The following is a 192,410-nucleotide window of genomic DNA, read 5'->3' as shown; positions in this document are numbered from 1 at the left end:
GTCCCGCGCGCACCAGCTCCACCATCTGCCGGCGAAACTCCGGCGGATAGTTGTTCGGCACAGTGAACTCCTTCTTCCGGGAACCAGGGTTCCTCAGAGATCAGGTGTCCACCAAACCGGGGCAACTCCAGTTCTCGTAGAAGCGGGGGTTGGAGGCGATGGTGAACCGGCACATTGCGGCCCCGTCCTTCGTCTGGCTGATCTCGGGGTCGTTGGTGAGGTTGCCGACGATGGTCAAGGTCGTCTGTCCAGTGGGCATGGCGAAGCACTCCTTACACAGGTGATGGCCAGAGGCCATGGGATGCACGAGAGCCTCGACACCGTCGGCGTCGAGGCTCTCGTGCGTTGATTTCGATATGGGTGGGCCCTGCTCTCTGAGCTGAGGGCGGGGCCGGTGTTGTCTTGGGAGGCAGCTACGGCTGGATGATGGGGGGCAGCAGTTGACCTCGCTCAAAACCATGCATGGCCACGTCAGCGCGTGCTGAGTCGTAGAAGCGATCGCGCGCCTCAGTCACTCGGTCCGCTAAGGACGACCAGTCATCCCATCGATCTGGCCGTTCGCTCACATAAGTACGCAATCCCACGATCGCATCACACCAGGCATTGGCAGCTTTAGCCGTAGCAGCGTCACCGAAGAACAGCACTTTTTCCAATGGAGTTGACCCGGTTTGGTGGACACCTGATCTCTGAGGAACCCTGGTTCCCAGAAGAAGGAGTTCACTGTGCCGAACAACTATCCGCCGGAGTTTCGCCGGCAGATGGTGGAACTGGTGCGCGAGGGACGATCGCCGGAGGAACTCGCCAAGGAGTTTCCGCCCTCTGCGCAGTCGATTCGTGTCTGGGTGCGCCAGGCCGACCTTGATGACGGTCGCCGTGCCGATGGCTTGACCACTGCCGAGAAGGACGAGCTGGCCAGGCTGCGTCGCGAGGTCAAGCTTCTCCGGGAGGAGAAGGAAATCTTGCGTAAGGCCGCGGTTTTCTTCGCGCGGGAGACGGATCTGCCGAGATGAGGTTCCGGCTGATTCATGCGGAGAAAGACCACCACGGTGTCTCCCTGCTGGCCCGGGTGCTGGGTGTGTCGCGCCAGGGCTACTACGCCTGGGCCAAGCACCGACCCTCACGCCGGGCTGTGGAGGATACGCAGCTCACGGCGAAGATTCGCTCTCACCATGCGGCCTCTGGTGAGATCTACGGGGCGCCACGGATCCACGCTGATCTACGCGAAATCGATGGCATCCATATCGGGCGCAAGCGGGTGGCCCGGTTGATGCGCGCTGCCGGGCTGACCGGGGTGAGCCGCCGTAAGGGCTGTCGTACCACGATCACCGACCGGCGAGCGGTCGCGGCCAGTGACCTGGTGCGCCGGAGGTTCACTGCGGCCGAGCCGAATCGGATCTGGACCGCCGACATCACCTACGTGCCGACCTGGCAGGGCTTCCTCTACCTCGCGGTCGTCTTGGACGTCTTCTCCCGCAGGATCGTTGGTTGGGCGATGGCCGAGCACATGCGCACCGAGCTGGTCACCGACGCCCTCGCGATGGCGATCGCTCAGCGCCGCCCCGATGCCGGGGTAATTCATCACAGCGACAAGGGCGGTCAATATACCTCGCTCGCCTTCGGCCGACGGTGTGAGCAGGCCGGCGTGCGCCCCTCGACCGGCCGCACCGGCACCTGCTTCGATAACGCCATCACCGAGAGCTTCTTCGCCTCCCTGGAGTGCGAGCTCATCGACCGGCGCACCTTCCATAGCAGGTCAGAGGCCGAACGTGCGATCTTCGCCTACATCGAGGGCTTCTACAACCCACGCCGCCGTCACTCCGCGAACGGTCAGCTCAGCCCCGCCGAATACGAGCACCGCCAAGCCCTCAAGCCCACTCACGAAGACAACTATGCTGCCGCGTAGTCGAAAGCCCTGACGTGTCTACCGAACCGGGGCAACTCCACCAAAGCCTGCCGTCGACGCATTTCGGCTTGGGCCATCAGGGCCTCTCCAGTCTCCCAATTGATATGTGGACTGACCGAGTGCGGGCGATAAACAGCCGTCGTGCAGCAGGCGAGCGTATATAGCTCCTTATTCACGGTTGCGTACTCGACGTAGGCATCCACTCGGCGCTCATCCCAACGAGTTGCCTGCTCCCGTCTCCATCGCCTTCGGTCGGTGCTGGCCGTGGTGGCCATCGTTGCCGCCGCGCCGACGATCACTCCAATCAACGGAAGGAGTTGTATGAGGAATTGATTCATGTCTGGAGAATGCCAGAAGCCTTCGATGCGACATAGCTATGTCATCACTACCTCTACGCCACCTGAACCGCCGCCCCTTAGCTAGTACGGCAGCCATCATCGTTAACTGATCTAGGTGTATGCGGTTGCCGGGCGGGCGCGGCGGTGGTCACTGCGGTGCCGCCTTTCTCGTGCTCTCGTGTGCCGGTGAAGGCGTGGGTTCGGGCAGGTGGCCCCAGTGGGTGCCGAGGATCTCGGCGTCGGCCTCGATGGGCACGCCGCGGAAGGCGGTGGTCATGGCTTGGACCAGCAGTTGCCGGGTGGATTCGGCCTGCTGAGCAGGGACTTGCACAATGAGTTCGTCGTGGACGAACAGCCATAGCCGATCGTGCAAGCCATGCCGTGTCACCAGCTCGTACACCGCGGCCACCAACAGATCGCGCGAGGTGGACTGGATGGCGTAGTTGCTGTTGGCGTACGGCCGGTCGGGGTCGGCGGGGATACGCCGGCCCGACCCGGTGATCACCACGGGGGCTTGGGCGATGTCCTGGCCGAAGCTGATGACGCGGGGGTAGGTGCGGCGCCAGCGCTCGATCACGCCGCGGGCGGTGGCCACCGGCACTCCGGTCTGGGCGGCCAGCGCGCGGGCGCCGCCGCCGTAGATGGTGCCGAACGTGGCCCGTTTGGAGACGGTGCGTTGCTGCTTGGTGTAGCCGGGCCCGTACATCAGTTCAGCGGTGGCGTCATGGATATCGACCCCGGAGGCGATGACGCGCATCAGCGTCGGATCACGCGACAGTGCCGCCGCCACTCGCACCTCTACCTGGGAGAAGTCACACGACACCAGCACGTTGCCGGGATCGGCTCGGAAGCAGTGCCGAAGCCGGGGGTCGTGCTTCTTCAGGGTTTGCAGCGCGGGCGCGGTGATGGACATGCGCCCAGTGCGAGCCCGCAGAGTGTTGATCGAGGGGTGGACCCGGCCGTCGGTGTCCGCGGCGGCCAGGAAGGATCGCAGGTTGGCGATGGTGTTGGAGGTGGCGGCCATCGCGCGCCGCGCGGTGATCAGCTCCGCGGCACCCGGCGTCAGGTGGGCCCGCCCGGCTTCGACGTCGCCGGCCAATTGGTTGAGAGTGTCGGCGGTGATCTGGGGCCGGCCGGTCGGGGTGCGAGGCAACACGACACCGGTGACCTGCTCGGCCAGCCAGTAGGCGAACTTCGGTGAGCCACCCGACACTCCCAGCCGCGCCCGGATCAGCTCGTCCGCGGCGCGGTGCTCGGCTTCGGTCTCAGCCAGCAGGGCAGTGGTGTAGGGGCGATCCAGCAGCAGACCGCGGATGGTGATCCCGGCGGATTGAGCTGCCAGCCAGTGCTCCATCCGCACCAGATGCGAGAAGGCACCGCACTTGGCCAGCAAAATCGGTAGCAGCCGCCGGGCGTAGACGGCATCCAGCCCGGCGTAGATGGCGTATGCCTCGTCGGTGGCGGGGATGTTGTTCCACCCCCAGGACATGGCCCCGCCGCCGGCACGGTGGCCGCGCGGCGCTAACTGCCGGGCCCGCTCGTGTAGCGCCTGCTCGGCTTGGGTAAGGCCGTCGTCGAGGTAGCGGCGAGTGAGATCCTTCAGTCCGTGGCCGGCGCGCTCGTCGGGGTTGATGAGCTTGCTCAGCAGATGGGTATCAGCCACCCGCTGGCCCAGGGCAATGCCGAAGGCTGACCAGACCGCCAGGACGTCGTAGGTGGTGTGGGTGACAAACTGCCGCCGCGGGTCGCGCAACACCTGCTCGATCGCGTCTCGTTGTCGGGGGATCGTCGGGTTGAGCACCCACGCAGTGGTTGGCGTGCCGAGTTGCAGCAGCCGCATCCCGGCGTCGGGCCCGAAGTGCCCAGGTCCGCCGGGCACGATCGCCCGGGTTTCCACATCCAGTCCCAGCACCGGGTCAGAGGCGGCGAAGGCCGCGAAGGCGACCGGGTCGAAGTCTCTTTCGCCGGCCGGTGCGTGGATGGTCATGGTGTGCCCGCCATGGGTGCGGGTGTAGACGGTCATGGCGTTCCGCCTTCCTCAGCAGCAGCTGTGTCGGGGGTGTCGCAGGGGCGGCATTCCCACAGCAGGGGAACCGCGGCCAGCGCCATCGGCCGGCCGCAGCGCGAGCAGATCAGCGCCCGCGGCGCGGGCAGAAACGCCGCCAGCCACCCGTAGGCGTCATCGGCCAAAGCGGCCGATGCCCGCTCAGGGTCGGCCCCCAAATAGGGGGCGAAGGTGGCCTGGGCGGGGGTGATGTCGTGCTCGGTGAACAGGCCGTCTTGGACCGCGGTCATGCCGCACGCCCCATGGCACCCGGTGCAGAGGAGGGGTACAAGGCATGGGCGCGAGTGAGTTGGTTGAGGACCTTGCTGTACCACAGCAGGGCGGCATCAGGGCAGTTGGCGCAGTTCTTGTGTCTGTCGGCGTGCTTGGGGAAGAGGGGGTAGCCGCGGTAGCGTTCACCGGCTGACCAGGCTTGAGAGTCCGCTGAGGTCAACCAGGGCCCGTAGTCGCCCAGGCCCTCGGTTTTCACGCCGAAGCCGTGGAGGTTGTCCAGGCCGGTGTCGACCAAGGCGTTGACGATTTCTGCGATCTCGCTGGTGGCTTGGCGACGGCATACGCTGCCCAGCCCGACCACCGGCAACGACTCCAGATCAACGCCAGCGCTTGCGTACATCCGCCGGCATCGCAGGTACTGCGGCTTAGTCCATGCCTGAAGGCTTGGAGCGATCTTCTCTTCCAGGCCCGCCGGAGCAAGACCTTCGCGCTCCAGGAAACGGGCGCGGTCGCACAACTCCAGGTAGTTGTCGATCGTCCACCGCTGATGCTTGAGGACCGCGTCATCGAACGGCTCATCGGGCCCGTCCTCGGGGATTCCTCGGGCGGTGCGGGTGCCGTGGAAGTACGCCGAGCTTGTTCGCTTCAGGTGTTGGTTTTTGCCGCTGATCACCCACGGCTCGCACATCCAGTCCATCGGCGCCACGAAGTCGGGCATGCCGATCTCTTCGATGTATCGGCAGACCAGGGCGAGGTATTGCGCCGGGGTGATCGTCCAGTGCCCGTACATGCGGATCTCGGTGAAGGCGCCCGAATCCAACGCCCAGCGGCCGAGCGCGCGCGGGAAGGTGCTCTTGCGGCCCGCAAGACGGCGAGAGGACACGAACAGGGGGATGTTGCGAAACCGCGGGTTGAACAACCACGACGGTTGGTGAGTTCCCAGGTAGAAGGTGGCGGTCATGCTACTCACCGCCCGAACGGCAAGGTGAGCAGCAAGATGGCTAGGGCGGCGTACATCAGGTGCACCGCGGTGCGTAGCCGCTTGTACTTGGTCACCGCCAGGTGCGACAGCATGATGACGTCGGCGGCGCGGCGGTGAACGTTGTGCTCAGCGGTGAGCGTGGCGAGGAGGCGTTCAGGGCTGGTGGTCGCGTGTGCGACGACTCCGGTGCCGCTGCGTGAGGGGATCACGGGGCGGATGACCCACAGCAGCATGGCGACCGAGGCGGCCAGTGCGGCTACGGCCAGCCAGAGGCCGATCTGAGCGATCAGGGCCAGGTGGGAGGATACGGCGGCGCTGATCGCGGCCAGCAGGGAAAACCCGGTGCCGGCGAATCCCAGCAGCGCGCTGGCTTTGCTGTCACCGCGAGCAAGTTCGGCGCGCGCGGCGCACGTCTCAGTGTCTAACGTCGTGGCCAGAGCCGGGCCGCGCGGCCCGGTTGCGGCTTGGATGGCGGGTGCGGTCATGATGGAGTCGCCTCCGGATCTGGAGAGATCGGTGGGTGCGGGCGCGTCCGGCGTGGGCCTTCTTGGCGGGAGTGACCACGCTGGTACGCGCCCGTCTGGGTCAGTGCTGCACGGTCTTTCAGGACGTGATCGGCTGGGCGGGCTCGTAGCCGTTGGCGCCCATCACCGGGCACAGAGGCTCGCCGTCCAGGTGGGAGTGAGCCGGCGCCGGCCCGTTGGCGGGCGTCCACCGGGCGGGGGCCTGGCGCTGGACCGATTCGCGGCATTCAGGGCAGATCAAGGACACGGTCTTCTCCTTCGCGAGGAACTGGTGAAGCGAGGAGTGCTCAGTGGGTTTTCAGTAGTCGCGGATCTGGGCGGCCAGCCAGGCGGCTGGGGCCTCAGCACGGTCGGTAAGCCAGTCGGCGAGGCGATCATCGACGTCGGCGGCGATGGCGGCGATCAGCGTGGTGAGCTCCTCAGGAGTGGTGGCGGCTTGGCCGGCCAGGTGGATCGCCGCGGCCATGGCCACGCTGTCGGCGGTGATGGCCGCGGCGACGTCATCGGGGAAGTGCGCGCAGATGGCCTCGTTTAGCAGGTCGGGGATCAAGCGGGCTCTCATCACCCCTCCTGCTCGGTGTCGTGGTACACCGACGTCGTGCCGCAGACGAAAGCGGTCATCGGGAATCTCCCTGGTGGCGGGCGGCGGTGACGAGTTGGTGGCGGAAGGCGCGGGCGGTCGGGTCGGATCCGTGGGCGTAGGCCACGGCCTCGCTGCGGGCGTCCACAGTGCAGATGCCACCGCATCCGCAGTCGCAGATGATCGTCTCGGTGCTCACCGATTCAGCAGCCCTGCTCGTCGCTGCCATCGGCCGGGGAGCCGGCCTCGATGGGCTCGGACGGCACCTCACCCTCCTCGGCGCTGGAGCCGTCACGGTAGGAACCGTCGGTGATGGGCTCGGGCGGTGCCTCGCCCTGCTCGCCGTCTTCGATGGTGGAGCCGTCGCGATAGCTGCCGTCGGTGATCGGCTCGGGCGGAGTAACCGTCCTGCTCGTGGCGGTGTGCGCGGTGGCGGCGCAAGCCGCGTCCGCGGACGTGCAGGCGACGCTCAGCACGAGGGCGACGCCGAGAGCCAACAGGGCAGTGATCGAGCGGGCGGGGTGGATGGTCATGACAGGTTGGTCCTTCCATTGGCGGAGTGGCGATTGCGGGTCAGGTCTGGCAGCAGCTGCTGGTGTGGGCCTGTGGGTAGCGCGCTAGAACTGGTCCGTGCTGGCTGAGCCGGCCGTGGGATCCAGCAGCTCATCGGGGCCGTAAGGGGTGTTAGCTGAGCAGGTCGGCCAGCAGGGCTTCGTGCGCGGCGAACACTCGTCCGCCGAAGGTTGCGTACAGGTGGGTGGCCAGTGCGGTGTAGCTATCGGCCCGCACCCACGCGGCCCGGCGGGCGTCATCGGCCCCCACCGGGACGGGGAAGTCCGCCCGGTCGCCGGCGCCCAGGTGGGTTCGGGCGGGTACGGTCACCATCCACGCCTCATCGCTGGCGCGGGGATCTGGCACGTGTCGGGCCGGGAGTATCTCCCAGTGCGCCTCGCCCAGATCCAGGCCGGTCTCTTCGACCAGTTCCCGGACCGCCGCGTCGGCCGCTTCCTCTCCGAGGTCTACCGTGCCGCCGGGCAGCGCCCATCCGTGGCCGTCGCCACGCTCGACCATCACGATCCAGCGGTGGCCGTTCTCGTCGGTGGCGGTCACCGCGGCGTCGGCGCAGACCTGTTCTCCCCAGTGACCCAACTGGTTGCGGCCGTAGCGGATGCCGGTCGGCGCACCGGGGCTGACCGGGCGGCCGTCGATCACGGTGAACGGGACTGCGGCGACCTTCTGGCGTTTGACCCAGTCGATGCGGGAAGGGTCCTGCTCCGGGTCCGCCCACCCCTCTCGGATGCCCGTGCTCAGCACGTCGGGGTGTGTATACGTGGTTGCCATCACAGACGCACCCCGCCGGTGATGATGTTCGGCCGGGGGCGCTTGCTCAGCTTCGGTTCGGAACATGGGGATCTCCAGTGGTGTCGTTGTGGATGAGGAGAGGGCTCACGCGAGGCGCGAAACAGCGGCGGCCTACGCCGGAAGTCCGCGCCCTCAAGGGCGGAACTAGTCGTCTTTGGAAGCGGAACTAAGGGCGGAACCAACGGCCTCGTGAGACGGAACTACGGGCGGAACTAAGCGGAGGCAAAGGCGGAACTACGGGGGCGAAGATGAGCGGGACCGCGGGGCGGAACCAAGGGCCAGGCGGGGCGGAACTACGGGCTTGGCGGGGCGGAACTGACCGCCCCGCCTACGCGGCGGTGATGCTTAAGGGACGGCGCGCAAGCGGACGTCCGAGAAGAGGGCCGGGGCCGCCTCGGACTGCTTTTCCTCGCCCATCTCGCGCAGCAGATCGCGGCCGTAGCGCTCGCTCACATCCAGGGCTCGCCCAAGTTCGGCACCGGTGATCTCGGGCATCTGCGCCAGCAGGATGCGCGCCTTGTCCTTGAGGATGCGCGCCTTGTCATGCCTGCTCAGGCCGCTTTCATCGGCCTTCTTAGAGGGCGCGTCGGTCTTGGTTTTGGGCTTGGTGTCGCGGGCGAGTTCCAGCCGGATTCGGCCCTCGGTCTCGACCTCGGCGCGCCGCACCCGCTCGGCGATCTCGGCTGCGGCGTCGCGACGGAGGTCGGCTTCGGTCTCGGCCAACCGGGTGGCGAATTCGGCTTCCAGCGCCGCTTGGCGTTGAGCGGTCTCCTCGTCCAGGCGCTCTCGTGCGACGGTGAGTTTCGCTGCGAGTTCCGCCCCGATCTGGGTGCGCGCGGCGGTTACTTCCGCCTCGTAGTTCCGCCTCGCTTCGGCGGTCAGTTCCGCCTGACGCGCGGTCAGTTCCGCCTCCAGTTCCGCCCGGACTTCCGCCTCGACCGAGGGTCGAAGTTCCGCCCGGATGACGTTCAGGTCCGCCTCGATTTCCGCATGCTGGGCGACTTCGCGGGCGGTCTTGGCGGCCTTGGTGATGAAGTGCAAAGCGATCAGCGCCGAGGCATCCAACACCAGGGGGACCGACCACTCGGCGCCGTAGCCGCCGCCATACGGCCGCAACACGGCCGCCTGTGAGGTGATGGAGGTGAGCATGCTGATGAGGAACAAAGCCAAGATCGCCCGTTGCATCCCGGTGCCGACCGCGGGAGTGACCAGACCGTGGGAGAGCAATGCGGCGAACGCGGCCGGGACGATGGCGAAGATGATGCCGAGGATGGCGTGGGTCTTCGCGCCTGTCATCGTCAGGGCATGCCAGAGGTTCAACACGACGGAGAACGTGGTTCCCGAGATCAGGACGAACCACCACAGGCCAACGCCATGGGAAGCACGCTTGTTCGGGGTGTTCACGACTTTCCTCCTTCAGGATCGACGATGCGGGTGACCCCCGGGGCTAGGCGGGCTGCGAAGGGGCGTCGCCGGTGATCCAGCGGCCGTTGCGGGGCAGTCGCCGGCCGCTGCGCACGAGGTTGTAGGCGGCGGCGTAGGTCTCGCCGAGTTCATTGGGGGCCGCCATCAGCCGGCCCATGGCGTACTCGATGCGCGAGGCGGCTGGGGTGAGGATCTCCAGAGCGGCGCAGATGGTCGCGATGAGGTCGGCGTTCTCCTCAGTGGCCGGTATCTCCTCCAGTCGGCCCCACAGGGTGCGGATCATGGCGTTGGCCTCGCGCAGGCGGATGGACAACTCGGTTTCCAGATCCACCAGGGCATTGACGAACTCGATGTCGTTGCACCAGGCCACGGCCCGGGGCGGGCCGGTCATGCCGAGCGTGACCGCGGCGGCGATGACACCCCGGTAGCTCGCGGGGACCAGACCGGTGGAGCCGCATCGGCCGACCATGACGGTGGCGGTGTGGGCCAGTTCGCTGGTGTCGGCCAGGGCGATCGCGGTGGACAGGATGGACATGGGAGCCTCTCACTGTGGTAACGATGAGTAGTTATTGATCTTTGATGAGGCAATCCGAGGATGGATCGATCCATCGACCCATCGACCCATTCCGGGGGCTCCTATAGAGGGCTCTCGGGGCCGAATGGGTCGATCCCCGATGGGTCGATGGGTCGATTCGGGATCGTCACGCAGTGTGTTCTCCGACGAGGGCGAACCAACGGGTCGCGGGACCCTTCCCGCGGACGTCCACGACGCCTTCACCGCGCAGCTGGTTCAGCAGGCGAATGGTGTGGGTGTCGCTGTAGCCGATCTCGGCGGCGATGTCGGCCTTGGCCCGCTCGCCCTCGGCCAGCAGCCCTAAGACCCGCGCCCGCACATCGGCCGGCACCGGTGAGGCGGCGGCCTGCTCGATCTCGTTGAACATCTCCCACCGCGCCGCCGAGTGCTGGCGGACCTTCGCGGCGACCTCACCGGCCAAGGTCGGCACCAGCTTCAACGACGCCTTGATGGACGCGCGCTCGGCGGCCCGATCGTCCGGACTCGACGGCCCGCCCCCCTCGCCCGGATCATCGGCCGTGCCCGGGTCGGTGGCGCTCGACGTGCCATCGCCGGTGTCGGCCTTGAGTTTGGCGTAGAGCTTGCCGAGCTTGGCATCGGCCAAGACGTCGTCCTCCAAAGGGGACGGCTCGCGTCCCTCGGCGATACGCGAGACGTCGTCCAACTCTTTGAGCTTGAAGGTTCGACCCTTGGCGCTGTCGCCGCCAAGATCGGCGATGACGACGACGCCGGGCTTGCCCTCGCCGTAGCGGCTCATGTCGGGCAACTCCAGGCCGAGTTCACCGGCGGCGGTGGCCATCTCCTGCTTGCGGGCGACCTTGAGGAACACGAAGCGGTCTAGATTGGCGCGGATGTTGCCGCCCCCGAGCCACTGGGCGGTTCCGCGCTGGCCGACCAGGATGACGCCCACCGATTCGGAGCGGCCCTTGCTAGTGATGGTGGTCAGCGCGGCCTGAGCCCGCTGCGCCAGGCCATCGCCGCCGGTCACCAGCGTGTCCACTTCATCGATGACGACCAAGACCATCGGGTGGCCGTAGCGGGGCTCGAAGACCGCATCAGTGTTGTGCTCGGCGCGATGGGCGATGAGATCGGCGGCGAACTCCAAAATCTTGACGGCCTTGACGCGCTCCTTGGGCCCGCACGCGGCCAGCTCAATGGCTCCCGAATCGCGCCAGCGGCGCATGTCCTTGGCCTTGGAGACGTCGATACCGAAGACCGCGACGTTGTCAGCGGCCGTCAGGCGCTCCATCGTGCAGTTGAGGAAAACGGTCTTGCCGCCGCCCTTGATGGCCACGACCATGATGTGGCTCGCGCCGTCCTCATCCCAGACGATCAGCTCCAGCGCCTCACCGGTCTCCGGATCCTGACCGATGACCAGCGGCCGACGAACATCGGCGACATCAGGAAGCGGGATCTCGGTATCGGGGTCGAGCATCGGGTGGGCGATCGGCTGAGCCCACGGGTCTTTAAGACGCAGCGCGATCGACAACTGGCCAGCGATGCGACCGGTCTTGACCTGCACGCGGCCGGCGGCGATACCGAAGTCCTCGGCGATGCGCTCAGCCATGGCCGTGGACTTAAACGAGGACGCCAGCTTGCCGGTGCCCTTGGTATCGAGCAGGACGCGCTCACCCAACCGGGTCGGCTCAGCCTTCACCACCCGCGCGCCGGCCAAGCCCCAGTCCTCGAAGTAGGCTTCCCAGTCGATGCGCGGCACCTGGGGGACGACGACCTCAGGCGCCTTGGGCTTCAGCCCCATGCGGTGCAGGGCATAGCCGATGCCATAGGTGGTCAGGAAACCCCACGTCAACAGACCGGACGGGCCGCCGACCGGGCCGAGTTCGGCGGCCGTGGCCAGCCAGGCGCCCGAGGTGGCGGTGGCGGCGGTCGCCCCGCCGATGCGCCAATCGTCCAGGCGGTTCATCGCGGCGGCGTAGGTGGCGATCGATCCGGCCACAGTCACCAGGCCGATCCCCCACCACGGCAGGTGGTTGGCGTGCGCGAGCGCCCCCGCCCCGTACAGCGCGACGCCCCCCAGTAGCGGGGTTCGCTCGGCGGGGGCGGCTCGAAACCATCGGTAAGTCGCGCGGGCGGCGACTTTCAGCTGCCCCTCGGGCAGGTGGCCTTCGGCGGGCGTGTCGGCCTCGGCGGACTGCTCGACGCCCGCGACGGCGTGGTGGCGGTGAGGCGGTGTGGGGCACCGGTCGGCGGTCCGTCGAGTCACGACCAAAATTCCTCTCTTGCGAAGGGCCCAGGGGTCCGCGGTGGCCGCCCCAGCCGGCATGCGCCGGCTGGGGCGGGGCGGGAGGTGATCAGACGGCCTCGCCGGTCATCCAGCGGCCGTTGTAGGGCAGGACCACGCCGTTGGCGACGGCCTTCATGACCTCCTCATACGTGGTCACGAACCGCTGGTGCGCAGCGGTCATCGCCCGGGTCAGCTCCATAACGTGCTCGGCGAACTCGCCCAGGCCCTGCACGGAGTTGGGGTCCAGGCCGAGGCTGTTGAGGCAGTCCTCGTGCAGCGCCTCATACGCCTCGGCATATCCGCAGATCCCGGCGACCTCGCCGGTCATGAAGTTGATCAGCTCGGCGTCGGACTCGGCGTGGAAGGTGGCGACCCGCGCCGCGAGGGCTCGCCAGTCGAACGGGGCATAGGCGCTGATGCCGGCGGCGGCCTCGCCGGTGTCGGTGGTCGCGGCCGGGGCGTCGGTGGTAGCGGTCACGGGGGTTCCCTCCTCAGGGACGATGTGCAGCCGGGGTCGATCGGTGGACCGCTCGTCATCGGGACGAACGGGGTCAGCGGGCGCCGGGCCGGACTCGACGTCGGCGCGGGAGGAGCCCGGGGTGAAGGGGGCGGCCGGGTCCGGCGGGCGGGCGGCGTCCGCGTCGGCCGGGGCCGGGGTGTCCTCGGCGGGTTCGGGCAGGAACGGGTCTCGGAAGGCCGGGGCGTCGGGAGCGGACCCTTCGCCCTCGGCTGCGTCGTCCTTGGTCTGGATGCGGCGCCACAGCAGGGGGGCGCGTTCGCCGCGCTGGTCCCAGCGCCGGGTCGCGGCCTCGATCACCGCGCGTCCTCGCTCGGCGGCCTCTGCCGTCTTGCGGGCGGCCGTGGCCTTGGCCGCATCCGCCTGCTCGACGGCCTTGTCCTTGGCCTTGACGGTCGCGGTGCCCATGGCGCGGCCGGCCAACTCGCCCATGGCGGGCAGGAATCGGGTGGCCTCAACCTTCGGGGCACCCGAGGCGTTCCAGCCGCGGACCATCCATGAGGGCTTGTCGACCGCGGGGCGGTTGCTGGCCTTGGCGAACGCGGTGATGGCGTAGATGACGATCGCGGCGATCAGCAGGTGTTCAGGTCTCATCGGAGATGTCCTCCTGCGTGCTGAAGGGGGAAGGCATGGCTTTGAGATCGCCGCTCCACACCAGCAGGTAGTCGGACAGTTCCCGCCTGGCTGTGTGAACCGTGATCGCGGTCATGACGACCACGGTCGGGATGATGAGCAGCCAGGCGGGGATGCCGGTGAGCCAGTTCGTGAGCAGGACCAAAATCAGCACGAACAGCGCTTCGAGGAGGTTCGGCCGGTTGGCCCAGGTGGCGCGGGCCAGCTGGCCTGCGGTCGGCTTCTTGGTCATGGCCGGCACCTCAGCTCGCGCCGGTGATGCTGGACCAGGCCGCCGCGCTGATCGTGCGCACCCACGACAGCGATCCGCCGGCCGAGGCGTACAGCATCGGGACCAGCACGATCATGGCGTAGGTCGTCGGCCTCAGCCCGCCGCCGTCGAAGACGTCGATCAGGACGGCCACGAACAGCAGGACCGCCAGGATGAGGATGATGTGGGTGGAGGTGACCTCTCCGATGGAGAAGTCCAGGCCGCTCAGCCACTCACCGATGAACGTCCCGGCCAGGCCGGTCCCGCCGAGGAACATCAGGATGGAGATCACCCGGTTGAGCACCGGGCCGTTGAGCTTGCCGAGCTTGGCACGCTTCTTGTGCAGCAGGATTCCCAGCGCCAAGCACAAGATGCCGAACGCAATCGCGGGCGCGTCCATGACGAGTCCTTTCTGAACGTCACAGGTTGCCGCCGAGGTCGAAGACCACGACGGGGGATGTCGGTGCAGGTGATGCCGCCGAAGGCAGGGCGGAACGTCAGCGCTCCTCGCTGGGGGCGGGCTTGTCCTCACATGGTGTGAGCGGCGTGACCATCGCCGAGTCGAGAGCGTTGAGGGCGACGAGGACGACAGCGAGCCGCTCGGCGGGCGTCACAACTCCTGCCTGCACAGCGCGTTGGCACGGGTGGCCCGGTCGCGGGCGATCTGGTCGCGCTCAGCGGGCGTGTAGGGCCAATCACCCGCGCCATCGGGGTCGGGGTGGTACAGCTGCGCCTCCAACTGCGCGCGGGCCGTGGCTTCATCAGCGGCCCGTACGGTCCGGGGGCCGTTGAGCGTGGTGAAGGTGAAGCGCGCCATCACGCCACCTCCTTGAAGGGCCGGCCGCTGGCCAGCTGGTCAGCCAGGGTGTTGACCTCCGCAGCGGTGAGACCGGCCCACACTCCGTGCTTGGGGCGCAGCCGCACCGCGCGATTCAGGCACAACTGCTGGACCGGGCACTCGGCGCACACTTCGCGGGCCACCTGCTCTCGCGCGGCCTGCTCGTCGGCGGACTCGGCGCCGGTGTTCGGGCCGGTGTGCAGCTCGGGGTCGGGTCCGCACAGCGCATCCTCAGCTAGCCGACGCGACAGGTCATCGGTGATGGCATCGAGCAGATTCAAGGCAGTCTGGAGCAGGCCCTCGGCGGGGTGAGCGACGGGGAAGGGATCATCCCGGCACACGTCGGCCAGGGCCGTGAGGTGAGTCATGCAGGTGCTCCTTTAGGGGTTGAGGGGCGGCCGGCTTGCCTGGTGGCGTGGACGGCCGCCCCCTGCGACGGCTAGATGTCACGCGCAGAGGCTCCGCCTCTGCGTGGGCCGCCTTTTCAGTGGGAGGCGGTGACCCTGATTGAGTTGAGAAAGATCAAGTGCTCAGCCCGTCGGCGCGCGACGCAAGGTCGCCTTCCTAGGTCTTCCGGCTGTGCGGGAGGAAGTAGCGGTGTGGCTAACTAGCTGAGAACGCCGACGAAGGTCACCAAAGGGCTGGTCACCGTTGTCGAGTCGTGCTCACATCAACCTGTACTGTGCTGGTACGCACCAACATAGATGGCACTGTGCTAGCACGCAATAGCTCGTGTCATAGAAGTTGGGCGTAGCGGGATCTAGGCTTGGGGGGTGGCTATCGACGACAACGACCCGCGCCCGCCGTTCTTGCAGCTAGCTGATGACTTGCGCCACCGCATCGAGTCGGGCGAGTACGCACCGGGTGCTCGCCTGCCCTCTATCCGAGAGCTGGCTAAGACGTACGGAATCGCAGCGCAGACAGTTCAGAACGCGCTTCGCGAGCTTCGTCACGAGAACCTCGTCGTGTCTCAACAGGGCCGTGCCCTCTTCGTCCGGGATCCTGAACGCGCAGTCCCCGCTGTGCCCGCATTGGCAGATCGGGTCGCCGAGCTGGAAGCGAAGCTCAAAGTTCTTGCTGGTCGGGTCGAAGCTCTGGAGACCACCAAAAAGAACGGGTGACAGTACGCTCATCCTTACGTCACCTCCCTTCTCCTTCATTGCTGTGGACTGAGGCAGTAATTCCCGCTTGACTGGACACCTCAAGAGTGCGTCATCCTGAAGGCTCGCCACAGCGCGCACAAGGGGGCGCAAATGTGCACTCGGAGAGGCGGCGATGGGGGAGAGGACTCCTAATGATCGATTAGCCCGGCTCATTGAGGAAGCAGGGCTTTCGCATAAATCGTTTGCGCGCGCCGTCCGGGAGACCTCAGAAAACGCCGGATCGCCCATCGGCTGTGACCACACGTCGGTAAGTCGCTGGCTCCAGGGCATGCGGCCTCGCGCCGATGCCGCCAACCTGATCACGGCGGCCCTCAGCAGGACTCTCGGTAGGGAGGTGACTCTTGCCGATGCAGGTTTGGCGGCATCAGCCAAGCTGCCTTTGACCCTTGGGTTGACCTATCCCGAAGCTCTTGCTGAAGGGGTAGAGACGGTTACGCAACTATGGCAGGCCGACCTTGACGAGGCATCAAGCGTGCTAAAGGGGCAGATCAGCGCACCAGCGTGGAATAACGCCTCCCTGACCTGGCTCCTTGCGGCCCCTACCACCATGAGCGAGAAGCCACACGGGCTTCGAGTCGGGCAAGCCGATACCATGCGATTTCGGGCGACTATTGATCTGTTTGCGCAGATGGACAATCGATTCGGTGGTGAGCACGCTCGGCGGTCGCTCATCCACTACCTGGCCACGGATGGTAAACGGCTCCTGCATAGCCGGGCATCAGAGAGGACGAGAGGGCAACTTCTTTCCGCCGTGGCGGAAGCAACTCTTCTCGCAGCCTGGATGTCCTATGACAGCGGTTTACACAGCCTGGCTCAGCGCTACTTCATCCAGGCGTTGAGCCTCGCGCAGACGGGCAACGATCGATTGCTGGCCGCCAGCGTTCTTGACGCCATGAGCCATCAGGCGACCTTCGTCGGGAGATACCGTGAAGCCGCCAATCTGGCCAAGGTCGCTCGTCAGGGAGTCGGAGGTGCGGCAACTCCGACGTTGACGGCTCACTTCCACGTAATGGAAGCGCGGGCACTGGCTCGTCTGGGCGATGCAACCGCGTGTGACCGGGCATTGACAGAGGCCGTACGAGAGTTCGAGCGTAGGAACCCCGATGATGATCCGGAGTGGATCCGCTACTTCGATGATGCCGAACTCGCCGCAGAGTTCGGCCACTGCTTCCGGGACCTGGCGCGGCCGGTGGTGGCGAGTCATTACGCCACCCAGTGCCTCGGGACAGGCGGGGATGGCACCTACCTGCGAAGCGATTTTTTCGCCACGATGGTCCTCGCAGATGCCCACCTCGGGGCAGGTGAGGCGGAGCAGGCATGCTCTGTCGTTCTGGACGCGCTGCGGCTCGGAGAACAACTTCGCTCTGCTCGCTGCGCGAGCTACCTCCGGGAGTTCTCGGTACGGCTTGCGCCTGCGGCAAAGTCCCTTGGGATTAGGGACTTCCACGAGCAGGCGGTGGACTTCTCCCTGTGGCAACAGGTGATGGCGGCTTAGTAGGGCTCCCAGTCGTGTCGGCTGGCACCCGTCCGCAGGGCCTGGATGCGCTTTTGTACCTCAGCGGCGGCCCGTTCATCGTCCGGAGCCTTCTGGCTGAGCCATGTCACCATGAGGAACTCTCGAACATCCCGGAGCACCGGGTAGCCATGCCAGGTCATCACGTCGAACCCGTAGATCTCACAGAACCGGGCATACTCCTCGTCGGTGTGCCAACCGAAGCGTTCATAATAGATGGCGGTGAGTACCAGATCCCATTCCCGAGGGCCGGCGGTGAAGCTGTCCAGGTCAATGAGCACCGGTCGGCCGGCGCGGTCATGAATCACGTTGCCTACGCTGGCGTCTCCGTGGATGGCTCCTTGCGGGAGAGTGAACTCCAGCCCTGCGTAGGCCGCGCGCAGCCCTGCAAGACGCTCGTGAAGGAAAGCCTCGTCCTTCTGGGTAAACCACCTATTGGACGTGATACGGCGCTCAGCACGGGCGAAGGGCTCAAGGCGGCCAAGCTGAACTGAGCAGGGTACCTCCAGTGCATGCAGCTGCGTTAGCAACTCGGCTACCTCGGCAGGGGTGCCATACTCTTCCCTCTCGGAAACGGACTCCCAGAATGTGGCCAGGCGGCCGTCCACGATGACCGGCTGATCCAAGGGAAGCGCCCGAACAGCGGGGAAGCCTTCATCAGCGAGCCATCGAGAGACGGCTACTTCCTTGCGCACATCCTGCTCATAGGCGACTGTACGGGCAATACGTACGATCACGGGCTGAGTGAGCCGGTAGACAGCGTTCTCCCCCAACCTGATCAGTTCGGCGCCATCCGCGCTCAGTTCGACCAGGGAACACGCCTCGATCAGCGTCTTTTGGGTGCTCTCGGCAGTGAACGTACTACTCATGGCCTTGGACTCCTCTGCGGTCGGTCACTGGAACTCAGCCAGGAGTTCGCCTGCTGCGCCTGCCAGTGCCACGGACAAGTTGTTTGGGGCGTGGAGCCACTGCCAGCCGCGTTCGGCGTCGAACCGGTGAAGTCGCTGGGTCAGTCCCTCAAGTTCTGTTGCCATGTTCAACGACCCTATCCAGGCTCCGATCCGCTACCACTCCTGCGCAATGGACTCTCCGACCATCTGTGTGCGGCCGAAAAACCGAACGGAAGTGTCGGCGCAACCCGTTACGGTACGCATGTGTCCTCCTAGGCCTGCGAGGTTGACGCATTTTTCGGTTGACAACCACATACTGATCTCTCGCTCGTTCTCTCAGCTCCGTCGCTCCTTGACAACACCACAGGCGGTACCGCTTCCCATAAGCCTCAACGACTCAGGTTCGGAACCTCAAGCTCGCACGCTTTCTCGGGGAGGTTCCGAACTCCAACCAAGCCGTTTCGTGGACAGACCGGACAGTTTAGATGCGTTCTTTCACATACTCTCAGTTATCAATCCAGCTCAGGAACCGCGTCAACCTGGCTTCGTCGCCGGGCCTCATTGCGGTGTTGATCCGCAGGTTCAGCTCTACAACGGCGCCCTGGCGTCAACCTGGCTTCATCGCTGGGCCTCATTGCGGCTGCTTCTGATCCCACTCCATGGGCAGCTGGCAGGCACCTTCACCTGGCTTCACCGCCGGGCCTCATTGCGGCGCTGAGGCGTACGCGCTGTGCAGTTCACGACAGGCGCACGCCACCCTGGCTTCGCCGCCGGGCCTCATTGCGGCAACTACGTCGCGGCCTTCGCTGACTACCTGAGCGATGCCTCCATCTGGCTTCACCGCCGGGCCTCATTGCGGCTCCAAGAAGGGAGTGGGCTTGGCGGCGCCGTTGGTATCTCCACCTGGCTTCATCGCCAGGCCTCATTGCGGTATTTCCTCCATGATCAGAAGGATGCGGGGTAGGGCCCCTCCACCTGGGCTCATTGCGGTTTGTTGTCCATCCCACGGTCGTCGCCCTGGCCGATGGCTTCATCCCGGCTTCATCGCCGGGCTTCATTGCGAGGACTGTTCTATCTCGACCTCTACAACGATCACGACCCGCTACCCCTCTGAGGGTGAGTTGATAACGGCCTTGCCAAGCAACGAGCACTTCTATCAACCCACCGTGAAATGTCGGTGCCTGTATGTAAAGTCAGCCTCCGCTCGGCTCAGTCATACGGATCGAGCACGAGCGAGCCAACAGGTCAGGCCATGTCTGGTGTGCTTACCAGGGGCCTGCTCATGAAGCCAGCGGAGGTCGAGACATGGTTGAGCACATCGTCAAGCGGCTGGTAGATGCCGTCAGCGAGGATCGACGAGATGCGGGAATCGGCGTAGAAACGGTCTACCGCCCAGCAGCCGGGGACAAGGTCATGCCCCCATCGTTTCCTGGAAGCGATGGACCGTACCTGATGGAGACGCGATGGGTAGGTGGTGAGGCGAAGAGGGTCGTTGTCTTGGATCAGGTGCCTTCGCAGGCCAACCGGGTCGAGGAGGCGTTACTTGTGGCCCGTGACGCCGGCCGGATTCAGCTTCCGCTGTTTGAGTTGATGGCCGAGACCAGCCGAGGGCCGCTCCGTCTCACCTCGCTGGAGTTTCCGCACCGCTATGCGGACGCTTATCTACGCGACAGCACGGTGGAGGGCGTGCGCTTCGACCGCAGCGAAGTGGGTCAGCATCTGCGGCAGGTCAGCGCGTTGGACGTGCGCCCCCTGTATGAGCGTGACCCTGGCTCGCTGTTGTTCGGCGCATGGGACTCACATCGCAAGGGGCGATGGCCGAAGTTCGCCCGGATCTACTCCTCTTCGATCGTGGGCCTGGACCCGCAGGAGGGCCAGCGTAAGGCGACCCGAGTGGACCCGCTCAACCTCACCGGAGCGATCGACGACAAGGCCAAGTCGGAGACCGACTGGCAGTACGTGCTGGTCGGTGAGAAGAAAGAAAAGAAGCAGGGCCAGCGGCTGAGCGAGATCGGACATGGCAATATCGCGCCGGGAGATGCCCACGGCGGCGTTTCGATCGTGGAGGCTCGGCGCTCTGGTTGGATCTCGCTGGCGGCCATCGAGCGACTGCGATTCGGCGATGCCCCTGCGGAAGCCGCGCAGTTGGCGAGGGCCACGCTGGTCGCGTTGGCGCTGGCCGGGGATCGTCTGGCGTTCGGCCGTCCGTCGGTGTGGCTGCGCTCAGGATGCGATCTCGTCCGGTCGGCCGAGGTACTGGCGTTCGAGCAGGACGGCGGTGCCCGGGAGGAGTTCACCCTGTCCGCGGGTGAGGCCATCGAGGTCTTTCACGAGCTGCGAGATCGCGCGGCAGCAGCCGGCGTAACGATGGCCACGGATGCCATTCGGCTGGAGCCGATGCCGTCGCTGGCCAAGGCGATCGAGTTCTCCACGACCAAGTCCGCGGCGGAGGAGTAACCCCCGATGCCGGTGGCAATCACGGTCTGCCTACGGGCGGGCCGCTACGAGGCGGCTGGAATGCGGCCCTCACAGGCGGAATGGCCGCCGCACCCGGCGCGGCTGTTTTGTGCCCTGGTGGCTTCTGCCGCTGATGACAATGACTGGGCTGTGCTGCGCTGGCTGGAGGCGGCGGGCGTCCCGGAGGTGTGGGCGTGCGAAGCCGCCGACCAGGAAGCCGTCGAAGGCTATGTGGTGACGAACACGATCAAGGGCGAGGGCGGCAGCCAGTCGTGGCCGGGACGCACCAACGGGTCACGATCGCGAGTCTCGGCGATTCCCCAGGTTCCGACGTTCACGGTCGTATGGGCGCATGCCGTTCCCGACGAGGAGACGCTGGTGCGGCTGCGCAGGCTTGCCCGGCGCGTGCCGTACGTGGGTCGCGCGACCTCGACGGCGATGCTCAGCGTGGCGGCCGAGGTCGACGTGCCGGGGCCGCAATGGGCGCGCTATGTCCCTTCGCGGATCGGGGAGCACGCGCTCGCCGAGCTGCGTATCCCCTACCCTGGTTATACCGACCAGCTCCAGCACGCCTATGCCGATGGTCAGCGCGCGTGGGCCGTGGCCCGCAGCGTCCCCTACACCGTTGCCGGGCGAAAGGCGAAGCCTGCGGCGGCGGAGGGGCCTTTCTCTGATCTGGTGGTCTTCCGCTTCGCACCGCGTGTCGTCCAGCCGGCCGGGGATGCGCTTTTGACGTTGACCGCGAGACTTCGTCAGGCGGTGATCCAGCGCATCGGTAGCGATGTCCCGGTCGAGGTGTCAGGGCACGGGGCCGATGACCGGGCGCACCTGGGCTACCTTGCCCTGCTCAATGTCGGTCACGACAACGCCGACGGTCACGTGCTCGGTGTGGCGCTTGCCGTGCCGCGGACGATGGACGCGGGCAGCCTCGATCGGCTTCTGGAACGAACCATCGATGACCCGATTCGCCGGTTGACGATCCGCCGCGACCAGACGATCGCCATAGATCATGATCCGTATCTGACGGCTTCGCTGCGGCTGACCCCCGAGTGGTGGATGGCAGCCCCCCGAGGCAGCCGCAGCTGGGTGACCGCCGCGCCGCTGATGCTCGACCGCTACCCCTCCCGAAAGCACGACGCCCGTTCCCTGGTGTTTCGGAGCCTAGCCACCGCCGGATACCCCGAACCGGAGGAGGTCGAGATCTCTCCCGCAGGGTTGACGCAAGGGGCCGTGCACCGGCCGCGTAAGGGCACGATTCCCGAAGGGCGACCGGTCCGGCCGATGGTGCATGCGCGGGTGACGTTCGCCCAGCCGGTCGTCGGCCCCGTGCTGGCGGGGTCGATGCGCTATCTCGGGCTGGGGTTGTTCGTCCCGGACAGGAGCAGCCGATGAGCGCGTTGACCGCCGCGGACTTCTCCGCGTTCCTTGTCGAGACTCACGGCCGAAAGCCGTTTCCGTGGCAGCAGCGCCTGGTCGAGCGCGTGCTGACGGACGGGCGGTGGCCGGATGTCTTGGACGTTCCGACCGGCCTGGGCAAGACCACGATGATCGACATTGCGGTCTTCGTGGCCGCAGCAGGCATTGAGTGCGCGCGCCGCCGGTTGTTCTTTGTGGTGGATCGCCGTTTGGTCGTCGACGAGGCCTACGAGCACGCCACCGCGCTGGCCACAGCGCTTGCCGAGCCCAAGGGGCCGATCAGCGCCTCCGTCGCCCAAGCCCTGCGCCAAAAAGACGACGACGGGCCGGCGCTGCAGGTCACGCGGATGCGCGGTGGCGTCACGTGGTCGTGGCGGTGGCTGGAGCGCCCCGACCGATATGCGGTGGTGGTCGGCACCGTCGACCAGATCGGCAGCCGCCTACTGTTTCGCGGCTACCAGGTCGGCCAGCATCTGCGTCCCATCGACGCCGCTCTGACCGGTACCGACAGCCTGATCGTGATCGACGAGGCGCACCTGGCCGAGCCGCTGATCAAAACCATCCGATCCGCCTTCACCGCGGACCGCCCGCAGGTCGCGGTGGGGCCGCAGCCGACACTCATCACCATGTCGGCGACCACACCCGCGCACCAGGGACAGCAGGTGCATCGGGCCGACACCGACGAGCAGAACGAGATCGCCCGCGAACGGCTGGCCGCTTCCCGCCGCCTACATCTCCTGCAACCGGAGGTGACCAAGAAGAACGCCGGTGCTGTGATGGCCACGACGATGGCCACCTGGGCGAAAACTCTGGCCGGCGACGCCCAGTCAGGGCACGTCGTCGCTGTCATCTGCAACACGGTCGGTCGAGCGCGTGCCGTGCACACCCTCCTCCAGGGCGGTGACGCCGATGTGGAACTGCTGATCGGTCGCAGCCGGCCAATCGACCGTGAATATCTGCTCAAGCGCTGCTACCCCCGGATGAAGGTGGGCCGTACCCGCGCCGCGGGCAGGCCGTTGATCGTGTGCGCCACCCAGACGGTCGAGGTCGGCGCCAACATCGACGCTGATCATCTGGTCACCGAGTCGGCTTCGCTGGCGGCACTGATCCAACGGCTGGGAAGGGTCAACCGGCTCGGCAAGCTCACCCGGGCCGATGCGGTAGTGGTTCATGACGCGAGTGTCGGGGTGGACGATCCGGTGTACGGCCCGGCCCGCCAGGCCACCTGGCAATGGCTCAGCACACTGACCGCACCGCTTACGTCGGACCAGTTGGGCGACGGACTCGATGTCTCGCCGCTGGCCCTTCGTACGCTTCTGGAGCCTGTGGAGTCGGTCGTGCGGCAGGGGATGCGCGAGCCGCTACCGTACATGCCCGTACTGTTCGACCACGTGCTGGACGCCTGGGTACGAACCTCCCCCATTCCCCACCCTGACCCGCCGATCGCCCCGTATCTCCATGGGATCGATCGGGGAAGTCCCGACGTCGCGGTGGTCTGGCGATCAGGACTGGCCCAAGGGGATCCGCAGGCGTGGCCGGCGGCGGTCGCGCAGCTGCCGCCGTCCACCGAAGAGGCCGTCGAGGTCTCCCTGCACGCGGTACGGCGCTGGCTGGCCAAGGAGGACAGCACCGAACCGGTGGCCGATGTGGAAGGCACCCCTCAGGACGAGGAGCTACCGCCGAGCCGTTCTTGGCAGCTGGAGCAGGTGGTGCGCTACCGGGGCAAGGACGACACCACACTGATCACTCCGGCCGAGATCAGGCCAGGTGATCTGATCGTGGTGCCTTGTGAGCAGGGCGGCTGTGATGAGTACGGCTGGAACCCCGCCTCCACATCCCCTGTCCTTGATGTGGCCGACCTCGCCTACCGCGGTGGCCGCCCTGTTGCGCGGCTCGGCCCGGCGATCATCGAGACCGCCGACCGCGAATCTCCCGCTATCGGGCAAGCGCTGCGGGATCTGATCGACCGCACCCGCGCCGACCTGGCCGACGACACTCCACCCGCCGTCAGCGTCTACCGCAAGGAACTCCAGCGGATCATCGACCTGCTACCAGCAGAAGACCTGAAGAATCCGCTGCCGCTGGCTCGTAACCTGCGCGCTCTGACCCGCTGCACGGTCACCTTCGTCGACAAGGCCCCGTACGTGGCGCTGCTGACCATCAAGGGCGGGGCGTGGGTCGGGGACGCCGACGCCTGGGGTTCGTCCGTGGCCGGTTCCGGCAAAAAGATGCCCCTGCTCGTTCACGAGCGCGCTGTCGCCAAGCGGGCCGAGGAGTTCGCTGCCAATCTCGGCCTGGGACCGGTGCTGGTCAACAGCGTGCGAGTCGCGGCGCTATGGCATGACGAAGGCAAACGCGACCCCCGCTTCCAGGCGATGCTGCACGGCCGCCCCCCTCGCGTCCTACGCCGTGGAACCCAACGGGAACTGCTGGCCAAGTCCGGCCTCGATCCCGCCGACCGCGCCGCCTACCGACGGGCCAAACTCATCTCGGGCTACCCCGACGGGATGCGCCACGAGGCTTTGTCAGCCCGCATCGCCCGCCTCCACTTGGAGACCGAATCCCATGATGTCGATCCCGACCTCGTGATCCATCTGGTCGCGGCTCACCATGGCCGCAGCCGCCCTCTGCTGCCCCCCGTCACCGATTCGGTTCCAGAAACCGTCCATATCGACGGGTCGTTGGTGACCCTCGACACCGGCGAAACCCTCGACTGGGACGCCCCTCGCAGGTTTGCCGCACTCAACCAGCGCTACGGCCGCTGGGGACTGGCCCTGCTGGAGTCCATCGTGCGACTGGCCGACATCTGGTGCTCCGAGCGCGAAGAGGAGGGCACAGCATGAACACCGTCGAACTGTCCGCCCTGGACGGCCGCGACCCCCTGGGGTTCCTCGCAACCCTGGGCCTGCTGCGAGTCTTGGGAGACAAGGTACGGCTCAGCTTCTCCGACACCACCGGCTGCGCCCAAATCCACAGCGCCTTCCAAAACACGGACGACATCGCATGCGCGCTGCGAGACATCGTCGAAGCCACCGACGAAGACGCAGCGCTCCCCACGCTGGGACCGAAGTTTCCGCTGCGCCCGGCTCCGCCCAGCCGAGCACGTGACGCGGAAAAGACCGACGAGAGCGACCCTATGCGGGTGCTTCGTCCGGCGTACGGCGAGTATCTCTACGATCGGGTAGAGGCTCTGGGGAGCGAGGCCGTCATGTGGTTGTCGTTCCTGATGACGGACCTGGCGGTGGATCCCGCCGGGCGGGCCGCTCTCACGCCATACATGGCTCCGGCCGGCAAGCAGGCCGTTTGGACCTTCTTCCGCAAGTCCCTGGAAGTGGTGCGAGCAGAACCGTCCCGGCTCACCGAAGCTCTGACCGGCTGGCGCCGAGTAGACGGCTTCACCGGCGAATATCTCGACCATCGTGTCCTACGCAGTGCCGCCGACCACCCGTCAGGGAAGTCCATGCCCGCTGGGGTCCCCGGTGCCACCTGGCTGGCCACCCAGGCACTGCCCTTGCTACGCGTCACTGGAGACGGTCGCAACGTCTCCGCCACGCTATGGCATCGCCACAACCGACGCACAGTGATGATCTGGCCTGTGTGGAAACCCGCTCTCGACATTCACGCTGTCCAAGCGCTGCTCGACCATCCAACGTTGCGGCCTTCCCCCGCGCGGCAAGGGCGGCCCATCGCCGTCGAACGCGAGGGCCTTCTCCCTTTGGGCGTCTTCGACGTCTACGGAGCAGAACGTCAACCCATCGAAGGCGGTAAAAGCGCCGGCGTTCTTGCTCCTGTCCACATCGCCCATAGGCCAGACTGATCTCTCGCCTGGCCCTCAGTCCCATCGCTTTTTGACAACATCACAAGCAATACGGTGTCCCAGTGAGCCCAACGATTCGAGTTCGGAACCTCAAGTACGCACGTTTTCCCGGGGAGGTTCCTAAGCTCAACCAAGCCGCTTCGTGGACAAATCGGGCAGCGCTAGCGTGCTCTCCCGGACACTTTTGGTTATCGCCCCAGTTCACGAACCCTGCACCCCGGCCTCATCTCCGGGCCTCATTGCGGCTACGACTGGGACGGTGACGGCCTGGCCGATCACGTCCTGCACCCCGGCCTCATCTCCGGGCCTCATTGCGGCGGGTCGTACGTCCAGGTGACGACGGCCCCGCCGCGGGTCTGCACCCCGGCCTCATCTCCGGGCCTCATTGCGGCCCAGCAATGAGCACTACTACCAACCCACACGTGGTCCTGCACCCCGGCCTCATCTCCGGGCCTCATTGCGGCTAGTACATGATCGTGTTGTCGTGTGCCCAGTGGATCTGCTGCATCTCGGCTTTATCTCCGGGCTCCATTGCGGCGGCGACATCATCGACTGGCAGATGCTCGCGATCTACCAGCTGTATCCCGGCTTCATCTCCGGGCCTCATTGTGGGGAGCGGACCGCGCTGTCGGCCGGTGAGTCGCCGGCCCGCTGCATCCTGGCTTCATCGTCGGGCCTTATTGCGGCCAAGTGATGTCTTGCCTCATGCCGATGATCGCCTTAGTGGTGTATCCCGGTTTCACTCCCGGGCCTCATTGCGGCACCGACATGGACACCCCACCCGCCGGGAAGGCTGCACCCCGGTTTCACCCCCGGGTCTCATTGCGGCTTGCCGCCCGCGGTGCCCTTGGCTTTCGCCGTCCCCGCTGCACCCCGGTTTCACCCCCGGGCCTCATTGCGGCATGTCCGCGAGCGCCAGCACGATCCGGCGGTAGCAGGCTGCACCCTAGTTTCACTCCCGGGTCTCATTGCGGCTTGCAGCGCGCGCACCGGGTGCACTGGCACCGGTACCGCTGCATCCCGGTCATCTCCGGGCCTCATTGAGGCGGGAGCCAGTAGACCAACCAACCAGGCGAGAGGAGGATGCTGCGTCCTGGCTTCATCGTCGAGTCTCATTGCGGCAAGCGGGGAGTCTGGTACACGGCGCCGCGGGACCTGGCTGCATCCCGGCCTCGCCCCGGGCCTCATTGCGGCGACTTCGAGGACGGGGGAGCCGCGTAGGTTATGTCGGCTCTGTCCTGGCTTCATTGCCGGGCCTCATTGCGGTCGCGACTCTCAGGCCGACTACGACGGCCACCTGCACGGCTGCATCCCGGTTTCAGTCCCGGGCCTCATTGCAAGGGCTGCTGTATCTCAACTTCTACAACGATCGCGGTCCGCTCCGCCGCTGTTAGCAACAGGCGCTGAGATAGCCACTAGTGGATAGTGCTGTGCCGAATGCGTGCTGAAGTTCTGTGTGGCCACAGGGCTTCAGCGCTGTTTACCCAGGTAGACAGGTTGATCGGAGGTCGCAGTGAGCGGGACTCATAATCCCTGGGCTGCCCTCTGGTTCTTCCGCGTGGTTGCGTGCGTGGATACAGCCGACGTCTAGCGCCCTGTCACGGGATGACGCTCGTAGCGCCACGGTGCATTGCCCAGTGCTCAGCGATCCACTTTTTATGGGCTTTGGCGAGGGGCACAGCCAGCGGCTGGCCGTGCAGCTTGTCATAGTCGGAGTAGGCGCGGATGCTGGGTGCGATGTCCAGAGTCATCGTGGTTGGGTTGATCGCGATCTGTCCGAGGTCGAATAGGCGGTGGACGTCGCGGCGCAGCAGCAACCCGCCGTAGGTATGGTGCATGCCGCTTCTGGCGTAGCTGTACAGGTGTGCCGCTTCCAGGGTCGCCGCGGGCATGGGGCCGAGGAAGGCGCATACCTCGCCGAACTGCTCCAACAAGCTGGCACGAAAGACGGCCTGGCCGTTGCGGACGCGGACTGTCCTGGTCTTATGTCCCCCGGCGATGACCTTGCGCGTGTTGTCCGCGATGTCCAGGGGGGTGGCGTTCTTCCCCGTCTCCACGCGGGTACGGAAGTCGTCCCAACGCAGGCGCCGCAGGGCATTCTGTGAATTGGGCTTTTCGCATAGAGCCCGCAGCTCCGGTGCCGAGACGTGACCGCGGAGGTCGATCCAGCCGGCCTCATAGCGGGCGCGGTAGGTGGTCACCGGGACTGTCTTACCGTCCGGAGTGTCAAACTCCGCCTTGCACTGATCATTCCAGCACCGGTACCTCGGTGTCATCGTCGTGCGTTCGGCGATGTCCGCCTTCTTGCACTTAGGGCACCAGCTGAGGTCCTTGGTGCCAGGGCCAGTCGTGATGTCCTCGATCACGGACAGGCCCAACAGGGCATCCCCGTCCCACAGCACGATCGTGTCCCCGACTTGGACGTGGGATGCGTTGGGTACCTTGCTGTCCCAGCTGTAGTGGGTGGCGGGGTTGTCGTCATACCCTTCACCTACGCGCTTGGCCTTCGCGGTCAGGTACATCAACCACGCTGTCACGTGACTCCTCCGTTGCCCGGCACCCGCCCCAAGCCCGCCGGCCACGCGCACGCTCGCGGCCTCGGGGACGGCTCACATGGTCAACGTAGCGGGCGGTACTGACAGTGCCTTAAGGCAGTCGCAGGGCCCATTTATGGACCTACCGTGGACCAGAACGCCAGTCTGACGGCGAGTCGGAGCGTTCTCCCAGCTCAAAGGGATGCGCAGCGGGGATGTGTAACCCTCTCCGGAGCCGGGAGCGCAAGTTCGAATCTTGCAGGGGGCACCAGGGGGAAACCCGGAGACGACCCGCGGAAACGCGGGTCGTTTTGCTTTTCGGAGTCCTCCGGCCTGGGTCTCCGGCGTGCGTTGATCGCGCCAGCGAGATCGGATGGTCGTCTGTGACGTACTGGGTTCTGTCTCACCAGTAGACGCGAGTCACGTCAGAACGGTCTCGTGCGCTCCTGTGGTCGGTTGACGCGTCGCGACCACCCCTGAGATCTTGCGTGTCGCCGCCTCCCCCGAACACATGCGGGCCTCACCGTTTCCGGCCACTTGGGGCTGGAGGCGGTTCCCCTTCGGGATCCACTGCCCAGCGCCTCCGCTGAACCGGACATTGTTCGGCTGGATGTCCCTTTTGTGAAACTCCGTGTCTGTTCATTCCTGTTCCGCGTCGCTGCGGAGTGAATATTTCGGATAACCAATTTTATATATAGCTACGAACAGAATATCCGAATTTCCTTTTTGAAACTCGACGCTTCGCCGATTCGTTGCTCTTTGTGGTCGCACTAGATCAAACCCGAGCCGATCAGAACTGTATCCCGGGTGCGGATGGTGGGGCCGGACAGAGGGAGGCGGAAAGGGGTCCTATGGCGGAGATCGCCACTGCTTCGACGATTCGGCGGGTCGCGACTTGGCACACAAGGGCGAGTGTGGCTCTCGTGGTGCCGAGTCTTCTGTTAATGATCTTGGTGTTGGCCGGCTGCTCGGCTTCCGGGGTCGAGGGGTCGTATCGGCCGGCGTTCATCCCCGTGAAGTTCACGGTGAACCCCTCGGGGGATTTGCAGATCAGTGGCGAAAGTTCTCTCGTAACCCCCGTGGGGGTCTTCTCGATCGGCGCGAAATATGATCTGCCCTCCCGGGACGGCGACGCCATCTATGTGATCATTCGGGATGGGAACGCATCCCATGACCGATCAATAGCCGGATTCGATCATATTTATGAGATCAAGAGCGGAGCGGGTGAGTTCAAGGCCGTTGTGAACGGGACGACCTCCATTCAGGTCGTCAATCGCGAAGTGCTCATCGACATCACCCAGGGAACGGTCCAGACGATCGAGTTCACGGGGGCGGAGGCCGTTCTCCGAGAGCGCCCCGCCGACATCATGACACGGTGGGAGGACTACTGGGCGTCCTCGTTCTACGTCCCCTTCGCGCTGTCTCGCTGGGCGTACGACGACTCGACGATGTCGAAGTGGTTCGGCATCGGTTTCGTCTGGTTCCTCATCCGCCTCCTGGTGGCCCTGGTTCTTTTCGTGGTCGACGTCTTCCTGACGTTGGGCTGTGTCCTGGCCGCCGTCGCCTTCGTGATCTTCGGTCCTACCGGTCAGAACATCATGTACGGGCTGGAGGTTTTGTTCACGTTGTTCGTGCTCGCTTGGGGATGGGCGATCGCGATGGACCTGTAAGCGTCGTGGGCCCACCGGAGTCGGGCCGGGTGATCATCCCCGGCGCCGGGCCGGGGCATGGGTCGCCCTGAGGTCGGCGGCCTGAGCGCGGGCCTCGCGAGAGGTGTCGACGGGGGAGTTGCCGACGATCGCCGACCCGTCTCCGGACGGGTCGGCGATCTGTTGTGCCGAAGCTTCTGGCGGTCCTGTCGCGGACCGCCGATCATCGAGCCCCCGGTGGGGCGAGGGTCGTCGGTGACCCGATCCGGCCCCGAGGGAGAGTGTCGAGGGGCGCTCGATCTGAGGTTGTGATGTGGCGTCCCTGGTCAGTGATGTGCGCGTGACCGATTTTTAATGATTGAAACTGTTGCTTTCCACGCACAAGCGCGCAATTCTGTGACGAAACGAGAGGAGGAGGCGAATCTCGCGTGCTGACATGAGTCCTACGGTTATGGGCCTTGTCACTCCGGCGCTCGTGGCGAGGGCGTTGGCGGAGAGTGCGGAACAGTGCGCATGCCATCACGATCCGAACTCCGTTCACGAGGAGTCACATGCGTCTCCGAGCAATCGTCTCCCCGGTCCCCCCGGCTTCTTCCGCCGCTCAGGGCCTCTCGACCGCGGCCGTTTCCCCGGTCGCCCCCACCCCTGTCTCTCCGGTCGCCCCGGCCACTCGCACGGCGGGCGGCACGGCCGCCCAGCCCGTCCGGGACGAGGTTCACTCCCTATGAAGATCGCATTCCTCGGCGCGGGCAGCGTCGAGTTCACCCAGGGTCTGCTGGCCGACCTGTTCGCCTTCCCCGACCTGGACGGCCTGGAGATCGCCCTGCACGACATCCACCCCGAGCGGCTCGACACCGCCGAGGCGGCCGCCCGGTTCATCGCGGGGACAGAGACGGGGACGGGGGTGAGGCCGGGCGGGAGGACGGCGAAGATCTCCGCGCACCTGGAGAGAAGGCGCGCGCTCGAGGGCGCCGACTTCGTCATCAACATCATCCAGGTCGGCATGATCGACGCGACCCGGATCGACTTCGAGATCCCCGCCCGCTACGGACTGCGCCAGACGATCGCCGACACGATCGGCGTCGGCGGGATCTTCCGGGCGCTGCGCACGTTCCCCGTGCTGGAGGGAATCGGCCGGGACATCGCCGAGGTCTGCCCGGACGCGTGGCTGCTCAACTACACCAACCCGATGGCCATGAACGTCTGGTACCTGGCCGCCGCCACGCCGGTCCGCAACGTCGTGGGGCTGTGCCACTCGGTCTTCTGGACCGCGCACGACCTGGCCGGGCTGGTCGGCGTGCCGTTCGAGAAGGTGAACTATCTCGCGGCCGGGGTCAACCACCAGGCGTGGATGCTGCGCTTCGAGTCCGAGGGGGAGAACCTCTACCCGAGGCTCGACGAGGCCATCGCCCGCGATCCCGGGCTGCTGCGCCGGGCGCGCGTCGACATGTACCGGCGGCTCGGCTACTACCCGACCGAGACCAGCGAGCACTCCGCCGAGTACGTGCCGTGGTACCTGCGCGACCCGGCCGAGGTGGAGCGGCTGCGCATCCCGGTGGGCGCCTACCTCGGCATCAGCGAGGAGAACGTGCGCCGCTACGAGGCGACCAGGGACGCCCTGCGGGCGGGCAGGTCCCTGGAGGTCGAGGCCACCATGGAGTACGCCCCGCAGATCGTGCACAGCATCGCGACGGGGACGCCCCGGGTCATCCACGGCAACGTGGTGAACAAGGGGCTGATCTCCAACCTGCCGGACGGCTGCGTCGTCGAGGTGCCGTGCCTGGTCGACGCGCTCGGCGTGCGGCCCACCGCGGTGGGCGAGCTCCCCGCGCAGTGCGCCGCGCTCAACCGCTCCTACGTCAACGTCAACGACCTCACCGTCAGGGCCGCGGTGGAGGGTCGCCCCGAGCACGTGCGGCACGCCGTGATGGCCGACCCCAACGCCGCCGCCTCCCTGACCGTCGAGCAGATCTGGGAGCTCTGCGACGACCTGGTCCGCGCCCACGGCGACCTGCTCCCCGAACCCCTCAGGAGTATGTGATGAAACGGAGCGTAGTGCTGCTCCTGCTGGCCGCGTTGCTGGCGGGCTGTGGCTCCGGAGCGAAGGACGACGCCTCGGGACCGGTCGAGATCGTGTGGTGGCACGGCCAGGTCGAGAACCAGGCCAAGGTGCTGGAGAAGCTGACCGCCGACTACAACGCCGCCCATCCCGACGTCAAGGTCGTCGCCGCCGTCGGCACCACCAACGTCGACGACATGCTGCAGAAGGTCCAGGCCGCGCTGGCCGGGGGCAAGGCGCCCGACATCGCCTACATGTACGGGTCGTGGATGCCGCACCTGGCCAAGAGCCCGCAGGTCTACGACCTGGCCGCGACGGTGAAGGACCCGGCGTTCGGCTGGGAGGACTTCTGGCCGTCCGAGCGGGCCGTGGCCGAGGTGGACGGCAAGGTCGTCGGGATCCCCGCGGTCGTCGACAACCTCGGGGTGATCTACAACAAGAAGCTCTTCGACGCCGCCGGGGTGCCCTACCCCTCGGCCGACTGGACCTGGGACGACTTCCGCGCCGCCTCGGCCAAGCTGACCCGCGACGGGGTGTACGGCACCGCCTACCCGGTCACCGGCGGCGAGGACACCGTCTGGCGGTTCTGGCCGCAGCTGTGGCAGCAGGGCGGGAGCATCCTGTCGCAGGACGGGAAGAAGGCGGCCTTCAACACCCCGCAGGCCGTCCAGGCGCTCGACCTGTGGGGCGCGATGGCCCGTCAGGATAAATCCGTCTATCTCGATCAAAACGGGGAGAAGTTCCTGCCCCTCTTCCAGAGCGGCAAGATCGGGATGATCGTCGCGGGACCGTGGGCGCTGCTCGACGTCATCGAGCACAAGGTCTCGTACGGCGTGCAGGTCCTGCCCGGCTACGCGGGCAACCACGAGACCGTCGCCGGTCCCGACAACTGGGTCGTCTTCGACAACGGCGACAGGCGGGCCAAGGCGGCGGCGGCCTTCCTGACCTGGCTCACCCGGCCGGAGCAGGACGCTCGCTGGAGCCTCGGGCTCGGCAACCTGCCGCTCCGCAAGGCCACCATGGCGCTGCCCGCCTACAAGAAGTTCACCGAGGACTTCCCCGAGGTGAACGTCTTCACCGACAACCTGGACAACGCCAAGCAGGCCCGTCCCGCCGTACAGGCCTATCCGGAGCTGTCGGAGAAGGTCGGCGACGCGGTCGCGAGCGTGCTCGTCGGCGGGACCCCGGCGGCCGAGGCGCTGGCGACGGCGGCCCGGGAGACCGACCGGATCCTGGAGAAGTCCCGATGAGCGTGGCCGGGATGACGCTCACGGGAACGAGTGCGCGCGGCCGGCGGCGCCTGCCCGACCTGACCGGCTGGGGCTTCGTGCTCCCCGCCACCCTGGTGATCGTCGGTCTGTCGATCTTCCCCGCGATATGGGCGCTGCTGCTCTCGCTCAGGGACGGCGACCTCATCACCGGCGGGTCGTACGTGGGCCTGCAGAACTACGCCGACATGCTCGGCGACACCGCTCTGCACGCGGCGGCCGGGCACACCCTGCTCTACACCGTGCTGTTCGTGCCGGGCTCGATCGTGCTCGGGCTGGTGCTGGCGACGGCGCTGAACCTGCCGATCCGGTTCATCGGGCTCTACCGCACGTGCATCTTCGTCCCGTACGTCGTCTCGGCCGCCGCCACCGGCATCCTCGCCAACTTCGTCTTCGACCCGGACTTCGGCATCGTCAACGCCGCGCTCAGGGCGCTCGGCCTGCCGGGGATGGGCTTCCTGCAGGACCCCGACCAGGCGATGATCACGCTCGTCGTGGTCTCGCTCTGGGGCGGGGTCGGCATGCCCGCCGTGGTCTACCTGGCCGCGCTGCAGGACATCCCGAAGCAGCTGGTCGAGGCGGCGCGGGTGGACGGGGCCGAGCGCAGGCACGTCTTCCGGCACGTCACCCTGCCCCAGCTGCGCCCGGCCACCGTGTTCCTCGCGATCTGGCAGACCATCACGGCGCTGCAGCTCTTCGACCTCGTCTACACCACGACCAAGGGCCAGCCCCTCGACTCGACGACGGTGATCGTGTTCTACCTCTACCGGCAGGCCTTCCAGCTCTTCCACTCCGGGTACGGGGCGGCCGTCGCCTACGGCCTGTTCGTGGTCACGCTGGTCGCGTCCGCCGGGGCCCTCTGGTACACCCGCCGCGCGGAGGCCTGATGAAACGCCCCTGGCTCGCCCACCTGATCCTGGCGCCCACGGCGCTGGTCTTCGTGGCGCCCCTGCTGTGGATGACGCTGACCGCGTTCATGCCGGACACCGAGATCAACCGCTATCCCCCCACGCTGTGGCCCTCGGAGTTCAGCCTCGCCGGGTTCACCCGGATCTTCACCGAGGACGACTACCCGCGCTGGCTGCTCAACACCGTCGTCGTCGCGGCGGTCGCGGTCGTCGGCCACGTGGTCCTGTGCTCCCTGGCCGGGTACGGCTTCGCCCGGCTCAAGTTCCCCGGGCGCGCGGTCGGCTTCACCATGGTCATGGCGACGATCATGATCCCGGCGCAGGTGCTGATGATCCCGACGTTCATGATGTTCCGGAATCTCGGCCTGATCGACACCCTGGGCGCGGCCTTCGTGCCCTGGCTGGCCTCGGCGTTCGGCGTCTTCCTGATGCGTCAGTTCTTCCTGTCGCTGCCGCGCGAACTGGAGGAGGCGGCCAGGATCGACGGCTGCTCGCAGCTGGGGGTGTTCTTCAGGATCGTGCTCCCGCTGGCCAGGCCCGCCCTGGCCGCGCTGGTCGTCTTCACCCTGCTCGGCGCGTGGAACGACCTGATCTGGCCGCTCATCTCGATCAGCTCGGAGGACAACTACACGCTGCAGATGGGCCTGTCCACGTTCGCGGGTGCCCGCCACACCGAGTGGTCGGCGCTGATGGCGGGCAACCTCGTCGCGGTCTTCCCGCTCGTCGCCGCCTTCGTCCTGGCCCAGCGGCACTTCATCGCCACGATGTCGTTCAGCGGCCTCAAGGGCTGACCGCCCCGCGCTCGTCCCGGACGCCGCCGGTCAGGCCCGGGTGACCTCGATCCCGGCGTCCGTGAAGCGGCGGACCGTCACGGCGGGGCCGCCGGTCAGGCCTGAATGACCTCGATCCCGGCGTCCTCGAAGCGGCGGACCGTCACGGCGGGGGCGTCGCCGTCGGTGACGAGGACGTCGATGTCGTCGCAGGGGCAGATCCTGGCGAACGCCCGCATGCCGAGCTTGGAGGAGTCGGCCACGACGACCACCCGGCCGGCGCGGGAGGCCATGAGCCGGTTGATCCCGGCCTCGCCCTCGTGGTGGGCGAAGGCGCCGCGCTCGGGGTCGAGCGCGTCCACGCCGAGGATCGCGATGTCGAGCGAGACCTCCCGCAGCACGCCGTCCGCGAGCGGCCCGATCAGCTCGTACGACGCGGGCATGGCGACGCCCCCGACGACCACCAGCTTGACGTGCCTGCGCACGACGAGCTCGTTGGCGATGTTGAGCGCGTTGGTGACCAGGGTGAGGCTCGGCTCGCCGCCCTGCCGGTGCAGGTCGGCGCTCGTCGCCAGGGAGCGGGCGACCTCGGTGGTCGTGGTGCCGCCGTTCAGCCCGACGACCGCCCCCGCCGACACCAGCGCCGCGGCGGCCGTGGCGATCCGGTGCTTCTCCGGCGCGTGCCGCGCCGCCTTGTACTGCAGCGGCAGGTCGTAGGAGATCGCGTTGACGACGGCGCCGCCGCGGGTCCTGGTCAGCATCTGCTGGCGGTCGAGATGGTCGAGGTCGCGGCGGATGGTGGCCGCCGACACCCCCAGCTCGCCGGCCACGGCGTCCACCTCCACCTTGCCGTCCCTCGCCAGGATCGCGAGCAGCGCGTTCCACCGGTCGTGGCTCGTCATGAGCTTCCTCCTCGCCGTCCCGCAAGTCCGCGGCCGTTCTCGGTCGTCCCGGGCCGTTCCGGCGAGTCCCGGGCCGTTTCCGGCCGGTCTCGCGATTCCCGCCCGTTCCCGCCGGTTCCCGCCCGTTCCTGCCGTTGCCACCTGTGCCGCTCCGCGAAGCGTATCGAGCATTGAAACAATTACTCTTGCTCAGATATGCTCAAATGCAGCAGATTGCAAGCATAAATAAGCATTTGAGGAGAGTGTGCGTGACGTACGTCCTGGGGGAGATCGCCAGCCAGCCCGCGTGCTGGCGGCAGGCGCTGGATCTCGGCGCGGCGAACCCGGCGGGCCTGCCGGAGGCGGGGGAGCGCGTCGCCGTGATCGGCTGCGGCACCTCGCTCTACATGGCACAGGCCTACGCGGTCCTGCGCGAGCGGTCGGGGCAGGGGGAGACCGACGCGTTCCCGGCCTCCGAGCTTCCCGCGCGCCGCTACGACCGGCTGATGGCGATCACCAGGTCCGGGACCACGACGGAGGTGCTGCGCGCCCTCGACGCGGCGGGGGACGTCCCGACGGTCGTCGTCACCGCCGACCCCGCGACCCCGGTGACCGGCCTGGCCAAGACGGTGATCGCGCTGGAGTTCGCCGACGAGCGCTCCGTGGTGCAGACCCGGTTCGCCACCAGCGGGCTCGCCCTGCTGCGCGCGCACCTCGGGGAGGCCCCCGCCGACCTCGCGGTCCAGGCTGAGCGCGCGCTCACCGCGCCGCTTCCCGAGGGGGCGGTCTCGCGGCGGCAGTTCACCTTCCTCGGCAGCGGCTGGACCAACGGCCTGGCCCAGGAGGCGGCCCTGAAGTTCAGGGAGGCGGCTCTGGCGTGGTCGGAGGCCTACCCCGCGATGGAGTACCGGCACGGGCCGATCAGCATCGCCGACGAGAACAGCCTGGTGTGGTTCTTCGGCGGCCAGGAGGACCTGCTCGACGACGTCGCCCGCACCGGAGCCCTGACCACGGCCACCACGCTCGACCCGCTGGCCGACCTGATCCGGGCCCAGCGGCTCGCGGTGGAGCTGGCCCGGTCGCGCGGCCTCGACCCGGACAGCCCGCGCAACCTGACCCGCTCGGTCATCCTCCAGTAGCCATGGCCGAGGTCGTCACCGTCACCCTCAACGCCGCGCTGGACATCACCTACGAGGTGGAGGCGCTGGTGCCGAACGCCACGCACCGCGTCGCCGCCGTCCACCACCGCGCCGGGGGCAAGGGCGTCAACGTCGCCCGCGTCCTCGCCACCCTCGGCGTCGAGGTCGTCGCCACCGGGCTGGCGGGCGGGGGCGCCGGCGCGGAGATCACCGCGGACCTCGCGACGGCGGGCGTCCCGGCCCGCTTCGCACCGGTGGCGGGTAACTCCCGCCGGACCGTGACCGTGGTCGCCGACGGCGACGCCACCATCTTCAACGAGCCGGGACCGGCCGTCACCCCGGCGGAGTGGCGGGACTTCCGCGTCCTGTTCCTGGAGCTGTGCCGAGACGCCCGGGTCGTGGTGCTGTCGGGGAGCCTGCCGCCGGGCGTCGCCCCCGGCGCGTACGCCGAGCTGGTGACGGGCGCTCGCGCGCTCGGCGCGCGCGTGCTGCTGGACGCCGACGGCGAGGCCCTCGGGCTCGGGGTGGCCGCGGGGCCCGACATCGTCAAGCCGAACGCCGCCGAACTCGAACGGGCCGCGGGCCGGGGGCCCGCGCGGGAGGTCGCGTCGCGGTTGCTCGCCGCGGGCGCGGGCGCGGTGGTCGTCTCGCGGGGAGCGGACGGCCTGCTGGCCGTCACCCCGCACGGCGACTGGTCCGCCCGCCCGGCCCGGCGGCTGCCGGGCAACCCCACCGGCGCGGGGGACGCCGCCGCGGCCGCGCTGGCCCGGGCGCTGCTCGCCCCGGAACCGATCGACTGGCCCGCCGTCCTCGCCGACGCGGTCGCGCTGTCCGCCGCCGCCGTGCTGTCCCCCGTCGCCGGAACCGTCGACCTCGCCGCCTATCGCGCCCTGTCCCAGGAGATGTAATGCCGCTCGCCACAACAGCCTCGATCGTCGCCTCCGCCCCCGGCGGGGCGTGCGCCTTCAACATCATCACCCTGGAGCACGCCGAGGCCGTCGTGGTCGCCGCCGGAAGGACGGGGACTCCGGTGATCCTCCAGATCAGCGAGAACGCCGTACGGTTCCGCCTCGGACGCCCGCACCCCCTCGCCGCCGCCGCGCGCGCCCTCGCGGAGGCCGCCCCGGTGCCCGTCGCCCTCCACCTCGACCACGTCACCGACGACGCGCTCCTGTACGAGGCCGCCGAGGCGGGGTTCAGCTCGGTCATGTACGACGCGTCGCGGGATCCGTACGAGACCAACCTCGCCCGGACGGAGGCCGCCGCGCGCTGGGCGCACGAGAACGGCCTGTGGCTGGAGGCCGAACTCGGCGAGGTGGGCGGGAAGGACGGGGCGCACGCTCCGGGCGCGCGTACCGATCCCGCCGAGGCGGCCGCGTTCGTCGCCGCGACCGGCGTCGACGCCCTCGCGGTGGCGGTGGGCAGCTCCCACGCCATGACCTCGCGCAGCGCCAGGCTCGACCACGACCTGATCGCGGCGCTGCGCGCGGCGCTGCCGGTCTCCGTCCCGCTGGTCCTGCACGGCTCCTCCGGTGTGCCCGACGACGAGCTTCGCCGGGCCGTCGCCGCCGGGATCAAGAAGATCAACATTGGAACCGCCCTGAACGTCGCGTTCACCGAGGCGCTCCGCGACTCCTTCGCCGGCAGGCCCTCCGGCGCCGACCCCCGGCCCCGCCTGGAGGCCGCCAGGGACGCCATGGCCGGCGAGACCGCCCGCCTGCTCCGCGTCGTCAGTTCGTCGGCGCAGATGACCGTGGTGCCCGGCGGCGGGTCGGTGTAGTAGCCGATGACCTCGGCCCTTTTGGGGCGAGGTCCGGATCGGTCGAAGTGGTTCAGGAGCGGGTGTGGCGCCAGCGGACCTTGTGAACCAAAGCCCTCTTTCAGGTTCCGGAGGCCACCTCCTGGAGCGGGAAGTGGCAGGCGGCGGCGTGCAGCGGCTCGTCCTCGGCCGGCTCCAGGAGCGGCTCGTCCTCGGCGCAGGCGTTCCGCGCCTGCCAGCAGCGGGTGCGGAAGCGGCACCCCGACGGCGGATCGAGCGGGGAGGGCACCTCACCCTTGAGCAGGATGCGTTCGCGCCGCGCCCCGGGGGTGACGTCCAGCACCGGAGCGGCGGACACCAGGGCGGCGGTGTACGGGTGCCGTGGCCGATCGAACACCTGCTTCGTCGGGCCGGTCTCGATGATCCGGCCGAGGTACATGACTGAGACGCGGTCGGCGACGTGGCGGACGACGGACAGGTCGTGGGAGATGAACACGTACGACACGCCGAGCCTGGCCTGCAGGTCGGTGAGCAGGTTGAGGACCTGCGCCTGGACGGACAGGTCGAGCGCCGACACGGGCTCGTCGCACACTATGACGTCGGGTTCGAGCGCGAGCGCGCGGGCGATCCCCAGCCGCTGGCGCTGACCGCCGGAGAACTCCTGCGGGTAGCGGCGGGCGTCGCCCGCCCGCAGCCCGACCATCTCAAGGAGTTCGGCGACCCGCTTGCCGCGCTCCTTCGCCGGTACGAGGTCCCGGTGCGTCCGCCACGGCTCGGCGACGATGTCCTCGGCGCACAGCCGGGCGTTCAGGGACGCGAACGGGTCCTGGAACACCATCTGGACCCGGCGCCGCCACCTGAGCAGTTCCTTGCCGCGCAGGACGAACGGGTCCGTGCCCTCGAACCTGACGTGGCCCTGGTCGGGGCGCTCCAGCATGAGCAGCACCCTGGCCAGGGTGGACTTGCCGCACCCGGACTCCCCGACCAGGCCGAGCGTCTCACCGTGCCCGAGGCGCAGGTCGACGCCGTCCAGCGCGCGCAGGCGGCCCCGGCCGGCCACGTGAAAGGACTTGCGCACCCCTGCCACGTCCAGCAGCGGAGCCCCGGTTCCAGCGGGCTCAGTCATCGGCCAGTTCCTTCCAGTGGTGACACGCGGACCGGCGTCCCTGCCCGGCCTCGGCGAGGACGGGGCGCTGCTCCGCGCATACGTCGGTGGCCATCGGGCAGCGCGCCCGGAAGGCGCAGCCCGAGGGCACCGAGTGCAGGTCGGGCGGGCTGCCCGGGATCGACTTCAGGTTGGTGCCGCGCGCGACCTTGGCCGGCACCGAGTCGAGCAGACCACGCGTGTACGGATGGCGGGGCCGGGAGAACACCTCGGCCACCAGGCCCGACTCGACGATGGCGCCCGCGTACATGACGGCGACGTGGTCGGCCTGCTCGGCCACAACCGCGAGGTCGTGGGTGATCAGGATCAGCGCCGTCTGCTGCTCCGTGCGCAGTTCGCGGAGCAGTTCCATGATCTGGGCCTGCACGGTGACGTCGAGGGCGGTCGTGGGCTCGTCGGCGACCAGCACCTTGGGCCGCAGCGCCACGGCCAGCGCGATGAGCAGCCGCTGCCGCATGCCGCCGGAGAACTGGTGCGGGTACGCGCCGGCCCGGACCCGCGGCTCGGGGATGCCGACCCGTTCCATCAGCTCGACGGCGCGTTCCCGCGCGGCACGGCGCGAGAGGCGTTCGTGGATCCGGAACGGCTCCGCGAGCTGGGCCCCGACCGTCTGGACGGGGTTCAGCGCGGTGAGCGCGTCCTGGAACACGATGGACAGGCCGGGACCGGCCAGCCGGCGGCGCCGGGCCGGCGGCAGGGTGAGGAGGTCGGTCCCTTCGAGGCGTACGGCGCCGCCCGCGACGTGGGCCACGGGGTCGAGGAGCCCGACGATGGCCTGCGCCGTCATGCTCTTGCCGCAGCCCGACTCGCCCAGCAGCGCCAGCGTCTCGCCGGAGCGGACGGAGAAGCTGACCTCGCGCACGGCGCGTACCGTCCCGGCGGGGGTGCGGATGTCGACGGCCAGCCGATCCACCTCCAGCACGGGGGTCACGGCTTCACCTCCTTGATCTTGCGGGTGGCGCGGGGCAGGGTGAGCCGCCAGCGCTGGCCCGGGTCCATGGCCAAGCGCGCCCAGGACGCGAGGACGGTCGCCGACACGGTGGTCACCACGATGGCCAGGCCCGGGAAGACGGCGATCCACCAGGCGCTCTGGAGCACCTGCCGGCCCTGGGCGACCATCAGGCCCCAGCTCATGTCCGGCGGCTGGATGCCGATGCCGAGGAAGCTCAGGGACGACTCGGTCAGCATCACGAAGCAGAAGTCCAGCGCCGCGACGGTGAACAGGGTGGGCAGCACGGTGGGCGCCACGTGCCTGCCGATGATCGTCCAGCTCTTGGCGCCGAACGTGCGCGCCGCGTCCACGAACAGCCGGCTCTGCAGCTCGGCCGACTCCGCCCGGGCGGCGCGCAGGTAGATCGGGATCCGCGCGATCGCGAGGACCAGGATGATGTTCGTGGCGCTGGGCGAGAAGACGTACAGCACGACGACGGCCAGCAGCAGCGACGGGAAGCTGAGGATGACGTCGGCGACGCGCATGGAGACGTTCTCCCGCCAGCCCCGGTGATATCCCGCCCACATGCCCCAGACCGACCCGACGACGAGGGAGATCACGACGGCCGGGACGGCGACGGAGAGCGTGGTGCGGCTCGCCACGATGAGCCTGGCGAGCAGGCTGCGGCCGAGCGAGTCGCTGCCGAGCAGGAACGCCCAGCCGTCGTCGAGGCTGAACGGCGGCCGGTTGACCGCCCGCAGGTTCTGCTTGGTGGCGAGGTCGCCGAGCAGCATCGGCCCGGCGAGGGTGGCGGCGAACACGACCACCAGGATCACCACGGCCACGCAGGCGAACTTGTCCCGCAGCAGCAGCCGCCACCAGGAGGTGCCGTTCCTCATGCCGTCGCCCCCTGACGGACCCGTGAGTCGAGAAGCGCGTAACAGGCGTCGATGACGATGTTCAGCGCGAAGATCGTGATCGCGGTCACCAGGACCGCGGCCTGCAGCACCGCGAAGTCGCGCTGCAGGATCGAGGTGATCATCAATTTGCCGATGCCCGGCCAGCCGAAGATGGTCTCGACGACCACCGCGCCGTTGACCAGGCCGACCGCGAGGTCGCCGGCGACGGTGAGCGCCGGCGGCGCGGCGTTGCGCAGCGCGTGGCCGAAGACCACCCGCAGCTCTCCCGCGCCCTTGCTCCTGGCCACCTTGATGTACGGCGCCGACAGCGCCGTGACCATCGCCCCGCGCACCACCTGCACGAGCACGCCGAACGGCCGGATCAGCAGGGTGAGCACCGGCAGCACCCACGCCGCCGCGCCCTCGGTGCCCGAGGTCGGCAGCCAGCCGAGGGTTACGGCGAAGACGAGGACGCCCATGATGGCGAACCAGAAATCCGGCATGCTCGCCGCGGTCGTCGAGGTGAAGCTGGCGATCCGGTCGGCCGCCGAGTTCGGGCGGTAGGCCGCCCAACTGCCGACGACGATCGCGCCGAGGATCGCGAGGATCATCGTGGCGCCCGCCAGTTGCAGCGTCGCGGGGAACGCCCGGAGCACCGCGTCGGCGGCGGGTTCGGCGGTCCGCAGCGACTCGCCGAAGTCCAGCCGGACGACCTGCGCCAAGTAGTCGCCGAACTGGACGAGCAGCGGCTGGTCGAACCCGTGCCTGGCGGAGAACTCCGCCCGCATCTCCGGGGTGGCGCTGAGGGGCAGATAGAGATTCGCCGGGTCGCCGGTGAGGCGCGCCAGGTAGAACACGCCGAGGACCACGACGACCAGCGGGATCGCGCTCGAAAGGATGCGACGCCGCAGGAAGGTCAGCACACTCGCTCCTTCTCAGCCGGCCGGGTGGATGTCGGCGAGCCGCATCTCGTCGTTCGTGGCGGCGTCGGGCTTGTAGGTGACCTTCTTCGACAGTGCGAGGATGCCGGTCATGTGGGCGAGGACCGCGTCCCGTACGACGTCCTTGTTCTGGTACTCCAGTGCCTTGGCGAACGCCGTCTGGCGCTCCGCCCCCGAGGCCTGCTCGGCGGTGGCGATCAGCTCGTCCAGCTCCTTGGTGCCGTAGCTGCTCTGCGCGCCCTTGCTGCCGTAGATCTGGCCCATCGTGAAGGCCGCGTCACCGGCCTGGTTGCCGTGCTGGGCCTGGAGCAGAGTGGGGCCGGCGTCCTTGGGGAACGGGGCCAGCAGGTACTCCAGCCAGGCGTTCACGTCGAGCATCTGGATCTTCACCGAGAGCCCGGCCTCCAGCAGCGAGTTCTGGACGACCTCCATCGCCTCGGCGGCCTTGGGGTAGATGCCGTTCCTGCCGATGATCGTGATGGCGGTGTCCGTGGGGACGCCGTCCGCCTTGGCCTCCGCGATCAGCTTCTTGGCCTGTGCCATGTCGTGGGGCCAGGGCTGGATCGCCGGGCTGTGGCCGGTCACGCCCTCGGGGACGATCTGTCCCGCCGACTTGCCGAGCCCCGCGAACACCGAGGCGACGAGCCCGTCCTTGTCGACGGCATAATTGATCGCTTGGCGGACGCGGATGTCGTCGAGCGGCGGCTTGGCGGCGTCGATGCGCAGATACGACGTCTCGTTGTTGGGGAACTGCACGGCGGAGTCGCCGGCGCCGTCCTCGGGGGCCAGTCCCACCGCGATGTCGGCCTCGTCGCTCTTGACCATGGCCGAGCGGATGCTGCCCTCGGCGCGCCAGACGTACTCGGCGGCCGCGAAGTCGGGTGCCTTGCCCCAGTAGCCGGAGAATCGCTCCAGGCGCAGGCTGCGGCCGGTGTCCCACTTGGCGATCTTGTACGGGCCGGTGCCGACGGGCTCGCGCACCTTGCCGGTCGTGCTCGTGGTGGCCGGCACGATCTCGACGAACGACAGGCGCAGCGGCAGGATCGGGTCCGCCTTCTCCGTCTTCACCTTGAGCGTGGTGCCGTCCACGGCCGTCACCGTGAGCTTGACGCCGCCGAAGACGTAACCGTTCACGTTGCAGTCGATCTTGGAGCCGACGGTGCGGTCGATGGAGAAGGCGGCCGCCTTGGCGTCGAACGCGGTGCCGTCGTGGAACTTCACGTCCTTGCGCAGGGTGAAGGTCCACTCGGTCGGCGAGTCCTGCTTCCACTCCGTGGCCAGCGCCGGCTTCAGGTCGCCGGTGCCCGGGTCCCGCTCGGTGAGCGCCTCGGTGATGTTGGCCCTGGTGACGCGTCCCGTCGCGGTTAGGGAGGCGTCGCACGGCTCCAGCGTCGGAGGCTCTTCCGGCAGCACGATGCGAACGGTGCTCGACGCCGCGCCGGACGAGGGCTCCGGGCCGCTGTTGGCGACCGAGCAGGCGCCGGCCGACATCATGGCGGCGAGCGCTAGGAGGGCGGAGGCCGTCTGACGGCAGCTGGGGGTGGTGATCATGATTCCTCCGAATTTGCCCGCCTGGGGCCGGGCAGGGCCTTTGTGCTATGCGGTGACAGCGGCGAGGCCGCGGTCGATGAGGTGGGCGAGTCGCTCGCGGTGCTCCGCGGTGACCTCCGCCAGTGGCGAGCGGACCGGGCCCGCGGACCGGCCGCGAAGCTCCAGACCCGCCTTGACCAGGGAGACGGCGTAGCCGGGGGTCGTCTTGCGCAGGTCGGCCAGGGGTGCGTAGAACTCGCGCAGCAGGAGCTCCTGCATCTTCTCGTCGCCGGCCTCGAAGGCCCGGAAGAACGCGGTGGCGATCTCCGGGACGAAGGCCAGCACCGCCGACGAGTACGCGCGGGCGCCGAGGCCGGCGTACGCGCGGGCGAAGATCTCGGCGGTCGGCATGCCGTTCAGCAGCGGCATCCGTCCCGCGGTGGCGGTGTGGATGAGCTGGAGCAGCTCCATGTCGCCGTGCCCGTCCTTGAAGGCGACGATGTTGTCCACCTCGGCGAGCTCGGCGACCGCGGCCGGGGAGAAGATCGCCGTGCTCCTCTGATAGAGGACGACATCCAGGTCGGTGGCGGCGGCCACCTGCCGGTAGTGCTCCACCAGCCCGGACGGCGGTCCGACCTGCAGGTACGGCGGCAGCGCCAGCAGTCCGTCGGCCCCCGCGTCCTGCGCGGCCCTGGCGAACTCCGCGGCGGTCCGCGTGCCCCCGCCGACCCCGGCGAGGACCGGGACGGCCCCGGCGACGTGCTCGACGGCGGCCCTGACCACCGTCCGGTGCTCGGCGGCCGTCAGCGACGCCAGTTCCCCGGTCCCGCAGGCGACGAAGATCGCGCTTGGCGCCGCCCCGAGGACCTCGGTGAGATGGGTTCCGAGCCGGGACAGGTCGACTTCGCCCGATTCCGTGAACGGCGTGACGGGGAAGGCGAGCAGTCCGGTCAGTGAGGTGGCGACTCGGGTGGCTGCTGTGGGTGACAAAGAACAACCTCTTGTCTACATATGAAGACAGTGTCTATATTTGTAGACGAGAGGTTAAGTCGGCGTTTCAGCGCACGTCAAGAGGTGGCCCGTGACGCAGCACGATTCCGAACCCCCCGAGAGCGGCGGCGGCGTCCGCAGCGTCAAATCGGCCGAGCGGACGATCGCGGTGCTCGAACACCTCGGTTCCGCCGACCACCCGTGCTCGCTGCGCGAGCTGGCCGCGGATCTGCGCCTGCCCCGCGCGAGCGCGTACGCGCTGCTCACCACGCTGGTCAACACCGGCTGGGTCGACGTCGACGACGCCGGCCGCTACCGGATCGGGCTGCGCGCGCTCCGCGCCGGGGCCTCGTACGTCGAGCACGACGACGTCGTCCAGCGAGCGCAGCCGGCGATGAACGAGCTGAACAACGAACTCGGCGAGACCGTGCACCTCGCCCGCCTCGACGGCGCGGAGATCATCTACCTGGCCACGAACCTGTCCAGGCACTCCCTCGCCGTCCTCTCCCGGCCCGGCCGGCGCCTGCCCGCATGGGCGACCGGCCTCGGCAAGGCGATCCTCGCCGGCCACCCGTGGGACGAGGTCGACCGGCTCCTGCCCGAGACGCTGGAGCCCCGTACCGTCCACACCTTCACCGACCGGGCGGCGCTGCGCGCCGAGCTGGAGGCGATCCGGCAGCGCGGCCACGCCGTCGACGAGCAGGAGTCGACCATGGGCCTGCGCTGCTTCGCCGTCGCGCTCGACCTGACCTCGCCCCCGCAGGAGGCTCTGAGCTGCTCCATCCCCGTCGTCCGCCTCGACCCCGACCGCGAGAAACAGGTCGTGACCGCCCTGCTCCGGGCCCGGCGCCGCATCCTCCGCTGACGTGCCGCGGCCGGATAACGTTCCACGAACGTTCGCTGTGCGCTCAAAGGCCTTCAGCTACGGCTCCTCGGACTTCGGTACGGCCGGCGCCGGCGGGCGTCGCGGTCGGCTCGCCCGCCGCACCCCGTGTTCAGCGTCGCCGGGCGGCGTTCAGAAGCCAGCGGCGGACCACGGCCAGCGCCAGCGGCAGCGGTACCGTGCCCGCGCCGAGCCCCACGTCGACCAGCAGGTCGAACACCTCCTTGCGGCGGGCGGCGGTGTCGATCGCGGCGTCGATGAAGCCGGGCGACTGGGAGGCGAGGGCGAGCACGTCGGTGGTGCGCAGGTGCCGCCCGAGGGCCTTTCCCAGCCCGCGCCGGTACGCGGGCAGCGGGTCGCCCGCGGCCTGGACAGCGGCCTCCCCGGCGAGCCGGCCGGAGACCAGCGCGTAGAAGATGCCCTCGCCCGTGAGCGGGTTGATGAGACCGGCGGCGTCACCGGCGAGCATCACCCGCCCGGAACCCGGCCTCGGCCGGCCGGGGGACAGGGGAAGGTGGTGGGCGCGCAGATCGCGGGCGTTCACGTGGGGCAGCAGCTCGGCGAGCCGTCCGTGCAGCACCTCCTTGCCCGGCCGGCCGGTGGCGTGCAGCCGGGGCAGGAGCATGCCGTAGCCGACGTTGGCGGTGCCGTCACCGATCGGGAACGACCACGCGTACGCGGGCCACCCGTCGCGCTGCATGAAGATGGACTGGACGTCGTCGCCGGCGGGCACGTCGGCGTAGCCGCGCACGGCGATCGCGGTGTGTTTCTCGGGGGAGGGGGGGACGCCGATGAGGCGCCGCACGGTCGAGTTGGCCCCGTCCGCGGCGACGACGGCGCGGGCGGTGACGGTGCCGTCGAGGACCACGTGGTCGTCGAGGACGGCGAGCGCGCGGACCTGGTGGCGGCGGACCTCGACACCGCGGGCGCGGGCGGCGTCGACGAGACGGGCGTCGAAGACCTTCCGGGGGACGACGTGGTTGGGCCGGGCGGAGGTGGCGGAGACGCGCGCGCCACCGGGGGAGACCACCGCCAGGCGCTGCGTCGGCCGGTAGTCGGCGATGAGGTCGGGGATGCCCAGCAGGGCCAGCTCGTCGCGCCCGTGAGCCGCGATGCCGTCGCCGCAGGCCTTGTCGCGGGGGAAGTCGGCCCTGTCGAGCAGGAGGACCCGCGCGTCGGGCCTGAGCTGTCTCGCCCGCAGGGCCGCGGCCGCTCCCGCGGGCCCGCCGCCGACGACCACCAGATCCCACACGTCATCCACCCCGGTGAGCCTTCCCCGTACGCCCGGGGGGAACCGCCGTCGCGGTGGATCTCGCGGGCGGTGCGCGCCGGGCCGGTGGCTAGAGGCCGCTCAGGGCGGGGAGCAGCTCCTTCTCCGACCAGTCGAGGAACGCGTCCTGGTGCTCGTGGCCGATCTGGACCAGGGCGACGTGGGTGAAACCGGCGTCGGTGTAGGCGCGTACCGCCTCCACCACGGCGTCCACGTCGGGGCCGCACGGCACCTTGGCCGCGACGTCCTCGGGCCGCACGGTCTGGGCGGCGGCGGCGAAGTTGACGGGCGCGGGAAGCTCGGCCATGACCTTCCACCCGCCCAGCGACCAGCTCCACAGCCGGTGCGCCCGCTCCCTGGCGGCCGCCGCGTCGGGGTCGTAGCAGATGGCGAGCTGGCCGTAGACGGGTTTGCCCGTGCCGCCCGCCCCGGAGAACAGGCGTACCAGGTCCGGGTCGGGGTCGGTCGCGACCAGCGCGTCGCCGTGCTCGGCGGCGATCCTCCCCGACTGGCCGCCGGAGGCGGCGATCGCCAGCGGGACGGGCTGGTCCGGCAGGTCGAACAGCTTGGCCGAGTCGACGTCGAGGAACTCGCCGCGGTAGGTGACGTACCCGCCCTCGAACAGCTCCCTGATGATCTGCACGGCCTCGCGGAACATCGCGTGCCGGGTGTCGGCCGAAGGCCAGCCGTGGCCTATCACGTGCTCGTTGAGATTCTCCCCCGCGCCCAGCCCCAGCGTGAAGCGGCCCTCGCTCAGCACGCCCATGGTCGCCGCCTTCTGCGCCACCACGGCCGGGTGGTATCGCATGATCGGGCAGGTCACGTATGTCATCAGGGGAATCCGGCGGGTGGCCTGCGCCGCCGCGCCGAGTACCGACCAGGCGTACGGGGAGTGGCCCATCTCCTCCAGCCACGGGAAGTAGTGGTCGGAGATGACCGCGTAGTCGAAACCGGCCTGCTCGGCCGTGGTGACGTCCTTGACCAGCTGCCTGGCGGGCGTCTGCTCGCACATCATCGTGTAACCGATCTTTGCCATACTCCGCCCCTTACCCGGCTCCCCGGGAGCATCGCCGGGAGAGCCGAAAATCTCACCGTCCTTTACGAATCGCTCCTCTTCGCCGAGGCGCCCGTTTTCGCCGAGGCACCCGCCTTCGGCGGATTCCCGTCCCGGCTGTGGGCGGCCTCGGGGGTGGTGTGCGTGAGCGGGGTCGCCGGGCTGCGGACCACGTCCAGCTGGACGGTCTGGCGGGGCGCCAGCAGGTCCAGCAACCAGCTTCCCGCGATGCGCAGCCGGTTGCGCGGGATGGCCAGCAGGTGGTAACCCCGGGTGACCACCTTGGCCACCATGCCCGACAGCGGTATGCCCAGCGGGTCCGCGGCGGCGCCGGTCCCGCCCAGGTCGACGACGAACCCCAGGTCCTTGTGCTTGTACGGCCGGAGCTCTCCGTGACCGTAGGAGGCGGCGATGTTGCGGGCGGCTCGCCTTCCCTGGCGACCGGCGTGCTGGGCGGTCATCGCCGTGTATCTGCCCGGCCGGGTGAGGTCGGGAACCGCGGCCGCGTCACCGCAGGAGAAGATCTCCGGATGGCCGGGCACCCTCAGGTACTCGTCGACGACCAGGCGCCCCTTCACGGTCGGCAGCCCCAGGGACTCCACCATCGGGTCGGGGCGCACGCCGACGCACCAGATCAGGGACTTGGTCGCCACGAACTCCCCGTCGGAGAGCTTCACCCCCTCCGCCGTCACCTCGGCCACGCTCGTACCGGTGCGGATCTCCATGCCCCGTTCGGACAGCGTCCGGTGCGAGGCCCGGGACAGGCGCTCGTCCAGCTCGGGGAGGATGCGCGGGGCGATGTCGGCGAGGATCCAGCGCATCGGCCGGTCGCGCAGCCTCGGCCGGTGCTCGCGGATGTCGAGCGTGAGCAGCTGGCCCTGCGCTGCGACCTCGGTCCCGGTGTACCCGGCGCCCACGACCACGAACGTGCACCTGGCCTTGCGCTCCTCGGGGTCGTCGGACGCGTCGGCGAGCTCGACCTGGCGGATCAGGTGGTCGCGCAGGTACAGGGCCTCGGCGATGCTGCGGAAGCCGAGGGCGTACTCGGCGACGCCGGGTACGGGGAGCAGCTTGTTGACGCTGCCGACCGTGATCACCAGGCGGTCGTAGCCCAGCTCGCGGTGGTTGCCCTCGGCGTCGGTGCACTTGACGCGGCGTGCCTCGATGTCGACCGTGTCCGCCGTGGCGAGCAGGTGCCGCACCCCGGGATAGTCGCCCGCCAGCGGGACCGCCACCTTGCGCGGGTCGAGGATGCCCGCCGCGACCTCCGGCAGCAGCGGCAGGTAGAGGAAGTAGTCGGTCGGATTGATCAGAACGATCTCGATCGCGCCCTTCGCGATCCGGGAGAGAGTGCGGACCGCGGTGAAGCCCGCGAACCCTCCCCCGATCACGACGACTCGCTGTCGCTGGGCCATGAGGATGCTCCTTTCGCCACTCCGTTTCCAGCGGCGTGCCCTGTCTGCCCCCGGGTCAAGCACGACGAGCCGTCCGATGTTGCCATGCGGCGCGTACGTCCGGCGCCCGGCCCGTGATCTCCGGCGGTGTGGCGAGGGGTGACCAGAAGGCGGATAAGAGGGATTAATTGCCAGGTCATCGCGCGGGCAAGATGACGGGACGGGCGAGTGGAGGCCGCTTTCCCTGGGGATGGCCGGGGAAAGGCGGTGGGAATCGGATGCCGCGTCGGTTCGAGGACGGTCCGGTTCGTTCGAAGGGCGGCCGGTTCTCGGGACGGGCAGGTTCGGGGACGGGCCGGTCCTGGCCGAGCCGGTTCGAGGGGGGTGGGTCGTGACGACCTTCGAACGGTCACGCGAGGAGCCGATGACCTCACCGCTGGCACCGCGCGGTAAGGAGCCGGGCTCGATCGTCGTGCGCTGGCTCACGAGCACGGACCACAAGGTCATCGGATACATGTACCTGATCGCCTCGTTCGTCTTCTTCCTGTTCGCCGGGGTCATGGCCATGGTCATCCGGGGGGAGCTCGCCCATCCCGGGATGCAGGTGGTGACCCAGGAGCAGTACAACCAGCTGTTCACCATGCACGGCACCCTCATGCTGCTGCTGTTCGCGACCCCGCTGTTCGCCGGGTTCGCCAACGTGGTCATGCCGCTGCAGATCGGGGCGCCCGACGTGGCCTTCCCCCGGCTCAACATGGTGAGCTTCTGGCTCTTCCTGTTCGGCGGCCTCATCGTGAGTTTCGGTTTCATCACCGGCGGGGGCGCCCCCGACTTCGGCTGGACGGGATACCCGCCGCTCTCCCACGCGGTCTACTCCCCGCAGGTCGGCGGCGACCTGTGGATCGTGGGCCTGACGATGTCCGGGCTCGGCACGATCCTCGGCTCGGTCAACTTCATCACCACGATCATCTGCATGCGGGCCCCCGGGATGACGATGTTCCGCATGCCGATCTTCACCTGGAACACGCTGCTGACCGGCGTCCTGGTGCTGATGGCCTTCCCGGTGCTGGCCGCCGCGCTGCTCGTCCTGCTGGCCGACCGCCGGCTCGGCGCCCACGTCTTCGACCCGCAGACCGGGGGGCCGATCCTGTGGCAGCACCTGTTCTGGTTCTTCGGCCATCCGGAGGTCTACATCATCGCGCTGCCGTTCTTCGGCATCATCACCGAGGTGATCCCCGTCTTCAGCCGCAAGCCGATCTTCGGCTACATCGGCCTGGTCGGCGCGACCATCGCCATCGCGGGCCTGTCGATGACGGTGTGGGCGCACCACATGTTCGCCACGGGCCGGGTGCTGCTGCCGTTCTTCTCGTTCATGTCGTTCCTGATCGCCATCCCGACCGGGGTGAAGTTCTTCAACTGGGTCGGGACCATGTGGCGGGGGCACATATCGCTCGACACGCCGATGCTGTTCGCCGTGGGGTTCCTGATCACCTTCCTGTTCGGCGGGCTGACCGGGGTCATCATGGCCTCCCCGCCGCTGGACTTCCACGTGCACGACTCCTACTTCGTGGTCGCCCACTTCCACTACGTGGTCTTCGGCACCGTGGTGTTCGCGATGTTCGCGGGCTTCTACTTCTGGTGGCCCAAGATGACCGGCAAGATGCTGAACGAGAAGCTGGGCAAGTGGCACTTCTGGACGCTGTTCATCGGCTTCCACACCACCTTCTTCGTCCAGCACCTGCTGGGCGCGGAGGGCATGCCGCGCCGCTACGCCGACTACAGCGGGCTCGACGGGTTCACCGACCTCAACCTGGTCTCCTCGATCGGCGCGTTCCTGCTGGGGGCCTCCACGCTGCCGTTCCTCTACAACCTCTGGTACACCGCGCGCCACGCTCCGCGCGTGACGGTGGACGACCCGTGGGGCTTCGGCAACTCGCTGGAGTGGGCCACCTCCTGCCCGCCGCCCCGGCACAACTTCACCTCGATCCCGACCATCCGCTCGGAGCGACCGGCCTTCGACCTGCACCACCCGAGGGCGGTGATGCAGCCGCGTCAGCTCGACCCGGCGGCCGCGCTCAAAGAGGAGATCTGACCGCCCGCGCTCAAGGAGAGATCTGACCGCCCGCGCCGCCGTTCGCTCTCTCGCGCGTCCCGCGGCACCGGCGATCGTTCCGGCGCCGTACGCGGGCGGGGTCAGCCGAAGAGGCCGCTCTCGCGGCCGTCCTCGCCGGGCGGGCCCGGCTCGCCCGCCAGCAGCGTGTAGTACTCCACGCCCAGCGCGGGCTGCCCCACGTTGTCGGAGAGCGCGAAGAACGAGCCGTCCACGCTCAGCTGCGTGCGGTGCGCCCGCAGCGCGGTGATCTTGGCGCCCAGGTGCGCCCTCGCGTCGACCCGCGTCGTCACCCGCTCGCCGGGGACGCCGAAGCCGAACTCCTCGACGGAACCGACCCGCTTGAACGGGCCGGTGCCCACCGCGCGCTCCAACTCCTCCAGCGGCATGGCGGTGACGTAGAACCGGGAGGGCCGCCACGGCTCGCCCTCCCCGAAGGAGGGGTCGGAGGCCTTCTCGAACGCCCGCCACGCCACCCGGTGGGCCTGGATGTGGTCGGGGTGGCCGTAGTAGCCGTTGTCGTCGTAGGTGACGATGACCTGGGGCCTGACCTCCCTGACGACGCGGACCAGCTCCGCGGCGGCCTCGTCGAGGTCGGCGCGGAAGAAGCAGTCGGGGTGGTCGTTGGACGGCGAGCCCATCATGCCGGAGTCGCGCCAGCGTCCGGGACCGCCGAGGAAGCGGTGGTCGTCCACGCCGAGGGCCGCGCACGCCACCGCCAGCTCGCCCTCGCGGTAGGGGCCCAGCCGGTTCTCCCGCCCGGCGGCGAGATGGCCCAGCTCGGGAGGGACCACGTCGCCCTCCTCGCCCAGGGTGCACGTCACCAGGCAGACGTGAGCTCCCTCGGCGACGTACCTCGCCATCGTCGCTCCCGTCCCGATGGACTCGTCGTCGGGATGGGCGTGGACGAGGAGAATGCGACGGTCGTACGGCATGGCTCCGCTCCGCCCTCTCTGTTCGGTGGTGGTCTTCCCGCCGGTACCCGGCGGGTGCGGGGCTTTCCGGGCAGGGTTTTTATCGGGCGGGCCCCGGTGGTCTCGCGGGTTCCCGCCCCCGGCGGCGGGAACCCGAAGGGGTCACCTCGCGTCGACGTATCCGCTCGCGGCGGCCCGGATCCCGGCCTGGAACCGGCTCACCGCGCTCAGGTTCTGGAGCAGCGCGCCGATGTGGCGGCGGCAGGTGCGCACGGACATCCCCAGCCTGCGGGCGACGGCCTCATCGGTGAAGCCCTGGGCCAGCAGGGTGACGATGGCGTGCTGTATCTCGTCCGTCGCGCCCTGGTAGCCCAGGTCGGAGGCGGAGTAGGGGGTCGCGGAGTTCCACAGGTGCTCGAAGACCTCCGACAGGAATCCGACGACGGACAGGTCGCGTGCGGCGACCGCCCCCGGCGCCGCACCCGCCTCGCCCGGCCGGGACATGAAGGCGATCTCCCCATCGAAGATCACGAGATGGTTCGGGAGCTGGGGTGTGGTGCGCACGCTGGCACCGGCGGCGATGAGCTTCTTGATGTGCCCCCGGGTGGGAAGGTCGGCGCGGGCGCTGTGCTGGTAGAGCATCCGCATCCGCACCCCCCGCTCCAGCATGGCGAGGTTGCGTGTCAGCGTGTCGTCGAGGTCGGCCCAGGAGGGCGCGTTCGGCTCGACGCTCAGCATCTCGCGCTCGCACGCCTCCGCCGCCATGTGCAGCGATCCGCGCACGGCCGCGCCGTCGGGCAGCGCCTCCAGCGGGTTCGCCGGTTTCCTGGTGCGCTGCACCTCGTCATATCCGTGCATCAGGGAGTGCATCCGCGTACGGATTCCGGTGATCAGGTCGCGCCGGTGGTGGATCTCCGTCTCCATCGGCGATATCAGCGAGGCGGCGGCGATCTCCGGGTTCACCGGCAGGAGGTTGGTCAGATGTCCCGGCTCCGGACGGAGCAGGTGCAGGCGGGTCAGCCGTTCTATCGCGTCCTCGACGGTGCGGGGGTCGAGGCCGAGCTCTTCGGCGACGTCGCGGGCCGTACCGATGTGGCCCCTGTGAAGTGCCCTGAAGTAGACGGAGGCGGTGTCCTCGTCCAGGGCACGCAGTTGGTCAGAAAGTCCACCCACAAGCCTTATCCCCCTTGCGGCTATTCTTGCCAGAGTGTGCCAGAAAATTGCACAAGATTGCTAGATAGTTGTGAAGAACTGTCTGGATCGCTTTCCTGATTGCGTCCAAGGGCCGGTAAGCCGTGGGGAGCCGCCGCGGGACCTCTCCCGGGAGTCGCGAACGTAACCGCACACCAGGGCGCTGGCACCATCGGGGTGGCCAATTGTTGCCAATGTCCTGTGCCGTGACGCCCGCGTCAACAGGTTGACGACGCCGCCGGCGAGAGTGTCTGATCATTCACAGTTCGCGACCGGCGTGTCCCGCCGGACCGCGACGACCACACCCGGCCCCACGTGATCCCACGACGGCCGGGCACGACTTCCGGATTCCGTCCCGGGAGAACGGCGGGGGCGCCGCGTGCGGCAGCCGTACCTCGCCGGACTTCTCCACGCCTCCGCCGAGATCCTGTACGGCGCGGTCGCCCGGGAGGCGGACGGCTCGCGCCGCGCCGCTCGCGAACCCGGCACCGGTGCCGGGGTTCCGGTCGCCGGAGATTCCCGGCCGCGGGAGCGGAGGACGACGCGCCCCGGGCGAATGCTCAAGCGGAGGTGAATGCCTGTGCCGCGACGCCTTCCCCCTCCCCGGAGGATCGCGACTGTCAGCGTCCTTACTTCCCCGTTCGCCCAGCCGGGCGGGGGCGACGCCGGGGGACTCAATGTCTACATCGTCGAGGTCGCCCGGCGGATGGCGGCGCTGGGCGTCGAGGTGGACATCTTCACGCGCGCCGACACCCCCGCCGCGCCGCCGCTGGCCGAACTCGCCCCCGGCGTGCTGGTCAGGCACCTGGCCGCGGGACCGCCCAGGGAACTCCACAAGAACGACCTGCCGGCCACGCTCGGCCCGTTCACCGCCGAGATGCTGCGCGTGACGGGCAGGTACGACCTCGTGCACGCCCACCACTGGCTGGCCGGGCGGGTGGGGGCGGTCGTCAAGGAACGCTGGGGCGTTCCCCTCGTGCAGTCCATGCACTCGCTCGGCGCGGTCAAGAACGCGTCGCTCGCGGCGGGCGACAAGCCGGAACCCGCCGGGCGCATCGCGGGGGAGACGGAGGTGGTGGCCGCCGCCGACCGGCTCGTCGCCAACACCGTGCAGGAGGCCGGCCAGCTGGTCACGCTGTACGGGGCCGACCCGGCCAGGGTGCGGACCGTCAATCCCGGCGTCGACCTGTCCCTGTTTCGCCCCGGCTCGCGGGCCGGGGCCCGGCGGGCGCTCGGCCTTCCCCCGGACGCCGTCGTGCTGCTGTTCGCCGGGAGGGTGCAGCCGCTCAAGGCGCCGGACGTCCTGCTGCTCGCCGCGGCCAGGATGATCCGCCACGACCCCGGCCTCGCCGGGCGCCTCGTCGTGGCCGTCGTGGGCGGGCCCAGCGGAGCCGGTTGGGGCCGGCCCGACCACCTGGGCAAGCTCGCCGCCACGCTCGGCATCACCGGTCAGGTACGGCTGGAACCGCCCTGCCCGCAGCCCAGGCTCGCCGACTGGTACCGGGCGGCGACCGTCGTCGTGGTGCCCTCCCACGCCGAGACGTTCGGCCTGGTGGCCGTCGAGGCCCAGGCGTGCGGCACCCCCGTGGTCGCCGCGGCCGTCGGCGGCCTCCGCACCGCGGTGCGGGACGGGATCTCCGGAGTGCTCGTGGACGGGCACGACCCGGCCGCGTACGCCCGCGTGCTCGGAGACCTCGTGGCCGCGCCCCGGTCGCTGCGGGCACTGGGCGAGGGGGCGATCGCCCACGCGTCCCGGTTCGGCTGGGACCAGGCCGTCGACAGGCTGACGGAGGTGTACGCCGAGGCCGCACGGGCGGTGAAGGCGAGGGGCGGCGGCTCCCGGCCGTTCGGGCCCGGGGGTGGCTCTCAGGTGGTGGCACCGCTCAGGTAGCGGGTGGCGCCGTGCGGGCGGCGGGGCCGACGAGCCGGGTGCGGGCGGCGGCCAGGTCGTCGTCGCCGAGCCCGGCCCCGCGAAGGTAGGACTCGACGTCGAGCGACTCCACCGTGGCCTCGATGACCTCGCGGGCCGTGGTGTTCGCGCGGGCGAGCATCGCCTGGATCCTGGGACCCTCGTCGGCCTCGCCGAGCTTGACGAAGAGGGGCCGCAGCCGCTCGGCGCTCAGCTCGTAGTCGGCGGCGATGTCGGCGGCCGGCACGCCGGCGAGGGCGAGCATCAGCAGGGTGACGAGGCCGGTGCGGTCGCGGCCCGCCATGCAGTGCACGACGACGCCGCCCGGCTCGGCGCGGGCGATCGCCGATATGGCGGCGGCGCACCGCTCCGCCTTCCGCTCCAGGAAGGGCCGGTAGTACAGCGGGGTGCCGTACAGGCCCTCGGCCGGTCCGGACCAGAACTCGGTGTCCCCCCGGTCGTCCAGGGGCACGCGCACGGTGGTCAGACCGGCGGGACGGCTCACCGTCCCGCCCCGCCAGTCGCCGTCGTTGCGCAGGTCGACAACCGTGCGGACGCCGTGGTCCGCGAGCGCCCGCCATCCGGCCGGGCTGAGGCGCTCGGGGGCGTCGGAGCGGACGAGGGCGCCCCAGAGCGTCTCGCGGCCGTCGGCGGTGCGCATACCGCCCAGGTCGCGGACGTTGTGGCAACCGTCCCAGTCGAGGTGCCTGTCCCGCGGGACGACGGCGCCTCCGGAGACCGCCGGTCCTCGATCATCACGTTGGGCGTCCATGTGGGGTCCTCCCGGTGTCTCATCGTGCCACCGCGGTACTCGCCGCGGCCGTTCCGTGCCGGATCGTCGCACTCGTGTCCCCGTCCCGCTCCTGCCCCATCCCCGCCCCGTCCCCGCTTTGTGCCGGACCGCCGCCGGACCGGTGACGGCCGCGCCCCCGATCGCCCCGCCACCCCGCCGCCCCGACCGTGTCGCCGTCTCGCGGACGTCGTCCCGGGTCAGGTCGCCGGGACCGCGCCGCCGAGTGCCGGAGGGTCTCCCGCGCACTCCGACGCGGCCCAGACCATCAGGTCCTCGATGTACAGGAGCATGTCCTCCGCGGTCTCCCCCCAGCCGGTCGCGTCACCCCACTGGAGGCTGAACACGGCGCCCGCGGGGCGGTGCAGGACGGTCATCATGTAGCGGGCGCCCAGCGGGCGGGGTGGCGAGAAGGTGACGATCCGGTCGTCCTCGTCGCCGGGGAAGCCGTCGTCGCCCGCGGGCCACAGCGTGTTGAGGTCGTCCGCGACCCCCTCGTCCATGTAGCTGAACCGGGGGTAGGCCACCCCGGTCTTGTACAGGTCGCCGAGGATCTCCTCGCACATCCGCTCCGTGGCGTACGGGTCGGCGTTGGCGAACCGGTGGCCGGACAGTTGCTGGGAGGCGCAGTCCGCCAGCGCCCTCCGGTACGCGGCCCCCGGCGAGCCGGTGGACAACGCGGGAAGGAGCACGGGCATCGTCATGGTGGCCTTGCGCACCGACCGTCCCGCCCCGGCGGAGAAGCGGTTCGCCGAGATCGCGAAGATCCCGGCCCGCGACGACCGCTCCACCGCGCAGACGGCGGTGCCGAAGGCGAGGAGGAAGGCGGCGGAGGGGGAGACGCCCGTCGCCCGCGCTATGGCGCCGGCCGCCCGCCCCGCGCGGCGGGACGCCAGCCAGCAGGAGCGGAACTCCCCCTCGTCGGACGCGCCGGACAGGCCGGACGCGCCCGACGGGGACGCGCCTGAGGGGGACGCGCCGGGCCGGGACACGCCTGACCGGCCCGGCCGGCCGGGCCGTACGAGGGAGGCTCGCGAGGGGGCGGAAGGCACGTGGCCGTCGAGCGCCTTGCCGATCTCGCCCAGCCGCCGCTCCCAGTAGCCCAGGGCCCGCCGCTGGTAGGCCACCCCGGCGGGGGAGGCCTCGGAGAGGGCGGCGTCGATCGGCTGCTCGACGGCGAGGCCGGAGCCGAACGGTTCGCGGCCCGCGGCCCGCGCGCGAAGGGCGTGGTTCAGGTCGTCGCAGAGGACCCGCATCCCCCACGGGTCGATCGCGACGTGGTCGACGACGAGGTCGATCCGGCGCACGCGCCCGCCCGCCGCGTCCAGGACGGCCTTGACGGGCCACTGCTCGCCGATCCTGAAGCAGGTGCGCCGCCACGGGGTGTCGAACCGCCGCCTGAAGGACGCCTCGTCCTCCATCACCTGGATCACGTCGTCCAGCCGGTCGTCGACCGGGCAGACGTACTGGAGGCTGTCCTCGCGCCCCGCGCGGCGGACCAGCGACCGCAGCCCCTCGTGCCGGGCGAGGACGTCGCGCACCGCCGCGACGACCTGGCCGACGGGCAGGTCCCGCCCCGGTACGGCGGCGCAGATGTTGTCCTCGTAGGAGGTGTCCGTGTCGGTGGGGATCCACTGGACCCACTCGTGCTGGGCCCAGGTGAGCGGCCCGTCGCGCACCACCCGCGCGTCCGGAGACCAGCCGGGTCCTGTCAAGAAAGCCCCCGCCTTCGAATATCGGGAATCCCTCCCGGGGTCCGACGCCGAAAACGATCAGGAAGGAACGGCGAGCGGAGGGAGAGAACGTCGTGGGCGACCGCCGGACCGTGCCCGGCGCGATTCCGCGAGCTCCGCGAGCTCCGCGAGCTCCGCGAGCCGCGAATCCGCCCGCGAAGCCGTTCGCCGACAATGATCAGACACTCCCGGCGGCGGCGCGGTCAACCTTCCGCACCCCGCCTTCGCGGAGCGGGCGTCGGCAACTAGTGCCAGGCAACATGTTGTCAGCGGTACGTCCACCGGCGGCGCGGGGTCCGGGGCTCAGTCGGCGCCTCTCCCGAAGCGATATGGGTACGCGAGGCTAAATGTCTACTCCTTGCGGATTTATGTTTTTCTCTGACAGTCTTTTGTTGTGATTATGAGGAAACTCCTTTCGGGTGTGCGATCTGCCAGTGGGGAGGCCGTCATGAGAACGGCTCCGGCGTTTCTCCGGCGGGAGGTCTAGGGATGGACATGCTCGCGCGGGGGGACGCGCGGGAGGGGATCACACCCCGGCCCGATGGCATCCGCGAGCTGCCGCTCTCGTTCGGCCAGGAGCGCATGTGGTTCCTGGACCGGCTGGAGCGGACCGGCGGCGGCGCCGCCCACAACATCTTCATCGCCGAACGGCTCAGGGGGCCGCTCGACCCCGCCGCCCTGGAACGGGCGCTCGCCGAGATCGTGGCCAGGCACGAGATCCTGCGAACCCGCTTCCCGAGTAGGGACGGCGCTCCCGTCCAGATCGTCGACGAGCCGCGCCCCGCCGGCGACCGGCCGTACCTGGAGCTGCTGGACCTGTCGCATCTTCCCGAGGCGGAACGTGAGGCGCGGACCACGCGGCTCGTCCGGGAGCAGATCGAGCGGCGGTTCGACCTGGCGGGCGAGCCGCCGCTCCGGGCGGGCCTGCTGCGCCTGTCCGAGCGGGAGCACGCGATCTTCGTCGTGTTCCACCACATCGCCGTGGACGGCTGGTCGGTCGGCGTGTTCGCGCGCGAGCTGGCCGCGCTGTACGAGGCGCTCCCGGCCGGAGATCCGTCGCCGCTGCCGCCGCTGCCGATCCAGTACGCGGACTTCGCGCTGTGGCAGCGCGGGCATTCGGACGGCCTGGCGGACGAGCGGCTCGGCCACTGGCGGCGAAGGCTGGCCGACCCGCCGACGCTGGAACTCCCGACGGACCGGCCGCGTCCCCCGGTCAGGACCTCCGAGGGCGGCCGCGCCCTGCTCCGGCTCCCCGCCGAGCTGGCCGACGGCGTCGACGGGCTCGCCCGGCGCACCCGTACCACGCCGTTCATGGTGCTGCTCGCCGTGTACCTGGTCCTGCTGTCGCGCCGCTCCGGCCAGGAGGACATCTGCGTCGGCACGCCGATCGCCGGACGGGACGGGGACGAGCTGGAGCCGCTCATCGGGCTCTTCCTCAACACGCTGGTGATCCGCGGGGACCTGTCGGGCGACCCGACCTTCAAGGAGCTGCTCGTCCGGGTCCGTCGCGCGGCCCTGGAGGCGTACACCAACGCGGCCCTGCCCTTCGACCGCCTGGTGAGCGAGCTGAACGTCCCCAGGGACCTCAGCCGCACGCCCCTCTTCCAGGCCCAGCTCGTCCTGCACGACTATCAGGGCACCGCCCTGACCCTGCCCGGCGTCACCGCCGAACCGGTCGACCCGGGCGACGCGCGATCGGCGATGTTCGACCTGTCGCTGGAGTTCGGGCGCCGGGACGGCGGCCTCGAACTCTCCCTCGTCTACAGCACGGCCCTGTTCGACCACGGCACAGCCGAACGCATGGCGGAGCACGTCGCGGCCATGCTGCGCAGGGCCGTCGAGGACCCCGGCACGCGGCTGTCGGAGCTGGGCCTCCCGCCGGAGGCCGAGCGCGAGCTGACCCTCACCGCGTGGAACGACACCGCGGCCCCGCGCCCGGAGGCCACCCTCCACGACCTGGTCGCGGGGGAGCCCGGGGCCGTCGCGGCCACGTGCGGAGGGCGGAGCCTGACGTACGCGGAGCTGGAGACGAGCGTCAACCGGCTGGCCAACCGGCTGCGGCGCGAGGGCGTGCGGCCGGGCGCCGTCGTGGCCGTGTGCGCCACCCGCTCGCTGGAGACGCTGGTCGCGCTGCTGGCCGTGATGAGGGCGGGCGGCGCCTACCTGCCCCTCGACCCGGACTACCCCGCCGAGCGCCTCGTCTTCGTCCTGCGTGACTCGGGCGCGGAGCTGCTCCTCACCGAGGAGCGCCTGCGCGGAAGGCTGCCGGAGAGCACCGCCCGGGTCCTGCTCGTCGAGGACCCCCGGGCGTTCGCCGGCGAACCCGGTACGCCTCCCGCTCCGCTCGCGACGCCGGACGACCTCGCGTACGTGATCTACACCTCGGGCTCGACGGGCCGCCCCAAGGGGGTCGCGATCGAGCACCGCGCCGTGGTCAACCTGCTGCTGGCCATGAAGGACCTGCTCGGCGCCGGACCCGGCCACGTCTGGCTGGCGCTCACCTCCCTGTCGTTCGACATCTCCGTGCTGGAGTTCTTCCTCCCGCTGGTCAGCGGCGGCCGGGTGGTCGTCGCGGGCGGCGCGGAGGCGCCGGACGCGCTCGCGCTGGTGAGGCTCGCCGCCGCGCACGGCGTGACGCACGTGCAGGCGACGCCGTCGGGCTGGCGGGCGCTCCTCGACGCTGGATTCGACGGGCCGAGGGTGACCGCACTGGCCGGAGGCGAGGCGCTGCCGCCCGCCCTCGCCCGCGCGCTGCGAGGGCGTGTACGGGCGATGTGGAACGTGTACGGGCCCACCGAGACGACGATCTGGTCCACCCGCGAGCCGGTGCCCGCCGAGCCGGGGGCGGTGGCGATCGGCAGGCCGCTGGCCAACACCCGCGTCCACGTGCTCGACGAGAGGCTCGACCCGGTGGCCGTCGGGGTGGTCGGCGAGCTGTTCATCGCGGGGACGGGGCTGGCGCGGGGCTACCTGAACCGGCCGGGCCTGACCGCGGAGCGCTTCCTGCCCGACCCGTTCGGACCCCCGGGGTCGCGCCTGTACCGGACCGGCGACCGGGTGAGATGGCTGGCGGACGGGCGGCTGGAGTTCCTCGGCCGGGCCGACGGCCAGGTGAAGCTGCGAGGCCACCGCGTCGAGCTGGGCGAGGTCGAGGCCGCCCTGGAGACCCACCCCCGGGTCGCCCGCGCGGTCGCCGCGATCGTCGACGACACCCTGGTGGCGTACGTGGTCGGGGCCCCGCCCGTCGCCGGAGGACCCGCCGCCCCGGCCGCCGTCACCGCCGAGGACCGTGTCGCCGGACCCGGACCCGGACCCGGACCCGGACCCGGACCCGGAGCGGGAGCGGGAGCGGGAGCGGGAGCGGGACCCGGTGCCGGAGGTGACGCGGCCGCCGGCACCACCCCGGCCATCCGGGAGCCGGACCTCGCGGAGCTCCGGGAGCACGTCGCGCGGTCGCTGCCCGCGATCATGGTGCCCGCTGTCGTGGTGCCGCTGACCGCCCTGCCCCTCACCCCGAACGGCAAGCTCGACCGCAAGGCGCTTCCCGTGCCCGGCAGGCCGTCCGCCGGGCACGGCCGCCCGCCGGAGAGCCACCTGGAACGGCAGGTGGCAGGGATCTTCGCCGAGGTGCTGGGCGTGGCCGCCGACCGGCTCGGCGCCGACGACGACTTCTTCGGCCTGGGCGGGCACTCGCTGCTCGCGGTCAAGGTCACCGCGCGGATCGCGGCGCTGCTCGGCGTGGAGGTTCCCGTCAGGGAGCTGTTCGGCCGGCCGACGATCGCCGGGTTCGCCGAGGCCGTCGGCACCGCCGCGTCCGGCCCCGCGGACGACCGCGACGGCCGTGCCGCCCCGTTGCGTCCGCGCCCCGACGGTACGCCGCTCACGCTCTCGCCCGCGCAGGAGCGGCTCTGGCTCATGCACCGGCTCGATCCGGACGACGCGGCGTACAACATGTTCACCGTCTGGCGCCTGCGCGGCGATCTCGACACCGCCACGCTGGAACACGCTCTCCGGGACCTGGCGGCGCGGCACGAGACCCTGCGCACCCGCTACCCGGAGGTGGACGGCGGGCCGGTCGCGATCACCGACCCCGCGACCGGTCCGCTGATCGAGCACATCGACCTCTCCGGCGGGGAACCGGTGGGCGGCGTGCGGGAAGGGCGGCCCGCGGGAGGGGCCGGCCCCGGAACCGCCGGAGGAGAGAGCGGCGAAGGGCTCGCGGGAAGGGAGCGGGAGGCGCGGAGGCTGGTCGCGGAGCGGACCAACGCCCCCTTCGACCTCACGGGCCCGCCCCCGTTGCGGGTCAGCCTGCTGCGCCTCGCCGAGCACGACCATGTGCTCTGCTTCATCCTCCACCACATCGCGGGCGACGGCTGGTCGCTCAACGTCCTCGCCGACGACCTGGCCGTCCTGTACGCCGCGCGCAAAGACGGGACCGAGCCCGGTCTCGCCGAGCCGCCGGTGACGTACGGGGACATCGCGTTCTGGCAGCGGGGCCACGACGACGGGGCGGCGCTCGGCTACTGGCGCGAGCGGCTCGCCGACCCGCCCGTGCTGGAGCTGCCGTTCGACCACCCCCGCCCGCCGATCTCCTCCCACAGCGGGGGATCCCACTCTTTCCGCCTGCCCGCCGAGCTCGCCGCGCGGCTGGAGGAAGTGGCCCAGGAGTGCGGGGCGACCCTCTTCATGGTGCTGCTCGCCGCGTACCAGGTGCTGCTGGCCCGCCACACCGGCCAGGACGACATCATGGTCGGCTCCTCCTACGCGGGGCGGGACCGCGTCGAGCTGGAGCCGGTCGTCGGCTATCTCGCCAGCACCCTGGTCCTGCGGGGTGACCTGTCGGGAGACCCCTCCTTCACAGACCTCGTGGGCCGTACGCGCACGATCCTGCTGGAGGCGATGGCGTACCAGGAGGTGCCGTTCGAGAAGCTCGTGACGGAGCTGGGGGTGGAGCGCGGCCTGAGCCGTACGCCGCTCTTCCGGACCATGGCCATCCTGCACAGCCAGGACGACGGCACCAGGGACTCCCTCGCCGACCTGGACCTGGAGTTCTTCGACGCCGGATACCGGCAGGCCAAGTTCGACCTCATGCTGGAGATGTGGCGGGACGACGACGGGCTCTTCCTGGCGCTCGGCTACGACGCCGAGCTGTTCGAGGCCGAGACCGTCGCCCGCCTCGCGGGCCGGTTCACCGTCCTGTGCCGCGCGGTCGCCGCCGATCCCCGCCGGGCCCTCTCCGCGCTGCCGCTGCGCACCGACGAGGACGACGCCCGGCTGCGCGTCCACGAGGCGGCGGCGGACCTCGTCCCGGGTCCCCTCGTGCCGGACCTCGTCGGGGAGGCGACCGCCCTGCACGCGGACGCGACCGCCGTGGGCTGCGGCGACGAGACGCTGACCTACGCGGGCCTGGAACGTCGCGTCGCCTCGCTGGCCGCCCTGCTCCGGCGCCACGGCGTCATACGGGAGACGGTCGTCGCGGTCCTGGCGGACCGGTCGATCGACGTCGTCGCGGCACTGCTCGCCGTGTGGCGCGCCGGTGGCGCCTACCTGCCCGTCGACCCCGAACTCCCGGAGGAACGGGTCAGGACGATCCTGTCCGGCAGCGGGGCCGCCCTCCTGGTGACCTCCCGCCCCCTCGACGGCCCGCCGCCGGGGGACGTCCCGGTGCTGGTCCTGGAAGACCTGGAGCCCGGGGAGCCCGGGGAGCCCGGGGAGCCCGGGGAGCCCGGGGAGCCCGGGGAGCTTGAGACCGCGCATCTCGCCGGCGGTGACGACGCCGCGTACGTGATCTACACCTCGGGGTCCACCGGGCAGCCCAAGGGCGTGGTGGTCGAGCACCGGGCCCTGGCCGAGCGGGTGGCCTGGATGAGGGAGGCGTACGGCCTGGGGCCGGGAGACCGCGTGGTCCAGTTCGCCGCGCTCGGCTTCGACGCGCACGCCGAGGAGATCTACCCCGCCCTGGCCTCGGGAGCGGCCCTCGAACTCCTGCCGGGCGGCGCGGTCACCCTTCCCGAGGTGCTCGCCGGACCCCGGGGGCGCGAGGTGACCGTGCTGGACCTGCCGACCGCCTACTGGCACCGGCTGGTCGACCAGATCGACGACGTGGCCTGGCCGGAACGGCTGCGGCTGGTCATCCTCGGCGGCGAGCAGGCGCACGCCGAAGCCGTGGCCCGCTGGCGGGAGCGGTTCGGCGACCGGGTCCGGCTGGTCAACACGTACGGGCCCACCGAGGCCACGATCATCGCCACCGCGGCCGATCTCGGCTCCGCCGACGCCGAGAGGCGCCCGCCGATCGGACGGCCGATCGGCGGCACCCGGGCGGTCGTCGTCGACCCCAGGGGCCACCGCGTACCCTCCGGTGCCGCCGGGGAGGACCTCCGCCGCACGCGGTCCGGTGTCTCCGGGGAGCTTCCTCACCGCGCGCCGCCCGGCGCCTCGGGAGGGCCGCTGCGCCGCGTGCCGCCCGGTGTCCCCGGCGAGTTGCTCCTCGGCGGCGCGGGACTCGCCAGGGGATACCTCGGCCGCCCGGACCTGACCGCCGAGCGTTTCCTCGACGACCCGGAGGTGGGGCGGCTCTACCGCACCGGGGACCTGGTCCGGTGGCGCGCGGACGGCCTGCTGGAGTTCCTGGGCCGCGTCGACGACCAGATGAAGGTCCGCGGGTTCAGGATCGAGCCCGCCGAGGTCGAGGGACGCCTTCTCGCCCACCCCGGTGTGCGGCAGGTGGCGGTGACCGCCCGCGAGGACAGGCTGGTCGCCTACGTCGCGGGCACCGCCGACCCGGCGGAGCTCCGGCGCGACCTCGCCGAGGCGCTCCCGCCGTACATGGTTCCCGACGTCTGGGTGGCCCTGGACGAGTTGCCGGTGACCACAGGAGGGAAGATCGACCGCCGCGCCCTCCCCGCGCCCGGCCTCGACCTCGACGAGGACAGGCCCTTCGTGGAGCCCAGGAACGACGCCGAGATCCTCGTGGCGGGCGTCTGGCAGGAGGTGCTGGGCGTCGGTAAGGTCGGCGCGCTCGACGACTTCTTCGCGCTGGGCGGCCACTCGCTGCTCGCCGTGCGCGTCGGCTCCCGCCTGCGCACGGTCGCCGGGATCGACGTCCCCATTCGCGAGCTTTTCAGGAACCGCACGGTGGCCGATCTCGCGGTCACGGTGGAGCGGATCCTGATGGAGGAGCTGTCCGCGCTGACGGACGAGGAGGTCGCCCGGATGCTCGGCACGGACGGCTCCTGAGCGCGGTCCCCCTTCCCCTTCCCCTTCGACTCCGACTCCGACGGTTTTCCCCCGCGACGACCGACGGGCCGGGGGAGAACCCGACCCCCTCCCCGGGGCTGGAACCCGGGGTCTCCCACTGGAGGTATTCGATGAGTCAGCAAGACGTCGCCGGTCCGGCGGGTCCGGTGGAGCCCGCCGGTCCCGCCGGGCAGACCGCGGTGGCCGAACGGGCCGGGGAAGCGAGGGGGGAGGGCGTCCCCCTTTCCGGGGACCCTCTCCGGCTGTGGCTGGCCGGGGCCCTGTCCACGGCGTGTGACGGGGAGATCTCCGCCCAGGAGATTCTCGATTCCGACACCTCGTTCGTCGCCATGGGGATCACCTCGATCGCCACGATCCGCCTGGTCGACATCATCGAGGCGGAACTGGACGTCATGATCGACTTTGGGGGTGACACCTGGTTCCTCCAGGACCTGGACGCCCTGACCGCCTACCTGACCGACCTCCCCCGCCCCTGACCGACCTTTCCCGCCCCTGACCGACCTTTCCCGCCCCTGACCGACCTTTCCCGCCCCTGAGGGACCGCCGGACGCGAGCCCGGCGCTTTCTCCGGCCACGACCCCGTCCGGCGCGACCTTGTCACGCCGGAGGCGCCTTCCGCGGCCCCCGTGCCCTTGCCCCTGTCAGAGGTGACCCGCCGCGCGGCCGAGGGCGATCCCGGTGGTCTCCTCGGGGTACGGCGACAGGCGCACGGCGTCGGAGGGAGACAGGAGCCCCGCGGTCACCTGCTCGCACAGACGGGCCAGGGCGGAGATCTCCGCGTGCTGGGCGACGACGAACGCGCGGCCGACCGGGTCGCCGTGACCGGGAACGACCGTGCCGCCGGAGCCGGAGCCGGAGCCGGAACTGGAACCGGCCGTGTCACCGTGACCGGGACTGGAGCTGGACGTGTCACCGTGCCGGAGGCCGGCCGTGTCACCGTGACCGGAACCGGTCGTGTCACCGTTCCAGGGGCCGGTCGCGTCGCCGGGGCCGTGACCGGAGAGGGCCGCTTCGCCGAGGCCGCCGTCGAGCAGGTCGAGCAGCCGGGTGATCGTGGCGGGCCATTCGAGGGGGTAGGCGTCCTCGTAGGCGGGCGGCGCGCCGTTCTCCACCAGGTCCCCGGCGAAGACCACCCCGGCGTCAGGCACGTGGACGACCAGATCGTTGCCGGAGTGGCCGCGGCCGAGGTGGGCCAGGACGATCGGGCGGCCCCCGACGACCAGCCGCGTCCGGTCGGTCACGAGGTGGTCCGGCGGCACGATCTCGGTTTTCGCGATGTCGTCGGCGATGTCGGGGCGCCCCAGGTCCCGGTAATAGCGTGCCCACTCGTCCCTGGCCCGGCCGCCGTTCTCGACCAGGTCCGCGCGGCAGCCCTCGTGCGCCCAGACGGGACGGCCGAGGAACGACCGGGTGCCGAAGCTGTGGTCGAAGTGCGAGTGGGTGATCGCCACCGTCCACGGATCACGGGTGATCCGCCTGACCTCCGCGAGCAGCTCCGCCCCCTGCCGCTCGTCCCCCCGCGTGTCGACCACCAGGCAGCCGCCGTCGCCCATGACCAGTCCCACCGACAGGTCCAGCTCGGCGTACCGCCGCACCAGCACCCGGTCCGCCACCTCGACCCATCGACCTTCCACGGGTCGCATTCTTCCCGATCGCCGAGGCCCCGTCCCTACCCCGGCCCGGGGGAGACGAGGTCAGGCGTCGGCGAACCAGGAGCCGTGGAAGCCCGCGGGCACCCGGCGCGGCAGCCGTACCGTCGCCACGGGCTCCAGCGTGCCGGCGTCCAGCACCCGCAGCGACGAGTCGCCTCCCGTCGTGACGATCGACATCAGCCAGCCGTCGTCCTCGGCACGCGCGTTTCCCGAGGGCACGAACACGGCCTCGCCCGTCGCGCCGCCGGTCTCCCTGATGTCGCTCGCGCCGGTGTTCGCGTCGTACTTGACGATCGCGTTGTGGGCCACGGTGTACAGGTAGCGGCTGGGGAGCCCGGTTCGTGTCGTGTTGACCGTGGGGAACTCGGTCGCACGGTCGTCGAGGCGCTCCTCCTTCGCGACGCCGCTCTCCGGGTCGAGCGTCCACCGGTGCAGGCTCGCTCCCAGCTGAAGGTCTCCCGAGGCGGTGGGGCCGGGAACCCCGCCCGTGCCGCCGCTGATCCTTTCCCACGCGTTCCGGAAGCTCCGCGGCGTGTAGCGGATCGCGTCGAGGACCACCCGGCCCGTGGCGTCCTCGTGGGCGTTGCCGACGTGGAAGACGTAACACGGGTCCACGTCGAACCAGCGCACCCGCCCGTCGACCCGGCTCATGACGCCGAGCCGGGCGCCGTAGGCGTCGTCCCAGCGGTAGGGGAGGCCGCGGCGCTCCATGGCCACCTCCATGTCGAAGATCACCGGAAGGTCCAGCCAGACCACGTGGTTCTCGGTGATCGCGAAGTCGTGCATCATGGTCGGCCCGGGGACCTCGATCCGCCGGCTCTCGACCAGCTCGCCGCCGGCCGACAGCCGGTGGTAGGTGAGGTACGGAGGGGCGAAGCCGTAGCCGAAGAACAGCAGTTCCCCGGTGCGCGGGTCCTCCTTGGGGTGGGCGGTCATGGCCGTGGTGAGTCTGCCGCCGAAGTCGCAGGCGCCGATCGTGCCCAGCTCCGGGCCGATCTCGTACGGCAGGCCGCTCTCGACCAGCGCGAGGAACCGGTCGGAGTGCCGGATCACGCTGGTGTTGGCGGTGACGGCGGCTAGGTCGCGCTCGCCGGAGTCCGTGAAGAACCGGGCGTCGTCGGTGAGCGCGGTGGTCCGTGTCCACCGGTTGCGGTACCACTCGGCGCGGCCGTCGCGCAGGCGGACGCCGTGGAGCATGCCGTGCCCGGCGAACCAGTGACCCGGGTCCTGCCCCGGCAACGGGTTGGGGCCGTTGCGGAAATAGCGCCCGGTCAGCTCGGTGGGGAGAGTCCCCTCGACGGGAAGGTCGTGGGCGTCGATCTCGTCGGGAACCGGCGCTAGATCGCCCTGCAGGTAGGACGGGGTCATGATCCCTCCTTGATATTCCACTAGTGACATGTCGAACGTAGAACTTCCATAACTGACATGTCAATACAGGAATGTAAGATGCCGTCATGAGCCTCCGACACGCGATCCTGGGTCTGCTCTCCGAGGGCCCGGCGAGCGGCTACGACCTGATGAAGGTCTTCGAGATCTCCCTTGACAACGTCTGGGCCGCCACCCAGAGCCAGCTCTACGGCGAGCTCGGCCGCCTCGCCGACGCCGGGCTGATCGAGGTCGTCGCCGAGGGGCCGCGAGGTCGCAAGGAGTACGCGCTGACGGAGCCCGGCCTGGCCGAGCTGCGTCACTGGCTGATCGAGGTCGAGCCCGAGCAGGTCCGTCGCAGCGACATGCTGCTCCGGGTCTTCTTCCTGGGCATGGTCGATCCCGCCCAGGCCGGCGCCTACCTGGCCCGGCAGGGCGCCGTCGCGGCCGAGCAGTACGAGCGGCTCAGCCGGATCCGTCCGCTGACCGAGGGGTCCGAGCGGCTCTCCGTCTACGGGAGGCTCGCCCTGGAGTGGGGCCTGCGCGCCAGCGCCATGCAGCGCGAGTGGGCCGAGTGGGCCGCCCGCGAGATCGAGACCGCCGCCTCCGGCGAGGCCACCCGGGACGCGCGGACGGCGCAGGATGGACAGACAGCGCAGAACACTCAGAACGTGCAGACCGGGCCGGGCGCGGCCGGGCAGGCGGCGCGGGACGCCAGGGTCGCGCGGTCCCGGGGCGGGCAGACCCCGGACGCCGAGCGGCCGGATCCCGGCCGGGAGACGTCGGAGGCCGACAGGGCGACCGCCGACCGTTAGGAACTCGCGACGGGGATTTCGGCGGCGAGGGCCGCGGAGCACGCCCTGCGACGCCACAGACGCCACGCGCCGGGTTTCGCTGGGTTTCGCCAGGCTCTGTCGGGCTCCGTCGTTTTCGTCACGCGGCCACGCCACCGCGCTGCGATGCCAAGCGTCCGCCGGGCTCCGCCATGCATCCGCCGGAGTCCGCCGGAGTCCGTTGGAGTCCGTTGGAGTCCGCCGGCCTCTGCCAGACTCCGCCACGCGTCCGTCGGACCCCGTCGACCCCGTCGACCCCGTCAGACCCCGTCAGGCCAGGACCCGGCCGACCATCCGCGCGTACATCCGCCCCGGGCTCGGCGTCGACGCCGGATGCAGGAAGCCGGGAAGCATCGGCAGGTCCACCGCGAAGGGCTGCAGCCGCTCGTAGAGGACGTCTGCGCCCGCGGGGCGCTTGCCGGGGTCCTTCTCCAGCAGCTCGGCGACCAGGCGGTTCAGCTCGTCCGGGACCCCGGGCACCTCCGGCGGGCGTTCCTTCACCTGGCGTTCGAACACGGCGTACTCGGTGGGGCCGGTGAACAGCTGGCGGCCGGTCAGCATCTCGTGGATCACGCACCCGAGGGCGTAGAGGTCACTGCGGGGGCCGGACAGGCCGCGCTGGATCTGCTCGGGCGCCATGTACGACGGGGTGCCGAGGATCTGGCCCACCCGGGTGAACTGGGTCGAGCCGGACTCGCGGAGCACGGCCAGGCCGAAGTCGAGGACCTTCACGCTCCCGTCGGGGCAGAGCATCAGGTTGGTCGGCTTCAGGTCGCGATGGTAGATGGACAGCGCGTGGGCGGCCGTCAGCACCGCGCAGGCCTGGGCGGCGATCGCCGCCGCCCAGGGCACCGGGAGCGGGCCGTGCTCGCTGACCACGTCGGCCACGGTGACACCCTCGATGAACTGCATCACCTGGAACAGCCGCTGATCGAAGGTGCCGAAGTCGTACAGGACCGGAGCGCCGGGGTGCTCCAGCCTGGCCAGGATGCGGGCCTCGCGCAGGAAACGCCGCTTCAGCTCCTCGTCGGGGCCGGTGAGGAACTTCAGGAACTTGACGGCCACCCTGCGGTCGAGGTGCTTGTCGTGGCCGCCGTAGACGGCCCCCATGCCCCCCTGGCCAAGTGGGAGGTCGTCGAGCACGTATCGGTCGCCGATGACCATCGACCCTCCCATGGACCTGCGGGCGTCACGCCCCTTGGTCGCACGGCCGGAGATGGCCGTCGACCAGTCCGTCAAAGCCTAGCCGGATGAGCGTTTCCCCCAGCGTCCGCGTTTCGCGCAGTCTGTCCTCCAGCTCGAACAGCTCGCGGAAGGCCGTACCGTACATCCGCTGGTCCGACAGGGGCAGCATGGGCACCCGCGCCCGCCGCACGTCGAGGCGGCTGGAGCTGGGATGGATCCTGGCCGCGTCGGCCGAACGCAGGAAACCGGCCAGGAAGCCGGAGTCGAGCCGCTGCGGGTCGACCCGGTAGAGCGTGAGTTGCGGGCCGAGCGCCGCGCCGCTCTGGGTGATCATCCTGACCGCGCCCAGCACGGTGGTCACCACGTCGCCCGGCCTGACCATGACCAGGGCCGGGTCGAGGGTGGTGCGGCCCGAGGGGGGCGCACCCGCCGCGGTGTCGTCGGCGGTCAGCACCGGGAGCGGGCCCTCGTCGGCGGACATCCTCGGCGGCGCCTGCAGGATCGTGATCAGTCCCGCCTTGGCCAGCTCGCCGACCGTGGTGGTCGGCAGGTCCTGCCGCTCGGCGAGCGGCTGGAGGGCGGGGGTGGCGTCCGACAGCAGGGCCGAGGTCTCCTTGAACCTGGCCAGGGCGTCGGTGAAGTCGCGCAGGAGGTCGAGGCCGCCGTGCTGCGGGCGGTGCCTGGACGGGGCGAGGTCGACCTCGTCGTCGAGCAGGTCGATGATCCGCACCGTCCGGCTCTCGCCGGACAGCTCGGCCTCGGGGTCCTCCACGTACGCGCGCCAGGCGGGCTCCACGATCGACAGGTCCTCGCCGGCGTCCACCACCAGCAGCTGGGACGGCGGACGCCCGCCGTCGGGCCTGCGGAGCATCCACAGGTCGGGGCCGCCGGGCGCCAGCGTCATCACGGCCCGCAGCGCCCCCGCCCGGAGCAGGTTGCCGCGGATCCGCTTGCCGGGACGGCGGCTGGCGGCGGCAGTGGGCATCAGGATCGCGACCAGGCCGCCCGGCCTCACGCGGGCCAGGCAGTGCTGCACCCAGGCCAGCTCCGACTCCCCGCGCGGTGGCAGCCCGTACTCCCAGCGCGGATCGGTGGCGAGCTCCTCGTGCCCCCAGACGCGCTCGTTGAACGGCGGGTCGCAGACCACGGCGTCGGCGGGCTCGCCGGTCAGGCGGTCCTCGCGCAGGGAGTCGCCGGCGACGATCCGCGCCTCGGCTCCGCGCAGCAGCACCCGTACGGCGGCGAGCATCGCGTTCGTCTCGTTGATCTCCTGCCCCATCAGGACGCTCTTCCGTCCCGCCCCGGCACCCTCCTCCCGGTCCGCCGGAGCGTCTCCCCGCCGCCAGGCCCAGGATTCCGCGCCCAGCAGCAGCGTCCCGACGCCGCACGCGGGGTCGAGGACGACGCCCCCGTCCCCGGCCGCCAGCCGGACCATGAGCGCGGCCACGTCGTCCCTGGTGACCGGGAGCCGGCGGGAGTGGGCCTCGGCGTAGCGCTCGAACAGGAACTCGAAGACCTCCAGCGGGCCGCGTTCGGCGGCCAGTTCGGCCACCAGCCGGACAAGAGCCAGGTCGTCCAGGCGGAGATCGGCGGAGCCGGGAAGGTCCGTCGTCACCTCGGCCACGCGGGTGAGAGACTTCGTGCCATGATCACGCCAGGCGGTGGGTTCGCGGCGCAGGAACAGCAGGAACGCGCCGACCTTGGCCACCAGCTCGCCCAGCCTGAGGTCGTCGACCGAGGTGCGCATCCGCTGCCAGACCAGGTCGCCGAGCGAGACCTCGAACGACTTGCCGTTCGCGCGCAACCACACGGCGATCTCGGGCAGGGAGAACAGCGGGCTGGAGGTGGTGCCGCCCACCGGCTGGGGAAAGTCCTCGTGGCGGCGGCGCCAGTTGCTCACCGCAGCCCTGCCGACCCCGGCGAGCCGGGCGATGTCGCCCGCGTTCACGGTGATCTCCTGGCTCTCCTCCATGGTGGGCCACAGTAGTTGACTGTGCCGCAACGGTCTACAACGACTTTGCTTGTGAAGTGCTTCAACCAATGATTTACTGCCCTCATGGCACTGAACCAACCACTTGCACTGCGCTACGCGGCCCGCTCCGACGTGGGTGTCCGCCGTGAGGCGAACGAGGACTCGGGCTACGCGAGCGCGCGCCTGCTCGCCATAGCCGACGGCATGGGTGGTCATGCGGGTGGAGAGGTCGCCAGCTCACTTGCCGTCACAGCCATGGCGAAGCTTGACGACACCCTGCCCGCCGACGGTGTCGACCTGCTCGCCGCGCTCAAGGGCGCGGCGAGAGACGTGAACCACACGCTGCGCGACATGAGCGAGCAGGATCCCACGCTTCGCGGCATGGGCACCACCTTGACCGCCATGCTCTGGGACGGCGCCACCTTCGCCCTGGCCCACGTCGGCGACTCCCGTGCCTACATGCTGCGCGACGGGGCCCTTTACCAGATCACCCACGACCACACCCTGGTCCAGTCGCTGGTGGACGAGGGGCGGATCACCCCGGAGCAGGCCGCCGAGCACCCTCGCCGGTCGATGGTGCTGCGGGTCCTCGAAGGCACCGGCGACGGCGAGCTCGACCTGTCGCTGCGCGAGGCCTTCCCCGAGGACCGCTACCTGCTCTGCTCCGACGGCCTGACCGCCGTGGTCGGACCCGAGACCCTGTTCAACACGCTGACCGAGATCTCCGACCCCGACGAGGCCGCCCGCTGGCTCATCGACCTGGCCAACCGGGGCGGTGGCCCCGACAACATCACCTGCATCGTGGCCGACTTCGGGACGCCCGGCGAGGCGGCCCAGGCGGGCCCGACCATCGTGGGCGCCGCCGTCGAGCGGAGGCTCTCCCTCTGAACCGGCGGGCGCCGGCGGGAGGTCATGCCCCCCGGGCACTCACCAGGTCTTGCCGGTGATGCGCTCGTACGCCTCGATGTAGCGCTCCCGGGTGACCTCCACGACCTCGGCGGGCACCTCCGGGGCGGGCTCCTTCTTGTCCCAGCCCGTGCCGGTCGCCCAGTCGCGCACGTACTGCTTGTCGAAGGAGAACTGCGCGTGGCCGGGCTCCCACCGGTCGGCGGGCCAGAAGCGGGAGGAGTCGGAGGTCAGCACCTCGTCGCCGAGCACGAGCGTGCCGTCGGCGGCCCGGCCCAGCTCGATCTTGGTGTCGGCGATGATGACGCCCCGCTCCGCGGCGAGCTCGGAGCCGCGCCGGTATACCTCCAGCGTGATCCGCCTGAACTCCTCGGCGGCCTCCGCGCCCTCCAGGGCGACGACCTCCTCGAAGGAGATGGGCTCGTCGTGCTGCCCCAGCGGCGCCTTGGTGCTCGGGGTGAAGATCGGCTCGGGAAGCCTGGAGCCGTCGACCAGCCCTGGCGGCAGCGGCACGCCCGACACCGACCCGTGCGCCTGGTACTCCTTCAGCCCGCTGCCGGTCAGGTAGCCGCGCGCGATGCACTCGACCTGCACCATGTCCAGCCTCCGGCACCGCACCGCACGCCCCTCGAACTCGGCGGGCACGTCGGTCGCCGAGATCACGTGGTTGGGCACGATGTCGGCGAGCTGCTCGAACCACCACAGCGACAGCCGTGTGAGGATCTTCCCCTTGTCGGGGATCGGGGTGGGCAGGATCACGTCGTACACCGACACCCGGTCGGACGCCACGAGGACGATGTCCCCGCGATCCTCGTAGACGTCGCGGACCTTCCCGGAATGAAGAAGCTTCACTGCGTTCCTTGCTCTCGCTCGACCCGGCGGCCGTCTGCGGGCCACCGGTCGCTGACCGACACCTGCTCACCGTATTCGACACCCGGTGGCGACCCGCGCCCGCCCTGCCGGACGACCGGCCCCGCCTTCGTTCCCGTGCCGGGCTCGTCAGGGACGGCGCCCGACAATCCGCGGCGGGCCGGCACCACGGCCTCGCTCGACTCCGCGGCGGCCCGGCGAGGATCATGGCCCTGCTCGACTCCGCGGCGGCCCGGCGAGGATCACGGCCTCGCTCAACTCCGCAGCAGGTCGGCGAGCACCACGGCCTCGCTGATGTCGGCCTGCCTGGTCGCGGTCAGGAGCGTCACCGTCCGGCTCCTCGCGATCTCCCGCAGGTGCTCCAGCGCCGCGGCCCGCTCGGGATCCTTGAGTTCGGCCCGGTAGCGGCGGCCGAACTCCTCGAACCGGGCCGGATCGTGGCCGTACCACGTGCGCAGCTCGGTCGAGGGCGCCACCGCCTTGCACCACTCCTCCAGGTGCGCCTTCTCCTTGGACAGCCCGCGCGGCCAGATCCGGTCGACCAGTACCCGGGCACCGTCCTGGGGCGCCGGCTCCTCGTAGACCCGGCGCACCTGTACTTCTGGTTTGGTAGTCATACGGTGACCATTCCCAGGCGACCGGCGAGAGCAGCCACAGGTGGTGCAAACATCGCCGCTCGACAGGCCGAGGCCGGCGGACGGAGCCAGGGTGGTCCACCTCGGGGATCTCGACGATGGCCTGGACGCGCCTACTCGGCGCTGCGGCCCTCTGTTCCGGCGATGCCGATCGTGCCGGTCGAGCCGCGCAGGCCGAAGCCGTACCGGTACTTCTGCCGTGCCTGCGGGGTCGTGAGCACATCGCCGATGTCGGCGGTGATCAACCGGCGCCACACCCCGCCGGTCTCGGCGTAGGAGGTGATCCTGTTGCCGGACAGCAGCAGCGCGAAGCGGTCTCCGGGTTCGAGGGCCAGCGAGGACTGGCCGGGGGTGTCGAGGTAGGCGCCGTTCACCCGGACGTTGATCCCCGTGTCCTTGCGCGTGTTGTTGTACCAGGCGGTCACGTAGTCGTTCCCGCCCTTCACCCAGCCTACGAAGACGCTGTCCTCCGGCTGCCCGGTACCGGCGAACGTGCCGGTGGTCAGCACGCTGACCGCGTCGCCTGAGGACGGCGTTCCGGTCCCGGCGACCAGGCCGAAGAACGGCACCGAGCCGGTCCCGGAGAACTTCCCCGACCCGGCGGTGGTCACCGGCAGGATCTCGTTGCCGTTCTCCCGGTACGCGGCGTACTGCCCGGAGGTGTCGTCGGCGAATTTGTCGACGACATCGACCTGGGGGAACGCCGCGAGGTCGAGGGACGCCCCCGCCTTGGGCGCGCTCGCCGCCTCCTGCTCGCCGAACAGGGGCGGCACGAGCAGCACTCCGGCCGTCAGGGCCAGGGCCGTGACCGTCGCCGCAACCGCGATCACCGGCCCCCGGGAGCGTCTCCCGGAAGGCCCGTGACGCGCCGGCCCGGTGGACGGCGAGGTCGGGTCGCCGTCAAGGTCGCCACGCCCCCCGGGGGTGAGCCCCGATCCGGCGACCGGGCCGGCGAGGGCGGACGGATCGACAAGCGTGCGCCCGCCGTGCTGCGCCCCCGCGGGGATGCCGGGCCGCGCTCCCGGATTCCGGTCGGGGTAGGCGACCGTGTTCCCTCCCGGCCACCGCTCGCCCCCCTGCGGTCCTCCCGGCCAAGGGCCGTCCGGCGGCCACCCGTCCGGCCAGGGCCCGCCCGATGGCGGCCTGCCCGACGGCGGACCACCCGATGGGGGCCCGCCCGGCCGTGACCCCTCCGCGAGCCGCTCCCCGGGATCCCGCCCGCCCGTGAGCGGCCGGGCCACGTTGTCGCCGGTGAGGTCGCGGAGCAGGCCGGCGGCGGTCGGGCGGGCCGCCGGGTCCTTGGCCAGGCAGGCCGACACCAGTCGGCGCAGCGGGTCGGGCAGGCCCGAGACGTCGGGCTCGCCCGACAGGATCGCGTGCAGGATCGCCGGGACGCTGTTCGCGGGGAAGGCCGGCCGCCCGGTCGCGGCGAAGATCATCGTGCTGGCCCACGAGAACATGTCGGAGGCTCCCGTGAGCGGCTCGTCCGCGATCTGCTCCGGAGACATGTAGGCGGGCGTACCGGCCAGCTGATCGCTGCTCGTCATGTGGTCGAGCGCGCGGGCGATGCCGAAGTCGATCACGACCGGCCCCTCCGGGCCGAGGATCACGTTGCCCGGTTTGAAGTCCCGGTGCACGACCCCGGCCCGGTGGATCGAGGCCAGCGCGGTCAGCGTGGCGACCGCCAGGCGCTCCAGGCCGCTGCCGGCCCGTGGCCCGCCGGTCCTGACCAGCTCGTCGAGCGAGGGGCCCGGCACGTACTCGCTGACGATGTACGGCCGCCCGTCCGCCACCCCGGTCGCGATGACCCTGGCCGTGCAGAACGCGGCCACGCTCGCCGCGACCTCCGCCTCGCGCAGGAACCGCCGCTGGATCGCCGGGTCGGCCGCGAGCCGGGCGTGCAGCACCTTGACCGCCACCTGCGCCCCGCCGGGCGACTCTCCCAGGTAGACCGCGCCCTGCCCGCCCTCGCCGAGCAGCCGCGAGACCCGATGGTCACCGATCCGCTCCGGCGTTCCGGACCCCGGCCCGCGAGGACCCGTCACCGCTCACCCCGCACCATCAGATGATCTTCTTGTGTCGCGCACAGGCTACTCCGGCGCTTTTGGCGGCGCTGGAAAACACTGACATTTCGTATAGTCCTCCAACTAAAACGTCACGCGTCTCCCGGCGGGTTCACGCCTCGGGGGACAGGCGGTCGGCGGCGTGTTCGATGGCGGTGCTCACCCGGTCGGCCAGCAGGCCGACCGCGCCGACCGCGCGGGTCATCGGGTCGTCCTCGGCGCCACCGAGGGCCTGGGAGCGCAGGTAGGCGGTCTTCACCTCGGCCCACCGCGCGGCCTGTACGGGGGTCATGGTGCCGCGCAGTTCGGCCAGTTTGAGCAGGTTGGCCTCCGCGCCCGAGGTGAGGGTCTGTGCCTCGCCGAGGTAGTGGTCGTCGATCACGGCCTCCAGCTCGGCGTCGTTCATCACCGGGACGACACGGGCCGCGAGCTTGTTCATGTTCCGGTACGAGCCCTGGAGCTGGAACGGCGGCTCGGTCCGCGACGCGTCCGACTGTGCGGCCGAGGCGATGTACGCCTGGTTGTTGGCCAGCACCACCCGCTGGATCCGCAGCAGCTTGCGCAGCACCGCGAGGACCTGTTCCAGCTCCACCGAGGAGTACGGGTGGGAGAGCTGGTCGGCCCGCACCCCCGAGTCGCCCCGCGCCAGCCGTACCAGGAGGCGGATGTCGCCCCGGTCGCGGGTGGAGAGCGGCGACAGGACCGGGTTGGAGGTCAGCGCGTTGTCGATGTAGCTCAGCGCGAACAGCTCGTCCCGCCCCGACAGCACGTCGCCGAGGTTCCACACGTCGGCGCGGTTGGCGAGCATGTCGGGGATGCGGAAGCGCCTGCCCGACTCGGTGTACGGGTTGCCCGCCATGCAGACCGCGAAGCGCTTGCCCCGCAGGTCGTAGGTGCGGGTCCTCCCCTCCCAGACGCCCTCCATCCGGCGCTGGCCGTCGCACAGGGAGATGAACTTCTGCAGCAGTTCGGGGGAGGTGTGCTGGATGTCGTCCAGATACAGCAGGACGTTGTTGCCCATCTCCAGCGCGAAGGAGATCTTCTCGATCTCCTGCCGCGCCGTCGCGTCGGGCGCCTGCGCCGGGTCCACCGAGGTCACCAGATGGCCCAGGGCCGGGCCGTTGACCTTGACGAAGATCAGTCCGAGCCGGTTGGCCACGTACTCCATGAGGGTGGTCTTGCCGTAGCCCGGCGGGGAGATGAGCAGCAGCATGCCCATCTGGTCGGTCCGCTTGGCGTCCCCGGCCGCGCCGAGCTGCTTGGCCAGGTTGTCGCCGATCAGCGGCAGGTAGACCTCGTCGAGCAGCTGGTTGCGGACGAAGGCGGTCATCACCTTCGGCTGGAACTCCTCCAGCCTCAGCCGCTCGCGTTCGGCCGCGACCAGCTCGTTGCGCCGCCTCTGGTAGGCGCGGTACGCGGGGACGCGGTGGTCGCGGAAGTGCCGGGTCCTGGCCAGGAACTCGTCCAGGCGCAGTTCCATCGCGCGCCCGGAGATCCGGGGGTGCGCGCCGAGCAGCCCCTCGACCGTGACGGTCAGCGCCGCCGAGGAGTCGTGCCGCGGCACCTCGCACAGCAGTACGGCCACCGCCTCCACCAGCTCCGCCGATCCGGCCCCCGGAGCCCGTCCCGCGCCCGCTTCCCGGACGGAGCCCGCGCCCGCTTCCCGGCCGGAGCCCGGGGCCGGGTCCAGGCCGGAGCGCGGAGCCGAGACGTCGAAGGCGGAGAGCCACGCCCCGGCCAGGCGGTGGCGTGCGGCGAGGTCGTCGCCGAGCGCCCGCAGGTCGTCCTCGAACTCTCCGCGCGCGGGTCCCATCGCCCGGTCGAACCGGTCGAGCAGCGACCGGGCCCCCGCGCTGGTCACGAACCCGAAGGGCTTGCCCGCCAACTCCTCGAAGAGATACTCCCCGGCCGGCTCGAAGACGGCCTCGCCTCCCGTCCCGTCTCCCGTGTCGCCGTGGAGACCCCGGCTGAAGGACGCGATCGCGGAGCCGAGGGCCGCGCGGGTCTCCTCCACCGCCTCCACCCTGCCGAACAGGGTCCGCGCCCGCGCGAGCGACGTCGCCCGGGTGGTCCACGCCGCGCGGGAGGCCTCGTCGGTGCCGAAGGCCCAGAAGAGCTGGGCGGCGGCCCTCGCGGCGGGCGGGTAGCGGAGCAGCCCCGCCCCCGCGTGCAGGCGGAGCGCGGCCTGGAGGATCGCGGTGGCGTCGTGGTCGTGCACGCCCCGCTCGTAACCCTCGTCGTACCGGGTCTCCGCCACCCGGCGGACGAGCTCCAGCAGCTCCTCGCCGGCCACCGCGGCCTCGTGCAGCGCGTCCAGGGAGACCGGCCTCCCGCCCGGGACAGGCGAGGCCGGGTCCCCGCCGGTGCCGGTGGACACCGGGGTTCCGGCCTCGGCGGCGGCCAGGATCGAGGCGGCCAGGTACTCGCCCCGATAGACCTCCGGAGACTCCGAGACCGTCAGCTGGTTCCAGAACGGCCGGGTGTCCTCGAAGGCCGCGTCGCGCACCGGGGAGCGGTAGTCGGTGCCGGTGACGGCGAACGCCATCCGGTCCTCGTGGGGGACCAGGGTGAGGTCGGCCGCCTGGGTGTTGACCGCGAACAGGTGGCGGCCGAGCCGGATGGTCTCCCCGCCGTCGGTGTAGAGGTCGAGCCGGTCGCGCAGGGCGCGGCCCGCCTCCTGGCGGGCCGACTTGATCCGGCCTTCGAGCTCCTCCGCGCGCACCTGGTCGCCCAGCGCGCGCAGCTCCCCGGCCACGCCCTTCAGCTTGAGCACCATCGGGTCGGACCCGAAGTAGGTGTTGACCTCGTCCAGCGACGCCAGCCCGGCCACCCGCCGCCGTACGCTCGACAGGATGCGGGTCGCGGAGTCGGCCAGCCGGTCTGCGCGGCGGGCCCGCTCGTCGAGCAGCGCCTGGCGGCGCGAGGAGAACGCCTCGTAGACGTCCTCCCGCTTGGAGGCCAGCTGCCCCAGGAAGTCGTCGAACTCGGCGAAGCGCGACTCCAGGTTCTCCAGCTGGAGCATCAGGCGGCCCAGCTGCTCGTCGCAGCGCTCGGGGGTGTCGGACATCGCCAGTGCCCCGGTGATCGCCTGCCCCAGCAGGGCGTACTCGGCCGCGAAGGCCGCCCGCCCCTCACCGGCCAGCAGCTCCCCGCGCCGGGCGGCCAGCGTGGCGCGGGCGCGGTTGACCCCGCCGAGCACCTCGCCGACCCGTTCCAGGATGGCGGTCCGCACGGTGGCGTCGGCGATGTCGAGCGTGCCGACCACCTCGACGACGATCTCCAGGCCCCGGGCCTGCCGCTCCAGCCGCTCGCCGATCGGCCCGGCCTCGGCCACGGTCGCGATGGCGCCCGCGTCGGAGACCAGCCGCTCGACCTCCGCGTGGTATCCGGCGAAGGCGTCGTCGCCCCGCAGGAATCCCGCCGCGCGCTGCGCGGTGCTGTCCAGCTCGGCCGTCAGCTCCGCGTCGAGCGTGTCGATCCCGGCGGTGTCGACGTGGCGCAGTTCGCGCAGGGTCACCAGGCGCCCCTGGGACTGCCGCAGCTCCGCCAGCCGGTCGATCCAGCCCTGCGCGGACCTGGGCGCCTCGCCGCGCGCGTGCCGTACGAGCGCGGTGACCTCGGTGGCGGCGGCCTCCAGCGCCTCGGCGGCCTGCCGGGTGAGCGACTGGACCTTCTCGAACTCGTCCAGCACCTGCTCGGCGGTGGCCCGCACGTCGGCGAGCGGCCCGCGCAGCCGGTGCTCGCCCAGCCAGTGGTAGTGGTCGAAGACCCGGACGCAGGAGGCGATCAGCGCCTCGAAGACCGGGATCGACGGCGCCATCTCCTCGACCATCCGCGCCACCGACAGGCAGTCGGAGATGCCGCGCACCAGCTCCGCGTTGCCGATCCGCTCCAGCGGCCCCGTGCCGACCGGGCGTCCCGCGGCGTAGACGTCCGACTGGTACGCCGTCTGCCAGACCTGCATGGGGTGGACGCGGGTGGGCTCGTCGGAGGTGGCCTTGAAGACGACCAGCGTGCCGTCGTCGAACAGCGAGTACCCGTGACAGGACAGCGGTGTCTCCACCCGCTTGCGGATCACGTTGTACGGCAGCAGCAGCGACCGCCCCTCGGCGCGGGCGTGGAAGACGTACAGCACGTCCTCGCCGTTGGGGGAGCGGATGACCCGCTCGAACTCCAGCTCAGACACGTCGGTGTCGAACGTCTTGCCGACCCCGGTGGACAGGTAGTAGCCGCCGGGGAAGATGATCCCCTGGTCCTCGGGCAGGCGCTGGCAGGCCTGCCCGATGCCGTCGAGGCGGACCACGCCCTTGGTCCGGGTGTTGAACACCAGGTGCCGCCACTCGGGCTCCTTGTACGGCCGCACGCGCAGCAGGATCAGCGGGCCGATCCTGGCGTGGTGGACCTCCGCGTCGGCGAGGCTCTGCAGCGGCTCCGTGACGGGCTCGCGGTAGACGCCCTCCCCGGTCTCGGTGTTGTTCTCGATCTTGATGGTGAGGTCGCCGCCGACGGTCTCGACGAACACCTCGCCCTCGATCGAGATGTGCGGGTGGCGGCCGAGTACGTGGTCGTCGCGGGTGGCCGGGATCCACTCGAAGTCGTGCGAGGGCGGGAACGTGTGGTCGCGTTCCCCCCGGTCGTCGACGTACGAGAGCGTGCCGTCCGCCCCGACCTGCCAGCGCAGCACGCGGGTGTCCTGCGGGCCGGTCTGGAAGACGGCCAGCATCTTGCCCTCGACGCGGCGGAGCTGGAGCAGCCGGGTCTCCCGGTAGTACCGGTAGAGCTCGGAGAAGTCCCGCTCGAAGCGCGGGTCGCGGAACATCGGCGCGGGATCGAACCGGAACGCGTTCCCGGTGCCCCCTGTGCCTCCCGCGCCCCCGCCGTCCCGTACGAACGTGTGCACGGAGAAGACGTCCTCGACGGCCGTCTCCGGCTTCATCCCGATGAACACGTTGTAGCCGAAGAGCATGAGCCCGCCGACCGACACGATGTCGCGCGGCACGCAGTTGTTCTCGGTGCGTATCCGCTCGGTGCCGATCAGGCGCAGCTCGGCCCCGCCGAACACCGCCAGGCGCTCGGCGTTGAGCGCGTCGGACTGCCGGGCCAGCTCGGCGGCCTGCTCGGCCAGCCGGGCGCGGAGCACCTCGTAGGTGCCCGCGTCCAGCCCCGCCCCCTCGCCGGGGGCGCCGGTGACGGCCTCCGCCGTGGAGGACGTCACTGCTTGACGGAACCGGTGGAGTTACCGGCGTTGGCGGTGCCGAGCGCGGCGACGGGCACCTCGGTCGTGGTGGCCGCCTGGGCCTCGCCCAGCAGGCCGCGCAGCCTGTCCGCGTCGGGGCCGCCCTCCTTGATCATTTTCATCAGCAGCGCGGACAGCGAGAGGTTCCGCACGTCGGCGGTGTCGATCGAGCCGAGGGCCCTGCCCAGGTCGGCGGGGAGGCTCGCCGAGCCGTCCAGGTACGGTCCGGCCAGCGTGCGGGCGACCTCGGAGTGCTCCACGAAGCCGTCCACGGCCTTGCCCATGGTGATCGAGCTCATCAGCCGGTCGAAGAACACGGTGTCGCCGCCGACGATGTCGATGTTGGCCTTGGACAGTCCGGCCGCCACCACGGAGGCCTGCGCCTCGGCGATCTTGAGCTGGGCGTTCACCCCGGCGAGGCGGATCTCCTTCTCGGCCTCCAGGCGCAGGCGGTACTCCTCGTGGGAGCGGGTCGCGTCGGTGAGCGCGGCCATCGCCGCGGCCTTCTCGGTGAGACCCTCGGCCTCGGCCTTGAGCTTCTCGCCGACCGTCGCGGCGGCGGCCAGCGCCATGGCCTGCTCGCCCTCGGCCTCGGCCTTGAGCCTCTCGCGCACCGCGGTGGCCGCGGCGTGGGCCCTGGCCTGCTCGCCCTCGGCGACCGCCAGCGCCTTCTCCCGCTCGACGGCGGCCTCGGCGCGGCCGACCTTCTCGATCGCCGCGGCGTCCCGCTCGCGTACCTGCACCTCGGCCAGACCGGCCGCGGCCGCCTCGGCCTGCACGCCCTCGGCCAGGCGGATCTTGGCGCGGGCGTCGAGCTCGGCGGCCTGCTGCCGGGACTCGGCCAGCACCAGCGTCTCGCGCGCCCTGTGCTTGGACGCGGCCTCGGAGGCCTCGGCCGCCTTGATGTCCTTGACCAGGCTCTCCTGCGCCTCGGCCTCGGCCTGGATGATCACGGCCTGGCGGGTCCGCTCGGCCTCCTCGACCACGCGCAGGCGCTTGATGCTCTCCTCCTGCTCGGCGACCGTCTTCTCCACGATGATCCGCTCGCGGATCACCTCGGCGATGGAGCGCTTCTCGCCCTCCAGCTCCTTGTCCTTGGAGATGCGCGACAGCTCGGTCTCCCGCTCGCGGGCGATGACCTCCAGCAGGCGGTCCTTCTCGATCCGCTCGGTCTCGATGGCGAGGACCCGCTCGCGGTTCTTCGCCGCCACCGCGATCTCGCGGGCCTGGTTCTCCTGCTGGACGCCGAGCTGCTCGTCGGTACGCAGGTTCGCGGCGTACGCCTTGAGCCGCTCCTCGGCCTGGACCTTGGCGGTCTCCGCCTCCTCGCGGGCGCGCATGGTCTCGACCTCGCGCTTCTGCTTGGTCTCCGCGTCGGCCTGGCGGCGCTCCAGCTCCAGGATGGCCTCCCGCGCGTCCACGTTCTGGCGGGTGATCTCCTTCTCCTCGCGCCGCTGGAACTCGTTGGTCCGCACGTGCTCGATGGCGGTCAGCTCAGTGATCTTCCTGATGCCCTGCGCGTCGAGGATGTTGTTCCTGTCCATGGACATCAGCGAGGTCTGCTCCAGGTAGTCGATGGCCGCGTCCTCAAGGCTGTAGCCGTTGAGGTCGGTACCGATGACCTGGATGATCTGGTCGCGGAACTGGTCGCGCTGGGTGTAGAGGTCCACGAAGTCGAGCTGCTTGCCGACCGTCTTGAGCGCCTCGGAGAACTTGGCGTTGAACAGCTCCTGCAGGGTTTCCTGGTCGCTCGCGCGCGCGGTGCCGATGGCCTGGGCGACCTTCACCACGTCCTCGACGGTCTTGTTGACGCGGACGAAGAAGGTGATGCGGATGTCGGCGCGGATGTTGTCGCGGCAGATCAGGCCCTCACGGCCGGTACGCGCGATCTCGATGGTCTTCACCGAGATGTCCATCAGCTCGGCCTTGTGGAAGATGGGCAGCACGACGGCGCCGGTGAAGGTGACGTCGACCTTGTTGATCTTCGAGACGATCAGGGCCTTGCCCTGTTCCACCTTGTTGAACAACCGGCTGATCATGAAGAGCATGCCGATGACGACGAGGAGGACGACGGCGAGGAGGATGCCGAGCCCGGTGGAGATGACGTCCAATGTGGTCCCTCGGTTAAATAGGCCGATCAGGGTCGAGTTCCGCGTCGTACGGCGTCACCCAGAAGAACTCGCCCGGGGAGTCATAGGCGAATATCAGGGCGACACTGCCGGCAGCGAAAACCTCGTCGCCGGTCTGCCGTACTTGAACGAGAGCGGAAGAGCCGTCGGCGGAGGTGACCTCGGCCTGGCCGAAGTCACCGCCGACGCGGCTCGTGCGGATGACGCACACGCGGCCCACGAAGTCGGCGCGGGAGGGGACGCGCTCCTTCGGGACGAGACGCCGCAGTGACAGGACGATGAGGCGAGTACACGCCCAGGCGCAGACCAGTGCCGCGACCAGTACGGCGACCAGGGCGGGGGTGCTCGTGAACAGCGTGCCGCCCACGAGGCTCGCGAACCACGCGACGACGACCAGCAGTGAGACGACCACCGCGGCCGGGACTCCGCCGAGTCCCAGACCACCCAGGAAGCCGCCGGACCCCGTCGCCTCGGACCCGTCACCGTCGCCACCGTCGAACCCGAACACCCCGAACACGACGAGCACCCAGTACGCGATGATCACCAGGAGCAGGAACGTGAACAGGACGGTCGGAAAAGACAGTGCGGCATCGACGAACGGGCCCATCGGCGTGTGAGATCCCCCTGCTGGTGTACCGGAACGTGCTCCCCCGAGCACGTATAGGTGACTATATACAGATAAAGATCTAGTAAAAGGGATAGTTCCCAAAATGGGGAAATATCCGCATAGATTCCACGTACGCAGGGGTTATCGACGTGCGGGGCCCACGCGGGCACGACCGGAGGCGCGCGGAGGCCGGGGGGCGTACGAGGGCCGGAGGCGAGCCGGGGGCATGAGAAAGCGGAGGAGCAGGAGCGGGGCTCCGCGTCCTCGGCGCCGTCCCGGAGAACCGCCTCGGGAGGTCAGGCGGGGCGAGTGATCATGTAGGCGAGACCGACGAGGATCACGACGGGAATGAGCCACACGATGGCCTCGATGGCGAACTCCTTGTACATGAGGAACATCCCTCCGGAGCGGTGATCGGCGAGGAGTGCCGGATTTTTGACGATAGCCGCTGTTCCCGGCCGCGACCAGGACCCACCGCGCACCGGGCCGGCCTCCACGGGTGAAGGGCTCCCGCGCGAGGGCGGCCTTGGGCCGGCGGCCCCCGCGAGGGCCGGGCACCGAGGCGGACCGGCCCCCAGGAGAGGGTCTCCATGAAGGCGCGGCCTCTACGGGGGGCGTTTCCGTGAAGGCGCGGCCTCTAGGAGGGGTTGGCCGAGCCGACCACCACCGCGGTGTCGGAGAGTTCCCCCTCGACCACGTCGGCGACCACGCAGGTGATGTTGTCGGGACCTCCCGCGTCGCAGGCGAGCGCGATCAGCTGCCGCGTCACCTCGTCGAGGTCGTCGACCTCGGCGAGCACCTGGCGGAGCCGCTCGGCGTCGACCACCCCGGACAGCCCGTCGGAGCAGAGCAGGTAGCGGTCGCCGATCTCGGCGTCCCGCAGGGAGAGGTCGAGCTCGAGATTGTCGCTACCGTCGAGGACCTGCAGCAGGATCGACCGGTGCGGGTGGCGGGCGGCCTCCTCGGCGGTGATCCGGCCGTCGTCCATCAGCGTCTGGACCAGGGTGTGGTCGTAGGTGATCTGATACAGGTCACCGTTACGCAGAAGGTAGGCGCGGGAGTCGCCGATGTGCGCAAGGGCGACGCGCGAGCCGTTCCAGAGCATCAGGGTCAGGGTGGTGCCCATGCCGGTGAGCGACGGGTCTTCCTCGACCAGCTCGCGCAGGCGCTGGTTGGCCTTGCGGACCCCGGCCTCGGCGGCGGCGGCGAGGTCGCCGGGGCACTCCTGGTCCAGGGACGCGACGGTGGCGATCGCCGCTGAGCTGGCGACCTCCCCGCCCACGTGGCCGCCCATCCCGTCGGCGACGGCGAGAAGCCGGGCGCCCGCGTAGGCGGCGTCCTCGTTGCCTTGCCGGATCCGGCCGACGTCGGAACCTGCCGTATAGCGCAGCGTGATCATCTGCACATCACTAGATCGTCGAGTTGCACGAGCTGAGCCGCTTTCGGACAGTTGGGATGGGCATAGGGCGAACCGCGATGTTCCACGATCCACTTAACACCATGGTGGCGCAAGCGGCCTGGGGAAGTGTTGCCACATCTGTTGACACCTGTGGCGGCGCGTAAGCTGGTTTCAGTGTCACTCATGGGCCCCTTCAGTGCCCCCGCACTGTGCCCGGAGTACCCCACCTTACGCATCGCTAGGAGATCAGTAATGGCCGCGATCATTCAGGAGGCGGCTCGTCGCCGCACGTTCGCGGTGATCAGCCACCCCGACGCGGGCAAGTCGACCATGACGGAGGCACTGGCGCTGCACGCCTCCGCGATCAGCCAGGCGGGTGCGGTGCACGGCAAGTCCGGGCGGCGCGGGGTCACCTCCGACTGGATGGAGATGGAGAAGGCAAGGGGCATCTCCATCACCTCCGCAGCCCTCCGGTTCGAGTACCGCGGCCACATGTTCAACCTGGTCGACACCCCGGGCCACGCCGACTTCTCCGAGGACACCTACCGGGTGCTGGCCGCCGTCGACTGCGCGGTCATGCTGCTCGACGCGGCCAAGGGCATGGAGCCGCAGACCCTGAAGCTGTTCGAGGTCTGCCGGCACCGCCGCATCCCCGTGATCACGTTCGTCAACAAGTGGGACCGGCCGGGGCGCGAGGCGCTGGAGCTGCTGGACGAGATCGAGGAACGTACCGGCCTGAAGCCCACGCCGATCACCTGGCCGATCGGCAACGGCGGCTTCTTCCACGGCGTGGCCGACCGGGCCGCCGACCGGATCGTCCGCTACACCCGTACTCCCGGCGGTGCCACCAAGGCCATCGAGACCGACCTGAGCGCCGAGCAGGCCCTGGCGGACCTGGGCGGCGACTGGGAGCGGGCCAAGGACGAGATCGACCTGCTCTCCGCGATCGGCGCCGACCACGACCAGAAGACCTTCGAGGCGCACGAGTCGACCCCGGTGCTGTTCGGGGCCGCGCTGTCCAACTTCGGCGTCGGCCGCCTGCTGGACGCCATGGTCGACATCGCCCCCGCCCCCACGCCCCGCCCGGACGTCGCCGACGACCCGCGCCCGCTGGAGGAGCCGTTCTCCGGCCTGGTCTTCAAGGTGCAGGCCAACATGGACCCCTCGCACCGCGACCGCATCGCCTTCGTCCGGGTCTGCTCGGGCAGGTTCGAGCGCGGCATGGTGCTCATCCACGCGGCCACCGCCCGCCCGTTCGCGACGAAGTACGCCCAGTCGGTCTTCGGCCAGGAGCGCGCCACGATCGACGAGGCCTACCCCGGCGACGTGGTCGGCCTGGTCAACGCCAGCGCCCTGCGTCCCGGTGACACGCTCTACGACGGCTCGCCCGTCGAGTTCCCGAGGATCCCGAGCTTCGCCCCCGAGCACTTCTCCACCGCCAGGGTCCGCGACTCCAGCCGGTCCAAGCAGTTCCGCAAGGGGATCGAGCAGCTCGACGCCGAGGGCGTGGTCCAGGTGCTCCGCTCCGACGTCCGCGGCGACCAGTCGCCGGTGCTCGCCGCGGTGGGCCCGATGCAGTTCGACGTGGTCAAGCATCGTATGGCCGCCGAGTTCAACACCGAGATCCTGATGGACCGGCTCGACTTCGGCATCGCCAGGCTCACCGACGCCGAGTCGGCGCCGATCCTGGCCCGCCAGCGCGGGGTCGAGGTCTTCACCCGCTCGCTCGACGGGGCGCTGCTGGCGCTGTTCACCGACGAGTGGCGCATGCGCGGCGTGATGCGCGATCACCCCGACCTGGTGCTGAACGCCCTGCTCGCCGACACGCGCGGCTGACGTCCCCGGGCACGGGGTGAGTGAGGTGAGGCGGGGAGGCCCGGGTACCGGGGGTCTCCTCGTCAAGCATTCATGGTGAGATATGTCGTTATGAGCGCGATTAAGTGGGGAATTCTGGCGACCGGCGGCATCGCCGCCACCTTCACCGAGGACCTGAAGCTCCTGCCGGACGCCGAGGTGGTCGCGGTCGGATCACGGTCGGAGGCGTCCGCGCGGGCCTTCGCCGACCGGCACGGCATCCCCCGTGCCCACGGGAGCTGGGCGGAACTGGCCGCCGACCCCGACGTGGACATCGTCTACGTCGCCAACACCCAGAACGCCCACTACGACGCCGTACGGACCTGCCTCGAAGGGGGCAAGGCCGTGCTGTGCGAGAAGGCGTTCACCCTGAACCAGGCCGAGGCCGCCAAGCTGGTCGACCTCGCGCGGGAGCGGGGCCTGTTCCTGATGGAGGCCATGTGGACGCGCTGCATCCCGGCCATCCGCAAGATCATGGAACTGGTCGAGGGAGGCGCCATCGGACCGGTCAACACCGTCCACGCCGACTTCGGGTTCTCCGTCTCCGTCCCGCCCGAGCACCGGCTCCGCAACCCGGACCTGGGCGGTGGCGCCCTGCTCGACGTGGGCGTCTACCCGATCTCCTTCGCCCACATGGTGCTCGGCGCTCCCGCCGGGGTGCGATCCTGGGCGCGGCTGACCCCCGAGGGGGTGGACGAGAACACCGGCGTGCTGCTCGGCTACGACAGCGGGGCGGTCGCCCTGCTGTCCTGCGGCATCACCACGGACAGCCCGGTCACCGCGTCCATCTCCGGCCCGCTCGGCCGGATCGAGCTGCCGCACCTGTTCTTCCGTCCCGACACCTTCACCCTGTACCGCACGGACGGCGAGCCCGAGATCTTCCACGTCCCCTTCGAGGGGAAGGGCATGCTGCACGAGGCGGCCGAGGCCATGCGCTGCCTGCGCGAGGGGTTGCTGGAGAGCCCGCTGATGCCCTGGCAGGCGACCCTCGACGTGATGGGCATCATGGACGAGGTCCGCTCGCAGGTGGGTGTCCGTTTTCCCGGCGAATGACTGACTGGGGTGTTTCCCTTTTCGTGCGTCTGAGGCGTTTTTCTTAAGGCGTGCTTGAAGTGTCTCCCCTGCCGTGTGCCTGAGGCGTTTCTCTTCCCGCTCACCTGGGATGTTTCCCTGTGGGCGGGTTGGGTGCTCAGCGTGGTTGTGTTTCATGTCCGGCTGCGGTGGGGGCGCTGTTCTTGCGTGGTGCTCGGTGTGGTTGTTCTTTGTGCTCGCTGCGGTGGGCGGGTGTTCCGGCCGGCCGTCTCAGTTGCTGTCTGGTGTTTCCGGCCTTCGGCCTGCTCGGGCGTGGTGGTTGCGGGCTCTTTTTAAGCCGGCCGGAACACCCGCCCACCTCCGCTGCACGGGTTCTGTCCGTATGGGGTGCGCGCCGTAGTCGCTCGCTTTCCCGGCCGCCCGGGCTCTCGCCGTCGCTGAAGCGTCTTTCAAGGGCCGCTCAGAGCGAATCGCCGTAGCTGAAGCACCCGTGCACGACCCAGTCCAGGGCGGGGCACCGTAAAACCCCGTCCGTTTCCCCAACGACGGCACGCGCCCGTTCCCCTCCGATTTTTCTCCGGGAGGAAAGGTCCAGGACGAGTCACCTGACCCGGACACCCGCGCGGAAGACCGCTCGGACGTCTCGGAGCCGGTCGAGATCGTCGAGGGGGTTCCCGGTCACGGCCAGCAGGTCGGCGTCCGCGCCCACCGTGATCCGTCCCTTCCGGTCGGAGACCCCGCACGCTTGAGCAGCGAGGCTGGTCGCCGCCGTGAGCGCCTCCAGGGGAGACGGGCCCTCCGCGGTGAACTGGGAAATGGCGTACGGCAGTACGTCGTGCGGCTTGACCGGCATGATGCCGGCATCCGTACCGAGCACGATCCTGGCACCAAGCCTGTAGAGGGTCCTGAGGGCCTCGTGCACGGCTTGCACGCGCTTGGCGACCTCCGGCGGCAGGACAAGCGGCGAATCCCCGGGGACGACGCCGATCGTCGCACTCACGAAGACGTCGCTCCCGGCGATGGCGGCGAGCAGGGCGGGGTCCGCGTCGACCCCGTCCGCGGTCACGAATGTCGCGTGCTCGATGCTGTCCACTCCCGCCGCCAGCGCGTCCCTGATCGCCGGCGTACCGTGCGCGTGGGCGGCGACGGGCAGGCCGAGCCGATGCGCTTCGTCGACGACGACCCGCAGGTCGGCCGGCGAGTACTGCGACTCGTGCGGCGGCGGCGAGCCCGGCGTCATGTTGCCACCGCTCAGCATGATCTTGACCACCGCGCAGCCCCGCTCGTGCCGGTCCCGTACCGCGGCGCGCAGGGCGACGGCTCCTTCGACCGCACCACCCATGAAATGGCAGTGGCCGCCGGGCGTGGTGATCGGTGGCCCGGCGGCGAGGATCTCCGGCCCCGAGTTCAACGCCAGCGCCAGATAGTCGCGGCCACCGAGGTCACGCACGGTCGTGATACCGGCCCGGAGCGCCGTGTCGGCCGCGGTACGCATCCTGGCCAGCAGTTCCTCGTCGTCGGCGGCGATGAACGCGGTCACCGGGTCGGGACCGGCGTCGAAGCCGAGATGCACGTGAGGGTCGACGAGTCCCGGCATCAGGAACGCGTCCGCGCCGAGGTCGACCAGGTCCATCCCGTCCGGCGGGAGAGCGCCCGTGGTGTCCACGCCGGTGATCCGCCCGCCCTCCACGAAAACCGTCGTGGGGCCGGACATGTTCGTGCCGTCGAACATCAGTCCGGCGTGGATCGCGAAAGGCGTCATGGTCGAGAAGCTCCTGGAGAGGGTGGCGACAGCGGCACAACACCATCACGAACGACCTGAGAGGACCCTGAAACTCCCTGAGAGGAGGCACAGCCCCTCGTAATGAGCCGGGGCGGCCTGTGGCGCCTCAGCCCTGGACTGGGTCGTGCACGGGTGCTTCAGCTACGGCGATTCGCTCTGAGCGGCCCTTGAAAGACGCTTCAGCGACGGCGAGAGCCCGGGCGGCCGGGAAAGCGAGCGACTACGGCGCGCACCCCATACGGACAGAACCCGTGCAGCGGAGGTGGGCGGGTGTTCCGGCCGGCTTAAAAAGAGCCCGCAACCACCACGCCCGAGCAGGCCGAAGGCCGGAAACACCAGACAGCAACTGAGACGGCCGGCCGGAACACCCGCCCACCGCAGCGAGCACAAAGAACAACCACACCGAGCACCGAAGGAACAGCAACCGCCCACCGCAGCGAGCACAAAGAACAACCACACCGAGCACCACGCAAGAACAGCGCCCCCCACCGCAGCCGGACATGAAGCACAACCACGCTGAGCAGGGAAGAGCACCACCGAGAGAAGCTCAGACGAGGCGCCAGTCGTGGCGTTCCAGGAAGGCGCGCTCGCCGGTGGCGTACTCGGTGAAGGCGTCCTGGACCGCCTTCAGGTCAGGGACATGCGTGCGGAACATCCGGTCCCTGACGCTGTCCTTGTACTCCAGCTCGTAGCCCGAGATCTCCGGAGAGCTCTGGACGAAGTGCTCGCCGAAGACGACCAGGGCCGTGAACGGGTTCTGCGGGGACATGGTGGCGAGCGTGTCGGAGATGAGCCGGAGGTCCGGGCCGACCACGATCATGCCGTCGCCCGTGCGCATCTCCATGGTCGGGTAGACGCCCCGCGGAGACAGGTTGTGCACCAGGCCGCGCTGCGGGTCGTAGCAGATCAGCCCGCACTCGGTGGCCAGGGCGAAGACCTCGGAGGACACCTCGTCGGCCCGCTCCAGGTCCGTGGTGACCAGGACGTGGTCCGGAGAGAGCCACTCGGCCCCGGGCAGGCGATCGGCGAACGCCGTCACCCCCGGGTACGCCTCCGGGGCCTCCTGCTCTTCGAGACGGGGATCTCGCCCCTCGGAGAGGCCGGAGGGAGGTGTCCCACGGTCCTCCGGGGTGCCGTGGCGGAGGGCCTGGAAGACGTTATCCGCGTGTTCCCTGGTGATCGGTTTGGGCTCGTACCAGACGGCCAGTTCGAAACTCACGGTTTCATTGTCCTCCGGGTGCCTTTCCCGATGGAAAAGGGCCGGACCGATCAGGTGATCGGCCCGGAGGACACACCGGTGGCCGAGGCGTTCACGATACGCGAGAAAGGGCCAGCCCCTGTGTGACCCAGCCGGGGATGAGCCTGCCATGCCCGCTCATCCTCGCACGGATCGTGAAGCTTCGAACGACCACATGATCTCCTGCCATCCAGACGCTACGAAGCGGCTGCATATTTTCCGCATATGCCGTAAAGGCTGATCAGGGGCGTCAGGTGATAGAGGAGTGACGTCCGAGGAGACCGGCCAGATCGTCCGCTTTCGCCCTGTCCCCGATGACGGTGAAGAGCTCGTGGGCCTCACGCCAGCACCTCACGGCCCTCTCCCTGTCGCCGGCCGCCACGTGGGCGAGGCCGAGGCTGCGGAGCGCGCCTCCGAGGTACGTCGTCCAGCTGCGGGTCCGCCACAGGGCCACGGACTCCGTCAGGCGTTCGACCGCTCGCGCGTGGTCGCCGTCGGCGCGGTCGAGGTCGCCCAGGATCCAGAGGGCGTCGGCCAGGTGGTGGGTGAGGTTGTAGCGGCGGCTGAGCTCCTCCACGGTGTCGGCCGTGGGCCTCGCCCGCTCGTCGCCGTCGCCGCTGTAGAGCTTCGCCAGCGTGACCAGGGTCATCGTCTCGGACGCCGGGTCCCTCGCGACCCGGGACATGACGAGCGAGCGGTTGAGGCACCGCTCCGCCGGCTCGGACTGGCCGGTCTCGACGTACGCGAGACCGAGGAACTGCAGGGACGTCGCCTCGAAGCGCGGGTTTCCCAGTGTCTCCGCCACCCTCAACGCGCTCACCAGGTGCGGGATCGCCGAGAAGACGTCCCGCTGGCCGTGCGTGATGCCGAGAGCCAGGTGGGCACGCGCCCGGCCGCCGAGGTGGCCGGTCTCCTCCGCGAGGCGCAGCGCCGTCTCCGCCGACTCGACGGCCGGTTCGACGAATCCCTGCGCGGCCAGGCCCCAGGCGCACATCACGTGGGCGTCCGAGAGCCCGCGCAACTCGCCGACCTCGGTGAACATCTCCGCGAGCCGGACGGCGTTGGTGTGCAGCGCCACCATGGCGCCGCCCTCGTGCTCGACGCCGGTCCAGGTGGTCACGTCGAGCAGACCGCGCAGCATGACGGCCTCGCCGAGCAGGTTTCCCGCCGTACGGCAGGCCAGCATGGCCCGCTCGTTGAGGCGACGGCACTCGGAGAAGAACCCGTGGGAGTCGAAGTATCGTTCGAGGCATCCCGCGAGGTCCCAGGCGAAGTCGTCGAGCTCCAGGGCGCAGGCCTGCTCGATGAGACCGGCCAGCGCGGTCCGCTCGGCGTTGAACCAGGCGAGGGGGTCGCGCAGGAGGAGCGCGGTGATGTCGTCGGGCAGTGCCCGGCGCGGCGCCGGGCCGTGGAGCACGGCGTAACAGGCGCCGTGGACGTGCTCCATGGCCTGTTCCGCCAGCCAGAGCCACGCGCCGAACGCTCGGGTCGTCGCGAGCGGCGGTTCGGCCGGGTCCTCCTCGGCCACCGCGCGCTCGCGGGCGTACAGCCGGACGAGGTCGTGGAAGCGGTAGCGGGCCTGCCCGGTGGTGTCGATCCCGGAGATGGTGGCGAGCTGCGCGTCCACCAGGATCTCCAGGTACGTCTCCCCCTCCTCGTGCGGGCAGTCGAGCAGCGTGGCGGGAACCCAGCTCGCGAAGCCCGGCACGTCGAGAAGGCCGAGCAGCCGGAAGGCGCGGCGCGCGTTCGCCGGGAGACCGAAGTAGCTCAGGGCCAGGCTCGCCCTGACCGCGCGGTCACCGACGGTCAGCTGGTCGAGGCGCCCGCGCTCGTCGCCGAGCCGCCCCACGAGCCAGGCGATGCCCTGCTGGGGGCGGGCGGCCAGCCGCGCGCCCGCGACGCGCACGGCGAGCGGGATGCGGTCGCACAGCCAGACGAGCTCGGTGGCGGCGGAGAGCTGCGCGGCGACGCGGTCGTGCCCGATCAGCCGTGAGAGCAGCTCCACGGCCTCCTGGGTGCTCAGGACGTCCAGTTCGACCGGCCGCACGCCCTCAAGGCCGGAGAGCCTCGCACGGCTCGTGACGATCACGGCGCAGCCGGAGGCGCCGGGGAGCAGGGGTCTCACCTGCTGCTCCGACGCCGCGTTGTCGAGGACGACCAGGACGTTCGCGCGGGCCAGGCGGCTGCGGTACAGCGCGGCGCGGGCCTCGACGGACTCCGGGATACTCGATCCGGGTACGCCCAGTGCGACGAGGAACCGTTCGAGCACGTGACCGGGGTCCGCCTGCTCCTCCTCGTGCGCGCCGTGCAGGTCGACGTAGAGCTGCCCTCCGGGAAACCTGCCGGCCAGCTGGTGCGCCACGTGCACCGCCAGCGCCGTCTTGCCGATGCCGCCCATTCCCGTGATGACCGAGACGGTCGTCGCGGAACGGTCGTCCAGCCGCGCGACGAGCTCCCTGACGTGTTCTTCGCGTCCCGCGAAGTCCGCGATGTTCATCGGCAGCTCCGCGGGGGGCTCGCGCGGCTCGGCCGGACGCTGCTCGTCCCGGTCGTCCCGCCCGCCGTCCGTGTGCCCGCTCGCGACGTGCTCGGGGTTCGCCCACTCCCCGGCCAGGATCAGCCGGTGGAGGTCACGCAGCCGGGCCCCGGGTTCGACGCCCAGCTCCTCGTTCAGCAGGCGCCGGATGTCGGCGTACACCGTCAGCGCCTCGGAGCTGCGGCCGGCGCGGGTGAGCGCCACCATGAGGTGCGCCCGCAGGCGCTCGCGGAGCGGGTACGCGTTCACGTGGCCGGTGAGCTCGGCGACGAGTTCCGGCTGGAACCTCACCGAGAGATCGGCTTCGACACGGTTCTCCAGGGTGGCGAGCCGCAGCTCCTCCAGGCGTGCCGCCTCGCCCGACAGGTCCTCGACGAACCGCAGGTCGGCGTACGCGGGACCGCGCCACAGCCGCAGGGCCCGGTGGAGGAGGTCCGCGGCCTCGTGGTGGTCGCCGTGGAGGAAGGCGTCGCGGCCATCCTTCGCCAGTGACTGGAATCGATGGACGTCCAGCTCGCCGGCGTGCACGACCAGCAGGTAGCCGCCGTGCCTGCGCAGGACCCGGTCGTGGCCCAGGGACCGGCGGATGCGGGAGGCGTACAGGCGCAGGTTGTTGCCGGCGGTCTTGGGCGGGTGCTCGCTCCAGAGCGCGTCCACGAGCAGGTCGTCGGGCACGGACCTGTTGGCGTGGTTGAGCAGCATCGCGAGCAGGGCCCTCTGCTTACGTCCGCCCAGGGGAAGCGGCTGGTGGTCGGCCCTCACCTCGACCGGCCCCAGGACGGAGAAGTCCATACCACTCCCCTGGAAGGCTTCGCAGGGGCCAAGTGTGCCCGACCTCCCACCGACCGTCAATGATCATTAAGGACCCCCGGGCCGCGATGCCGCCGGGGTTTCGGGGCGGGAACGGGCCACGGGGCCCGGGAGTCCGGGGGTGGGACGCGGGTCTTCGGACCGGGCCGGGCGCTACGCGGGCGGTGTGTCGGCGACGGGAACCCGCGACAGCTCCACGGTGCAGAACGCGCAGCGCTTGGCGTCGATCGGGATGTCGCTCAGGCACTCCGGGCACTGCTTCTCGGTGGCCTTCTTGTCCCTGTCGAAGAAGCCGATCAGCCGGGCCATGGGCATCACGACCAGCCAGTAGATGACCGCGGCGATGATCATGAAGCTCAGCAGGTGGTTGATGAAGTCGCCGTACATGAACTTGGAGCCGTTGATCGTGAACATGTACTGCGAGAAGTTCGGCTCCCTGCCGCCCGTGATCGCTCCGATCAGCGGCGTGATGAGGTCCTTGACCAGTGCCTGCACCAGCCCGCTGAAGGTCGCTCCGACCACGACCGCCACGGCGAGCTCGACGAGGTTGCCCCTCAGCAGGAACTTCTTGAATCCGCCCATCACCGATGTCCTCCACTCCTGAGTGGAGTCGCACTACCCATCTGTCGGCGGCCAAACTTCCCTATTTTTCTGGCATTCCGCAGAAAAAGGGCAATGCCGGAACGTCTCCGCCGGGAGAACCGTGCGAAGCCGGACGGGGCGGTGGACGCGAAAGGCTACTATCGGCCCAGTTCGCGAGCGAGGTGGCCGGATGGACTTTCGTGTGCTGGGCCCTGTCGAGGCGTTCGCCGACGGAGGGGCGCCGCTGGACATCGGCCCCTACCAGCAGCGGCTGGTGCTGGCCATGTGCGTCCTCGCCGCCCCGCGGCCGGTCGGCCCGAACCGGATGATCGACGCGCTCTGGGAGGGCGACCCCCCGCCGGGGGCGCTCAACACCGTGCAGGCGTACGTCTCCAAGCTCCGCCGCGTCTTCGAGCCGGGCAGGACACGGAACGTTCCCCCGGCGATCCTGGTCAGCAGGCCGGGAGGCTACGCGCTGGACGTCCCCGGCGGCGCGATCGACCTGGGCAGGGCGCGGGAACGCGCGGCCGGGGGCAGGAGCCTGGGCGCCGGGGGCGACCACGAGGGGGCGGTCAGGGAGCTGCGGCTGGCGCTGGGGGAGTGGAGCGGGGAGCCGCTCGCGGACCTCTCGGGCACCTCCTGGGCGGTGGAGGAGAGCGCGCACCTGGCGGAGCTGCGGCTGACGATCGAGGAGGACCTCGCCGAGGCGGAACTCGCGCTCGGCCGGGGGGCGGCGCTGACGAGCGGGCTGGCCCACCTGGTCGGCGCCCACCCGTTCAGGGAGCGGCTGCGCGTACTCGCCGCCCACGCGCTCTACCAGTCGGGACGGCAGGCCGACGCGCTCGGCGTGCTCGCCGAGGGGCGCCGGCTGCTGATGGAGGACATGGGGCTGGACCCCGACCCCAGGTCGAGGGAGATGGAACGACGCATCCTCGGCCAGGATCCCGCGCTGACGCCCCGCCTCGTGGCGAGGGCGGGACGGGCGGCGGCGAAGGAGAAGGAGGAGGAGGGCGCCGGGCTGGTGGGCAGGGACGCCGAGGCGGCGGTGCTGGAGCGGGCGGTCGCGGGTGACGGGCACCGGGTGGTGCTGCTCGCCGGGGAGCCCGGCATCGGCAAGACCAGCCTGGCCGAGCACGCCGCCGGGGTCGCGCGGGCGCGAGACCACCGGGTGGTGTGGGGCCGCTGCTGGGGCGGCACCGGCGCGCCGCCCTTCTGGCCCTGGACGCAGGCCGTGCAGGACCTGGTCGGCAGGAACGGCGAGCTGGTGCAGCTGGCCGGAGCCGGGCCCGCCGGGCCGGCGGGGCAGTTCGCGTTGTACGAGGCGTTCGCCCGGCTGCTGAACGAGCACGGCCCGGTCCTGGTGGTCCTCGACGACCTCCAGTGGGCGGACACCTCGTCGCTGCGGCTGCTGGAGTTCCTGGCCTCCACCCGGCTCTGCCCCGAGCTGACCGTCGTGGCCACGTACCGCGACACCGACGTCCGCCCCGGCGAGCCGCTGGAGCACGCCCTCGGGGCGCTGCTGCGGCTGCCGCACGTGCGGCGGCTGCTGCTGCGCGGTCTGGCCGAGGAGGAGATCCGCGAGTATCTGGGACGGGTGGGCGCCGACCCGGCCCTGGCCGCGGAGATGGGCAGGCTGACCGCGGGCAACCCGTTCTTCCTGGGGGAGGTGCTGCAGCTGGGGGAGACCCCCGAGGCGCTGTCGGACGTCGTGCGGGGCCGGATGGCCGGCCTGCCGCCCGACACCGAGGAGGTGCTGACCGTCGCCGCGCTGCTCGGCAGGGAGGCGGCGACCGACATCCTGACGCGCGTGGCGCGGCTGCCGGAGGAGCGGGTCCTCGACATCGTCGACGCCGCGGTGGGGGCCAGGCTGCTCGTCGAGGGGGACGGGCCGAGCTGCCGGTTCGTCCACGACATCGTCCGCGACGTGCTGCGCGAGGCACTGCCGCCGCTGCGCCGCAGGAGGCTGCACGCGCGGATCGCGGAGGTGCTGGAGGAGCGCAGCGGGACGCGCCTGACCGAGATCGCCCACCACTACCGCGAGGGCCTGCTGGACTCCCGGATGGCGGGCAAGGCCATCGGCTACACCCGGCGCGCGGCGGCCCAGGCGACCGCGCAGTTCGCCAACGAGGACGCGGTGGAGAACCTGGAGAGGGCGATCGCGATGATCGACCGGCTGCCGGGGCCCGACGACGCGCTCCGCTGCGACCTCCTGCTCGACCTGGCCGAGGCTCAGGCGGCGGCGGGGATGAGCGCCGCGGCCCACGCCTCGCTGGAGGCCGCCGCGGAGATCGCCGAACGGCTCGGCGACGACAACCGGCTCGCCAGGGCGGCGCTGGGGTTCTCCGACCCGATCCATCTGGCCATGTACGAGGAGATGACCGGCATCGACCGGCTGGCCGAGCGCGTCGACCGGGTCCTCGCCTCCGACCTGGCCGGGGACTCGCCGTGGCGGGCCCGGCTGCTCGCCGCGGCCGCGCTGACCGGCTCCACCGTACGGCCCGTCGAGCGGAGCGTGGAGATGGCCGGGGAGGCGGTGCGGCTGGCCCGCCTCGCGGGTGACGACCGGACCCTGTCCAGGACGCTGATCTCCCTGGAGATCCTGCTGCGCTCCGGCCACGACCACGAGCGCCGCGGGGCGGTCGTCGGCGAGATCGTGGAGATCGGCCGCCGCACCGGGGACCTGGTCGTCGAGTGGATCGGCAGGGAGAACGAGTACGTCGAGCTGAACGCCCAGGGAGCCGCTGAGCGGGCCGCGGAGCTGCTGGCCTGGCTGCGGGAGACCGCGGAGCGGCTCAGGCTCCCCTCGCTGGTCAGCCTGGCCGCCTGGCAGGCCGCGGTCCACGCCTACCTGTCCGGGCGCTTCGCCGACGCGCTCGCCGCGGCCGACGCGTCCGGCGCGGCCCACCCCGAGGGGGCGCTGGGGCGGGACGACGCGCCGCTGCGGCGGGAGATGTTCCGCTTTCTGTCCCTGCGAGCGGCGGGCAAGGCCCACCAGGGGGGCGAGGCCCACCAGCAGGGCAAGGCTCATCAGGGGGACGAGGCTCATCAGGGGGACGAGGCCCGCGAGGCGGGTGAGGCGCTCGCGCTGGCCGAGGAGATGCTCGCCCGGCGTCCCGGCCAGAAGCCCTGGTTGATCCTGCGCTGCCTGGCCCTGATCGACCTGGGCAGGACGACCGAGGCGAGGGAGGTCTTCGCCGCGCTCGCCCGCGACGGCTTCGCGGAGATAGGTCCTGAGCTGGCCTACCGGTTCGTCCCGGACGCCGTCAGCGAGATCTGCGCGGCGCTCGGCGACGAGGCGTCGGGGAAGATCCTGTACGCCAGGCTCGCCCCGCACGCGGGCCGGTTGCTGGGCTGGTCCCTGGCCGACCTGTGCCTGGCCAGGCTGGCCCTGCTCGGCGGTGACGAGGAGCGGGCCGAGGCCCACCTGCGGGCGGCCGAGGCGTTCGCCGCGCGGGCGGACCTGCGCGTTTACGAGCCCGCGATCCGCGCGCTGGGCGGTGAGTTCCGTCACGGCCTGTCCTAGGCTCGTCACGCACGTCACCGCCAAGTTCTGAGATCACCGTCACAGGAGTGGGAATGTGCGCATGGCAGCGCGAACATGGGGCATATCTGTCCACCGCCGAAGGACGGTGACATTGACATCCTGTCCTCGTGGACGAAGGGGGTTCCCACGGTCGCCCGTGAGGTTTCCCGTTTCATCGCCGGCCGCTCGCAAGAGAGGACTCCTTTGAGGTCTTACATCGGTTCCGCAGGCGTCTCACCTCTCCGCCGGCCAGGCGGCGAGGGCGTTCCCGGCGGCGTTGACGTCGCGGTCGTGGAAGGCACCGCACCCGCAGAAGCCCGCAGTACGGCGTCGTGCCGTCTTCTCTCCCCCGCCTGAAGGCGGGGGTCTCCACGCTCAAGAGGGACTGATGATCGAGATCTGGCCGGGTGACCCCTATCCGCTCGGGGCCACCTACGACGGCGCGGGAACCAACTTCGCGCTTTTCACCGAGGCCGCCGAACGCGTCGAGCTGTGCCTGTTCGACGAGGAGAACAAGGAAACGAGAGTCACCTTCACCGAGTGTGAGGGATTCGTCTGGCACGGATATCTCCCGGGCGTCGGCCCGGGGCAGCGCTACGGCTACCGCGTGCACGGACCGTACGACCCGCCCAGAGGGCATCGGTGCAACCCCGCCAAACTCCTGCTCGACCCGTACGCCAAGGCGGTCGAGGGGGACGTGAACTGGGACGAGGCGGTGTACGGCTACCGCTTCGGCCATCCCGACAGCCGCAACGACGCCGACTCGGCCGAGTTCGTGCCGCGCTCCATCGTGATCAACCCGTTCTTCGGGTGGGGGCACGACCGGCCGCCGAGCACGCCGTACCACAACACGGTGATCTACGAGGCGCACGTCAAGGGCCTGACGATCAACCACCCGAAGATCCCCGAGCGGATCCGGGGCACGTACGCCGCGATCGGTCACCCGGAGATCATCGATCACCTGACCGCCCTCGGGGCGACGGCGATCGAGCTCATGCCGGTGCACCAGTTCGTCACCGACCACGTCCTCGCCGAGCGGGGGCTGACGAACTACTGGGGCTACAACAGCATCGGGTTCTTCGCGCCGCACAACGCCTATTCGAGCACCGGGCAGCGCGGCGGGCAGGTGCTGGAGTTCAAGGCCATGGTCAAGGCCCTGCACGAGGCGAACATCGAGGTCATCCTCGACGTGGTCTACAACCACACGGCCGAGGGCAACCACCTGGGCCCGACGCTGAGCATGCGCGGCATCGACAACGCCGACTACTACCGCCTGGTCGACAACGACAAGCGGTACTACATGGACACCACGGGCACCGGCAACAGCCTGTTCATGCGCTCCCCGCACGTGCTTCAGATGATCATGGACTCGCTCCGCTACTGGGTCATCGAGATGCACGTCGACGGCTTCAGGTTCGACCTGGCCTCGACGCTGGCACGTGAGCTGCACGAGGTCGACCGGCTGAGCGCCTTCTTCGACCTGGTCCAGCAGGACCCGGTGCTGTCGCAGGTCAAGCTGATCGCCGAGCCGTGGGACGTCGGGCCGGGCGGCTACCAGGTGGGCAACTTCCCCGCCAGGTGGACCGAGTGGAACGGCATGTACCGCGACACGATCCGCGACCTGTGGCGGGGCGAGCCCGCCTCGCTGCCCGAGTTCGCCTCCCGGCTGACCGGCTCCAGCGACCTCTACCAGGACGACAGCCGCCGCCCCGCCGCCTCCATCAACTTCGTCACCTGCCACGACGGGTTCAGCCTGCAGGACCTCGTCTCGTACAACAACAAGCACAACGAGGCCAACGGCGAGGACAACCGCGACGGCGCCGACGACAACCGCTCCTGGAACTGCGGCGAGGAGGGGCCCGCCTCGCTGGCGATCGAGTCCCTGCGCGAGCAGCAGAAACGCAACTTCCTGACGACGCTGTTCCTGTCGCAGGGCGTTCCGATGATCTCTCATGGCGACGAGTTGGGCCGCACCCAGCGGGGCAACAACAACGTGTACTGCCAGGACAACGAGCTGAGCTGGGTCGACTGGTCCGACATCAGGGAGAACTGGCTGCTGCTGGAGTTCACCCGGCGGCTGGCCAAGCTCCGCGCCGACCACGCGGTCTTCCGGCGACGCCGGTTCTTCTACGGGCGGCCCGTACGCGGCTCGGAGGAGAACCTCAGCGACATCGCCTGGCTCACTCCGAGGGGAGAGAAGATGACCGACGCCGACTGGAACGTGGGATACGCCAGATCGCTCGCCGTCTTCCTGAACGGCGACGCCATCACCGAGCCCGACCGCCGGGGCCGGCAGATCGTCGACGACTCGTTCCTGCTGCTGTTCAACGCCCACCACGACGTCATCAAGTTCACGCTTCCGAAGGACTACGGCGAGATGTGGCTGACGGAGATCGACACGGCTATGCCGATCACGGTCGACACCCGGGTCTGCCGGGCCGGAGAGAGCGTGCCGGTGGTCGGCCGTTCGGTGAGGGTGCTGCGCCGTGTCTGAGCCCGTGATCCAGCCCGTCCCCGAGCCCGCTCCCCTGGAGCCCGCGCCCGGAATCGTCCCCCCGGAGTCCGTGCCCGAGCCCGGCCCCGGCCCCGAGCCGGCCCCCGGGCCCGGCATGCCGCCGGACCCGCTGCCCGAGGCTCCGCCCGGTGCCGTACCGCCGCAGGTCGCCCACGACGAGATCCTGCCGGAGTCCGTTCCCGGGACCAGGGCGGGCGGGGACGTCCCGGATCCCCTGGCGTTCCCCGAGGAGGTGCCCGCGCCCCCGCCGTCGCCGGGCTCGTACGAGGTGCCGGTCTCGACCTACCGGTTCCAGCTGACCCCCGACTTCGGGTTCGACAAGGTGGCCGAGCTGTCCCCGTACCTGCGGGACCTGGGGGTCAGCCACGTCTACCTGTCGCCGATCCTGCAGGCCGTGCCGGAGTCGCGGCACGGCTACGACGTGACCGACCACTCGCGCGTCCGCGAGGAGTTCGGCGGCGTCGAGGGCCTGCGGGCGCTGTCGGCGACGCTGGCCCAGCACGGGATCGGCATCGTCGTCGACATCGTGCCCAACCACATGACGATCCCGGTGCCCGAGTCGGGCAACGCGCAGCTGTGGTCGGTGCTCAAGGACGGGCGGGAGTCGCCGTACGCGTCGTGGTTCGACATCGACTGGTCCGTCGAGGGCGACGGTGACGGTGACGGTGACGGCGGCGGCGGCAAGGTGAACATGCCGGTGCTCGGCGACTCGGGCGAGGCGGTGGCCGACGGCGACGTGCTGCGCTACCACGACCACGAGTTCCCGCTGCCCGACACGCACTACCGGCTGGTCGACTGGCGGCGCGGGCCCGGCTACCGCCGGTTCTTCGACGTGTCCTCGCTGATCGGGGTGCGGGTGGAGGACCCGGAGGTCTTCGACGCCACGCACGCCGTCATCCTCTCGCTCGTCGAGGAGGGGATCGTCCAGGGGCTGCGGGTGGACCACCCAGACGGGCTCGCCGAGCCGCGCGGCTACCTGTCGCGGCTGCGCGAGAGGTCGGGCGTGTGGACCGTGGCGGAGAAGATCCTGGTCGGCTCCGAGCGGCTGCCCGCCGACTGGGAGTGCGACGGAACCACCGGTTACGAGACGCTCAACCGGATCACCAGGCTGTTCGTCGACCCGGCGGGCAAGGAACCGCTGGTCGAGCTGTTCGCCCTGCACACCGGTGTGCGGGACGGCTACGCCGCCGTGGTCCGCGAGTCCAAGGCGGAGGTCCTGGACCTGTTCTTCGACGCGGAGATCGACCGGCTGCACGCCGTCGTCGGCTCCGACCGCCGGACGCTGGTGGAGCTGCTCGCCGCGATGCCGGTCTACCGGGCCTACGCGGTGCCGGGCGAGCCGGTGCCCGAGGCCTCGGCCGCGATCGTCGAGGAGGCCGGGCGGGTCGCCGCGGGGCGGCTGCCCGAGGGCTCCCCGGTCGCGGAGGTCGTCGAGCGGGTCCTGAACGGCCCCGCCGAGGCGGTCACCCGCTTCCAGCAGACCTGTGGCCCGGTGATGGCCAAGGGCGTCGAGGACACCGCCCTCTACCGCTGGTACCCCCTGTCCTGCCTGAACGAGGTGGGCGGCGAGCCCGACCGGTTCGGCGGGTCCGTCGAGGAGTTCCACGCGTTCTGCCGGGAGATGCCGCCGGGCACGATGACGACGCTCTCCACGCACGACACCAAGCGCTCCGAGGACGTGCGGGCCCGGCTGGCCGTGCTGTCGGAGCTGCCCGGGGAGTGGGCGGCGGCGGTCGGCGAGTGGTCCGCGAAGGTCTCCTTCGACCCGGCCCTCGACTATCTGGCCTGGCAGAACCTGATGGCCTCCTGGCCGATCGGGCCCGACAGGTTCTTCGACTACCTGTTCAAGGCGGCCCGCGAGGCCAAGACCTCGATCTCCTGGGCCACCCCCGACCCGGCCTACGAGCGTGGCATCCGCGACTTCGTCGGCCGGGCCGTCGAGGAGTGCGGGGCCTCGGTCGCGGAGTTCGCCGCGAGGATCGAGCCGTACGCCAGGTCCAACTCGCTGGGCCAGAAGCTCGTCCAGCTCATGCTGCCCGGCGTGCCCGACCTGTACTGGGGCAACGAGATCACCGACTTCTCCCTGGTCGACCCGGACAACCGGCGCCCGGTCGACTTCCCGCTGCGCCGCCGGATGCTCTCGGCGGCCCAGGCCCACGCGAGCCAGGCCCACCCGTACGAGGCCCACCCGAGCCCCGCCACGTCCCGCCTCTCGTGGGACGAGGCCAAGCTGGCGATCACCGCCAGGGCGCTGGACCTGCGGCGGAGGCTGGACCCCGAGGCGCCGTACGTGCCGATCGAGGCCGGGGAGCACGCGATCGCCTTCGCCAGGGGGGATCGGGCGGTGACGGTGGCCACCCGGCTGCCCGTCGGCCTGGAGCGGAGCGGCGGCTGGGGGAGCAGCACGCTCATCCTGCCGCGCGGCACGTGGCGGGACCTGCTGTCGGGTACCGAGTACACCGGCCGGATCCCGCTGGCCCACCTGCTGTCCGTCCATCCTGTCGCGCTTCTGGAAAGGGACTGACGCATGTTCGAGGTATGGGCGCCGCAGACGACGGCGGTCGACGTGGAGATCGGCGAGGTCCGCTACCCGATGTCGTCCGCCGGAGGCGGCTGGTGGACGGCGGAGGTGCCCGGCGCCGGGCACGGCACCGACTACCGGTTCCGGCTGGACGGGGGCGAGGCGCTGCCCGACCCCAGGACCCGCTGGCAGCCCGAGGGGATCTTCGGCCCGAGCCGGGTCTACGACCACGGCCGCTTCGAGTGGGGCGACACCCTGTGGAGGGGCCGCGACCTGCCGGGCGCGGTCATCTACGAGCTGCACATCGGCACCTTCACCCCCGAGGGCACCTTCGACGCGGCGATCGGCAAGCTGGAGCACCTGGCGGAGCTCGGCGTCGACTTCGTGGAGATCATGCCGGTGCCGCCGGTGCCCGGCGGGCGCAACTGGGGCTACGACGGCGTGGACCTGTGGGCCGTCACCGAGACCTACGGCGGCCCCGACGGGCTCAAGCGCCTCGTGGACGCCTGCCACCGGCGCGGGCTCGGTGTGATCCTCGACGTCGTCTACAACCACCTCGGCCCCTCGGGCAACTTCCTGGCCCCCTTCGGCCCGTACTTCCACTCCAGCGCCTCCTCCTTCTGGGGGCAGGCCGTCAACCTGGACGGTCCGGGCTCCGACGAGGTGCGCGCCTACTTCGTCGGCAACGCGCTGCAGTGGCTGCGCGACTACCACATCGACGGCCTGCGGCTGGACGCCGTGCACGCCCTGCACGACGACAGGGCCGTGCACCTGCTGGAGGAGATCGCCGCCGAGACGGAGGCGCTGTCGGCGGCCGTGGGCAGGCCGCTGACGCTCATCGCCGAGTCCGACCTCAACGACCCCCGGCTGATGACCCCCCGCGAGGCCGGAGGGTTCGGGCTGGCGGCGGCGTGGAACGACGACGTCCACCACGCCCTGCACGTGGCGGTGACCGGTGAGCGGCACGGCTACTACGACGACTTCTACGGCGCCCTGCCCAAGGTGCTGACCCGCGCCTACTACCACGACGGGACCTACTCGTCCTTCCGGGGACGCTCCCACGGCCGCCCGGCGTCCCACGTGCCCGGCTACCGCTTCGTCTGCTGCGCGCAGAACCACGACCAGATCGGCAACAGGGCCGAGGGTGACCGGATGGAGCCCGACGCGCTCCGGCTGGCCGCGGGCCTCCTGCTGACCTCGCCGTTCACGCCCATGCTGTTCATGGGGGAGGAGTGGGGGACGCGGGCGCCGTTCCTGTTCTTCACCGACCACGTCGAGCCGCACCTGCGCGAGGGCGAGGGCGACCGGCGGCGGCGGGAGTTCGTCGGCTTCGGCTACGACGACTGGGCGGACAAGGCCCCCGATCCCGGCGAGGAGATGACGTTCCTGCGCTCCAAGCTCGACTGGAGCGAGCTGGACGACGACGCCCACCGGGCCCACCTCGACTGGTACCGCGCCCTGATCGCGCTGCGCCGCGCCCACCCCGAGCTGACGGACCCGAGGCTGGAGCGGGTACGGGTCGACCACGGCGAATCCTGGCTGGTCGTGCACCGGGGAGGGCTCAGGGTGGCGGCCAACCTCGGCCCGGTCGCGCTCACGGTCAAGCTCGGGACGGGCCGGTTCGCGCCCGGCCACATCCTGCTCGCCTCCGACCCGTCGGCGACCGTGGAGGGGGAGGAGCTGTTCCTGCCTCCCCGTTCCCTCGCGATCGTGAGGTTGGATCCGGCCCTCTGACCGGGTCGCTCCCGGACCGCTGTCCGGTGGCCGCCCCGCCGCCGCGACCGTCCCGGGCCTCATCGGTCCGGGCGGAAGCTGCGGACGGCGCGGCGGCCGCGGGCTCAGGCGGGCACGTGGTTGCGCAGCCGGAGATCTTCGGGGTACGGGGAGAAATATGTCTGATGCCGTACGTACTCCCCGGCCAGGCCCCGGGCGTGGTGACGGATCAGGGTCGCCGGGACGCTCAGTGCCACCTGCCCGGCCCGGTAGGAGGCGATGACCTCCGTCAGGTCGGCCCGGCGTTCCGGGTCGAGCGCGTCGCCGACCATCCCCATGCAGTGCTGCAGGACGTTGACGTGCCGGCCGATGCTGACCTTGGTGGCGAACGCCGTGCCGAAGACGCGGGCGTAGTCGGCGGCCAGCTCGTCGCGGGGCCGCGTGCCCGCCCCGGCCACCACCCGGCCGGCCTCCCGGGAGGCCTCGGGGTCGTGGGCCAGCAGCTGCATCTTGTGCCGGGCGTGGAAGGACACCAGGTCGCGCGGGCGCCAGTCGCTCTCCAGCAGCGCGCGGAGCCGGGCGCGGGCGAAGATCCGTTCCACGAAGCTCTCGCGGAGCAGGGCGTCGTTGAGCCGCCCCTCGTCCTCGACGGGCAGCAGCGGATGGGTGTCGAGGACCGCGCCCGCGAACACCCCCCTGCCCTTGCGGTCGACGGTCGTGCCGCCCTCGTGGACGGGGATGCCGTGCACCCCGCAGCTGGGGCTCCTGGATTTGAAGACGTAGCCGTCCACCTCCCGCAGGGCCGGACCCCGTTCGCCGGCGAGGGCGGTCATCCTGTCGGTGAGGTCCACCCGGCTTTTCCTGGAGACCAGGCGCGTGCCGTCCGGTGAGCGCTCCAGGCGGAGGGTCTCACGCGGGCTGCCGAGGCCGATCTCCATCTCCGGGCAGATGTGCACCCACTCGACGTGCCTGTCCAGCTCGCCGTTGAGGAACCGGTCGCGGCAGTGCCCGCCGTCGAAGCGGACCGGCTCGCCCATCAGGCAGCCGGACACCGCGACCCTCGGCCGGACGGCCTGTCCGTCTGTCCGGTCCGTCCCGTTGGTTCCGGTGGTTCTGCTGGTTCCGTTCATCTCGCTCACCTTGTCCGTCGCGCTCGTACCGCTCACACCGCTCGCGCCGCGCGCGGCGGTCACCTCACCCCGGCGCGGCGCGGCGTCCCGGCCGTCCGTCGCGGCCGTGCCGAGGATGCCGGACAGGCGGCGCAGGCCACGTGCCGTACGGGCCTTGATCGTGCCGAGCGGGACGCTCAATTTCTCGGCGATCTCCCGCTGGGTCAGATCGCCGTAGTAGGCCAGCTCGATCACCTGGCGCTGCGGCTCGGGCAGCTTGGCCAGCGCCCGCTTCACCTGGTCGCGCTCCGCCAGGCCGTCGCCCTCGGTCCGGCCGTCGTCGCCGGCGGGATCCGCGATCACATCCAGCGGCACCGTGCGCAAGGTGCGTATCCGCAGCTGGTCGACCGCGCGCTTGTGGGCGATGCCGAGCATCCAGGCGGGGAGGCTGCGCGCCGGATCGAAGCGGTGCCGGGAACGCCAGACCTCCGCGAACACGATCTGCTGAAGGTCCTCGACGTCCTGTGGCCGAACGAATCGTCGCAGGTAGGAGCGGACGAGAGGTCCGTGAACATGGAGGCACTCGACCAGCGCCGCCTCGTCGCCTTCGGCGAACCGGGTGTTCAAGGGGTCTGTCATGACGCCTCCCACAGCCGAGAAAAGCTATTCAAAACTTATTCATACCCGCTCGACGGCCGTGATCGCAAGCGAGCGGCACGGCGCTGCCCGCGAGTTCGGCGGGCTTCGCGGGCTTCGCGGGTTCCGCGGGGAAAGGCGGGGCCAGACGGCGTGAGCGGGCGGGGCGGCGGGGCCTGAGGAAACGGCGCGGCGCGGCCGGAAGCGGGCGGGACGGCGGCGGGGCCCGAGGAGGCGGGAGGGGCGGCGGGGCGCGGCCGGAGGCGGCGGGGCGGCCGGAGGGACGGCGGGGCGGGTGGGCTCGGGGGCCGATGGCGCGCCTGATCGGCGGAGACCGGCGGGGAAAGGCGGATCGGAGGCGTACCGGGGAAGGGTCAGGCCAGGGCGGCGGCGGTGACGCGGGTGAGCGCCTCCTGGAACGACGTGACGCGGGAAACGGAGGCGGGCAGGTTGTCCCGCCAGCCCACGCCGCCGACGACGACCAGGCTCGGCGGGCGGGGCGTGGGCAGTGACGCGAGCGGGGCGGGGTCGCCGGTCTCGGACAGCTGGGACCAGACGAAGACCACCGAGGGGCCCAGCCGCCGCATCGCGTCCGCCAGCGCCGGGTACGGGGTCCGGGCGCCCAGCACCCGGGTCTCCACGTGGTGGTCGGTGGTCAGCGCGGCGGCCAGCGCGTAGATCGGCAGGCTGTGGAGCTCGTTCTCGGCGCAGGCCAGCAGGACGGGACGGGCGCCGGCCGGCCGGGCGGGGCGCTCGGTGAGCCCGATCAGCGAGGCCAGCAGCCGGTCGGAGAACAGGTGCTCGACCTCGATGCTCGCCCCGCTCTCGGACTGGCGCCTGCAGATCGTCTCGAAGACCGGCACCGCCAGATGCTCCCAGGTCCATCGCACACCGTGCCTGGCCAGCGCCGCGTCGATCCAGTCGTGGACGGCCCCGCTGTCCAGCGTCATCGCCGCCCGCGCCAGCATCGCCACCGTGGGCACCTCCGGCCGCCGCTCCGCCGCGAGGGACGGGAACCTCCCCGGGGCCGGCCGGCCGGCCTGTCGCTCTCGCCCCCGATCCTGCTCCTGCTCCACTGGAGACGGCGGGACGGTCTCGATCCTCAGGACCTCCCGTGCCGCGTCGGAGGCGGGAACCCCGCTCCTGATGAGCCGGTTCATCTCCTCCAGGCGCCACAGGTCGCGGGCGTCGTAGCGCCGGTGCCCCCCAGGGCTCCGGCGGCTCGGGCCCACGCCGTAGCGTAGATTCCAGGTCCGCAGCGTGGGGGCGGGCACTCCGAGGCGCCGCGCGACGGCCCCGATGCCGTAACCCGGTTCCTCACCGGCTGCCACCTGACGCTGCTCGTCCATTTCATCCCATTTCAAGCCCGCTGTTCGCCGTACCAGCCTGACAGGCGACACGAGCGGTTGCTCCATGAACATCCTTTCGACTTCCAGGTCCCGGTGGATGCAACCGACGGAGCGTGACCGGCCGAAGGGGAAACGTGACCGATACTGTGATCGTTTTGTTCAGCCGCGACCTCCGGGTGCACGACCACCCGGCGCTCGCCGCGGCGTGCGAGCGCGCACGTCATGTCATACCGCTCTTCGTCGCGGACCCCGCCGTGCCCGCGGGCAACCGCCGGGGATTCCTCGCCGAGTGCCTCGCCGACCTGCGCGGATCACTCCGCGATCGGGGTGGTGAGCTGGCCGTGCGCCACGGTGACACGGTCGCCGAGACGATGCGCCTGGCGGGCGAGTCGAAGGCCCAGGCCGTCTACACCAGCATGGACGTCAGCACCCTCGCGCGGCGCAGGCAGCGGCGCCTGGCCGAGGAGTGCGAGCGCGCCAGGACGGCGTTCCGCACGTTCCCCGGCCTGACGATCGTGTCCCCCGACGCCCTCAGGCCGTCGGGCGGAGGCGACCACTACCGGGTCTTCACGCCCTACTGGCGGGCCTGGACCCGGCAGCCGCGCAGGGAGGTGCTCAAGGCCCCCGGCATGGTGCACGTCCCCGACGGCCTGAGGCCGGGAAAGCTGCCCGAGCCGGGGCGCGAGCCGCACGAGCTGTTCAGGGGTGGTGAGACGGTCGGGCGCCGGAGGATGGGGCAGTGGCTGAGGCACTGCGTGCACGACTACGCCGACGGTCACGACGACATGGCGGGCAACCGGACCTCCAGGCTCAGCCCCTACCTGCGCTTCGGCTGCGTCTCGCCGCTGGAGCTGGAGTCGCTCGCCGGGGACGAGGGGGACGAGGGGGATGGTGAGGAGTTCGTCAGGCAGCTGTGCTGGCGCGACTTCTTCTACCAGGTGACGCGGGCCTTCCCGCGCATCAACCGGGACGACTACCGGCCGCGCGGGCACGAGTGGCGCGACGACGACCACGCGGCGCGGGCGTGGAAGGAGGGCATGACCGGGGTCCCGATCGTGGACGCCGGGATGCGGCAACTGCTCGCCGAGGGCTGGATGCACAACCGGGCCCGCATGATCACGGCCTCGTTCCTCGTCCGGCGGCTGCGGGTCGACTGGCGCGTCGGCGCCGAGCACTTCTTCGAGTGGCTGCTCGACGGCGACGTCGCCAACAACTACGGCAACTGGCAGTGGGTCGCCGGTACCGGCAACGACACCCGGCCCAACCGGCCCGTCAACCACATCCGGCAGGCCAGACGGTACGACCCGGACGGAGAGTACGTCCGTCGCTACGTTCCCGAGCTCGACGCCGTGCCCCGGCGGATGATCCACGAGCCCTGGAGGTCTCCCTCGGGCGTCCCCGGCTATCCGGCGCCCATGGTGCCCATGGTGCCCGTGGGCTGAGCCCGCCCGGAGGGGCGGCTGTGAGCGGTGATACGCGTGGTGCGGAACGAATCGTCCCTCTCGCGCGTCGCACAGGTGTGACCCCCTACGACAACTCCGCCACCGACGCCCTGCTCGCCGCCCGCGAACGGGTGCGACGGCTCGAACAACTGACCAGCCGCCGCGGTGCGGTGGCCGTGCAGCTCGACGAGGTCGGGGCGCTCCTGGACGAGCTCGAGGACCGGCTCGGCAAGGAGGAGGATGACGTCTCCAGGCTGGAGAGCGGCGGTTTCGCGGGCCTTGTGGCCGGGCTCACCGGGTCCAGGGAGGAACGGCTCGCCAGGGAGCGCGCCGAGGAGCTGGCCGTGCGCCAACGCCTGGACGGCCAGCGCAACCGCCTCGAATGGCTGAACGCCGACCGGGCCGCCATCGACGAGGGGCTCGCCGGTCTCGGGTCGGCGCGGGAACAGTACGACGCGCTGCTGGAGCGCGAGGAGCGCCGGCTGGTCGCCTCCGGTGACCCCAGGGGCCGCGAGCTGGTCGAGATCGGCCACCGCCTCGCCGACACCCGCGCCGACCTCACGGAGCACGAGGAGGCCCACAGGGCCGGGGTCGACGCGTTCCACGGGGTCGGCGAGGTCCTGCACTGCCTCGGCAGCGCCCGTGGCGCCTCCAGGTGGGACATGTTGGCCGGGGGCGGCGGCTTCGCGGACATGATGGAGCACGGCCACCTGCGCAACGCGGACGAGGCCGCCTGGCACGCCCAGCAGCTGCTGGACGCCTTCTCCAGGGAGCTCGTGGACATCGGCGTGCACGTCGCCCCGAAGCTTCCCAAGGTGGACACCCGCTGGTTCGCCGACATGTTCTTCGACAACATCATCACCGACGCGATCAAGCACCACCGGATCGCGGGCACCGGCGCGGCCGTGACGGACGTCGCCGAGTGGGTGCGGCGTACGGTCGAAGGCCTGGACGTTCGCCGGGAGGAGCTGGCGCGGCGGCGGGACGCCCTGGCGGCCCGCCGCGAGGAGGTCATCGTCATCGGCTGAGGCGCGAGCCTTCGCTCCGGGTGTCCCATGGTGGGAGTCCCGTCGGCGGGGGTTTCCCCGGTGGGTTCCTCGCGACGAGGGTCCCGGTGGGGTCCCCGCGACGAGGGTTCCGGTGGTTCCCGGCGGGTTCCCCGCGACGGGGGCCGGTGGCGGGGAGCCTTTCCCGCGGGTGTCCGATGACGAAAAAGCCCCGGCGGTGGGGGCCTTCCCGGCGGGGCGCCTGGCCGGGAAGACCCACCACCGCCGGGGTGGCGGTGATCGTTCTCAGTCCTGTGGTCTCAGTGCTTGTGGTCGTGACCGGCGTGGTCGTGGCCCACGTGGTCGTCGTCGTCGTCCTCATCCTCGTCCGAGGGACCGTCGGAGGGCTCAACGCCCAGCACGGCCTCCCGGGGCTCGATCTGGTCGACGTGCTCGATCAGCCCCAGGACGTGGTCCGGCTCGATCAGCCACTGCAGCGCGGTGGCGCCGGTGTCGTCGGCCGAGACCAGCTCGGCCTGCTCCTTGCGCTCGTCGTCGTCCAGGTCGGCGTCGGGGTGGTTGATCTCTTTCAGCGCGGAGGCCTGCAGGGCGGCGATGTCCTGCACCTCCACGGTCAGCTCAACGGTCAGACGTAGATAGCGTTCGGTGCCCGATACATCACTCATGGTGGAAATCCTAGTGCCTGGGTTGGGTCGGAACGGACTAGGGGAGCTTCCACTCCACCGGTGCCGTGCCCTGCTGCTCAAGAAGCTCGTTCGTCCTGCTGAACGGGCGGGAGCCGAAGAAGCCGCTGCGGGCCGACAGGGGGCTGGGGTGGGCCGACTCGATGGCCGGGATGGAACCGAGCATCGGGCGCAGGTTGCGGGCGTCGCGTCCCCACAGGATCGCCACCATCGGCTTGTCACGGGCGACGAGGGCCTTGATGGCCTGCTCGGTGACCTCTTCCCAGCCCTTGCCGCGGTGCGAGGCGGGCTTGCCCGGCATGACGGTGAGCACCCTGTTGAGCAGGAGCACGCCCTGCTCGGTCCAGGGGGTCAGGTCGCCGTTGCTCGGCATCGGCAACCCGAGGTCCTCGGTGAGCTCCTTGTAGATGTTGCGCAGGCTGCCCGGGATCGGGCGCACGTCCGCGGCGACGGAGAAGCTCAGGCCGATCGGGTGACCCGGCGTGGGGTACGGGTCCTGACCCACGATCAGCACCTTGACCTGATCAAAGGGCTGTTGGAAGGCGCGGAGCACATTGGCGCCCGAGGGAAGGTACTGCCTGCCTTCCGCGACCTCCTTCCGGAGGAACTCGCCCATCTCGGCGATCTTCTCGGCGACGGGTTCGAGGGCCTTGGCCCACCCGGCTTCCACGACTTCGTTTAAGGGACGTGCGGCCATGTGCAGGACCCTATCGAGGTTTTAGGCCCGGTACGGCGCGTGCTGGAAATCAGCGCGTCCCGCACCGGGCCTGCCCCTGTTCACCTACTTCACCGAACCAGCCATCATCCCCTGGACGAAATACCGCTGGAAGGCGAAAAACAGGATCAACGGGATAATCAGCGACAGAAAAGCGCCTGGCGCAAGAATGTCCACGTTGGTCCCGAACTGCCGCATCTGGGACTGCAGTTCCTTGGTCATCGGCTGGTTCTCGGTGTTGGCGAATACCAGCGAGACGAGCAGGTCGTTCCAGACCCAGAGGAACTGGAAGATCCCGAGCGAGGCGACCGCCGGCTTGGCCAGCGGGAACACCACGGTTGAGAAGATCTTCCATTCCCCCGCGCCGTCCATCCGCGCCGCCTCCAGCAGCGAGCGTGAGATGCCCGCGAAGAAGTTACGGAGCAGAAAGATGGCGAAGGGGAGACCGAAGGCGACGTGGAAGAGCACCACGCTCGCGATGGAACCGAATATCCCGGCCGAGCCGTACAGCTTCGCGATCGGGATCAGCGCGATCTGGGTCGGCACCACCAGCAGGCCGACCACCACCAGGAACAGCGCGTCCCTGCCGGGAAACTCCATCCAGGCGAACGCGTACGCCGCCATGGCGGCGATGCCGATCACCAGGATGGTCGAGGGCACCGTGATGAACACGGTGTTCCAGAACGAGGCGGTGAACCCGGTGGCCAGCAGGTCGGCGTAGTTCTTGAAGGTCAGCTCGGCCGGTTTGGTGAGGACCGTCCACCAGCCGGTGGAGTTGTTGGCCGCCTCGTCGCGGATCGAGACCACGAACAGGCCCAGGGTGGGAACCAGCCAGAACAGGCCGATCACCACCAGTACCGCCTGGACCAGGCCGCCGCCCAGCCGGTCCACGATCCTGCCGAGGGTGCTGCGGGGCGGGGCGCCAAGGCTGGAGGTCGTCACTGGTTGTCCCTCCTGAACCGGCGGATGTTGAGAATCATGAAGGGCAGGACGAGGATCAGCAGGAAGATGGCCAGCGCGCTGCCCAGCCCCTGGTTGCTGCCTCCGCCGAACGAGACCCGCCACATCTCCAGCGCGATCACGTTGGCCTGTGGCTGCACCGACCCCGGCGCGATGACGAAGACCAGGTCGAAGACCTTCAGGGTATTGATGATCATCGTGACGAACACGACGAGAAGCACCGGGGAGAGCAGCGGAACGGTGATCTTGCGGAACACCTGCCACTCGGTGGCGCCGTCGATGCGGGCCGCCTCCAGCGCGTCGCGCGGGATGGCCGCGAGCCCGGCCGCGATCAGCACCATGGCGAACCCGGCCCACACCCAGATGAACGCGCCGATGATCGCCGGGGTGATCAGTGTCGGGCCCAGCCAGGGAATCCCGGCGAAGGCGGCGTCGAAGTTCGACTGCGGCAGCCGCACCTGGTAGTCGCCCGGAGCGAGCCCGGTGAAGCGGAAGGTGCCGTCGGCCTCGCTGGTGGCGGTGGCCTTGACGGCGCCGTTCTGCACCGCCTCGACCGTCATCCCGGCCAGGGCCTTCTCGGTGCCGTCCACCTGGTTGGGCGCGCCGCCGCCGCCCTGGGTGAAGTCGAACCAGACGGTTCCGGCCAGCTCGCCGGGGCCCGGCTGGACCGCCTTCGCCGCCGAGGCCGAGGCGAGGGTGGCGGGCTTCACGCCCACGAGCGGCAGGAGCACCGCCTGCCCCGGCTTCGCGGCCTGCTTGGTCACCACCCCGCCGCCCTGCCCGGCGGTGACCGGGGACAGGTCGTTCTCCCTGGGGCGGGCGTCGGGGTAGCCCTGGTCCGAGCCGAAGATGCCGGTCACCGAGGTGATCACGGCGTTGGCCACGCCCCGGTCGGGCGCCTGCTCGTAGACCAGGCGGAAGATGACGCCGGAGGCCATCAGGGAGACGGCCATCGGCATGAACACGACCAGCTTGAACGCGGTCGCCCAGCGGATCCGCTCGGTCAGCACCGCGAAGACGAGGCCGATCACGGTGACCAGGGCGGGAGCCACCGCGACCCAGATCAGGTTGTTCCTGATCGTGGTCAGGGTGGAGGAGTCGCTGAAGATCGTCGCGTAGTTGTCCACCCCGACGAAGGTGCCGCCGCTGGCGTCGTAGAGGCTCCGGAAGATCGAGTAGATGATCGGGTAGATCACCATCGCGCCGAGTACGAGCGCGCCCGGCAGCAGGAACCAGAGCGCCATCGTCGGCGGCGGCCCCAGCCGGGAGGCCCCGGCGGGCACCCCGGCCGGTGCGGCGGCCGGTGCCGCGGCCCCGGCCGTCGCGAGTTCCGGCTCGGCGACCGGCGCCGCCGGGTCGTCCGACCTGACGTCGGCCAGGGCCGGGTGGCCCTCCCCGCCGCCGGAGGCCGTCCCGGAGGGCTCAGGGGCCTCCGGGGTCTTCGGCGTCTCAGGGGTTTCCGGGGTCTCAGGGGTCTCGCCGCCGACCGGTGCCGCGGAGGTCTCGGTGCCGGTCGTACGGGCGTCCGGGGGGGTGTCCGGGTTGCGGGCGGGGCCGGCGTCCGGCGCCGGCCGCTGGGTGTCGTCAGGTCCGGGGGAGGGATCGCGGGCGGCGTCGCCGCCACGCGAGCCCTGCGGGCCGTCTAACCGATCGGTCACGGCCTCTCTCCCTTACTTCCAGGCCTTCTTGGCCGCATCTTCGAGCTTGGTCTGGATGCCCTTGACGTCCGAGGGGTCGCGCACGAAGTCCTGCAGGAACTTCCACTCGGCCTTGCCGTCGGTGCCGCCGAAGGCGCTGGGCGCGAGGTCGGACATGTCGTAGCGGGCGGCGTCGCCGGCGGCGATGATCGTCTCGGCGAGCTTCTTGGTCAGCTCGCCCGGGTAGTTGTCGGGCGAGACGTTGCGGTTGGGAGAGAGGTAGCCGGGGAGCTTCGCCCAGACCTCGCCGCCCTCCTTGGAGGCGAGGAACTCCAGCAGCCCCATCGCGCCCTTGGAGTCCTTCAGCGCCACCGCGATGTCGCCGCCCAGCACGACCGGCTCGGTGTCACCGGCCTTCGGGAACGGGAAGTACTTGGCCTCCTCGCCGAGCTTCGCGCCCGACTGCTCGGCCGTGACGCCCACGAAGTCCGCCTCGATGACCATCGCCGACTTGTCCTGGCCGTAGACCTGGGTCACGCAGGTCGGGAAGTCGGTCTGCAGCGCGCCGGCGGAGCCGCCGAGCAGGAACTCCTTCTTGCCGACGAGCTGCCCGATCTTCTCCAGCGCGGTGGTCACGCTGGGGTCGGTCCACGGGATCTCGTGCTTGGAGAGCTTGGTGTAGTTCTCCGGGCCCGCGGTGGACAGGTAGACGTTCTCGAACAGGTCGGTCAGGGTCCAGCCGGAGGCGCCGCACAGGGAGAACGGCGGGGTGCCGGAGTCGGCGACCGTCTGGGCGGTCTTGATCAGGTCGTCCCAGGTGGCGGGGGGCGTCGCGCCGGCGTCCTGGAAGGCCTGGTCGCGGTACCAGATGAGCGACTTGTGGGCCGCCTTCACCAGCACGCCGTAGGACTGGCCGTCGGCGGAGCCGAGTTCCTTCCAGTACGGGGTGTAGTTGTCGTCGATCTGCTTCTGGACCTCGGCGGTGAGCGGCTTGAGCGCCTTCTGGTCCGCGTACTGCTGGACCAGGCCGGGCTGGGGCAGGATCGCGACGTCCGGCGGGTTGCCGCCCTCGATGCGCGGGCCGAGGTAGGCGCCGGTGTCCTCGCCGGTGGAGGCGTAGGTGACCTTGGCGCCGGTCTTCGCCTCGAACGCCTTGAGCACCTGCTCGAAGTTGGCCTGCTCGGCGCCGGTCCACTTGGCGGCGACCTCGACGGTCTCCCCTTCGAGGGTCTTGGCGGCGGCCGGGGCGGACGCGGACGCGCCGCCGCTCGCGGCCGGTGCCGGGGTGGTCGGCTCGCCGCCGCTGCAGGCGGCGAGTGCCATGGCGAGTCCCGCCGTTGTCACCGCGGCAATGGTTCTGCGCATGCTGAACAGACCTCCTGAGACGTTGAGGCTTGAAATAGGGCGATATATGGGATGGACGCGCAGCCGAAATGGGGATGACGGCTTCTGCCGGGGATCACCCGGCGTCATTGAGCCCGGATGATCTCTTGGAGTTGGCCCTTCATGGAGGAGACGACGTCGTCGCCGGGCTCCGCGAAGGGCGGTGTGAGAGCGTTGGAGACCGCGCTGGCGATCACCAGGCTCACCTGGTTGTAGTTGGCGCTGGCGGGCCTGGGCCGGGCGGAGAGGATGCTCTGCTTCAGGACCGGAAGATAGGGGAAACGCTTGATCAGGCCCGGGTCGTCGTACAGCTCGGCCCACACGGGCGGGAACGAGCCGTCGGCGAGCACCCGCCGCTGGTTCTCCAGGCCGGTGAAGTATCGGATGAACTCGGTGGCCGACTTCTGCCGCTTGGAGAAGGCGCTCACCGCGAGGTTATAGCCGCCGAGTGAGCCGGTGCCGGGGCCGTCGAGACCGGGCAGCCGGGTCACCCCGAACTTGCCGGCGACCGCCGAGGTGGTGGCCGGTCCATAGGCGTGCGGCCAGTTGCGGGCGAAGGCCAGCCGTCCCTCCTCGAAGGCGAGCTGCGCCTCGTCCTCCTTGAAGGAGAGCGCCTCCTGCGGAATCCACCCCTCCCGGAACCCGCCCACCAGGAAATCCAGGCCGGCCTTCGCCTTGGCCACGTCCATGGTCACCTCGGTGCCGTCCGGGCTGAGGATCTGCCCGCCCGCCGACTGCACGGCCTCGGCGAAGTTGACGGTCAGGCCCTCGTAGGCCAGGAACTGCCCCGCGTAGCCGCCGATGCCGTACTTCCCGTGCAGGGCGCGCGCCTGGGCGCGCAACTCCTCCCAGGTCCTCGGCGGCTTGAAGCCCTCCTTTGCCAGCAGGTCCTTGCGGTAGTAGAGGAGGCCGGCGTTGCTGGTGTACGGGACCGCCCAGAGCTTGCCCCGGTAGACCGCCGTGTCGACGACCGGAGGCAGGAACCGGCTGAGCGGGAACATCGCGCGCTCCAGTGGCAGGATCCAGCCGGCCTCGGCGAACTCGGCGGTCCAGATCACGTCCAGCCCGATCACGTCGTATCGGTCGCTTTTGGCCTGGAGGTTGGCGACCATCTGCGCCCGCTGCTCGTCGGCCGCCTCGGGGAGTTCGAGCAGGGTCGCCCGCTCCCCGGGGTGGGACTGGTTCCAGCGGTCGAGCAGCGGCTGCAGGTAGGCGGTCGCGGGGCGTCCGATCACCAGGGTGAACGGGCCGGTCCCGCCGAACCGTTCGCCCTCCCGCGCGCCGGACGCCGAGCAACCGGTGACGAGAAGCACGGCGAGCGCGACGGGGATGAGTCGGCTCACCATGCCCTCCCGGTTTCCAGTTGGTTACATACGCGTTAGGTAGATGCATGCATGTTATGCATAGCGATAACATCACCGTCAACGGATAACCCCGTAACGCTCACGTAACGAGCTCTCCGAGGAGGTGGGGCGTGCGGCTGATGCTGCTGGCGCTCCTCGCGAAGGAACCTGCCCACGGCTATGAGCTCAAACAGGCACTTGAACAGATCTTCGGCAGCGCTTACCCTTCGCCGAACATCGGGCAGATCTACGTCACGCTCGGACGCCTGGAGAAGGACGGCCTGGTGCGCGCCGTGGACGTCGAGCAGTCCAACCGGCCGAACAAGAAGGTCTACTATCTGACGGCCGACGGCCGTGAGATCCTCGACACGTGGGTGGACGAACCCACCGAGGGGCCCAGGGTCCGGGACGAGTTCTTCATGAAGCTCGTGCTGGCCCCGATGACCGGCATCGCCGACAGAATGGCGATGATCAACCGCCAGCGTCGTCACTACCTCGGGCTCATGCGTGACCTCAACGAACTCGCGGAGCGGACCGACCCGGAGAATCGCGTCGCCCTCCTGCTGGTCGAGGGGGCCATGCTGCACCTCCAGGCCGACCTCGACTGGCTCGAACGCTGCCAGGAGGACCTGAGTTGACGTCACCCGTGGTCGAAACCGTCAATCTCGTCAAGATCTACCAGGACGGCGGGGTGCCGGTGCCCGCCGTGCGGGGAGTCGACCTGCGGGTGGGCCCGGGGGAGTTCGTGGCGGTCATGGGGCCGTCCGGCTCCGGAAAGTCCACCCTGGTCCACATGATCGGCGGCCTTGAGGCCCGGACCAGCGGCGAGATCTGGCTCGACGGGCAGCGGGCCGACACGCTCAACGAGAGCGCCTGGGCGCTGCTCCGCCGCCGGAAGATCGGCTTCGTCTTCCAGTTCTTCAACCTCGTCGCCAACATGACCGTGGCCGACAACGTCGAGCTGCCCGCCCTGCTGGCCGGGGCCTCCACGAGCGAGGCCCGCCGGCGCCGCGAGTACCTCCTCGGCGAGCTCGGCCTGACCGCCCGCGCCGACGCCGCCCCCTTCCAGCTCGCCGGGGGCGAGCAGCAGCGGGTCGCGCTGGCCCGCGCGCTGGCCAACAAGCCGAGCCTGCTGCTCGCGGACGAGCCCACCGGCAACCTCGACAGCCGCAACACCCGCGACGTCCTGCGCCTGCTCGGCGAGGTCCACCGCGAGGGCCAGGCCGTCGTCCTGGTCACCCACGACGCCCGGGTGGCCAGCCTGGCCGACCGGGTGGTTTCCCTCCTGGACGGCCAGATCGTCGACGACGGCGGCGCCGGGCTGGCCCGCCGCCGCCCCAGGGGCACCGCGGGCGACGTCGTCGAGCTGAGAGGCTGACGGTGCGCCTTCCGCCCTCCCCGCCCGTCTCCCCGGGGACTCCCCGCCACATGCCCCTGGGGGCTCCCCGCCACGCGTCCCGGAGACCCGCCGGGCCCGCAACGCCGCGTGTCGTGCGGTCCCCGGTTCCGCGGGCCTCGCGTGTCGTACGGGGGGCGTCGCGGTGAGCACCGTCCGCGCCTCCGTCCGGTGGATCCGGGCCGACCTCAGGGCCCGCAGGGTGCAGGCGCTGCTGACGGTGCTGGCCGTGGCCGGGATCGTCACGGCGCTGATCACCTCCGCGACCCTGCTGGAAGACGGCACCAACCCGTGGCGAGGGCTGTTCGCCGAGTCCAAAGGCGCGCACGTGTGGATACACACCGAGGACGCCCCCGACCCGGCCGAGCTGTCGAGGCTCCCCGGAGTGGTCCAGGTCGCCGGACCCTACCGGTCGGCCCCGGTCACCCTCACGCTGGACGGGAAGAAGTCGCCGGTGGCGCTGCGGGAGATGCCCGCGACGCCGCAGGGGGTCGCCGTCCCCCTGATCCGCGAGGGGCGCCCGCTGCGCCCCGGCGACACCGACGGCGTGATCGTCGAGCGCTCCTTCGCCAGGGCGCTCAGCCTGAGGGTGGGCGGGACCTTCCCGGTGACCGCGCTCAACGGCGCCACCCACCCGCTCGTCGTGGTCGGCCTGGCCGACACCGCCGACCAGGGCTTCTACCCCGAGTGGACGCCGGGCCTGGCCTGGACGCTCACGCCCGTCCTGGCCAGGGTCGAGCCCGCCCTGGGCCGCAGCGAGTCGGTCACCGGGCTGCGCCTGGCCGACGGCGAGGCCACGCTGCCCGCCGTCCACGGCGCCGTCACCCTCCTGGACGAGCAGATCCAGCGGATGTCCACCTGGCGCGAGGTCCGCGCGTCGATGGAACTGGACAACCGGCTGCTCGGCCTGCTGCTCGCGCTGTTCGGAATCACCGGGCTGGTCGCCGCCGCGCTCGCCATCGCCAACGCGGTGGGCGGCCGGGTGCTGAGCCAGACGCGCGACATCGCCACCCTCAAGTCCCTCGGCTACACCCGGGGCCAGGTCTTCGGCGTGCTCATGGTCGAGCACGGCGCGCTCGGACTACTCGGCATCGTCATCGGGCTGGTCTGCGGGCAGGTCGTCGCCTCGTTCGCCCTGGACGGGGTGCCGATCCTGCCGCTCTCCCCGGTCCCGCTGCTCGCCATCGCCGGCGGTACCGCCGCCGTGGTCCTGGTGGCGGTGGCCCTGCCCGCCTGGCGGGGCGGACGCACCCCTCCCATCCCCGCGGCCCCCGCGGCGCCGCTCAGGGGACACCTGTCGCGGCTGGCCCGCCTGGCGCTCCTCGTACGGCTGCCGCCGGCCCTGGTCCTGGGCACCCGCGACGCCTTCACCCGGCGCGTCCCGGCGTTCCTGAGCATCTTCGGCGTCGCGGTCCCGATGATGATGATCACCATCGGGCTCGGCTGCTGGGCCACCCTGGACGACTTCCTGCGCCACCCGGAGCAGGTCGGCCAGGCGGCGGCGCTCACCGTGCGCCCGGACAAGCTCACCGCCGACGACGCCCTGCGGTTCGCCAGGGCCGACCCGGAGGTGCTGGCCGCCTACCCCGGCACCGAGGTGCCCGCGCTGGAGCCCGAGCAGACCAGGAGCGTGCTGGCCCGCGCGGCCGGGACCTCCGCGGACCCGTACCCCTTCTCGGTCGTCGAGGGGCGGATGTACGCCGCCAGGGGAGAGGCCGTCGCCGGGCAGGGGCTGCTCGACCTGCTGGGCGTGAAGATCGGGGACCGGGTCCGGCTGACCGTCGGAGGCACCCCGCTGATCGTGCACCTCGTGGGCCGGGTCGTGGAGCCCGATCAGGACGGCGAGGTGCTCTCCTTCGGCATCGACAGCCTCGCGGCCAAGGACGCGGTGCCGCCGCAGTTCTACAGCCTGGTGCTCAGGCCGGGCGCCGACCCGGTGGAGGTCAGGGCGCGGCTGCTGATCGCCTCGGGGGAGGCCCTTGAGGTGCACCGGGTGGTCAACCCGGCGGAACGGCTCGCGATCATCCGCGTGGTGATCGTGGCGCTGATCGTCGTGCTCGCCCTGCTCGGCCTGGCCAACCTCCTGACGGCGAGCGCCCTGGGCCTGCGCGACCACGCCTTCGACCTCGCGGTGCTCAAGGCCATGGGCCTCACACCCCGTCAGGTGGCGGCCACCCTGGTCACCGGGACCGGCCTGCTGATCGTGCTGGGCGTGGTCGCGGGCACCGCGGCCGGGGCCTCGCTGGTCGGCGGGCTGATCGACCTGCAGGGTCACACCAGCGGTGTCGGGGCGGGCATCGGCCGTACGCCCTCGGCCCTGACGCTCGCCGTCGCGGTGCTCGTCGCGGTCGGGACCGCCCTGCTGGTGACGCTGATCCCGGCCGGGCGCGCGGCCCGCGCCCAGGTCCCGGTCACCGCGAGATAGCCCCGGGACGGTCACCGTCCCGGGGCTGTCTCCAAGAGAGGCTCAGGCGTCGATGCCGGGGGTGTCGGCGTTCTTGAGCGAGAACCAGTAGAAGCCGTGACCGGGCAGGGTCAGCAGGTACGGCAGGGTGCCCACGGCGGGGAACCGCACCCCGCCCCTGGCCTCGACCGGGATCATGCCCGCGAAGCGGCGCAGGTCGAGCTCGACCGGCTGCGGGTACTTCGACAGGTTGTTGACGCACAGCATCAGGTCGTCGCCGTCCTCGCGGACGAAGCTGAGCACCGCCTGGTTGCTGGACCACAGCTCGTTGTAGACGCCGGTGCCGAAGACCTGGTGGCTGCGGCGGATCGCCAGCATGTTCCTGGTGAAGTGGAGCAGCGAGGCCGGGTTCTTCTGCTGCGCCTCCACGTTGATCGCCTGGTAGCCGTGGATCGGGTCCATGACGACGGGCAGGTACAGGCGCCCGGGGTCGGCCTTGGAGAAACCCGCGTTGCGGTCGGGGCTCCACTGCATCGGGGTGCGGACCGCGTCGCGGTCCTCCAGCCAGATGTTGTCGCCCATGCCGATCTCGTCGCCGTAGTACATGACCGGGGAGCCGGGCAGCGACAGCAGCAGCGCGGTGAACAGCTCGATCTGGTCGCGGTCGTTCTCCAGCAGCGGGGCGAGGCGGCGCCGGATGCCGAGGTAGGCCCGCATGCGCGGGTCCTTGGCGTACTCGGCGTGCATGTAGTCGCGCTCCTCCTCGGTGACCGTTTCGAGCGTGAGCTCGTCGTGGTTACGCAGGAAGATGCCCCACTGGGCGCTGTCGGGGAGCTTCGGGGTCCGCGACATGATCTCGGAGATCGGCTCGCGGCTGCCCCGCCGCACCCCCATGAAGATGCGCGGCATGAGCGGGAAGTGGAAGGCCATGTGGCACTCGTCGCCGCCGACCGCGGGGTCGCCGAAGTACTCGACCACGTCCTCGGGCCAGCCGTTGGCCTCGGCCAGCAGCACCCGGTCCGGGTAGAGGCGGTCGACCTCGGCGCGGACCTTCTTCAGGTACGCGTGGGTCTCCGGCAGGCCGGAGCAGTCGGTGCCCTCGCGCTCGAAGAGGTAGGGCACCGCGTCGAGCCTGAAGCCGTCGATGCCCAGGTCCAGCCAGAACCGCAGGACCTCCAGCATGGCCTCCTGGACCGCGGGGTTCTCGTAGTTCAGGTCGGGCTGGTGGTGGAAGAAGCGGTGCCAGTAGTACTGCTTGCGGATCGGGTCGTAGGTCCAGTTGGACTCCTCGGCGCCGACGAAGATGATCGGCGCGTCGGGATATCCGGTCGGGCTGTCGGACCAGACGTAGAAGTCGCCGTACGGGCCCTCGGGGTCGTGCCGGGAGGCCTGGAACCAGGGGTGCTTGTCGCTGGTGTGGTTCATCACCAGGTCGGTGATGATGCGCAGCCCCCGCTTGTGCGCCGACTCGATCAGCTCCACGAAGTCTCCGAGATCGCCGAAGTCCGGCAGGATCTTCATGTAGTCGGAGATGTCGTATCCGCCGTCACGCAGGGGAGACTCGTACAGCGGGAGCAGCCACAGGCAGTCGACGCCGAGCCACTCGACGTAGTCCAGCTTCTCGATGAGGCCGCGCAGGTCGCCGGTGCCGTCGCCGTTGGAGTCCTTGAACCCGCGGACCAGCACCTCGTAGAAGACGGCGCGCTTGTACCACTGGGGGTCCGCCGAGACGAAATCCTCGGCCACGGACTCCTGGGAAGGGGAAGGGAGGGGGGATGGGTTCATCGTGTTCTCGCTCACGGTGATAAAGGGCAGGACGAAGTCACCGGATGCTCCGGCTGATGATGTTTGGTGACCGCGCCGGCGGGAGCCGTCATCCCCACGAGCTCCATGCCCTCGGACGGACCGAATTTGTGATTCAGGACCGTCCGTTGTGGCGCTTTCTGGGCCGAACACTACCAGCCACCTGACACCCCCGAAGCACCCTTGGCGTGGTACATCGCTCCCGCCCCACGGAATTCTCACGCGCATCGCGGCAGGGCCGCGTAATCGCCGTGTCGCTTACCGTTTTCCTGCGCGAAACACGACACGCCTCATGGGGGTGACCTCGCCCTATGCCCGAAGATCCGGCCGCCGCGCGGATCCCCGGCGCGGCCGCGAAACGGTCCTTCGCGAAGGGGTGGAGCCGGGTCTTCGGAGGCACGGAGAAGCCCCCGCCGGACCGTGTGCCACGGGACCGGCGGGGGCGGGAAGGTCGGAGTCGGGCCGGGGAGGTCAGGCCCAGGGCGGGGTGAGGTCGGGGAGGTGGTCCCCGTGGTCGCCGATCCAGGCGCCGAACAGCACCAGGCCGCGCACCCAGAAGCGGTCGTTCCAGCCGTTGAACCGCGCCAGCCCGTCGGGGCCCTCGGCGACCACGGCGTGGAGCTGCTCCGACAGCAGGGAGGGCACGGCGCCGGCGACCCGGGTGAGCATCCGGTGGCCGTACTCCCTGGCGGGCGCGGCGGCCGAGCGGAGCGGGATCCGCTGGAGCGGCTGCTTGACCACGTTGGTGGAGGGCAGCGCGGCCACGCGCGGGTTGGCCGCGTGGAGGATCTCGCGGTAGAAGCGCCCCTGGTCCTTGCGGTGCACGCCGACCGAGAGCGCCGCGTCGAAGAAGGCGGGGTGGATGAACGGCGCCGCGAACGAGACCTCGGGGCCGACCAGGTTGACCGGGGACCGGGCGATGCCCCGCGCGGTCCTGGTGTGCAGGACCGACAGCGGCAGCTCCGCCCGGTGGCCGTTGAGCATGGCGGTCGACTGGGTGAAGGCGTGCCCGACGCTGTCGGTGATCCAGGCCTCGGCCTCCTCGGCCAGGAACGGCACGGAGGGGGAGCCCAGCGCCAGCGACCCGAGCAGCGCCGCCTTGCGCTCGGCCTGCGTGGAGGCGTCCAGCGCGGCCCCGCTGACCATGAAGTTCTTCAGCAGCGGCCCCCCGGCCAGCCCGTCGACCAGCGTCCGTCCCGCCCGGTGCACCTCGCGGGCGAACGGGGTGTACCAGGCGTGGTGCGGGGTGAGGAACTCCAGCCGCCGCGCCGCGGCCAGCGCGTCGTCGGGGTAGGCGGCGGCGTCCTGGGGGATCACCCGGTGGCGCACGCCCAGCTCGCGGGTGATCGCCTTGGCGAAGACGATGTCGGTGTCGGTGCCGTCGTCGGGGCTGGTCGTCCACGACTCCACGTCGGCCCCGCGCGCCACCGCCACCGAGCACAGCAGCCGCGAGTCGTAGCCGCCGCTGACCGGCACCAGCAGCGGGCGCCCGTCGAACTCCTTGTAGACCTCGTGCAGGATCTCCAGGATCTCCCCGGCGGTCCGTCCCGCCTCGTAGGGCTCCTCGCGCAGCCATCGGGGCAGCATCCGCTCGACGCCGATCCGGTCCGATGCCCGGTCGAAGACCAGCGCGCTCGCCCCCGCCAGCCGCTTCACCTGCGTGTACGGGGTGTCGTCGCGCAACGGGAAGGTCAGCTGGATGATCGAGGCCCAGGCGTCCCAGTTGATCTCGTACGGCGTGCGCGCGAGGGAGAGCAGCGGTTCCAGCAGCGAGGAGAAGTAGACCGCCCCGCCGAGGGACAGGTAGTAGACGTCCACGAGGCCGAGGCCTCCGGCGTGCAGCGTGATCCGCTCGCCGTCGTCGATCAGGCCGGGCGTCTCGTAGGTCTCCGCCACCGTGATCCACGGCGCCGCCCCGCCGGGCGTGCGCTCTCCCCAGGCGAAGGCCCAGGTGTGCTCGTCCCGCCGGTAGGGGGGCAGCGGGGAGGAGCTGAACAGGGCCGCGCGCCCGGTCTGGACGGCGGGTCTGACCCGCGGCCCGGCTCCCCGCAGCGTCTCCAGGACGGCCTCGTCGAGGTGCCCGATGCCGCCGCAGACGTACGGCCTCACATTGAACGTCGGCCACTGCACCGTGCTGACTCCTCTGTGTCGCGATTGACCAAAGGGTATCCTTTCGCCCGGCTCACGAAACGGAGGACGGCGTGGCGGGCGAGCAACTCGAAAGCACACGACAGGCGTTGCGGGAGGCGGTGGCGCACGCGGAGCGGGCCGCCGAGCTGGCCCGCCTGCTTGACGCGGCACAGGCCAAGATCGCCGATGCGGAGCGTGCGGCCGAGGAGCTGCGCGGGGTGAAGGAGCTTCTGAGCGAGACCGAGGAGCGGCTGGAGGCCGCGAACGCGGCCGAGGAGAAGCTCCGCAAGGACCTGGCCGAGCAGCGCTACCAGGCCGAGGTGGCCAGGTGGAAGCTCTCCTCGGTGCAGGTGGCCCGCTGGTCGCGGCTGGGTGACGCGATCAAGACGGGCAAGAGCAATCCGGTGCGGCTGGCGCGCGGCCTGCGCGGGGCGGCCAAGCCGGCCAAGCGCCCGACCGCTCCCAAACGCCAGCCGGTGCCGCGCAAGGCGGGCGACAAGGCACCCGTCCCCGGCGCGTCCTTCCAGGCCACCAGCTCCGTCAGGACCGTCGGCGGCAGGTCGGTGAGGCTCAAGCCGTACCGCGTCCCGACCGGTCCCAACACCCGCCCGCACCTGACCGCGGCCGTGATCGCCGCGCCGCACGGCGAGGCGCTGCTGCGTTACGAGTGGCGCCAGACCACCGGTTTCACGCCGAGGGACTTCGCCCGGGTGCTGGCCGCGGAGGTCCCGCACCTGCTGCTGGTCGAGTCGGTGACCGAGGGGCCGTGGGCGGAGGAGCTGCGCGCGCCCGGCCAGGGACTGCGCTCCCTGCTGGCCTGGTGCGCGGAGCGGGGCATCCGCACGGTCTTCTGGCACACCGGGGGCGAGCCCGGTGAGTTCGTCGCCGCGGCCAGGCTGTTCGAGCACGTCGTGACCGCGACGCCCAAGGCCGTGGGGCCGTGGGGCACCGCGCTGGCGGCCCAGGAGCCCGAGCAGGGGCGCCGGACGCCCTCGCTGGGAATCCTGCCCTTCGCCATCCAGCCGCGCGTGCACAACCCGCTGCCGCTGGCCGGGGACCGGTTCGGGCGGGTGCTGTCGCTGGAGGAGCTGCTTCCCGGCCACCTGTCGTACCCGGACGTGCTCACCTCCTACCGCTGGCCCGTCGCGGTCGACTGCCCGCCGGGCACGGAGCCCTGGCGGATGGCCGAGCTGGCCGCCTGCGGCACCCCCATCGGTGCCGAGCCCGACCCGCGCCGCGCCCACCTGGCGCTCCGCCAGGCGTACGCCTCGGGCACGATGACCAACAAGGTCGACGACCTGCTGGACGCGATCGGCCTGCCCAGCGGCAGGGCCACCCTGAACATCTCGGTGATCATGATCGACCGGGGCGACCTCGGCCACACCCTGGCCCAGGTCGCGCCGCAGAAGGGCGTCGTCCAGCTGGTGCTGCTGTCGGACGCCCCGGACGCCGCGGGACGGGCCCGCGAGGCGATGCCCGACGGCGTGGACGTCACGGTGCGCCGTTCCTCCTCCGACCTGACCACGGGCGGCCTGCTCAACCGCGCCCTCGACCTGTGCCAGGGCGACCTGGTGGCGGTCATGGACGCCCGCGACCAGTACGGCGAGCACTATCTGACCGATCTCAGCCGGGCCTTCCTGTTCGCCAACGCCGACATCGTCGGCAAGGCGGCCCACTACGCCCACCTACGCGACGTCGCGGCGACCGTGCTGCGCCAGCCCTCGGCGGAGTACTCCTACCTGCCCGACGTGGCCGGGGCGACCCTGCTGGCCCGCCGCGCGGTCCTGCGGGGCATCGGCTTCGCCGACGTCTCGGAGAACTGGGCCGACGTGCTGATGCGGCAGTGCCGCGCGGACGGGATCAAGGTCTTCTCCGCCGACCGCTTCGGCTACGTCTGCCTCCGTGACCGCGACCGCTGGCTGCTCGGGTCGGCCCAGCTCATCGACTACGGCCCGGCCGACCCGCACGCCCTGATCTGACCGGTGGCCGTTTCGGGGTCGTTAGGCTGCCGGGATGACGCCCGGCGCGCTCGGAGAGGTCCTCGGCCTGCCACCGATCCCCAGGGGGACGTGGGCCGGGGAGGCGCTCTACGTCTCCCCGGCCGCGCTGCGCCGGGGCGAGGACCCCGCCGAGATGGCCGCCCGGCTCCGCGCGCTGCCGGGGATCGCGGCCGTCCGGGTGCGGCCGGGCGGCTTCCTGGAGATCGCGGTGGCCGTGCCCGGCGAGCTGGTCACGGAGATCGGCGGGGCCGTTCCCGCCGTCACGGGCCGCTCGCCGTGGGAGGACCTGCCCAGGACGTGGGCCAACCCCGGGTTCGTCGTCAGGTACGCGCACGTGCGGGCGGTCGCCGTGCAGCGCTGGGCCGCGGAACTCGGCGTCGGCGGGGACTTCAGGCCCGAGCTGCTGGAGGACCGCAGGGACCGGGCGGTGCTCAGGCTGCTGGCCGAGGTGCACGGCAGGCGGGTGAGCCGGGACCCGGGGTGGGCCGCCTACGCCGAGCAGCTGGCCCTGGCCTACCACGACGCGTTCGAGGGCGCCGCCGCGCTTCCCTCGGGGGACGAGGAGCCGTCGGGGCTCCACGCCGCCAGGGTGCGCCTGGCGCGGGCCGTGCGGGACGTCCTGGCGGAGGCGCTGGCGGCGCTTGGCGAGACGGCGCCCGAAAGATTGTGATAGACCCTCCCAAAGGAGTTCAAAGGGATCAAGGGAGAGGTGAATGGCCGGGCCCCGTGACTGGGAGGCGCGCGAGCCGCGCCGGTCCGGGATGATCCGGCGGGTGCTGCCGGTCCTGCTCGCCTTCGCCGTCGTCCTCGGCGGGCTCGCCTATCTCGGCGGGGACCTCAGGGAGATCCTCGGAACCGCTCCGGGCTCGCCCATCTCGGCCGCGGCCAAGCATCGCCTCTACGAGGAGACCGGGCCGGTCGACGGCCGCTGCGCCACCCTTCCCAAGGACCTCGACGCCGACGTCACGGCGTCGCTGAGGGCCCTCACCGGCTGCCTGGAGCGGATGTGGGCGGCCACCCTGGCGCGGGCGGGCATCGACTACGAGCCGCCGGGGGAGGTGCGGCTGGTCGCCGCCCCCGAAGAGGCCGCGTGCGGGATCGACGACTACGACTGGGCCGGGATCTACTGTCCCGAGCCGCGCGTCGTCAACGTGCTGGTCGACGGCGAGCGGGCCTTCCCGATGATGTTCACGCTCGCGCACGAGTACGCCCACCACGTCCAGGAGGTCAGCGGGATCGCCGACCAGAGAGGCTCGGAGGCCTTCGACGAGGCGTGGTCGCGGCGGCTCGAACTACAGGCGGACTGCCTGGCCGCGGTGACGCTGCGGAGTGTCGCGCCGCGCCGGCTGGAGAGCCTGCGCCGTCTCGCCGGGCGCGGTTCCGGCGCCGAGGAGGGCGTGGAGGCGGGCTACCGGCAGTCGCACGGTTCGGGGGCCAGCAGCGCCGAGTGGATGCGGCGCGGCCAGGAGGGCGGCACCGTGGGGTCCTGCAACACCTGGCGCGCTCCCGCCGAGCGGGTCTCCTAGGTTCGCCCCGGATCCCTCCGGAACGGGTTCGGCCAGGTCTCTCTCGGAGATCGTGTCGTGGTACGACGTTAAAATATGTCGCCAAAGTGGTCAATAACGTAAAAAGTTCGCGCGTTCGGGGTGGATCGCGTCTCGATGGGTGGGCAATCGTCTCAGGGGGATCACCGGGTCCGATAGCCTCGATCGGGTGAGTCGATTCGCCCACCCCGCCGGTGACCGGCATGCAGAAGTGCTGCCCGAGGAGCGCCCTCCGCACGCACCCGCAGACCTGAACACGCTCGACCCGACCATCTGGCCCCGAACGTCGAGCCGCGTCGACGGCTCGATCACGATCGGCGGCGCGGATGTCAGGGACCTGGTCGCGGAGCACGGCACCCCGCTCTACGTGGTGGACGAGGAAGACTTCCGCTCCCGCTGCCGCGACTACGCGAGCGCCTTCTCCGGCGGCGAGGTCCACTACGCGGGCAAGGCCTTCCTGTGCCGCGAGGTCGCCCGCTGGATCATGCAGGAGGGCCTCGGCCTCGACGTCTGCAGCGCCGGGGAGCTCGCCGTCGCGCTCAGCGTCGGGTTCCCGCCCGAGCGGATCACCATGCACGGCAACAACAAGTCGCTCGCTGAGCTGGAGAAGGCCGTCGAGGTCGGGATCGGGCACATCGTGGCCGACTCCTTCGAGGAGATCGCCCGCCTGGGCTTCCTCGCCGACAAGCACGGCAGGCGCCCCAAGGTGATGATCCGCGTCACCGTGGGCGTCGAGGCACACACCCACGAGTTCATCGCGACCGCGCACGACGACCAGAAGTTCGGCTTCTCGCTGAGCAGCGGCGCGGCGGCCGAGGCGGCCAGGCGGATCCTCGCCCTGCCCCAGCTGGAGCTCGTCGGCCTGCACTCCCACATCGGCTCCCAGATCACCGACACCGCCGGGTTCGAGGTGGCCGCGGCCCGCCTGGCCACCCTCCTGGTCAAGATCAAGGACGAGCACGGCGTCGTGCTGCCCGAGCTCGACCTCGGCGGCGGCTACGGCATCCCGTACGTCGCGGGCGACACCGCGCCCGACGTCAAGGAGATCGCCGACAACCTGCGGGAGATCGTCAGCAAGGTGGCCAGGTCCGCCGACCTGCCGGTGCCCAAGCTCACCGTCGAGCCGGGCAGGGCCATCGCCGGGCTGGCCGGGGTGACGCTCTACGAGGTCGGCACGATCAAGGACGTCGAGGGCCTGCGCACCTACGTCAGCGTCGACGGCGGCATGAGCGACAACATCCGCACCGCCCTGTACGGGGCCGACTACACCGCGCGCCTGGCCTCCCGCGAGAGCGCCTCGGGGCCGATGCTCTCGCGCCTGGTCGGCAAGCACTGCGAGAGCGGCGACATGGTCGTGCGCGACCTGTGGTTCCCCGCGGACCTGGCCACCGGCGACCTGGTCGCCGTCGCGGGCACCGGCGCCTACTGCCGCTCGCTCGCCAACAACTACAACTACCTCCCCAAGCCCGCCGTGGTCGCGGTCAAGGACGGGGTGTCCCGTGTGATCGTCCGCAGGGAGACCGAGGACGACCTCCTGAGAGGACAGCTGTGAAACGACCCGGAGCGGCCGAGAGCCGTCCATGGTGTGAGCGACAAGGGGGCGTGACCGCATGGCACTGAAAGTCGCACTTCTGGGATGCGGCGTCGTCGGTTCCCAGGTGGTCAGGCTCATGCACGAGCAGGCCGACGACCTCGCCGCCCGCATCGGGGCGCCCCTGGAGCTCGCCGGGGTCGCCGTGCGGCGCCTGGGCCGCAGGCGGGACGCCGACATCGACCCCGCCCTGCTCACCACGGACGCCGAGGCCCTGGTCACCCGTGACGACATCGACGTCGTCGTCGAGGTGATCGGCGGCATCGAGCCCGCAAGGGCGCTCATCCTGGCCGCGCTGAACAGCGGGAAGTCGGTCGTCACGGCCAACAAGGCGCTGCTCGCCGAGGACGGCGCGACCGTCCACGCCGCGGCCAGGGCCGGTAACGCCGACCTCTACTTCGAGGCGGCCGTCGCGGGCGCGATCCCGCTGATCCGGCCGCTGCGCGAGTCGCTCGCCGGAGATCACGTGCACCGCGTGCTCGGCATCGTCAACGGCACCACCAACTACATCCTCGACCAGATGGACTCCAGCGGGGCCTCGTTCTCCGACGCGCTGGAGGAGGCGCAGGCGCTGGGCTACGCCGAGGCCGACCCCACCGCCGACGTGGAGGGCTTCGACGCCGCGGCCAAGGCCGCGATCCTCGCCGGGATCGCCTTCCACAGCCGGGTGACGGCCGCCGACGTGCACCGCGAGGGCATCACCGAGATCACCGCGACGGACGTGGCCAGCGCCAAGGCCATGGGGTACGTCATCAAGCTGCTGGCGATCTGCGCCCGCTCCGACGACGGCAGGTCGTTCGGCGTGCGGGTGCATCCGGCCATGATCCCCAGGACGCACCCGCTGGCCGGGGTCCGCGAGGCCTACAACGCGGTGTTCGTCGAGGCGCGCTCCGCCGGGCAGCTCATGTTCTACGGCGCGGGCGCGGGCGGCGCCCCGACCGCGAGCGCCGTGCTGGGCGACATCGTGGCCGTGGGCCGCAACGTGCTGGCCGGCACCCGGGGCCCTGAGGAGTCCACGTACGCGGACCTGGTCGTGCACCCGATGGGCGAGACCGTCACGCGCTACCACGTCTCCCTGGACGTCGCCGACAAGCCCGGCGTGCTCGCCAGGGTCGCCGACATGTTCGCCAAGCAGGACGTCTCCATCCAGACCGTCCGGCAGGAGGGCCACGGCGCGGACGCCCAGCTGGTGCTGGTCACCCACAGGGCCAGCGACGCCGCGCTCTCCGCCACGATCGAGGGCCTGCGCGAGCTGGACATCGTCCGCGACGTGGTGAGCGTCATGCGCGTCGAGGGCGAGGACACCCCCTAGCGGTGCCGCCCCGCCAGGCCGGTCCGAGAGGGCCGGCCCGGCAGGTCCTCCGGTGATCCGGCGCGGGCACGTCTCCGGGTCTCGCGGCGGCCGTGCCATGCCGACTTGGCATCGGGTTCCTGGGCATTTGATAACGGATTATTTGGCGACCTCTACCGGCTTATAGGGTGCTTTCATGCCCTATTTGCCGTTCCGCGAAAGGGAGTTCGCCGTGAGGGTCCTTCATCGGGTGGTGGCGTTCTCCACGGCGCTGGCCGTCGTGGCGGCGCTGGGCCCGGCCGCCCAGGCGGCGACCGCGCGCCCCGCGAAGAAGGTCAAAACGGTCGTCGCGCTCACTTTCGACGACGGCGACTCCTCCCACCCGGCCGTGGCCCGCATGCTGGAGAAACGTGGCATGCGTGGAACGTTCTACATCAACAGCGAGACCGTCGGCGGCGAGGAGAAGCTGACCCGGCGCGAGCTCGCCGGGATCGCCAAGAAGGGGCACGAGATCGGCGGTCACACGCTGACCCACGTCCGCCTCACCGAGCTGACCCGAAGCGAGCAGGAGGGTCAGATCTGCGACGACCGCAGGGCGCTGGTGGCGTGGGGATACCGGCCCACCACCCTCGCCTACCCGTTCGGCGCGGTCGACTCCGACGCCAAGGCGGTGGCGCGGCGGTGCGGTTACGACGCGGCCCGAGCGGTCGGCGGGCTCAAGGAGTGGGGGTGCCCCGGCTGCCAGGCCGGAGAGGCCCTCCGCCCGAAGGACCGCTACGGCATCCGCACGCCGGGCTCCATCCGCGAGGACACCCTGCTGCGGCACATGAGGCAGCAGGTCCTCAACGCGGAGAAGGGCGGTGGCGGGCTGGTCCCGATGGTGTTCCACCGTGTCTGCGACGACTGCGGCCTCTACTCGACGACTCCCGAGCTCCTGGGCCGGTTCCTCGACTGGCTGGCGGGCCGCAAGTCCCACGGCACGGTCGTGCGGACCCTGCAGAGCGCCGTCGGCGCCCGCTACCGCCCCCTGCCCGCCCAGGAGTGACCCGGCGGCCGAGGACGCCCGGGTGTCCGGGGCGTCCCCGGCCTCCCGGGTGTCAGGGCCCCTCGGTGAGCGTGCGGAGGCGCCGGGCGGCGCGGCCGAGCAGGGACCGTTGCTGGGCCTGGCGCAGGGCGACGGCCTCCAGCCGGCGCTGCTCGGCCTTCTCCTTCCACCTGACGGTGTCGCGGCTGCCCTTGGCGGCCGCGGCGCGCAGTTCCTTCAGCTCGGCCTTGAGGGCGGCGACCTGCCGCCGGGCCCGCTCGGCCTCCCTCTCCCGCGACTCGGCCGTGGCCCGCCAGCGCGCGGCCTCCCTGTTGCGGTTCGTGGCCCAGGAGGGGTAGGCGCGGGCCGCGGGCCGCAGCTTCCAGGACTCCGCGTCCAGCCAGGTCGCCCCGTGCAGCTCGGCGATCACGTCGTCGAGCCGCTCGCCCTCGCGGGCCACGCGCATCGCCCTCGCGACGGCGGAGGTCCGCTCCAAGCGGGCGGCCAGGACCCCCGACTCGTCCTCGTCCAGCGCCACGAGCAGCAGGCCCTCGTCGTCCTTCTCCGCCTGCTCGATCAGCTCGGCCAGCGACTCCGCGCCCGGTACCCATCCGGCCGGGCAGACGAGGCGGAACGGCGCGGGCGCCGAGGTCGCGGGGACCCGCTCGGCGAAGGAGACGCGGCCGTCGTGGGCGTACTGGCCGCGCAGCAGCCGCAGGTCGAGCAGCGGGTCGTCCAGCGGGGCCGGGCGCTCGCCGGCCAGCGACGCCCACGGCCCGGTCAGGGTGACGCGCACGTCGGGCAGGGTGCTGGCCAGTGCCCCGTCGACGCTCGCCCTGACGTCCTCGAAGGAGGCGTCCCGGGCGTCCACCACGACGTCGACGTAGGGGACCAGCCACTGCCGGCCCGCGTCGGTGCGCAGGTGGCGCCGGTAGGGGATCCGGTCGGCGATGAACGGGTCGTTGTGCCGCCTGACGTCCGCGGGCCTGCGCATGGCCGTCGTCGTGCCCAGGTGCCAGCTCAGCGCCTCGGCGTCGGGGACGAACACCGCGCCCGTCTGGGTGAGCCGGTAGCCCAGCTCGGTGTCCTCGCCGAGGGCCAGGGAGGTGTCCAGCCCTCCCGTCTCCCTCAGCAGGGCGGCGGGCAGCGAGACCGTCGCGCCCACGTGGACGCGGTGCAGCAGCGAGCTGGGTGCGTCGCGAAAGTCGCGGTGGGCGGCGATGAGCTCGCCGATCCAGTCGTGCCCGTGCTCGGGATCCTCCTCGAAGAGGGAGCCCGCCCTGTCCTTGGCGACGGCGATCCGGACCTCGGCGGGGGTGGGCGGGGTGCCCGCCATGGCGGTGAAGCGCAGCGTCCCCGTCACCACCATGTAGCCGGCCAGGTGATGCCAGCGCATGTGCGCCTCGACGTGCTCCCGGTAGGCGACGATGTCGGCGTCCATCCGGTGGATCACCTGGCCGTCCGCGATGGCCGTGCCGGTCTCCAGGGCCCAGGCGATGCCCCGGCGGCCCGGGGCGTTGCCGACGATCCGGGTGTGTTCCGGCGCGATCTCGGGGAGCCGGAGCGGGGGCGCGCTGCCGTCGTCCACGACGATCACCTCGAGGAGGTGGGAGGGGTAGGTCTGGGCGGCGAGCGCGGCCAGCGTGAGGTCCAGCCTGTCCTGCCGCCCCCTGGCGGGGATCACCACGCTCACCGGCAGGCGCGGCTCCCACGTGCCGGGGGCGGGCGCGGACAGCACCCCGTAGTCGTTGCCGGGGATCCTCGGCGTGCCCGCGGCGTCGTCTCCGGCCGGGGCCGCGTACCGGTCCTGGACGCGCGGCGCGCACAGGGAGATCCTCGGCGTGCCCATGGCGTCGTCTCCGGCCGGGGCCGGCGTCGCGTGCGAGTCCTGGACACGCGGCGTGTACGGCGTGTCAGGGGAGATCCGCGGCGTGCTCACGGTGTCCCCGGGGGGAGTTCCATGAGCGCGCTGGGCCGGAAGCCGCGCCACTGGCGCTTGTTGCGCCGCAGGAACGTGCCGATCGGCTCGCGCCAGGTGTGGTTGGCGACGTTGCCGCGCCGCAGGATGTAGCCCAGCCCCTGGGTGCGGTAGATCTGCCCGCCCGCGGCCTGCACAGCGTGCTGGAACTGGGCGTCGATCGTGCCGGGCATGGGACGGAAGCCGCCCACGGCCTCGAAGGCGGAGCGTTCGGAGAAGATGGTCCCTCCGGCGATGAAGTTGGTGATCTGCTCGGTGATCTGCTCGCGGTGGACGGTCACCCCGATCGAGGCGAGATAGACGAACTCGGGGACCATTCCCACGACCTGGGCCCCCGAGTAGGAGTGGGCCAGCAGCAGGTCGGAGATGAAGTCGGGCCCGTACCAGTCGTCGTCGTCCATCTTCAACAGGAACGACCCCGACGCCCTGGCCGCGGCCAGGTTCAGCACGCTCCCGAACACGGTCTGCCCGTCGGCCTCGACCACGGTGACCGGCCGCTCGAAGGAAGCCAAGGGCCCGGCCACGCCGGGATGCGTCGCGGGGACGCCGTGCAGGGCGAGGATCACCTCGAACTCGGCGCCGCGCTGCCTGGACAGCTGCTCCAGCGCGAAGCCCACCATCTCCGGGCGGCGGGTGACGAGCAGCACCGAGACCGTCGGCACGGGTGCCACGGGGGCGCCCAGCTGCTCCCAGCGGGCGCGGACCCCGTGGACGCGCAGCGCCTCGCGGCGCAGCCGGATGCTGTGCTCCTCGCGCTCCAGGTCGTCCTTGAGCGCGGGCTCGTCGACCGAGGCGATCAGCCTGGCCAGCTCCGGGCCGAGGGCGCCCGCCCAGCGCGGCACGGTCTCGGAGACCAGGGGCACCCCGGCCGCGGCCAGCCCCGTGACGACCCGCAGCGCGGCCGCCGGGCCGGTGTGGCTGCGCCGCCAGTCCACCCGTACGCCCCTGACCTGCCTGATCCGGCTGACGTCCACGTCCGTGACGCCGCCGGAGGCGTCGAAGGAGGTGAGCGTCCTGCCGTCGCAGGTGATCGCCCAGCGGCCGGACTCCGAGGACAACTCGGCCGTGCCGAGGGTCGGCACGGTGATGAAGTTCATGGGGTTGACCGAGCGGCCGTCGACCGGGGGGATGGCCCAGGGTTCCGACAGGTCGCCGAGGCCGTTCTCCAGGATCTTGCCGCCACCGGGGCGGCCGAGCCTCTCCCAGGTCATCAGCTCGGCGACCGGGCGGTCCACCGTGGTCCTGCCGGTGGGGTCGGCGCCGGACCATGACGGCGGCTCCTCGCCGACCACGCGCACGACCAGGTCGGCGCCACGGGCGCCGAACCTGTCGGGGACGGGGCCCGCCAGGGGGGCGGGGGCCGCGTTCGGGTCGCCGGGGCGCCAGTGGGCCGCTCCCGGACCCGCCAGGCCTGCGACGGGCCCGGCGACGGCGTCCATCCGGTGCCCGCCGAACGCCCTGGCGGTCGCGGCGAGCGTCCGCCCAGCGGGTACCGGCTTGGAGAACCTCGCCTCGACCACCCAGGCGGGCTGTTTCGGCTGGTGGACGCGGAGTTCCACGAGAGCGCGCCAGCGGTGGGCGGGGGTGGGGGACAGCACCGGCGCGGTGTACCAGTGCGGCGTCTCCCGCACGGCGACGACGACCCGGGGGGCCATGGCCAGCAGCGACTGCAGGCTCGCGGCCCTGCGGACGTCGGTCGGCGTGCGGGCGAGCACCAGGATCTCCGCCGCGCCCTCCTCGGCGCGCGGGATGCCGTCGAGGTCGCCGTCGAGGTCCATCGCCCCGTACGCCTCCAGCTCGCCGAGCGTCTCGAAGCCCACGCAATAGACGAGGACGCGCTGCTTGCCGTTCCGTTCCAGGGCGGCGCGGACGAGATCGATCAGAAGGGACATCAGCCGGTCCTCCCCTGCCGCCTGGCCATCGAGATGATCTTTTCGAGCGGGCCGCGGCGCCGCTCGCCCTCCAGGCGCCCGGCCTCCGCCCGCAGGCGTCCGGTCTCGGCGCGGAGGCTCTCCACCTCGTCCTTCAGGCGTTTCGCCTCGCGCTTCCAGCGCGCGGAGTCGGCCCGCCACTTCGCGCTGTCCCCGGCGACGGGCTCCGCCTCGTCGGCGGTCGTCACACCGACCTCGGCGGCGCTCACCCAGAGCGAGCCGAACAATTCGTGGACGACGTCGTCGAGGCCGGTGTCCGGGGCGCCGTCCGGGTCGCCGCCGGGGTCGCCGTCGAGGTCCCGGGGGCCTTCGTCGTTCACCAGCGCCGCCCTGGCGAAGGCGGCGGTGCGCTCGAACCTGGCCGCCCTGACCCCGGAGGGCCCCTCGTCGAGGGCCGCGCACAGCAGCCCGTACTCCTCGCCCTCCGCGAGTTTGACCAGCTCGGCCAGGCTGTCGGCGCCGAGCGCCCACCCGGCGGGCACGACGAGCCTGAACGGCGCGGGCGCGGAGCCCGCGGGCACCTCCTCGGTGAAGGAGACGCGCGGCTCGCGGACGTACAGGTTGCGCACCAGGCGCAGGTCCAGCAGCGGTTCGTCGAGGGAGGGGCGGCGCCCGGTGGGAAGGTCCGACCAGGGCCCGACCACGGTGACGGCGACGTCGACGAGGGTGCCCGCGAGCGCGGAGTCCACGCTCGCCCGCACGTCCTCGTAGGAGGCGCCGCGGGCGTCGACGACGACGTGCACGTACGGCACCAGCCAGGTCCTGCGCGGGTGGGTGCGCAGCCAGCGCAGGTCGGGGATGAGGTCGGGCAGCACCGACCAGTTGTGCCGGTGCACCTCCTTCTCCCGGATCATGACCGTGGACGGCCCGAGGTGCCAGCCGCGGGCCTGCGGGTCGGGGATGAAGACCGCGCCCGCCTGCGCGAGGCGGAAGCCGAGATCGGTGTCCTCACCCATGTTCAGCGTGGTGTTCACGCCGCCGACCGAGCGCAGCAGCGCCACGGGGACCGAGGTGGTGGCCCCCGAGTGGAGCCGGTAGGCCCCGGCGCCCGCGTCCCGCAGCCACCGGGTCTCCTCCAGCACCCCGGCCCGCCACTCGTGCGGCGCGGACTCGTCGAACAGCTTCTCCGCGTCCCTGGCCTCCACGGCCGAGAAGACCTCGTCGGCGGAGGGTCCGGTTCCCTCGGGGGTGAACCGGACGTCGCCCATCACGACGGCGTAGGAGGCGAGATGGTGCCAGCGCATGTGCGCCTCGACGTGCTCCCGGTCGAGGATCATGTCGGAGTCGACCCAGTGCAGGATGTCGCCCGCCGCCGCGGCGGCGCCGGTCTGGCGGGCCCAGCCCCGTCCCCAGCGGCCGTCGGGCACCCGGACGAGCCTGGTGTTGGCCGGGGTGATCTCGGGGACGCGCAGTGGCGGGTCACTGCCGTCGTCGGCGATGACCACCTCCATGAGGTGCGCGGGGTAGGTCTGCGCGGCCAGCCCGGCGAGCGTGCGGTCCAGGGCCTCCTGGCAGTCGTGCGCCGGGATCACCACACTCACCCTGAGGCGGGGCTCCCAGGCGCCCAGGTCGGGCGGGAGCAGCGACCCGTAGTCGTTGTGCCTGATCCTGGCGCGCGGGACGACGGCGCGGCCGGTCCGGTCGGCGCGGCCCGCGCGCTCGCCCCGGTCCGCCCGGTCGTCGTGGGCGGGGAAGGCGGAACCGGGGGTGGCGAAGCCGGTGCCGGTCACTCTCTTCCCTCCGGGGACCGTTCGGTCACCGCCTGCGTCGCGGCCAGGCGCGGCAGCAGGTCGTGGACCATCTCCTCGATCTCCTGGCGCCGGGGTACGGAGGCCAGCCGGTCCTCGCCCAGGGAGACCAGGATCGCCTGCAGGTCCTCGTCCCGCTTGCGCTCGTGCTCCTTGAGCAGCTCGACGATCTCGTCCAGCCGCCGGTCCAGCCGCTGGGTGGCCGCCTTGACCGTGGCCATCTCCGCCTCGTAGCGCTTGACCCGGGCGTCGATCCGCTGGGCCTTGCCGTCGACCCTGCGTACGGTCGCGACCGCCAGTACCTGGACGGCGAGCACCGTCGCGATCGCGCCGAGCACGATGGCCGCCGTGACCGAGATGATCCCGATGCTCGCGAGCAGCGTCAGCGCGATCAGGAACACCGAGCCGAGGCTTGCCGCCAGAAGCGTCAGTTTTCGGGGCGTGGGCATCCGCGCTTACCTTCCGTGCCGCTCTGTCGTTACCTGTCGTTGTTGGTGGTAATTGAGGCTATCGGCTCACCAAGTGCGAATACGGCGATAAATAGGAAATTCAAAGGTTCCTGTGACCTGTGTGACAGCTGTCACCCTTTAGTGGTGATCCTCTATGTCAAGTGGGAAGTTGGTGAGAAGCGATCTTCCTGCCTCGCTATCCTTCGCTCGTGCCCGCGCAGCCGACCTCCGTGTCCCCGCCCCCCTCCGCCCTCCCGGCGGGCTTCCCGCGGCCGGAGACGGGGGCGCTCGCCCACCTCGCTCACCGCGTCCACGACGGCGCCCATGACCCGGGCCGCGGACGGCGCCGGACCGGTGGCGCCGAGCCCACCCGGCGGCCCTCCCTCGCCCGTCTCCCGCGCGCCGCGTCGGACCGGTGGTGCGGTCCCCGCCCGAGCTCGATCCTGGAAGCGTCATGACAGCACGGATCGCCGGTAACGACTACCGGAGCCTCACGCCGCCCGCCCTGGGCTCCTGGGCTCCCTCGCTCCGGGTCAGTGTCGTCATTCCCGCGTACGGTGACCAGGAGAAACTCGACCTGGCGCTCGCCGGGCTGGCCGGGCAGACCTACCCCGCGGCCCTGACCGAGGTCGTCGTGGTCGACAACGGCAGCAGCCCGCCGCTGCGGCTGCCCGCCCTGCGCCCCGAGGGCACCCGCCTGATCGTCTGTTCCGTCCCCGGCCGCGCCCACGCCCGCAACGCCGGGCTGTCGGCCGCCACCGGTGACGTGATCCACTGGCTCGACTCCGACGTGGTCCTGGACCGCAGGTCGGTCGAGGCGCACATGCGCTGGCACCACGCCGCCCCGTACCTGGTGGTGACCGGCTACCTGCGCTTCACCCCGGCGGGGCTGCCGGCTCCCGAGGTGGTCGCCGCGGCCGACGACCTGGCCAAGCTCTTCGAGCCCGCCGAGCCGCATGCCTGGCTGGTCGACCTCGTCGAGCGCACCGACGGCCTCACCGCCAACCCGCACCGCGCGTTCAGCCTGCATGTCGGCGGCGCGACCTCGGTCAACGCCGCGCTGCTCGCCGTCGCGGGGCCGATGGACACCGATCTGATCCTCGGCCAGGACACCGAGATGGGCTACCGGCTCGCCCAGGCGGGCGCCGTCTTCGTGCCCGAGCCGCTGTCGCGCGCCTTTCACCTGGGCCCGACCATGCGCATGCGCGACAAGGCCCCGATCGACCGGGTCAGCCACGCCTTCGTGGCCGACCGGATCCCGTCCTACCGCTGGCTCCGCTCCCACCCGGCCAGGCAGTGGAAGGTGCCCTACGTGGAGGTGGTCGTCGAGCCCGGGGGAAAGCCGGGCGGATACGCCTACGACGAGGTCCGCGCCACCGTCGACGCCGTGCTCGCGGGCACCCTGCCCGACGTCGCGGTCACCCTCACCGGGCCGTGGGGCCGCGTCGGCGTCGAGGGGCGCGCCCCCCTGAAGAACCCCGACCTGGACCTGGTGCTGATCCGCGGCCACTACGCCCACGAGCCCAGGGTCCGCTTCGCCGACGAGGTCCCCGCCGCCCTCACCCCTCACGACCGGCCCGACGCCCCCGGCCGGGCGGTTCCGTACCGTCTGAGGTTGCCCGCCGGGTGGGTCCCGGGCGAGGACACCCTGGCGCGCCTGCTCGACCTGGCCAGGGACGAGGGGTACGGCCTGGTGTCGGTGCTGCTGGCCGAGGGGGGTGAGGAAACCGGCGACGCTGGTCCGGGGCGGGGGGTCGTCGCTGCGCGGTTGGAACGTGCCGCCGCGTTCGCGCGCGCCGCGATCGTGCTGGAGGAGGGGGAGGACCTCGACGACGCCGTGGACGACACCTTCGGCGTGATCTGGGTGGACGGCGAGACCTACGGGTTCACTCCGGAGGCCCGCCCCCTCACCGGCCGCCGCGGCGCCTACCGGGTCAGGAGCGAGGCGGAGGCCGAGGTGGCCCGCCTCACCGGGGAGGCGGAGCGGCTCCGCGGCCAGGTGGCCAAGTGGCGCGACGAGGCGGGCCGCTGGCGCAGGAGCACCGTCGAGCTGCGGCGCGAGGTCGGCACCCTGCGAAAGGAACTGGCCGCCGCCAGGAAGGTCGTCCAGTACGGGCTGCTGTCCTCCGTGAAACGGGCCATCACCCGACGTCGCTGACGACGCCGACGCCCCCCAGGAAGTAGGAGCCGACGCCCTTGTAGGGCACGGCGGTGCCGGGTACCGGCCGCCACTCGGGCAGGTTGACGACGCCGGGCTCGACCACGTCGAAGCCGTCGAACATGCGGACGATCTCCTTGCCCGTACGGGTGACGAAGGGCGAGGAGGCCCGGTCGTAGACCTGGACCACCCCTTCCGCGGCCTCCGGGCGGGCGTCGATCGCGACGTGGGACAGGACGAGGTGGCTGCCGGGCGCCATGACCCCGCGCAGGGTGGCGAGGATGCCCAGGGGGTCGTCCGTGTCGGGGACGAAATGCATGATGGCCAGCAGAAGGATCCCCACCGGCCGGTCGAAGTCGATCGCCGCGCGCATGTCCGGGTGCTCCAGGATCTCCCCTGGCCGGCGGAGGTCCCCCTCGACGATGGTCACGTTCTCGTTCTTGCCGAGGATCGCCCTGCCGTGGACCAGGACGGTCGGGTCGTTGTCGACGTAGACGACCCGCGCTCCGGGGACGACCTGGTGCACGTTGTTCTGGGTGGGCAGCCCGGCGCCGATGTCGAGGAACTGGTCGATCCCCGACTCGGCGAGGAAACCGACCGTGCGGCCCAGGAACGCGCGGTTGGATCGAGCGCTGTGCCGGATCTCGGGGATGATCTCCAAGACCTTCTCCGCCGCCTGACGATCCGCGGGAAAGTTGTCCTTGCCGCCCAGATAGTAGTCGTACATGCGCGCGACGTTAGGAATATGCGTTTGGACACCCTTGGGCATCTGGTCGGTCACGTGCCGCTCCCGGGTAATGACATTTCCAGAATTGTGTAGATCATAGCCACTCGTAACATTGGATAAGCCCTTACACAGCTGGCAAGATCGCGTCATGGCCGCCTCCCCCTCGCGCCGCGTGCTCGGCCTCCAACTCGCCGACGGCATCGGCCGCGGCAACATGTGGGCCTGCCTGTCCATGGCGTTCGCCTCGACCATGATCATCTCCTTCCTGCCCGCCACGCAGCCGTACATTCTGGGCGGCGTCCTCGGCGTGGACGGTGCCGACCAGGGCAAGGCCGTCGGCCTGCTGGGCGTGGCCGCGGAGATCGCGATGATCGCCAGCCTGGCCTGGTACGGAGCGCTGGCCGACCGGCACGGCCGCAGGCCCGTCGTGGTGGCCGGGTTCGCGCTGTGCGCGCTGGGCACCGCCCTCTTCCCGTTCGCCGCGAACACCGCCGTGCTCGTCGCGCTGCGCGTGATCTTCGCCCTCGGCGTGGCCGCGCTCAGCGCGATGCTGTCCACGGTGGCGATCGACTACGTCCGCGACGGCTCGCGCGGCAAGTCGTACGGGCTGATCGGCCTGTTCAGCGGGCTGGGCGCGATGCTCGCCGTGCTCGGCCTGGTCCGCCTGCCCAAGGTCTTCGAGGACTCGGGGACGGCCCCGGTCTCCGCCGCCCGCGTCTCGTTCCTGATCATCGCGACGGCCGTCCTCGCGGTCGCCGCGCTGATGTGGTTCACGCTGTCGAAGGCCCCGGTCTCCGGGCCCCCGGAGGGGCCCGCCGCCCGCGTCCCGCTGCCCCGCCTGGTCAGGGAGGGCGTCACGCTCGCCCGCGACCCCGGGGTGGCGCTGTCGTACGCGGCGGCGTTCGTCGCCCGCGCGGACCTCGCGGTGGTCGCGGGCTTCCTGTCCCTGTGGGTCGTCGACTACGCCACGAGCGAGCGCGGCATGTCCGGCGCGGAGGCCCTGGCCCGCGCGGGTGCCGTGGTCGGCGTCGCGCAGACCGTGGCCGTGCTCGCCGCCCCGCTGTTCGGCTGGCTGGGCGACCGCATGCGGCGCCAGGACGTGGTCATCCTCGCCCAGGCCGTCGCGGCGCTGTCCTACCTGTCGACGTTGCTGGTCAGCGACCCTCTCGGCTCCGGCATGATGCTGGTGGCCGTGTTCGTCGGCCTGGGGGAGATCGCCGGGATCACCACCGCGGGGCCTCTCCTGGCCCAGCAGGCGCCCGCCGGGGTCCGCGGCTCCGCCTACGGGGTGCAGACCCTCTGCGGCGCCGTCGGCATCCTCACCGTCTCCGCCCTGGGCGGCTTCCTCTACGACGCCTGGCGCCCGGCCGCGCCGTTCGTGGTGTCGGGCACGCTCGGCCTGCTCGTCGTCGTCTTCGGGCTGGTCGTACGGCGGCGCGTCACGCCCCTGCCGGAGAGCCGCGAGAGCGCGGGCGCCCCGGCCTGACCCGGCTCGATCCGCTCTGACTCGGCCTGATCCGCTCCGGCCCGGCCCGGCTCGATCCGCTCTGGCCCGCTCCGGCCCGGCCTGATCCGCTCCGGCCCGGCGGGGCCGGGGCTCCGTCCGCCTTTGCCTGTCCCCGGCCGCCCCGGGCCGCGCTCAGTTCCTGAGCGCGGTGCGGAGCCTGCCGAGAAGGGAGTCGCGCCTCTCCTCCCGGCGTCGCTGCTCCTGCCCGGAAACCCGCTCCGCCGCGGGCCTCGCGGGTTCCCGTACGGGAGCCGGGGCGGGGGCCGGGCTCCCGGGCGCGGCCGGAACCCGGGCGGGGGGAGGGGCGGAGACCGGAGGCGTGGGCCCGACCGGCCAGAACTCCGGCCGGTCGCCGCGCCGCACGCCGTGGGTGGCCGCGATCGACGTGGCGACGTCGTCCGCGCCGAGCAGCCTCGCCCGGCCCAGCGCCTCGGTCCGCTGCAGCGTCGCCTCGCCGTCGCCGCCGAGATCGACGACGAGCATGCCCGAGCGGTCGTCCTGCATCACGCGGATCATCCGCTCCAGCGTGTCGCGTCCCAGAGGGACCGAGACCGGGCCCGTGTAGCGGAAGGCGATCGGGGCGGGGGTGGCGGAGACCTCGTCGGCGAACCGCACCCGCTCGTCGTGGGCGAAGTGCTCGCGCAGCAGCCGAAGGTCGAGCAGGGGGTCGTCCAGCACCGGGCGGCGTTCCCCGGACAGCCTCGACCAGGGGGCGACCAGGGTGACGATCACGTCGCCGAGCGACCCGTCGAGCGCCGCGCCCACCGCCTCGCGCACCCGCTCCTCGGGCCCGTCGACGCGGAGCACCACCTCCACGTACGGAACCAGCCAGTGGCGGCCCCGGTCCTTGCGCAGGTCACGGCGGAGCGGCACCCGGTGGGCCAGGTAGGGGGCGACGACGCGCACCGCCCGCCGCGGGTCGCGGCGCTGGGCGGGAAGTCCCAGATGGACGGCCTGGGCGGCCATGTCGGGGACGAAGACCACGCCGTGCGCGGCCAGCCGGTAGGCGAACTCGGTGTCCTCGCCCCGCAACACCCGGGGGTCCACCCCGCCCACGGCCTGGAAGATCTCCCGCCGCATCGACACCGTCGGCCCCGTGCACACGTGGTAGGGGTTGCGGCTGGCCCGCAGGCCGTTGGTGCGGGAGATCGTCTGCTCGGTGGAGCTGGGCAGGGCGCCCGACAGGTCGAAGAGGGACCCCAGCGAGCCCGCGCGCACGCCCTCGTGGACCCGGGCGGCCGTCAGCTCCGGCTCCTCGACGAACTTCTTCGCGCCGATCGTGACCAGGTATCCGGCCAGGTGGTGCCACCGGGCCAGGGCCTCGATGTGCTCGCGGCAGACGACCATGTCGGCGTCGAGGCGCTGGATGATCCGCCCCTCCGCGAGGGCGGCGCCGGTGTTCACCGCGTGGGCGATGCCCCAGCCCGAGGAGCCGGTGCTCACGATCCTGGCGTCACTCGGGGCGATCTCCGGCAGCCGCAACGGCGGCTCGCTGCCGTCGTCGACCACGATCACCTCCATGAGGTGGTCCGGGTAGCTCTGCGCGGCCAGGGCGGCGAGGGTCAGGTCGAGCCTGTGCTGCCCGCCGTGGGCTGGAATGATCACACTCACCGGGAGCTCCGGGTCCCACGCGCCCAGCGCGGGCGGGGCCAGGGGCGAGTAGTCGTTGTGCCGGATCGTCGGCAGGTCCGCCGCCGTGCCGCCCGTCATGATGTGACACCCCTTGTCTTGATTCCCCGCGTGTCAAGCGCTGTCAAACGCTGTCAAGCCTCGCAGACCATATCGACTGATCCTTAGAGTTCCCTGGGGAGGACGCCCGGCTTGTCCATCTGGTGGACAGCGCATCCCAGAGCCGAGCGGGTTGCCCGTAGACTCGTCCCCAATACCGCAGGTAGCACGCGCACGGACCGGCCGGGCGCGGTGAGGAGCAATCATGACCAGGGCGTGGCGTGGCCTCATCGAGGAGTACCGTGACCGACTTCCGGTGACCACGGCGACGCCCGTTGTCACGCTCCTGGAGGGCGGCACCCCGCTCGTCCCGGCGAACCGGGTGTCGGCGCTGACCGGTTGTGAGGTCTACCTGAAGGTCGAGGGCCTCAACCCGACCGGAAGCTTCAAGGACCGTGGCATGACCATGGCCATCAGCAAGGCCGTCGAGGACGGGGCGAAGGCCGTCATCTGTGCCTCGACCGGCAACACCAGCGCCTCCGCCGCCGCCTACGCGGTCCGCGCGGGCCTGACCTGCGCCGTGCTGGTGCCCCGGGGCAAGATCGCGATGGGCAAGCTGGCCCAGGCGCTGGTCCACGGTGCCCGGCTGCTCCAGGTCGAGGGATCCTTCGACGACTGCCTGGAGATGACCAGGAAGCTGTCGGAGAGTTACCCGATCGCGCTGGTCAACTCGGTGAACCCGTTCCGGCTCCAGGGCCAGAAGACCGCCGCGTTCGAGATCGTCGACACGCTCGGGGACGCCCCCGACATCCACTGCATCCCGGTCGGCAACGCGGGCAACATCTCCGCGTACTGGATGGGCTACACCGAGTACGCGCGAGACGGCGTCGCGACGAGTACGCCGCGGATGTTCGGCTTCCAGGCCAGCGGTGCCGCGCCGATCGTCAACGGCGCGCCGGTGACCCACCCGCACACGATCGCCACCGCGATCCGCATCGGCAACCCCGCCTCCTGGCAGCTCGCCGAGGCCGCCCGCGACGAGTCGGGCGGCGTCATCCAGGCCGTCACCGACCGCCAGATCGCCGCCGCGTACAAGCTGCTCGCCCAGGAGGAGGGCGTGTTCGTCGAGCTCGCCTCCGCCGCCAGCGTGGCGGGCCTCCTCCAGGCCCACGGGCAGGGTCTGGTCGAGCCCGGGCAGCGCATCGTGTGCACGGTGACCGGAAACGGCCTCAAGGACCCCGACTGGGCCATCTCGGGCGCCCCCACGCCGGTGACGATCCCGATCGACGCGCACGCCGCGGCCACCGCCCTCGAACTCGCCTAGTGGACCTCAGGAGAAGCGACGTGCCCCTCACGGCCCCCCACGGACCCCGATGACCGGCGGCACGGCGAAGGCGACCGTCCGCGTCCCCGCGACGTCGGCCAACCTCGGCCCCGGATTCGACACGCTGGGGCTCGCCCTCGACCTCCACGACGAGATCGAGGCCGAGCTGTTCGAGCCCCGGGGCGGGCCCGGCTCCCGAGGCGTCGACATCGCGGTCGAGGGCGAGGGGGCCGGTGAGCTCGACCTGGGCGAGGGGCACCTCATCGTCACCACGATGCGCGCGACCTTCGACAGGATGGGTCTCCCGCAGCCGCGCGGCATCCGGCTGCGCTGTCTCAACCGGATCCCGCACGCCCGCGGCCTCGGATCCTCCTCCGCGGCGATCTGCGCCGGGATCCTGGCCGCCCGCGCGCTGGCCGCGACCCCGTACGCGCGAGGCGCCCATCCCGGCGGGGATCATCCGCCGGAGGCGCCGCCCGAGCTGACCGACGACGGCGTCTTCGCGCTGGCCACCGAGATCGAGGGCCATCCCGACAACGTGGCGCCGTGCCTGGCGGGCGGGCTCACCGTCGCCTGGACGGACACAGGGAGCGTGCCGCACCTGGTGCGGCTGCTCCCGCACGAGGCCGTCAGGCCCGTGGTCCTCGTCCCCGCGCACCGGCTGTCCACCGAGATCGCCCGCGGGCTGCTGCCCAAGGACGTCCCGCACGCCGACGCCGCGGCGAACGCCGGCAGGGCCGCGCTGCTGGTCGCGGCGCTGACCGCCAGGCCCGAGCCCGAGCTGTTGCTGGCCGCCACGGAAGATCGCCTCCACCAGGACTACCGCGCCCCCGCGATGCCGCACACCGCCGACCTGGTACGGCGGCTGCGGAAGGCGGGTGTCGCCGCGGTCGTCTCGGGAGCGGGTCCCACGATTCTTGCGTTCTCAACGGTGAATACGCAGGATTTGATCGCACCGGAAGTGGGTAATGACTGGCACATCCAGCCACTGGATGTCGAAACCAGGGGAGCCCGCGTTGTTTCTCTTGAGACACGCTGACACCTCTTCGACCTTCAGGGAATAGCTGTGTGCGCTGGTGATGTTAGGCTGATAGCCGCACCAGGTGCCCCGCGTTGGGTGCGTGCTTGTCAGCCACACATCGCTGCATCATGTCTCACCTGGTGAGACATGATCGCCGCAGTGGCCTCCCCGAATCCGTCGCCTCCGAGATGCTCCATATTTCGGTTGGGGCAACGAGAAGCGGCGTTTTAGGGGACATGCGCGTTCGATCTACCTCGACATCTGGTTGCCGGTAGCAATCCGGGGGGTGTCCTCCAAGTCCCACCGTCGGCGATTCTCGATGGTGACGGCCTGGATTCGCCCTTCTCCGACAGTGGCGGCGGCTCTCCATGGGCCGTCGAGGATCGCGACGTGCAACCCGACCCGGTCTGTCCCACCGGGTCGATCGCACCACCGGGACGATTGGCTGATCATGGCCACGCCCGACCCCTGGGAAGGACCCATTAGTGAGCGACACCACCGAACTCCTCTCCGACGTCACCGGCACGGCGCCGACGTCCGGCGACACCCCCACCCGCCCCGCGGCCAAGCCGCGCCGTCGCTCCGGCACCGGCCTTTCCGCCATGGTGCTGCCTGAGCTGCAGGCAATGGCCTCCGGCCTTGGCATCAGCGGGACCGGGCGGATGCGCAAGAGCCAGTTGATCGCGGCCATCCAGGAGAAGCAGGGCGTCTCCACCGAGAGCGCCCAGGCTCCCGCCGCCGTCAAGGAGACTCCGGCCGTGGCCGCCCCGGCCGTCGTGGCCGAGCCGGTCGCCGAGCGTCCGGCGCGCACCCGCAGGGAACGTTCCCGCCCCGTCGTGGCCGCCGAGCCCGTCGTGGAGCAGGCACCCCCGGCTCCCGCCCCCGAGCCCGTGGCCGCCGCCGTCGTCGCGCCCGAGCCCGTCGTGGAGCAGCAGACCATCGACACCGCCCCGGCCGAGGGCCGCGGCGAGCGCGGCGAGAGCCGTCGCGAGCGCGGCGAGCGTCGTGGCCGCAACAGCGAGCGCGGCGAGCGGGGCAACGATCGCCGCGAGCGCGGTGAGCGGGGCGACAACCGCTCCGACAGCCGGACTGACAGCCGGACTGACAGCCGGACCGACAGCCGGACTGACAGCCGTGCCGACCAGCGGGCCGCCGACGCGGGCCAGAGCCGCGGTGAGCGTCTCAACGACCGTGGCGACCGCCTCAACGACCGCGGTGAGCGGTCCGGCGAGCGCGGTGACCGTGGCGAGCGCGGTGACCGTCTCAACGACCGCGGTGACCGCCTCAACGAGCGCGCCGACCGTGGCGAGCGTGGCGACCGGGGCCCGCAGAACCGGGGCCCGCAGGACCGTGGCGACCAGCACGGCGTGGGCGACGACGACGACCGTCGTGGCCGCCGCGGCCGGTTCCGCGAGCGCAACCGCCGTGGCCGCGAGCGCTTCGACAGCAACGAGCCCGTGGTGGGCGACGACGACGTCCTGATCCCGATCGCCGGAATCCTGGACATCCTCGACAACTACGCGTTCGTCAGGACCAGCGGTTACCTGCCGGGTTCCAACGACGTCTACGTCTCGCTGGCCCAGATCCGCCGTAACGGCCTGCGCAAGGGTGACGTCGTCACCGGCGCCGTCCGCCAGCCCCGCGACGGTGAGCGCCGCGAGAAGTTCAACGCGCTCGTCCGCCTCGACACGGTCAACGGCATGGACCCGGAGCAGGCGCGGCAGCGGCCCGACTTCAACAAGCTCGTCCCGCTGTACCCGCAGGAGCGCCTGCGCCTGGAGACCGAGCCGAACATCCTGACCACCAGGATCATCGACATGGTGGCGCCGATCGGCAAGGGCCAGCGTGGTCTCATCGTCTCCCCGCCCAAGGCGGGCAAGACGATGGTGCTCCAGTCGATCGCCAACGCGATCACCCGGAACAACCCCGAGTGCCACCTGATGGTCGTCCTGGTGGACGAGCGTCCGGAAGAGGTCACCGACATGCAGCGGTCGGTGAAGGGCGAGGTCATCCACTCGACCTTCGACCGTCCGGCCGAGGACCACACCACGGTCGCCGAGCTCGCCATCGAGCGCGCCAAGCGCCTGGTGGAGCTCGGCCACGACGTGGTCGTGCTGCTCGACTCGATCACCCGTCTGGGCCGCGCCTACAACCTGGCGGCCCCGGCCTCCGGCCGCATCCTGTCCGGTGGTGTCGACTCCACCGCGCTCTACCCGCCGAAGCGTTTCTTCGGCGCCGCCCGCAACATCGAGAACGGCGGCTCGCTGACGATCCTCGCCACCGCGCTGGTCGAGACCGGCTCCAAGATGGACGAGGTCATCTTCGAGGAGTTCAAGGGCACGGGCAACCTGGAGCTCAAGCTCAACCGGCAGCTCGCCGACAAGCGGATCTTCCCCGCGGTGGACGTCGACGCGTCCGGCACCCGTAAGGAGGAGATCCTCATGGGCAAGGACGAGCTCCAGATCACCTGGAAGCTCCGCCGCGTGCTGCACGCCCTGGACATGCAGCAGGCCCTTGAGCTTCTCCTGGAGAAGATGAGGGAGACCAAGTCCAACGCGGAGTTCCTGCTCCAGGTGCAGAAGACGACGGTCAGCTCCGAGCGCGACTGATCATCCGCCGTACGTCGAACGCCCCGGCCCCTCCGGCCGGGGCGTTCGCGTTTCCCAAGTCCCTTGTGTGACCCCGTACTTCGAGATATCCCTACTTCAGGGTCCCTTTTCCCTCGCGGCCCCTGGCCCGCTCCGGCGATGATCGCGGCGCGTGGACGGCGGGCGAGGGGGCGGTACGCGAAGACGGACGGCACGCCGAGACGGACGGCACGCGAGGGGCGGCGGGGACGGCTGAGAACAACGGAAACAACGGAAACAACGGGAACGACGGCGGCGACGGCGGCGACGGCGACACGGATGGCGAGGACGGGCATCGGCGGCGAAGGAGGCGCATGACGGCCGAGACACTGGGAGGCACGACCGCGGTCAGGACGCCGCTCAGGCGACGCGTGCCACTGGGGCCGAACGGTCCCCTGGGCATGCTCGTCGACCCGATGACCTGGCGGGCCGTCCCCTACCTGCTGGTGAGCATGTTCTACGGCCTCGCCTGCTTCGCGTTCCTCGCGGCCGTGATCCCGGCCTCCCTGGTGATGGTGATCGTGTGGATCGGGCTGCCGCTGCTCGCCCTGACCATGCTGGCCTGGCGGGGCGCCGCGATGCTGGAGCGCCGGTTCCTGCGGCTGGCCTTCGGCGTCGACATCCCCAGCCCGTACCGGCCCTCCGAGGGCGACAACCTGTTCCTGCGCTGGAAGGACATGTTCGTCGACCCCGCCACCTGGAAGGACCTGCTCTATCTCCTGCTGCTGCTGCCGATCGGGATCGCGGAGTTCACCGTCTCGGCGGTCCTGTGGATCCTCGGGCTGGGCCTGACGGTCGCGCCGCTGCCCCTGCTGCTGGCGGGGCAGCCGATGACGCCCATCGACGGGCTGCCGATCGACAGCGGGCCGAGGGTGCTGCTGTGCGCGCTGGTCGGGGCCGGCTTCCTCCTCGCGGCCCTCTACGCGACCCGGGGAATGGCCTGGCTGCACGGCATGCTCGGCGTCGCCCTGCTGGGGACGAGCGAGAAGAACCGGCTGGCCGCCCGCGCCGCCCACCTGCGGGCCAGCCGGGCCCGCGGGGTGGACGCGGCCGAGGCCGAGCGGCGCAGGATCGAACGGGACCTGCACGACGGCGCTCAGCAGCGGCTGCTGTCCGTGGCCATGGACCTGGGCCGGGCCCAGGCCAAGCTGGACTCCGACCCCGAGGTGGCCAGGGAGCTTCTGGCCCAGGCGCACCAGGGGACCAAGGCCGCCATCGCCGAGCTGCGCGACCTCGCCAGGGGCATCTACCCGGCGATCCTCACCGACAGGGGGCTGGGCGCGGCCCTGTCGTCGCTCGCCGCGCGCGCGCCCGTGCGGGTGGACCTGTCGGTGGAGGTCTCCCACCGGCCCCCGCCCGCGGTGGAGAGCATCGCGTACTTCGTCGTGGCCGAGTGTCTGAGCAACCTGGCCAAGCACTCCGAGGCCACCGAGGCGTTCATCCGGGTCAGCCGCCGGGAGCAGCGGGTGATCGTCGAGGTCTACGACAACGGGGTCGGCGCCGCCGTGCCGCGGCCGGGCAGCGGCCTCGCCGGGCTGGCCGACCGGGCGGCGACCATCGACGGCACCCTGACCGTCGACAGCCCCCTGGGCGGCCCCACGATGATCAGGGCGGAGTTGCCCTGCGAATGGTGAAGACGTGAGACCCATGCGGGTGGTGATCGCCGAAGACTCGGTGCTGTTGCGCGAGGGGCTGGCCAGGCTGCTCGCCGACGGGGGCATCGAGACCGTGGGGGTGGCGGGTGACGGCCCCGGTCTGGTGACGGTGGTCGACGAGCACGATCCGGACCTGGCCGTCGTCGACGTACGGATGCCGCCGACCCACACCGACGAGGGACTGCGTGCCGCCCTGGAGGCCAGGGCCCGGCGGCCCGGGCTGCCGATCCTCGTCCTGTCGCAGTACGTCGAGGAGCAGTACGCCACGGAGCTGATCGGCGGCGGCGCCGCGGCGGTCGGCTACCTGCTCAAGGAGCGGATAGCGGACGTGGCCGAGTTCCTCGACGCCGTACGCCGGGTGGCGGCCGGGGGGACGGTCATCGACCCCGAGGTGATCGGGCAGCTCCTGAGCCGCCAGCGCAGGGGCGATCCCCTGGAGTCCCTGACCGCCAGGGAGAGCGAGGTCCTGGCCCTGATGGCGGAGGGGCGCTCCAACACCGCGGTCGCCGGGCGGATGCTCGTCACCGAGGGGGCCGTGGAGAAGCACATCTCCAGCATTTTCGGCAAACTCGGGCTGGAGCCCGCCGCCGACGATCACCGCCGGGTCCTCGCCGTGCTGGCGTACCTGGGAAGGTGACGGCCTGGAGCCCCTGATTTTCCGGGGAGGTCCCGGGGTGCCGGTTCTCCCGCGGATGTCGCGCCCGGCGAGGCCGGGAGGGGCCCGGTGAGCACGATGTGTCCGGTCTGGAGAGGCAGGTCACCGGGGCGGGGGAATGTCTTGTGGCCTGGGATGGTTGGAGGATCTGGCACACTGGTAGCCGAACCGTAGCGGTTCCGGTTCCCGCCCGCGCGCACCCCGGTGTGCTCAGCGCGCAAGCCCCCACAGGCGAGAGACAGTGGCGACCCGGCGACCGCGTTTTGGAGAGGAAAAACGACATGAAGCCCGATATTCACCCGGAGTACAACGCCACTCAGGTGACCTGCACCTGTGGTAACTCCTTCACCACCCGCAGCACCGCCAAGAACGGCGTGATCCACGCCGACGTGTGCTCCGCCTGCCACCCCTTCTACACGGGCAAGCAGAAGATCCTGGACACCGGCGGCCGGGTGGCGCGCTTCGAGAAGCGCTTCGGCAAGAAGCCCGCGGGCCAGTAGCTCTCATCCCGGCGCCGGCTCGGAGAACCCCCTGCGGGGTGCCCGGGTCGGCGTTCGTGGTGATGAGGCAGGCTTACAAGGGCTTTCAAGGAAGGACGCACGGTGAACCTCGACGAGCTGCTCAGTGAGTACGCCGAGCTGGAACTCAAGCTCGCCGACCCCTCCGTGCACGCCGACCAGAAGCAGGCGCGCACCTTCGGCAGGCGCTACGCCGAGCTGACCCCGATCGTCACCACCTACCGCGAGCTGGAGGGCGTCCAGTCCGACCTCGGCACGGCGAGGGAGCTGGCGTCGGAGGACGAGGGGTTCGCCGAGGAGGCCAAGGAGCTGGAGGCCCGGGTTCCCAAGCTGGAGGACAAGCTCAGGCACCTGCTCGTCCCGCGCGATCCCAACGATGACAAGGACATCATCATGGAGATCAAGGCGGGCGAGGGCGGCGAGGAGTCCGCCCTGTTCGCCGGAGACCTCCTTCGGATGTATCTGCGGTACGCCGAGCGGATCGGCTGGAAGACCGAGATGATCGACGCCACTCACTCCGACCTCGGCGGTTACAAGGACGTCACGATCGCCCTGAAGGCCAGGGGCGACGAGGGCGTCTGGTCGAGGCTCAAGTTCGAGGGCGGCGTGCACCGCGTCCAGCGGGTCCCGGTCACCGAGTCCCAGGGGCGCATCCACACCAGTGCCGCCGGGGTGCTCGTCTACCCGGAGGCCGAGGATGTCGACGTCCAGATCGACCCGAACGATCTCCGCATCGACGTCTTCCGCTCCAGCGGTCCCGGCGGTCAGAGCGTCAACACCACCGACTCGGCCGTGCGGATCACGCACGTCCCGACAGGTGTCGTCGCCTCCTGCCAGAACGAGAAGAGCCAGCTCCAGAACAAGGAGTCGGCCATGCGCATCCTGCGGGCCCGCCTGCAGGCGATCGCCGAGGAGGAGGCCAACGCCGCCGCCATGGCCGAGCGCAAGTCCCAGATCCGCACGGTCGACCGCTCCGAGCGCATCCGCACCTACAACTTCCCCGAGAACCGCATCTCCGATCACCGTGTCGGTTTCAAGGCCTACAACCTCGACCAGGTGCTCGACGGAGATCTCACGGCCGTCATCCAGTCCCTGCTCGACGCCGAGATGGCGGAGAAGCTCGCCGCCCATTCATAGAACGCGCCCATGACCTTTCTGCTGGACGAGATCGCCCTCGCCACCGCCCGGCTCGCCGAGGCAGGTGTGCCGTCGCCGCGCACCGACGCCGAGGAGATCGCCGCGTGTGTGCACGGCGTGCGCCGCGGCGAGCTGCACATGGTGAAGGACTCCGACTTCGACGCCCTGTTCTGGGAGGGCGTCGCCCGCAGGGAGTCCCGCGAGCCGCTCCAGCACATCACCGGGCGGGCCTACTTCCGCTACCTGTCCCTGGAGGTCGGGCCCGGCGTGTTCGTCCCGCGTCCGGAGACCGAGATCGTGGCGGGCTGGGCGATCGACCGGCTGCGGGAGATGGACGTCGCCTCGCCCGTGGTCGTGGATCTCGGTACCGGCTCGGCCGCCATCGCGCTGTCGATCGCCCAGGAGGTCGCGCTGGCCACCGTGCACGCGGTCGAGGTCGATCCCGGCGCCTACACCTGGGCCAAGCGCAACATCATCGAGCACGGCCAGGGCCGCGTCCACCTGCACCCGGAGGATCTGGCCGACGCCCTCTCCGAGCTGGACGGCCAGGTCGACCTGGTGATCTCCAACCCGCCCTACATCCCGCCGGGCGCGATCCCCCGCGACCCCGAGGTCCGCGACTACGACCCGCACCGCGCGTTGTACGGGTCGGGCAGCGACGGCCTCGACGAGGTCAGGGCGGTCGAGAGGACCGCCAGGCGGCTGCTGCGGCCCGGAGGGTTCGTCGCCGTGGAGCACGCCGACCAGCAGGGCACCCCGGTCTATCTGATCTTCTCCGAGGAGAACGGCTGGCGCGACGTCCGCAGCCGCCAGGATCTGACACGCCGGGACCGCTTCGTCACAGCCAGATTCGGCCAGGAATAGGATGCACGCCGTGAGCCGACGTTATGACTGCATGAATGCCGAGCAGCGAGCCGCGGGCCTGATCGAGGCCGCGTCCGCCCTCCAGCGGGGGGAGCTCGTGGTGCTCCCGACCGACACCGTCTACGGTGTCGGCGCCGACGCCTTCACGCCCGCCGCGGTCACCGCCCTGCTGGAGGCCAAGGGGCGTGGCCGTGACATGCCGGTGCCCGTGCTGGTCGGGACCGTCCGGGCCGCCAACGCCCTGGTGGAGAACCTCGGCCCGTACGGCCAGGATCTCGTCGACGCCTTCTGGCCGGGCCCGCTCACGCTGATCTGCCGCGCGAACCGGTCGCTGTCGTGGGATCTCGGCGACGCCAAGGGCACCGTCGCCATCCGGATGCCGCTGCACGCGGTCGCCCTGGACCTGCTCAAGGAGACCGGCCCGCTGGCCGTCTCCAGCGCCAACCGCTCCGGTGCCCCCGCCGCCACCACCGCCGCCGACGCGGAGAAGCAGCTCGGTGACTCGGTGTCGGTCTATCTCGACGCGGGGCCGTGCGAGAGCGACGTCCCCTCGACGATCCTCGACCTGACCACCGCGGTGCCCAGGCTGCTGCGGCGCGGGGCGATCAGCGTGGAGAAGCTGCGCGGTGTGATCGGCTACGTCGCGACGGACACGGGCCCGGAGGCCGACAACTGACCAGCGCATGCACGGCATATGCCGTGATCCATGCCATCTGATTATCACCGTGACGCCGGGCTGTCTCCCCGGTACCTTGAAGTGGGCCGACACTTCCTGGGAGACGTCCATGGGCAAGTTCGAAGGAATGGACCCCAAGCTGGTCCGCGACCTGTTGTCCGAGGTGCAGCGGGCCGCCGAGCAGATGCGGAACGTCGAGGGCAAGGTCACCCAGCTGATGAGCGGGGCGGGCCTGTCCTCCCAGTCGACCCACAGACCCGTCCAGATCGCCGACGCGTGCGACGTGATGGTCCGTGACGTCTCCGCCCGCGTGGCGCTGCTGGAGAAGAAGGTCAACCAGAACGCGACGGCACCCCCCACCGAGCCGAAGGCCGGGGACACGAAGCCGGAGACGGGTTCCCAGGGCGAGGGAGCCAAGCCGGACACGGACTCTCAGAACGGCGCGAAGCCCGAGACGGGCTCGCAGAACGGTGCGAAGCCCGAGACCCCGAAGGCGGACGACCTCACTCCGGCCGTCGGGGCGGACGACAAGCCCCGCGTCGGCGACCAGTCGGCCGAGACCACGCAGCGCGACGATCCCAAGGACTCCTCGAAGCCCGAGACCAAGCCCGAGGTCAAGCCCGACGCCCCGAAGGGTGACGAGGCCAAGCCGGAGGCGGGTTCCAAGGGCGACGAGACCTCCCCGCGCGACGATCGGGACGATCGGAAGGAGACGCCGAAGCCCGAGGCGTCCGGAGCCGACGACCGGAAGCCGGAAACGGGTTCGAAAGCCGACGAGACCTCCCCTCGCGAGGGGGAGAAGGCCAAAGAGACCGCCAAGCCGACCGAGACCGCACCGCGCGAGGCTCCCAGGCCCGATCCCACGCCGGAGCCTCCGAGGGCCGAGGAGCCACGGCCCGAGCCCCCAAGAGCCGAGGAACCACGGCCTGAGGCTCCCAGGCCCGATCCCACGCCGGAGCCTCCGAGGGCCGAGGAACCACGGCCCGAGCCTCCCGGCCAGGACCCCGTGCCGGAGACCCCGCGGGGCGATTCCGTGCCCGAGCCTGAGGCTTACACCCCGGATTCCCAGCCCGTGCCGGACGCGCCGGGGGCCGAGGACACGCGGCCCGAGGCGCCCGCGCCGGATCGCGTCCCGGAGGTCCCGAACACCGAGGGCGCGCTCGTGCCGGGGACGCCGAACGCCGAGGGCGCACCCGGGCAGGATTCCCAGCCCGCGCCGGACGTCCCGAGGGCCGACGACGCGCGGCCGGAGACGCCGAGGGTCGAGGATCTGAAGCCCGCGGTCCCCGGACCGGGGGAGAACCCGCAGGGCGGGGGGCAGCCGGTCGACACCGCGCCGCGCGAGACGCCCGACGTCCCGCGTACGCCCGAGGCTCCCACCCCGGACACCACCCCCGCGCCCGGGACGCCGCAGGGGGACTCCACGCCCGCGCCGGAGCCGCCCAGGGCCGACGACACGCGGCCGGAGATCGTCAACGCGGACGACACGACGCCGCGCGGGCAGGATTCGACCGGCACCGCGCCCGTGAACGACTCCGACGCCAAGGGCGACACGGGTTCCAAGGGCGACGAGACGACCCCGCGCGGCGATTCCACGGGCAACGCGCCCGACGCCAAGGGCGACACCGGCTCCAAGGGCGACGAGACGACCCCGCGCGGGGATTCCATGGGCGACGCGCCCGCGAACGACCCCGACGCCAAGGGCGACGCCGGTTCGAAGGGCGACGAGCGCTCGCCCAGGCAGGAGGGCGGCTCGTCCGGCGGCGAGATCCTCGACACCCCCAGGAAGGATCACCCCGACGACATCGACCAGAGCGGCGACTCCAAGGCGAGGATCGTCGAGGTCGACGGCGTGAAGGTGCTCCAGATCCCGCTCGACGCGCCCACGGCGGCCGAGGTCGACGAGCTGCTGAAGAACATCGAGGACATCCCGCCCCTGGAGATGCCCACGATCGACGGCGTCTCCGGCACCGCGGGGCAGCCCGGCTGGGTCGAGCCGCACGGCCCGCTCGATTCCGCCAGGCCCGCGTACCCGCTCCTCGACACCGCCGGCCCGACCACGGACCAGACCGTCCAGCCGCCGGGCACCGGCGGCGACACCAGCCCTCAGTCCACCCAGTCCCCTCAGTCCACCGGTACGACCTCCGGCGAGCCCGCCGCGCCCCGGCCCGCCGATGTGACGCAGGGGGATCCCACTCCCCGGCCCGCCGGGACGGCCTCGGGTGAGCCCGCGATCCAGACGGCGGGCACGACCTCGGGTGAGGCGGCCACCCGGCCCGCCGGGGCGCCGGTGCCGTCCGTCGGCGACGCGGTCTCCGGTGAGGCGCGGGGCGCCGAGGGTGTCTCCGGGCAGGCGGCCGGGGCGGCTCCCGGGGGTGTGGCCGCGGAGCCGGCCGCGCAGGCGGACGGAGGTTCGGCCGCCCGGTGGGCGAACGACGGCAGTGACGTCGTCACCGCCGAGGCGAGGCCGCTCGACCTCGACGCGCTCAAGACGCTCGCCGACAACGCCCGCGAGATCGAACCGCTGGAGATGCCGGGTGTGAGCGTGCCCGACGGGGAGACGTGGGGGGAGGGCGCCTGGGTGCCCATGGACATCCGGCCCGACGGCCCGGCGGGCGACGTGGAGCCGGGCGACCCGCTGCGGCCGATCCCGCCCCCGGGCGGCGGCCGGTGACCGTCGTGGCGCGGGCGCGAGGCCGGACCTGCCGGAGACCGTGAGCGCCGGGAGCGCGAGGCGGTGGGGTACGAGGCAGTGAGCAAGTGAGCAGGAGGCAGGGAGCGTGTCAGCGAGGGTGAGGAGCCTGTGATGTTCGTGGATCCACCCGCACCGCAGCCGCTGCAGCCGGGGGAGACCCCTCCGGCCTCGGCCAACGCCGGTCTGCCGTCCCCGGACGCCGTCACGTCGTGGGAGTTCAACCCCGACTACCAGCGGCTGGTGATGATGTGGAGGCAGGTGCTCCCCGTGCTCGACACGCTGACCGCCAGCCTGGACAAGGCCTACCAGCTCGCCAGGAGCAGGGACGTCTGGGACGCCCCCGTCTCCGGCCGCTACGTCGAGGACATGACGGAGTGGCGCACCCGTCTGGGCCTCTACCGGCAGGCGATCCTGACGTCGATCAGCGACCAGGCGGCCGACACGCCGAGGTGGGTGCCGGTCAACGCCGGAGCCCCGCACGCGTTCTCGTGAGGCGGGTCTTTCCCCGGCGGCACTTCGCGACACGCCTTCCCGGGGCTGCGCGTCCCTGACGTGGGATAACCGGGGAGGGCGGGCTTACAGTGGGGGGTGAGTCGTCGTCTTCGGGGTGTGAGCCATGGGCGCAGAACCGTACTACGGGCCGGATTTCGGTCTCCTGCAGCGCGAGGACCCCGAGATCGCGAGCGTGCTTCTCGACGAGCTCGACCGGCTCCGCGGGGGCGTCCAGCTGATCGCGAGTGAGAACTTCGCCTCGCCCGCCGTGCTCGCCGCCCTCGGCTCGACGCTCACCAACAAGTACGCCGAGGGCTACCCCGGCAGGCGTTACTACGCCGGATGCGAGGTCGTCGACCGGGCCGAGCGGCTCGCGATCGACCGGGCCAAGCGGCTGTTCGGCGCCGAGCACGTCAACGTGCAGTCCCATTCCGGCGCCTCGGCGAACCTGGCGGCCTACGCGGCCCTGCTCCAGCCGGGCGACACCGTGCTGGCGATGGAGCTGTCGCACGGCGGCCACCTCACGCACGGCTCCAAGGTCAACTTCTCGGGACGCTGGTTCGACGTCGTGGCCTACGGCGTGCGCAGGGACACCGAGCTGATCGACTACGACGAGGTCAGGGAGCTGGCGCTGCGGCACCAGCCCAAGATGATCATCTGTGGCGCCACCGCGTACTCCCGGGAGATCGACTTCGCCGCCTTCCGGGGGATCGCCGACGAGGTGGGCGCCTGGCTGCTCGCCGACGTCGCGCACACCGTCGGCCTGATGGCCGGGCGGGCCCTGCCGTCCGCGGTGCCGTACGCGGACGTGGTGACCTTCACCACGCACAAGGCGCTACGCGGTCCGAGGGGCGGCGGGATCATGTGCACGGGGGAGCTGGGGCCCAGGATCGACCGGGCGGTCTTCCCGTTCTCGCAGGGCGGCCCGCTCATGCACGCGGTGGCGGCCAAGGCGGTGGCGTTCGGCGAGGCGCTGCGGCCGGAGTTCGCGGAGTACGCGCGCCGGGTGGTGGCCAACGCCCAGGTGCTGGCCGACGCGCTGGCCGCCGAGGGCATGCGGCCCGTCTCCGGGGGCACCGACAGCCATCTGGCGCTGATCGACCTGCGCGACGTCGGGATCTCCGGCGCGGTGGCCGAGCAGCGGTGCCAGGCGGCCGGGATCACGCTGAACCGCAACGCGATCCCGTACGACCCGGAGCCGCCCACGGTGACGTCCGGGATCCGGGTCGGCACCCCCTGCGTGACGACCCAGGGGATGGGGCCGGAGGAGATGAAGGAAGTGGCCTCGATGGTGGCACAGGTCATCCGCAACCCTGACGCGACGGGTGAGATACGGGAGCGCGTCGCGGTGCTGACGAGAACCCATCAGATATATCCCAGCGAACTATGAGCTGTTCTGTGTCGTTTTCCGGTCACAGGTGGCCGGACTATCCGCGAAACTAGGTTCCGTGCGCGAATACCTCCTCATGGCACTCGTCGCGGCCGCGGTGACGTACCTGCTGGTTCCGCTGGTCCGCGTTTTCGCCGTTCGCATCGGTGCCATGCCCGAGGTTCGCGATCGTGACGTTCACACCACGCCGACGCCCAGGCTCGGCGGCCTGGCGATGTACGGCGGTCTCGTCGCCGGTCTGCTGATCGCCGCCGAGCTGCCCTACGCGGGGAGCAAGCTGGCCGAGGGCCAGGGAAAGACCGTGATCGCGCTGATCGCCGCGGGTGGCCTGATCACGCTGACGGGCTTCCTGGACGACTGGCTGGGGATGGACGCCCTCGTCAAGCTCGCCGGGCAGATCGGCGCCGCGGGGGTGCTCGTCACCTTCGGTGTCAGCCTGCCGTGGCTCCCGCTGCCGACCGCGCTGGGCGGGCAGACCATCCTCGACTCGACGCTGAGCCCGCTGATCACGATCCTGATCGTGGTCGTCATGATCAACGCCGTCAACTTCGTCGACGGGCTCGACGGGCTGGCCGCGGGGATCGTCGGCATCGCCGCCATGGCCACGTGGACGTACTCGGTGGCCCTGTCCAAGGACTACGGCGATACCAGCATCAACGCGACGGCGGCCATCGCCTCGGTGCTCATCGGGGTCTGCCTGGGCTTCCTGCCGCACAACTTCCACCCGGCGAAGATCTTCATGGGCGACACGGGGGCGATGCTGATCGGCCTGGTCCTCGCCTCCACGATGATCCTGGTCACGCCGCTCGACTCCAGCAGCATCAACCGCTTCCCGGTCATCCTTCCCCTCCTCGTGCCGGTCGCGATCCTGGTGCTCCCGCTGCTGGATCTGATCATGGCGGTGATCCGGCGCACGTCCAACGGCCTGTCGCCGTTCTCACCCGACCGGGGCCATCTGCACCATCGGCTGCTGGACATCGGCCACTCGCACCGCCGCAGCGTCATGATCATGTACGCGTGGACCTTCCTGTTCGCCTTCGCGGTCGTGGCGCTGTCCATCGAGGGCGTCCCGCTCATCCTGTTCCCGCTGACCGTGCTGCTCGCCATCGGCGTGCTGGTGATGATGGCGCTGCCCCGCTGGCGCGCCCGCCGCGACCTCGGCGGGGCCGAGGGGCGTGGCGGGCTCGATCCCGCCGCTCCCACGGATCCCGCGGGCCCCGCGGAGGGGCCGGGGCGGCAGGCGCGCCCCGGCGAGCAGCCGCCGGGCCGGGTCAGGCCCCATCCGTACCCCTCGGAGGCGCCGGGGGCCCGTCCGGGCGGCGACGACACGACCATCCTGCCGGTGCGGCCCGACCTGTCACTCAGCGCTCCCCGGCAGGGTTTCTCAAACCCTGAGACGCCGCTTTGAGCGGCTTTACCCGGCTCCTTGATCGTTCACTTGAAACGGCAGGTAAAGGCGCTCTTCGTTGAGCTTGTGATAGCTTTCACTAGCAGATGGTGAACCTGCTTAGACCTGCAAGGTAGCAATCGCTCGCTTGATAACAGTCACTTGGAGTGCCGATGCTGGCCAACGACGCGCGCCTTCTGAAGGGGGCTGCGATACCCACGGTGCTGGTGGGACTGATCGTGATCCTCGTCGCGGCGCTGTTGGCCGGAGCCAAGGGGGCGCTCGGAGCCGCGATCGGCACCGTGGTCGTCGGTGTCTTCTTCACCCTCGGCATCGTGGCCGTCTCGTACGCGAGCCGTGTGTCGCCCATGATGATGATGACCGCCGCGGTGCTGAGCTACGCGGTGAAGATTCTCGTGATCATGGCTCTGCTCAAGACCTTCGAGGACGCCACCGCGTTCGAGCCCAAGGCCTTCGGGTGGGCGGCCATCGCGTGCACGATCGCCTGGACGGTCGGCGAGATGCGCGGCTTCATGAAACTCAAAATGCTCTACGTCGACCCCGACGCCCGGATTCCAGGTCAGGGCGATTCGCGATGAGGCGTATGATCTCGCTGGCGGTTCGGGCCCTGCCCGATATGACTAGTCCTCACCGCGACTGCTATCGTCATGCCCGCGATGAGCGAAAAGAAAATCCGGCCCGAAGACGACGGCCGCGACTTCGCCAGCGCCGCCTGGTCGATTCCCAGCTATCTCCTCTCCGGGATGATCCTGTACGGCGGTGCGGGCTGGTTGCTGTCCAAGTGGACTGGCGTGGTCGCCTTCACCCCGATCGGATTGATCCTCGGGGTCGCTCTATCCGTCTACTTGGTCTACCGGAAGTACGGTCGCTAGCCTCCGGCGGCGGTCGCTTCGCTGACGAAGCCATTTCGATCAACTACCACGCTGAAGGGAACGCCGCGTGAGCACGCTGACGCTCCTCGCTCCCGGGGACGAGTTCACGCCTCCGGGACTCGAACTCTTCGACGCCGTCCCGATCGTCTCGGGCGTCGCCTGGTTCACGAAGCCGGTGCTGCTGGCCCTGTTGAGCACGGTCATTGTCATCGGCTTCTGCTGGTCGGCCTTCGGCAACCCGAAGCTGGTGCCTCGGGGCGTGCAGAACGTCGGCGAGATGGGTTACATGTTCGTCCGCGACCAGGTCGCCCGGCCGTTCCTCGGTAAGGACGCCGACCGGTGGATGGGCCTGCTGCTCAGCATGTTCTTCCTGGTCTGGGTCTGGAACCTGATGGGCGTCGTGCCCTTCCTGCAGTTCCCGGTGGCCTCGCACATCGCCTTCCCGATCGTGCTGGCCCTCAGTGTCTACGTCCTGAAGATCTACCTGGGCGTCAAGCACCAGGGCGCGATCGGCTACTTCAAGAACATGATGTTCCCCCCGGGGTTGCCCAAGCCGATCTACGTGCTGCTGGCCCCGATCGAGCTTCTCTCCAACATGATCATCGCGCCCTTCACCCACGCGGTGCGACTGTTCGCCAACATGTTCGCCGGCCACATCATCCTGGCCTTCTTCAGCCTCGTCGGCTTCTGGTTCCTCTTCGAGAAGCTCACCCCGCTGGGCGCTCCGCTCGGCGTGATCGGTGTGATCATGACGATCGCGATGACGGGCTTCGAGATGTTCATCCAGTTCCTGCAGGCGTTCCTCTTCGCGATGCTCGCCGCGATGTACATCGGCAACTCGCTCCACGCCGAACACTAGACACACAGACCTCCCTCGAATATCCAGACCGGTGACCTTTCACCGGCCGACCTGTAAAGGAAACACAACACCATGGCAATGGGAATCCTCGCTGAGGTCACCGGCTCCCTCGGTTCCATTGGTTACGGCCTCGCCGCGATCGGCCCCGGCATCGGCGTCGGCATCATCTTCGGTCAGGGTGTGCAGGCCATCGCCCGCCAGCCCGAGGCCTACGGCCTGATCCGCCAGAACATGCTGCTCGGCTTCGTCCTCACCGAGGCGCTGGCCCTCATCGGCCTTGTCGCGCCGTTCATGTTCGGTCAGTAAGACGCAGGAAAACCTCTGACGGAAGGCTGCACAAATGATTCAGGCAGCTTCGCTCCTGGCGGCGGAGGAGGGGGCTAATCCCCTCCTCCCGCACACCTACGAGCTTGTCGTCGGCGGCTTCGCCTTCTTCGTCGTCCTTTTCGTCGTCGGTAAGATCCTCACCCCGCGCATCCAGAAGACCCTGGTCGAGCGGACCGATGCGATCGAAGGCGGCATCAAGCGAGCCGAGGACGCGCAGGCCGAGGCCCAGGCGCTGCTCAAGCAGTACAAGGACCAGCTCGCCGAGGCCCGTCACGAAGCCTCACGGCTGCGTGAGGAGGCTCGCGAGCAGGGCGCGCAGATCAAGGCCGAACTCCGCGAGGAGGCTCAGGCCGAGGCCCGCCGCCTGGTCGAGGCCGCCCACCTGCAGATCGAGGCCGACCGCCAGCAGGCGTTCGCCCAGCTCCGTACGGAGCTCGGCCGCCTGTCGATCGAGCTGGCCGGTCGCATCGTCGGCGAGTCCCTGGAAGACGAGACGCGCCAGCGCCGTACCGTCGACAGGTTCCTTGAGGAACTCGAGTCGAGCAGCGCGGCGGTCCGCTGATGACGCGGCGAACCAGGCGTGACGCGCGAGTGTCGGTGAACGGCCGATGAGGGGCCTGAGCAGGACCTCGCTGGCCGAGGTCGAAGAGCGCTTCAACGCCGTCGCGGGAAGCGCGGACCTCGGCACGCTGGCCGAGGAGCTTTTCTCGGTCGCCGACCTGCTGGATCGCGAACACGGGCTCCGCCGCAACCTCTCCGACCCCGCCCGCCCCGCGGCCCAGAAGGCGCAGGTCGTACGGGTGCTGCTGGAGGGCAAGGTCAGCGACGCCGCACTGGAGACGGTCGCCGCGGCCGTGTCCGCGAAGTGGGCGCGCTCGCGTGACCTGGCCGACGCCCTGGAGCGCCTCGGCGTCATCGCGGCCGCGGCCGAGGCCGAGGCACAGGGCAGGCTCGACGACGTCGAGGACGAGCTTTTCCGGTTCGGGCGCATCGTCGCCTCGAACCTGGAGCTTTACCGGACCTTGACGGCGCCGGCGGCACCCGAGCAGGCCAAGCGGGAGCTTCTGAACTCCCTCCTGGCCGAGAAGGTCGCCCCCACCACCCTGCGCCTGGTCACGCAACCCGTGCTGCATCCGCGAGGACGTAGCCTGGAGAGCGGGCTTGAGGAGTTCGGCAAGCTGGTCGCCGCCCAGCGGCAGCGCCTCGTCGCGGTGGTGCGCAGCGCCGTCGCGCTCTCAGAGGGGCAGAAGCAGCGTCTCGCCACGTGGCTGCGCACCTCGTACGGCCGCGACGTTCATCTGAACGTCGAGGTGGATCCGCGGGTGCTGGGAGGGTTCTCGGTTCGCATCGGGGACGATCTCATCGACACCACCATCGCGGGACGAATCGAAGAAGTCCGCCGCCGGTTGGCCGGCTAGGCGAATAGGGAGACTGAAGAGAGATGGCGGAGCTTACGATCCGGCCGGACGAGATCCGGGACGCACTTGAGCGCTTCGTCCAGGCGTACGAGCCGGAAGGTGCCGCGCGCGAGGAGATCGGGACCGTCGTCGACTGCGGCGACGGTATCGCCCATGTCTCCGGCCTTCCCTCGGCGATGGCGAACGAACTGCTTGAGTTCGAGGACGGCACGCGTGGCCTGGCACTGAACCTGGACGTCCGGGAGATCGGTGTCGTTGTTCTGGGCGACTTCAGCAAGATCGAGGAGGGCCAGTCGGTCCGCCGGACGGGCGAGGTCCTGTCCGTGCCGGTCGGCGACGGCTTCCTCGGCCGAGTGGTCGACCCGCTGGGCGTCCCCCTGGACGGCAAGGGCGCCATCGAGTCCGAGAGCCTCCGCGCCCTCGAACTCCAGGCCCCCTCGGTGGTCCAGCGCCAGCCGGTGAAGGAGCCGCTGCAGACCGGTCTCAAGGCGGTCGACGCCATGACGCCGATCGGCCGTGGCCAGCGCCAGCTGATCATCGGTGACCGTGGCACGGGCAAGACCGCCGTCGCCGTGGACACCATCCTCAACCAGCGGGAGAACTGGCTCTCCGGCGACCCCGACAAGCAGGTTCTCTGCGTCTACGTCGCGGTCGGCCAGAAGGGCTCCACGATCGCCCAGGTCAAGGGCCGCCTCGAGGAGGCGGGCGCGATGGAGTACACCACCATCGTCGCCGCTCCGGCGTCCGACCCGGCCGGTTACAAGTACCTCGCGCCCTACACCGGCTCGGCCATCGGCCAGCACTGGATGTACCAGGGCAAGCACGTCCTCATCGTCTTCGACGACCTGACCAAGCAGGCCGACGCCTACCGCGCCGTCTCCCTGCTGCTGCGCCGCCCGCCGGGCCGCGAGGCCTTCCCTGGCGACGTCTTCTACTTGCACTCCCGCCTCCTTGAGCGTTGCGCGAAGCTGTCCAAGGACATGGGTTCCGGCTCGATGACCGGTCTGCCGATCATCGAGACGAAGGGCAACGACGTCTCGGCGTTCATCCCCACCAACGTCATCTCCATCACCGACGGCCAGTGCTTCCTCGAGACCGACCTGTTCAACGCGGGTGTGCGTCCGGCCATCAACGTCGGTGTCTCCGTCTCCCGAGTCGGCGGCTCCGCGCAGATCAAGGCGATGAAGAAGGTCGCCGGCACGCTGCGCCTGTCGCTGTCGCAGTTCCGTGACCTGGAGGCGTTCGCCTCCTTCGCCTCCGACCTGGACGCGGCCTCCCGTGCCCAGCTGGAGCGCGGCCAGCGCCTGGTCGAGCTGCTCAAGCAGGCCCAGTACAGCCCGTTCCCGGTCGAGAAGCAGGTCGTCTCGGTCTGGGCCGGCACCACGGGCCAGCTCGACGACGTCCCGGTCGAGGACATCCGCCGCTTCGAGACGGAGTTCCTCGACTACCTGGGCCGCAACCACAAGGGCATCTTCGACGGCATCCGCGAGACCCGCGACCTGCCGGACGACACGGTGACCGCCCTCAAGGACGCCATCACCGAGTTCAAGAAGAGCTTCGAGACCTCCTCCGGTGAATACCTGGTCAACGACGAGCCGGTCGCCGCGCTCGGCGAGGGCGAGGTCGGCCAGGAGAAGATCACGAAGCAAGTCCGCACGGCAGAGAAGAAGTAGCCGATGGGTGCCCAGCTAAGACTGCTGCGGCGGCGGATCAAGTCGGTCAAGTCCACGGCGAAGATCACCCGCGCCCAGGAGCTCATCGCCTCGTCGCGCATCGTCAAGGCGCAGCAGCGGATGCAGGCCGCGGTGCCGTACGAGCGCGAGATCACTCGCGCCGTCACGGGCGTGGTCAGCAACACCTCCACCACCGACCACCCGCTGACGGTGGCCAAGGAGCAGCCCACCAGGGCCGCCGTCCTGATCGTCACCAGCGACAGCGGTTTCTGCGGCGGCTTCAACGCCAACATCCTGCGTGAGGCGGAGGCGCTCGGCAACCTGCTCCGGGGCAGGGGCGTCGAGCCCGTGCCCTTCGTGACGGGCCGCAAGGGCGTCGCCTGGCACACCTTCCGCCACCGTGAGATGGGCGGGCAGTGGACGGGGTTCTCCCGTAAGCCCGCCTACTCCGACGCCAAGAAGATCGCCGGCGCCCTGATCGAGGCCTTCTCGGCCGAGGAGGGGCTCGACGAGATCCACATCGTCTCCACCGAGTTCGTCTCGATGCTGACGCAGGAGGTCGTGGTCAAGCGGATCCTTCCGCTGGTGGTCGAGGAGACCACGGAGCAGCCCGACACGCCGCTGCCGTACTTCGAGTTCGAGCCCACCGCGGGCGAGGTCCTCGACACGCTGCTGCCGCGCTACGTGGAGTCGCGCATCTTCACCGCGCTGCTCCAGTCGGCGGCCTCAGAGGAAGCCTCGCGCCGCCGGGCCATGAAGTCGGCCACCGACAACGCCAACGAGCTCATCCGCGTGTTCACCCAGCGGATGAACCAGGTCCGCCAGGCCGAGATCACCCAGGAAATCAGCGAGATCGTCGGTGGCGCGAACGCGCTGGCCGACTCCGCAGCGGGGAAAGAGTGAAATGACTGCACAGACTGTTGAGACCGGCGTGGGCCGCGTCGCGCGGGTCACCGGTCCCGTCGTCGACGTGGAGTTCCCCGTCGAGGCGATGCCCGAGATCTACAATGCCCTCAAGGTCGACGTCGAGCTTCAGGGCGAGGCCAAGGTCCTGACCCTGGAGGTCGCCCAGCACCTGGGTGACAACCTCGTTCGCGCCATCTCCATGCAGCCCACCGACGGCCTCACCCGTGGCGCCCCGGTGACCGACACCGGCGCGGCCATCTCGGTCCCCGTCGGCGACGTCGTCAAGGGCCACGTGTGGAGCACCCTCGGTGAGTCGCTGGACGTCGAGACCTCGTCGCTCCAGATCAACGAGCGCTGGGGCATCCACCGCCCGTCGCCCGCCTTCGACACGCTCGAGTCGCGCACCGAGATGCTGACCACCGGCATCAAGGTCATCGACCTGCTCACCCCGTACGTGCAGGGCGGCAAGATCGGCCTGTTCGGCGGCGCGGGCGTGGGCAAGACCGTTCTGATCCAGGAGATGATCCGCCGGGTCGCCCGCAACTTCGGTGGCACCTCGGTGTTCGCCGGGGTCGGCGAGCGCACCCGTGAGGGCAACGACCTCTGGCTGGAGATGGAGGAGGCGAACGTCCTCAAGGACACCGCCCTCGTCTTCGGCCAGATGGACGAGCCCCCGGGCACCCGTCTTCGCGTCGCGCTCTCCGCCCTGACCATGGCGGAGTACTTCCGTGACGTCCAGAAGCAGGACGTGCTGCTGTTCATCGACAACATCTTCCGGTTCACCCAGGCCGGTTCCGAGGTGTCCACCCTGCTCGGCCGCATGCCGTCCGCGGTGGGTTACCAGCCGACCCTGGCCGACGAGATGGGTGTCCTTCAGGAGCGCATCACCTCGACCCGCGGTCACTCGATCACCTCCATGCAGGCGATCTACGTCCCCGCGGACGACATCACCGACCCGGCCCCGCACAACGCGTTCGCGCACCTCGACGCGCAGACCGTTCTCTCGCGGCCGATCTCGGAGAAGGGCATCTACCCCGCGGTGGACCCGCTCGACTCCACCTCGCGGATCCTCGACCCGCTGATCGTCGGCGAGGAGCACTACCGCGTGGCCCAGGAGACGAAGCGGATCCTGCAGAAGTACAAGGAACTGCAGGACATCATCGCGATCCTCGGTATCGACGAGCTCTCGGAAGAGGACAAGGTCACCGTCAACCGGGCCCGTCGCATCGAGCGCTTCCTGTCCCACCCGATGTACGCCGCCGAGGCGTTCACCGGTCAGCCCGGTGAGAACGTCCCGCTGGACGAGACCATCGCCTCGTTCAAGGGCCTGTGCGCCGGCGACTACGACCACCTGCCCGAGCAGGCGTTCTTCATGGTCGGCGGCATCGACCAGGCCGTGGCCAAGGCCAAGGAACTCGCCCGCTAGTCGCCTTCGGCGCCGGTACGGTCCAACGGCCGTGCCGGCGCCTGGTTCGATAAGGAACTGGAGAGAAAGTGGCGAAGCTGCGAGTAGGCGTCGTCTCCCCGGAGCGCGAGATCTGGTCCGGTGAGGCCGACATGGTGATTGCCAAGACCGTCGACGGCGAGATCGGTATCATGCCTAAGCACGCACCCGTGCTCGGCGTTCTCGTCGAGGGCGGCCTGCTGAAGATCAAGCGAGGCAACGGCGAAGCCGACCTCGTCGCCGCCGTCCACGGAGGTTTCCTCTCGGTGGCCGACGACGAGGTGTCGATTCTGGCCGAGCTGGCCGAGCTGGGTTCCGAGGTCGACGTCGCACGGGCGAAGACCGCGCTGGAGCGGGCTCAGGCTTCGGTCGAGGCCAACCAGGAAGACGCGGACGCGGCCGCCGAGGCCAAGCGTGCCAAGGCCCGGTTGCGCGCGGCCGGGGAAGAAGTCGGATAAATTCTGCTTCTTAGGCTGTACGCGCTTTTGGGGGGCGAGCAGACATGGTGGTGGATGTTCTCATCGTGCTGGGGCTGCTCGTCGCCCTCCTGGGAATCAGGGTTCTGGCACTGACCCGCTCCCGGGGATCGGTGCTGTGTTGCCTGCGCTCCCTGTCGAAGGAGCGAGGCTGGCGGGTCGGTGTGGCCCGCTACGCCGACGGCCACCTCAACTGGATCCCGCTCATAGGTCTGCTCCCAAGGCCGCGCCACGTCATCGTGAGGCGCGGCCTTGTCGTTTCCGGGCGTCGCAAGGTCGGGTCCGGTGAGTTCTTCGGGTTCATCGAGGGCGTGACGGCGCTGGAGTGCCGCAACGGGCAGGACGCCTTCGAGCTCGCCATGGGTTATCGCGCCCTGACCGGTTTCGTCGCCTGGCTGGAGTCGGCCCCGCCCAGCGCCTACCTCGACGTCGCCTGAGCCCTCCCCGCCTGGCTGGAGTAGGCCATGTCCAGGGCCTACCTCGACGTCGCCTGACCCTCCCTCATCTCCTCAGCGGGTGCCGCCGGGCTTCCAGAGGATCTCGTCGCCGTCCGCGGCCACCCGGCAGAGGATGAACATCAGGTCGCTCAGCCGGTTGAGATATCTCGCGGTCAGCGGGTTGACGTCGTCGTGGGCCTCCAGTGCCGACCAGACGGTCCGCTCGGCCCGCCGGACCACGGTCCTGGCGGCGTGGAGCCAGGCCACGGCCGGGGTGCCGCCGGGCAGGATGAAGCTGCGCAGCGGCGTGAGGCGCTCGTTGAACTCGTCGCAGCGCGCCTCCAGCCAGTCGACGTAGGAGGGCTCGACCCGCAGCGGCGGGAACTCGGGGTTGTCCACGACCGGGGCGCACAGGTCGGCTCCGACGTCGAACAGCTCGTTCTGGATCCGGGTGAGGACGGCGGTGACGTCCTCCTCCAGGGTCCCCGCGGCGAGGGCGACGCCGATCGCCGCGTTGGCCTCCTCGACGTCCGCGTAGGCGGCCAGGCGAGGATCGGTCTTGCGGGTGCGGCTCATGTCGCCGAGCGCGGTCGTGCCGTCGTCTCCGGTACGGGTGTAGATCTTCGAGAGCACCACCGGTTTGTCTCTGTCAGCTCGCGTCATGTGGCTCAGAGTATCGGCACAAAAAACTCTCCTGATGAACCTGATAGCGGACAATATGATTTGTCGATGGTTTCTGGTTTCTACCTGCGATTCCCTCACATTTCCCACGAAACGCTGACCTTCGTCGCCGACGACGACGTCTGGGCGGCCCCGGCGGACGGCGGCCGGGCATGGCGTCTCTCCTCGGATCGGGCCCCCGCGAGCCACCCTCGCCTCTCGCCCGGCGGTACCAAGGTCGCCTGGACGAGCGTCCGCGACGGCGCTCCCGAGGTCTACCTGGCAGATCTGGAATCCGGTTCGACGGAGCGGCTGACCTACTGGGGAGACGCGCGGACGCGCACGCGCGGCTGGACGCCGGACGGCGAGGTCCTCGCGATCAGCGCGACCGGCCAGCCGTCCCTCTCGCAGACCTGGGCCTACGCGCTCGGTGAGGGACGCGTCGAGCGGTTGCCGTACGGCCCGGTCAACGACCTGTCGGTCACCGAGGACGCGGTGGCGCTGCTCACCGGGGGGCTTCCCCGCGACCCGGCGACCTGGAAGCGTTACCGGGGCGGCACGGCGGGCCGCCTGTGGGTGCGGCGCGGTGACGACGACTTCACCCGGATCCTGGCCGACCTGAACGGCCACCTGACCACTCCGATGCTCGTCGGGGGGCGGCTCGTCTTCATCTCCGACCACGAGGGCGTCGGCAACCTCTACTCCTGCGAGCCGGACGGTGGCGGCCTGCGCCGCCACACCGACCACGAGGTCTTCTACGCCCGGCACGCCACCACCGACGGGACCCGGATCGTCTACCAGAACGCCGGGGACCTCTATCTGCTGGACGGTCTGGACGCCGAGGCCCGCAAACTCGACGTCACCCTCGGCTCCCCGCTGCGCGGGCGGCAGCCGTACCAGGTCAACGCGGGCAGGCGGCTGCACGACCTGGCCGTGGACGCGACCGGGCGCGCCAGCGCGGTGGAGGTCCAGGGGTCGGTGCACTGGGTGACCCACAGGGACGGCCCGGCGCGGCAGCTCAGCGACGGCCTGTCGGCGGGGCGGCCCCGTATCCTCGGGGCCGACCACGTGGTGTGGGTCTTCGACGACGGCGAGACGCAGGGGCTGGAGATCGCCCCCGCGGGGGGCGGGGAGGTCCGCAGGATCGCCGCGGGCGCGCTGGGCGAGGTCGGTGACCTGGCCGTCGCGCCCGACGGGAACACGATCGCGGTGACCGCCAGGGACGGGCGGCTGCTCCTGGCCGACGTGGCCTCGGGCGAGGTCGTGGAGCTGGTCAGGGCACAGGGGGAGATCCAGGGCCTCGCCTGGTCGCCCGACTCGGCCTGGCTGGCCTGGTCGCACCCGGACGGCCCGCAGCTGCGCAGGATCAGGCTGGCCAGGGTGGCGGACCGGGTCGTGACCGACGTCACCGACGGCCGGTTCGTGGACGTCTCGCCCGCGTTCGCGGGGGAGTATCTGGCGTTCCTGTCGCGGCGCGGCTTCGACCCGGTCTACGACGCGCACTCCTTCGACATGTCCTTCCCCTTCGGCTACCGGCCCTACCTGGTGCCGCTGTCCGCGTCCACGCCGTCCCCGTTCGCGCCCAGCTCCGCGGGGCGGGCCGCCGACTCAGGCTCCGGTTCCGGCGACGACGACGAGAAGGACGACGGCGCGATCACGGTGGACCTGGAGAGCATCGCCGCCAGGGTCGTGCGGGTGCCGGTGCCCGAGGGCCGCTACTCGGACCTGCGGGCGGTCAAGGGCGGGTTCGTCTGGCTGCGGGAGCCGCTGGCGGGGGAGCTCGGCGAGGACAGGGACGAGGTGGGGGGCGAGGCGCCCCGCCCGGCGCTGGACCGCTACGACCTGGTCAAGCGCAAGTGGGAGGAAGTGGTCGACAAGCTCGACTGGTACCGGGTGAGCGGTGACGGCACGCAGCTCGTCGTCAGCGACAAGGGCACGCTCACGGTCCGTCCCGCCGTGGGCAAGCCGGGCGGCAAGAACGGCGACGACGCGACCGTCGACCTGTCCAGGATCCGGATCACCGCCGACCCCCGGGCGCTGCGGCGGCACGCCTACGCCCAGGCGGGCCGCCGGATGCGCGCCGACTTCTGGGTCGAGGACATGGCCGACGTCGAGTGGGAGACCGTGCTGGAGGAGTACCGGCCGCTGGTGGACCGGGTCGCCACCGCCGACGACTTCGCCGACCTGCTCTGGGAGGTCATGGGGGAGCTGGGCAGCTCGCACGCCTATGTCGACGCCGCTCCCTGGGGCTATCCGGCCGCCGAGCCGGTCGGGCTGCTCGGCGCCGACCTGTCCAGGGGCGAGGACGGCCGCTGGCTGGTGGACCGGGTGCTGCCCGCCGAGTCCTCCGACGTGCACGCCCGCTCGCCGCTGGCCGGTCCCGGGGCGGGCGTCCAGCCGGGGGAGGCGCTGCTCGCGGTCGACGGCCGCCCGGTGCCGCCCGAGGGGCCCGCGCGGTTGCTGGTCGGCGCCGCCGACAAGCCGGTCGAGCTGACCCTGGGCGGTGGCCGGCGGGTGGTCGTCACGCCGCTCCGCGACGACCGGCGCCTGCGCTACCAGCACTGGGTGGCCGGATGCCGGGCGCGAGTCAGGGAGCTCGGCGGCGGACGCCTCGGCTACCTGCACATCCCGGACATGGTGGCCGAGGGCTGGGCGCAGTTCCACCGCGACCTGCGCAGGGAGATGACCTTCGAGGGACTCGTGGTGGACGTACGGGGAAATCGAGGCGGTCACACCTCCGAGCTGGTCATCGAGAAGCTGATCCGCCGGGTCATCGCCTGGGACCTGCCCAGGGGCATGACGCCGATCACCTACCCCGAGGACGCGCCGCGCGGCCCGCTGGTCGCGATCACCAACCAGAACGCCGGATCCGACGGCGACATCGTCACCGCGGCCTTCAAGATCCACAAGCTCGGGCCGGTGGTGGGCACCCGGACCTGGGGTGGTGTCATCGGCATCGAGGATCCCCACCGCCTGGTCGACGGCTCGCACATCACCGTGCCCAAGTACTCCTTCTGGTTCGAGGATCTGGGCTGGGGCGTGGAGAACTACGGCGTCGATCCGGATGTCGAGGTCGACATCGCCCCCGGCGACTGGGCGGAGGGGAGGGACCCGCAGATCGAGGAGGCGGTACGGCTCGCGCTGGCCGCGCTGGACGAGCGGCCGGCGGCGACCCCGCCCGACCCCGCCACCAGGCCGTCCCGCCAGCGTCCCGAGCTGCCGCCTCGCCCGTAGTTGACATTTGTCATCCAAAAGTTCTTAAAGATCAATATTTTTCCGGTGATATCGGCGACTACCTGCTCAAACGCGGGAAGACGACGATTGTCGCCATGAGAACACCACAGGTGACGGAACCGCCCGGCGTCGCTACCGCCGGCCTCGACAACGTGATCGAGGTCGGCGGGCTCCGGCAGGCGTACGGCGACTTCGAGGCGGTGCGCGGAGTCTCCTTCGCCGTCCCGAGGGGCGAGCTGTTCGCCCTGCTCGGCACGAACGGCGCGGGCAAGACCACCACCGTGGAGGTCCTGGAGGGTTTCAGGGCCCCCACCGGCGGCAGTGTCCGCGTGCTCGGGCTCGACCCGGTCAGGCAACGCCGGAAGTTGCGGCCCCGTGTGGGGATCATGTTGCAGGAGGGCGGTTTCCTCGGTGACCTCACGGTCGCCGAGACCGTCGGCCTGTGGAAGGGGCTGAGCCAGGACGCGGGCGTGGGCCGCGCGGACACGCCCGCGAAACCCTCCGGGGCGCTCAACCTCCTCGGCCGTTACCGGGAAACGGATCCGGGGACCATGGACGCGCTGGAGGCGGCGGGGCTGGGGAGGAAGGCCAGGACCAGGGTGCGGCAGCTCTCCGGCGGCCAGCGGCGCAGGCTCGACCTCGCGCTGGCGGTGATCTCCCGGCCGGAGGTGCTCTTCCTGGACGAGCCGACCACCGGCATGGACCCCGAGGCGCGTCGCGCCACCTGGAAGGTGATCGAGGACCTGCGGGCGGGGGGCACCACGGTGCTGCTCACCACCCACTACCTGGAGGAGGCCGAGCGCCTCGCCAACCGGCTGGCCATCATGCACGAGGGCAGGATCCACCTCCAGGGCACCGTCGAGGAGGTGGTCGCCGGGTCGGGCGACCGGATCTCCTTCCGCCTCTCGGGCATCTCCTGGGCCTTCGGCGATCTTCCCTCGCTGGACGGCGTGGCCCCCGTGCTGACCTACGGCGGCGACACGGAGGTCGCCTACACCCTGACCGGCGCACGGGCCGAGGCCCGCGCGCACACGGCGGTCCGGCAGCTCCTGGACTGGGCCGACGCGCGGGGCGAGACCCTGGAACGGCTGGCCGTACGCAGGGGAACCCTGGAGGACGCCTTCATGCGCGTGGCCGGGGAGGCGTTGCAGGACGGGGCGGAGACCGGGGCGGGCAAAGCGGTCCGGGGGACCGGCGACGGGTCGGCGGCCACGCGGCCGGCGAGAAGGGGCAAATGATCATGAGAACCGACGTGCTGCACGCGATGAGGCTCGCGAGGATCGACCTGACCCTGGTGGGCAGGAACACCACGGTCCTGTTCAACGTGCTCCTGCTGCCGCTCCTGATGGCCTGGGTGTACACCCAGGCCGTCGGCGCCGAGAAGATCGACGGCGTGGCCGGGAAACTCTTCGTCCTGGCCGGGTTGCCGGGGTTGATGCTGGTGTTCGCGGTCTTCGTCAACCTGGTGAACTCCTTCACCGCCCGGCGTGAGGAACTGGTGCTCAAGCGGTTGCGCGCGGGCCAGCCATCGGGCCCGGCGATCCTCGCCGGCAGCGCCCTCGGGGCGCTCGTGCTCTATCTCGCCCAGGTGGCGCTCCTGGCCGTCTGGATGCGGCGCTCCGAGGGGGTCGCGGTGGCCAACGTGCCGATGCTCGTGACCGTCGCGGTCCTGGGGGTCGCACTGTTCTGCCTGCTCGCCGCCGCCTTCTCCGGCCTCACCCCGAACGCCGAGCTCGCCCAGGTCACGGTGCTGCCGGTGCTCCTGCTCGTGCTGGTCGGCGCCCCGATCGCCTTCCCCGCCGACACGCTGCCCGGGGTGCTGGGCGACGTCTCCGCCCTGCTCCCCGCGACCCCGGTCGTGGAGATCGCGCGCACCGCCTTCCTGGGGGGAGATCATGTCTCCGGCGGCGGGGAGGCGCTGAGCATGGGCGGGCAGTGGCTGGCCGCGCTGCCCTCCTTCGCGATCCTGCTCGTCTGGATCGCGGTGGCCGCGCTGCTGGCCCGGTGGCTGTTCCGCTGGGAACCCCGGCACAGCTAACGTTCATCACGAAATGTCACTTGATATCGGTGAAAAAGGGATGAGGCGTCGCGCGCGCCTCATCTTTTCCGCGCTTCCCCGGAGAAAGAAGCGCTCCCCCCTCCAGCGGCTCCGCCGGATGACCATCCTCTCCCTGACCATGGGCCTCGTCCTGGCCTGGATCAGCCCTCTCGCCGAACTGGCGGACGAGGACGGGCAGTTCCGGCTCTCGCTGCTGACCGTCGGGGTGCCGGGCCTGGTGATCTTCAGCGTCCTGTATCTGAGAATCCTCAAAGCGGCCGTGGACGGCACCGCCGCGAGAGGCGAGCTCGCCGCCTCGGCCGTGGTCGCGGTGGCCCTCCTGCTGACCCAGGACGGCGGTCCCTGGTCCTGGGGGCTGCTCGGCCCGGCGTGGGCGTCGGGGGCCGTGCTGGTGCTCAACAGGTCCGCCGCGATCGTCACCACCGCCGCGGCGATCGCCGTCGGCCTGCTTCTCGCGCCCCCGGGAGCCGGTTCCGGCCCCTGGGGCGCCGAGGTGTTCGCGATACCGTACGAGGAGAGTTCCCTGCCCACCCTGGGCGCCTACCTCGGGATGGCCGCGGGGGCGTCGTGGGCGAACCGGTTCCAGCTCTGGTTCTGGCGGGTGGTCACGGCCGCGGAGGAGGGCAGGGAGGCGCAGGCCAGGCTGGCCGTCACCGAGGAGCGGCTCCGCTTCTCCCGCGACCTGCACGACCTGGTCGGCCACAGCCTCTCCGCGATCGCCGTCAAGAGCGAGGTGGCCGCCAAGCTGTCGGGGGTGGACGCCGCGAGGGCCGCCGGGGAGATGGACGAGGTACGAGCCCTGGCGCGGCAGGCGCTCAGGGAGATCCGCACGGCGGTGCGCGGCTACCGGACGGTCGACCTCGACGCCGAACTGCGCGCGATGACCGCGGTGCTGGAGGCGGGTGGCATCCGCTGCACGCTGGAGACGCCGCGCGACCAGGTGCCCGAGGGGACGGCCACCCTGCTGGCCTGGGTGGTCAGGGAGGGCACCACCAACGTGCTGCGGCACAGCTCCGCCACCGGGTGCCGCATCACGATCACCCTCAGGGAGGGCGGCGTCGTGCTGGAGATGACCAACGACGGGGTGACCGGGGTGGCCGGCCGGGGCGGTACCGGCCTCATCGGGCTGTCGGAGCGGGTCGCCGCCATCGGCGGGACCATCACGGCGGGCCCCGGCGGGCCCGGGGAGTTCAGGCTGCGGGCGATGGTTCCGCTGGAGGGAGAATCATGATCCAGACGGTGACCACGGTGCCGGCCCGCCCCGCCGGGGCGAGCGCTCCGGCCGGAGGAGCACGGTGATCCGGATACTGCTGGCCGACGACGAGCACCTGGTCAGGAGGGCGATCGCCACCCTGCTCGGCCTGGAGCCGGACATCGAGGTGGTGGCCGAGGTGGCGCGGGGCGACCTGGTGGCGGCGGCCGTGCTGGAGCACCGGCCCGACGTGATCGTGCTGGACATCGAGATGCCGGGGATGGACGGGCTGAGCGTCGCCGAGACGCTGCCGGGCCACGCGGTGCTGATGCTGACCAGTTTCGGGCGGCCCGGATACCTGCGGCGGGCGCTCGCGGCCGGGGTGCGCGGTTTCATCCCCAAGGACGCCTCCGCCGACGAGCTGGCGGCGGCGATCCGCAAGGTCCACGCCGGGGGGCGCTATCTCGACCCGGAAATGGCCGCCTCGGCGATGATGGCGGGGGAGAGCCCCCTCACCGAGCGCGAGCGCGGCTCCCTGGAACTGGCCGCGCAAGGGGCCTCGGTCGCCGAGATCGCCGCCGCGCTGCACCTCACCCAGGGCACCGTGCGCAACTACCTGTCCAGCGCCATCACCAAACTGGGCGCGACCAACCGGATCACCGCGATCCGGTTGGCTCAGCAAAAAGGTTGGCTTTAAACCGCGTGTTCTCTTTTGATTCGGGCAAGGGGCCTGTATGGCCATCGGAAGGGTGACTTCAGGAACGAGGGAGGTCCACGCCTTCTTGCACGCTGTGACATTGTATGGATGCGGTGCGTGATCAGCTGCCCGTGGTGATGCATCGCCGTTGTGCCGGGCCGCCCCTTCTCCGGCGGCCAGGTGTGAGGAGGAGGCATGCGCGTCCCCGGTAACCCCCGTGCCCAGGTGGTCGGCGTCGGGAATCGTCTCGACGTGGGAACCGTCGCCCGGGTGCGCCCGCGGCTGCACGAGGCAGTCGACTCCGGGCGTGGCGACCTGATCGTAGATCTTTCCAGGCTGGAAATGATCGATGCCACCGGCCTGGGGGTGCTGGTGGGCACGCATCGCCGCGCTGTGGGTGCGGAACGCCGCCTCGTCCTGAGGGGGGTGCCGCCGCGGGTCATGCGGGTGCTGGCGGTGACCCGGCTCAACCGGGTCCTCACCGTCGAGCTTCCCGCGGCCGCGGTGGCCTGATCCGGACGGCCGCCGGAGTTCGGGGCGTCGGCCGGCGCCGGAACGTGTCGGAGGACGGGCCCGGCGGGCCCGTCCCCGTTCCCACCGGGGTCAGGTCACGAAGGACCTGTGGAAGATGTGCGTGGCGGTGTTGATCAGCTTGGCGACCGGAGGCGGGTCGTCGGCCAGGACCCACTCGATGAGCAGTTCCTGGATCGCTCCGATCATGCCCAGTGCGAGGAGGTGCTGGTTGGCCTTCGTCGCCTCCGGCAGGTCGGCGATGTTCGACTCGATCGTCCTGGTGAAGGCCGCCACGGCCGACTGCCGTGAGGTGACGAGGCAGTCGCCCGCCCGGCGCACCTCCAGGTGCAGGATCCGCGCGCGACGCCTGTCGTCGGTGACGAAACTGATGTAGCTGGTGACCCCCGTCTCGACCCGGTCGGCCAGGGTGTCGGGGGCCTGCTCGATGGCCTTCGCCATCGCCTCCAGCGTCTCGCGCACGCATTGGTCGTACACGGTCTGCATCAGCTCGTCGCGCCCTGAGAAACATTCATAGAAGGCGCGATTGGAGATACGGGCCGCGGCGCACAGCCTCTCGATCGTCGTTTCGGGGAATCCGGGGTCGGCGTAAAGGGTGTACGCCGCGGAGATCAGGCGCTCCCGGCGTTCCGCCAGCCGCTCCTCCGCGGACATTCCCCGGTAGGACCGTCCATTCATGTCAAGCTCCCGCAGGTCAGCGTGAGGTTGACAGCTACTCGCTTTATCACTTCCACCTCATGGTTCTGGCCCCCGGAATCAACCATTATGGGTGCAAGATCCTTTTTGTGGAAGGGGCGCTGTGTTATTACTTACATCCCCGGTGCAAGAAGGTGACAAGTCTGAGTAGCGGGTCAAGTTACTTCGTTCGCGAGTGAACGAGGTGAGGTTCGTCCCGGGCGGAGTGGAGAACCCTCGCCTCGGTTCGCGATCGCCCCGGGGGTGCGGATCGCGTCCCGTCCGTGGTCGCCCGGGGCGCGGGTCGTCCCGTTCGCGGTCGCCTAGCGGGTGAGCAGGCCCCGGTTCAGGGCCGTGGTCACGGCGGCGGTGCGGTCGGAGACGCCGAGCTTGCCGAAGACGCGCAGCAGGTGGGTCTTGACCGTGGTCTCGCTGATGAACAGGGCCCTGCCGATCTCCGCGTTGGTCAGCCCCCCGGCCACCAGGGAGAGCACCTCCGTCTCGCGCGGCGACAACGACTCGGCCACCGGAGCGCGCATCCGGGTGACCAGCCTGGTCGCCACCGAGGGTGACAGCACGGTCTCCCCGCGCGCCGCCGAGCGGATCGCGGCGAGCAGGTCGGCCCTGGAGGTGTCCTTCAGCAGGTAACCCGCCGCACCGGCCTCGACCGCCCGCACGATGTCGGCGTCGGTCTCGTAGGTGGTCAGCACGACCACCCGGCTCTCCGGCCGCCCGGCGAGGATGCGCGAGGTGGCGCTCACGCCGTCACCGTCCGGCATGCGCAGGTCCATCAGGATCACGTCCGGCGTGAGCTCCCCGGCCCGCACGACGGCCTCGTCCCCGGACGCCGCCTCACCCACCACCGTGATCCCGGGATCGGCCTCCAGCATGCCCCGAAGGCCCTCACGGACCACCGGGTGGTCGTCGACGATCATCACGCGAAGCATGTGTCACACTCTCTGGCCGGTCTGGTCGAGTCCGCCGGTGCCGTCACTTCGGGCCGGCCGCTCGATCTGGTCGTTTCGGTCGGAGGGGATGACCACCTCAAGCGCCGTCCCCTCGCCGGGGAGCCCCGTCACGGCGAGGGTCCCGCCGACCTGCTCCACCCGGGCGCGCATGCCCCGCAGGCCGTACCCCTGGCCGCCGGAGGGCTCGAAGCCGCGCCCGTCGTCGCGCACCTCCAGCCGTGCGGAGCCGTCCCGGTAGGTTATCGAGACCGTGACGGAGTCCGCGCCCGCGTGCTTGCGCACGTTGGCCAGGCCCTCCTGGGCGGCGCGGACGAGCACCACCTCGGCCGGCGCGCTCAGCGGCCGGGACTCCCCGCGCACCTCGAACCCGGTGGACAGGCCCGTCTCCTCGCCGAGCCGTTTCGTCAGCCGCCGCAGCGCCTCGTCCAGGGTCGAGCCGTCCAGCGGTGCCGGGCTCAGCGTGGTGACCAGCAGGCGAGCCTCGGTCAGGTTCTCCCGCGCCGTCCGCATGGCCAGGGCCAGGTGACGGGACGGGTCCGGCTGCGCCTCGGCCGCCTGGATCAGCATGATGATGCTGGTGAAGCCCTGCGCCAGCGTGTCGTGGATCTCCCCGGCGAGCCGCTCGCGCTCGGCCAGCGCCCCGCGCTCGGCCGAGAGCCTGGACACCTCGGCCCGGCTGCTCTCCAGCTCCTCGATGAGCGTGGCCCGCTCCTCGCTCTGCCGGGTGATCCGCTCGATCCAGATGCCGAAGATGGCGGAGAAGAAGATGACGATGGTGGTGACCATCAGGAAGTTGAACGGCTCCGGCGCCCCGGACAGGAAGATGTACCGGATCGCCGGAGAGAGGTTCAGCATCGTCACGGCGATCATCGCCCGCCTGGCGGGAAAGACCATGAAGCACTGCGGGCAGAGCCCGAACAGGGCGAACGTCGCGTACGACGAGCTGAGCCCGGCGGGGGTGAACAGCGCGACCAGCAGGACGATGTAGAGCGCCCCCCGCCGCCTGTCCTCGGCGACGATCGCGGGGCGGCCGAGCAGGAGATAGAGCGGCAGGATCGTGACCAGGCAGCCCGCCACGATCGCCCGCTCGCGCAGGGACACGGCGTCGGTCATCGCGTACGCGGTGGGCAGGAGCGTTCCGATGACCAGGAGCACCTCCCAGCCGCGCAGCGACTCCCACGCGTGGGCACCGGCTTCCCGGCCGGGAGGTTCGGCGAAGTCGGCCTGTCTCATCCGTCGCGGCGGCTCTTCCAGCGGAACGTCATCAGGCACAGCACCAGTCCTCCGACCGCCCAGGCTCCCAGGATCAGGGCGACCCGGTCGAGCTCGTACGATTTCGCGACCTCAAGTGTGGCACCGGCGTCACCCAGGAAGACCGACCGGAAACCCTGGCACATCCACTTGAGCGGGAAGATCGAGGCGACGTTCACCAGCCAGGCCGGCAGCTGGCCGATGGGGATGAACACCCCGGAGATGAACTGCAGCACCACGAACGGCATCGCGATCACCGCGCTGGCGCTCTTGGCCGACCGGGGCAGGCTGCTGATCGCGACCCCGAGCAGGGACGAGCCGAGCACGCCGAGCACGAACACCCAGGTGAAGGTGACCCACCGGGACGCCTCCGACGGCAGTTCCAGGCCGAACAGCGCGACCCCGATGGCCAGCAGGATGACGACCTGCAGGAAGGAGACGAACAGGGTGTTGAGGGCCTTGCCGATGAAGTAGGAGGTGCGGGGCAGTGGGGTACCCGCCAGCCGTTTGAGCGTGCCGTCGTCGCGGTCCATCGCGACGTTGATCCCGAGGTTCTGGAATCCCGTCATCGCGGCGGTCCCGATGAGCCCGGCCACGTAGAGCTGGGAGACGGTCAGGCCGGTTCCCTCCATCTCGTCCGAGAAGATCGAGCCGAAGAGCACCAGCATGATGATCGGGAAGGCGAAGGTGAAGATCACCGCGTCCCGCTCGCGGAAGAACATCCTGTTCTCGATGACCGTCCGCGACAGCCCCAGTCGTATCGCGGAAGGTTGTCCGGCCTTGAGGGCCGGGGCGGAAGGTCGGGCAAGGGTCTGGCTCATTTGGTTGATCACCTCAGGGGATCGGTCGGCGCTCGTACGGGAGACGATCAGGCGGGGGTCTCGATGAGGCGGAGGTAGACGTCCTCCAGGGTGGGCCGGGTCACGGCCAGCTCGGGGACCTCGCCGTCGAAGCGGCCGGTCAGCTCCAGGACCGTCCTGGTCGGTGTGTCCGTCTCCAGGAAGCGGCGCTCACCCGCGTCGGACCAGCTCACCATGGCCTTGGCGGTCGCCCTGCCGCCCAGGGTCTTGGGCTCGCCCTCGGCCACGATCCGCCCCCCGGCGACCACGGCCACCCGGTTGGCCAGCGCCTCGGCCTCGTCCAGGTAGTGGGTGGTCAGCACGATCGTGGTGCCGTCGCGGGCCAGACCCTCGATCAGCTCCCAGAACTGCCTGCGCGCCTCCGGGTCGAACCCGGTGGTCGGCTCGTCCAGGAAGAGCAGCTCCGGGTCGCCGATCACCCCCAGCGCGACGTCCACCCGGCGCCGCTGGCCGCCGGAGAGCTTCCGGATGCGCTGGTCCGCCTTCTCCGTCAGCCCGACCTGCTCGATCACCTCGTCCGGGTCCTTGGCGCCGGGGTAGTAACCCGCGAAGTGCCGCACGGTCTCCCGTACGGTCGCCTCGGCCACGTCGTTGGCCGTCTGCAGCACGATGCCGATCCGCGAACGCCACGCGCGGGTGGGTCTGCCGGGGTCGACACCCAGGACGCTGACCTCCCCGGCGTCCCTGGTGCGGTGCCCCTCCATGATCTCCACCGTGGTGGACTTCCCGGCCCCGTTCGGGCCCAGGATCGCGAACACCTCGCCCGCGCGGATGTCGAGATCGATCCCCCCGACGGCCTGGACGTCGCCGTAGCGCTTGGTCAGGCCTCTCACTCTTACCGTTGTGTCCATGCCTCAAGCGTCGCGTGCACGGGGTTCTCGCGGCACCAACGTTCGGTGGAACCCCGTGTCCACCGAACGGAGGACACGGGGCCTCGTCATCCCTCGGTGTACGACCTCGGGGCGGACCCCTCGCCGTCGGACGTGGGGTCGTCCGTCCGGCACGGCAGCGGCTCCTCCTCACCGGTCCCGAGGTGCCACACCCGTGGGCGGTCGTCGTCCTGGGCTTCACACCTGCGGAGTGGTCGGCGTTTCTGGGCGGAGTGCCGGACGGCGAGGGCTGTCAGAACAGGGTGTCGTTGCGTTCGATGCCGCGCAGCTCGTCGTAGTCGAGGGTCACGCAGCGGATGCCGCGGTCCTCGGCCAGGGTCTTGGCCTGGGGTGCGATGCTCTGGGCGGCCAGGATGCCGCTGACCGGGGCGAGCAGGGAGTCGCGGTTCATCAGCTCCAGATAGCGGGTGAGCTGTTCCACGGCGTCGATGCCCGCGCGGCGCTTGAGCTCCACGGCGACGGACGCGCCCGTGTGGTCGCGGCAGAGGATGTCGACGGGGCCGATGGCCGTCATGTACTCGCGGCGGACGAGCGTCCAGCCCGCGCCCAGGGTGGTGATGTGCTCGGCGAGCAGCTCCTGCAGGTGGGCCTCCACCCCGTCCTTGATCAGGCCCGGGTCCACGCCCAGCTCGTGGCTGGTGTCGTGGATGATCTCCTCCATGGTGAGGACGAGCTTCTCACCGGTCTTGCCGTGGGTCACCGTCCAGGTGCCCTCCTCCTCGCGGAGCTTGCACGGCGGGTTCATCCAGTTGAGCGGCTTGAAAGCCCGGTCGTCGGCATGGATGGAGACGCTGCTGTCGGCCTTGATGAGGATGAGCCGGGGCGCCATCGGAAGATGGGCGGTGAGCTTCCCGACGTAATCCACGCTGCACCGCGCTATGACCAGACGCATGACCGAACCCTATCGGCCGGACGGGGCCCGGATCCCCGTGATCCGTCCGGACGACCCGATGGCTCGACGACCATCGGGCCGTCCGGGCGGCCCGGCGGGCGCAGACGGACTCCCCGCGCCGTACGGCGCGGGGAGCCGGGACTCCGTTCCCAGGTCAGCGCGCCGCTCCCGGGAGCCTCATCCTCGGGGGCGGCGCACCGCTTCGGAGAACCTCACCGCCGAGGGTCAGCGCATCGCCTCGGAGAGCTTGACGCGGGCGCCCATGCGCAGGACCGCGCGGCTGTAGATGCGGGCGCCGAGCATGAGGGTGCCCACCGTCGCCAGGAGCATCAGGACCGCCGCCACGGCGATCTCCCAGACGAGCACCCCGCCCCCGGCCATCCTGACCGGCATGACCATCGAGGAGAACGGCGGCACCAGCGACAGGATCCTGGCCACCGCGCTGTTCGGCTGGACCGCCGCGAAGTAGGCCACCAGGTAGGTGACCATCATGAGCATCGTCAGCGGGGTCAGGACGCCGTTCGCGTCCTCCTGCCTGGACACCAGCGACCCGAGCGCCGCCGCCATCGCGGCGAAGAAGGCGTACCCGAGGACGAACCAGCACAGGGCGCTGACCACGATGCCCGTCATGCCCGGGGGCAGGTCGGCCGCGAGACCGGTCGCCGCCGCCGCGCCGAGACCGGCCACGATGATCACGACCATGTTGACCAGCGCGAGCGCGCCCAGTCCCACGATCTTGCCGCCGAGCAGCTGCCAGGGGCGGACCGAGGTCAGCAGGATCTCCACGATCCGGCTGCCCTTCTCCTCGACCACGCCCATGGCGACGTACATGGAGGAGTAGATGAGCAGGAAGAACAGCACCATGACCAGCAGGGACGCGATGGCCACCCGCACGTCCGCGTAGCGGGCGTCGGCGCCGACGGAGACCTGTTCCAGCGGGGCGACCCGCATGGCCGCCGCCACCTTGGCCGGGTCCAGGCCCGCCTCGGCCAGCTGCCGCTGGGTCTGGACGGCCTGGTTCGCGGCCTCCAGCAGCAGGTCGAGCTCGTCGTTCACATCACCGTCGGTGAGCACCCTGCGGCCGTCCACCACAGCGGCGTCCACGTCGCCCGCGGTGATCGCGCCGCTCGCGGAGGCCTCGTCGGGGAACTCCCTGACGGTGAGCTTCATGTCCTTCGCCGCGCCGGTCAGCGCCGGTCCCAGCGGCTGCGACTGCGCCCCGGCCAGGCCCACGGTGTAGGAGTCGGGCCCGGAGAAGAGCCGGGGCAGGAACGCCAGTGCCGCGACCAGGACGGCGCTGACCACGAGCGCGATGACGAACGCCTTCGTACGGCCGCGCGTGACGATCTCCCGTCGCGCGACCAGCCACAGTTCGTTCACGCGACGGCCTCCCTGAAGATCTCGGTGAGTGTGGGGCGCTGCCAGCCGAAGTGCTCGACCCTTCCGGCCTTGACCGCGAGGTGCAAGATCTCCTGGCCGTCGCCGTCGACGCCCGCGACGAGGACCTCGTCGCCCTTCTGGACGACCTCTCCCGGCAGGGACGCGGTCCAGCCGGGGGAGGCGTCCCTGACGACCACCCTGAGCCGGCCGCGTCCCTCCCGGTCGCGCAGCTCCTCGACCGTGCCGCTGGCCACCACGCGGCCGGCAGAGATGATGCCGACCGAGTCGCAGAGCCGCTCGACGAGGTCCAGCTGGTGGCTGGAGAAGAGCACCGGCACGCCCGCGGCGCACCGCTCGGCGAGCACTCCGGCCAGCGAGTCGACGGCCAGCGGGTCCAGCCCGGAGAAGGGCTCGTCCAGGATGAGCGCCTCCGGGTCGTGCACCAGCGCCACCGCGAGCTGCACGCGCTGCTGGTTGCCCAGGGAGAGCGCGTCCACCGCGTCGTTCGCGCGCTCGGTGAGCGAGAGCCGTTCGAGCAGGTCGCCGGTGGCCTTTCTCGCCCCGCTCGTGGTCAGGCCGCTGAGCCTGCCGAAGTATTCGACCTGCTCGGCGACTCTCATCTTCTGGTAGAGGCCGCGCTCCTCCGGCATGTAGCCGAACCGGCGCCGGTCGTCGAACGTCAGGGCCTTGCCGTCGCGGCGCACGGAGCCCGAGTCGGCGGTCAGCACGCCCATCAGGATGCGCATCGTGGTGGTCTTGCCCGCGCCGTTGGCTCCGACGAAACCGAACATCTCGCCCGGTTTCACGGAGAACGTCACGCCGTCCAGGGCGATCTTGTCGCCGTACCGTTTGTGTAAGTCGTCTATCTCGATCATCAGGGGGATCCCTCGGTGAGGCGCCTCAACACGGAGACGTAGTCATGGAACGCCCGGCGGCCCTCGTCGGTGATGGCCAGCCAGGTGCGTGGACGCTTCCCCACGAAGGCCTTCTCCACGTTCACGTAGCCGGCCTCCTCCAGGGTGATGACGTGCTTGGAGAGGAGTGAGTCGCTGATCTCGATCGTGTCGCGCAGGAAGCGGAACTCGGCCTTGTCGGTGACCGACAGGGCGGCCATGATCGACAACCGGACGGGCGCGTGGATGACGTCGTCGAGGTCGTGCCGGGGGTGTGATCCCGTGCCGCTCCCCGCGCCGCGCGCCGCTCTGCCCGTACGGCTCTCGCGGCCCGCCTCCTCCGTGCCGTTCGCGCCGTTCGTCTCGCTCACCGCTCCGCCCGCAGCACGCGCCAGGCCGCGTAGAGGGGCGGGGCGCTCGCGCAGAGCGACAGCGTGATCAGCGCCGCGCTCCAGCCGCCGCCCGGGTCGCCGGGATGGAAGAACGCGCCGAACACGAACACGATCATGACCAGGACGACGTACGAGACCGTCACGGGGCCCGTCGCCCTGTTGGCCCAGGTGACCTCCTGGTCCTGGACGCCCAGGCGGCCGAGATACCAGACGGACAGGACGGTCAAGACGACCCACGCCACCCCGGCCGTGATCCGCGACCAGGCCGGGCCGAGGAACATGACGGGCCAGTAGACGAGCGTGCCCAGGCCGATGACCGCGTAGAGCAGGCCGACGAGGCGCGTCGGCCGCCGGGTGCGCCGGCCGACCTCGTCGATCCGCCGCAGAGCCTCCCGCGGTGTCAGCTCGTCCTTCATGTCTCCCTCTCCGTTCATGTTCTCAAACAGTAATTGTTACTCAACTCCGGTTCAAGTACTTTCTGTCCGCTCTTTAGGTACCTGCCCGGCTTTTGGGGTAGCCGGTACCTCTCTGGGAGACTGTTGTGATGCCGGAACGGGCGGGTCGCCACGTGGGGTGGACCTGGCGGGCGGAGTGGACCTGGTGGGCAGGGTGGGAGAGCGATGACGAGCACTTGTGAGGCGGCGGGGGCCCGGAGCCTCCGAGACCTGCCGTGAGCCCCCGAAGGGCCCGCCGCGCCGACCCCTTCGACCGCGGCGGCAACCGGGGCCTCTCCCGTCCCGTCGGCGGCTCCGTGCCCGGCGTCGACCGTACCGAGGAGTGGCCGGACGGAGACTGGCAGGTGCGCAGGGTCACCGGCGGCGCGGCGGACAAGGTCTACCGCTGCCCCGGCTGCGACCAGGAGATCAGGTCCGGCCTGCCGCACCTGGTCAGCTGGCCCGCCTGGCAGGGCGGGGAGGACGAGCGCAGGCACTGGCACACCGCGTGCTGGCGCAACCGGGTCAGGCGAGGTCCCGGCCGAAGCAGATACTGACCGGCCGGCGACCGGCCACGACCGGCACGACTGGCCACGACCGGCGCTGACGCCGGCCGGCCGAAGCGGATTCGAGGAGAGACATGGAGATTCGGGCCTCTACGGTGCTGCCCGCGCGCAGGGAGCCGATCGAGCTGCACACCGGTGACGGTCTGACGCTCGTCGGCGAGCTGGCCCTTCCCGCCGACCGGCCCCCGGTGGCCACGCTGGTCTGCCTGCACCCGCTGCCCACCCACGGCGGCATGATGGACAGCCACGTCTACAAGAAGGCGGCCAACCGGCTGCCCGCCCTCGCGGACCTGGCCGTGCTGCGGTTCAACACGCGCGGTACCACCTCCGAGCGGGGCACCTCCCAGGGCGCCTTCGGCGCGGGCGAGGACGAGCGCCTGGACGTCGCCGCGGCCCTGGAGTACGCCGACTTCCACGACCTGCCCCGCGTCTGGCTGCTCGGCTGGTCCTTCGGCACCGAGCTGGCGCTCAAGTGGGGCCGCGACCCGCTGGTGGAGGGCGCGATCCTGCTCTCCCCGCCGCTGCACCGGGCCACCGACGCCGACCTCGACGCGTGGGCGGAGTTCGGGCGGCCGCTGACCGCGATGATCCCGGAGTTCGACGACTACCTGCGCCCCGAGCAGGCCCGCGAGCGCTTCGCCAGGGTGCCCCAGGCCGAGGTCGTCGGGGTGGACGACGCCAAGCACCTGTGGGTCGGCGAGCCGTACGTGCGCATCGTCCTCGACCGGATCGTCCTGCGGGTGAACCCGGCCGCCCACCCCCTGCCCACCGAACTGCCCGCCGGGATGGCCGCCGAGGTTCCCGGCTCGTAGGAGCCTGTCCGGTTCGGACCTCTCACAGGATCTTCGTCGCCGTATCGGCGGGTGGGTCCCCTTCGTTGACGACGGAGTTACCACAACGTCATAAACGGTTGTGAAACCGGGGGTGTCAGGCGGGGGCCCCGGGAATACGGTGGACGGCGTGCAGCTGTACACACGGTCGGCGGGAGAGGGACTTCCGGTCGTCCTCCTTCACGCGTTCCCCCTGTCATCGGCCATGTGGCTGGCCCAGCGGGAGGGCCTGTCCGCGGTCTGCAAGGTCATCACCCCCGACCTGCGGGGTTTTGGCGGCTCGGTGCTGGGCGACGACGACCCCTCCCTCGACGCGATGGCCGACGACGTCGCACGCCTGCTCGACCACGAGGGTGTGGACCGCGCGGTCGTCGGCGGGCTGTCCATGGGCGGCTACGTCACGATGGCCATGTGCCGCCGTCACCCCGACCGGCTGCTGGGGGTGATCCTCGCCGACACCAAGGCGGGAGCCGACTCGGGGGCCGCCAAGTCCAACCGCGAGCGGATCGCCGCCGCGGTGCTGGAGGAGGGCACGTCCGTCCTGCTGGAGGAGGTGCTCCCCGGGCTGGTCGGGCAGACCACCGTGCGGCGCAGGGCGATGGTGTTCGGCCGGGTGCGCGGGCTGGTCCAGTCGGCCCCGCCGGCGGCCGTCGCCTGGGCGCAGCGGGCCATGGCGGGCCGCCCCGACTCCTTCGACACGCTGCGGGCGCTCAAGCCGCCCGTCCTGGTGATCGTGGGCGAGGAGGACGAGATCGCCTCGCCCGCCGACGCGGGCGCGATGGCCGAGGCCGTGCCCGACGGGCGGCTGACCGTGATCGAGAAGGCCGGTCACCTCAGCGCGATCGAGCAGCCCGAGGCGTTCAACCGGGCGGTGTCGCGCTTCATTGCCGAGCTTGCCGGGGGATCACCACCTCGCGGATGAGCAGCGCGATCGCCGCGGCCACCGGAATGGCCAGCAGCGCGCCGACGATGCCCATCAGCGCCCCGCCGAACAGCGCGGCGATGACGGTGACCGCCGGGGCCACGTCGACCGAGCGCTTCATCACACGGGGATAGATCAGGTAGTTCTCGACCTGCTGGTAGACCAGGAAGAAGATCCCGCAGGCGATGCCGAGCGTTCCCGACTGCAGCAGTGCCACCAGGGTCACCAGCGCCGCGCCGATCGTCGCGCCGACCAGCGGGACGAGGTCGGTGACGGCCACCACCAGGGCCAGGGCCAGCGCGTACTCCACGCCCAGGACCGCGAGGAACACCCAGGTGACCACGCCCGCGATCACCGAGATCAGCAGGTTGCCCGCGACGTAGCCGCCGATGCCGTCGAGGATCTCGTCGCCGAGCGCGCGGGTCCGCTCCCTGCGGCTGTTCGGTACGAGCTGGAAGAGATAGTCCTTGATCGAGGGGAGCGAGCCGAGGAAGTACAGCGTCAGGACCAGCAGCGTGACCCCGGAGAAGAACGCGTTGAACACCACGGCCCCGGCGCCCACCAGGCCGCCCGCCACGGTCTGGGCGAGGCCGCCGCTGGTGATGTAGGTGCCGATCCTGGTCAGGATCTCGTAGTCGGTGTCCAGTTCCCTGAGGGTCGGGTTGGCCAGCAGCTCCTCGACGTAGCCGGGCACCGCCTTCACGAACGAGGCGGCCTCCTGGCTCACCGGCGGGACGATCGCCAGGCCGAAGAGGACGAAGAAGAGGATCACCCCGCCGAAGACGATCGAGATCGACCAGCGCCTGGCCATCCGGCGCCGCTGCAGCGCCTCGACGGCCGGGTTGAGCCCCACGGCGAGGAACATCGCCACCACGACCAGGACGATCACGCTTCGCGAGGTGACCAGCGCCTGGGAGAGCGCCCACGCGGTCAGCAGGCCCATCCCGGCGGTCAGGCCCAGGATGAAGGGGCTCTTGGCCAGGGGCTTGCCCGGATGCCCGTAGGGAGACTCACCACCCCTGACCTCCCGGGAGGGGCCGGTCAGGATCTCGTACGGGGACCCCGGAGACGCGGCGGAAACCGGGCGCGGGCCGGGCACTTCGGCGGGCGCGTCGGACACCGGTGACGCTTCGGGCAAGGTCGCTCCTGACGATGCGTGGGACGGCGCGAGGGGCCGGTCCCGGTGCGGGCGGCGAGAGGGGCCCGCACGGCGGAGGGGTGAGCGGGGGGCCTACCCGACCTGGGCGGGAGGGTCATCCGGCCTGGGCGGCGCCGAGGGTGCCTACCCGGCCTGGGCGGCACTGAGGGGTGAGCGGGAGGGTCTACCCGGCCTGGCGGCACGGAGGGGGAGGAGACAGGAAGAGAGCCCGGCGACCGTGAAGGTCGCCAGGCTCTCCCGTAGCCGTCACCAACGCCCCGGAGTCAGTGGCCGCCTATTCCTGCCACCACTCCGCGTCGTCGTCCTTCGTCTCGGCCCTGGCGGGCGCGGGAACCGGCTTCTCGGCACCGTTGGGAGCGGGTGCGGGGATGGCCGGCTTCGGCGGTGCCGCGGCGATCGCGGGCTCCGGCTCGGCGGCCGGGAGTGGCGCGCCACCGAGCAGCTGGCGCAGCTGAGCGAGGTGGCTGGTGATGCTGTCACGCTGGCGGGTCAGCTCGTCGACCTGGCGCTGGGCGACCGAGCGGCTGCGCTCGGACTCCGCCTTGGCCTCGGAGACGATGGACTCGGCACTCGCCTTGGCCTCGGACACGACCTGGTCGGCGTTCTTGCGCGCGTTGGCCAGCAGCTGCTTGGCGTGCGTGTCGGCCTCGCGGCGGGTCTGCTCGGCCTGCTGCGTGGCCTTGGTGGCCCGCTGCTCGGCGGTGGCCGCCCGCTGCTCGGCGGTGGCCGTCAGTTGCTGGGCCGCGGCCTGCGCGTTGGCGTGGCGCTCGGCCTCCTGGCGCTCGGCCTCCTCGCGCCGGGCGGCGAGCTGGATCTCGAACTCCGCCTCGTCCTGGGCCCGCTTGGC

Annotated in this window: 153 protein-coding genes and 3 pseudogenes (1 of these 156 only partly in view); 77 read left to right on the top strand and 79 right to left on the bottom strand. The window is 70.6% G+C overall.

Translation table 11 applies throughout. The features are described from left to right. Positions 1-100: 100 nt before the first annotated feature. Positions 101-259, bottom strand: a complete 159-nt coding sequence (locus ACSDR0_RS11640; protein ID WP_435288779.1) for a single-stranded DNA-binding protein — start codon at positions 257-259, stop codon at positions 101-103. Between the two features lie 499 nt (positions 260-758). On the opposite strand from ACSDR0_RS11640, the gene ACSDR0_RS11635 reads away from it, so the two are divergent. Beyond that, positions 759-1,903 (top strand): IS3 family transposase gene (locus ACSDR0_RS11635; protein WP_435288790.1). Its coding sequence is split into 2 segments (ribosomal slippage): positions 759-972 and positions 972-1,903, totalling 1,146 coding nucleotides; the frame shifts between segments, so codons are not numbered across the junction. A gap of 486 nt (positions 1,904-2,389) precedes the next feature. Here the strand turns inward: ACSDR0_RS11635 and ACSDR0_RS11630 are convergent. The 17 genes from ACSDR0_RS11630 to ACSDR0_RS11550 all read right to left on the bottom strand — a co-directional run bounded on the left by ACSDR0_RS11630 (position 2,390) and on the right by ACSDR0_RS11550 (position 14,817). After that, on the bottom strand, positions 2,390-4,264 hold the full coding sequence (locus ACSDR0_RS11630; protein ID WP_435288778.1) for a DNA polymerase: 1,875 nt from the start codon (positions 4,262-4,264) through the stop codon (positions 2,390-2,392). Beyond that, positions 4,261-4,536, bottom strand: a complete 276-nt coding sequence (locus tag ACSDR0_RS11625; protein WP_435288777.1) for a hypothetical protein — start codon at positions 4,534-4,536, stop codon at positions 4,261-4,263. Before ACSDR0_RS11625 ends, ACSDR0_RS11630 begins: the two co-directional genes overlap by 4 nt. After that, positions 4,533-5,480: a DUF7221 family queuine tRNA-ribosyltransferase-like protein gene (locus tag ACSDR0_RS11620; RefSeq protein ID WP_435288776.1), complete on the bottom strand. Its 948-nt coding sequence runs from the start codon at positions 5,478-5,480 to the stop codon at positions 4,533-4,535. The genes ACSDR0_RS11625 and ACSDR0_RS11620 overlap by 4 nt, the downstream gene beginning before the upstream one ends. A 5-nt stretch (positions 5,481-5,485) precedes the next feature. Beyond that, positions 5,486-5,986 carry a Pycsar system effector family protein gene (locus ACSDR0_RS11615; RefSeq protein WP_435288775.1) on the bottom strand — a complete coding sequence of 167 codons (501 nt, stop codon included), beginning with the start codon at positions 5,984-5,986 and terminating at the stop codon, positions 5,486-5,488. 118 nt (positions 5,987-6,104) lie between these two features. Next, positions 6,105-6,272 carry a hypothetical protein gene (locus ACSDR0_RS11610; RefSeq protein ID WP_435288774.1) on the bottom strand — a complete coding sequence of 56 codons (168 nt, stop codon included), beginning with the start codon at positions 6,270-6,272 and terminating at the stop codon, positions 6,105-6,107. A 51-nt stretch (positions 6,273-6,323) separates the two neighbouring features. Further along, positions 6,324-6,587, bottom strand: a complete 264-nt coding sequence (locus tag ACSDR0_RS11605) for a hypothetical protein (RefSeq protein WP_435288773.1) — start codon at positions 6,585-6,587, stop codon at positions 6,324-6,326. A gap of 55 nt (positions 6,588-6,642) precedes the next feature. Then, positions 6,643-6,804 (bottom strand): hypothetical protein, encoded by a 162-nt coding sequence (locus ACSDR0_RS11600; RefSeq protein ID WP_435288772.1) that lies wholly within the window; start codon positions 6,802-6,804, stop codon positions 6,643-6,645. A gap of 4 nt (positions 6,805-6,808) precedes the next feature. Then, positions 6,809-7,138 (bottom strand): hypothetical protein, encoded by a 330-nt coding sequence (locus tag ACSDR0_RS11595; RefSeq protein WP_435288771.1) that lies wholly within the window; start codon positions 7,136-7,138, stop codon positions 6,809-6,811. A gap of 151 nt (positions 7,139-7,289) precedes the next feature. After that, the gene (locus ACSDR0_RS11590) at positions 7,290-7,946 is read right to left on the bottom strand and encodes an NUDIX domain-containing protein (protein WP_435288770.1); all 657 of its coding nucleotides are present in this window, start codon (positions 7,944-7,946) and stop codon (positions 7,290-7,292) included. A 366-nt stretch (positions 7,947-8,312) separates the two neighbouring features. Next, positions 8,313-9,371 (bottom strand): hypothetical protein, encoded by a 1,059-nt coding sequence (locus ACSDR0_RS11585; RefSeq protein ID WP_435288769.1) that lies wholly within the window; start codon positions 9,369-9,371, stop codon positions 8,313-8,315. Positions 9,372-9,414: 43 nt separating this feature from the next. Beyond that, entirely contained in the window at positions 9,415-9,927 is a 513-nt protein-coding gene (locus tag ACSDR0_RS11580) for a hypothetical protein (RefSeq protein WP_435288768.1), read from the bottom strand. A gap of 166 nt (positions 9,928-10,093) precedes the next feature. Beyond that, positions 10,094-12,190, bottom strand: a complete 2,097-nt coding sequence (locus tag ACSDR0_RS11575; RefSeq protein WP_435288767.1) for a helix-turn-helix domain-containing protein — start codon at positions 12,188-12,190, stop codon at positions 10,094-10,096. An 88-nt stretch (positions 12,191-12,278) separates the two neighbouring features. Next, a complete protein-coding gene (locus ACSDR0_RS11570) occupies positions 12,279-13,322 on the bottom strand; it encodes a hypothetical protein (protein ID WP_435288766.1) in 1,044 nt (347 codons plus the stop codon). After that, the gene (locus tag ACSDR0_RS11565; RefSeq protein WP_435288765.1) at positions 13,312-13,593 is read right to left on the bottom strand and encodes a hypothetical protein; all 282 of its coding nucleotides are present in this window, start codon (positions 13,591-13,593) and stop codon (positions 13,312-13,314) included. The genes ACSDR0_RS11570 and ACSDR0_RS11565 overlap by 11 nt, the downstream gene beginning before the upstream one ends. Positions 13,594-13,603: 10 nt before the next feature. Further along, positions 13,604-14,011 (bottom strand): hypothetical protein, encoded by a 408-nt coding sequence (locus tag ACSDR0_RS11560; RefSeq protein WP_435288764.1) that lies wholly within the window; start codon positions 14,009-14,011, stop codon positions 13,604-13,606. Positions 14,012-14,221: 210 nt separating this feature from the next. Continuing rightward, entirely contained in the window at positions 14,222-14,428 is a 207-nt protein-coding gene (locus ACSDR0_RS11555) for a hypothetical protein (RefSeq protein WP_435288763.1), read from the bottom strand. Next, positions 14,428-14,817, bottom strand: coding sequence for a WhiB family transcriptional regulator (locus ACSDR0_RS11550; RefSeq protein ID WP_435288762.1), 390 nt, complete (start codon positions 14,815-14,817; stop codon positions 14,428-14,430). The genes ACSDR0_RS11555 and ACSDR0_RS11550 overlap by 1 nt, the downstream gene beginning before the upstream one ends. 405 nt (positions 14,818-15,222) lie before the next feature. Between ACSDR0_RS11550 and ACSDR0_RS11545 the strand changes: the two genes are divergently transcribed. Both ACSDR0_RS11545 and ACSDR0_RS11540 read left to right on the top strand, forming a co-directional pair. Next, positions 15,223-15,570: a GntR family transcriptional regulator gene (locus tag ACSDR0_RS11545; RefSeq protein ID WP_435288761.1), complete on the top strand. Its 348-nt coding sequence runs from the start codon at positions 15,223-15,225 to the stop codon at positions 15,568-15,570. A gap of 376 nt (positions 15,571-15,946) precedes the next feature. After that, a complete protein-coding gene (locus ACSDR0_RS11540) occupies positions 15,947-17,107 on the top strand; it encodes a hypothetical protein (protein ID WP_435288760.1) in 1,161 nt (386 codons plus the stop codon). Here the strand turns inward: ACSDR0_RS11540 and ACSDR0_RS11535 are convergent. Beyond that, entirely contained in the window at positions 17,104-17,994 is an 891-nt protein-coding gene (locus ACSDR0_RS11535; protein WP_435288759.1) for a phosphotransferase enzyme family protein, read from the bottom strand. The two genes, ACSDR0_RS11540 and ACSDR0_RS11535, sit on opposite strands and share 4 nt — an antisense overlap. 1,326 nt (positions 17,995-19,320) lie before the next feature. On the opposite strand from ACSDR0_RS11535, the gene cas7g reads away from it, so the two are divergent. From cas7g to ACSDR0_RS11510, 5 genes are all read left to right on the top strand, one after another. Next, a complete protein-coding gene (gene cas7g, locus ACSDR0_RS11530) occupies positions 19,321-20,472 on the top strand; it encodes a type I-G CRISPR-associated RAMP protein Csb1/Cas7g (RefSeq protein ID WP_435288758.1) in 1,152 nt (383 codons plus the stop codon). Positions 20,473-20,478: 6 nt separating this feature from the next. Further along, the gene (gene csb2 / locus ACSDR0_RS11525; RefSeq protein ID WP_435288757.1) at positions 20,479-21,864 is read left to right on the top strand and encodes a type I-G CRISPR-associated protein Csb2; all 1,386 of its coding nucleotides are present in this window, start codon (positions 20,479-20,481) and stop codon (positions 21,862-21,864) included. After that, a complete protein-coding gene (cas3g, locus tag ACSDR0_RS11520) occupies positions 21,861-24,731 on the top strand; it encodes a type I-G CRISPR-associated helicase/endonuclease Cas3g (RefSeq protein WP_435288756.1) in 2,871 nt (956 codons plus the stop codon). The genes csb2 and cas3g overlap by 4 nt, the downstream gene beginning before the upstream one ends. Continuing rightward, positions 24,728-25,705 carry a type I-G CRISPR-associated protein, Cas3-extension family gene (locus tag ACSDR0_RS11515; RefSeq protein WP_435288755.1) on the top strand — a complete coding sequence of 326 codons (978 nt, stop codon included), beginning with the start codon at positions 24,728-24,730 and terminating at the stop codon, positions 25,703-25,705. The genes cas3g and ACSDR0_RS11515 overlap by 4 nt, the downstream gene beginning before the upstream one ends. A gap of 493 nt (positions 25,706-26,198) precedes the next feature. Continuing rightward, on the top strand, positions 26,199-26,399 hold the full coding sequence (locus ACSDR0_RS11510) for a hypothetical protein (RefSeq protein WP_435288754.1): 201 nt from the start codon (positions 26,199-26,201) through the stop codon (positions 26,397-26,399). A gap of 904 nt (positions 26,400-27,303) precedes the next feature. Here ACSDR0_RS11510 and ACSDR0_RS11505 read toward each other — a convergent pair. Next, positions 27,304-28,242 carry an HNH endonuclease signature motif containing protein gene (locus ACSDR0_RS11505; RefSeq protein ID WP_435288753.1) on the bottom strand — a complete coding sequence of 313 codons (939 nt, stop codon included), beginning with the start codon at positions 28,240-28,242 and terminating at the stop codon, positions 27,304-27,306. Between the two features lie 848 nt (positions 28,243-29,090). Between ACSDR0_RS11505 and ACSDR0_RS11500 the strand changes: the two genes are divergently transcribed. From ACSDR0_RS11500 to ACSDR0_RS11480, 5 genes are all read left to right on the top strand, one after another. Next, positions 29,091-29,909: a hypothetical protein gene (locus tag ACSDR0_RS11500; RefSeq protein ID WP_435288752.1), complete on the top strand. Its 819-nt coding sequence runs from the start codon at positions 29,091-29,093 to the stop codon at positions 29,907-29,909. Between the two features lie 703 nt (positions 29,910-30,612). Next, positions 30,613-31,929 (top strand): alpha-glucosidase/alpha-galactosidase, encoded by a 1,317-nt coding sequence (locus ACSDR0_RS11495; RefSeq protein WP_435288751.1) that lies wholly within the window; start codon positions 30,613-30,615, stop codon positions 31,927-31,929. After that, on the top strand, positions 31,929-33,197 hold the full coding sequence (locus ACSDR0_RS11490) for an ABC transporter substrate-binding protein (RefSeq protein WP_435288750.1): 1,269 nt from the start codon (positions 31,929-31,931) through the stop codon (positions 33,195-33,197). The genes ACSDR0_RS11495 and ACSDR0_RS11490 overlap by 1 nt, the downstream gene beginning before the upstream one ends. Continuing rightward, entirely contained in the window at positions 33,194-34,102 is a 909-nt protein-coding gene (locus ACSDR0_RS11485) for a carbohydrate ABC transporter permease (protein WP_435288749.1), read from the top strand. The genes ACSDR0_RS11490 and ACSDR0_RS11485 overlap by 4 nt, the downstream gene beginning before the upstream one ends. Next, a complete protein-coding gene (locus ACSDR0_RS11480) occupies positions 34,102-34,914 on the top strand; it encodes a carbohydrate ABC transporter permease (RefSeq protein ID WP_435288748.1) in 813 nt (270 codons plus the stop codon). Before ACSDR0_RS11485 ends, ACSDR0_RS11480 begins: the two co-directional genes overlap by 1 nt. Positions 34,915-35,009: 95 nt before the next feature. Here the strand turns inward: ACSDR0_RS11480 and ACSDR0_RS11475 are convergent, their stop codons facing one another. Then, complete coding sequence (locus tag ACSDR0_RS11475) at positions 35,010-35,795, bottom strand: DeoR/GlpR family DNA-binding transcription regulator (RefSeq protein WP_435288747.1); 786 nt, start codon at positions 35,793-35,795, stop codon at positions 35,010-35,012. A 248-nt stretch (positions 35,796-36,043) separates the two neighbouring features. On the opposite strand from ACSDR0_RS11475, the gene ACSDR0_RS11470 reads away from it, so the two are divergent. From ACSDR0_RS11470 to ACSDR0_RS11460, 3 genes are read left to right on the top strand one after another with little or no spacing between them, the layout of a single operon-like run. After that, the gene (locus tag ACSDR0_RS11470) at positions 36,044-36,913 is read left to right on the top strand and encodes an SIS domain-containing protein (RefSeq protein WP_435288746.1); all 870 of its coding nucleotides are present in this window, start codon (positions 36,044-36,046) and stop codon (positions 36,911-36,913) included. Positions 36,914-36,915: 2 nt separating this feature from the next. Continuing rightward, positions 36,916-37,821 carry a 1-phosphofructokinase family hexose kinase gene (locus tag ACSDR0_RS11465; RefSeq protein WP_435288745.1) on the top strand — a complete coding sequence of 302 codons (906 nt, stop codon included), beginning with the start codon at positions 36,916-36,918 and terminating at the stop codon, positions 37,819-37,821. Then, entirely contained in the window at positions 37,821-38,693 is an 873-nt protein-coding gene (locus tag ACSDR0_RS11460; RefSeq protein WP_435288744.1) for a class II fructose-bisphosphate aldolase, read from the top strand. Before ACSDR0_RS11465 ends, ACSDR0_RS11460 begins: the two co-directional genes overlap by 1 nt. A 100-nt stretch (positions 38,694-38,793) precedes the next feature. Here ACSDR0_RS11460 and ACSDR0_RS11455 read toward each other — a convergent pair whose 3' ends face one another. Genes ACSDR0_RS11455 through ACSDR0_RS11430 form a run of 6 tightly spaced genes read right to left on the bottom strand, consistent with a single transcriptional unit; the run spans position 38,794 to position 45,128 of the window. Then, a complete protein-coding gene (locus ACSDR0_RS11455) occupies positions 38,794-39,798 on the bottom strand; it encodes an ABC transporter ATP-binding protein (RefSeq protein WP_435288743.1) in 1,005 nt (334 codons plus the stop codon). Beyond that, the gene (locus ACSDR0_RS11450; protein WP_435288742.1) at positions 39,791-40,768 is read right to left on the bottom strand and encodes an ABC transporter ATP-binding protein; all 978 of its coding nucleotides are present in this window, start codon (positions 40,766-40,768) and stop codon (positions 39,791-39,793) included. Before ACSDR0_RS11450 ends, ACSDR0_RS11455 begins: the two co-directional genes overlap by 8 nt. Beyond that, positions 40,765-41,667 carry an ABC transporter permease gene (locus ACSDR0_RS11445; protein ID WP_435288741.1) on the bottom strand — a complete coding sequence of 301 codons (903 nt, stop codon included), beginning with the start codon at positions 41,665-41,667 and terminating at the stop codon, positions 40,765-40,767. The genes ACSDR0_RS11450 and ACSDR0_RS11445 overlap by 4 nt, the downstream gene beginning before the upstream one ends. After that, entirely contained in the window at positions 41,664-42,590 is a 927-nt protein-coding gene (locus ACSDR0_RS11440; protein ID WP_435288740.1) for an ABC transporter permease, read from the bottom strand. Before ACSDR0_RS11440 ends, ACSDR0_RS11445 begins: the two co-directional genes overlap by 4 nt. Positions 42,591-42,602: 12 nt before the next feature. Next, on the bottom strand, positions 42,603-44,159 hold the full coding sequence (locus ACSDR0_RS11435) for an ABC transporter substrate-binding protein (RefSeq protein ID WP_435288739.1): 1,557 nt from the start codon (positions 44,157-44,159) through the stop codon (positions 42,603-42,605). 45 nt (positions 44,160-44,204) lie between these two features. Beyond that, positions 44,205-45,128 carry a 5-dehydro-4-deoxyglucarate dehydratase gene (locus ACSDR0_RS11430; RefSeq protein WP_435288738.1) on the bottom strand — a complete coding sequence of 308 codons (924 nt, stop codon included), beginning with the start codon at positions 45,126-45,128 and terminating at the stop codon, positions 44,205-44,207. A 91-nt stretch (positions 45,129-45,219) separates the two neighbouring features. Between ACSDR0_RS11430 and ACSDR0_RS11425 the strand changes: the two genes are divergently transcribed. After that, positions 45,220-45,993, top strand: coding sequence for an IclR family transcriptional regulator (locus ACSDR0_RS11425; RefSeq protein ID WP_435288737.1), 774 nt, complete (start codon positions 45,220-45,222; stop codon positions 45,991-45,993). 130 nt (positions 45,994-46,123) lie between these two features. Here ACSDR0_RS11425 and ACSDR0_RS11420 read toward each other — a convergent pair whose 3' ends face one another. The 3 genes from ACSDR0_RS11420 to ACSDR0_RS11410 all read right to left on the bottom strand — a co-directional run bounded on the left by ACSDR0_RS11420 (position 46,124) and on the right by ACSDR0_RS11410 (position 49,750). Continuing rightward, complete coding sequence (locus ACSDR0_RS11420; protein WP_435288736.1) at positions 46,124-47,272, bottom strand: NAD(P)/FAD-dependent oxidoreductase; 1,149 nt, start codon at positions 47,270-47,272, stop codon at positions 46,124-46,126. A gap of 79 nt (positions 47,273-47,351) precedes the next feature. Then, positions 47,352-48,317, bottom strand: a complete 966-nt coding sequence (locus ACSDR0_RS11415; protein ID WP_435288735.1) for a TIGR03557 family F420-dependent LLM class oxidoreductase — start codon at positions 48,315-48,317, stop codon at positions 47,352-47,354. 62 nt (positions 48,318-48,379) lie between these two features. Beyond that, a complete protein-coding gene (locus tag ACSDR0_RS11410; RefSeq protein WP_435288734.1) occupies positions 48,380-49,750 on the bottom strand; it encodes an NAD(P)/FAD-dependent oxidoreductase in 1,371 nt (456 codons plus the stop codon). Between the two features lie 403 nt (positions 49,751-50,153). Between ACSDR0_RS11410 and ctaD the strand changes: the two genes are divergently transcribed. Next, positions 50,154-51,821 (top strand): aa3-type cytochrome oxidase subunit I, encoded by a 1,668-nt coding sequence (gene ctaD, locus ACSDR0_RS11405; protein ID WP_435288789.1) that lies wholly within the window; start codon positions 50,154-50,156, stop codon positions 51,819-51,821. 101 nt (positions 51,822-51,922) lie between these two features. Here ctaD and mshB read toward each other — a convergent pair whose 3' ends face one another. Together mshB and ACSDR0_RS11395 are read right to left on the bottom strand one after the other, a co-directional pair. Continuing rightward, positions 51,923-52,774, bottom strand: coding sequence for an N-acetyl-1-D-myo-inositol-2-amino-2-deoxy-alpha-D-glucopyranoside deacetylase (gene mshB / locus ACSDR0_RS11400; protein WP_435288733.1), 852 nt, complete (start codon positions 52,772-52,774; stop codon positions 51,923-51,925). A 141-nt stretch (positions 52,775-52,915) separates the two neighbouring features. Next, positions 52,916-53,926 carry a hypothetical protein gene (locus ACSDR0_RS11395; protein WP_435288732.1) on the bottom strand — a complete coding sequence of 337 codons (1,011 nt, stop codon included), beginning with the start codon at positions 53,924-53,926 and terminating at the stop codon, positions 52,916-52,918. Between the two features lie 592 nt (positions 53,927-54,518). Here ACSDR0_RS11395 and mshA point away from each other — a divergent pair. Further along, complete coding sequence (gene mshA, locus ACSDR0_RS11390; RefSeq protein WP_435288731.1) at positions 54,519-55,835, top strand: D-inositol-3-phosphate glycosyltransferase; 1,317 nt, start codon at positions 54,519-54,521, stop codon at positions 55,833-55,835. On the opposite strand, the gene ACSDR0_RS11385 is transcribed toward mshA, so the two are convergent. Both ACSDR0_RS11385 and ACSDR0_RS11380 read right to left on the bottom strand, forming a co-directional pair. Beyond that, positions 55,828-56,625, bottom strand: coding sequence for a tyrosine-protein phosphatase (locus tag ACSDR0_RS11385; RefSeq protein WP_435288730.1), 798 nt, complete (start codon positions 56,623-56,625; stop codon positions 55,828-55,830). The genes mshA and ACSDR0_RS11385 overlap by 8 nt on opposite strands. 218 nt (positions 56,626-56,843) lie before the next feature. Beyond that, complete coding sequence (locus ACSDR0_RS11380) at positions 56,844-58,358, bottom strand: hypothetical protein (RefSeq protein ID WP_435288729.1); 1,515 nt, start codon at positions 58,356-58,358, stop codon at positions 56,844-56,846. 507 nt (positions 58,359-58,865) lie between these two features. On the opposite strand from ACSDR0_RS11380, the pseudogene ACSDR0_RS11375 reads away from it, so the two are divergent. The 4 genes and pseudogenes from ACSDR0_RS11375 to ACSDR0_RS11360 all read left to right on the top strand — a co-directional run. Then, a pseudogene (locus ACSDR0_RS11375) lies at positions 58,866-63,641 on the top strand (amino acid adenylation domain-containing protein); the annotation flags it as partial. A gap of 54 nt (positions 63,642-63,695) precedes the next feature. Further along, positions 63,696-64,688, top strand: a pseudogene (locus tag ACSDR0_RS11370) (AMP-binding protein); the annotation flags it as partial. 336 nt (positions 64,689-65,024) lie between these two features. Then, positions 65,025-65,612 carry a phosphopantetheine-binding protein gene (locus tag ACSDR0_RS11365; RefSeq protein ID WP_435288788.1) on the top strand — a complete coding sequence of 196 codons (588 nt, stop codon included), beginning with the start codon at positions 65,025-65,027 and terminating at the stop codon, positions 65,610-65,612. Positions 65,613-65,743: 131 nt separating this feature from the next. Continuing rightward, positions 65,744-66,109 carry an acyl carrier protein gene (locus ACSDR0_RS11360; RefSeq protein ID WP_435288728.1) on the top strand — a complete coding sequence of 122 codons (366 nt, stop codon included), beginning with the start codon at positions 65,744-65,746 and terminating at the stop codon, positions 66,107-66,109. 165 nt (positions 66,110-66,274) lie between these two features. On the opposite strand, the gene ACSDR0_RS11355 is transcribed toward ACSDR0_RS11360, so the two are convergent. Continuing rightward, complete coding sequence (locus ACSDR0_RS11355; RefSeq protein WP_435288727.1) at positions 66,275-67,267, bottom strand: MBL fold metallo-hydrolase; 993 nt, start codon at positions 67,265-67,267, stop codon at positions 66,275-66,277. A 60-nt stretch (positions 67,268-67,327) separates the two neighbouring features. Further along, positions 67,328-68,653: a carotenoid oxygenase family protein gene (locus tag ACSDR0_RS11350; protein ID WP_435288726.1), complete on the bottom strand. Its 1,326-nt coding sequence runs from the start codon at positions 68,651-68,653 to the stop codon at positions 67,328-67,330. 86 nt (positions 68,654-68,739) lie between these two features. Here ACSDR0_RS11350 and ACSDR0_RS11345 point away from each other — a divergent pair, with 86 nt between their 5' ends. Beyond that, a complete protein-coding gene (locus ACSDR0_RS11345) occupies positions 68,740-69,465 on the top strand; it encodes a PadR family transcriptional regulator (protein ID WP_435288725.1) in 726 nt (241 codons plus the stop codon). Positions 69,466-69,753: 288 nt separating this feature from the next. Here ACSDR0_RS11345 and ACSDR0_RS11340 read toward each other — a convergent pair whose 3' ends face one another. Both ACSDR0_RS11340 and ACSDR0_RS11335 read right to left on the bottom strand, forming a co-directional pair. Then, on the bottom strand, positions 69,754-70,647 hold the full coding sequence (locus tag ACSDR0_RS11340) for a serine/threonine-protein kinase (protein ID WP_435288724.1): 894 nt from the start codon (positions 70,645-70,647) through the stop codon (positions 69,754-69,756). A gap of 25 nt (positions 70,648-70,672) precedes the next feature. Further along, entirely contained in the window at positions 70,673-72,640 is a 1,968-nt protein-coding gene (locus tag ACSDR0_RS11335) for an HsdM family class I SAM-dependent methyltransferase (RefSeq protein WP_435288723.1), read from the bottom strand. 84 nt (positions 72,641-72,724) lie between these two features. Here ACSDR0_RS11335 and ACSDR0_RS11330 point away from each other — a divergent pair, with 84 nt between their 5' ends. Next, positions 72,725-73,528, top strand: coding sequence for a PP2C family protein-serine/threonine phosphatase (locus ACSDR0_RS11330; protein WP_435288722.1), 804 nt, complete (start codon positions 72,725-72,727; stop codon positions 73,526-73,528). A gap of 39 nt (positions 73,529-73,567) precedes the next feature. Here the strand turns inward: ACSDR0_RS11330 and ACSDR0_RS11325 are convergent, their stop codons facing one another. The 7 genes from ACSDR0_RS11325 to ACSDR0_RS11295 all read right to left on the bottom strand — a co-directional run bounded on the left by ACSDR0_RS11325 (position 73,568) and on the right by ACSDR0_RS11295 (position 86,485). Continuing rightward, positions 73,568-74,398 (bottom strand): phosphoribosylaminoimidazolesuccinocarboxamide synthase, encoded by an 831-nt coding sequence (locus ACSDR0_RS11325; protein ID WP_435288721.1) that lies wholly within the window; start codon positions 74,396-74,398, stop codon positions 73,568-73,570. Between the two features lie 272 nt (positions 74,399-74,670). Continuing rightward, entirely contained in the window at positions 74,671-75,033 is a 363-nt protein-coding gene (locus ACSDR0_RS11320) for a DUF488 domain-containing protein (protein ID WP_435288720.1), read from the bottom strand. A gap of 131 nt (positions 75,034-75,164) precedes the next feature. Continuing rightward, positions 75,165-77,096 carry a serine/threonine protein kinase gene (locus ACSDR0_RS11315; RefSeq protein ID WP_435288719.1) on the bottom strand — a complete coding sequence of 644 codons (1,932 nt, stop codon included), beginning with the start codon at positions 77,094-77,096 and terminating at the stop codon, positions 75,165-75,167. A gap of 130 nt (positions 77,097-77,226) precedes the next feature. After that, on the bottom strand, positions 77,227-82,329 hold the full coding sequence (locus ACSDR0_RS11310) for a DNA repair ATPase (RefSeq protein WP_435288718.1): 5,103 nt from the start codon (positions 82,327-82,329) through the stop codon (positions 77,227-77,229). Beyond that, positions 82,326-84,461 carry a flotillin family protein gene (locus ACSDR0_RS11305; protein ID WP_435288717.1) on the bottom strand — a complete coding sequence of 712 codons (2,136 nt, stop codon included), beginning with the start codon at positions 84,459-84,461 and terminating at the stop codon, positions 82,326-82,328. Before ACSDR0_RS11305 ends, ACSDR0_RS11310 begins: the two co-directional genes overlap by 4 nt. 13 nt (positions 84,462-84,474) lie before the next feature. Continuing rightward, positions 84,475-85,086 carry a hypothetical protein gene (locus ACSDR0_RS11300; RefSeq protein ID WP_435288716.1) on the bottom strand — a complete coding sequence of 204 codons (612 nt, stop codon included), beginning with the start codon at positions 85,084-85,086 and terminating at the stop codon, positions 84,475-84,477. Positions 85,087-85,723: 637 nt separating this feature from the next. After that, positions 85,724-86,485: a PP2C family protein-serine/threonine phosphatase gene (locus tag ACSDR0_RS11295; protein WP_435288787.1), complete on the bottom strand. Its 762-nt coding sequence runs from the start codon at positions 86,483-86,485 to the stop codon at positions 85,724-85,726. Between the two features lie 252 nt (positions 86,486-86,737). Between ACSDR0_RS11295 and ACSDR0_RS11290 the strand changes: the two genes are divergently transcribed. Continuing rightward, entirely contained in the window at positions 86,738-88,321 is a 1,584-nt protein-coding gene (locus ACSDR0_RS11290) for a peptide chain release factor 3 (RefSeq protein ID WP_435288715.1), read from the top strand. A gap of 90 nt (positions 88,322-88,411) precedes the next feature. After that, the gene (locus tag ACSDR0_RS11285; protein ID WP_435288714.1) at positions 88,412-89,392 is read left to right on the top strand and encodes a Gfo/Idh/MocA family protein; all 981 of its coding nucleotides are present in this window, start codon (positions 88,412-88,414) and stop codon (positions 89,390-89,392) included. Between the two features lie 580 nt (positions 89,393-89,972). Here ACSDR0_RS11285 and ACSDR0_RS11280 read toward each other — a convergent pair. The 4 genes from ACSDR0_RS11280 to mscL all read right to left on the bottom strand — a co-directional run bounded on the left by ACSDR0_RS11280 (position 89,973) and on the right by mscL (position 96,319). Beyond that, positions 89,973-91,133 carry an amidohydrolase family protein gene (locus ACSDR0_RS11280; RefSeq protein ID WP_435288713.1) on the bottom strand — a complete coding sequence of 387 codons (1,161 nt, stop codon included), beginning with the start codon at positions 91,131-91,133 and terminating at the stop codon, positions 89,973-89,975. A gap of 568 nt (positions 91,134-91,701) precedes the next feature. Next, entirely contained in the window at positions 91,702-92,373 is a 672-nt protein-coding gene (locus ACSDR0_RS11275) for a hypothetical protein (RefSeq protein ID WP_435288712.1), read from the bottom strand. A gap of 268 nt (positions 92,374-92,641) precedes the next feature. Next, entirely contained in the window at positions 92,642-95,719 is a 3,078-nt protein-coding gene (locus ACSDR0_RS11270; RefSeq protein ID WP_435288711.1) for a BTAD domain-containing putative transcriptional regulator, read from the bottom strand. Positions 95,720-95,890: 171 nt separating this feature from the next. Further along, positions 95,891-96,319, bottom strand: a complete 429-nt coding sequence (mscL, locus tag ACSDR0_RS11265) for a large conductance mechanosensitive channel protein MscL (protein ID WP_435288710.1) — start codon at positions 96,317-96,319, stop codon at positions 95,891-95,893. A gap of 190 nt (positions 96,320-96,509) precedes the next feature. Here mscL and ACSDR0_RS11260 point away from each other — a divergent pair, with 190 nt between their 5' ends. The 4 genes from ACSDR0_RS11260 (at position 96,510) to treZ (ending at position 106,612) form a co-directional block, all read left to right on the top strand. After that, positions 96,510-99,842, top strand: coding sequence for a BTAD domain-containing putative transcriptional regulator (locus ACSDR0_RS11260; RefSeq protein WP_435288709.1), 3,333 nt, complete (start codon positions 96,510-96,512; stop codon positions 99,840-99,842). 388 nt (positions 99,843-100,230) lie between these two features. Continuing rightward, positions 100,231-102,336 carry a glycogen debranching protein GlgX gene (glgX, locus tag ACSDR0_RS11255; protein ID WP_435288708.1) on the top strand — a complete coding sequence of 702 codons (2,106 nt, stop codon included), beginning with the start codon at positions 100,231-100,233 and terminating at the stop codon, positions 102,334-102,336. Then, positions 102,329-104,881, top strand: a complete 2,553-nt coding sequence (gene treY / locus ACSDR0_RS11250) for a malto-oligosyltrehalose synthase (RefSeq protein ID WP_435288707.1) — start codon at positions 102,329-102,331, stop codon at positions 104,879-104,881. The genes glgX and treY overlap by 8 nt, the downstream gene beginning before the upstream one ends. 3 nt (positions 104,882-104,884) lie before the next feature. Continuing rightward, positions 104,885-106,612 (top strand): malto-oligosyltrehalose trehalohydrolase, encoded by a 1,728-nt coding sequence (gene treZ, locus ACSDR0_RS11245; protein ID WP_435288706.1) that lies wholly within the window; start codon positions 104,885-104,887, stop codon positions 106,610-106,612. Between the two features lie 104 nt (positions 106,613-106,716). On the opposite strand, the gene ACSDR0_RS11240 is transcribed toward treZ, so the two are convergent. From ACSDR0_RS11240 to ACSDR0_RS11230, 3 genes and pseudogenes are all read right to left on the bottom strand, one after another. Beyond that, positions 106,717-107,721: a YbgA family protein gene (locus tag ACSDR0_RS11240; RefSeq protein ID WP_435288786.1), complete on the bottom strand. Its 1,005-nt coding sequence runs from the start codon at positions 107,719-107,721 to the stop codon at positions 106,717-106,719. Between the two features lie 132 nt (positions 107,722-107,853). Next, positions 107,854-108,339 (bottom strand): annotated as a pseudogene (locus ACSDR0_RS11235) (RNA polymerase sigma factor); the annotation flags it as partial. 371 nt (positions 108,340-108,710) lie between these two features. After that, positions 108,711-109,685, bottom strand: coding sequence for a MerR family transcriptional regulator (locus ACSDR0_RS11230; RefSeq protein ID WP_435288705.1), 975 nt, complete (start codon positions 109,683-109,685; stop codon positions 108,711-108,713). Positions 109,686-109,819: 134 nt separating this feature from the next. Between ACSDR0_RS11230 and ACSDR0_RS11225 the strand changes: the two genes are divergently transcribed. After that, positions 109,820-111,127 (top strand): cryptochrome/photolyase family protein, encoded by a 1,308-nt coding sequence (locus tag ACSDR0_RS11225; RefSeq protein WP_435288704.1) that lies wholly within the window; start codon positions 109,820-109,822, stop codon positions 111,125-111,127. A gap of 77 nt (positions 111,128-111,204) precedes the next feature. Further along, positions 111,205-112,155, top strand: coding sequence for a hypothetical protein (locus ACSDR0_RS11220; protein ID WP_435288703.1), 951 nt, complete (start codon positions 111,205-111,207; stop codon positions 112,153-112,155). A 278-nt stretch (positions 112,156-112,433) separates the two neighbouring features. Here the strand turns inward: ACSDR0_RS11220 and ACSDR0_RS11215 are convergent, their stop codons facing one another. From ACSDR0_RS11215 to ACSDR0_RS11190, 6 genes are all read right to left on the bottom strand, one after another. Beyond that, entirely contained in the window at positions 112,434-112,799 is a 366-nt protein-coding gene (locus ACSDR0_RS11215; protein WP_435288702.1) for a hypothetical protein, read from the bottom strand. Between the two features lie 37 nt (positions 112,800-112,836). Next, on the bottom strand, positions 112,837-113,514 hold the full coding sequence (locus ACSDR0_RS11210) for a uracil-DNA glycosylase (RefSeq protein ID WP_435288701.1): 678 nt from the start codon (positions 113,512-113,514) through the stop codon (positions 112,837-112,839). An 84-nt stretch (positions 113,515-113,598) separates the two neighbouring features. Then, positions 113,599-114,474, bottom strand: coding sequence for a carbohydrate ABC transporter permease (locus tag ACSDR0_RS11205; RefSeq protein WP_435288700.1), 876 nt, complete (start codon positions 114,472-114,474; stop codon positions 113,599-113,601). After that, positions 114,471-115,871, bottom strand: a complete 1,401-nt coding sequence (locus ACSDR0_RS11200; protein ID WP_435288785.1) for an ABC transporter permease subunit — start codon at positions 115,869-115,871, stop codon at positions 114,471-114,473. The genes ACSDR0_RS11205 and ACSDR0_RS11200 overlap by 4 nt, the downstream gene beginning before the upstream one ends. Before the next feature lie 291 nt (positions 115,872-116,162). After that, positions 116,163-117,494 carry an ABC transporter substrate-binding protein gene (locus ACSDR0_RS11195; protein WP_435288699.1) on the bottom strand — a complete coding sequence of 444 codons (1,332 nt, stop codon included), beginning with the start codon at positions 117,492-117,494 and terminating at the stop codon, positions 116,163-116,165. Positions 117,495-117,598: 104 nt separating this feature from the next. Then, positions 117,599-118,858 carry an ABC transporter substrate-binding protein gene (locus tag ACSDR0_RS11190; protein ID WP_435288698.1) on the bottom strand — a complete coding sequence of 420 codons (1,260 nt, stop codon included), beginning with the start codon at positions 118,856-118,858 and terminating at the stop codon, positions 117,599-117,601. A 137-nt stretch (positions 118,859-118,995) separates the two neighbouring features. On the opposite strand from ACSDR0_RS11190, the gene ACSDR0_RS11185 reads away from it, so the two are divergent. The 3 genes from ACSDR0_RS11185 (at position 118,996) to ACSDR0_RS11175 (ending at position 122,676) form a co-directional block, all read left to right on the top strand. Then, positions 118,996-119,493: a PadR family transcriptional regulator gene (locus ACSDR0_RS11185; protein ID WP_435288784.1), complete on the top strand. Its 498-nt coding sequence runs from the start codon at positions 118,996-118,998 to the stop codon at positions 119,491-119,493. Beyond that, positions 119,490-120,233: an ABC transporter ATP-binding protein gene (locus ACSDR0_RS11180; protein WP_435288697.1), complete on the top strand. Its 744-nt coding sequence runs from the start codon at positions 119,490-119,492 to the stop codon at positions 120,231-120,233. Before ACSDR0_RS11185 ends, ACSDR0_RS11180 begins: the two co-directional genes overlap by 4 nt. A 163-nt stretch (positions 120,234-120,396) precedes the next feature. Further along, the gene (locus tag ACSDR0_RS11175; RefSeq protein ID WP_435288696.1) at positions 120,397-122,676 is read left to right on the top strand and encodes an ABC transporter permease; all 2,280 of its coding nucleotides are present in this window, start codon (positions 120,397-120,399) and stop codon (positions 122,674-122,676) included. 42 nt (positions 122,677-122,718) lie between these two features. Here ACSDR0_RS11175 and treS read toward each other — a convergent pair whose 3' ends face one another. Both treS and ACSDR0_RS11165 read right to left on the bottom strand, forming a co-directional pair. Continuing rightward, a complete protein-coding gene (gene treS / locus ACSDR0_RS11170; RefSeq protein ID WP_435288695.1) occupies positions 122,719-124,440 on the bottom strand; it encodes a maltose alpha-D-glucosyltransferase in 1,722 nt (573 codons plus the stop codon). A gap of 489 nt (positions 124,441-124,929) precedes the next feature. Continuing rightward, entirely contained in the window at positions 124,930-126,588 is a 1,659-nt protein-coding gene (locus ACSDR0_RS11165; RefSeq protein ID WP_435288694.1) for an asparagine synthetase B family protein, read from the bottom strand. A 71-nt stretch (positions 126,589-126,659) separates the two neighbouring features. Here ACSDR0_RS11165 and ACSDR0_RS11160 point away from each other — a divergent pair, with 71 nt between their 5' ends. From ACSDR0_RS11160 to ACSDR0_RS11135, 6 genes are all read left to right on the top strand, one after another. Beyond that, complete coding sequence (locus tag ACSDR0_RS11160; protein WP_435288693.1) at positions 126,660-128,567, top strand: hypothetical protein; 1,908 nt, start codon at positions 126,660-126,662, stop codon at positions 128,565-128,567. A 34-nt stretch (positions 128,568-128,601) separates the two neighbouring features. Beyond that, the gene (locus ACSDR0_RS11155; RefSeq protein WP_435288692.1) at positions 128,602-129,258 is read left to right on the top strand and encodes a DALR anticodon-binding domain-containing protein; all 657 of its coding nucleotides are present in this window, start codon (positions 128,602-128,604) and stop codon (positions 129,256-129,258) included. Positions 129,259-129,301: 43 nt separating this feature from the next. Then, a complete protein-coding gene (locus ACSDR0_RS11150) occupies positions 129,302-130,114 on the top strand; it encodes a neutral zinc metallopeptidase (RefSeq protein ID WP_435288691.1) in 813 nt (270 codons plus the stop codon). Between the two features lie 187 nt (positions 130,115-130,301). Further along, the gene (gene lysA / locus ACSDR0_RS11145; RefSeq protein WP_435288690.1) at positions 130,302-131,684 is read left to right on the top strand and encodes a diaminopimelate decarboxylase; all 1,383 of its coding nucleotides are present in this window, start codon (positions 130,302-130,304) and stop codon (positions 131,682-131,684) included. A 58-nt stretch (positions 131,685-131,742) separates the two neighbouring features. Next, positions 131,743-133,035, top strand: a complete 1,293-nt coding sequence (locus ACSDR0_RS11140) for a homoserine dehydrogenase (protein ID WP_435288689.1) — start codon at positions 131,743-131,745, stop codon at positions 133,033-133,035. Positions 133,036-133,246: 211 nt separating this feature from the next. Beyond that, positions 133,247-134,059 carry a polysaccharide deacetylase family protein gene (locus ACSDR0_RS11135; protein WP_435288688.1) on the top strand — a complete coding sequence of 271 codons (813 nt, stop codon included), beginning with the start codon at positions 133,247-133,249 and terminating at the stop codon, positions 134,057-134,059. Positions 134,060-134,111: 52 nt separating this feature from the next. Here ACSDR0_RS11135 and ACSDR0_RS11130 read toward each other — a convergent pair whose 3' ends face one another. The 4 genes from ACSDR0_RS11130 to ACSDR0_RS11115 are packed head-to-tail and all read right to left on the bottom strand — an operon-like array spanning position 134,112 to position 140,144. Further along, complete coding sequence (locus tag ACSDR0_RS11130) at positions 134,112-135,977, bottom strand: glycosyltransferase (RefSeq protein WP_435288687.1); 1,866 nt, start codon at positions 135,975-135,977, stop codon at positions 134,112-134,114. Further along, positions 135,974-137,908, bottom strand: coding sequence for a glycosyltransferase (locus ACSDR0_RS11125; RefSeq protein WP_435288686.1), 1,935 nt, complete (start codon positions 137,906-137,908; stop codon positions 135,974-135,976). The genes ACSDR0_RS11130 and ACSDR0_RS11125 overlap by 4 nt, the downstream gene beginning before the upstream one ends. Beyond that, complete coding sequence (locus tag ACSDR0_RS11120; RefSeq protein WP_435288685.1) at positions 137,908-139,677, bottom strand: glycosyltransferase; 1,770 nt, start codon at positions 139,675-139,677, stop codon at positions 137,908-137,910. Before ACSDR0_RS11120 ends, ACSDR0_RS11125 begins: the two co-directional genes overlap by 1 nt. Then, entirely contained in the window at positions 139,674-140,144 is a 471-nt protein-coding gene (locus ACSDR0_RS11115; RefSeq protein WP_435288684.1) for a hypothetical protein, read from the bottom strand. The genes ACSDR0_RS11120 and ACSDR0_RS11115 overlap by 4 nt, the downstream gene beginning before the upstream one ends. A 454-nt stretch (positions 140,145-140,598) precedes the next feature. Here ACSDR0_RS11115 and ACSDR0_RS11110 point away from each other — a divergent pair, with 454 nt between their 5' ends. Then, on the top strand, positions 140,599-142,302 hold the full coding sequence (locus ACSDR0_RS11110) for a glycosyltransferase (protein WP_435288683.1): 1,704 nt from the start codon (positions 140,599-140,601) through the stop codon (positions 142,300-142,302). Here ACSDR0_RS11110 and ACSDR0_RS11105 read toward each other — a convergent pair. After that, on the bottom strand, positions 142,286-143,071 hold the full coding sequence (locus ACSDR0_RS11105) for an SAM-dependent methyltransferase (protein WP_435288783.1): 786 nt from the start codon (positions 143,069-143,071) through the stop codon (positions 142,286-142,288). The two genes, ACSDR0_RS11110 and ACSDR0_RS11105, sit on opposite strands and share 17 nt — an antisense overlap. Before the next feature lie 106 nt (positions 143,072-143,177). Here ACSDR0_RS11105 and ACSDR0_RS11100 point away from each other — a divergent pair, with 106 nt between their 5' ends. Beyond that, positions 143,178-144,515 (top strand): MFS transporter, encoded by a 1,338-nt coding sequence (locus ACSDR0_RS11100; RefSeq protein WP_435288682.1) that lies wholly within the window; start codon positions 143,178-143,180, stop codon positions 144,513-144,515. A gap of 153 nt (positions 144,516-144,668) precedes the next feature. Here ACSDR0_RS11100 and ACSDR0_RS11095 read toward each other — a convergent pair whose 3' ends face one another. After that, positions 144,669-146,246: a glycosyltransferase gene (locus ACSDR0_RS11095; RefSeq protein ID WP_435288681.1), complete on the bottom strand. Its 1,578-nt coding sequence runs from the start codon at positions 146,244-146,246 to the stop codon at positions 144,669-144,671. 223 nt (positions 146,247-146,469) lie between these two features. On the opposite strand from ACSDR0_RS11095, the gene thrC reads away from it, so the two are divergent. The 24 genes from thrC to ACSDR0_RS10975 all read left to right on the top strand — a co-directional run bounded on the left by thrC (position 146,470) and on the right by ACSDR0_RS10975 (position 171,078). After that, positions 146,470-147,528, top strand: coding sequence for a threonine synthase (thrC, locus tag ACSDR0_RS11090; RefSeq protein ID WP_435288680.1), 1,059 nt, complete (start codon positions 146,470-146,472; stop codon positions 147,526-147,528). 49 nt (positions 147,529-147,577) lie between these two features. Then, positions 147,578-148,567, top strand: coding sequence for a homoserine kinase (locus ACSDR0_RS11085; protein ID WP_435288679.1), 990 nt, complete (start codon positions 147,578-147,580; stop codon positions 148,565-148,567). Positions 148,568-149,034: 467 nt separating this feature from the next. Further along, a complete protein-coding gene (gene rho, locus ACSDR0_RS11080) occupies positions 149,035-151,158 on the top strand; it encodes a transcription termination factor Rho (RefSeq protein WP_435288678.1) in 2,124 nt (707 codons plus the stop codon). A gap of 332 nt (positions 151,159-151,490) precedes the next feature. Beyond that, complete coding sequence (locus ACSDR0_RS11075) at positions 151,491-152,810, top strand: sensor histidine kinase (RefSeq protein WP_435288677.1); 1,320 nt, start codon at positions 151,491-151,493, stop codon at positions 152,808-152,810. A gap of 13 nt (positions 152,811-152,823) precedes the next feature. Continuing rightward, the gene (locus ACSDR0_RS11070; RefSeq protein WP_435288782.1) at positions 152,824-153,468 is read left to right on the top strand and encodes a response regulator transcription factor; all 645 of its coding nucleotides are present in this window, start codon (positions 152,824-152,826) and stop codon (positions 153,466-153,468) included. Positions 153,469-153,767: 299 nt separating this feature from the next. Continuing rightward, a complete protein-coding gene (gene rpmE, locus ACSDR0_RS11065) occupies positions 153,768-153,986 on the top strand; it encodes a 50S ribosomal protein L31 (protein ID WP_344744661.1) in 219 nt (72 codons plus the stop codon). Between the two features lie 102 nt (positions 153,987-154,088). After that, positions 154,089-155,141, top strand: coding sequence for a peptide chain release factor 1 (gene prfA, locus ACSDR0_RS11060; RefSeq protein ID WP_435288676.1), 1,053 nt, complete (start codon positions 154,089-154,091; stop codon positions 155,139-155,141). Between the two features lie 9 nt (positions 155,142-155,150). Further along, positions 155,151-156,005 carry a peptide chain release factor N(5)-glutamine methyltransferase gene (prmC, locus tag ACSDR0_RS11055; protein ID WP_435288675.1) on the top strand — a complete coding sequence of 285 codons (855 nt, stop codon included), beginning with the start codon at positions 155,151-155,153 and terminating at the stop codon, positions 156,003-156,005. Between the two features lie 10 nt (positions 156,006-156,015). Continuing rightward, positions 156,016-156,681, top strand: coding sequence for an L-threonylcarbamoyladenylate synthase (locus tag ACSDR0_RS11050; protein ID WP_435288674.1), 666 nt, complete (start codon positions 156,016-156,018; stop codon positions 156,679-156,681). A gap of 109 nt (positions 156,682-156,790) precedes the next feature. Beyond that, the gene (locus ACSDR0_RS11045; protein ID WP_435288673.1) at positions 156,791-159,355 is read left to right on the top strand and encodes a hypothetical protein; all 2,565 of its coding nucleotides are present in this window, start codon (positions 156,791-156,793) and stop codon (positions 159,353-159,355) included. A 132-nt stretch (positions 159,356-159,487) separates the two neighbouring features. Then, positions 159,488-159,868, top strand: coding sequence for a hypothetical protein (locus ACSDR0_RS11040; protein WP_435288672.1), 381 nt, complete (start codon positions 159,488-159,490; stop codon positions 159,866-159,868). Between the two features lie 124 nt (positions 159,869-159,992). Beyond that, positions 159,993-161,258, top strand: a complete 1,266-nt coding sequence (glyA, locus tag ACSDR0_RS11035; RefSeq protein ID WP_435288671.1) for a serine hydroxymethyltransferase — start codon at positions 159,993-159,995, stop codon at positions 161,256-161,258. 58 nt (positions 161,259-161,316) lie between these two features. Then, positions 161,317-162,666 carry a glycosyltransferase family 4 protein gene (locus ACSDR0_RS11030; protein ID WP_435288670.1) on the top strand — a complete coding sequence of 450 codons (1,350 nt, stop codon included), beginning with the start codon at positions 161,317-161,319 and terminating at the stop codon, positions 162,664-162,666. A 152-nt stretch (positions 162,667-162,818) separates the two neighbouring features. Continuing rightward, entirely contained in the window at positions 162,819-163,244 is a 426-nt protein-coding gene (locus tag ACSDR0_RS11025; protein ID WP_435288669.1) for a hypothetical protein, read from the top strand. A gap of 78 nt (positions 163,245-163,322) precedes the next feature. Continuing rightward, on the top strand, positions 163,323-163,538 hold the full coding sequence (locus ACSDR0_RS11020; RefSeq protein WP_350973492.1) for an AtpZ/AtpI family protein: 216 nt from the start codon (positions 163,323-163,325) through the stop codon (positions 163,536-163,538). 67 nt (positions 163,539-163,605) lie between these two features. Then, on the top strand, positions 163,606-164,397 hold the full coding sequence (atpB, locus tag ACSDR0_RS11015; RefSeq protein ID WP_435288668.1) for a F0F1 ATP synthase subunit A: 792 nt from the start codon (positions 163,606-163,608) through the stop codon (positions 164,395-164,397). Positions 164,398-164,475: 78 nt separating this feature from the next. After that, a complete protein-coding gene (atpE, locus tag ACSDR0_RS11010) occupies positions 164,476-164,703 on the top strand; it encodes an ATP synthase F0 subunit C (RefSeq protein WP_030906562.1) in 228 nt (75 codons plus the stop codon). A 34-nt stretch (positions 164,704-164,737) separates the two neighbouring features. Further along, positions 164,738-165,286 carry a F0F1 ATP synthase subunit B gene (locus ACSDR0_RS11005; protein ID WP_435288667.1) on the top strand — a complete coding sequence of 183 codons (549 nt, stop codon included), beginning with the start codon at positions 164,738-164,740 and terminating at the stop codon, positions 165,284-165,286. 46 nt (positions 165,287-165,332) lie between these two features. Continuing rightward, positions 165,333-166,142, top strand: a complete 810-nt coding sequence (locus ACSDR0_RS11000; protein ID WP_435288666.1) for a F0F1 ATP synthase subunit delta — start codon at positions 165,333-165,335, stop codon at positions 166,140-166,142. A 23-nt stretch (positions 166,143-166,165) separates the two neighbouring features. Continuing rightward, entirely contained in the window at positions 166,166-167,815 is a 1,650-nt protein-coding gene (gene atpA, locus ACSDR0_RS10995) for a F0F1 ATP synthase subunit alpha (RefSeq protein ID WP_435288665.1), read from the top strand. Between the two features lie 3 nt (positions 167,816-167,818). Further along, positions 167,819-168,718, top strand: coding sequence for a F0F1 ATP synthase subunit gamma (locus ACSDR0_RS10990; RefSeq protein WP_435288664.1), 900 nt, complete (start codon positions 167,819-167,821; stop codon positions 168,716-168,718). Position 168,719: 1 nt separating this feature from the next. Continuing rightward, a complete protein-coding gene (gene atpD, locus ACSDR0_RS10985) occupies positions 168,720-170,147 on the top strand; it encodes a F0F1 ATP synthase subunit beta (protein WP_350973502.1) in 1,428 nt (475 codons plus the stop codon). Positions 170,148-170,215: 68 nt separating this feature from the next. Continuing rightward, positions 170,216-170,623: a F0F1 ATP synthase subunit epsilon gene (locus ACSDR0_RS10980; protein WP_435288663.1), complete on the top strand. Its 408-nt coding sequence runs from the start codon at positions 170,216-170,218 to the stop codon at positions 170,621-170,623. Positions 170,624-170,667: 44 nt separating this feature from the next. Then, positions 170,668-171,078, top strand: a complete 411-nt coding sequence (locus tag ACSDR0_RS10975) for a DUF2550 domain-containing protein (protein ID WP_435288662.1) — start codon at positions 170,668-170,670, stop codon at positions 171,076-171,078. Between the two features lie 72 nt (positions 171,079-171,150). Here the strand turns inward: ACSDR0_RS10975 and ACSDR0_RS10970 are convergent, their stop codons facing one another. Continuing rightward, on the bottom strand, positions 171,151-171,741 hold the full coding sequence (locus tag ACSDR0_RS10970) for a cob(I)yrinic acid a,c-diamide adenosyltransferase (protein WP_435288661.1): 591 nt from the start codon (positions 171,739-171,741) through the stop codon (positions 171,151-171,153). Between the two features lie 66 nt (positions 171,742-171,807). On the opposite strand from ACSDR0_RS10970, the gene ACSDR0_RS10965 reads away from it, so the two are divergent. The 6 genes from ACSDR0_RS10965 to ACSDR0_RS10940 all read left to right on the top strand — a co-directional run bounded on the left by ACSDR0_RS10965 (position 171,808) and on the right by ACSDR0_RS10940 (position 179,433). Next, on the top strand, positions 171,808-174,972 hold the full coding sequence (locus ACSDR0_RS10965) for a S41 family peptidase (RefSeq protein WP_435288660.1): 3,165 nt from the start codon (positions 171,808-171,810) through the stop codon (positions 174,970-174,972). A 95-nt stretch (positions 174,973-175,067) separates the two neighbouring features. Continuing rightward, positions 175,068-176,210, top strand: coding sequence for an ATP-binding cassette domain-containing protein (locus tag ACSDR0_RS10960; RefSeq protein ID WP_435288659.1), 1,143 nt, complete (start codon positions 175,068-175,070; stop codon positions 176,208-176,210). Next, complete coding sequence (locus ACSDR0_RS10955; RefSeq protein ID WP_435288658.1) at positions 176,207-177,010, top strand: ABC transporter permease; 804 nt, start codon at positions 176,207-176,209, stop codon at positions 177,008-177,010. The genes ACSDR0_RS10960 and ACSDR0_RS10955 overlap by 4 nt, the downstream gene beginning before the upstream one ends. Before the next feature lie 118 nt (positions 177,011-177,128). Further along, on the top strand, positions 177,129-178,262 hold the full coding sequence (locus ACSDR0_RS10950; RefSeq protein ID WP_435288657.1) for a sensor histidine kinase: 1,134 nt from the start codon (positions 177,129-177,131) through the stop codon (positions 178,260-178,262). 64 nt (positions 178,263-178,326) lie between these two features. Beyond that, positions 178,327-178,920 carry a response regulator gene (locus tag ACSDR0_RS10945; protein WP_435288656.1) on the top strand — a complete coding sequence of 198 codons (594 nt, stop codon included), beginning with the start codon at positions 178,327-178,329 and terminating at the stop codon, positions 178,918-178,920. Positions 178,921-179,115: 195 nt separating this feature from the next. Further along, entirely contained in the window at positions 179,116-179,433 is a 318-nt protein-coding gene (locus tag ACSDR0_RS10940) for an STAS domain-containing protein (protein ID WP_435288655.1), read from the top strand. 90 nt (positions 179,434-179,523) lie between these two features. On the opposite strand, the gene ACSDR0_RS10935 is transcribed toward ACSDR0_RS10940, so the two are convergent. The 10 genes from ACSDR0_RS10935 to ACSDR0_RS10890 all read right to left on the bottom strand — a co-directional run bounded on the left by ACSDR0_RS10935 (position 179,524) and on the right by ACSDR0_RS10890 (position 188,086). Next, positions 179,524-180,129 (bottom strand): TetR/AcrR family transcriptional regulator, encoded by a 606-nt coding sequence (locus ACSDR0_RS10935; protein ID WP_435288654.1) that lies wholly within the window; start codon positions 180,127-180,129, stop codon positions 179,524-179,526. A 320-nt stretch (positions 180,130-180,449) separates the two neighbouring features. Continuing rightward, positions 180,450-181,073, bottom strand: coding sequence for a response regulator (locus tag ACSDR0_RS10930; protein WP_435288653.1), 624 nt, complete (start codon positions 181,071-181,073; stop codon positions 180,450-180,452). Positions 181,074-181,076: 3 nt separating this feature from the next. Further along, positions 181,077-182,366 carry a sensor histidine kinase gene (locus ACSDR0_RS10925; protein ID WP_435288652.1) on the bottom strand — a complete coding sequence of 430 codons (1,290 nt, stop codon included), beginning with the start codon at positions 182,364-182,366 and terminating at the stop codon, positions 181,077-181,079. Further along, positions 182,324-183,166, bottom strand: coding sequence for an ABC transporter permease (locus ACSDR0_RS10920; protein WP_435288651.1), 843 nt, complete (start codon positions 183,164-183,166; stop codon positions 182,324-182,326). Before ACSDR0_RS10920 ends, ACSDR0_RS10925 begins: the two co-directional genes overlap by 43 nt. Positions 183,167-183,213: 47 nt before the next feature. Beyond that, entirely contained in the window at positions 183,214-184,056 is an 843-nt protein-coding gene (locus ACSDR0_RS10915) for an ABC transporter ATP-binding protein (RefSeq protein WP_435288650.1), read from the bottom strand. Between the two features lie 271 nt (positions 184,057-184,327). After that, complete coding sequence (gene nucS / locus ACSDR0_RS10910) at positions 184,328-184,987, bottom strand: endonuclease NucS (RefSeq protein WP_435288649.1); 660 nt, start codon at positions 184,985-184,987, stop codon at positions 184,328-184,330. 225 nt (positions 184,988-185,212) lie between these two features. Continuing rightward, positions 185,213-186,367 (bottom strand): ABC transporter permease, encoded by a 1,155-nt coding sequence (locus ACSDR0_RS10905; RefSeq protein WP_435288648.1) that lies wholly within the window; start codon positions 186,365-186,367, stop codon positions 185,213-185,215. After that, a complete protein-coding gene (locus ACSDR0_RS10900) occupies positions 186,364-187,242 on the bottom strand; it encodes an ABC transporter ATP-binding protein (protein WP_435288647.1) in 879 nt (292 codons plus the stop codon). The genes ACSDR0_RS10905 and ACSDR0_RS10900 overlap by 4 nt, the downstream gene beginning before the upstream one ends. Continuing rightward, positions 187,242-187,631: a winged helix-turn-helix domain-containing protein gene (locus ACSDR0_RS10895; protein ID WP_435288646.1), complete on the bottom strand. Its 390-nt coding sequence runs from the start codon at positions 187,629-187,631 to the stop codon at positions 187,242-187,244. Before ACSDR0_RS10895 ends, ACSDR0_RS10900 begins: the two co-directional genes overlap by 1 nt. Further along, positions 187,628-188,086 carry a hypothetical protein gene (locus ACSDR0_RS10890; protein WP_435288645.1) on the bottom strand — a complete coding sequence of 153 codons (459 nt, stop codon included), beginning with the start codon at positions 188,084-188,086 and terminating at the stop codon, positions 187,628-187,630. The genes ACSDR0_RS10895 and ACSDR0_RS10890 overlap by 4 nt, the downstream gene beginning before the upstream one ends. Positions 188,087-188,322: 236 nt before the next feature. Here ACSDR0_RS10890 and ACSDR0_RS10885 point away from each other — a divergent pair, with 236 nt between their 5' ends. The 3 genes from ACSDR0_RS10885 to ACSDR0_RS10875 all read left to right on the top strand — a co-directional run bounded on the left by ACSDR0_RS10885 (position 188,323) and on the right by ACSDR0_RS10875 (position 190,404). Continuing rightward, positions 188,323-188,643: an ATP/GTP-binding protein gene (locus ACSDR0_RS10885; protein ID WP_435288644.1), complete on the top strand. Its 321-nt coding sequence runs from the start codon at positions 188,323-188,325 to the stop codon at positions 188,641-188,643. An 83-nt stretch (positions 188,644-188,726) separates the two neighbouring features. Then, positions 188,727-189,464 (top strand): alpha/beta hydrolase, encoded by a 738-nt coding sequence (locus ACSDR0_RS10880; protein ID WP_435288643.1) that lies wholly within the window; start codon positions 188,727-188,729, stop codon positions 189,462-189,464. 148 nt (positions 189,465-189,612) lie between these two features. Further along, the gene (locus ACSDR0_RS10875; protein ID WP_435288642.1) at positions 189,613-190,404 is read left to right on the top strand and encodes an alpha/beta fold hydrolase; all 792 of its coding nucleotides are present in this window, start codon (positions 189,613-189,615) and stop codon (positions 190,402-190,404) included. Here ACSDR0_RS10875 and ACSDR0_RS10870 read toward each other — a convergent pair. Together ACSDR0_RS10870 and ACSDR0_RS10865 are read right to left on the bottom strand one after the other, a co-directional pair. Then, positions 190,364-191,542 carry an AI-2E family transporter gene (locus ACSDR0_RS10870; RefSeq protein ID WP_435288641.1) on the bottom strand — a complete coding sequence of 393 codons (1,179 nt, stop codon included), beginning with the start codon at positions 191,540-191,542 and terminating at the stop codon, positions 190,364-190,366. The genes ACSDR0_RS10875 and ACSDR0_RS10870 overlap by 41 nt on opposite strands. Positions 191,543-191,837: 295 nt before the next feature. Further along, on the bottom strand, positions 191,838-192,410 hold the final stretch of the coding sequence (locus ACSDR0_RS10865) for a DivIVA domain-containing protein (protein ID WP_435288640.1). Its footprint extends 714 nt past the window's final position; 573 of the gene's 1,287 nt are visible here — the last part of the coding sequence; the start codon falls outside the window, past its right edge — the gene reads right to left on this strand; it ends in the stop codon at positions 191,838-191,840.

The organism is Streptosporangium sp. G11 (genome assembly GCF_051192615.1).
In the GTDB taxonomy this organism is placed as follows: Bacteria; Actinomycetota; Actinomycetes; order Streptosporangiales; family Streptosporangiaceae; genus Streptosporangium.
This window is presented reverse-complemented; position numbering and strand designations above follow the sequence as displayed.

Excerpts from the sequence above, each read along its gene's own strand:
- rpmE (WP_344744661.1), top strand. The coding sequence starts at position 153,768 with ATGAAGCCCGATATTCACCCGGAGTACAACGCCACTCAGGTGACCTGC.
- ACSDR0_RS11590 (WP_435288770.1), bottom strand. The coding sequence starts at position 7,946 with ATGGCAACCACGTATACACACCCCGACGTGCTGAGCACGGGCATCCGA.
- ACSDR0_RS11485 (WP_435288749.1), top strand. The coding sequence starts at position 33,194 with ATGAGCGTGGCCGGGATGACGCTCACGGGAACGAGTGCGCGCGGCCGG.
- ACSDR0_RS10965 (WP_435288660.1), top strand. The coding sequence starts at position 171,808 with ATGGTTTCTGGTTTCTACCTGCGATTCCCTCACATTTCCCACGAAACG.
- thrC (WP_435288680.1), top strand. The coding sequence starts at position 146,470 with ATGACCAGGGCGTGGCGTGGCCTCATCGAGGAGTACCGTGACCGACTT.
- ACSDR0_RS11290 (WP_435288715.1), top strand. The coding sequence starts at position 86,738 with ATGGCCGCGATCATTCAGGAGGCGGCTCGTCGCCGCACGTTCGCGGTG.
- ACSDR0_RS11445 (WP_435288741.1), bottom strand. The coding sequence starts at position 41,667 with ATGAGGAACGGCACCTCCTGGTGGCGGCTGCTGCTGCGGGACAAGTTC.
- ACSDR0_RS11560 (WP_435288764.1), bottom strand. The coding sequence starts at position 14,011 with ATGGACGCGCCCGCGATTGCGTTCGGCATCTTGTGCTTGGCGCTGGGA.
- ctaD (WP_435288789.1), top strand. The coding sequence starts at position 50,154 with ATGACCTCACCGCTGGCACCGCGCGGTAAGGAGCCGGGCTCGATCGTC.
- treS (WP_435288695.1), bottom strand. The coding sequence starts at position 124,440 with ATGAACCCATCCCCCCTCCCTTCCCCTTCCCAGGAGTCCGTGGCCGAG.
- ACSDR0_RS11005 (WP_435288667.1), top strand. The coding sequence starts at position 164,738 with ATGATTCAGGCAGCTTCGCTCCTGGCGGCGGAGGAGGGGGCTAATCCC.
- ACSDR0_RS11020 (WP_350973492.1), top strand. The coding sequence starts at position 163,323 with ATGAGCGAAAAGAAAATCCGGCCCGAAGACGACGGCCGCGACTTCGCC.
- ACSDR0_RS10960 (WP_435288659.1), top strand. The coding sequence starts at position 175,068 with ATGAGAACACCACAGGTGACGGAACCGCCCGGCGTCGCTACCGCCGGC.
- ACSDR0_RS11320 (WP_435288720.1), bottom strand. The coding sequence starts at position 75,033 with ATGACTACCAAACCAGAAGTACAGGTGCGCCGGGTCTACGAGGAGCCG.
- ACSDR0_RS11570 (WP_435288766.1), bottom strand. The coding sequence starts at position 13,322 with ATGAGACCTGAACACCTGCTGATCGCCGCGATCGTCATCTACGCCATC.
- ACSDR0_RS11000 (WP_435288666.1), top strand. The coding sequence starts at position 165,333 with ATGAGGGGCCTGAGCAGGACCTCGCTGGCCGAGGTCGAAGAGCGCTTC.
- ACSDR0_RS11075 (WP_435288677.1), top strand. The coding sequence starts at position 151,491 with ATGACGGCCGAGACACTGGGAGGCACGACCGCGGTCAGGACGCCGCTC.
- cas3g (WP_435288756.1), top strand. The coding sequence starts at position 21,861 with ATGAGCGCGTTGACCGCCGCGGACTTCTCCGCGTTCCTTGTCGAGACT.
- ACSDR0_RS11550 (WP_435288762.1), bottom strand. The coding sequence starts at position 14,817 with ATGACTCACCTCACGGCCCTGGCCGACGTGTGCCGGGATGATCCCTTC.
- ACSDR0_RS11605 (WP_435288773.1), bottom strand. The coding sequence starts at position 6,587 with ATGAGAGCCCGCTTGATCCCCGACCTGCTAAACGAGGCCATCTGCGCG.
- ACSDR0_RS11215 (WP_435288702.1), bottom strand. The coding sequence starts at position 112,799 with ATGAGTGATGTATCGGGCACCGAACGCTATCTACGTCTGACCGTTGAG.
- ACSDR0_RS11150 (WP_435288691.1), top strand. The coding sequence starts at position 129,302 with ATGGCCGGGCCCCGTGACTGGGAGGCGCGCGAGCCGCGCCGGTCCGGG.
- ACSDR0_RS11190 (WP_435288698.1), bottom strand. The coding sequence starts at position 118,858 with ATGGTGAGCCGACTCATCCCCGTCGCGCTCGCCGTGCTTCTCGTCACC.
- ACSDR0_RS10955 (WP_435288658.1), top strand. The coding sequence starts at position 176,207 with ATGATCATGAGAACCGACGTGCTGCACGCGATGAGGCTCGCGAGGATC.
- ACSDR0_RS11230 (WP_435288705.1), bottom strand. The coding sequence starts at position 109,685 with ATGGACGAGCAGCGTCAGGTGGCAGCCGGTGAGGAACCGGGTTACGGC.
- ACSDR0_RS11625 (WP_435288777.1), bottom strand. The coding sequence starts at position 4,536 with ATGACCGCGGTCCAAGACGGCCTGTTCACCGAGCACGACATCACCCCC.
- ACSDR0_RS11455 (WP_435288743.1), bottom strand. The coding sequence starts at position 39,798 with ATGACTGAGCCCGCTGGAACCGGGGCTCCGCTGCTGGACGTGGCAGGG.
- ACSDR0_RS11480 (WP_435288748.1), top strand. The coding sequence starts at position 34,102 with ATGAAACGCCCCTGGCTCGCCCACCTGATCCTGGCGCCCACGGCGCTG.
- mshA (WP_435288731.1), top strand. The coding sequence starts at position 54,519 with ATGCCTGTGCCGCGACGCCTTCCCCCTCCCCGGAGGATCGCGACTGTC.
- ACSDR0_RS11115 (WP_435288684.1), bottom strand. The coding sequence starts at position 140,144 with ATGCCCACGCCCCGAAAACTGACGCTTCTGGCGGCAAGCCTCGGCTCG.
- ACSDR0_RS10900 (WP_435288647.1), bottom strand. The coding sequence starts at position 187,242 with ATGATCGAGATAGACGACTTACACAAACGGTACGGCGACAAGATCGCC.
- ACSDR0_RS11280 (WP_435288713.1), bottom strand. The coding sequence starts at position 91,133 with ATGACGCCTTTCGCGATCCACGCCGGACTGATGTTCGACGGCACGAAC.
- ACSDR0_RS11295 (WP_435288787.1), bottom strand. The coding sequence starts at position 86,485 with ATGATCACGCTGCGCTATACGGCAGGTTCCGACGTCGGCCGGATCCGG.
- ACSDR0_RS11335 (WP_435288723.1), bottom strand. The coding sequence starts at position 72,640 with ATGGAGGAGAGCCAGGAGATCACCGTGAACGCGGGCGACATCGCCCGG.
- ACSDR0_RS11640 (WP_435288779.1), bottom strand. The coding sequence starts at position 259 with ATGCCCACTGGACAGACGACCTTGACCATCGTCGGCAACCTCACCAAC.
- ACSDR0_RS11555 (WP_435288763.1), bottom strand. The coding sequence starts at position 14,428 with ATGGCGCGCTTCACCTTCACCACGCTCAACGGCCCCCGGACCGTACGG.
- ACSDR0_RS11460 (WP_435288744.1), top strand. The coding sequence starts at position 37,821 with ATGCCGCTCGCCACAACAGCCTCGATCGTCGCCTCCGCCCCCGGCGGG.
- cas7g (WP_435288758.1), top strand. The coding sequence starts at position 19,321 with ATGGTTGAGCACATCGTCAAGCGGCTGGTAGATGCCGTCAGCGAGGAT.
- ACSDR0_RS11415 (WP_435288735.1), bottom strand. The coding sequence starts at position 48,317 with ATGGCAAAGATCGGTTACACGATGATGTGCGAGCAGACGCCCGCCAGG.
- ACSDR0_RS10975 (WP_435288662.1), top strand. The coding sequence starts at position 170,668 with ATGGTGGTGGATGTTCTCATCGTGCTGGGGCTGCTCGTCGCCCTCCTG.
- ACSDR0_RS11095 (WP_435288681.1), bottom strand. The coding sequence starts at position 146,246 with ATGACGGGCGGCACGGCGGCGGACCTGCCGACGATCCGGCACAACGAC.
- ACSDR0_RS10970 (WP_435288661.1), bottom strand. The coding sequence starts at position 171,741 with ATGACGCGAGCTGACAGAGACAAACCGGTGGTGCTCTCGAAGATCTAC.
- ACSDR0_RS11580 (WP_435288768.1), bottom strand. The coding sequence starts at position 9,927 with ATGTCCATCCTGTCCACCGCGATCGCCCTGGCCGACACCAGCGAACTG.
- ACSDR0_RS11195 (WP_435288699.1), bottom strand. The coding sequence starts at position 117,494 with ATGCGCAGAACCATTGCCGCGGTGACAACGGCGGGACTCGCCATGGCA.
- ACSDR0_RS11350 (WP_435288726.1), bottom strand. The coding sequence starts at position 68,653 with ATGACCCCGTCCTACCTGCAGGGCGATCTAGCGCCGGTTCCCGACGAG.
- ACSDR0_RS11260 (WP_435288709.1), top strand. The coding sequence starts at position 96,510 with ATGGACTTTCGTGTGCTGGGCCCTGTCGAGGCGTTCGCCGACGGAGGG.
- atpE (WP_030906562.1), top strand. The coding sequence starts at position 164,476 with ATGGGAATCCTCGCTGAGGTCACCGGCTCCCTCGGTTCCATTGGTTAC.
- ACSDR0_RS11515 (WP_435288755.1), top strand. The coding sequence starts at position 24,728 with ATGAACACCGTCGAACTGTCCGCCCTGGACGGCCGCGACCCCCTGGGG.
- treZ (WP_435288706.1), top strand. The coding sequence starts at position 104,885 with ATGTTCGAGGTATGGGCGCCGCAGACGACGGCGGTCGACGTGGAGATC.
- ACSDR0_RS10880 (WP_435288643.1), top strand. The coding sequence starts at position 188,727 with ATGGAGATTCGGGCCTCTACGGTGCTGCCCGCGCGCAGGGAGCCGATC.
- glyA (WP_435288671.1), top strand. The coding sequence starts at position 159,993 with ATGGGCGCAGAACCGTACTACGGGCCGGATTTCGGTCTCCTGCAGCGC.
- ACSDR0_RS11210 (WP_435288701.1), bottom strand. The coding sequence starts at position 113,514 with ATGGCCGCACGTCCCTTAAACGAAGTCGTGGAAGCCGGGTGGGCCAAG.
- ACSDR0_RS11240 (WP_435288786.1), bottom strand. The coding sequence starts at position 107,721 with ATGAACGGAACCAGCAGAACCACCGGAACCAACGGGACGGACCGGACA.
- ACSDR0_RS11105 (WP_435288783.1), bottom strand. The coding sequence starts at position 143,071 with ATGCCCAAGGGTGTCCAAACGCATATTCCTAACGTCGCGCGCATGTAC.
- ACSDR0_RS11465 (WP_435288745.1), top strand. The coding sequence starts at position 36,916 with ATGGCCGAGGTCGTCACCGTCACCCTCAACGCCGCGCTGGACATCACC.
- ACSDR0_RS11085 (WP_435288679.1), top strand. The coding sequence starts at position 147,578 with ATGACCGGCGGCACGGCGAAGGCGACCGTCCGCGTCCCCGCGACGTCG.
- ACSDR0_RS11270 (WP_435288711.1), bottom strand. The coding sequence starts at position 95,719 with ATGGACTTCTCCGTCCTGGGGCCGGTCGAGGTGAGGGCCGACCACCAG.
- glgX (WP_435288708.1), top strand. The coding sequence starts at position 100,231 with ATGATCGAGATCTGGCCGGGTGACCCCTATCCGCTCGGGGCCACCTAC.
- ACSDR0_RS11435 (WP_435288739.1), bottom strand. The coding sequence starts at position 44,159 with ATGATCACCACCCCCAGCTGCCGTCAGACGGCCTCCGCCCTCCTAGCG.
- ACSDR0_RS11595 (WP_435288771.1), bottom strand. The coding sequence starts at position 7,138 with ATGACCATCCACCCCGCCCGCTCGATCACTGCCCTGTTGGCTCTCGGC.
- ACSDR0_RS11620 (WP_435288776.1), bottom strand. The coding sequence starts at position 5,480 with ATGACCGCCACCTTCTACCTGGGAACTCACCAACCGTCGTGGTTGTTC.
- ACSDR0_RS11360 (WP_435288728.1), top strand. The coding sequence starts at position 65,744 with ATGAGTCAGCAAGACGTCGCCGGTCCGGCGGGTCCGGTGGAGCCCGCC.
- ACSDR0_RS11615 (WP_435288775.1), bottom strand. The coding sequence starts at position 5,986 with ATGACCGCACCCGCCATCCAAGCCGCAACCGGGCCGCGCGGCCCGGCT.
- nucS (WP_435288649.1), bottom strand. The coding sequence starts at position 184,987 with ATGCGTCTGGTCATAGCGCGGTGCAGCGTGGATTACGTCGGGAAGCTC.
- ACSDR0_RS11630 (WP_435288778.1), bottom strand. The coding sequence starts at position 4,264 with ATGACCGTCTACACCCGCACCCATGGCGGGCACACCATGACCATCCAC.
- ACSDR0_RS10940 (WP_435288655.1), top strand. The coding sequence starts at position 179,116 with ATGCGCGTCCCCGGTAACCCCCGTGCCCAGGTGGTCGGCGTCGGGAAT.
- ACSDR0_RS11025 (WP_435288669.1), top strand. The coding sequence starts at position 162,819 with ATGCTGGCCAACGACGCGCGCCTTCTGAAGGGGGCTGCGATACCCACG.
- ACSDR0_RS11365 (WP_435288788.1), top strand. The coding sequence starts at position 65,025 with ATGAAGGTCCGCGGGTTCAGGATCGAGCCCGCCGAGGTCGAGGGACGC.
- mscL (WP_435288710.1), bottom strand. The coding sequence starts at position 96,319 with ATGGGCGGATTCAAGAAGTTCCTGCTGAGGGGCAACCTCGTCGAGCTC.
- ACSDR0_RS11045 (WP_435288673.1), top strand. The coding sequence starts at position 156,791 with ATGGGCAAGTTCGAAGGAATGGACCCCAAGCTGGTCCGCGACCTGTTG.
- ACSDR0_RS11125 (WP_435288686.1), bottom strand. The coding sequence starts at position 137,908 with ATGTCCCTTCTGATCGATCTCGTCCGCGCCGCCCTGGAACGGAACGGC.
- ACSDR0_RS11410 (WP_435288734.1), bottom strand. The coding sequence starts at position 49,750 with ATGGCCCAGCGACAGCGAGTCGTCGTGATCGGGGGAGGGTTCGCGGGC.
- ACSDR0_RS10930 (WP_435288653.1), bottom strand. The coding sequence starts at position 181,073 with ATGCTTCGCGTGATGATCGTCGACGACCACCCGGTGGTCCGTGAGGGC.
- ACSDR0_RS11490 (WP_435288750.1), top strand. The coding sequence starts at position 31,929 with ATGAAACGGAGCGTAGTGCTGCTCCTGCTGGCCGCGTTGCTGGCGGGC.
- ACSDR0_RS11185 (WP_435288784.1), top strand. The coding sequence starts at position 118,996 with ATGCTGCTGGCGCTCCTCGCGAAGGAACCTGCCCACGGCTATGAGCTC.
- ACSDR0_RS11495 (WP_435288751.1), top strand. The coding sequence starts at position 30,613 with ATGAAGATCGCATTCCTCGGCGCGGGCAGCGTCGAGTTCACCCAGGGT.
- ACSDR0_RS11300 (WP_435288716.1), bottom strand. The coding sequence starts at position 85,086 with ATGGGCCCGTTCGTCGATGCCGCACTGTCTTTTCCGACCGTCCTGTTC.
- ACSDR0_RS11285 (WP_435288714.1), top strand. The coding sequence starts at position 88,412 with ATGAGCGCGATTAAGTGGGGAATTCTGGCGACCGGCGGCATCGCCGCC.
- ACSDR0_RS10990 (WP_435288664.1), top strand. The coding sequence starts at position 167,819 with ATGGGTGCCCAGCTAAGACTGCTGCGGCGGCGGATCAAGTCGGTCAAG.
- ACSDR0_RS11070 (WP_435288782.1), top strand. The coding sequence starts at position 152,824 with ATGCGGGTGGTGATCGCCGAAGACTCGGTGCTGTTGCGCGAGGGGCTG.
- ACSDR0_RS11110 (WP_435288683.1), top strand. The coding sequence starts at position 140,599 with ATGACAGCACGGATCGCCGGTAACGACTACCGGAGCCTCACGCCGCCC.
- prmC (WP_435288675.1), top strand. The coding sequence starts at position 155,151 with ATGACCTTTCTGCTGGACGAGATCGCCCTCGCCACCGCCCGGCTCGCC.
- ACSDR0_RS11340 (WP_435288724.1), bottom strand. The coding sequence starts at position 70,647 with ATGGTCATCGGCGACCGATACGTGCTCGACGACCTCCCACTTGGCCAG.
- atpD (WP_350973502.1), top strand. The coding sequence starts at position 168,720 with ATGACTGCACAGACTGTTGAGACCGGCGTGGGCCGCGTCGCGCGGGTC.
- ACSDR0_RS11330 (WP_435288722.1), top strand. The coding sequence starts at position 72,725 with ATGGCACTGAACCAACCACTTGCACTGCGCTACGCGGCCCGCTCCGAC.
- ACSDR0_RS11345 (WP_435288725.1), top strand. The coding sequence starts at position 68,740 with ATGAGCCTCCGACACGCGATCCTGGGTCTGCTCTCCGAGGGCCCGGCG.
- ACSDR0_RS11500 (WP_435288752.1), top strand. The coding sequence starts at position 29,091 with ATGGCGGAGATCGCCACTGCTTCGACGATTCGGCGGGTCGCGACTTGG.
- mshB (WP_435288733.1), bottom strand. The coding sequence starts at position 52,774 with ATGCCGTACGACCGTCGCATTCTCCTCGTCCACGCCCATCCCGACGAC.
- ACSDR0_RS10915 (WP_435288650.1), bottom strand. The coding sequence starts at position 184,056 with ATGGACACAACGGTAAGAGTGAGAGGCCTGACCAAGCGCTACGGCGAC.
- ACSDR0_RS11385 (WP_435288730.1), bottom strand. The coding sequence starts at position 56,625 with ATGGACGCCCAACGTGATGATCGAGGACCGGCGGTCTCCGGAGGCGCC.
- ACSDR0_RS11565 (WP_435288765.1), bottom strand. The coding sequence starts at position 13,593 with ATGACCAAGAAGCCGACCGCAGGCCAGCTGGCCCGCGCCACCTGGGCC.
- ACSDR0_RS11475 (WP_435288747.1), bottom strand. The coding sequence starts at position 35,795 with ATGACGAGCCACGACCGGTGGAACGCGCTGCTCGCGATCCTGGCGAGG.
- ACSDR0_RS11155 (WP_435288692.1), top strand. The coding sequence starts at position 128,602 with ATGACGCCCGGCGCGCTCGGAGAGGTCCTCGGCCTGCCACCGATCCCC.
- ACSDR0_RS11040 (WP_435288672.1), top strand. The coding sequence starts at position 159,488 with ATGTTCGTGGATCCACCCGCACCGCAGCCGCTGCAGCCGGGGGAGACC.
- ACSDR0_RS11140 (WP_435288689.1), top strand. The coding sequence starts at position 131,743 with ATGGCACTGAAAGTCGCACTTCTGGGATGCGGCGTCGTCGGTTCCCAG.
- atpA (WP_435288665.1), top strand. The coding sequence starts at position 166,166 with ATGGCGGAGCTTACGATCCGGCCGGACGAGATCCGGGACGCACTTGAG.
- ACSDR0_RS10920 (WP_435288651.1), bottom strand. The coding sequence starts at position 183,166 with ATGAGCCAGACCCTTGCCCGACCTTCCGCCCCGGCCCTCAAGGCCGGA.
- ACSDR0_RS10890 (WP_435288645.1), bottom strand. The coding sequence starts at position 188,086 with ATGAACGGAGAGGGAGACATGAAGGACGAGCTGACACCGCGGGAGGCT.
- ACSDR0_RS10950 (WP_435288657.1), top strand. The coding sequence starts at position 177,129 with ATGACCATCCTCTCCCTGACCATGGGCCTCGTCCTGGCCTGGATCAGC.
- ACSDR0_RS11100 (WP_435288682.1), top strand. The coding sequence starts at position 143,178 with ATGGCCGCCTCCCCCTCGCGCCGCGTGCTCGGCCTCCAACTCGCCGAC.
- csb2 (WP_435288757.1), top strand. The coding sequence starts at position 20,479 with ATGCCGGTGGCAATCACGGTCTGCCTACGGGCGGGCCGCTACGAGGCG.
- ACSDR0_RS10935 (WP_435288654.1), bottom strand. The coding sequence starts at position 180,129 with ATGAATGGACGGTCCTACCGGGGAATGTCCGCGGAGGAGCGGCTGGCG.
- ACSDR0_RS11535 (WP_435288759.1), bottom strand. The coding sequence starts at position 17,994 with ATGAGTAGTACGTTCACTGCCGAGAGCACCCAAAAGACGCTGATCGAG.